At 71.4% G+C, this 227,945-nt stretch carries 210 protein-coding genes, 1 tRNA gene and 1 pseudogene (1 of these 212 running past the window's edge); 131 read left to right on the plus strand and 81 right to left on the minus strand.

Annotated elements, in window-relative coordinates:
• The first annotated feature begins 620 nt into the window (after window positions 1–620).
• On the plus strand, window positions 621–1,631 hold the full coding sequence (locus ACO0E0_RS00005; protein ID WP_422869198.1) for an aldo/keto reductase family protein: 1,011 nt from the start codon (window positions 621–623) through the stop codon (window positions 1,629–1,631).
• Between the two features lie 12 nt (window positions 1,632–1,643).
• On the opposite strand, the gene ACO0E0_RS00010 is transcribed toward ACO0E0_RS00005, so the two are convergent.
• From ACO0E0_RS00010 to ACO0E0_RS00030, 5 genes are all read right to left on the minus strand, one after another.
• Window positions 1,644–2,276 (minus strand): DnaJ family domain-containing protein, encoded by a 633-nt coding sequence (locus ACO0E0_RS00010; protein WP_422869200.1) that lies wholly within the window; start codon window positions 2,274–2,276, stop codon window positions 1,644–1,646.
• 89 nt (window positions 2,277–2,365) lie between these two features.
• Window positions 2,366–3,055 carry a hypothetical protein gene (locus ACO0E0_RS00015; protein ID WP_422869202.1) on the minus strand — a complete coding sequence of 230 codons (690 nt, stop codon included), beginning with the start codon at window positions 3,053–3,055 and terminating at the stop codon, window positions 2,366–2,368.
• On the minus strand, window positions 3,055–3,801 hold the full coding sequence (locus ACO0E0_RS00020) for a hypothetical protein (RefSeq protein WP_422869204.1): 747 nt from the start codon (window positions 3,799–3,801) through the stop codon (window positions 3,055–3,057). Before ACO0E0_RS00020 ends, ACO0E0_RS00015 begins: the two co-directional genes overlap by 1 nt.
• Window positions 3,802–3,822: 21 nt before the next feature.
• The gene (locus ACO0E0_RS00025; protein WP_422869206.1) at window positions 3,823–5,736 is read right to left on the minus strand and encodes a glycoside hydrolase family 15 protein; all 1,914 of its coding nucleotides are present in this window, start codon (window positions 5,734–5,736) and stop codon (window positions 3,823–3,825) included.
• An 8-nt stretch (window positions 5,737–5,744) separates the two neighbouring features.
• Window positions 5,745–6,479, minus strand: coding sequence for a TMEM175 family protein (locus ACO0E0_RS00030; RefSeq protein WP_422869208.1), 735 nt, complete (start codon window positions 6,477–6,479; stop codon window positions 5,745–5,747).
• 390 nt (window positions 6,480–6,869) lie between these two features.
• Here ACO0E0_RS00030 and ACO0E0_RS00035 point away from each other — a divergent pair, with 390 nt between their 5' ends.
• The 4 genes from ACO0E0_RS00035 to ACO0E0_RS00050 all read left to right on the plus strand — a co-directional run bounded on the left by ACO0E0_RS00035 (window position 6,870) and on the right by ACO0E0_RS00050 (window position 10,983).
• A complete protein-coding gene (locus ACO0E0_RS00035; RefSeq protein ID WP_422869210.1) occupies window positions 6,870–8,036 on the plus strand; it encodes an RtcB family protein in 1,167 nt (388 codons plus the stop codon).
• A 52-nt stretch (window positions 8,037–8,088) separates the two neighbouring features.
• On the plus strand, window positions 8,089–9,267 hold the full coding sequence (locus ACO0E0_RS00040; protein WP_422869211.1) for an alpha/beta fold hydrolase: 1,179 nt from the start codon (window positions 8,089–8,091) through the stop codon (window positions 9,265–9,267).
• Complete coding sequence (locus ACO0E0_RS00045) at window positions 9,267–9,707, plus strand: dihydrofolate reductase family protein (RefSeq protein WP_422869213.1); 441 nt, start codon at window positions 9,267–9,269, stop codon at window positions 9,705–9,707. Before ACO0E0_RS00040 ends, ACO0E0_RS00045 begins: the two co-directional genes overlap by 1 nt.
• A gap of 115 nt (window positions 9,708–9,822) precedes the next feature.
• The gene (locus ACO0E0_RS00050) at window positions 9,823–10,983 is read left to right on the plus strand and encodes a N(5)-(carboxyethyl)ornithine synthase (RefSeq protein ID WP_422869215.1); all 1,161 of its coding nucleotides are present in this window, start codon (window positions 9,823–9,825) and stop codon (window positions 10,981–10,983) included.
• 153 nt (window positions 10,984–11,136) lie between these two features.
• Here ACO0E0_RS00050 and ACO0E0_RS00055 read toward each other — a convergent pair whose 3' ends face one another.
• The 3 genes from ACO0E0_RS00055 to ACO0E0_RS00065 all read right to left on the minus strand — a co-directional run bounded on the left by ACO0E0_RS00055 (window position 11,137) and on the right by ACO0E0_RS00065 (window position 13,533).
• The gene (locus ACO0E0_RS00055; RefSeq protein WP_422869217.1) at window positions 11,137–12,339 is read right to left on the minus strand and encodes an NAD(P)/FAD-dependent oxidoreductase; all 1,203 of its coding nucleotides are present in this window, start codon (window positions 12,337–12,339) and stop codon (window positions 11,137–11,139) included.
• Complete coding sequence (locus ACO0E0_RS00060; RefSeq protein ID WP_422869219.1) at window positions 12,336–12,854, minus strand: Dps family protein; 519 nt, start codon at window positions 12,852–12,854, stop codon at window positions 12,336–12,338. Before ACO0E0_RS00060 ends, ACO0E0_RS00055 begins: the two co-directional genes overlap by 4 nt.
• A 166-nt stretch (window positions 12,855–13,020) precedes the next feature.
• On the minus strand, window positions 13,021–13,533 hold the full coding sequence (locus ACO0E0_RS00065; protein WP_422869220.1) for a MarR family winged helix-turn-helix transcriptional regulator: 513 nt from the start codon (window positions 13,531–13,533) through the stop codon (window positions 13,021–13,023).
• Window positions 13,534–13,759: 226 nt separating this feature from the next.
• Here ACO0E0_RS00065 and ACO0E0_RS00070 point away from each other — a divergent pair, with 226 nt between their 5' ends.
• The 3 genes from ACO0E0_RS00070 (at window position 13,760) to ACO0E0_RS00080 (ending at window position 18,095) form a co-directional block, all read left to right on the plus strand.
• Window positions 13,760–15,433 (plus strand): glycoside hydrolase family 13 protein, encoded by a 1,674-nt coding sequence (locus tag ACO0E0_RS00070; RefSeq protein ID WP_422869222.1) that lies wholly within the window; start codon window positions 13,760–13,762, stop codon window positions 15,431–15,433.
• Between the two features lie 94 nt (window positions 15,434–15,527).
• The gene (locus tag ACO0E0_RS00075) at window positions 15,528–17,516 is read left to right on the plus strand and encodes a lectin-like domain-containing protein (RefSeq protein ID WP_422869224.1); all 1,989 of its coding nucleotides are present in this window, start codon (window positions 15,528–15,530) and stop codon (window positions 17,514–17,516) included.
• 126 nt (window positions 17,517–17,642) lie between these two features.
• Window positions 17,643–18,095 carry a hypothetical protein gene (locus ACO0E0_RS00080; RefSeq protein WP_422869225.1) on the plus strand — a complete coding sequence of 151 codons (453 nt, stop codon included), beginning with the start codon at window positions 17,643–17,645 and terminating at the stop codon, window positions 18,093–18,095.
• A gap of 91 nt (window positions 18,096–18,186) precedes the next feature.
• On the opposite strand, the gene ACO0E0_RS00085 is transcribed toward ACO0E0_RS00080, so the two are convergent.
• Window positions 18,187–18,372, minus strand: coding sequence for a hypothetical protein (locus ACO0E0_RS00085; protein WP_422869227.1), 186 nt, complete (start codon window positions 18,370–18,372; stop codon window positions 18,187–18,189).
• Between the two features lie 157 nt (window positions 18,373–18,529).
• Here ACO0E0_RS00085 and ACO0E0_RS00090 point away from each other — a divergent pair, with 157 nt between their 5' ends.
• The 5 genes from ACO0E0_RS00090 (at window position 18,530) to ACO0E0_RS00110 (ending at window position 22,249) form a co-directional block, all read left to right on the plus strand.
• A complete protein-coding gene (locus ACO0E0_RS00090) occupies window positions 18,530–19,171 on the plus strand; it encodes a DUF308 domain-containing protein (RefSeq protein ID WP_422869229.1) in 642 nt (213 codons plus the stop codon).
• Window positions 19,168–19,422 (plus strand): hypothetical protein, encoded by a 255-nt coding sequence (locus ACO0E0_RS00095; protein WP_422869230.1) that lies wholly within the window; start codon window positions 19,168–19,170, stop codon window positions 19,420–19,422. The genes ACO0E0_RS00090 and ACO0E0_RS00095 overlap by 4 nt, the downstream gene beginning before the upstream one ends.
• Window positions 19,400–20,884, plus strand: coding sequence for an MFS transporter (locus tag ACO0E0_RS00100; protein WP_422869231.1), 1,485 nt, complete (start codon window positions 19,400–19,402; stop codon window positions 20,882–20,884). The genes ACO0E0_RS00095 and ACO0E0_RS00100 overlap by 23 nt, the downstream gene beginning before the upstream one ends.
• Window positions 20,885–21,160: 276 nt before the next feature.
• Window positions 21,161–21,433 carry a hypothetical protein gene (locus tag ACO0E0_RS00105; RefSeq protein ID WP_422869233.1) on the plus strand — a complete coding sequence of 91 codons (273 nt, stop codon included), beginning with the start codon at window positions 21,161–21,163 and terminating at the stop codon, window positions 21,431–21,433.
• A 141-nt stretch (window positions 21,434–21,574) separates the two neighbouring features.
• Window positions 21,575–22,249, plus strand: a complete 675-nt coding sequence (locus ACO0E0_RS00110; RefSeq protein WP_422869234.1) for an HAD family hydrolase — start codon at window positions 21,575–21,577, stop codon at window positions 22,247–22,249.
• A gap of 129 nt (window positions 22,250–22,378) precedes the next feature.
• On the opposite strand, the gene ACO0E0_RS00115 is transcribed toward ACO0E0_RS00110, so the two are convergent.
• The 3 genes from ACO0E0_RS00115 to ACO0E0_RS00125 form a co-directional block, all read right to left on the minus strand.
• Window positions 22,379–23,131 carry a hypothetical protein gene (locus ACO0E0_RS00115; protein ID WP_422869236.1) on the minus strand — a complete coding sequence of 251 codons (753 nt, stop codon included), beginning with the start codon at window positions 23,129–23,131 and terminating at the stop codon, window positions 22,379–22,381.
• Between the two features lie 76 nt (window positions 23,132–23,207).
• A complete protein-coding gene (locus ACO0E0_RS00120) occupies window positions 23,208–24,620 on the minus strand; it encodes a sensor histidine kinase (RefSeq protein ID WP_422869238.1) in 1,413 nt (470 codons plus the stop codon).
• Window positions 24,617–25,303: a response regulator transcription factor gene (locus tag ACO0E0_RS00125; protein ID WP_422869240.1), complete on the minus strand. Its 687-nt coding sequence runs from the start codon at window positions 25,301–25,303 to the stop codon at window positions 24,617–24,619. The genes ACO0E0_RS00120 and ACO0E0_RS00125 overlap by 4 nt, the downstream gene beginning before the upstream one ends.
• Window positions 25,304–25,610: 307 nt before the next feature.
• Between ACO0E0_RS00125 and ACO0E0_RS00130 the strand changes: the two genes are divergently transcribed.
• Both ACO0E0_RS00130 and ACO0E0_RS00135 read left to right on the plus strand, forming a co-directional pair.
• Window positions 25,611–27,191 carry an AAA family ATPase gene (locus tag ACO0E0_RS00130; RefSeq protein WP_422869242.1) on the plus strand — a complete coding sequence of 527 codons (1,581 nt, stop codon included), beginning with the start codon at window positions 25,611–25,613 and terminating at the stop codon, window positions 27,189–27,191.
• A gap of 465 nt (window positions 27,192–27,656) precedes the next feature.
• Complete coding sequence (locus ACO0E0_RS00135; protein ID WP_422869244.1) at window positions 27,657–28,277, plus strand: hypothetical protein; 621 nt, start codon at window positions 27,657–27,659, stop codon at window positions 28,275–28,277.
• 8 nt (window positions 28,278–28,285) lie between these two features.
• Here the strand turns inward: ACO0E0_RS00135 and ACO0E0_RS00140 are convergent, their stop codons facing one another.
• From ACO0E0_RS00140 to ACO0E0_RS00150, 3 genes are all read right to left on the minus strand, one after another.
• Window positions 28,286–28,714 (minus strand): VOC family protein, encoded by a 429-nt coding sequence (locus tag ACO0E0_RS00140; RefSeq protein ID WP_422869246.1) that lies wholly within the window; start codon window positions 28,712–28,714, stop codon window positions 28,286–28,288.
• Window positions 28,715–28,830: 116 nt separating this feature from the next.
• Window positions 28,831–29,286, minus strand: a complete 456-nt coding sequence (locus tag ACO0E0_RS00145; protein WP_422869248.1) for a DUF6941 family protein — start codon at window positions 29,284–29,286, stop codon at window positions 28,831–28,833.
• Between the two features lie 115 nt (window positions 29,287–29,401).
• A complete protein-coding gene (locus ACO0E0_RS00150) occupies window positions 29,402–30,319 on the minus strand; it encodes a cation diffusion facilitator family transporter (RefSeq protein ID WP_422869250.1) in 918 nt (305 codons plus the stop codon).
• Between the two features lie 72 nt (window positions 30,320–30,391).
• On the opposite strand from ACO0E0_RS00150, the gene ACO0E0_RS00155 reads away from it, so the two are divergent.
• A complete protein-coding gene (locus ACO0E0_RS00155; RefSeq protein ID WP_422869252.1) occupies window positions 30,392–31,375 on the plus strand; it encodes a siderophore-interacting protein in 984 nt (327 codons plus the stop codon).
• A 7-nt stretch (window positions 31,376–31,382) separates the two neighbouring features.
• Here ACO0E0_RS00155 and ACO0E0_RS00160 read toward each other — a convergent pair whose 3' ends face one another.
• The gene (locus ACO0E0_RS00160; protein WP_422869254.1) at window positions 31,383–32,321 is read right to left on the minus strand and encodes an EamA family transporter; all 939 of its coding nucleotides are present in this window, start codon (window positions 32,319–32,321) and stop codon (window positions 31,383–31,385) included.
• 71 nt (window positions 32,322–32,392) lie between these two features.
• Here ACO0E0_RS00160 and ACO0E0_RS00165 point away from each other — a divergent pair, with 71 nt between their 5' ends.
• Window positions 32,393–33,310, plus strand: coding sequence for a LysR family transcriptional regulator (locus tag ACO0E0_RS00165; RefSeq protein WP_422869256.1), 918 nt, complete (start codon window positions 32,393–32,395; stop codon window positions 33,308–33,310).
• Window positions 33,311–33,344: 34 nt separating this feature from the next.
• Here the strand turns inward: ACO0E0_RS00165 and purB are convergent, their stop codons facing one another.
• A complete protein-coding gene (gene purB, locus ACO0E0_RS00170; protein WP_422869258.1) occupies window positions 33,345–34,730 on the minus strand; it encodes an adenylosuccinate lyase in 1,386 nt (461 codons plus the stop codon).
• A complete protein-coding gene (locus tag ACO0E0_RS00175; RefSeq protein WP_422869260.1) occupies window positions 34,727–35,251 on the minus strand; it encodes a low molecular weight protein-tyrosine-phosphatase in 525 nt (174 codons plus the stop codon). Before ACO0E0_RS00175 ends, purB begins: the two co-directional genes overlap by 4 nt.
• Before the next feature lie 102 nt (window positions 35,252–35,353).
• Between ACO0E0_RS00175 and ACO0E0_RS00180 the strand changes: the two genes are divergently transcribed.
• Window positions 35,354–36,397, plus strand: coding sequence for a Gfo/Idh/MocA family oxidoreductase (locus ACO0E0_RS00180; RefSeq protein ID WP_422869262.1), 1,044 nt, complete (start codon window positions 35,354–35,356; stop codon window positions 36,395–36,397).
• A 134-nt stretch (window positions 36,398–36,531) separates the two neighbouring features.
• Here the strand turns inward: ACO0E0_RS00180 and ACO0E0_RS00185 are convergent, their stop codons facing one another.
• A complete protein-coding gene (locus ACO0E0_RS00185) occupies window positions 36,532–36,930 on the minus strand; it encodes a phage holin family protein (RefSeq protein WP_422869264.1) in 399 nt (132 codons plus the stop codon).
• A gap of 87 nt (window positions 36,931–37,017) precedes the next feature.
• Here ACO0E0_RS00185 and ACO0E0_RS00190 point away from each other — a divergent pair, with 87 nt between their 5' ends.
• From ACO0E0_RS00190 to ACO0E0_RS00205, 4 genes are all read left to right on the plus strand, one after another.
• Window positions 37,018–38,097 (plus strand): histidinol-phosphate transaminase, encoded by a 1,080-nt coding sequence (locus tag ACO0E0_RS00190; RefSeq protein ID WP_422869265.1) that lies wholly within the window; start codon window positions 37,018–37,020, stop codon window positions 38,095–38,097.
• A gap of 20 nt (window positions 38,098–38,117) precedes the next feature.
• Entirely contained in the window at window positions 38,118–39,284 is a 1,167-nt protein-coding gene (locus ACO0E0_RS00195; RefSeq protein WP_422869267.1) for a thiamine pyrophosphate-dependent dehydrogenase E1 component subunit alpha, read from the plus strand.
• A 104-nt stretch (window positions 39,285–39,388) separates the two neighbouring features.
• Window positions 39,389–40,348 carry an alpha-ketoacid dehydrogenase subunit beta gene (locus ACO0E0_RS00200; protein ID WP_422869924.1) on the plus strand — a complete coding sequence of 320 codons (960 nt, stop codon included), beginning with the start codon at window positions 39,389–39,391 and terminating at the stop codon, window positions 40,346–40,348.
• 104 nt (window positions 40,349–40,452) lie between these two features.
• Complete coding sequence (locus ACO0E0_RS00205) at window positions 40,453–41,877, plus strand: dihydrolipoamide acetyltransferase family protein (RefSeq protein ID WP_422869269.1); 1,425 nt, start codon at window positions 40,453–40,455, stop codon at window positions 41,875–41,877.
• 49 nt (window positions 41,878–41,926) lie between these two features.
• Here ACO0E0_RS00205 and ACO0E0_RS00210 read toward each other — a convergent pair whose 3' ends face one another.
• On the minus strand, window positions 41,927–42,250 hold the full coding sequence (locus tag ACO0E0_RS00210; protein WP_422869271.1) for a DUF4190 domain-containing protein: 324 nt from the start codon (window positions 42,248–42,250) through the stop codon (window positions 41,927–41,929).
• Between the two features lie 142 nt (window positions 42,251–42,392).
• On the minus strand, window positions 42,393–42,782 hold the full coding sequence (locus ACO0E0_RS00215) for a hypothetical protein (protein ID WP_422869273.1): 390 nt from the start codon (window positions 42,780–42,782) through the stop codon (window positions 42,393–42,395).
• A 115-nt stretch (window positions 42,783–42,897) separates the two neighbouring features.
• Here ACO0E0_RS00215 and glgX point away from each other — a divergent pair, with 115 nt between their 5' ends.
• Both glgX and ACO0E0_RS00225 read left to right on the plus strand, forming a co-directional pair.
• Window positions 42,898–44,919: a glycogen debranching protein GlgX gene (gene glgX, locus ACO0E0_RS00220; RefSeq protein ID WP_422869275.1), complete on the plus strand. Its 2,022-nt coding sequence runs from the start codon at window positions 42,898–42,900 to the stop codon at window positions 44,917–44,919.
• A gap of 125 nt (window positions 44,920–45,044) precedes the next feature.
• Window positions 45,045–45,767: a GntR family transcriptional regulator gene (locus ACO0E0_RS00225; protein ID WP_422869277.1), complete on the plus strand. Its 723-nt coding sequence runs from the start codon at window positions 45,045–45,047 to the stop codon at window positions 45,765–45,767.
• A gap of 109 nt (window positions 45,768–45,876) precedes the next feature.
• Here ACO0E0_RS00225 and ACO0E0_RS00230 read toward each other — a convergent pair whose 3' ends face one another.
• Complete coding sequence (locus tag ACO0E0_RS00230; protein WP_422869279.1) at window positions 45,877–46,329, minus strand: PTS sugar transporter subunit IIA; 453 nt, start codon at window positions 46,327–46,329, stop codon at window positions 45,877–45,879.
• The gene (locus ACO0E0_RS00235) at window positions 46,326–46,568 is read right to left on the minus strand and encodes a PTS sugar transporter subunit IIB (RefSeq protein WP_422869281.1); all 243 of its coding nucleotides are present in this window, start codon (window positions 46,566–46,568) and stop codon (window positions 46,326–46,328) included. Before ACO0E0_RS00235 ends, ACO0E0_RS00230 begins: the two co-directional genes overlap by 4 nt.
• A gap of 186 nt (window positions 46,569–46,754) precedes the next feature.
• Here ACO0E0_RS00235 and ACO0E0_RS00240 point away from each other — a divergent pair, with 186 nt between their 5' ends.
• The 18 genes from ACO0E0_RS00240 to ACO0E0_RS00325 all read left to right on the plus strand — a co-directional run bounded on the left by ACO0E0_RS00240 (window position 46,755) and on the right by ACO0E0_RS00325 (window position 64,523).
• Entirely contained in the window at window positions 46,755–47,999 is a 1,245-nt protein-coding gene (locus ACO0E0_RS00240) for a PTS transporter subunit EIIC (protein WP_422869282.1), read from the plus strand.
• Window positions 48,000–48,171: 172 nt separating this feature from the next.
• Window positions 48,172–49,194: a LacI family DNA-binding transcriptional regulator gene (locus ACO0E0_RS00245; protein ID WP_422869284.1), complete on the plus strand. Its 1,023-nt coding sequence runs from the start codon at window positions 48,172–48,174 to the stop codon at window positions 49,192–49,194.
• Window positions 49,195–49,252: 58 nt separating this feature from the next.
• Window positions 49,253–50,551, plus strand: coding sequence for an extracellular solute-binding protein (locus tag ACO0E0_RS00250; RefSeq protein WP_422869286.1), 1,299 nt, complete (start codon window positions 49,253–49,255; stop codon window positions 50,549–50,551).
• 13 nt (window positions 50,552–50,564) lie between these two features.
• Window positions 50,565–51,515, plus strand: a complete 951-nt coding sequence (locus ACO0E0_RS00255) for a carbohydrate ABC transporter permease (protein ID WP_422869288.1) — start codon at window positions 50,565–50,567, stop codon at window positions 51,513–51,515.
• A 113-nt stretch (window positions 51,516–51,628) separates the two neighbouring features.
• Window positions 51,629–52,477, plus strand: a complete 849-nt coding sequence (locus ACO0E0_RS00260) for a carbohydrate ABC transporter permease (protein WP_422869925.1) — start codon at window positions 51,629–51,631, stop codon at window positions 52,475–52,477.
• The gene (locus ACO0E0_RS00265; protein ID WP_422869289.1) at window positions 52,474–53,562 is read left to right on the plus strand and encodes a glycoside hydrolase family 130 protein; all 1,089 of its coding nucleotides are present in this window, start codon (window positions 52,474–52,476) and stop codon (window positions 53,560–53,562) included. Before ACO0E0_RS00260 ends, ACO0E0_RS00265 begins: the two co-directional genes overlap by 4 nt.
• A complete protein-coding gene (locus tag ACO0E0_RS00270) occupies window positions 53,555–54,634 on the plus strand; it encodes a glycoside hydrolase family 130 protein (protein WP_422869291.1) in 1,080 nt (359 codons plus the stop codon). Before ACO0E0_RS00265 ends, ACO0E0_RS00270 begins: the two co-directional genes overlap by 8 nt.
• Window positions 54,635–54,712: 78 nt before the next feature.
• Entirely contained in the window at window positions 54,713–55,648 is a 936-nt protein-coding gene (locus tag ACO0E0_RS00275) for a metal ABC transporter solute-binding protein, Zn/Mn family (RefSeq protein ID WP_422869292.1), read from the plus strand.
• On the plus strand, window positions 55,645–56,550 hold the full coding sequence (locus ACO0E0_RS00280; protein ID WP_422869294.1) for a metal ABC transporter ATP-binding protein: 906 nt from the start codon (window positions 55,645–55,647) through the stop codon (window positions 56,548–56,550). The genes ACO0E0_RS00275 and ACO0E0_RS00280 overlap by 4 nt, the downstream gene beginning before the upstream one ends.
• Window positions 56,550–57,455 (plus strand): metal ABC transporter permease, encoded by a 906-nt coding sequence (locus ACO0E0_RS00285; protein WP_422869296.1) that lies wholly within the window; start codon window positions 56,550–56,552, stop codon window positions 57,453–57,455. Before ACO0E0_RS00280 ends, ACO0E0_RS00285 begins: the two co-directional genes overlap by 1 nt.
• Window positions 57,452–57,901 carry a Fur family transcriptional regulator gene (locus ACO0E0_RS00290; RefSeq protein WP_422869298.1) on the plus strand — a complete coding sequence of 150 codons (450 nt, stop codon included), beginning with the start codon at window positions 57,452–57,454 and terminating at the stop codon, window positions 57,899–57,901. The genes ACO0E0_RS00285 and ACO0E0_RS00290 overlap by 4 nt, the downstream gene beginning before the upstream one ends.
• Window positions 57,902–58,090: 189 nt before the next feature.
• Window positions 58,091–58,825: an alpha/beta fold hydrolase gene (locus tag ACO0E0_RS00295; protein WP_422869300.1), complete on the plus strand. Its 735-nt coding sequence runs from the start codon at window positions 58,091–58,093 to the stop codon at window positions 58,823–58,825.
• An 897-nt stretch (window positions 58,826–59,722) separates the two neighbouring features.
• Window positions 59,723–59,959, plus strand: coding sequence for a 50S ribosomal protein L28 (gene rpmB, locus ACO0E0_RS00300; protein ID WP_422869302.1), 237 nt, complete (start codon window positions 59,723–59,725; stop codon window positions 59,957–59,959).
• The gene (gene rpmG / locus ACO0E0_RS00305; protein WP_055954944.1) at window positions 59,959–60,129 is read left to right on the plus strand and encodes a 50S ribosomal protein L33; all 171 of its coding nucleotides are present in this window, start codon (window positions 59,959–59,961) and stop codon (window positions 60,127–60,129) included. Before rpmB ends, rpmG begins: the two co-directional genes overlap by 1 nt.
• Before the next feature lie 2 nt (window positions 60,130–60,131).
• Window positions 60,132–60,437, plus strand: coding sequence for a 30S ribosomal protein S14 (gene rpsN / locus ACO0E0_RS00310; RefSeq protein WP_422869304.1), 306 nt, complete (start codon window positions 60,132–60,134; stop codon window positions 60,435–60,437).
• A gap of 273 nt (window positions 60,438–60,710) precedes the next feature.
• The gene (locus tag ACO0E0_RS00315; RefSeq protein ID WP_422869306.1) at window positions 60,711–60,998 is read left to right on the plus strand and encodes an HU family DNA-binding protein; all 288 of its coding nucleotides are present in this window, start codon (window positions 60,711–60,713) and stop codon (window positions 60,996–60,998) included.
• 133 nt (window positions 60,999–61,131) lie between these two features.
• Entirely contained in the window at window positions 61,132–63,216 is a 2,085-nt protein-coding gene (locus ACO0E0_RS00320) for a bifunctional copper resistance protein CopD/cytochrome c oxidase assembly protein (protein ID WP_422869308.1), read from the plus strand.
• Window positions 63,216–64,523, plus strand: coding sequence for an ATP-dependent DNA helicase (locus ACO0E0_RS00325; protein ID WP_422869310.1), 1,308 nt, complete (start codon window positions 63,216–63,218; stop codon window positions 64,521–64,523). Before ACO0E0_RS00320 ends, ACO0E0_RS00325 begins: the two co-directional genes overlap by 1 nt.
• Before the next feature lie 88 nt (window positions 64,524–64,611).
• Here ACO0E0_RS00325 and ACO0E0_RS00330 read toward each other — a convergent pair whose 3' ends face one another.
• Entirely contained in the window at window positions 64,612–65,064 is a 453-nt protein-coding gene (locus tag ACO0E0_RS00330) for a DUF4383 domain-containing protein (protein WP_422869312.1), read from the minus strand.
• A gap of 298 nt (window positions 65,065–65,362) precedes the next feature.
• On the opposite strand from ACO0E0_RS00330, the gene ACO0E0_RS00335 reads away from it, so the two are divergent.
• On the plus strand, window positions 65,363–66,250 hold the full coding sequence (locus ACO0E0_RS00335; protein ID WP_422869314.1) for a phosphatase PAP2 family protein: 888 nt from the start codon (window positions 65,363–65,365) through the stop codon (window positions 66,248–66,250).
• Between the two features lie 40 nt (window positions 66,251–66,290).
• Here the strand turns inward: ACO0E0_RS00335 and ACO0E0_RS00340 are convergent, their stop codons facing one another.
• Entirely contained in the window at window positions 66,291–66,506 is a 216-nt protein-coding gene (locus ACO0E0_RS00340; protein WP_422869316.1) for a hypothetical protein, read from the minus strand.
• An 82-nt stretch (window positions 66,507–66,588) separates the two neighbouring features.
• A complete protein-coding gene (locus tag ACO0E0_RS00345; RefSeq protein WP_422869318.1) occupies window positions 66,589–66,855 on the minus strand; it encodes a DUF7218 family protein in 267 nt (88 codons plus the stop codon).
• A 91-nt stretch (window positions 66,856–66,946) separates the two neighbouring features.
• On the opposite strand from ACO0E0_RS00345, the gene ACO0E0_RS00350 reads away from it, so the two are divergent.
• The 4 genes from ACO0E0_RS00350 to ACO0E0_RS00365 all read left to right on the plus strand — a co-directional run bounded on the left by ACO0E0_RS00350 (window position 66,947) and on the right by ACO0E0_RS00365 (window position 70,376).
• On the plus strand, window positions 66,947–67,237 hold the full coding sequence (locus ACO0E0_RS00350; RefSeq protein WP_422869319.1) for a metal-sensitive transcriptional regulator: 291 nt from the start codon (window positions 66,947–66,949) through the stop codon (window positions 67,235–67,237).
• 28 nt (window positions 67,238–67,265) lie between these two features.
• The gene (locus tag ACO0E0_RS00355; RefSeq protein WP_422869321.1) at window positions 67,266–67,487 is read left to right on the plus strand and encodes a heavy-metal-associated domain-containing protein; all 222 of its coding nucleotides are present in this window, start codon (window positions 67,266–67,268) and stop codon (window positions 67,485–67,487) included.
• The gene (locus ACO0E0_RS00360) at window positions 67,484–69,766 is read left to right on the plus strand and encodes a heavy metal translocating P-type ATPase (protein WP_422869323.1); all 2,283 of its coding nucleotides are present in this window, start codon (window positions 67,484–67,486) and stop codon (window positions 69,764–69,766) included. Before ACO0E0_RS00355 ends, ACO0E0_RS00360 begins: the two co-directional genes overlap by 4 nt.
• 61 nt (window positions 69,767–69,827) lie before the next feature.
• Complete coding sequence (locus ACO0E0_RS00365) at window positions 69,828–70,376, plus strand: hypothetical protein (RefSeq protein WP_422869325.1); 549 nt, start codon at window positions 69,828–69,830, stop codon at window positions 70,374–70,376.
• A 65-nt stretch (window positions 70,377–70,441) separates the two neighbouring features.
• On the opposite strand, the gene ACO0E0_RS00370 is transcribed toward ACO0E0_RS00365, so the two are convergent.
• The 4 genes from ACO0E0_RS00370 to ACO0E0_RS00385 form a co-directional block, all read right to left on the minus strand.
• Window positions 70,442–71,635, minus strand: coding sequence for a winged helix DNA-binding domain-containing protein (locus ACO0E0_RS00370; protein WP_422869327.1), 1,194 nt, complete (start codon window positions 71,633–71,635; stop codon window positions 70,442–70,444).
• The gene (locus ACO0E0_RS00375) at window positions 71,632–72,684 is read right to left on the minus strand and encodes a helix-turn-helix transcriptional regulator (RefSeq protein WP_422869329.1); all 1,053 of its coding nucleotides are present in this window, start codon (window positions 72,682–72,684) and stop codon (window positions 71,632–71,634) included. The genes ACO0E0_RS00370 and ACO0E0_RS00375 overlap by 4 nt, the downstream gene beginning before the upstream one ends.
• Window positions 72,685–72,775: 91 nt before the next feature.
• Window positions 72,776–73,591 (minus strand): SGNH/GDSL hydrolase family protein, encoded by an 816-nt coding sequence (locus tag ACO0E0_RS00380; RefSeq protein ID WP_422869330.1) that lies wholly within the window; start codon window positions 73,589–73,591, stop codon window positions 72,776–72,778.
• Between the two features lie 364 nt (window positions 73,592–73,955).
• Entirely contained in the window at window positions 73,956–74,141 is a 186-nt protein-coding gene (locus ACO0E0_RS00385; RefSeq protein ID WP_422869331.1) for a hypothetical protein, read from the minus strand.
• Window positions 74,142–74,940: 799 nt separating this feature from the next.
• On the opposite strand from ACO0E0_RS00385, the gene ACO0E0_RS00390 reads away from it, so the two are divergent.
• From ACO0E0_RS00390 to ACO0E0_RS00415, 6 genes are read left to right on the plus strand one after another with little or no spacing between them, the layout of a single operon-like run.
• Entirely contained in the window at window positions 74,941–76,017 is a 1,077-nt protein-coding gene (locus ACO0E0_RS00390; RefSeq protein WP_422869333.1) for a LacI family DNA-binding transcriptional regulator, read from the plus strand.
• A gap of 27 nt (window positions 76,018–76,044) precedes the next feature.
• Complete coding sequence (locus ACO0E0_RS00395; protein ID WP_422869335.1) at window positions 76,045–77,688, plus strand: FAD-dependent oxidoreductase; 1,644 nt, start codon at window positions 76,045–76,047, stop codon at window positions 77,686–77,688.
• A gap of 40 nt (window positions 77,689–77,728) precedes the next feature.
• Window positions 77,729–79,861: a hydantoinase/oxoprolinase family protein gene (locus ACO0E0_RS00400; RefSeq protein WP_422869337.1), complete on the plus strand. Its 2,133-nt coding sequence runs from the start codon at window positions 77,729–77,731 to the stop codon at window positions 79,859–79,861.
• Entirely contained in the window at window positions 79,858–80,502 is a 645-nt protein-coding gene (locus ACO0E0_RS00405) for a hypothetical protein (protein WP_422869339.1), read from the plus strand. Before ACO0E0_RS00400 ends, ACO0E0_RS00405 begins: the two co-directional genes overlap by 4 nt.
• Before the next feature lie 2 nt (window positions 80,503–80,504).
• Window positions 80,505–81,788, plus strand: a complete 1,284-nt coding sequence (locus tag ACO0E0_RS00410) for a hypothetical protein (protein ID WP_422869340.1) — start codon at window positions 80,505–80,507, stop codon at window positions 81,786–81,788.
• 11 nt (window positions 81,789–81,799) lie between these two features.
• Complete coding sequence (locus tag ACO0E0_RS00415) at window positions 81,800–84,205, plus strand: polysaccharide lyase 8 family protein (protein ID WP_422869342.1); 2,406 nt, start codon at window positions 81,800–81,802, stop codon at window positions 84,203–84,205.
• A 226-nt stretch (window positions 84,206–84,431) separates the two neighbouring features.
• Here the strand turns inward: ACO0E0_RS00415 and ACO0E0_RS00420 are convergent, their stop codons facing one another.
• Window positions 84,432–85,142, minus strand: a complete 711-nt coding sequence (locus ACO0E0_RS00420; protein WP_422869344.1) for a TetR/AcrR family transcriptional regulator — start codon at window positions 85,140–85,142, stop codon at window positions 84,432–84,434.
• Here ACO0E0_RS00420 and ACO0E0_RS00425 point away from each other — a divergent pair.
• Both ACO0E0_RS00425 and ACO0E0_RS00430 read left to right on the plus strand, forming a co-directional pair.
• Window positions 85,074–85,313, plus strand: a pseudogene (locus ACO0E0_RS00425) (epoxide hydrolase N-terminal domain-containing protein); the annotation flags it as partial. The gene ACO0E0_RS00420 and the pseudogene ACO0E0_RS00425 sit on opposite strands and share 69 nt — an antisense overlap.
• Window positions 85,314–85,334: 21 nt before the next feature.
• On the plus strand, window positions 85,335–86,153 hold the full coding sequence (locus ACO0E0_RS00430; protein WP_422869926.1) for an alpha/beta fold hydrolase: 819 nt from the start codon (window positions 85,335–85,337) through the stop codon (window positions 86,151–86,153).
• 153 nt (window positions 86,154–86,306) lie between these two features.
• Here the strand turns inward: ACO0E0_RS00430 and ACO0E0_RS00435 are convergent, their stop codons facing one another.
• On the minus strand, window positions 86,307–87,098 hold the full coding sequence (locus tag ACO0E0_RS00435) for a class I SAM-dependent methyltransferase (RefSeq protein WP_422869346.1): 792 nt from the start codon (window positions 87,096–87,098) through the stop codon (window positions 86,307–86,309).
• Between the two features lie 578 nt (window positions 87,099–87,676).
• Here ACO0E0_RS00435 and ACO0E0_RS00440 point away from each other — a divergent pair.
• Window positions 87,677–87,802: a hypothetical protein gene (locus ACO0E0_RS00440; RefSeq protein ID WP_422869348.1), complete on the plus strand. Its 126-nt coding sequence runs from the start codon at window positions 87,677–87,679 to the stop codon at window positions 87,800–87,802.
• A gap of 83 nt (window positions 87,803–87,885) precedes the next feature.
• A complete protein-coding gene (locus ACO0E0_RS00445) occupies window positions 87,886–88,425 on the plus strand; it encodes a phosphoribosyltransferase family protein (protein WP_422869350.1) in 540 nt (179 codons plus the stop codon).
• Between the two features lie 58 nt (window positions 88,426–88,483).
• Here ACO0E0_RS00445 and ACO0E0_RS00450 read toward each other — a convergent pair whose 3' ends face one another.
• Window positions 88,484–89,095, minus strand: coding sequence for a GrpB family protein (locus ACO0E0_RS00450; RefSeq protein WP_422869352.1), 612 nt, complete (start codon window positions 89,093–89,095; stop codon window positions 88,484–88,486).
• 87 nt (window positions 89,096–89,182) lie between these two features.
• Between ACO0E0_RS00450 and ACO0E0_RS00455 the strand changes: the two genes are divergently transcribed.
• Window positions 89,183–90,091, plus strand: coding sequence for a S66 peptidase family protein (locus tag ACO0E0_RS00455; RefSeq protein WP_422869354.1), 909 nt, complete (start codon window positions 89,183–89,185; stop codon window positions 90,089–90,091).
• A gap of 404 nt (window positions 90,092–90,495) precedes the next feature.
• Here the strand turns inward: ACO0E0_RS00455 and ACO0E0_RS00460 are convergent, their stop codons facing one another.
• Together ACO0E0_RS00460 and ACO0E0_RS00465 are read right to left on the minus strand one after the other, a co-directional pair.
• Complete coding sequence (locus ACO0E0_RS00460; RefSeq protein WP_422869356.1) at window positions 90,496–91,035, minus strand: hypothetical protein; 540 nt, start codon at window positions 91,033–91,035, stop codon at window positions 90,496–90,498.
• A gap of 444 nt (window positions 91,036–91,479) precedes the next feature.
• On the minus strand, window positions 91,480–92,748 hold the full coding sequence (locus ACO0E0_RS00465; RefSeq protein WP_422869357.1) for a methyltransferase domain-containing protein: 1,269 nt from the start codon (window positions 92,746–92,748) through the stop codon (window positions 91,480–91,482).
• A 315-nt stretch (window positions 92,749–93,063) separates the two neighbouring features.
• On the opposite strand from ACO0E0_RS00465, the gene ACO0E0_RS00470 reads away from it, so the two are divergent.
• Window positions 93,064–93,270 (plus strand): hypothetical protein, encoded by a 207-nt coding sequence (locus ACO0E0_RS00470; RefSeq protein ID WP_422869358.1) that lies wholly within the window; start codon window positions 93,064–93,066, stop codon window positions 93,268–93,270.
• Between the two features lie 76 nt (window positions 93,271–93,346).
• Window positions 93,347–93,553 carry a hypothetical protein gene (locus ACO0E0_RS00475; RefSeq protein WP_422869360.1) on the plus strand — a complete coding sequence of 69 codons (207 nt, stop codon included), beginning with the start codon at window positions 93,347–93,349 and terminating at the stop codon, window positions 93,551–93,553.
• 54 nt (window positions 93,554–93,607) lie between these two features.
• Here ACO0E0_RS00475 and ACO0E0_RS00480 read toward each other — a convergent pair whose 3' ends face one another.
• The 4 genes from ACO0E0_RS00480 to ACO0E0_RS00495 all read right to left on the minus strand — a co-directional run bounded on the left by ACO0E0_RS00480 (window position 93,608) and on the right by ACO0E0_RS00495 (window position 96,264).
• A complete protein-coding gene (locus tag ACO0E0_RS00480; protein ID WP_422869362.1) occupies window positions 93,608–93,955 on the minus strand; it encodes a hypothetical protein in 348 nt (115 codons plus the stop codon).
• 76 nt (window positions 93,956–94,031) lie between these two features.
• Complete coding sequence (locus ACO0E0_RS00485; protein ID WP_422869364.1) at window positions 94,032–94,409, minus strand: hypothetical protein; 378 nt, start codon at window positions 94,407–94,409, stop codon at window positions 94,032–94,034.
• 55 nt (window positions 94,410–94,464) lie between these two features.
• Window positions 94,465–95,622, minus strand: coding sequence for an FAD-dependent oxidoreductase (locus ACO0E0_RS00490; RefSeq protein ID WP_422869366.1), 1,158 nt, complete (start codon window positions 95,620–95,622; stop codon window positions 94,465–94,467).
• A 30-nt stretch (window positions 95,623–95,652) separates the two neighbouring features.
• Complete coding sequence (locus tag ACO0E0_RS00495) at window positions 95,653–96,264, minus strand: TetR/AcrR family transcriptional regulator (protein ID WP_422869368.1); 612 nt, start codon at window positions 96,262–96,264, stop codon at window positions 95,653–95,655.
• 272 nt (window positions 96,265–96,536) lie between these two features.
• Between ACO0E0_RS00495 and ACO0E0_RS00500 the strand changes: the two genes are divergently transcribed.
• From ACO0E0_RS00500 to ACO0E0_RS00510, 3 genes are all read left to right on the plus strand, one after another.
• A complete protein-coding gene (locus ACO0E0_RS00500; RefSeq protein ID WP_422869370.1) occupies window positions 96,537–96,785 on the plus strand; it encodes a hypothetical protein in 249 nt (82 codons plus the stop codon).
• A gap of 128 nt (window positions 96,786–96,913) precedes the next feature.
• A complete protein-coding gene (locus tag ACO0E0_RS00505; protein ID WP_422869371.1) occupies window positions 96,914–97,729 on the plus strand; it encodes a DUF4279 domain-containing protein in 816 nt (271 codons plus the stop codon).
• A gap of 39 nt (window positions 97,730–97,768) precedes the next feature.
• Window positions 97,769–98,014, plus strand: a complete 246-nt coding sequence (locus tag ACO0E0_RS00510; RefSeq protein WP_422869373.1) for a hypothetical protein — start codon at window positions 97,769–97,771, stop codon at window positions 98,012–98,014.
• Between the two features lie 179 nt (window positions 98,015–98,193).
• Here ACO0E0_RS00510 and ACO0E0_RS00515 read toward each other — a convergent pair whose 3' ends face one another.
• The 8 genes from ACO0E0_RS00515 to ACO0E0_RS00550 form a co-directional block, all read right to left on the minus strand.
• On the minus strand, window positions 98,194–99,342 hold the full coding sequence (locus ACO0E0_RS00515) for an FAD-dependent monooxygenase (RefSeq protein WP_422869375.1): 1,149 nt from the start codon (window positions 99,340–99,342) through the stop codon (window positions 98,194–98,196).
• Window positions 99,343–99,831: 489 nt separating this feature from the next.
• Entirely contained in the window at window positions 99,832–100,602 is a 771-nt protein-coding gene (locus ACO0E0_RS00520; RefSeq protein WP_422869376.1) for a hypothetical protein, read from the minus strand.
• A 168-nt stretch (window positions 100,603–100,770) separates the two neighbouring features.
• Entirely contained in the window at window positions 100,771–101,484 is a 714-nt protein-coding gene (locus ACO0E0_RS00525; protein ID WP_422869378.1) for a hypothetical protein, read from the minus strand.
• Between the two features lie 230 nt (window positions 101,485–101,714).
• Window positions 101,715–102,710: a BadF/BadG/BcrA/BcrD ATPase family protein gene (locus ACO0E0_RS00530; RefSeq protein ID WP_422869380.1), complete on the minus strand. Its 996-nt coding sequence runs from the start codon at window positions 102,708–102,710 to the stop codon at window positions 101,715–101,717.
• Window positions 102,711–102,960: 250 nt separating this feature from the next.
• A complete protein-coding gene (locus ACO0E0_RS00535) occupies window positions 102,961–103,764 on the minus strand; it encodes an alpha/beta fold hydrolase (protein ID WP_422869381.1) in 804 nt (267 codons plus the stop codon).
• 122 nt (window positions 103,765–103,886) lie between these two features.
• Window positions 103,887–104,381: a GNAT family N-acetyltransferase gene (locus ACO0E0_RS00540; protein WP_422869383.1), complete on the minus strand. Its 495-nt coding sequence runs from the start codon at window positions 104,379–104,381 to the stop codon at window positions 103,887–103,889.
• Between the two features lie 154 nt (window positions 104,382–104,535).
• On the minus strand, window positions 104,536–105,048 hold the full coding sequence (locus ACO0E0_RS00545) for a P-loop nucleotide/nucleoside kinase family protein (protein WP_422869385.1): 513 nt from the start codon (window positions 105,046–105,048) through the stop codon (window positions 104,536–104,538).
• A 291-nt stretch (window positions 105,049–105,339) separates the two neighbouring features.
• Window positions 105,340–105,410: transfer RNA gene (locus ACO0E0_RS00550), tRNA-Gly, on the minus strand.
• Between the two features lie 183 nt (window positions 105,411–105,593).
• On the opposite strand from ACO0E0_RS00550, the gene ACO0E0_RS00555 reads away from it, so the two are divergent.
• Both ACO0E0_RS00555 and ACO0E0_RS00560 read left to right on the plus strand, forming a co-directional pair.
• A complete protein-coding gene (locus ACO0E0_RS00555) occupies window positions 105,594–106,646 on the plus strand; it encodes a DUF6177 family protein (protein WP_422869387.1) in 1,053 nt (350 codons plus the stop codon).
• Window positions 106,636–106,983 (plus strand): hypothetical protein, encoded by a 348-nt coding sequence (locus ACO0E0_RS00560; RefSeq protein ID WP_422869389.1) that lies wholly within the window; start codon window positions 106,636–106,638, stop codon window positions 106,981–106,983. The genes ACO0E0_RS00555 and ACO0E0_RS00560 overlap by 11 nt, the downstream gene beginning before the upstream one ends.
• Window positions 106,984–106,986: 3 nt before the next feature.
• Here the strand turns inward: ACO0E0_RS00560 and ACO0E0_RS00565 are convergent, their stop codons facing one another.
• Entirely contained in the window at window positions 106,987–109,047 is a 2,061-nt protein-coding gene (locus ACO0E0_RS00565) for a bifunctional copper resistance protein CopD/cytochrome c oxidase assembly protein (protein ID WP_422869391.1), read from the minus strand.
• 134 nt (window positions 109,048–109,181) lie between these two features.
• Here ACO0E0_RS00565 and dcd point away from each other — a divergent pair, with 134 nt between their 5' ends.
• On the plus strand, window positions 109,182–109,844 hold the full coding sequence (gene dcd / locus ACO0E0_RS00570) for a dCTP deaminase (RefSeq protein WP_422869393.1): 663 nt from the start codon (window positions 109,182–109,184) through the stop codon (window positions 109,842–109,844).
• A 185-nt stretch (window positions 109,845–110,029) separates the two neighbouring features.
• On the opposite strand, the gene ACO0E0_RS00575 is transcribed toward dcd, so the two are convergent.
• The 5 genes from ACO0E0_RS00575 to idi all read right to left on the minus strand — a co-directional run bounded on the left by ACO0E0_RS00575 (window position 110,030) and on the right by idi (window position 116,224).
• Entirely contained in the window at window positions 110,030–111,133 is a 1,104-nt protein-coding gene (locus ACO0E0_RS00575) for a substrate-binding domain-containing protein (RefSeq protein ID WP_422869394.1), read from the minus strand.
• A gap of 89 nt (window positions 111,134–111,222) precedes the next feature.
• Window positions 111,223–112,512 (minus strand): multiple monosaccharide ABC transporter permease, encoded by a 1,290-nt coding sequence (gene mmsB / locus ACO0E0_RS00580; RefSeq protein ID WP_422869396.1) that lies wholly within the window; start codon window positions 112,510–112,512, stop codon window positions 111,223–111,225.
• Window positions 112,509–114,032, minus strand: a complete 1,524-nt coding sequence (mmsA, locus tag ACO0E0_RS00585) for a multiple monosaccharide ABC transporter ATP-binding protein (protein ID WP_422869927.1) — start codon at window positions 114,030–114,032, stop codon at window positions 112,509–112,511. Before mmsA ends, mmsB begins: the two co-directional genes overlap by 4 nt.
• Window positions 114,033–114,381: 349 nt before the next feature.
• Window positions 114,382–115,401, minus strand: coding sequence for a LacI family DNA-binding transcriptional regulator (locus tag ACO0E0_RS00590; RefSeq protein ID WP_422869397.1), 1,020 nt, complete (start codon window positions 115,399–115,401; stop codon window positions 114,382–114,384).
• Between the two features lie 289 nt (window positions 115,402–115,690).
• Window positions 115,691–116,224, minus strand: coding sequence for an isopentenyl-diphosphate Delta-isomerase (gene idi / locus ACO0E0_RS00595; protein ID WP_422869399.1), 534 nt, complete (start codon window positions 116,222–116,224; stop codon window positions 115,691–115,693).
• Between the two features lie 21 nt (window positions 116,225–116,245).
• Between idi and ACO0E0_RS00600 the strand changes: the two genes are divergently transcribed.
• The 11 genes from ACO0E0_RS00600 to ACO0E0_RS00650 all read left to right on the plus strand — a co-directional run bounded on the left by ACO0E0_RS00600 (window position 116,246) and on the right by ACO0E0_RS00650 (window position 125,132).
• Window positions 116,246–117,304, plus strand: a complete 1,059-nt coding sequence (locus ACO0E0_RS00600; RefSeq protein WP_422869401.1) for a polyprenyl synthetase family protein — start codon at window positions 116,246–116,248, stop codon at window positions 117,302–117,304.
• Window positions 117,301–118,362 carry a phytoene/squalene synthase family protein gene (locus tag ACO0E0_RS00605; RefSeq protein WP_422869402.1) on the plus strand — a complete coding sequence of 354 codons (1,062 nt, stop codon included), beginning with the start codon at window positions 117,301–117,303 and terminating at the stop codon, window positions 118,360–118,362. The genes ACO0E0_RS00600 and ACO0E0_RS00605 overlap by 4 nt, the downstream gene beginning before the upstream one ends.
• Complete coding sequence (crtI, locus tag ACO0E0_RS00610; protein ID WP_422869404.1) at window positions 118,359–120,083, plus strand: phytoene desaturase family protein; 1,725 nt, start codon at window positions 118,359–118,361, stop codon at window positions 120,081–120,083. Before ACO0E0_RS00605 ends, crtI begins: the two co-directional genes overlap by 4 nt.
• Window positions 120,083–120,430 (plus strand): lycopene cyclase domain-containing protein, encoded by a 348-nt coding sequence (locus tag ACO0E0_RS00615; RefSeq protein ID WP_422869406.1) that lies wholly within the window; start codon window positions 120,083–120,085, stop codon window positions 120,428–120,430. Before crtI ends, ACO0E0_RS00615 begins: the two co-directional genes overlap by 1 nt.
• Window positions 120,427–120,822: a lycopene cyclase domain-containing protein gene (locus ACO0E0_RS00620; protein WP_422869408.1), complete on the plus strand. Its 396-nt coding sequence runs from the start codon at window positions 120,427–120,429 to the stop codon at window positions 120,820–120,822. The genes ACO0E0_RS00615 and ACO0E0_RS00620 overlap by 4 nt, the downstream gene beginning before the upstream one ends.
• Window positions 120,819–121,745: a prenyltransferase gene (locus ACO0E0_RS00625; RefSeq protein ID WP_422869410.1), complete on the plus strand. Its 927-nt coding sequence runs from the start codon at window positions 120,819–120,821 to the stop codon at window positions 121,743–121,745. The genes ACO0E0_RS00620 and ACO0E0_RS00625 overlap by 4 nt, the downstream gene beginning before the upstream one ends.
• Before the next feature lie 129 nt (window positions 121,746–121,874).
• Entirely contained in the window at window positions 121,875–122,393 is a 519-nt protein-coding gene (locus ACO0E0_RS00630; RefSeq protein WP_422869411.1) for a hypothetical protein, read from the plus strand.
• 4 nt (window positions 122,394–122,397) lie between these two features.
• Window positions 122,398–122,838, plus strand: coding sequence for a hypothetical protein (locus ACO0E0_RS00635; RefSeq protein WP_422869413.1), 441 nt, complete (start codon window positions 122,398–122,400; stop codon window positions 122,836–122,838).
• A gap of 11 nt (window positions 122,839–122,849) precedes the next feature.
• Complete coding sequence (locus tag ACO0E0_RS00640) at window positions 122,850–123,881, plus strand: YihY/virulence factor BrkB family protein (RefSeq protein ID WP_422869415.1); 1,032 nt, start codon at window positions 122,850–122,852, stop codon at window positions 123,879–123,881.
• 53 nt (window positions 123,882–123,934) lie between these two features.
• Complete coding sequence (locus ACO0E0_RS00645) at window positions 123,935–124,639, plus strand: SDR family oxidoreductase (RefSeq protein ID WP_422869417.1); 705 nt, start codon at window positions 123,935–123,937, stop codon at window positions 124,637–124,639.
• Window positions 124,640–124,724: 85 nt separating this feature from the next.
• Window positions 124,725–125,132 (plus strand): DUF3151 domain-containing protein, encoded by a 408-nt coding sequence (locus ACO0E0_RS00650; RefSeq protein ID WP_422869419.1) that lies wholly within the window; start codon window positions 124,725–124,727, stop codon window positions 125,130–125,132.
• Between the two features lie 141 nt (window positions 125,133–125,273).
• On the opposite strand, the gene ACO0E0_RS00655 is transcribed toward ACO0E0_RS00650, so the two are convergent.
• Both ACO0E0_RS00655 and ACO0E0_RS00660 read right to left on the minus strand, forming a co-directional pair.
• The gene (locus ACO0E0_RS00655; protein ID WP_422869420.1) at window positions 125,274–128,513 is read right to left on the minus strand and encodes a glycoside hydrolase family 2 TIM barrel-domain containing protein; all 3,240 of its coding nucleotides are present in this window, start codon (window positions 128,511–128,513) and stop codon (window positions 125,274–125,276) included.
• A gap of 168 nt (window positions 128,514–128,681) precedes the next feature.
• Window positions 128,682–129,830 carry an MFS transporter gene (locus ACO0E0_RS00660; RefSeq protein ID WP_422869928.1) on the minus strand — a complete coding sequence of 383 codons (1,149 nt, stop codon included), beginning with the start codon at window positions 129,828–129,830 and terminating at the stop codon, window positions 128,682–128,684.
• A gap of 180 nt (window positions 129,831–130,010) precedes the next feature.
• On the opposite strand from ACO0E0_RS00660, the gene ACO0E0_RS00665 reads away from it, so the two are divergent.
• Window positions 130,011–130,730: a GntR family transcriptional regulator gene (locus ACO0E0_RS00665; protein WP_422869422.1), complete on the plus strand. Its 720-nt coding sequence runs from the start codon at window positions 130,011–130,013 to the stop codon at window positions 130,728–130,730.
• A 196-nt stretch (window positions 130,731–130,926) separates the two neighbouring features.
• Here ACO0E0_RS00665 and map read toward each other — a convergent pair whose 3' ends face one another.
• The gene (gene map / locus ACO0E0_RS00670) at window positions 130,927–131,691 is read right to left on the minus strand and encodes a type I methionyl aminopeptidase (RefSeq protein WP_422869424.1); all 765 of its coding nucleotides are present in this window, start codon (window positions 131,689–131,691) and stop codon (window positions 130,927–130,929) included.
• A 98-nt stretch (window positions 131,692–131,789) separates the two neighbouring features.
• Between map and ACO0E0_RS00675 the strand changes: the two genes are divergently transcribed.
• The 6 genes from ACO0E0_RS00675 to ACO0E0_RS00700 all read left to right on the plus strand — a co-directional run bounded on the left by ACO0E0_RS00675 (window position 131,790) and on the right by ACO0E0_RS00700 (window position 139,113).
• Complete coding sequence (locus ACO0E0_RS00675) at window positions 131,790–132,887, plus strand: ABC transporter ATP-binding protein (RefSeq protein WP_422869426.1); 1,098 nt, start codon at window positions 131,790–131,792, stop codon at window positions 132,885–132,887.
• Window positions 132,884–134,134, plus strand: coding sequence for an ABC transporter permease (locus ACO0E0_RS00680; RefSeq protein WP_422869428.1), 1,251 nt, complete (start codon window positions 132,884–132,886; stop codon window positions 134,132–134,134). Before ACO0E0_RS00675 ends, ACO0E0_RS00680 begins: the two co-directional genes overlap by 4 nt.
• Before the next feature lie 64 nt (window positions 134,135–134,198).
• Window positions 134,199–136,241, plus strand: a complete 2,043-nt coding sequence (locus ACO0E0_RS00685) for an acyltransferase family protein (protein WP_422869430.1) — start codon at window positions 134,199–134,201, stop codon at window positions 136,239–136,241.
• Window positions 136,242–136,253: 12 nt separating this feature from the next.
• Window positions 136,254–137,276, plus strand: a complete 1,023-nt coding sequence (galE, locus tag ACO0E0_RS00690; protein ID WP_422869431.1) for a UDP-glucose 4-epimerase GalE — start codon at window positions 136,254–136,256, stop codon at window positions 137,274–137,276.
• On the plus strand, window positions 137,273–138,250 hold the full coding sequence (locus ACO0E0_RS00695) for an LCP family protein (protein ID WP_422869433.1): 978 nt from the start codon (window positions 137,273–137,275) through the stop codon (window positions 138,248–138,250). Before galE ends, ACO0E0_RS00695 begins: the two co-directional genes overlap by 4 nt.
• Window positions 138,251–138,327: 77 nt before the next feature.
• Entirely contained in the window at window positions 138,328–139,113 is a 786-nt protein-coding gene (locus tag ACO0E0_RS00700; protein WP_422869435.1) for a sugar transferase, read from the plus strand.
• 96 nt (window positions 139,114–139,209) lie between these two features.
• Here the strand turns inward: ACO0E0_RS00700 and ACO0E0_RS00705 are convergent, their stop codons facing one another.
• Entirely contained in the window at window positions 139,210–140,379 is a 1,170-nt protein-coding gene (locus ACO0E0_RS00705; protein WP_422869437.1) for a glycosyltransferase, read from the minus strand.
• 43 nt (window positions 140,380–140,422) lie between these two features.
• Complete coding sequence (locus tag ACO0E0_RS00710) at window positions 140,423–141,235, minus strand: glycosyltransferase (RefSeq protein WP_422869439.1); 813 nt, start codon at window positions 141,233–141,235, stop codon at window positions 140,423–140,425.
• Between the two features lie 108 nt (window positions 141,236–141,343).
• Between ACO0E0_RS00710 and ACO0E0_RS00715 the strand changes: the two genes are divergently transcribed.
• From ACO0E0_RS00715 to ACO0E0_RS00735, 5 genes are all read left to right on the plus strand, one after another.
• Window positions 141,344–142,657 carry a hypothetical protein gene (locus ACO0E0_RS00715; protein WP_422869441.1) on the plus strand — a complete coding sequence of 438 codons (1,314 nt, stop codon included), beginning with the start codon at window positions 141,344–141,346 and terminating at the stop codon, window positions 142,655–142,657.
• Window positions 142,654–144,327: a hypothetical protein gene (locus ACO0E0_RS00720; protein WP_422869443.1), complete on the plus strand. Its 1,674-nt coding sequence runs from the start codon at window positions 142,654–142,656 to the stop codon at window positions 144,325–144,327. The genes ACO0E0_RS00715 and ACO0E0_RS00720 overlap by 4 nt, the downstream gene beginning before the upstream one ends.
• Entirely contained in the window at window positions 144,324–145,307 is a 984-nt protein-coding gene (locus tag ACO0E0_RS00725; RefSeq protein WP_422869445.1) for a glycosyltransferase family 4 protein, read from the plus strand. The genes ACO0E0_RS00720 and ACO0E0_RS00725 overlap by 4 nt, the downstream gene beginning before the upstream one ends.
• 169 nt (window positions 145,308–145,476) lie before the next feature.
• Complete coding sequence (locus tag ACO0E0_RS00730; RefSeq protein WP_422869447.1) at window positions 145,477–146,928, plus strand: tyrosine-protein kinase domain-containing protein; 1,452 nt, start codon at window positions 145,477–145,479, stop codon at window positions 146,926–146,928.
• Window positions 146,928–147,503 (plus strand): arsenate reductase/protein-tyrosine-phosphatase family protein, encoded by a 576-nt coding sequence (locus ACO0E0_RS00735; RefSeq protein WP_422869449.1) that lies wholly within the window; start codon window positions 146,928–146,930, stop codon window positions 147,501–147,503. Before ACO0E0_RS00730 ends, ACO0E0_RS00735 begins: the two co-directional genes overlap by 1 nt.
• A gap of 86 nt (window positions 147,504–147,589) precedes the next feature.
• Here ACO0E0_RS00735 and ACO0E0_RS00740 read toward each other — a convergent pair whose 3' ends face one another.
• Window positions 147,590–148,024, minus strand: a complete 435-nt coding sequence (locus ACO0E0_RS00740) for a DUF3060 domain-containing protein (RefSeq protein WP_422869451.1) — start codon at window positions 148,022–148,024, stop codon at window positions 147,590–147,592.
• A 98-nt stretch (window positions 148,025–148,122) separates the two neighbouring features.
• Window positions 148,123–152,544, minus strand: a complete 4,422-nt coding sequence (locus tag ACO0E0_RS00745) for an RHS repeat domain-containing protein (RefSeq protein WP_422869453.1) — start codon at window positions 152,542–152,544, stop codon at window positions 148,123–148,125.
• A gap of 284 nt (window positions 152,545–152,828) precedes the next feature.
• Here ACO0E0_RS00745 and dnaK point away from each other — a divergent pair, with 284 nt between their 5' ends.
• The 6 genes from dnaK to ACO0E0_RS00775 all read left to right on the plus strand — a co-directional run bounded on the left by dnaK (window position 152,829) and on the right by ACO0E0_RS00775 (window position 161,674).
• Window positions 152,829–154,700 carry a molecular chaperone DnaK gene (dnaK, locus tag ACO0E0_RS00750; protein WP_422869454.1) on the plus strand — a complete coding sequence of 624 codons (1,872 nt, stop codon included), beginning with the start codon at window positions 152,829–152,831 and terminating at the stop codon, window positions 154,698–154,700.
• Window positions 154,701–154,703: 3 nt separating this feature from the next.
• A complete protein-coding gene (locus tag ACO0E0_RS00755; protein ID WP_422869456.1) occupies window positions 154,704–155,384 on the plus strand; it encodes a nucleotide exchange factor GrpE in 681 nt (226 codons plus the stop codon).
• Window positions 155,385–155,415: 31 nt separating this feature from the next.
• Window positions 155,416–156,435, plus strand: a complete 1,020-nt coding sequence (locus ACO0E0_RS00760; RefSeq protein ID WP_422869458.1) for a DnaJ C-terminal domain-containing protein — start codon at window positions 155,416–155,418, stop codon at window positions 156,433–156,435.
• Between the two features lie 109 nt (window positions 156,436–156,544).
• Window positions 156,545–156,958, plus strand: a complete 414-nt coding sequence (locus ACO0E0_RS00765) for a heat shock protein transcriptional repressor HspR (RefSeq protein WP_422869460.1) — start codon at window positions 156,545–156,547, stop codon at window positions 156,956–156,958.
• A gap of 153 nt (window positions 156,959–157,111) precedes the next feature.
• The gene (locus ACO0E0_RS00770; RefSeq protein WP_422869462.1) at window positions 157,112–160,480 is read left to right on the plus strand and encodes an SdrD B-like domain-containing protein; all 3,369 of its coding nucleotides are present in this window, start codon (window positions 157,112–157,114) and stop codon (window positions 160,478–160,480) included.
• Window positions 160,481–160,522: 42 nt separating this feature from the next.
• A complete protein-coding gene (locus tag ACO0E0_RS00775; protein ID WP_422869464.1) occupies window positions 160,523–161,674 on the plus strand; it encodes a class I SAM-dependent methyltransferase in 1,152 nt (383 codons plus the stop codon).
• A 75-nt stretch (window positions 161,675–161,749) separates the two neighbouring features.
• Here ACO0E0_RS00775 and ACO0E0_RS00780 read toward each other — a convergent pair whose 3' ends face one another.
• Together ACO0E0_RS00780 and ACO0E0_RS00785 are read right to left on the minus strand one after the other, a co-directional pair.
• A complete protein-coding gene (locus ACO0E0_RS00780; RefSeq protein ID WP_422869466.1) occupies window positions 161,750–162,592 on the minus strand; it encodes an aldo/keto reductase in 843 nt (280 codons plus the stop codon).
• Window positions 162,593–162,773: 181 nt separating this feature from the next.
• Window positions 162,774–163,196, minus strand: coding sequence for a pilus assembly protein CpaE (locus tag ACO0E0_RS00785; protein ID WP_422869467.1), 423 nt, complete (start codon window positions 163,194–163,196; stop codon window positions 162,774–162,776).
• Between the two features lie 196 nt (window positions 163,197–163,392).
• Between ACO0E0_RS00785 and ACO0E0_RS00790 the strand changes: the two genes are divergently transcribed.
• From ACO0E0_RS00790 to ACO0E0_RS00870, 17 genes are all read left to right on the plus strand, one after another.
• Window positions 163,393–166,182, plus strand: coding sequence for a glycoside hydrolase family 2 protein (locus ACO0E0_RS00790; RefSeq protein ID WP_422869469.1), 2,790 nt, complete (start codon window positions 163,393–163,395; stop codon window positions 166,180–166,182).
• 134 nt (window positions 166,183–166,316) lie between these two features.
• Window positions 166,317–166,619: a twin-arginine translocase TatA/TatE family subunit gene (gene tatA, locus ACO0E0_RS00795; protein ID WP_422869471.1), complete on the plus strand. Its 303-nt coding sequence runs from the start codon at window positions 166,317–166,319 to the stop codon at window positions 166,617–166,619.
• Between the two features lie 186 nt (window positions 166,620–166,805).
• Window positions 166,806–168,245 carry an MFS transporter gene (locus ACO0E0_RS00800; protein WP_422869473.1) on the plus strand — a complete coding sequence of 480 codons (1,440 nt, stop codon included), beginning with the start codon at window positions 166,806–166,808 and terminating at the stop codon, window positions 168,243–168,245.
• A gap of 43 nt (window positions 168,246–168,288) precedes the next feature.
• Entirely contained in the window at window positions 168,289–168,759 is a 471-nt protein-coding gene (locus tag ACO0E0_RS00805) for a heme-degrading domain-containing protein (protein ID WP_422869475.1), read from the plus strand.
• 134 nt (window positions 168,760–168,893) lie between these two features.
• Window positions 168,894–171,059, plus strand: coding sequence for an ATP-dependent Clp protease ATP-binding subunit (locus tag ACO0E0_RS00810; RefSeq protein ID WP_422869476.1), 2,166 nt, complete (start codon window positions 168,894–168,896; stop codon window positions 171,057–171,059).
• 78 nt (window positions 171,060–171,137) lie between these two features.
• Window positions 171,138–171,806, plus strand: a complete 669-nt coding sequence (locus tag ACO0E0_RS00815) for a response regulator transcription factor (RefSeq protein ID WP_422869478.1) — start codon at window positions 171,138–171,140, stop codon at window positions 171,804–171,806.
• On the plus strand, window positions 171,803–173,017 hold the full coding sequence (locus ACO0E0_RS00820; RefSeq protein WP_422869480.1) for a sensor histidine kinase: 1,215 nt from the start codon (window positions 171,803–171,805) through the stop codon (window positions 173,015–173,017). The genes ACO0E0_RS00815 and ACO0E0_RS00820 overlap by 4 nt, the downstream gene beginning before the upstream one ends.
• A gap of 47 nt (window positions 173,018–173,064) precedes the next feature.
• Entirely contained in the window at window positions 173,065–173,625 is a 561-nt protein-coding gene (locus tag ACO0E0_RS00825) for a hypothetical protein (protein WP_422869482.1), read from the plus strand.
• Window positions 173,622–174,722: a peptidoglycan-binding protein gene (locus tag ACO0E0_RS00830; RefSeq protein ID WP_422869483.1), complete on the plus strand. Its 1,101-nt coding sequence runs from the start codon at window positions 173,622–173,624 to the stop codon at window positions 174,720–174,722. The genes ACO0E0_RS00825 and ACO0E0_RS00830 overlap by 4 nt, the downstream gene beginning before the upstream one ends.
• Entirely contained in the window at window positions 174,719–175,435 is a 717-nt protein-coding gene (locus ACO0E0_RS00835) for an ABC transporter ATP-binding protein (RefSeq protein ID WP_422869485.1), read from the plus strand. Before ACO0E0_RS00830 ends, ACO0E0_RS00835 begins: the two co-directional genes overlap by 4 nt.
• On the plus strand, window positions 175,432–176,616 hold the full coding sequence (locus ACO0E0_RS00840) for an ABC transporter permease (RefSeq protein ID WP_422869486.1): 1,185 nt from the start codon (window positions 175,432–175,434) through the stop codon (window positions 176,614–176,616). The genes ACO0E0_RS00835 and ACO0E0_RS00840 overlap by 4 nt, the downstream gene beginning before the upstream one ends.
• A 306-nt stretch (window positions 176,617–176,922) precedes the next feature.
• Window positions 176,923–178,257, plus strand: coding sequence for an extracellular solute-binding protein (locus ACO0E0_RS00845; protein ID WP_422869488.1), 1,335 nt, complete (start codon window positions 176,923–176,925; stop codon window positions 178,255–178,257).
• A gap of 87 nt (window positions 178,258–178,344) precedes the next feature.
• The gene (locus tag ACO0E0_RS00850; protein WP_422869490.1) at window positions 178,345–179,370 is read left to right on the plus strand and encodes a carbohydrate ABC transporter permease; all 1,026 of its coding nucleotides are present in this window, start codon (window positions 178,345–178,347) and stop codon (window positions 179,368–179,370) included.
• Window positions 179,367–180,323, plus strand: a complete 957-nt coding sequence (locus ACO0E0_RS00855) for a carbohydrate ABC transporter permease (RefSeq protein WP_422869491.1) — start codon at window positions 179,367–179,369, stop codon at window positions 180,321–180,323. The genes ACO0E0_RS00850 and ACO0E0_RS00855 overlap by 4 nt, the downstream gene beginning before the upstream one ends.
• A 138-nt stretch (window positions 180,324–180,461) precedes the next feature.
• Window positions 180,462–181,250: a DeoR/GlpR family DNA-binding transcription regulator gene (locus ACO0E0_RS00860; protein WP_422869493.1), complete on the plus strand. Its 789-nt coding sequence runs from the start codon at window positions 180,462–180,464 to the stop codon at window positions 181,248–181,250.
• Window positions 181,247–182,233 carry a 1-phosphofructokinase family hexose kinase gene (locus ACO0E0_RS00865; RefSeq protein WP_422869494.1) on the plus strand — a complete coding sequence of 329 codons (987 nt, stop codon included), beginning with the start codon at window positions 181,247–181,249 and terminating at the stop codon, window positions 182,231–182,233. The genes ACO0E0_RS00860 and ACO0E0_RS00865 overlap by 4 nt, the downstream gene beginning before the upstream one ends.
• 72 nt (window positions 182,234–182,305) lie before the next feature.
• Window positions 182,306–184,459: a PTS fructose transporter subunit IIABC gene (locus ACO0E0_RS00870; RefSeq protein WP_422869496.1), complete on the plus strand. Its 2,154-nt coding sequence runs from the start codon at window positions 182,306–182,308 to the stop codon at window positions 184,457–184,459.
• 123 nt (window positions 184,460–184,582) lie between these two features.
• On the opposite strand, the gene ACO0E0_RS00875 is transcribed toward ACO0E0_RS00870, so the two are convergent.
• Complete coding sequence (locus ACO0E0_RS00875) at window positions 184,583–186,274, minus strand: beta-N-acetylhexosaminidase (protein WP_422869498.1); 1,692 nt, start codon at window positions 186,272–186,274, stop codon at window positions 184,583–184,585.
• A gap of 83 nt (window positions 186,275–186,357) precedes the next feature.
• Between ACO0E0_RS00875 and ACO0E0_RS00880 the strand changes: the two genes are divergently transcribed.
• From ACO0E0_RS00880 to ACO0E0_RS00895, 4 genes are all read left to right on the plus strand, one after another.
• On the plus strand, window positions 186,358–187,479 hold the full coding sequence (locus ACO0E0_RS00880) for an ROK family transcriptional regulator (protein WP_422869500.1): 1,122 nt from the start codon (window positions 186,358–186,360) through the stop codon (window positions 187,477–187,479).
• A 106-nt stretch (window positions 187,480–187,585) separates the two neighbouring features.
• Window positions 187,586–188,263 (plus strand): helix-turn-helix domain-containing protein, encoded by a 678-nt coding sequence (locus ACO0E0_RS00885; protein WP_422869502.1) that lies wholly within the window; start codon window positions 187,586–187,588, stop codon window positions 188,261–188,263.
• Window positions 188,260–188,526, plus strand: a complete 267-nt coding sequence (locus ACO0E0_RS00890) for a hypothetical protein (RefSeq protein ID WP_422869504.1) — start codon at window positions 188,260–188,262, stop codon at window positions 188,524–188,526. Before ACO0E0_RS00885 ends, ACO0E0_RS00890 begins: the two co-directional genes overlap by 4 nt.
• 29 nt (window positions 188,527–188,555) lie before the next feature.
• On the plus strand, window positions 188,556–189,332 hold the full coding sequence (locus ACO0E0_RS00895; protein WP_422869506.1) for a DedA family protein: 777 nt from the start codon (window positions 188,556–188,558) through the stop codon (window positions 189,330–189,332).
• On the opposite strand, the gene ACO0E0_RS00900 is transcribed toward ACO0E0_RS00895, so the two are convergent.
• Window positions 189,329–189,532, minus strand: coding sequence for a hypervirulence associated TUDOR domain-containing protein (locus ACO0E0_RS00900; RefSeq protein ID WP_422869507.1), 204 nt, complete (start codon window positions 189,530–189,532; stop codon window positions 189,329–189,331). The two genes, ACO0E0_RS00895 and ACO0E0_RS00900, sit on opposite strands and share 4 nt — an antisense overlap.
• Window positions 189,533–189,672: 140 nt before the next feature.
• Between ACO0E0_RS00900 and ACO0E0_RS00905 the strand changes: the two genes are divergently transcribed.
• Together ACO0E0_RS00905 and ACO0E0_RS00910 are read left to right on the plus strand one after the other, a co-directional pair.
• Window positions 189,673–190,731, plus strand: a complete 1,059-nt coding sequence (locus ACO0E0_RS00905; protein ID WP_422869509.1) for a serine/threonine-protein kinase — start codon at window positions 189,673–189,675, stop codon at window positions 190,729–190,731.
• A gap of 73 nt (window positions 190,732–190,804) precedes the next feature.
• Window positions 190,805–191,428: a phosphoribosylanthranilate isomerase gene (locus ACO0E0_RS00910; protein WP_422869511.1), complete on the plus strand. Its 624-nt coding sequence runs from the start codon at window positions 190,805–190,807 to the stop codon at window positions 191,426–191,428.
• 65 nt (window positions 191,429–191,493) lie between these two features.
• On the opposite strand, the gene ACO0E0_RS00915 is transcribed toward ACO0E0_RS00910, so the two are convergent.
• The 3 genes from ACO0E0_RS00915 to ACO0E0_RS00925 all read right to left on the minus strand — a co-directional run bounded on the left by ACO0E0_RS00915 (window position 191,494) and on the right by ACO0E0_RS00925 (window position 193,814).
• On the minus strand, window positions 191,494–192,252 hold the full coding sequence (locus tag ACO0E0_RS00915; RefSeq protein WP_422869512.1) for an HAD-IIB family hydrolase: 759 nt from the start codon (window positions 192,250–192,252) through the stop codon (window positions 191,494–191,496).
• A 63-nt stretch (window positions 192,253–192,315) separates the two neighbouring features.
• Window positions 192,316–193,083, minus strand: coding sequence for an SDR family NAD(P)-dependent oxidoreductase (locus ACO0E0_RS00920; RefSeq protein ID WP_422869514.1), 768 nt, complete (start codon window positions 193,081–193,083; stop codon window positions 192,316–192,318).
• Between the two features lie 134 nt (window positions 193,084–193,217).
• A complete protein-coding gene (locus ACO0E0_RS00925) occupies window positions 193,218–193,814 on the minus strand; it encodes a nitroreductase family protein (protein ID WP_422869516.1) in 597 nt (198 codons plus the stop codon).
• A gap of 95 nt (window positions 193,815–193,909) precedes the next feature.
• Between ACO0E0_RS00925 and ACO0E0_RS00930 the strand changes: the two genes are divergently transcribed.
• Complete coding sequence (locus tag ACO0E0_RS00930) at window positions 193,910–194,842, plus strand: AEC family transporter (protein ID WP_422869518.1); 933 nt, start codon at window positions 193,910–193,912, stop codon at window positions 194,840–194,842.
• A gap of 44 nt (window positions 194,843–194,886) precedes the next feature.
• On the opposite strand, the gene ACO0E0_RS00935 is transcribed toward ACO0E0_RS00930, so the two are convergent.
• The 4 genes from ACO0E0_RS00935 to ACO0E0_RS00950 all read right to left on the minus strand — a co-directional run bounded on the left by ACO0E0_RS00935 (window position 194,887) and on the right by ACO0E0_RS00950 (window position 199,927).
• Complete coding sequence (locus tag ACO0E0_RS00935; RefSeq protein ID WP_422869520.1) at window positions 194,887–195,723, minus strand: exodeoxyribonuclease III; 837 nt, start codon at window positions 195,721–195,723, stop codon at window positions 194,887–194,889.
• A gap of 39 nt (window positions 195,724–195,762) precedes the next feature.
• A complete protein-coding gene (locus tag ACO0E0_RS00940; protein ID WP_422869522.1) occupies window positions 195,763–196,611 on the minus strand; it encodes a phosphotransferase in 849 nt (282 codons plus the stop codon).
• A 62-nt stretch (window positions 196,612–196,673) separates the two neighbouring features.
• On the minus strand, window positions 196,674–198,014 hold the full coding sequence (locus ACO0E0_RS00945; RefSeq protein ID WP_422869524.1) for a peptidoglycan DD-metalloendopeptidase family protein: 1,341 nt from the start codon (window positions 198,012–198,014) through the stop codon (window positions 196,674–196,676).
• A gap of 197 nt (window positions 198,015–198,211) precedes the next feature.
• Complete coding sequence (locus tag ACO0E0_RS00950) at window positions 198,212–199,927, minus strand: hypothetical protein (protein ID WP_422869525.1); 1,716 nt, start codon at window positions 199,925–199,927, stop codon at window positions 198,212–198,214.
• Window positions 199,928–200,016: 89 nt separating this feature from the next.
• Between ACO0E0_RS00950 and pyrE the strand changes: the two genes are divergently transcribed.
• Both pyrE and ACO0E0_RS00960 read left to right on the plus strand, forming a co-directional pair.
• Window positions 200,017–200,568 carry an orotate phosphoribosyltransferase gene (gene pyrE / locus ACO0E0_RS00955; RefSeq protein WP_422869526.1) on the plus strand — a complete coding sequence of 184 codons (552 nt, stop codon included), beginning with the start codon at window positions 200,017–200,019 and terminating at the stop codon, window positions 200,566–200,568.
• Window positions 200,565–202,988 (plus strand): hypothetical protein, encoded by a 2,424-nt coding sequence (locus ACO0E0_RS00960; RefSeq protein WP_422869527.1) that lies wholly within the window; start codon window positions 200,565–200,567, stop codon window positions 202,986–202,988. Before pyrE ends, ACO0E0_RS00960 begins: the two co-directional genes overlap by 4 nt.
• A 103-nt stretch (window positions 202,989–203,091) precedes the next feature.
• Here the strand turns inward: ACO0E0_RS00960 and ACO0E0_RS00965 are convergent, their stop codons facing one another.
• Window positions 203,092–204,039, minus strand: a complete 948-nt coding sequence (locus tag ACO0E0_RS00965) for an aldo/keto reductase (RefSeq protein ID WP_422869528.1) — start codon at window positions 204,037–204,039, stop codon at window positions 203,092–203,094.
• A 163-nt stretch (window positions 204,040–204,202) separates the two neighbouring features.
• On the opposite strand from ACO0E0_RS00965, the gene ACO0E0_RS00970 reads away from it, so the two are divergent.
• Both ACO0E0_RS00970 and ACO0E0_RS00975 read left to right on the plus strand, forming a co-directional pair.
• Window positions 204,203–205,714 (plus strand): alpha/beta hydrolase, encoded by a 1,512-nt coding sequence (locus tag ACO0E0_RS00970; protein WP_422869529.1) that lies wholly within the window; start codon window positions 204,203–204,205, stop codon window positions 205,712–205,714.
• Complete coding sequence (locus tag ACO0E0_RS00975) at window positions 205,711–207,264, plus strand: GMC family oxidoreductase (protein WP_422869530.1); 1,554 nt, start codon at window positions 205,711–205,713, stop codon at window positions 207,262–207,264. The genes ACO0E0_RS00970 and ACO0E0_RS00975 overlap by 4 nt, the downstream gene beginning before the upstream one ends.
• A 124-nt stretch (window positions 207,265–207,388) precedes the next feature.
• On the opposite strand, the gene ACO0E0_RS00980 is transcribed toward ACO0E0_RS00975, so the two are convergent.
• Window positions 207,389–208,954: a phosphatase PAP2 family protein gene (locus ACO0E0_RS00980; protein WP_422869531.1), complete on the minus strand. Its 1,566-nt coding sequence runs from the start codon at window positions 208,952–208,954 to the stop codon at window positions 207,389–207,391.
• 299 nt (window positions 208,955–209,253) lie between these two features.
• On the opposite strand from ACO0E0_RS00980, the gene ACO0E0_RS00985 reads away from it, so the two are divergent.
• Entirely contained in the window at window positions 209,254–210,111 is an 858-nt protein-coding gene (locus ACO0E0_RS00985) for a CPBP family intramembrane glutamic endopeptidase (RefSeq protein WP_422869532.1), read from the plus strand.
• A gap of 80 nt (window positions 210,112–210,191) precedes the next feature.
• On the opposite strand, the gene ACO0E0_RS00990 is transcribed toward ACO0E0_RS00985, so the two are convergent.
• Both ACO0E0_RS00990 and ACO0E0_RS00995 read right to left on the minus strand, forming a co-directional pair.
• Entirely contained in the window at window positions 210,192–210,995 is an 804-nt protein-coding gene (locus ACO0E0_RS00990; RefSeq protein ID WP_422869533.1) for a methyltransferase domain-containing protein, read from the minus strand.
• Window positions 210,992–211,795, minus strand: a complete 804-nt coding sequence (locus ACO0E0_RS00995) for an HAD-IIA family hydrolase (RefSeq protein WP_422869534.1) — start codon at window positions 211,793–211,795, stop codon at window positions 210,992–210,994. Before ACO0E0_RS00995 ends, ACO0E0_RS00990 begins: the two co-directional genes overlap by 4 nt.
• Before the next feature lie 241 nt (window positions 211,796–212,036).
• Here ACO0E0_RS00995 and ACO0E0_RS01000 point away from each other — a divergent pair, with 241 nt between their 5' ends.
• Window positions 212,037–212,705 (plus strand): TrmH family RNA methyltransferase, encoded by a 669-nt coding sequence (locus ACO0E0_RS01000; protein WP_422869535.1) that lies wholly within the window; start codon window positions 212,037–212,039, stop codon window positions 212,703–212,705.
• Between the two features lie 82 nt (window positions 212,706–212,787).
• On the opposite strand, the gene ACO0E0_RS01005 is transcribed toward ACO0E0_RS01000, so the two are convergent.
• Window positions 212,788–213,891, minus strand: coding sequence for a LacI family DNA-binding transcriptional regulator (locus tag ACO0E0_RS01005; protein ID WP_422869536.1), 1,104 nt, complete (start codon window positions 213,889–213,891; stop codon window positions 212,788–212,790).
• Between the two features lie 231 nt (window positions 213,892–214,122).
• Here ACO0E0_RS01005 and ACO0E0_RS01010 point away from each other — a divergent pair, with 231 nt between their 5' ends.
• The gene (locus tag ACO0E0_RS01010) at window positions 214,123–215,019 is read left to right on the plus strand and encodes a hypothetical protein (RefSeq protein ID WP_422869537.1); all 897 of its coding nucleotides are present in this window, start codon (window positions 214,123–214,125) and stop codon (window positions 215,017–215,019) included.
• Window positions 215,020–215,091: 72 nt separating this feature from the next.
• Window positions 215,092–215,898 (plus strand): NAD-dependent epimerase/dehydratase family protein, encoded by an 807-nt coding sequence (locus ACO0E0_RS01015; RefSeq protein ID WP_422869538.1) that lies wholly within the window; start codon window positions 215,092–215,094, stop codon window positions 215,896–215,898.
• Window positions 215,899–216,450: 552 nt separating this feature from the next.
• Here the strand turns inward: ACO0E0_RS01015 and ACO0E0_RS01020 are convergent.
• The 3 genes from ACO0E0_RS01020 to ACO0E0_RS01030 are packed head-to-tail and all read right to left on the minus strand — an operon-like array spanning window position 216,451 to window position 220,021.
• The gene (locus ACO0E0_RS01020; RefSeq protein WP_422869539.1) at window positions 216,451–218,532 is read right to left on the minus strand and encodes a YhgE/Pip family protein; all 2,082 of its coding nucleotides are present in this window, start codon (window positions 218,530–218,532) and stop codon (window positions 216,451–216,453) included.
• On the minus strand, window positions 218,529–219,368 hold the full coding sequence (locus ACO0E0_RS01025; protein WP_422869540.1) for a hypothetical protein: 840 nt from the start codon (window positions 219,366–219,368) through the stop codon (window positions 218,529–218,531). Before ACO0E0_RS01025 ends, ACO0E0_RS01020 begins: the two co-directional genes overlap by 4 nt.
• A complete protein-coding gene (locus tag ACO0E0_RS01030) occupies window positions 219,365–220,021 on the minus strand; it encodes a TetR/AcrR family transcriptional regulator (protein ID WP_422869541.1) in 657 nt (218 codons plus the stop codon). Before ACO0E0_RS01030 ends, ACO0E0_RS01025 begins: the two co-directional genes overlap by 4 nt.
• A 249-nt stretch (window positions 220,022–220,270) precedes the next feature.
• On the opposite strand from ACO0E0_RS01030, the gene ACO0E0_RS01035 reads away from it, so the two are divergent.
• Together ACO0E0_RS01035 and ACO0E0_RS01040 are read left to right on the plus strand one after the other, a co-directional pair.
• Complete coding sequence (locus ACO0E0_RS01035) at window positions 220,271–223,879, plus strand: S8 family serine peptidase (RefSeq protein WP_422869542.1); 3,609 nt, start codon at window positions 220,271–220,273, stop codon at window positions 223,877–223,879.
• Between the two features lie 238 nt (window positions 223,880–224,117).
• A complete protein-coding gene (locus ACO0E0_RS01040; protein WP_422869543.1) occupies window positions 224,118–224,288 on the plus strand; it encodes a hypothetical protein in 171 nt (56 codons plus the stop codon).
• 122 nt (window positions 224,289–224,410) lie between these two features.
• Here the strand turns inward: ACO0E0_RS01040 and ACO0E0_RS01045 are convergent, their stop codons facing one another.
• Window positions 224,411–225,328, minus strand: a complete 918-nt coding sequence (locus ACO0E0_RS01045) for a L,D-transpeptidase (RefSeq protein WP_422869544.1) — start codon at window positions 225,326–225,328, stop codon at window positions 224,411–224,413.
• Between the two features lie 178 nt (window positions 225,329–225,506).
• Here ACO0E0_RS01045 and ACO0E0_RS01050 point away from each other — a divergent pair, with 178 nt between their 5' ends.
• Window positions 225,507–226,805: an adenylosuccinate synthase gene (locus ACO0E0_RS01050; RefSeq protein WP_422869545.1), complete on the plus strand. Its 1,299-nt coding sequence runs from the start codon at window positions 225,507–225,509 to the stop codon at window positions 226,803–226,805.
• Window positions 226,806–227,096: 291 nt separating this feature from the next.
• Entirely contained in the window at window positions 227,097–227,426 is a 330-nt protein-coding gene (locus tag ACO0E0_RS01055) for a hypothetical protein (RefSeq protein WP_422869546.1), read from the plus strand.
• Between the two features lie 248 nt (window positions 227,427–227,674).
• Here ACO0E0_RS01055 and ACO0E0_RS01060 read toward each other — a convergent pair whose 3' ends face one another.
• A protein-coding gene (locus tag ACO0E0_RS01060) for a FadR/GntR family transcriptional regulator (RefSeq protein ID WP_422869547.1) crosses the window boundary here: on the minus strand, window positions 227,675–227,945 show its end. 413 nt of this gene lie beyond the right edge of the window; 271 of the gene's 684 nt are visible here — the last part of the coding sequence; the start codon falls outside the window, past its right edge; it ends in the stop codon at window positions 227,675–227,677.

A 227,945-nucleotide genomic window follows, 5' to 3' on the forward strand; every position in this document is an offset into this window, starting at 1 on the left:
CGACTCCACCGAGCCGGGGCGCTCTCCCGCGTCCACCCCCGCCCCCGCGCCGGCACGGGCCCCCCGTCGAGCGTGCACTTCGGCCGCGTCCACGCCCGAACCACGCGGCCAAACTGCACACTCGGCGCAGCCCCCACCCGCAACCCCCACCCGCAGCCTCCACCCGCAGCCGACACGGGTGAGCGCCCTCGACGCGGCCGGCCACCGAGACGCCCACCCCCACCCGCCACCGGCACGGGCCCCCGCGAGCGTGCAGTTCGGCCGCGTCTCCGCCCGAACCACGCGGCCAAACTAAACCCTCGGCGCGGCCCCGACCCGCGGCCTCCACCGGCAGCCGACACGGGTGAGCACCCCCGACGCGGCCTCCACCGGCAGCCGGCACGGGTGCGCACGCCCAACGCGGCCGGCCTCCGGGACGCCTACCCCCACCCGCCGCCGGCACGGGCCCCCCGCGAGCGTGCAGTCCGGCCGCGTCCCCGCCCGGAACACGCGGCGGAACTGCACACTCGGCGCAGCCAGCCGGCCGGGACACCACGGAACGAGACGCCAGCGGCCCGCTCGCGTCCATCCGAGTAGCGTCGCCCGGGTGTGCGCGCCGCTGCGCACCGGAAGGACACACGATGGAACACCGCTTCCTGGGCAACTCCGGCCTCAAGGTCTCCGAGATCACCTACGGCAACTGGCTCACCCACGCGTCCCAGGTCGAGAACGACCAAGCGATCGCCTGCGTCCGTGCCGCGCTCGACGTCGGCATCTCGACGTTCGACACGGCCGACGTGTACGCGAACACCGGCGCCGAGACGGTCCTCGGCGAGGCCCTCAAGGGCGAACGCCGGCAGTCGCTCGAGATCGCCACGAAGGTCTTCGGGCCGACCGGTCCGAAGGGCCACAACGACACGGGCCTGTCCCGCAAGCACATCCTCGAGTCGATCGACGGCTCGCTCCAGCGCCTCCAGACGGACTACGTCGACCTGTACCAGGCGCACCGGTTCGACGTCGAGACCCCGCTCGAGGAGACGTTCCAGGCCTTCGCGGACATCGTGCGCGCCGGCAAGGTGCTCTACGTCGGCGTCAGCGAGTGGACGGCCGAGCAGCTCCGCGCCGGACACGAGCTCGCCGACGAGTTCGGGGTGCAGCTCATCTCGAACCAGCCGCAGTACTCGGCGCTCTGGCGGGTCATCGAGGGCGAGGTCGTCCCCACCTCGAGGGAGCTCGGCATCTCACAGATAGTCTGGTCGCCGATCGCGCAGGGCGTCCTCACCGGCAAGTACCAGCCGGGCCAGCCGCTGCCGGAGGGGTCCCGTGCCACCGACGACAAGGGCGGCGCGAAGATGATCGAACGGTTCATGCGGGACGAGGTCCTCGAGCGCGTGCAGGCCCTGAAGCCGATCGCCGACGAGCTCGACCTCTCGATGGCACAGCTCGCCGTCGCCTGGGTGCTGCAGAACGAGAACGTGGCGTCCGCGATCATCGGGGCCTCGCGTCCGGAACAGGTCCAGGACAACGCCGGGGCTGCCGGGGTCACGATCCCCGCGGAGCTCATGGCCCGCATCGACGACGCACTCGGCGACGTCGTGGAGCGCGACCCGGCGAAGACCGAGGACAGCAGCCCGAAGCAGCGCGAGGCGTAGGCCGGACCCGACTCAGCGCGAGTGTGCCCGGCGCCACCACCGGCGCCGGCGCCGCTCGGCTGCGTCCGCGACGGCCTGCTCCGCCGCGGCCGACCGTTCGGCCGCGAGTCGCGCCTCCCGTCGGTCCAGCCACCGGCTGACCTCGACCTCGACGTCCCGTACCCGTGTGATCACCGGCGGACCACCGAGCAACTGGCGGCGGGCCTCGACCACGCGTGCGTCGAAGTCCTCGACGGCCTCGCGGACGGCCTGCTCCGTGCCGAGTCCGTCCAGGCGGTCGTCGAGCTCGGCGTCCTCCTTCCGGAGTGCGAGGGCCGGGGGGCCGAGTCCGGTCAGGTTCTCACGTTCGACGAAGCGCTTGATCCACCAGTCGGGATCGTGGCGGCCGTCGTTGTCCGGCAGGGGTCGCCCACGGAGCGGGTTGTGCTCGAAGGCCCCCTGCGCCTCGGCCTGCTCGACGAGGTGGTTCGCCTGCGCGACCATGTCCCGCGCACCCTGCAGTCGGCGTTCCGCGCGCACCTCGTCGGGGTCGAGCGACCGGGGAGCGGGGACGACTCCGGAGCGCTCCTCGGCGTCGACCTGCTGCGCGAACCGGTACCGGGCGGCACGGCGCAACCGGTCCATCCGGGCGTCCGCATCGCTCATCCCTCCATGTTCCCCCGCGCCTCGGCCGCCGTCCAGTCCAGGACTCGGGAGCGTCGCCCCGGGCGGAGCACCGGGCCGCCGTCCGGCGCTCAGTTCCGCCCCACCAGGACCACCTGCACCGAGCCCTGGTCGACGTGCACCGTGAGGACGTCGCTGCCCGACCGGGCGACGAGCGACATCGACGAGCCGAACGCCTCGGACCGCGGGATGCACGAGCTCGTCGCCGCGTGCCGGTCCGGGGACGCGAGGAAGCACAGCGCCCCGTCCGTCCGCGTCGCCACCCACGCCATCCACGGCGTGCTCGGCGAGTCGGCGCCGTTCGCGAAGAGAAGCCGACTCGATCGGGGGTCGAGGTCGCTCTGCAGTGCCGCCGGCAGTTGATCGGCCGTGGTCTGGCTGCGGGGCAGGATCCGGGTGAGTGAGGACGCCTCGGCAGCGCTCGAGGTCGGACCGTCGGCGGGTGCCTCGGAGCCGGCCCGGAGGAGGTCCGCCGCCCCGGCGCCGAGCAGGAACGCCGCCGCGGCGATGGCGGCGGTGACCATGACGAGACGGAGGCGGCGTGGCGGCGGCGGGGTGGGCCTCCCGTCCGGTGCGGGCGCGCGGACCGGCGATGCGGCGTCCGCGACCGGCGATCCGGCGTCCGCGACCGGCGAATCCGCGGCCGGCGCGTCCATCGCGGCGAGCGCACGGGCGGCCTCGGCCGCGGCCGCGGGGGACCGACCCGGCCCGTACGCGATCGCCTGCAACCGGGCGCGGTCACCCTCGCGGTCCTCGGTCACTACTCACCCCCGATCAGGTCGATGCGTGCCACCCCACCGACCATCCGGATCGCGAGCCCCTGGTCGCCGTCGCGCGTGACGTAGGAGAGCTCGCCGTGCAGGACCTGTGCGCTCGGCACGCACGTGACGTCGCTCGCGTACCGGTCTGGGGACGCGATGACGCAGAGGTCCCCGCCGGTCCGGGCCTTCGCGATCCAGACGACCCAGGGCACGGGCGGCCGGTCGGCGTAGTTCGCGAACAGCAGGCGCGCACTGGACCGGTCGACCGACGCGGTGATCGCGGTCGGGAGGACGTCAGCCGGCGTCTGGTCCTGTGCGAGCACCCGGCTCAGGGTCTCGCTGCCGGAGTCACTCGAACCGTCCTGGACCACCGGCGGCCCGATCCGTCCGGCGACCACGGTCCCCGTGACGCCGAGCGCGCCGGCGAGCACCGCGGTCCCGCCGAGGAGTGCCCAGAGTCGCCATCTGGCGCGCGGTCGAGGACGCGGCACCGCGGTCGGCGCAGGGTCCGGCACACCGGTCGCCGCACCGGACGGGAGGCCCGGGGCCGGGTCACGGACGTCGGCCGCAGCCGCCGCGACCCCGCCGCCCGGAGCAGGGCCGGTCGCCCGCCCCGCAGCAGGTCCCGCGGCGCGGCGGACCAGCTCAGCACGTGCCGTCGCGACGTCAGCCGGGTCGGCGTCCGGACCGAATGCGATCTGCTCGAGGGCGGCGCGGTCCAGGGACCCGACTGCGTCGTCGTCCATGGCCGCGCCCCTTCCGGACTGTCAGCTGCGTACCGGTGATTCGGAGACGATGGGCGGCAGGTGGTGCACCCGACCCGAATCACCGTTCGACGCGTCGCCGTCGCTCAGTTCCTCGATGGTGATCGCAGCGCTGATGAGCGCCAGGTGGGACAGCCCCTGCGGGATGTTGCCCATGAAGTCGCCGGTCCGTTCGGAGATCATCTCGGAGAACAGTCCGACGTCGTTGCCCCGGCCGACCATGTCGTCCATCAGCGCCCTGGCGTCGTCCTCGCGGCCGACGCAGGACAGGGCGGCAGCGAGCCAGAACGAGCAGGCGACGAACGGCGACTCCTCGTCCTCGATGCCGGAGTACCGGTAGACGAGCGGTCCGCGCTGCAGCTGCTCCTGGATCGCGTCGATCGTCCGGGCCATGCGCTCGCCCCGGTCGAACCCCGACGGGCCGTGCAGCAGGATCGACGCGTCGAGCTGGTCGCTCCCGGCGTACATCACGTAGTGGCCGAGCTCCTCGTTCCAGCCGTGCTCGTCGACCCACTGGACGATGAGTTCCCGGTTCTTCGCCCACACGTCGCGGCTGCCCTGGAGCTGGCCGGCGTCGTGCAGGGTGATCGCGGCGTCGAGTGCCTGCCAGCATCCGATCTTGCTGGTGACGTAGTGCTGGACGTCCTCGAGCTCCCACATCCCCGAGTCGGCCTTCTCCCATTCGGTGCAGGCGTCGTCCGCGAGTCCCTCGAGCACCTTCGCGGTCTGCCGGTCGAGGACGTTCCCCTCGTCGACGTACTGCCGCATGATGTCGAAGATGTCGCCCCAGACCCCGAGCTGGAGCTGGTCGCCGGCGCGGTTCCCCTCGGTGACCGGGCCGATGCCACGCCAGCCCGGGGCGTCGCGGTTCTCGACCTCGTTCGACTCCGCACCGGTCAGCGAGTAGAAGATCGGCATGCCGTCGTCGTGGTTCGCGATCGTCCGCATCAACCAGGACACGGCGGCGTGGGTCTCCTCGCGCAGACCGAACCGGTTCAGCGCGCGGACCGTGTAGGCGAGGTCGCGGACCCAGGCGAACCGGTAGTCCCAGTTCTTGCCGCCGCCCATGTCCTCGGGCAGGCTCGTCGTGGCGGCGGCGGCGATCGCACCGGTCGGCGAGAAGATGAGCAGCTTCAGCGCCAGGGCGCTCCGCTGCACGGCCTCCGCCCACGGACCGTCGTAGGAGAACTCCTCGCTCCAGGCCGACCAGTTCGCGATCGTCCGGTCGATGCCGCGCATGGTGTTCTGCGGCTCGGGGATGAAGATCGGCTCGTCGTGTGTGCCGACGATGGTCAGGATGGACTTCGAGCCCTCGGTCGCGGTGAACGTCCCGGAGAACCGCGCGCCGTCCTCGTGCACCGGGTCGAACCCCTGCTCGACGATCGCGATCGTGACGCCGTCGATCGCGATCACCGGGCCGTTCACCGTGTCGAGTCGACGTGGTTCGGCCTGTCCGAGGAGCGTGCCCGGCTCGACCGCCCAGGTGAGTTCGACGTGCCCGTGGACCCCCTGGACGCACCGGCCGATCTCGGCCCACGGCAGGCGTCCCGCGACACCGGTGACCATCGCGTCGGTCACGACGACGCTGCCCGTGTCCGTCGTCCACGTGGTCACGAGGACGTTCGTGCCGGGTTCGTAGCGACGGTCGATCCGGGCGTCCGGGTCGGTCGGCCGCAGGCTGATGTGTCCGCCGTGGTCGGCGTCGAGCACCGCGGCGAAGACCGCCGGGGAGTCGAGCGCTGGGACGGGGAGCCAGTCGATCCGCCCGTCGCGGGCGATGAGCGCCACGGTCCGGCCGTCGCCGATGGCCGCGTAGTCCTGGATCGGCGCGTAGCCGTCGATGCGTCGGGTGGGTGTGCTGCCCTGCGCGGGCGTGCGGGCGGCGTGGTCGCGTGTGGAGGTGTCCTGGTCGGGCATGGATCGAGTCAACTCCGCGGATCAGCTGCCTGGCCGTGCTCGTTGTCCCCCGAGGTCGCAGACGGGACCGCAGCCGCAGCCGAGGACGCGGCCGGATCGGGCGTGCCCCCGGCCGCCGCACGGTCGGCGCCCTGCCGGTCCCACCGTCGCTCGACGACGACCTGGACCCACCCGGTCACCGCAGCGAGGAGCATCCCCCAGAACCCGACACCCGGGATCAGCAGTCCGGCGAGCAACGCCAGGACGAACGCGACGAGCGTCAGGACGATGCCGAGCACCCCGCTCGGGCGCATCGGCTCGTGGTCGCCACTGAGTTCCGGGCGGACCCGGAGCTCGACCGCGACGGCGGTGAGCGCGGCGCTCGCGACGATGAGCGTGCCGATGTACAGGGTCAGGGAGAGCGGTGTCGTCGAGTACGCCGTGATGATCGCGGTCGGGAGCGGCAGCACCACGATCGTGAACGTCCACACCATGCTCTCCAGGACGAGGCGCGGGGTGAGGAGCGCGACGTGCCGGAAGACCTGGTGGTGCGCCCACCAGAGCCGTGCGATCACGACGAAGCTGATCGTGAACGCGAGGATCTCGTCGCCGTGTCCGGACAGCAGGGCGCCGAGGCTCTCGCCCGACGCGGAGGCCGCCGGGACCAGGTCGACGAGCGGCAGCACGAGCAGCGTGATGGCGATCGCGGCCACGGCGTCGGTGAACGTGACGAGTCGTTCGGCGTTCGTCTCGGGTGTGCGCACGCGGCCAGTATGCCGCAGACCGTACTTGCGCATCCCGGGCGTGTCGCACTAGGGTCGGGATCCGCGTCCGCCCTGGGCGCAGTCGGAAGGACATCCCGTGCAGACCACGCGACGCGGTCGGGAACGAGTCGAGCGTCAGCTCGCCTCGAATCTCCAGCGCGCCGTGGAGCACTCGTCCGCCAGCCATCGCAGCTAGGCACAGCCGTCATCCGACGCCCTGTGCCGATCCGGCCGGGGCGTCCACCGCCACCGCGCTCTCCGCCGCCCGCGGACCTCGTCGGCTGTCCGCGGTGTCCGTCCGTCGGACTGGAGGCACGGTGCCGGTCCGCCCCGGACCCTCACCCCCTCCACGCCCGCGCTCCGTGGGCATCCGAAAGGCGGAACACCACCATGCAGCAGATCACGAGCCGGTTGCTCTCCTGGGCCAGCATCCTCGAGGAGGCGACCGAGCAGCAGGCCCGCACCACGGCCTCCATGCCGTTCGTCCACCCGCACGTCGCGCTCATGCCGGACGCCCACCTCGGGCTCGGCGCGACCGTCGGCTCGGTCATTCCGACGCTCCGCGCCGTCATGCCGGCCGCGGTCGGCGTCGACATCGGGTGCGGCATGATCGCCGTCCGGACGCAGTTCTCCCGGCCCGACCTGCCGAGCGACCTCCGGCCGCTCCGGGAGGCAATCGAGCGTGCCGTCCCGCTGTCGGCCGGGGCGGCGAACGACACCGTGGCGGCGACCGCGGGCCCCCGGATCGCCGAGCTCGAGGCGCTCGCGGTGTCGGCGGGCTTCGACCCCGCACAGTCGCACAGCGCGTGGCGGCAGCAGCTCGGGACGCTCGGGAGCGGCAACCACTTCATCGAGGTGAGCGTCGACGAGGCCGACCGCGTCTGGCTCTTCCTGCACTCCGGGAGCCGCGGCGTCGGCAACAAGATCGCCCAGCGGCACATCGCGGTCGCCAAGCGGCTCATGGACCAGTGGTGGATCACCCTGCCGGATCCGGACCTGGCGTACCTCGTCGAGGGCACCCCGGAGTTCCACCGGTACATCGCCGAGCTGCGGTGGGCGCAGCACTTCGCACTGCTCAACCGCGAGGAGATGATGGACCGGGTGGTCCAGCAGCTGTCCGCGACGACGGGGACACCCGTCGACGAGCAGGAGCGGATCAACTGCCACCACAACTTCACCCAGCAGGAGCGGCACTGGGGCAAGGAGGTCTGGGTGTCCCGGAAGGGCGCGATCTCCGCGAAGGCCGGCGAGCCCGGGCTGATCCCCGGCTCGATGGGCACGGCGTCGTACGTGGTCGAGGGACGCGGGAACGCACCGTCGCTCACGTCGTCCCCGCACGGCGCTGGTCGGTCGTACTCCCGGTCGGCGGCGCGGCGGACGTTCACGCACGAGCAGCTCCGGGCGGCCATGACGGGCATCGAGTTCCGCGACACCGACGCGTTCCTCGACGAGATCCCCGCGGCGTACAAGCCGATCGACCAGGTGATGGCGGACGCGTCGGACCTCGTGACGATCCGGCACACGCTCCGGCAGCTCGTCAACGTGAAGGGCGACTGAGCACGCACCGGTAGTGTGGACGTCCGTCCGAGCAGATCACCCGGAGGTGTCCGTGCCAGATGACGACAGCGCGCACGTCGAGCGCGAGCCGCGTCACGCCGACGGGCTGACGCACACCGAGGGCACCGACGTCACGGTCGCGGTGGACCGGGTCGAGGTCGGCGGCACCTACGTCCGCGTCAGCACGATCGGCGAGCCGGGCACCCGCGCGTTCGTGCTCGTCGCGGGGCTCGGCGTCGCGTCCACGTACTACGAGCGACTCGCGCCGAACCTCAACGAGTTCGGCCCGGTGCACGGCCTCGACCTCCCCGGGTTCGCCGGTGTGCGGAAGTTCCGGGGCGCGGTCTCGATCGAGCGGTACGCGGACGCCGTCGAGGCGGTCATCGACGCCCTGGGACTCGACGACCCGGTGCTCGTCGGCCACTCGATGGGCGCCCAGGTGGTCACCGAGGTCGCCGCTCGTCGCCCCTCGCTGTCGGACATCGTGCTGATCAGCCCGGTCGTCGACGCGGACGCCCGCACCGTCAGCGAGTCGATGGTCCGGTTCCTGCAGTCCGCATGGCACGAACCGTCGGCGGTCCGGTTCCATGCGGTCACCGCCTACGTGCTCTGCGGCTGGCACTGGTTCCACAAGGTGTTGCCGAAGATGCTCCGCTACCCGATCGAGCAGCGCGCGGACGCCGTCCAGGCACGCACGCTCATCATCCGCGGTGAGCGTGACGCCCTCGTGCCGCGGGACTGGCTGCGGAAGCTCGCGCGCGTGTTCCCGTACGCCGTGCTCCGCGAGGTCGTGGGCGGCGCGCACTCCGTCATGCACGCGCAGGCCGACGCCGTCGCGGCGCTCGCCGTCGCACACGTCCGCGGCGAGCTGACCGACCGCGGGGTGTCCTCCCTGCAGCGCGTCAGCGACACCACGACGGCGAAGGACCTCGACCGTCTGGACTGGTCCGACGCGTGGTTGATCGTCAAGTCCCGGATCCTCGAACTCGTCGGCATGGCGAGGGGCGACGACCGGACGCTCGAGGCGGGCAAGTCCGCGCATGCCGCCGCGATGGCCGACACCGAGGCACCGGACACCGACGTCGCCGACCTGGCCGACGACGCCGCCGACTCGTCGGACGTCGTGACGCCGGCCGAGGGCGGACCGGCCGAGGACGCCCTGACGGCACCGGAGCGCGACGCCCCGCAGACGCAGGAGCAGGTCGAACGGGACGCACGGCGGGCCCGCTGATGTCGCGAGTCCGGGTGCACAACTTCGCGATCTCGCTCGACGGGTACGGAGCGGGCGCGGACCAGTCGCTCGAGCACCCCTTCGGTCATGCCGACGGGCGGCTGATGGGCTGGTTCGCCGCGACCGCGACGTTCCGGCCCCTGGTCATGGCCGGCGGGACAACGTTCCACTTCGTCGACGCGTCCCCGGCCGAAGCGCTCCGCCAGGCACGGGCCGCCGCTCCCGGGCTCGACGTCCGGATCGGCGGCGGGGTCGAGACCGTGCGGGAGTTCCTCGCGGCCGACCTCGTCGACCACCTGCATGTCGTCGTCGTGCCGATCGTCCTCGGGTGCGGTGAGCAGCTCTGGGACGGGCTCGAGGGGCTCGAGGACCGGTTCGACATCGAGTCCGTCGCGTCGCCGTCGGGGGTCGTGCACCGGACGTTCCGACGCCGGACCTGAACGCGGTGCCCGGCCTGGTGCGGCGCCCGGCCTGGTGCGGCGCCGGGCCTGGTGCGGCGCCGGGCCTGGTGCGGCGTCGGGCCTGGTGCGGCGCCCGGCCGCCGTAGAGTGCAGCATGACCGAAATCGAGCGATCGTCTGAACTGCTCCGCCTCGGCGTGCTCGCCAGCTCCCGCAAGACCGACGAACGGCGCCTCCCGATCCACCCGGCGCACCTCGACCGCATCGACGCTGACCTCCGCGCGGCGATGGTGTTCGAACGTGGGTACGGCCTGCGGTTCGGGATCCCCGACGACGAGCTCGAACCGCTCGTCCGGATGGCCGACCGCGCCGACGTCGTCGCGGACTCCGACGTCGTGCTCCTGCCGAAGCCGTTGGCCGCCGACCTCGAGGACCTGCGCCACGGCCAGACGCTCTGGGGCTGGCCGCACTGCGTGCAGGACCGTGCGCTCACCCAGCTCGCCGTCGACGGGGAACTCACCCTGATCGCGTGGGAGGCGATGAACCACTGGCAGGACGACGGCGGCTTCGGGCTCCACGTGTTCCACAAGAACAACGAGCTCGCCGGCTACTGCTCGGTGATCCACGCCCTGCAGCTCTGCGGTTCGACGGGTGACTACGGCCGTCGGCTCTCCGCGGTCGTGATCGGCTTCGGGGCCACCGCCCGCGGCGCGGTGACCGCGTTGAACGCGCACGGCATCCACGACGTCCGGGTCCTGACGCACCGGAACATCGCCGCGGTCGGGTCGCCGATCCCGTCCGTCGAGATGGTGCAGCTCGAGCACGACGCGGACGCGCCGTTCGACAGCACCGTCCTGACCGACGACGGCCCCGTCCCGCTCGCGGCGTACCTGGCCCGGGACGACGTCGTGGTGAACTGCACGCTGCAGGACCCCAATGCGCCGATCACGTACCTCCGCATCGCGGACCTCGCCGCGTTCCGGCCGGGCAGCCTCGTCGTCGACGTCTCGATCGACCCGGGGATGGGGTTCGAGTGGGCGACGGCGACGACCTTCGCGGAACCGCTCGTCACCGTCGGCGGCACCACCAACTACTACGCCGTCGACCACAGCCCGTCGTTGCTCTGGAACTCGGCGACCTGGGAGATCAGCGAGGCACTGCTGCCGTTCCTCCGGACGGTGATGGAGGGCCCGGACTCCTGGCACGCCTCGGAGACGATCCGTCGGGCCATCGAGATCGAGCACGGGCGGATCCGCAACGACGCGATCCTCGAGTTCCAGGGGCGCGCGCCCGAGTACCCGTACCCGGTCGCGTGATCGGGTACGACCCGGTCGCGAGCGCGTCGAGGTCCGGAACCGGCGGGACCGCGGCGAGCCGCGCCTCCAGGACGGGACCGGAGGCGCGGCGGCGCGCGCAGGTCGTCCCACCGGGGGCGGGACGACCTGGCGTCGTGCGGGAGGGCGGCGGCTCTAGGCCGTGATGCGGCCCGGGAGCATGTCGGGGGTCAGGGCCGTCGCCTCGGCGAGCACCATCCGGGCCTCGTCCGTCTTGTCCCAGACGTTCCAGAGGAGGACACCGCGGACGATCTGGTCGTCGTCGAGGTAGTAGATCACCCCGGTGTCCTGCGGCGTCGTCCAGTCCTCGACCGTGCGGAGCGACGAGGTGACCTGCCCGACGGCCTCGTACCCCATGTCGAACACGTCCGAGTAGTACATCGGCGTGTGCTCGTACACCTCACCGGCGCCGGCGAGGTTGCGTCCCGCCTGCCGACCCTGCTCCTTGGCGTTGTCGACGTGTTCGACACGACGGCGACCGAGGATGCGGTCCGGGTACGACGCGACGTCGCCGGCGGCGAACACCGACGGGTCGTCGGTGACGAGCGTGCTGGACACGACGATGCCGTCGTCGACGGCGAGTCCCGCGGCCTCGGCGAGGTCGGTGGCCGGTGTGATGCCGAGCCCGGAGACGACCGCGTCGACGCCGAGCGTCGAGCCGTCGTCGAGGGTCAGCACGACGCCGTCCTCGGTCTCGTGGCCGTCCTCCACCCGACGACCCGTCCGGAGTGTGATGCCGGCGTCCACGAACCGCTGCTGGAATGCACTGGCGAGGTCGGCGGGGAACATGCTGCCCCCGACGACGTCGTCCGGGTCGACGAGCGTCACCGCGGCGCCGTTCTGGACGAGCCCGGCGGCGATCTCGGTGCCGATGTACCCGCCTCCGACGACCGCGACGTGCGCGTGCCGGTCAGCGAGCGCGCGCGCACGCCGGTAGTCCGCCGCGCTCCGGAAGTCGATGACGCGTTCGGACTGCTCGACGCCGAGGCTCCGCGGATGTCCGCCCGTCGCGAGCAGCAGACGGTCGTACCCGACGGTCGCGCCGTCCGCCGTCGTCACCGTCTTCGCGTCGCGGTCGATCGCGGTCACCGGGGTGGACAGCCGGATCGTCGCACCGGTCGCGTCCTCCGTGTGCAGGTCGACCTTCTCGTCCCAGCTGAAGTCCGGGTCGGTCCACAGCTTCTTCGACAACGCGGGACGCGCGTAGGGTGCGTCGACGTCCTCGCTGAGGATGCCGATCGTCCCGGTCTCGTCGAGCTCCCGGATGCCGCGGGCGGCCGCGTCCGCGACCATCCCGCCCCCGACGATCAGGTACCGGTAGGACGCGGCGTCGGTCACCGGCCGGCCGTCGCCTGGGCGAAGCTCTCCGCGTTCGCCGACGTCGTCGCTGCGGACAGCTTCTGCTTCGGGGTGCGGTTCTCCGCGCTGACCATCCAGGCGAGCTGCTCGAGACGGTCGATGATCGCGTGCAGGATGTCGGCCGTCGACGGGTCTTCGTCGTCCACCTCGTCGTGCACGTCGCGCATGGTGCCGACGGCCTGGTAGAGGCGGAGCGTGATCATGTCGACGACGTCGTGGGTCGACACCTCCCCTTCCGGGAACACGTCGAGGCTGCTCGTCGCGCCGACCGTCGCGGACCGGCCGTCCGGGGTGGCGTAGAGCGCACGCATGCGCTCCGCGATGGTGTCCGAGAACTCACGCGCCTCGTCGACGATCTCGTCGAGCTGCAGGTGGAGGTCGCGGAAGTTGTGGCCGAGGACGTTCCAGTGCGCCTGCTTGCCCTGCACATGGAGGTCGATGAGGTCCACGAGGACCTTCTGGAGGTTGCCGGCGAGCTTGTCCGATGCGTGCATGATGCGCCTTCCGTTCATGTCGGGGTCCGGGCCGCTCGCGTGTTCGCGGGCGGCCCGTCTGACATGGTCCGGTCTACTCGGATGTCCGACGACCTTCCTCAGCGCACGTCAGGGCGACTGTCCCCCGATGACCCGGGGGTCGCTCGAGCGCCGCGTGCGGCCGCGTTCAGGCCTTGTGCTCGACCGGATCGATCGCGTCGACGGCCTCGCGGACGCCGTCGAGGAACCGGGTGACGGTGGCGGCCTCTGCGGGGGAGAGGGACTCGGCGATCTCCATCATCCGCGAGTGCATCCGCCCGAGGGTCGCTCGCACCTCGGCATCGGTGTCCGACGTCGGCGTGATGACGAGGGCCCGGCGGTCGGTGGGGTGCGGGTCGCGGCGGACGTGCCCGCTCTTGACGAGACGGTCGATGAGGATCGTGGTGGACGCGGACGAGATGCGGAGGTGGGCCGCCAGGTCCTTCGGGCTCACGGAGCGGTCCGCCTTCTGGGCCTGCAGCAGGAACCGGACGGCGAGGAGGTCGGTCTCGCCCATGCCCATCGAGTCGCGGGTACGGCGCCGCATCGCGGTCTCGGCGGCGCGGTACCGGCGCAGCGCGTTCAGGACGTCGACGCCGGAGTGCTCCGCGGTCCCGGGGTACCAGTACCCGGACGCTTCGGTGATCTCCTGGGTGGGCATGGGGACATGGTAGGCCACCTAGTTGCTAGTGCTCCTAGCGATCGTGGCGTGCCGCCGTCCCGCGACGACGTCGAGCGATTACCATGACGGTCGACCAGGACCGGTACCGAGCCCGAACGGTACCGGTCCGGCCCGTGGCCGTCACGCGAGCAGTCCCCGTGCAGCCGTCGTCTCGCGTAGCGTTGTCCGCGACCGTCCGCCGGCCCTCGAGAGGAACGCCCCACCCGTGCCAACGACCGACTCCGACGTCACGACCGCACCGTCCGTCACGACCGCACCGTCGCGATCGACCGCGACCTCCGATCCGAACTGGTGGCGTCAGGCCGTCGTCTACCAGGTCTACCCCCGCAGCTTCGCCGACACGACCGGCGACGGACTCGGGGACATCGCCGGCGTGACGAGCCGCATCGACTACCTCCGCGAACTCGGCGTCGACGCGATCTGGCTCAGCCCCTTCTACCCGTCCGCGCTCGCGGACGGCGGCTACGACGTCGCCGACCACCGTGACGTCGACCCGAAGCTCGGCACACTCGCGGACTTCGACGCCCTGGTCGCCGCCGCGCACGCCGCCGACATCCGGATCGTCGTCGACATCGTGCCGAACCACACCTCCGACCTGCACGTGTGGTTCCAGGAGGCCCTCGCGGCGCCGATCGGCTCGCCCGCCCGGGACCGCTACGTGTTCCGCGACGGATCGGGGCCCGACGGTGCCGAGCCGCCGTCGGACTGGGTCTCCAACTTCGGCGGCAGCGCATGGACACGGGTCCCGGACGGGCAGTGGTACCTGCATCTCTTCGCCCCGGAACAACCCGACGTCAACTGGGAGAACGCCGAGGTCCGCGCCGACTTCGAGCACACCCTGCGCTTCTGGTCCGACCGCGGGGTCGACGGGTTCCGGGTGGACGTGGCGCACGGGCTCGCGAAGGACCTCTCCGTCCCCTACCGGCAGTCGAACCAGCACGACCTGCCGCTCGACGGTTCGGACCCCCTGTACGACCGCGACGAGGTGCACGACATCTTCGCGACCTGGCGCACCGTGTTCGACGAGTACGACCCGCCGCGCACCGCCGTGGCCGAGGCATGGACCCCGGCACCCCGCCGCGTCCTCTACGCTCGGCCGACGGAGCTCGGGCAGGCGTTCAACTTCGACCTCCTCGAGGCTCCGTTCGACGCCGGCCGGTTCCGGACCGTGATCGACCAGAACCTCGAACAGGCCGAGCACTCCGGTGCGTCGAGCACGTGGGTGCTCTCGAACCACGACGTGATCCGACACGCCACCAGGTACGGGCTCCCGGACGGCACCGACACCGTCGCATGGCTGCTCAGCGACGGGACGTCCCCAGTGCTCGACGTCGCTCGGGGCCGCCGTCGCGCCCGGGCGGCGTCGCTCCTGATGCTCGCGCTCCCGGGTTCCTCCTACGTGTACCAGGGCGAGGAGCTCGGGCTCCTCGAGGCGCCCGCGATCCCGCCGTCCGAGCTCCAGGACCCGCAGTGGGAGCGCACCGGGCACGCGATGAAGGGCCGCGACGGCTGCCGCGTGCCGATCCCGTGGACCGAGTCCGGGCCGTCGTTCGGCTTCGGGTCCGGGGCGCCGCACCTGCCGCAGCCGGCGGACTTCGGCGCGTCGAGCGTCGAGGCCGAGTCGGGTGATGCCGGGTCGTCACTGGCCATGTACCGGGCGGCACTCGCGTTCCGGCGTTCGGTGCAGGACGGCGAGTCGCTCACGTGGCTCGACGCCCCGGCGCAGGTCGTCGCGTTCGCGCGGCACGACGGCTGGCGGTCGTACACGAACTTCGGCACGTCGGCGGTGCCGATGCCGGCGGGAACGGTCGCCGTCGCCTCCGGTCCGGTGGACGGCGACACGCTGCCCGCCGAGACGACGGTGTGGCTGGTCGACTGAGCTCAGGCCTGCACAGCCTGGAGGGGCGGGGCCGCTCTCCACAGACGCGGTCCCGCCCGCCCCGTGGCAGCGCACGCATCCCGAGCATGGTCGCATGCACACAACGACACGACGACCACGTTCCGACCATCCCTCCACGACCGCCCCGCCCCGGCGGCGCCCCCGGCTCGTCGCCGCTGCCGCGCTGCTGATCGTGGGGGCCTGCAGCGCGCTCGGCTCCGGTGCGACGGCGACCGCGGCGGAGCTCGCGTTCCCGTTCCACACCGACTTCGACAGCGCTGACGGCGGCACGCTCTCCGGTGACGCCACGATCGACGACGGCTGGCTCCGTCTGACGTCCGCCGACCAGAGCGAGGCAGGGTCCTGGCTCACCGACGACGTCTTCCCGTCGGACCTCGGGCTCGAGATCGAGTTCCGCTACGCCATGCACGGCGGCACCGGGGCCGACGGCCTGCTGATGTCCCTGTCGGACGGCTCGGTGGCGCCGGGTGTCGGACGTCCCGGCGCCTCGCTCGGGTACACCTGCTACGACGACACCGGGCAGTACGGCATGTGCGACGTCCCGGGGATGCCAGGGGCGTTCGTCGGGCTCGGCTTCGACCGGTACGGCAACTTCTCACGGACCATGAACGAGTCCGGGGGGCCGGGCAAGGTCGAGCAGGTCGTGCTCCGGGGCTCCGGGAACGGCACCGACGGCTACCACTTCCTCGACGAGGCTCCGGCACTCGGTGGCACCGTCGAGACCGGTTCCCGGGCGCAGGCGCGGACGGTCCAGGTCACGGTCGAGCCGAACGCCGACGGCACCCTCGCGATGACGGTCCGCTCGGACACCGGACCCGGGACCCGGATGCGGACGGTGCTCGACGGCGTCGACCTCCAGGGACCGGGCCAGGCAGCACTCCCGCCGACCCTCCGCCTCGGGTTCTCCGCGTCGACCGGGAGCTTCACGAACATCCACGAGATCGACGACCTCACGGTGTCGATCCCGACGAACCTCCGGGTGACGCAGTCCATGCCCGACCCGGTCACCGCCGGCACGCGCGTGACCGCCACCACGGTGGTGTCGAACGTCGGGCGGAACGGTGCGGACGGCAGCGGGGTGCGCATCACGGTGCCGCCGGAGCTCGAGAACGTGCGGTGGACCTGCACCGCCTCGACCGGAGCGGCGTGCGGAGCGGGGTCCGGGACCGGGAACGCCGTCGCGACGACCGCCGACCTGCCGCCGGGCACGAGCGTCACGTACACGATCGACGGCGATCTCCGTCCGGCCGCGACCGGGCAGATCGCGAGCGTGGCCGACGTCGTTCCGCCGGCGAACAGGACCGACACCGACGAGTCGGACAACGTCTCGACCATCCGGGCGGGTGTGGTCGCGAAGGCGGACCTCGCCACGGGCAAGCAGGTGGTCCTCGACGACGGTGCCACCTCCATCGCACCGGGTGGGACCTTCACGTACCGGATCACCGCGGAGAACCGGGGACCGTCGACCGCGACCCGGGTCGGTGCGACGGACGACCTGCCGTCGGCGGTGACGTTCGTCGACTCCACGGACGACTGCACCGCGGACGGGCGGCACGTCCGCTGCACCTCGGACGCCGCGGTCGCGCCGGGGGAGTCCCACGGGTTCTCGTTCCGCGCGGAGCTCGCCGCCGACTACCGTGGGGACGGCTCGGACGTCGTGAACATCGCCGTCGCCACGTCGCCCGACGACGCCGACGGGGGCGATCCGTCCGATCCGGTACGACTCGTCGTGGACGGCGGGGAACCGCCCGCCCCCACGGTGACGCCGACGCCGACGCCGGGCGACGGTTCCGGTGGCGCCGACCCGAGCGACGAGGGCTCGCCGCACGGTGAGGCGGGCGCGAGCGGTCCGGCTGGCCACGGGACGTCGTCGGGGTCGGGTCCGAACCGTCTGGCGTTCACCGGGTCCGTCGGGACGGCGCTGCTCCTCGCGATCGGGGCTGCTGGGGTGGTCGGCGGCGTGGTGCTCGTCGTCGCGCGGCGCCGGTCACGGCGCTCGGACGTCGATGACGTCCTCGGCGAGGACGACCTCGGCATCATGTCGGGCAGCGGTCTGGACTGACGGTACGGGGCCGACGCCGGCACCAGAGTCGGCCCCGTCCTCGACCTCGGTGTCGGCGTCGGCATCGGTATCGGTGTCGGTGTCGGTGTCGGCATCGGTGTCGGCCGTGCGCGGTACGGTCGCCGCATGCGTGATGAGGAACTCGCCGCGGCCTCCGCCCGCCATGCCGAGCGCGTCCGGGCGGCCGGCGGTGTCCCACGCGACTCCGTCGTCCCCGAGCAACCACTCGACGAACGGGTCGCACGGGCACGCTCGGCGGACAGCGCTCGCACCCGACGTGCGGCGGATCAGATCCTCGCCGGACGGGGCGTGCGCGCGGCACGGAACCTCGCCGACGTCGACGACCAGGCACGCATCGCGTGGGGGCAGGTCGGTCCGGACGAGGCCGACTTCGATGCCAGGGTCACGCTCGCGGCGGCGATCCATGCAGCACGCGCCGCCACCGTCGCGCGGCAGCGGAACGACGAGACCACCGACGGAGCAGCGCGCGCGGCACGTGGCCGGCTCGCGTCCCGCATCGGTCGGCGAGAGCGCGGGGACGACCCGGGGCGGCTCGGGGACGTCCTCGATGGACGCTGACCCCGGATCAGTCGGTCAGAGGATCGCCGATGGGCCGGAAGATCGCCGGCCGGTCGGAGGACCGCCGCTCGGTCAGAGGAGCGCCGGTCGGTCAGAGGATCGCGCTCGCGCCGGAGGGTCCGCCCTCGGCGAGCAGTGCGCGGATCTCACTGATGTCGAGCGGGACGGTGTCGAGCGCCACGCGGTCCATCGGCACCCGTGCGAGCGGCACCGTGTCGATCGGGCTCCCCATGGCGGCGGCGTCGGGGTGCATGCGGTTCGCAGGAGATCGGTCCATGCTCCGATCCTGCTCTCCTGATGCTGAACGGTGGACACGCAGCGCACTGGACAGGCGTGTTCGAGCATCCTCAGCGGTCGTCGCGTCCGGGCCGACGTCCGGCTCGGATCCGGGCGGTACCATTGTCCGTCCGATCATCACCGCCGGAAGGGGTTCCGTGTCCCACACCGTGGACGACGCCGCACTGCGCGCCCGGTACTGGCCGGTCCCCGTCCTCCGGGCGATCCCCGCGGCGGTCGTCGCACTCGTGATCACGTTCTCGTCGAACCACGGCGCGGGGTACGGCCTGCTCCTGTTCGGCGGGTTCGCGATCGTCGAGGGTGTCCTGCTCGGGCTCGGCAGTGCCCGCCGACTCGACGACCGGTCCGCGCGGCGCATGGCGCTCGTGCAGTCCGTGGTGAGCATCGTCGCCGGGGTCGTGGCGCTCCTCCTGGCCGGATCGGGTCTCCCGGCCTTCATCGCGGTCGTCACCGTCTTCGCCGTCGTCACCGGTGTCATCGAGCTCCTGCAGGGGGTCCGCGCTCGGCGGACTTCGTCGTTCGCGCGGGACTGGATGACGGTCGGTGGCCTCACCGTCGCCCTCGCCGTCGCGTTCCTCGTGACCCCACCCGACTACTCCAAGCAGCTCGGCGGTGTGGAACGGGTCACCGGGACCCTCGATTCGTCGATCATCCTGGTGGGGCTCCTCGGCGCCTACCTCGCCCTCACCGCGGTCTTCCACCTGATCGCCGGACTCTCGCACAAGTGGGGAACGACCGCGCCGACGCCGGTCGCCCCGGACGGAGCACCACACGCATGACCACCCCCAGCCGCCGCGACCGCCTGCGTCCCGTCGAACTCCTCGCGATCTCCGCGATCGTTGCGGTGTTCGTCGGGCTCGTCGTGCTGATGTCGACGCGGGAGGTCGCGCTCGCCGGCATCTTCCTCTGCATCGCGTTCATCGTGGTGGTGGTGGTGCTCGCGATGCTCCAACTCGCGTCGACGAGCGACCAGGACGACAACGACATGCTCGGCGGCCACAAGGACGGTGACGGCGACGGCTTCCACTGAACGACGGGACCCCGGGCGGCGCGGCGACGAGCTCGCGCTCCCACCCCGGTACCGGCACCGGACCCTGATCCTCGCCGTCTGCTGTCTCAGCCTGTTCATCGTGTCGCTCGACGCGACGGTCGTGAACGTCGCCCTCCCGTCGATCGGCCGTGAGCTGCACAGCACCATCGCGGGGCTGCAGTGGACGATCGACGCGTACACCCTCGTGCTCGCGAGCCTCCTCATGCTGTCCGGCTCGACAGCAGACCGGATCGGACGGCGTCGGACGTTCCAGGTCGGCCTGGCGCTGTTCTCCGTCGGGTCGCTGCTGTGCTCGCTCGCGCCGAGCGTGGGGTGGCTCGTGGTGTTCCGGATGGTGCAGGCGGTCGGCGGTTCGATGATGAACCCCGTCGCGATGTCGATCATCACGGCGACGTTCGACGACGCCCGGGAGCGTGCGCGCGCGGTCGGTGTCTGGGGGGCGGTGGTCGGTGTCTCGATGGGTCTCGGCCCGCTCGTCGGCGGGGCGCTGACCGACACCGTCGGGTGGCGTGCCATCTTCTGGATCAACGTGCCGATCGGCATCGGCGCGATCGTCCTGACCGCCCTGTTCGTGCCCGAGTCCCGGTCCGCGCGTCCGGCGCGCTTCGACCCGGCGGGGCAGACGCTCGTCATCGTCCTCCTCGCCTCCCTCGTCGGCGGGCTGATCGAAGGGCCACGCCTCGGGTGGTCCTCGCCGGGTGCGCTCGGGCTCTTCGTCGTCGCGGCCGCAGCCCTCGCCGCGCTCGTGGCCGTCGAGCAGCGGCGACGGGAGCCGTTGATCGACGTCCGGTTCTTCCGCAGCATCCCGTTCTCCACCTCGGTCATCGCCGCGATCGGGGCGTTCGGGGCGAACGGCGCGTTCCTGTTCCTGAACGCGCTGTACCTGCAGGAGGTCCGGGGCATGTCCCCGTTCGAGGCCGGCCTCTGGACGCTGCCCGCCGCAGTCGCGACCATGCTCGTGTCGCCGCTGTCCGGTCGGCTCGTCGGATCGGTCGGCACGCGTGTCCCCCTCGTCCTCGCCGGGGTCGGGATCGGTGCGGGCGGGCTCGTCCTGACGACCATCGATGTGACGACGCCGCTGTGGGTCCTCGCGGTCGCGTTCGCACTCTTCGGCGTCGGGTTCGGCATGGTGAACGCCCCGATCACGAACACGGCGGTGTCCGGGATGCCCCGCGCGCGGTCGGGGTCCGCGGCGGCCGTGGCCTCGACCAGTCGGCAGACGGGTGTGTCGCTCGGGGTCGCACTCGCCGGGACGGTGACGGGGGCGAGCGCCGTGGCCTCGGTCGGCGCGGACTTCGCCGTCGCGACGCACGCGATGTGGTGGATCGTCGTCGGCATCGCCGCGGGGATCATCGCGATCGGGTTCGTGGCGACCTCCGACAGGGCGCGCCGGTCGGTCGAGGGCATCGCGCCCCTGCTCGAGGAGCCGGCCGCCGCCTGAGACGGCGAGAGACCACGGCGGACGGACCTGGAGCGCACGGACGGTGGGGAACGCGCCGACGGTCGGTGAGCGCGCCGGAGTGCAGGCCCTCGAACGGGGGGCTGACTTCCGGAGCGGTCTCCGACACTGTTCAGGGACTGCCGTCTCGGGCGGCGTGGACTGAGGGAGCGGCATGCGTCATCGATCAGACCTGCCGGTGACGCCGGGGGCGTCCCGGGGCGTGGTCGTCGCCGTCGCGCCGACCGCAGCATCCGCGGCCGGGACCGCGGTGGGATCGTGAACACCTCCGTGCTGCCGCGTCGCATGACCGCGGTGACGGTCGCCGTCCTCGTCGGCGTCGTGCTCGGGACGATCGCGTTCCCGGGCCTCGGGGCGGTGATCGCCGGGATGAGCTACGCGATCCCGGGCATCCGCCGGACCAGGTGGAGCGCGATCACGGTCGGTGTCGCCGGCCTGGTCTCGCTCGGGGTGTCCGTGCTCCTGGTCATCGGGGTCTTCGGGCCGATCGGAGTGGGCTCCGCGTTCACCGACGATCCTCCGGTGGGCTGACCGACAGGTGCGGCCGGGAGGTCCACTCGGTCGGTCCAGCCGGCGCACCTCGTCGGTGGTGCGCTCGCAGGCGTGCGTCCTACGCTGGTGCGCACGGCGAGGGTCATCCCGGCCCAGCCCACCGGCGCCCGGAGGAACAACGTGGAGAAACCGCTCGCAGTCCTGTTCGACATCGACGAGACCCTCGTCCACACCGGTGGGGCCGGCGGCCGCAGCTGGAAGGCGGCGTTCCTCGACCTACACGGGATCCCGGCCGACATCGGTGAGCACACCTCGTCGGGCGAGACCGACCCGGAGGTCGGGCGGGAGACGTTCGAGGGCGTCCTCCACCGCGAGCCGACCCCGAACGAGCTCGCACGGCTCTACGCCCGCTACCTGTGGCACCTCGCCGCCGACATCCGGACGGCACCGGGCTACCGCGTCGAGGCCGGCGTGGACGACCTCCTGGGGCACCTGGCCGCCGAGGGGATCGTGCTCGGCGTCATCTCCGGCGCGATGGAGGGTGCTGCCCGCGCCAAGATGGAGCCGGGTGACCTGGGCCGGTACTTCGTGTTCGGTGCCTACGGCTCGGACTCGCCCGACCGCGACGAGGCGACACGGGCCGCGATCCGGAAGGCGTCCCTGATCGTCGGGCACGACCTGACGCCGGAGGAGGTGTTCGTCGTCGGTGACACCCCGCACGACATCACGTCCGCGCACGCGGCGGGGGCCATCGGGATCGGGGTCGCGACGGGCCACTACTCGGCGGACGAACTGCGCGACGCCGGCGCGGATGCGGTGCTCGACGACCTGACGGCGGCGTTCCCCGGTCTGTGACCGTCGTCGAGCCCTGACCCCGGTTCCGATCCCGAGCGTGCAGGATCACCCGGTCCGTGCCCGGGCGCACGCGGTCGAACTGCACGCTCGCGGTCGGCACGCACGCCGACCTCCGTGACGGGACGCCGCTCAGCCGTGCAGGGCCTGGCGGATGTCGTGGACGTCCTTCCGGGCGGCCTCGTCGGCGGTGCGCAGTGCACGGGCCTTCGTGCGCACGGCGGCCATCGCGGAGTGGGCCTGGTCGAACTGGGCGGGGGCGACGGCGAGCGCCGCGGTGTCGAGACCCTGCGCGCCCGACTGCAGGGAGGTGATCTGCTGCTGCAGGTCGGCCAGGGCACTCTTCGCCGACGCGGTGTCCTTCGCCTGGTGCTTGCCGATGCGGTCGGCGAGCTTCTGCGCGGTGGCCTGCAGGTGCGGCACGGTGGTCGCGGTGGTGCGGTCCGCCTCCCGGACGATCCGCTCCTGGGGCAGCGTCACGGCGATGACCCGGTACTGGCGGAAGATCGTCCGGAAGTCGGAGCGGGCCGCCTCCGTGGTGGTGTCCGCGGCGATCGTCGACTGCAGGTGCTGCATGCCCGTCAGGTCGCCCTGCAGGTTCGACGACACGCTGCTGCGGTCGCCGGCGGTGAGCGTCTTGTCCGCGTCGACCTTCGTGATCGCGGCGTTCAGCTTCGTGATCCGGCTCGCAGTGGCGGACGCGGCTGCGGCCTGGATCTGCTGCAGCGTGGCGTCCTTGCCGAGATGGGTTCGGTGGGCCGGTGACGACGATGCGGCAGCGGTGGGGGCGGGAGTGGCCGCGAACGCGCCGGTGGCGGATGCGGTGACGGTGCCGGCGGTGACGAGTGCGACGGCCAGCGGGGTGAGGATCGGTGAGATGTTCATGACCGCACTGTGATCCGCGCACGCAAGCCGACGGTCAGTGGTGTGTACGGATCGTGTACGGGCACCCGGCGCGTGGTCAGGACGACTCGCGGGGGAGCGTGACCCGGAACTCTGCCCCGGCCGGTCGAGCGACCGGCTCGATGACGCCTCCGAGCCGCTCGGTCAGGCGTGCCGCGATCGAGAGCCCGAGGCCGGTCCCGACCGGTCGGTCACCGCTGTGTCGGTCGCGGAGCGCACCCCGGACGAACACCTGCTGCAGGTCCCCGGCGTCGAGGCCGGGGCCGGTGTCGATGACCGACACCGCGACGTGGTCCGGTGCGGCGAGCACGTGGATGCGCACGACACCGCCGGACGGTGACACCCGCAACGCGTTCTCGATCAGGCCGTCCACGAGTTGACGGACCCGGAGCGGATCGGAGACGATGCGGACGCTCCCGGGGGCCGACTCGCGTCGGACCGACACGTCGATCGTGGCGGCCCGACCGCCCCACGCCGTCACGGCCTGGTCGACGAGCGCGACGACGTCGAAGGGCTCTCGGCGGATGGCGAAGTCGTCCGCTTCGAGACGGGCCAGGGCGAGCAGGTCGCCGACGAACGCGTCGAGCCGTTCCGTCTCCGCGCGCATCACACCGGCCACGTGCGGGACGTCGGGCGCCGCCACGAGACCGTCAGCGAGTGCGTCCGCGTAGCCCCGCAGGGCTGCGAGCGGCGTCCGGAACTCGTGGGAGATCGACAGGAGGAACTCCCGCTGCGCGCCCTCGGACCGGGCCAGCTCGGTGTCGAGCACCTGCAGAGCGCGCTGGATCTCGGCGATCTCCCTCGCGGCCGGGGCGTCCGCCGCGCCGATGTCGCCGGTGTCCCGGATGTCCCCGGTGTCCGGCCTCGGTGCGGTGAGTCCACGGTCGCCGTGCGCGAGCCGGGTCGCGGTGGACGCGATGGCCCGCAGGGGCCTCGTCGTGAACCGAGCGAGGACGATCCCCAGGCCGATGGCGACGAACACACCGATCAGGAGGGCGATCGCGAACCGGTCCAGGACCCGGTCGCCATGCAGGATGGACACGTCCTCGACCGCGATGACCGACCCGCCGCCCCGCGCGGGGACCGCCTCGACGAGCACCGTCCGCAGACCTGTGACGTCGCGCGCCGAGACGCGGTCCTCGGTCGCCAGACGGTTCGCAAGCCTGCGCGGCAGTGGTGCAGCGAGCGCGGAGACGCCGCCGGTGCCGCCGAACCCGATGTCGATGCGCCCACCGCTCCGTCGCTCGAGCCGGGCTGCCAGCCGGGCACGGTCGTCCGGCGAGGACGCGGCGACGACCTCGGCCGATGCCCGCAGCACGAGCCCGGTCTGCTGCAGCGACTCCTGCCGGACCAGCTGGAACCCGGCGATCGAGACGGCGAGCACGGCGACGACGGCGACCGCGACCGTGGTGAGCACGATCCGCCCGGTCAGACTGGGCGGCAGCACCCGGCGACGTCCCGGTGGGGTCATCGCGGCGGCTGCGGGTCGAAGGCGTAGCCCACACCCCGGACGGTGCGGACGCCGGCGTCCGGTCCGAGCTTCGCGCGGAGCTGCGCGACGTGGACGTCGACGGTCCGGGTGCCGCTGAAGTCGCTGATGCCCCACACCGCACTGAGCAGCTGCGCGCGTTCGAAGACCCGTCCCGGCTCCGCGGCGAGATGCGCGAGCAGGTCGAACTCGGTCGCGGTGAGGGCCACCGGCTGCTGGTTCCTCGTCACCGTCCGACGGTCCCGGTCGATGCGCAGGTCGCCCGCGACGACGGCGACGCTCGAGCGGACCCCGGTCCGGCGGACGAGCCCCCGGACACGCGCCGCGAGCTCCCGGCCGGAGAACGGTTTGGTCAGGTAGTCGTCGGCGCCGAGTTCGATGCCGAGGACCCGGTCCACCTCGCTGCCACGGGCTGTGACGAGCACGAGCGGCGTCCAGTTCTCCTCGCGGCGCAGCGCTCGGACGATCTCGATCCCGTCGAGGGTCGGCAGACCGACGTCCACGACGGCGGCGACCGGCGCGGATCTGCGGATGAGCGCGAGTGCGTCCTGCCCGTCACGGACGACCTGGACCGTGAACCCGGCGTCCTGCAGGTACATCCGCTCCACGTCGGCGATCGCGGGCTCGTCCTCGGCGACGACCACCAGTCCGCGTGCTGCATCCATCACAGATCCCTTCCGGTCCGCGGGGAACCGATCAGGGCGACCGCGAAGGAGCTGACCACGACCCAGCCCGGGAATCGTACGAGCGGGAGACGCCGTGCGCCAGACGCGGCCCGTCGCGCTTTGTGAGTTCGTAGGAGACGCACCGGTCCGCCCGAGGTCGACGCGGTGCGTGCGAGGTCGACGTCCTCCGGTGCGGTGTCGAGCGTGCACTTCTGCCGCGTCCTCGCTCGGACGACCGGGCGGATCTGCACGCTCGGCGGGGGCGGCGACGGAACCGGCCCCGTGGTCACGCTGGCAGGATACGACTGTGCTCGAAGACGACGACCGGACCCTGATGCGGGCGCTGACCCGCTACCTGGAACACGCGAACGAACTGGCCGCCGCGGAGCAGCGTGCCGTGCTCACCCCGCTCGGCGAACGGATTCGTGACCACCTCGGCGTCGATCCGCAGTCCGTCCCGGTGGTCACCGAGGACTTCGCCGACCACCGTCTGGTCGACGCCGACATCGCCCTCGAGGTGCTCGCGGGCGACGACCCGGACGCGCTGATCGGGATCGCGGGCGACGACGGCCGGTTCCAGACCTCCGTCGGCGAGCTCGTCGCGAACCCGCATCACCGGTGGACGATCGGCCCAGTGACCTACGCCGCGAAGGCAGTGGGCCCGACCGCTACCCGGCGCGTGGTGTCCTTCGGCCTCCGGCTCTTCACCGTCGACGGGACCCCGGTCGTGGTGCTCCAGCGTGCTGCGAAGCCGGAGTACGGACGGCAGGAGGCCGGCATCGAGCTGCTCTGCGTCGACCAGGAGCGCGCCACCGAGTTCCTGCACCGTCTCCGTGCCCTGATGATCGAGCACAGCGTGCTCCGCGGCCAGGTGCTGTCGCTCGCCCGTTCCGAGTACGGGTCCGATGCCGGTGCCACCTTCCTCCAGCGACCCGTCACCGGTGCGGACGAGGTCATCCTCCCGGACGGGCTGCTCGACGAGGTCGTCGGTCACGTCGTCGGCATCGGCGAGCAGCGCGCCGCACTGCTCGCGGCCGGTCAGCACCTCAAGCGCGGCGTCCTGCTCTACGGCCCTCCCGGTACCGGCAAGACGCTGACCATCCGGCATCTGCTCGCTCGGACTCCGGGAGTCACCGCGGTCCTGCTCACCGGCTCGAGCATCGCGGCGATCGGGGCGGCGGCCGAGATCGCCCGGACGTTCCAACCCTCGATCGTGGTCCTCGAGGACATCGACCTCGTGGCGATGGAACGGCACACCTCGCCGCAACCGCTGCTGTTCGAGGTCCTCGACGCACTCGACGGGCTCGACGGCGACGCCGACGTCGCGTTCGTCATGACCACGAACCGGGTCGCCGTGCTCGAACGTGCCCTGGCGGACCGTCCCGGACGGGTGGACCTGGCGGTCGAGGTCCCCCTGCCCGGCGAGGCCGAACGGGTCCGCCTGTTCCGCCGGTACGCCGGGTCGCTGCCGTTCTCCGGGGGTGCGCTGCAGGGTGCGGCGGCGCGGGCCGAGGGCACGACCGGGTCGTTCGCGAAGGAGCTCATGCGGCGGAGCGTGCTCGGAGCCGCCCTGCGCGGAGCGGAACCGGCCGACGACGACCTCGAAGGGGCGCTCGACGCGCTGCTCACCGCCCGGTCCGCGCTGACGCGCAAGCTGCTCGGGACACGCGAGGGCAGCGATGACGACATCGACGACGACACCGAGGGGTTCGACGACGACACCGAGGAGTTCGACGGCGAGACCGATGGCCTCGGGGCTGCAGCTGGGACGTCGGACGGCTGGTTCGCGTTCGCCCCGGGTTCCGGCATGACCTTCCGTGCGGGCATGCAGATCGGGTCGGGGTTCATCCCGGACCGACCGGACGCGGGCGACGACCAGGACCAGTAGCGGGCGGGGCAGGTACACCGGGGAACCGATCAGGGCGACCGCGAGGGAGCTGACCACGACCCAGCCCGGGAATCGTACGAGCGGGAGACGCCGTGCGCCAGACGCGGCCCGTCGCACTTCGTGAGTTCGTAGGAGATGCACCGGTCCGCCCGAGGTCGACGCGGTGCGTGCGAGGTCGACGTCCTCCGGTGCGGTGTCGAGCGTGCACTTCCGCCGCGTCCTCGCCCGGGACGACCGGGCGGACCTGCACGCTCGGCGGAACCGGCCACCGGGGAGCCATCGGGGGCCCACGCGTGCCCACGGGTGGACCGCCGCGAGCGTGCACTTCTGCCGCGTCCTCGCTCGGACCACCGGGCGGACCTGCACGCTCGGTGAGGCCGAGCACGGATCCAGGCCGAGCCCGGGCGCCGAGGACGACGGTCGGGAGACACGGAGCACGACATACTGAGGCCTCGGAGGAGCGCGATGGCACCGAGCAGATCGACCCGCGGGTCACGGCTGACGATCGCCGCAGTGATCGCCGCAGTGATCGCCGCGGTGGTCGTCGTCGGGGGCGTGCTCGCGATCCGTGGCGTCGACAGCGATCGGACACCGGCGGCGACCGCGACCACGACGCCCGCAACGCCCACGACGACGGGCGCCGGGCCGCAGGGGACCGTCGTGTTCGACGCCGACGGTCCGGACCTGCCCGGGGCGGACGTCCTCGACCGCTGCGACACCGATCGTCGCGCCGTCGTGGCGCGGTACACGACGGCAGCGCTCGGCTCCGTCGTGATGCAGTGCGGCGACACCGGCCAGGGGTACCGGCACATCACGCTCCGCCACGAACGCGACTGGGACGACGAACTCACTGCCGCCCACTCGGACCGCGACTGGGACGACCTCATGCTGACCGCCGTCCGGGTCGCCCTCACCCAGCCGTCGGTGGGACTGCCGGCGGACGCCGGGGACGGCAAGCTGTGCTACTCGGCTGCCATCCGGTTCGATGACGGATCGACGCCGTCCGACGGGTTCGTCAAGGTCATCGTCTCAGCGACCACCGACCGGGTGATCACGGCGTACCCGACGACCCGCGCCGACTGCTGACCCGTCGGTCAGCCGGCGGCCGGCGTGAACAACTCGAGCGCGATGTCGTCCGGGTCGCGGAACTCCAGGATGAGCCCGGAGCCGATGTCCTTGACGCCGCCGTGCGCGACACCGAGTTCGTCGAGGAGCGTCGCGGCCGCCTCGAGGTCGGCGCGTGCGGGCACCGCGAAGCTGACGTGGTCGAGACCGACGCGGTCCTCGTCGAACCGGTCGTCGGCCGGTGCGACCGGACGGAGCCCGAACACGCCACCGGCGAACTGGTAGACGACGCCGCCGAAGACCCACCACATCGCGTCCTTCGTCGCCTGGTCGGCGTCGTCGGCCGGTGCTTCGGCGACCACGTCGAACCCGAACACGCGGTCGTAGAACGCGCGCGACCGTGCGATGTCCGTGACGGTGATCCGGACGTGGGCGTAGCCGGTGGCGGGGACTGGCATGGGACGACCTCTCCGCGTCGAGGCAGGTCCGTCGGCGCCCCGCCACGCTACGCCGTGCGGAACCACGCGATCGCAGCGTACGCAACGATGCACCGCCGAGCTGCCGGCGGCCGACGTCACCCCTGGGTGAGGACGACCCGCATCGGCAGGCGCTTGGCCACCACGTCGTCGATCCGGACGACCCACGAGTACCCACCCGCGTGCTCGAGCACGAGGTCGTTCACGGTGAACGTGATCGGGTGTGTCTGCGAGTCGCCGGGACGGAGCATCGGCGGCCGCTGCGCCACGAACCGGTGTCCCATCTCCCCGATCACGCTGCCGGGCTCGAGGCCGGGTGCCTGCCGGGCGAGGGGCACGAGCGCGCCGTCCTCGGTCTCGAGGTGCAGGCGGATGTCGTGCTCGGTGTCGGTGTCGTTCCACCCGATGTGGACGAGCACACCGAGCGCCACACGGGCCTGCACGGCCGGGAGCTGCCGGACGGTCACCATGTCCCACCCGCCGCCGAGCACGTAGAGCTTGCCGTCCACCGCCTCGGCGGAGTCGGCGAGGAACGCGGTCACCTCGACACTCATGCGGAAGTCCTCCCAGTGCCAGGGCCGGTGCCAGTGCCAGTGCCGATGCCGGTGCCGGTCCCGGTCCCGCGGCCGGCCGTCACGGCAGCGGCCCCGTGACGGTGGCGGGTCGTGGTCATGCGTGCACGTCGTGCTCGTGGCGCCGGTGCGTGTCGGGTTCGAGCTGGAACGTCGAGTGCGCCACCGGCACGTCGAAGTGCTCGGCGACGCACTGCTGCAGCTCGTCGAGGATCTCGGGCGCGTGCGCGGTGGTGAAGCAGTGGTCGTCGACCACCACGTGCGCGGTGAGGGTCGGGCGGCCGGTGGCGACGAGCGTCGCGTGCAGGTCGTGCACCGCCAGGACGTGGTCGAGTCGAAGGATGTGGGTGCGCACGGCGTCCAGGTCGAGACCGCGCGGGGTGGACTCGAGGAGGACGTCGGCGGTCTCGCGGAGCAGGCGGAGCGCGCGCGGCAGGATGAGCGCGCCGATCAGGATCGCGGCGACCGAGTCGGCGCGCTGCCAGCCCGTCGCGGCGACGACGACCGCCGCGACGATGACCGCGACGGAGCCGAGCGAGTCGTTCAGGACCTCGAGACGGGCGGCGCGGGACGTGAACGACTCGCCCTCGGCACGCGTCAGCACGCTGAACGCGACGAGGTTGCCGACGAGTCCGATGACGCCGAAGACGAGCAGCGGCGCCGCCGGGACGTCCGCGGGCACGAACAGGCGCTGGACGGCGGCGATGATGACGTACACGCCGACGGCGAGCAGGATCGCGGCCTGGGCGGTGGCCCCGAGGACCTCGGCACGCTGGTACCCCCACGTGCGGCGGCTCGTCGGGGTGCGCTGTGCGAGCCGGACGGCGGTGAGGCCGATCGCCAGTCCGCCGGTGTCGACGACCATGTGGCCGGCGTCGACGAGCAGTGCGAGCGAGCCGGTGACGACCGCACCGACCACCTCGGCGAGCAGGATCGCGGCCGAGATGCAGAACGCGACGAGGAGCGCGCGACCGGACGAGGCCGGTCCGCCGGGGTGCGCATGGTCGTGGGCCATGACGCAATCGTAGGCACGACGGCTGCTCGACACCCCGACGACTCCGATGCGAGTGAGGGTACCCTCACCTGCATGGGCCACACCGCGTCGGCAACCTCCGCCGAGACCACCGGCAAGGCCTCCGGCACGACCTCCGCCGAGACCACCGGCGCGATCAGCCCGTTCGCACTCCAACACGTCACGGTCGCCCGCGTCGAGGTGCTCTCGCCGACCTACCGCCGTGTGACGTTCACCGGCCCGGACGTCCGGCACTGCGCCGACAACCGCTACGACCAGCGCATCAAGCTCCTCTTCCCGCAGCCCGGCGGCGACCTCGCCGCCATGCCGATGCACGGCGACTGGTACGCCGGCTGGCGCGCGCTCCCGGACGACGTCCGCCCGTTCCTCCGCACCTACACGATCCGCGAGGTCAGGGCCGATCGCGGGGAGTTCGACGTCGACGTCGCCCTGCACGGCCGCATCGGACCGGCCTCCGCGTGGGCGATGGACGCGACGGTCGGTGACGGCGTCGTGGTCTGCGTCCCGGACGCGCGGGCGTCGGTGTCGGGCGGCGGTGTCGACTGGCATGCACCGGCGTCCGCCGACCGGGTGCTGCTCGCAGGCGACGAGACGGCCCTCCCGGCGATCGCGGGGATCCTCGAGATGCTGCCGGCGGAGACCGTCGGCACGGCCATCGTCGAGGTCCCGGATGCGGAGGACGCGGCCGCGCTCGGCACGCACCCGGACGGCGTGCAGGTGGTCGTCCTCGCGCGTGGTGCCGCCGCCGTCGGGACGCTCCTGCGACCGGCCGTCGAGCGGGCGGCGGGTGCCGCCGTGCACGCCGCTCGGAGCGCCGGCACCGTGCTCGACGACGTCGACGTCGACCACGAGCTCCTGTGGGAGGTCCCGGACGCGGTTGCGTCCGACGGTGCACGGGTGCCGCTCTACGCGTGGCTCGCGGGGGAGGCCGGGGTCATCAAGCTCCTCCGCCGACACCTCGTCTCGACCCTCGGGGTCGACCGTCGCGCGGTGGCGTTCATGGGGTACTGGCGAGCCGGGCAGCCCGAGCGCAACTGACCCGCGGTCAGACCCGGTCCGGGACCGCCGGGGGTGCGGACGACACGGCCTGGAGGCCCGGGACCGGTTCCGTGCGCACCCCGCGTCGCGAGAGGCTCGCCACGAGCACCCCGCCGACGACGACCAGCCCGGCGAGCACCTCCACGACGTCCGGCACCTCGCCGAACGCGAGCCACGACGCGAGCACGCCGACGACCGGCACCAGCATCGAGAACGGCGCGACGGTGCTCGACGGGTAGCGCGACAGCAGGTTCGTCCAGATGCCGTAGCCGACGAGCGACGCGAGCACGACGATGTAGAGCAGTCCGAGGTCCGCGGGGAGCGCTGCCGCCGTGGCCACCGTGCCGAGGGCGGTGCCGATGCGCGCCGGGCCCTCGAACACGAGCGATGCGACGAACATCGGGATCGGCGGCACGATCGACCACCAGAGCGTCAGGTGGAACGGGTTCGGCGCCTGGGCGCGACGGGTGGCCACGTTCCCGAGCGCCCAGCCGAGTGCGCCGCAGAGCGTCAGGACGACCGGGAGCAGCGCCGCGGCCTGGGACCGGTGCACCGCGATCGCCGCGAGGCCGAGCACCGCGACCGCGATGCCGATGCCCTGCCGGAGCGTCAGCCGCTCGCGCAGCCACACACCGGCGAGCAGGACGGTGAACGGTGCGCTCGCCTGGAGCACCAGTGACGCGAGGCCGGACGGCATGCCCGCGACGATGCCGAGGTAGAGGAAGCCGAACTGCAGGATGCCGAGGCCGACCCCGACGAGCACGAGGCGGCCGAACGGGATCCGGGGTCGGGGCACGAGCAGCACCGTCGGGATCGCGAGCAGCGAGAACCGCACGGCCGCGAGCAGGAACGGCGGGAAGTGCTCGAGTGCGATCGCGGTCGCCGGGAAGTTGATGCCCCAGACCACGGCGACGAGGGCGGCGAGGAGACGGTCGCGGGGAGCCATGTCCCGAGCATCCCGTGCGTCACGCTGCAGCACCAGCGAACATTCGTGAACGGTCCTTGTAGTGTTCCTGCATGAACGGGGCCTTCGACGTCACCCTGCTCCCGGTGCTCCGCGAGCTCGCCGACCGGGGGAGCGTCACCGCCGTCGCTGCCGCCACGCACCGCACCCCGAGCGCGGTGTCGCAGCAGTTGCAGACCCTCCAGCGGCAGGTCGGGGTCGCGCTCGTCGAACGGGTCGGTCGCGGGGTCCGGCTCACCGGGGCCGGACACGCACTCGCCCGGACGGCCGTCGGGGTGGCGACCGCGATCGCCGAGGCCGAGGCCGCCTGGGACACCTACCGGGCGGGGGTGCGCGGGACGGTCGACGTCGCGGTGTTCCCCTCGGCGGCGGAACTGCTCCTGCCCGGGTTCCTCACCCGGATGCGGGCACACCCGGGGATCGAGGTCGTCGTCGCGGACGAGGACGTCTCCGAGGCGTCGTTCGCCCCGCTCGCCGCCGACCACGACGTCGTGATCGGGCACCGTTCGGACGGCGTGCCACCGGCGGACCGCGAGGCGCTGACCACGGTCCCGCTCCTCCGGGAACCGCTCGACGTGGCGCTGCCGCTCGGGCACCCGCTCGTCGGTCGGGAGCGCGTCGGGGTGGACGAGGTCATCGGGGACCCCTGGCTCGGCGTCCCGGTCGACTACCCGATCGACCGGGCACTCGCCGCCATGGCAGCCCGGACCGACGTGGTCCCGGAGGTGGTGTTCCGGACGATCCACCTCGCCCTGCTCGAGAACCTCGTCGCCGCCGGGCACGGGATCGCGCTGCTGCCGCGGTACACCTCGCGGACGCGTGCGGCCGGACGGTTCCACCTCGCGGTCCTCGGCGACGTCCGGGCCGGCCGACGGATCGAGGCGCTGGTGCGTCCGGACCGGGCCGTCCGGCCCGCAGTGCGCACGGTGCTCGACGCGTTGGTCGCCGAGGCGTCCGCGGTGACCGCCTGACGGCCGGGAGGGGCCGGCCGGGACCGTCCCGCGCCTACGCGTCGAGGTAGCCGACGAGCTCGTCCGCGAGCCCCGTGTACGTGCCCGGGGTCAGGTTCGTCAGTCGCGCCTTCGCCCCGTCGGAGATGTCGAGCCCGTTCACGAACGCGGCGAGGTCCGCCCGTCCGACCCGCTTGCCCCGGGTGAGCTCCTTGAGCATCGCGTAGGGGTCCTCGATGTCGGACTGGCCGGCGGTGACCTCGGCGCGGATCACCGTCTGGATCGCTTCGCCGAGCACCTCCCAGTTGCCGTCGAGGTCCTCGGCCAGCCGCGTCTCGTTCACCGAGACCTCGCCGAGTCCGCGGCGCAGGTTGTCGAGCGCGAGGAGCGAGTGCGCGAACGCCACGCCGATGTTCCGCTGCGTGGTCGAGTCGGTCAGGTCCCGCTGCAGCCGGCTCGTGACGAGGGTCTCGGACAGGGTCGAGAACAGCGCCGACGAGATCTCGAGGTTCGCCTCGGCGTTCTCGAACCGGATCGGGTTGATCTTGTGCGGCATGGTCGACGACCCGGTCGCACCGGCCTGCGGGATCTGCGTGAAGTACCCCATCGAGATGTAGGTCCACACGTCGGTCGCGAGGTTGTGCAGGATCCGGTTCGCGTGCCGGACGCGGTCGTAGAGCTCCGCCTGCCAGTCGTGCGACTCGATCTGCGTCGTCAGCGGGTTCCACGTGAGCCCGAGCGACTCGACGAACTCCCGGGAGAGCGCCGGCCAGTCGGCCTCCGGGTCCGCGGCGAGGTGCGCCGAGAACGTCCCCGTGGCGCCGGAGAACTTGCCGAGGTACTCGCTGTCCTCGACCTGCGCGACGACCCGTTCGAGCCGGTGGACCACGACGGCGAGCTCCTTGCCGAGCGTCGTCGGCGTCGCGGGCTGACCGTGCGTGTGGGAGAGCATCGGGACGGCGCGGAGCGCGACGGCCTGCTCGGCGATCCGGTCGACCACGCTGCGGAGCGCCGGCAGCCAGACGTCGGCCACCGTGTCGCGCACGGTGATCGCGTACGCGAGGTTGTTGATGTCCTCGCTCGTGCAGGCGAAGTGCGTCAGCTCGGCGATGCTGTCGAGACCGTGCTCCGACAGCCGGGCGCGGACGTAGTACTCGACCGCCTTGACGTCGTGCCGGGTCGTGGCCTCGAGCCGGGCCAGCTCGTCGATCGCCGGCTGCCCGAAGTCGTCGACGACCGCGCGGAGGGCGGCCTTCTGGTCGATCGACAACGGCGACGTCGTGAACATCGCGTGGTCGGTGAGGAACACCAACCACTCCACCTCGACCTTGACGCGGGCGCGGTTCAGCCCGGCCTCGGAGAGGTGCTCTCCCACCGTGTGCACGACCGGGAAGTACCGCCCGTCGAGCGGGCTGATCGGCTGCGGGGGAAGAGGTGTCATGAGGCTCCCTGACGGACTGCCGGCTCGATCTGGTGGAAGAGGGCCTCGGACGCGCGCTCGATGGTCGCGAGCACCCGGTCGAACTCCCGCCGGTCCGCGTAGTACGGATCGGGGACGTCGGCGTGCTGTGGCCAGGCGGCGTCGTACCGCAGCATGAGCGTCACCTTGGCGGCGTCGTCCATCGTGGGTGCCCACGATCGCAGGACGCGTTCGTGGGAGCGGTCGAGTGCGACCACCAGGTCGAGCTCCGGGAACCGGTCCGGGTCGAACTGACGGGCGCGATGCCTGCTGCCATCGTATCCGCGCGCGGCGAGGGCTGCGATCGTGCGCTCGTCGGCCGGCTCCCCGACGTGCCAGTCGCCGGTCCCGCCGGACTCGATGTGGAACCGGTTCGCGACCCCGGCGTCCTCGACGACCTTGCGGAACACGACCTCGGCCATCGGGGACCGGCAGATGTTCCCGCTGCACACGAATGAGATACGGAACGGCGACGACACGGTGGCGTCGGCGTCCAGTGGCATCTGAACATCATGGCGCAGGACGGCAACCAACGCGACACCCGTTGTGATCGACCATCATGTCCTGACATGCTTGCCTCCCCGGTCCCGAAGGAGTCCCCGTCCATGCCCCACCGTTTCGCCCTGATCGGCGCCGGCTTCATCGGCGCGGTGCACGCCGCGAACCTCGCCGCCCATCCCGACGTGGACCTCCGACTCGTGGTCGACATCGACGCCGACCGCGCCGGGGCGCTCGCCGGGGCGCACGGTGCACGGGCGACGACGGACCTCGCGGACGCGTTCGACCCGGACGAGGTCGACGCGGTGTACGTCGCGAGCAGCACGGACACGCACGCGGAACACCTGCGCCGGGCGGCCGACGCGGGACTCGCGGTGCTGTGCGAGAAGCCGATCGACCTCGACCTCGCGGCGGCGACCAGCACGGTCGCGCACGTCGAGGCCGCGGGCATCACGGCGATGGTCGACTTCAACCGGCGGTTCGACCGCGACCACGCGGCACTCCGGCAGGTCGTCCTGGAGGGCGGTGTCGGCGACGTCGAGCTGCTGCAGCTGACGAACCGCGGCCCGAGTGTCCCGCCGCTGACGTACATCGCCGTCTCCGGCGGGCAGATGCGCGACCAGACCGTGCACTTCTTCGACCTCGCGTGCTGGATCGCCGAGGCCGGGACCGGCGACACCACACCCGTCGAGGTCTACGCGGCCGGGTCGGCGCTCGCCGAGCCACGGCTCGTCGAGCACGGCGACGTCGACACCTCGGTCGTCACCCTGAAGCTCGCGAACGGCGCCCTCGTGCAGATCGACAGCGTGCGGCGGACCGGGTACGGCTACGACGAGCGCATCGAGGCGATGGGCTCGACCGGCCTGGTGGAGTCCCGACGGCAGCAGTCCGCGAACGTCGTGCGGTACGGCGCCGCGGGACTCGTCGGGAGCCCGTTCCACGCCGGCTGGTTCGAGCGGGTGCAGCCGACGTACGCCGCGGCCCTCGACCACTTCGTCGGGGCGCTGGACGGGCGTCACCCGGTCGGGCCGACGCTCCGCGACGGTCTCCGCGCGCAGGCGATCGCCGAGGCGGCGACCGCGTCGCTCCGGACGAACGCCCCGCAGCCGATCACGCTGCCCGAGCGCGTGGCGACGGGCGTGACCGGCTGACGGACGGGAGGCGCGGCACCAGCCCGGCACCGCGCCTCCAGTCCGGGCGTCGGCCAGGAGGTCGCGGGGTCAGGCCGTCTGCGGGTCGGGCCGTCTGCGGGGTCAGACCGTCTGCGGGTCAGGCCGTCTGCAGGTCAGGCGCGACCGCGGTTCGTGACCGGCCGCAGCACGAGGCCGATCATCCAGGCGAAGATCGCCAGGACGATCGCCCCGACGACCGCCCAGCCGAAGCTGTCGACGTGGAGCCCGAAGCCGATCGCGTCCGAGATGCCGTCGACGATGAGCAGCAGGATCCCGTTCACGACGAACGAGATCAGCCCGAGCGTCAGGATGTAGATCGGGAACGCGACGACCCGGATGATCGTGCCGATGACCCCGTTCACGAGCCCGAAGACGAACGCGACGAGCAGGAACGTGAGGACCGTCGGGACGACCGTCCGGTCGCCGAACGCGACGACGTGCACCCCGCTGACGATGAGCGTCGTGAGCCAGAGTGCGACGGCGTTGATGACGAGGCGGATGAGGAAGCGCATGCGGACCATGATGCCGTCCGATGCTGATGCCCGCCCGAGGCCGATCGCCGCCCGGTGCCGTGCCGACCCGGTCGGTAGGCTGACCCCGTGACCGCTCCCGTACGCCTCCGGCCCGAGATCGCCGCGCTCCCGGCCTACCGCCAGGGCCGCCAGGCCGCCGCGGACGCCTTCAAGCTCTCGAGCAACGAGAACCCGTTCGCACCGCTCCCGGGCGTCGTCGACGCCGTCCAGGCCGAGACCGCCTTCAACCGCTACCCGGACGCCTCGGCCACGTCCCTGCGCAGCGCGCTCGCCGACCGGTCCGGACTGACGGTCGACGAGGTGCACGTCGCCTCCGGCAGCGTCGCGATCCTGCACGAGCTGGCGAAGGCGTCGTCCGCGCCCGGCGACGAGGTCGTGTACGCGTGGCGCTCGTTCGAGGCGTACCCGGGGCTCGTCACCGTGGCCGGCGCGACGAGCGTCCAGGTGCCGAACCGGCCCGACGGCGGTCACGACCTCGACGCCATGGCGGCCGCGGTCACGGACCGGACCCGCATGGTGATCGTCTGCTCGCCGAACAACCCCACCGGCACGGTCGTGGGCGAGCGCGAGTTCGTCGCGTTCATGGACACGGTGCGGAGCGACCTGCTCGTCGTGCTCGACGAGGCCTACGCGGAGTTCGTCACCGACCCGGACGCCGTGCGCGGGCCGGGGCTGCTCGAGCGGTACCCGAACCTCGTCGTCTTGCGGACCTTCTCGAAGGCGTACGGGCTCGCGGGTCTCCGCGTCGGCTACGCGCTCGGACCGGCATACGTCCTCGACGCCGTCCGGTCGACCGCGATCCCGCTGTCCGTCACCGCGCAGGCGCAGGCCGCGGCGATCGCGAGCCTCGAGCGCGAGTCGGAGCTGCTCGAACGCGTCGACCGCATCGTCGAGCTCCGCGACCGGGTGCGGCAGTCGCTCGTCGACCAGGGCTGGGGCGTCCCGGTGGCGCAGGGGAACTTCGTCTGGCTGCCGACGGGCGAGCACACTGCGCACGCGGCGGAGGCCTTCGCCCGGGCCGGGATCGTCGTCCGCGCGTTCGACCCGGAGGGCATCCGGATCTCGATCGGCGAGGCCGAGGCTGTGGACAGGCTCCTCCGCACCGCGGCCGACCTTGTCGGCGGCCTCACACAGTCGGTCCGGTAGGGGCGGCTAGGTTGGTCGGCATGCCATTCAGCGCCGCGGAGACCGCGACGACCCCGATCCGCCTGCTCGACGCCGACGGGCGGTTCGTCGAGGACGACGCCAACGCCGAGTTCGCCGCCGTGGCGCGTGCGCTCTCCGACGACCAACTGCTCGCGCTCCACCGCGACATGGTGGTGACGCGGCGGTTCGACCACGCGGCGTCGAACCTGCAGCGACAGGGGCAGCTCGGCCTCTGGGCGCCGAGCCACGGACAGGAGGCCGCGCAGGTCGGCTCCGCCCATGCGCTCCGGGAGCAGGACCACGTCTTCCCGTCCTACCGCGAGCACGCCGTCGCGCTCACCCGCGGGGTCGAGCCGCTCGAGATCCTCCAGGTCTTCCGCGGCAACAAGCACGGCGGTTGGGACCCGGACGAGCGCGGGAACACGCACATCTACACGCTCGTGATCGGCTCGCAGGCGCTGCACGCCACCGGGTACGCCATGGGGCAGAAGCTCGACGGCGTCGTCGGCACGGGCGACCCCGCGGTCGACGCCTGCTCGATCGTCTACTACGGCGACGGCGCGACGAGCCAGGGCGACGTCAACGAGGCGTACGTGTTCGCGGCGAGCAACCAGGCTCCGGTCGTGTTCTTCCTGCAGAACAACCACTGGGCCATCTCGGTGCCCGTGACGGTGCAGTCGCGGACCCCGCTGTTCGAGCGTGCCAGGGGCTTCGGCATCCCGAGCATCCACGTCGACGGCAACGACGTCCTGGCGTCCTACGCGGTGTCGCTCGCCGCGACGGAGGCCGCTCGGAGCGGCGGTGGCCCCCGGTTCATCGAGGCCGACACGTACCGCATCGGCGCGCACACGAGCTCCGACGACCCGACGAAGTACCGCGGCGAGGACGAGCTGGCCGGCTGGGTCGCCCGGGACCCGATCGCCCGGTCGGAGAAGCACCTGCGCGCCCGCGGCGTCGACGAGTCGTGGCTGACCGCGATCGACCAGGAGGCCGACGACGTCGCCGCGGACGCACGTCGCGGGATCGTCGGGCTCGTCGGCCCCGACGCCGAGGCGATGTTCGACCACGTGTACCGCGAGCCCCACCCGCTCATCGACGAACAGCGCGCCTGGATCCGTGCCTACGAGGAGTCATACGGGGACTCCTCGGCCGCGGACGGCACCGCAGCGAAGGGATCGACCCGATGACCGACACGACGGCGACCGACGTCGATCAGCTCTTCGACTACACCCTCCGCGCGCACGAGGGCGCCGGGTCCCTGCCGGCGGGCGAGCCGGTGCAGACGCTCGCGATGGCGAAGGCCCTGAACGCGGGGCTCGCCCGGGCGATGGAGGACGACCCGAAGGTCCTGCTCATGGGCGAGGACATCGGCACGCTCGGCGGGGTCTTCCGGATCACCGAGGGGCTCCAGCAGCGGTTCGGCACCGACCGGGTGATGGACACCCCCCTCGCCGAGTCCGGGATCATCGGCACCGCCATCGGCCTCGCGCTCCGCGGGTACCGTCCGGTGGTCGAGATCCAGTTCGACGGCTTCGTGTGGCCCGGGTTCGACCAGATCACCTCGCAGCTCGCGAAGATGGCGAACCGTCTCCCGGCCCACATGTCGCTGCCCGTCGTCGTCCGGATCCCGTACGGCGGCCACATCGGCGCCATCGAGCACCACCAGGAGAGCCCCGAGGCGTACTTCGCGCACACGCCGGGCCTCCGCGTGGTGAGCCCGAGCACCCCGAACGACGCGTACTGGATGCTGCAGGACGCGATCCGCTCGGACGACCCGGTGGTCTTCTTCGAGCCGAAGAGCCGCTACTGGCCGAAGGGCGAGGTCGACCTCGCCGACGGTCGGGTCCCGCTGCACACGACGAGGGTCGCGCGGGAGGGCACCGACGTCACCGTGATCGGCCACGGCGCGATGGTCTCGACCCTCCTCGACGCGGCCGCGCTCGCCGCGAACGAGGGGACGAGCCTCGAGGTCCTCGACCTCCGCTCCCTGTCGCCGATCGACTGGGAGCCCGTCCTGGTGTCCGCGCGGAAGACCGGCCGGGTCGTCATCGCCCAGGAGGCCTCGCAGTTCGTGAGCCTCGGCAGCGAGATCGCCGCGACGATCGCCGAGAAGACCTTCTTCACGCTCCAGGCCCCGCCGATCCGCGTCTCCGGGTTCGACATCCCGTTCCCGGTCTCGAAGCTCGAGCACCTCCACCTGCCGGACGCCGACCGCGTGCTCGAGGCCGTCGACCGCGCGCTGGCGTACTGAGCGGACCCGCACCGCACACCGCTCCCGGCGACGCACCGCCGCCGGGGACACGACCGCACCACCCGGGACCGCACGGCTCCCGGGCACGAGACGCAAGGAACCGGATGTCCGTCGCAGAATTCCCGCTCCCCGACGTGGGAGAGGGCCTCACCGAGGCCGAGATCGTCCAGTGGCGTGTCGCGCTCGGGGACGTCATCGAGGTCGACCAGGTGATCGTCGAGATCGAGACCGCGAAGTCGCTCGTCGAGCTGCCGTCGCCGTTCGCCGGGACCGTCACGCACCTGCTCGTGGACGAGGGCTCGACGGTGGAGGTCGGCGTCCCGATCATCCGTGTCGACTCCGCCGACGTGCCGCAGGACCAGCCGGGAGGCGCGGCGCCGGTCGCGACGTCGGCGAGCGTCGCGCAGACGGTCCCCGACCCGGCCGACGCGGCACCCGCGGACGCAGCACCCGCACCCGCTGCCCCGGCAGCTGCCGCCCCCGCGTCGACCGAGACGTCCGGCGCGAACCTCGTCGGGTACGGGTCGCCGACCGGCGCCACGTCGCGCCGCAAGCCGGGCGCCCGCCGGGCCGCCGCCGTCGCGCTCGACGCGAGCCGTGCCTCCCGTCGGGCCTCGGAGGAGCAGGACGCCGCACGACGTCCGTCGAGCGTGCCTGCGGCGTCGGCGCTGCCGATCGTAGCGAAGCCGCCGATCCGGAAGCTCGCGAAGGACCTCGACGTCGACCTCGCGTCCGTGCAGGCCACCGGGCTCGCGGGCGAGGTCACCCGGGACGACGTCATCCGGCATGCGACGCAGGCGAGCCTCTTCCGGAACATCGAGACGCCGGAGTGGGGCGAGACGCGCGAGGAGCGCATCCCGGTCAAGGGCGTCCGCAAGGCCATCGCGACCGCGATGACGACGAGTGCGTTCACCGCGCCGCACGTCAGCCTGTTCGTCGACGTCGACGCGACCCGCGCGATGGAGTTCGTCGCACGGCTGAAGCAGTCGCCGACGTTCGCCGGGGTCAAGGTGTCGCCGCTGCTCGTGATGGCCAAGGCGGTCATCTGGGCGGTCCGCCGGAACCCGACCGTGAACTCGACGTGGACCGACGCCGAGATCATCGTGCACCACTTCGTGAACCTCGGCATCGCCGCGGCGACCCCGCGCGGACTCATCGTGCCGAACGTCAAGAACGCGCAGGACATGTCGCTGTTCGAGCTGGCGCAGGCCCTCGAGCAGCTGACGCTCACCGCGCGCGACGGCCGGACGACGCCGGAGGACATGGCGAGGGGCACGGTGACGATCACGAACATCGGCGTGTTCGGGATGGACACGGGAACGCCGATCCTCAACCCCGGTGAGGTCGGGATCGTCGCGATGGGGACGATCAAACCGAAGCCGTGGGTGGTCGACGGTGAGGTCCGGTCGCGCATGGTGACCACGATCGGGGCGAGCTTCGACCACCGCGTGGTGGACGGCGACGTCGCGAGCCGGTTCGTCGCCGACGTCGCGTCCGTGCTCGAGGAGCCCGCGCTCCTGCTCGACTGAGCCGGTCCCGGCGGCGACCTGACCGGTCGCCGCCGGGATGCGAGCGCGCTCAGGAGTGCGAGATGATCACCGCGGCCAGGATGAAGTTCACGATCGCGACGACGATCGCGAGCGCTCCGAGGACGATGCCGGTGATGATCAGGCCACGGCCGCGACCGGGGACCGCCTCGCCCCGACGTCGCGCGACGACGCCGAGCACCACGGCGATGATGCCGAGGATGAGCCCGATGATCGGGCTGAGGAACGCGAGGACGATGCCGATGATGCCGAGCACCATCGCGGCGATCGCCATGCCGTTCCGGACACCGCCACCACGTGCGTCGGGGCCTGCGCCGGACTGGCCTGCCACCGGGGGTTCGTACTGGTTGGACATGGGTTGCTCCCTCGACATCGGCACCCCGGTCGTCGGGCGGGTCCCGACAAGTGAGTGACTCTCCGGAACATATGCCTCGTCGCGACGTTTGTCCGCGGCGCCGCTCGGGTCGGCGTCGATCTGCGCGTCACCGCAAGGGCGGTCAGCGCTCGTCGTCGTGGCGGTCGGTGAGCTCGCCGCTCGCGAGTCGCTGCGACCACACGATGCTCGCCGCGGCGCCGCTCAGGACGTCCTCCGGCGCACGACCCTGCTCGTGGGCGAGCGCCGAGCCGAGCCCGGCCGTGATGCTGCCGCCCATCGCCCCGAGCGTCTCGAACACCTCGGACTGCCGTTCGGTCAGGGGCTGGTCCACGAGCGTGTCCACGGCCTCACGGAGGTTCGCCTCGCTCGCCTCGACCATCGAGGCGTCCCCGGAGGACATCGCCGTCGCCTCGCCGATGACGGCGAGGCCGAGACGCGCGGCCTCGTCCTGGACACGGCGCAAATGCGCATCGTCCGGTTCGCCCGGCTGGTCCCGCTCGGCATCAGACATGACCAGGACCGTACGCCGTCCGCGGCGGGCGCTCGGAGGCAGCGGCCAGTTCCGCGACGTCGACGGGGGACGACGCTCCCAGGCGCGACCACCACCGGTCGTATTGGATGAGTGGATGACCACTTCTTCGCGACACCCGCTCGGTGTCACGCTCGTCGACGGGGGCGCGAACGTCGCCGTCTTCTCCGCGACCGCCGACCGCATCGAGTTCTGCCGCTTCGACGAGGACGGCACGGAGCACCGGACGGAACTGACGGACCGGACCGGGTACGTGTTCCACGGGATCGTCCCGGACGTCGCCGTCGGCACCCGCTACGGCCTGCGCGTCCACGGCCCGTGGGACCCGGCCAACGGCCTGCGGCACAACGCCGCGAAGCTCCTGCTCGACCCCTACGCGACCCAGATCGACGGCGACTACGAGTGGGGGCAGGCGCTCTTCGGCCACGACATGGAGGCCCCGAGCCAGATCGACGAGACCGACTCGGCGAGTGCGATGCCGAAGTGCGTCGTCAGCGACCGCGACTTCGACTGGGGCGACGACGCCGCCCCGCGGACGCCGTTGTCCGAGACCATCGTCTACGAGACCCACGTCAAGGGCTTCACCAAGCAGCACCCGGACGTGCCCGAGGCGATCCGCGGCACGTACGCCGGGCTCGCCGACCCCGCCGCGATCAAGCACCTCACCGACCTCGGCGTCACCGCGGTCGAGCTGCTCCCCACCCACCAGTTCGTGCAGGACTCCACCCTCGCCGACAAGGGCCTCCGGAACTACTGGGGCTACAACTCGATCGGCTTCCTCGCCCCGCACAACGAGTACGCGAGCATCCCGGGCGCACAGGTCCAGGAGTTCAAGACGATGGTCAAGGCGCTGCACGCCGCGGGCCTCGAGGTCATCATGGACGTCGTCTACAACCACACGGCCGAGGGCAACCACATGGGCCCGACGCTCTCCTTCAAGGGCATCGACAACGCCTCGTACTACCGCCTGGTCGAGGGCGAGGAGGACAGCTACTTCGACACCACCGGCACCGGCAACAGCCTCAACGTGTCGCACCCGGCAGCACTCGCGCTCATCATGGACTCGCTCCGCTACTGGGTCGAGGAGATGCACGTCGACGGGTTCCGCTTCGACCTGGCGACGACGCTGACCCGCCAGGACGGCGAGGCGGAGAAGCACTCCGCGTTCCTGGACATCATCCACCAGGACCCGGTGCTCCGGAACGTCAAGATGATCGCCGAGCCGTGGGACACGGCCGGCTACCAGGTCGGCGGGTTCCCGGCGGACTGGTCGGAGTGGAACGGCAAGTTCCGCGACGACGTCCGCTCGTTCTGGGGCGGCGAGGAGGGCACGCTCGGCGACACCGTGCAGCGCGTCCTCGGCAGCCCGGACGTCTACGAGGGCGACCGCCGCTCGCCGCTCTGCAGCATCGACTTCGTCACCGCGCACGACGGTTTCACGCTCGCCGACCTGACGAGCTACTCGGAGAAGCACAACGACGCCAACGGCGAGGACAACAACGACGGCGAGAGCGACAACAAGTCGTTCAACGGCGGAGTCGAGGGCCCGACCGACGACGAGGGCGTCAACGAGTACCGCGACCGTCAGCGTCGCAACTTCCTCGGCACGCTCCTGCTCTCAACGGGCGTCCCGATGATCCTCGGCGGCGACGAGATCGCGCGCTCCCAGGGCGGGAACAACAACGCCTACTGCCAGGACGACGAGATCTCCTGGTTCGACTGGGCCGCGCAGGACACCGACCTGCTCGAGTTCACGACGCGTGCCATCGCGTTCCGCAAGGCGCACAGCGCACTGACCCCGGAGTGGTTCCGGGTCGCCCCGGACGGCCAGGGAGCCGGGACGGTCCAGGTGCTCCGCGCCGACGCACGTCCGTTCGAGGACGACGACTGGGCCGACGGCGGGAACCTCGCCGTCGCGCTCGTGCTGTCGGACGGCACCGACACCGTCGCGCTGCTCCTCAACGCCTCCGGCACGACGGTGGAGTTCACGCTGCCGGGTCGACCGGGGGCCGGGGAGCACGCGTGGCGGCTCGGGCTCTCGAGCGACGCCGGGCAGCAGGTCGACGGGTCCGGCGAGACGCTCCTCGTCCGCGACGCGTCGTTCACCGCCCTGGTCTGATCCGCAGGAACCACCCGGTCTGGGGCATTGGAGCCGACCGGCCTCCCGGCTACTCTGGGAACAACTGGTCATGTCCGCACAGGACCAGTTCGATTCCTGCACAGTGGACGAGGAGGCCGGTCGCGATGCCGCAGCGCATCACCGAGGGAGCCGTGCCGAAGCACGAACAGCTCCGCCTGATCCTGCTCGAGCTCGCCACGGCGGAGCTGCAGCCCGGCGCGGCGATCCCGTCCGAACGGCAGCTCATCCAGGCGTACGGCGTGAGCCGGATCACCGTCCGGCAGGCCCTCGGACAGCTGGTGAACGAGGGCTACCTGACCCGCGTGCGCGGCAAGGGCACGTTCGTCGCCCACCGTCCGGTCCAGTCGACGCTGCACCTCGCGAGCTTCACCGAGGAGATGCGGGCCCTCGGGCACGTCCCGGCGACGGTCGTCCTCGTGCGCGAGGAGGCCGTCCCGCCCGCGGACACGATCGCCGCGCTCCGCCTGGCCGACGGCGACTCCGCGTTCCACGTCAAGCGGCTCCGGCTCGCGGACGGCGTCCCGGTGTCGATCGACGACGCCTGGTTCGTCCGGTCCGCGATGCCCGGCCTCCTCGACCACGACCTCAGCGGCTCGATCTACTCGCTCGCCGCGGGGGAGTACGGCACGCCGATCGTCCGTGCACAGCAGACCGTGGCCGCCGACCCCGCGACGGACGACGTCGCGACGCTCCTCGGGACCCGCACGGGGTCGCCGGTGCTCGTGTTCGACCGGGTCTCCTTCTCCGAGACCACTGCCGTCGAGCACACCCGCAGCTGGTACCGCAGCGATCGGTACCGCGTGCAGATGGAGGTACGCGCGTCCTGAGCGCGTGCCGTCGCGCGCACGGGATCCGCGCCTCCCGTACCGCATGCGGACGGCACGCACCCCGCACACGGAACCGCCGCGCGGGACAGTGTCCCGTGCGGGCGGCGGCCTAGACGCGGAAGAGCACCTGGCCCGCCGCGACCGTGCTGCCGACCGTGTCCTGGGGGACCGAGTCGGGCGCGGAGCCGAGCACCACGACGGGGCAGACGGGGGAGTGGCCGGCGGCGATGATGGTGGCGGGCTCGAAGCGGACGACGGGGGTCCCGGCCTCGACCGTGTCGCCCTCGGCGGCGAGGAGCGTGAACCCCGCACCCTGCATCGTGACGGTGTCGATCCCGACGTGCACGAGGACGTCGGTGCCCGCGGCACCCTGGAGCGCGAACGCGTGCGGGTGCAGCTTGATGATCGTCCCGGCGACGGGGGCGACCGCCGTCACCGCCTCGTGCGCGCCGGACGGGTCGAGCGCGACGCCCGCGCCGACGAGCTGGCCCGCGAACACCGGGTCCGGGACGTCCGCCAGGGCGACGACCGGGCCGGCGAACGGCGTGAGGACGTCCGTCATGCGTCGTCGTCCATGAGGTCCTGCATGTCCTGCGCGAGGTTGTCGGCCTCCGGTCCGACGATGACCTGGATGCCCGTGCCGATCGCGACGACGGCGATCGCGCCGGCCTTCTTGAGCGCGGCCTGGTCGACGAGCGACGGATCGGACACCTCGGTGCGGATGCGCGTGATGCACCCCTCGACCTCTTCGATGTTCGTGGCCCCGCCGAGTCCGGCGATGATGTCCTCTGCCTTCGACATGTTTCCTCCTCGTTTCGACCTGCGCGCGCAGGTTGACATGGGTGCCCGGTCTGGGGAGACTACGGACTGGTCATGACCGGACAGTACCGGTGCTCTCCTGGGACAGTACCGATCAGGTCTAGTGGCTACAAGCCTGCACCCACGTCTCCGCGTGCGCGCTCCACCCAACGACGAGAGGAACCACCGATGACCGCCGTCACGTCGGACACCACCACGGCTGCGAAGCCCCCGAAGAAGCCGAGTCGGTTCTTCGCCAACGCCCAGCGGCTCGGTCGGAGCCTGCTCCTGCCCATCGCGGTGATGCCGGCTGCGGGGATCCTGCTCCGCCTCGGCCAGTCCGACCTGCTCGGCGCGATCCCCGGGTTCGAGAAGGGTGCCACGATCATCTCGGCCGCCGGGAACGGCGTGTTCACCTGGCTGCCGCTGCTGTTCGCGGTCGGCATCGCGATCGGTTGGGCCAAGAAGTCCGACGGCACCACCGCGCTCGCAGCCGTCGTCGGCTACATGGTCATGTACCAGGTCTTCGCGGCGATGTCGCCGATCGTGTTGCCGAAGGGCGAGACGATCAACTTCGGTGTCCTCGGCGGCATCGTGATGGGGCTCGTGTCCGCGGTCCTCTGGGAGCGGTTCCACCGGACGAAGATGCCGGACTTCCTCGGCTTCTTCTCCGGCCGACGTCTCGTGCCGATCCTCACCGCCGTCGCGGCGCTCGTCATCGCGGTGCTCATGTCGTTCGTCTACCGCTACTTCGACATCGCGCTCACGTGGGCCGGCCAGCAGGTCGCGGCGCAGCCGGTCCTCGGCGGGGGCGTGTTCGGCACGGCGAACCGGCTCCTCATCCCGGTCGGCCTGCACCAGCTGCTCAACTTCTTCCCGTGGTTCCAGCTCGGCAGCTTCACCGGACCGAACGGCGTCGTCGCGCACGGCGACGTCAACCGGTTCCTCGCGGGCGACCCGACGGCAGGCACGTTCATGACCGGGTTCTTCCCGATCATGATGTTCGCGCTCCCCGCCGGCGCCCTCGCCATCTGGCGGCACGCGAAGCCGAAGAACCGCAAGGTCATCGGCGGCATCATGCTCTCGGCCGCACTGACGTCCTTCGTCACCGGCATCACCGAGCCCCTCGAGTACTCCTTCATGTTCGTCGCCTGGCCGCTCTACGTGGTGCACGCGGTCCTCACCGGGACGTCCCTGGCGCTCGTGAACGCCCTCGGCATCCACGACGGGTTCTCGTTCTCGGCGGGTGCGATCGACTACGTCCTCAACTTCGGCAAGGCGCAGGGTGCGATCTGGCTCATCCCGATCGGACTGGCGTACGCGGCGATCTACTACTTCGTCTTCTCCTTCGTCATCAAACGGTGGAACCTGAAGACGCCGGGCCGCGAGGACGACGACTCCGCCGAGTCGGTGGAGTCCGCCACGAAGGCGTAGGTCCGCGACCGGACCACGTGACGGACGGGAGGCACGGTGCCAGGCGGCACCGTGCCTCCCGTCCGTCGTGCTGCCGGGTCCGACGGCCGGTTGCGGATCCGGCAACGGTGGGGTAGAACTGCGTTTGAACCGGTTTAGATGTCCGGACGGCTCGATGCGGAGGAGGGGAACGATGACCCGACGCCCCACCATCGTCGACGTCGCCCGCGAGGCCGGTGTCTCCAAGAGCCTCGTCTCCCTCGCCCTCAACGACCGCCCCGGCGTGAACGCGGCGACCCGCGAGCGCATCCAGCAGGTCGCCGACGAGATCGGGTGGCGTCCCAACCCCGCCGCCCGGGGGCTGACCAGCCGCCGGGCCTACGCGCTCGGACTCGTGGTGCGCCGCGACGCCCGGACCATCGAGATCGACCCGTTCTTCGCGGCGTTCATCGCGGGCCTCGAGACGGTGCTCGCCGATCGCGGGCAGGTGCTCGTGCTGAGCGTCGTCAGCGATCGCGCCGCCGAGGAACGCGCCTACCGGACGCTCGCCGGGGACGGCCGAGTGGACGGGTTCATCCTCACGGACCTCCTCGCCGCGGACTCACGGATCGACCTCGTCGCAACACTCGGCGTCCGTGCGGTGACCCTCGGCGAACCGGACGTCCCGACCTCGTTCCCCGCCGTCCGCCGCGACTACGCCGGCGGCATCGCCGCACTCGTCGCCTACCTCGCCGGACTCGGCCACGAGCGGATCGCCCACGTGGCCGGCGCCGACGCGATGCTGCACGGCCACGAGCGGCGCGAGCTGTTCGTCGCCGCCGCCCACGACCAGGGCGTGGACACCATCGTGGTCCCGACGGACTTCTCACCGGAGCAGGGTGCCGTGGCGACCGAGCAGCTCCTCGACCTACCGGGGCGCGAACGGCCGACCGCGATCGTCTACGGGAACGACCCGATGGCGATCGCGGGCATGTCCGTCGCACAGCGTCGCGGCCTCCGGATCCCGGACGACCTCTCGGTCACCGGCCTCGACGGTTCGCAGATCGGTCGGCTCGTCCACCCCGCACTCACCACCCTCGACAACGACCCGGCCGAGTGGGGACGCATCGTCGCGTCCACGCTGCTCGACCTCGTCGACGGCACCACACCCGTCGACCGTGCCCTGACACCCGCCGGACTCATCGTCCGCGAGTCGACCGGCGCGCCCACCCGGTAGCAGACCCCGCGCGGTGCGCGCTGCACAGGAACACCGCACCACCCGACGAAGGAGTCACATGCGCCGTCGCATGCTCGCCATCGGCACCGCCCTCGCGGCGGCCCTCGCACTGACCGTCTCCGGCTGCGCCACCGGCACCACGGTGGCCGGACCCGAGGCACGGACCAAGCACGGTCCGATCACGATCTGGTACTCGAACAACGCCCAGGAGGTCACCTGGGGCAAGGCGATGGTCGCCTCGTGGAACAAGGACCATCCCGACGAGCCGATCACGGCCCAGGAGGTCCCCGCCGGCAAGAGCACGGAGGAGGTCATCGGTGCTGCGATCACCGCCGGCACCACCCCGTGTCTGGTCTTCAACAACCTCCCCGCGGCCACCGGGCAGTTCCAGAAGCAGGGCGGACTCGTCGACCTGTCGAAGTTCCCCGGTGCGGACGCCTACATCGAGGCCCGTTCGGGGAAGACCGCCGACCAGTACGAGTCGCCGGGCGGTGACTACTACCAGATGCCCTGGAAGTCGAACCCCGTGATGATGTTCTACAACAAGAAGGTCTTCGCGAAGGCGGGCCTCAGCACCACCGACCCGAAGCTCAGCACGTACGCCGACTTCCTGGCCGCCGCCGCGAAGATCAAGGCCGCGAAGGCCGCGCCGTACGCCATCTACCCGGCGGCGACGAGCGAGTTCTTCCAGCCCAACTTCGACTTCCTGCCGCTCTACGCCGCCGAGACCGGTGGGACCGGGCTCTTGGACAAGGACCAGAAGGCCACGTTCGACGACGCAGCCGGCAAGGACGTCGCGAACTTCTGGAAGACGGTCTACGCGCGGGGCTACGCCGGCAAGGACCAGCTCCAGGGCGACGCGTTCGCGACCGGGCAGGCCGCGATGGCGATGGTCGGCCCGTGGGCGGTCGCCAGCTACAAGGGCGCTGTCGACTGGGGGGTCGTCCCCGTCCCGACGAAGGACGGCACCGCGGCGAGCAGGACGTGGACGTTCCCGGACGCCAAGAACGCCGCCATGTACGCGTCCTGCAAGAACCAGGGCACCGCGTGGGACGTCCTGAAGTACGCGACGAGCCCCGCCGAGGACAAGGCGCTGCTCCAGACCACGGGACAGATGCCGATCCGCAAGGACCTCGCGTCGACGTATGCGGACTACTTCGCGAAGAACCCGTCGTACCAGGAGTTCGGCGCCCAGGCCGCGCGGACCGTCGACGACCCGACCGGGCCGAACTCGACGGCGGTGCTCCAGGCGTTCCGGAACTTCTACACGAAGGCCGTGATCTCCGGAGACGGTTCGCTCGACCCGCAGCTCGCGGCGGCCGCCGCGAAGACCAGCCAACTCGCCGTCCAGAAGTGAGGGAGGACCGACCATGACCGCAACGGCAACCGCTCCGGCCGCCGCACCCGCCGGCGACCACCGTCAGCTCCGGCGCCCCTGGCGCTTCCGGGTCTTCGGCAGGAACCCCCTCGGCTGGCTCTTCAGCGCGCCGTACCTGGTGTTCGTGCTGGTGATCTTCGCGTACCCGCTGATCCTCGCGGTGTACATGTCCTTCCACGACTACTTCTTCTCCGCACCAGGAGCGAGCGTCGACCGCCCGTTCATCGGCATGCAGAACTACGTCCAGGCGTTCGAGGACCCGCAGGTCCGGCAGTCGTTCGTCAACGTCGGCGAGTTCCTGATCATCAACGTGCCGCTCACCGTGGTGCTGTCCCTCGTCCTCGCCGCCGCACTGAACAGCGTCGTCCGCTGGTCGACGTTCTTCCGGGTCAGCTACTACGTGCCCTACGTCACGGCGTCCGTCGCCGTCGTCGGCGTCTGGCTGTTCCTGTTCAACCAGACCGGACTCGTGTCGAAGCTCCTCGGTCAGCTCGCGCCGAACCCGGGCTGGCTCGTCAACGAGCACTGGGCGATGCCGATCGTCGCGCTGTTCGTCACGTGGAAGCAGCTCGGCTTCTACATCCTGCTGTACCTGGCGGCGCTGCAGAACGTGCCGAAGGAGCTGTACGAGGCGGCGGCGACGGACGGGGCGGGCAAGGTCCGGTCGTTCTTCTCCGTGACCGTCCCCGGGGTCCGCCCGGCGACCGTGCTGGTCCTCCTCCTCAGCACCGTCATCGGGGCGAACTTGTTCACAGAGCCGTACCTGTTGACCGGAGGCGGGGGTCCGAACGGTGCATCATCGTCACCCGTGCTCGTGATGTACCAGCAGGGCATCGAGCAGAACCACCCGGGGTACGCGTCCGCGATCGGGATCGTCCTCGTCATCGGCGTCCTGGTCATCGCGTTCCTGCAGAACCGCTTCGCCGGAGGGAGAGAACGATGAGCCAGACAGCAACCGGCGCCGCGGGCGCGGCGGGCGTGCCGGTCCCCGGAGCGGGGGCCGGCGGGGACGACCGGGGCCGTGCCTCCCGGCCGCGCAGCAAGCGGCAACGCCGCATGGACGGCATCCAACTGAGCCGCGGTCAGGCCGCGCTCCGCTTCGTGGTCCTGCTCATCGGCGCCGTCGTGTTCCTGTTCCCGTTCTGGTACATGATCGTCGGGTCGCTCCAGAACGCTCCCGACACCACGATCGCCGGCGCGTTCCCGAACCCCTCGAACATCACCGGGCACAACTACACCGAGATCAACGCGCGTGTGAACCTGTGGCAGGGCCTGCTGAACTCCGGGATCTACACGGGCGGTGTGCTCATCTGCACGGTCGTGTTCGGGGTGCTCGCCGGGTACGCCCTGGCCGTCCTGCAGTGGAAGGGCCGGGGCGTCACGTTCGCACTGGCGCTCCTGGTGCAGGTCATCCCGTTCCAGCTGCTGATGATCCCGCTCTACGTCCTGATCGCGCGCGACTACGGGCTCGCCGACAACTACCTCGGCATGATCCTGCCGTTCGCGATCAACTCGACGGCGGTGATCGTCTTCCGGCAGTACTTCCTGCAGGTGCCGCAGGAGATCTTCGACGCAGCACGGATCGACGGCGCCGGGGAGTTCACCGTGCTCCGCCGCATCGCCCTGCCGCTCGTCCGCCCGGCGCTCGTCACCGTGGTGCTCGTGACCTTCATCGGACCGTGGAACGACTTCCTCTGGCCGTTCCTCATCACGAAGGAGGCCTCGATGCAGCCGCTCGCGGTGTCGCTCGCGAACTACATCTCGAACATCGCACAGTCGACCGCCAACCCGTTCGGGGCCATCCTCGCCGGGGCGGTGGTCCTGGCGGCACCGGTCGTCGTGCTCTTCATCGTGTTCCAGCGGTACTTCATCGCGACCGATGTGGGATCGGGGGTCAAGGGGTGACCGCCGAACCGCAGCAGCTCGACCGTGCGCAGCTCGTCGCCGACCACGAACGGGCACTCCGCCACGAGAACGCACTGACGGACCGGATCTCGACGGACGACTTCTCCGCCGTCTACGACGACCCGCCCGCGTGGATGATCGGGCCGTTCCGGCGCGATCCGTCACTCACCTTCACGCAGCCGGCCGACTGGGCGGACCCCACCGGGATCGGGTGGACGGCCGAATCCGTCTTCAACCCCACGCTGGGCATCGAGACCGTCGGACACGGCCTGGAGGCACGACACGCGTTGCACCTGGTCTACCGCGCCGCCCCGCGCAAGGAGAGCACGTCGTCGCGGATCGGGCACGCGGTCCTGACCGCGGACGGCTGGGTCGACGACGGCGGTCCGATCCTCTGGCCGACGCTCCGCAACGAGTCGCTCGGGGTCGAGGACCCGAAGCTCTACCGGGCCGAGGGGCGCTGGTTCCTGTTCTACAACGGGATCTGGGACACCACGGGGACTCCGGAGCGCGCGCAGTACCCGTCCGCCGAGCACCTGGACGGCGAGGTCGGGTGCGACATCAACCTCGCGGTGTCCGACGACCTCGTGCACTGGGAGAAGCTCGGGCAGGTCGTGCCGTACGACGTGTCCGGGCTCTGGGCGAAGGGCGCCGTCATCCCCCGGAACGACCGCGGGGAAGCAGTCCGGATCGGCGGCGAGTACCTCATGTACGTGTCCGAGGGGTGCGGCGGGCAGCTCACCGTCGGGCACTCCGACGACATGGTGCACTGGACGTTCACCGCCGAGGACTACCTCGACATGTCGGCGCTCGGGCCGCAGCTGTACGAGGTCGCGTGCGCGGTCGTCGACGGCGACCGACTCGTGCTCGACTTCTTCCACCAGGACCCCGCCGGGGACTTCGCCGCCGCACAGGCGCTCTACGACCTCGACGCCCCGTTCGCCCAGCTCGCGCTCCACCCGGGCGGTTCCCTCGCGTGGGGCGGACTGCTCCGCTGGGACGGCGACCGCGTGTTCGCGCAGGGATGGGACGCACCCCGGGGGAGCCGCGAGATGTACTGCTACCGAGAGGACCACCATGACTGACGCGATCGCCGCCGCCGACTTCCCGTACGCACTCGAGCGGGTCGGCCTGCTCATGACCCCGCTCGCCGACGATCCCCTCGAGGCCGAGGGGGTGCTCAACCCCGGCAGCGGGCGCGGACCGGACGGCGAGCTGTACCTGCTCCCGCGGCTCGTCGCGACCGGGAACGTCTCACGGATCGGCATCGCTCGTGTCGTCGTCGCGGACGGCGTGCCGGTCGGCGTCGAGCGACAGGGCATCGTGCTCGAGCCGGAGCGGACGTGGGAGGTGGGCGCGCAGAACGCGGGCGTCGAGGACCCGCGCACCACGTTCCTCCCGGCACTCGGTATCCACGTGATGACGTACGTCGCCTACGGGCCGCTCGGACCGCACACGGCCGTGGCCGTGTCCGAGGACCTGCGCGACTGGCGCCGGCTCGGACCGGTCCGGTTCGGGTACGACGACGCCCTCGACGTCGACCTCGGGATGTACTTCAACAAGGACTGCGTGTTCCTCCCCGAGCCCGTGGTCGGGCCGGACGGCGCCCTGAGCATCGCGGTGCTGCAGCGCCCGGGGTGGGACCTGTCCGAGATCCGGGCCGGCGAAGGCGTGCACGCGCCGTCGTGGGTCGAGGACACGCGGCCGTCGATCTGGATCTCGTTCGTGCACCTCGACCGGGTCCGCGAGGACGTCGGGGCGCTCGCCGAGTGGCGCGGACACCGGGTCCTCGCCGGGCCGGAGATGCCGTTCGAGGAGCTGAAGATCGGGGCGGGACCGGCACCGATCCGGGTCCCGGAGGGCTGGCTGCTCCTGCACCACGGCGTGACCGGCGAGCTCGTCGGGTCGCTCGCCCAGCAGCAGAACGTGAACTACGCGGCGGGGGCGATGATCCTCGACGCGGAGCGCCCGTGGGAGGTCCTGTCCCGGACGTCGGAGCCGCTGCTGTCCGCCGACACCGAGGACGAGCAGTCGGGCATCGTCCCGAACGTGGTGTTCCCGACGGCGATCGAGGAGATCGACGGCGTGCAGTACGTGTTCTACGGCATGGCGGACTCCAAGATCGGCGTCGCGAGGATCGTCAGGACCGGCGCGTGACCAGCACGGACCTCCCGCCACCATGATCCTGCCGTCGCGGTTTTGACAATCATTATCAACAAGCGCTACGGTCGACCCATGCGAACCCGCTCCCTCCTCGCCGTCCCGCTCATCGTGGGTGCGGCCGCCCTGGTCCTCTCCGGCTGTGCGACGTCGTCCGCGTCCGGTTCGGCGTCCGGCTCGTCGTCCGACAGCGCCGGCGGCACCATCAAGGTCGTCGCGTCCACGAACGTCTACGGCGGCATCGTCTCCTCCATCGGCGGCAGCCACGTCGACGTCACCAGCATCCTCGACGACCCGTCGCAGGACCCGCACTCGTTCGAGGCCGACGCCAGGACGCAGCTCGCCGTGTCGAAGGCGGACATCGTCATCGAGAACGGCGGAGGCTACGACACCTACATCGACACCCTGATGAAGTCGACCGGGTCCAAGGCCGACCTGCTGAACGTCGTCACGTTGTCCGGACTCGACAAGTCCGGCGGCGCGGACTTCAACGAGCACGTGTTCTACAGCTACCCGACGATGGTGAAGTTCGTGTCCCGGGTCCAGGCGGAGCTCACGCAGCGCGACACCGCCGACGGCGGCACGTTCGCCGCGAACGCCGAGAAGCTCACGACCCAGCTGCAGAAGCTCGAGTCCGAGACCGCCGCGCTGGCGAGCAAGTACAAGGGCGACCGGGTCTCGTACACCGAGCCGGTGCCGGGGTACCTCTTCGACGCGATCGGTCTCGACAACGTGACCCCGCCGGCGTTCTCCGAGGCGATCGAGGAGGGCGACGATGTCCCGCCGTCGGCGCTCAGCGCGACACTGGCCCTGTTCTCCGGCAGCGACCGGGTCAAGCTCCTCGCCTACAACGAGCAGACCTCGAGCCCCGAGACGGAACAGGTCAAGAAGGCCGCCCAGACCGGCGACGTCCCGGTGGTCGGTGTGACCGAGACGCTCCCGAAGGGCAAGGACTACATCTCGTGGCAGCAGGGCAACATCGACGCGGTGTCGGCGGCGCTGGCCAAGTGACCGCCACGGTACCCGGTACGACGTCCGCCGCTGCCCCCACCGGGGGCGGCGGCGACGCCGTGCTCGCACTCCGGGACGCCGGACTCGCCTACGGCTCCCGCGAGCTCTGGCACGGCCTCGACCTCGACGTCGCCCCGGGCGAGTTCGTCGCCGTGCTCGGGCCGAACGGGGCGGGCAAGACGAGTCTGCTCCGCACGGTCCTCGGGCAGCAGGAGCTGACGAGCGGCCGGATGTCGTTCCTCGGCAAGCCGGTCACCCGGGGGCACCGGCGCATCGGGTACATCCCGCAGCAACGGCTCATGGAGTCCGGGACCCCGATGCGGACCCGCGACATGATCGCGCTCGGCGTGACCGGGCACCGCTGGGGCATCCGACGCGAGCGACCCGCGGAGCGCGCCCGCATCGACGAGCTCGTCGCGGAGGTCGGGGCCGCCACGTTCGCCGACGCCCCGGTCGCCGAGCTGTCCGGTGGGGAGCAGCAGCGCGCCCGGGTGGGGCAGGCGATCGCCGCGGACCCGGCGCTCCTGCTCTGCGACGAGCCGCTCATCTCGCTCGACCTGCGGCACCAGCGCGAGGTCACGCAGCTCATCGACCGGCAACGTCGACTGCGGAACGCGGCGGTCCTCTTCGTCACCCACGACGTCAACCCCATCCTCGACGTCGTCGACCGTGTCCTCTACATCGCCGGTGGTCGGTTCCGGATCGGCAGCCCGGACGAGGTCCTCCGAGCGGACGTCCTCTCCGACCTCTACGGGACCCCGGTGGACGTCGTCCGGACGATGGGCCGGATCGTCATCGTCGGTGCTGCGGACCCGTTGGGCGAGATCGGCGCGCACGACCACCATGCGCACGACCACCACACCGACCACCACCCGCACGGCGACGACGAGCTGGTGCGCTGATGGACACACAGCACCTGTTGTCGACGATCTTCTCGTTCCAGGACTTCCCGGAACTCGTCGCCCTCGTCAAGAACTCGATCATCGCGGGTGCCGTCCTCGGGATCGTCGGCGGACTGATCGGGCCGTTCGTGATCACCCGGAACATGCCGTTCGCCGTGCACGGGATCAGCGAGCTGTCGTTCGCGGGCGCGTCGGCCGCGCTGCTCCTCGGGGTGAACGTCGTGACGGGGTCGCTCGTCGGTTCACTGCTCGCCGCGCTGCTCATCGGCGTGCTCGGGTCGCGCGCCCGGGAGCGGAACTCGATCATCGCGGTGCTCATGCCGTTCGGGCTCGGGCTCGGCATCCTCTGTCTGGCCCTCTACCGCGGGCGGGCGGCGAACAAGTTCGGACTGCTCACCGGCCAGATCGTGTCGGTGGACAACCCGCAGCTCGGGTTCCTGCTCGTCGTGTCCGCGATCGTCGTCGTGACGCTGATCGTCGTGTGGCGTCCCCTGATGTTCGCGAGCGTCGACCCCGACGTCGCCGCGGCCGCGGGGATCCCGATCCGGTCCCTGGCCATCGTGTTCATGCTCGTCCTCGGACTCGCGACCGCCGTCTCCGTGCAGATCGTCGGTGCGCTGCTGGTCCTGTCGTTGCTCGTCACCCCGGCCGCCGCGGCGCTCCGGCTCACCGTGAACCCGGTGCTCGTACCGGTCCTGTCGATGGCGTTCGCGGTCACGAGCGTCGTCGGCGGTATCCTGCTCGCGCTCGGCGGCGGTCTCCCGATCAGCCCGTACGTCACCACGATCTCGTTCCTCATCTGGGTCGTGTGCCGGATCGTCGGGTCCCGCCGGGAGGCCCGCGGTCGCGACCGCATCGCCCACCGACAGCAGCACGCCGAACACCCCGAGGAGGTCGTCGCATGAACGCAGTCGCGCAGCCCGCAGCGGGTGGCAAGAAGCGGAACACCTGGCAGCGCGAGGCCGTCCGGGAGGCGCTCGGCTCCACCGAGGGGTTCGTCAGTGCGCAGGCCCTGCACGCGCACCTCCGCGACGAGGGTTCGCCGATCGGCCTCGCGACCGTCTACCGGGCCCTCGCGGACCTCGCGACGGACGGCGCAGCGGACTCGCTCCAGCAGGACGGCGAGTCGCTCTACCGCGCCTGCACGCCGGGCACGCACCACCACCACCTCATCTGCCGGGTGTGCGGGACGACCGTGGAGATCGAGGCCGACGAGGTCGAGGAGTGGGCGCACCGCGTCGCCGCCGAGCACGGGTTCACGCGGGCGAACCACGTGGTCGACGTCTTCGGGGAGTGCGCCGCGTGCACCGCGCGTGCGGCGGCGGGGTTGCCGCCCCGCGCGGGTCTGTAGGCGGCGGGGCTGCCGCCCCGCGGGGCCGTCGGCGGCGGGCTGCCGCCCCGCCGTGGTCAGCCGTTCGACCGCGCGACCCACGTGCTCGCGGACGGGAGGCGCAGGGCCCGCCCGCCCCGCGCCTCCCGTCCGGGACACGGCCCTGTCGCGACCCTCGCCGTCGGCGCGGGACGCCGGTATCGTGCCCGCATGCACGTGATCATGGTCCCGGGGATGTGGCTCGACGCGAGCGCGTGGGACGACGTCGTGCCGATCGTCCGACGCGCCGGGCACGAGGTGGAGACGATGTCCCTGCCCGGTCAGGAGTCCGTCGACGCGGACCGTGCGGGCATCGGGTTCGACGACTGGGTGCAGGCCGTCGTGGACCGGGTCGACGCTGCCTCGCGTGCGACCTCGGGTGCGGAGGGGATCGCCCTGGTCGGCCACTCGGCTGCCGGTACCGTCGTGTCGGTCGCCGCCGACCGCCGCGCCTCCCGCCTCGCCGCGGTCGTGTACGTCGACAGCGCACCGTTCCCCGAGGGCGACCACGTCGACGACGAGTTCCCGGTGGTCGACGGCGAGATCCCGTGGCCCGACCGCTCCGGATTCGGCGACGCGATGCTCCGCGAGATGACCGACGAGCTCTGGGCGACGATGACCGCGCGGGCGATCCCGGTCCCGGGTGGCATCGTCGAGCAGTCGTTCCGGTTCACCGACCCGGCACGGCACGCGATCCCCACGACGATCCTGGCGAGCGAGATGGCCTCGGACGAGATCACCGCCGGCATCGTGTCCCGTGCTGGGTGGGCGGCAGAGCTCGTCGCGACCGAGGACCTGCGCATCGTGGGGATCCCCACCGGGCACTGGGCGATGTTCACCCGGCCCGACGAGCTCGGTGCGCGCATCGTCGAGGCGATCGCGCCGCGCCCCGCTCGCGGCGCCTGACGCGCGCCCGGGGTGCGCGGGCTCGCTGAGTGCGGGCTCGCGGGCCGCGCCGCGCTCGCGCGAGCGTGCGATTCCGCCCTGCCCGCCGCCTGAGAACAGGGTGGAACTGCACGCTCGGCGTCGGCCACGCGGCCGGCGCCGCGTCGGCCGCGCGGCCGGGCCAGCTCCGCGGCCCGGCCGCTCTTGCGAGCCCCCGCCCAGGCGCCACTTGCGCGAGCGTGCAGTTCCGCCCTGTCCGCCGCCCGAGAACGCGGCGGAATCGCACGCTCGGCGTCGGCCCCGCCGCCCAGCGGCTGGACTCAGCGACGGCACCGCGCGCCCCCTCTCGAGCGCCGCCCATGCGCCGCCCACGCGAGGGTGCAGTTCCGCCCTGTCCACCGCGTGAGAACGCGGCGGAACTACACGCTCGACGTCGGGCCCGCCGCCGCTGCGGGCGGGGCCGCCCCCGCGCGCGGGGCCGGCAGCCGGGCTCGGCGGCCGCACTCAGTGTCGGCACCGCCCCCGGCCCGTCAGCCCCCGCGCGCCCCCGCCCAGGCTCCGCTCGCGCGAGCGTGCAGTTCCGCCCTGTCCACCGCCCGAGAACGCGGCGGAAGTGCACGCTCGATGCCGGCCCGGCCCCCCCGGCCGGGCCGCGCCCCGCACGCGCCGCCTGTGGTTGCGACCGGGGCCGTGCCTCGCGTAGGCTTGACCCTTGGTCCGCCGCGCCCGCGCGTCGGATCGTTGTTCCGCCCACCTGCCGTCGCACACGCCGCGGCTCGTCGGGCGGCGCGCACACCCCCTCGCGAGGTCCCCGATGTCGTCCGCAAGGACGTCGATCGAGGCTCAGCGCGTGCGCGCCAGGCAAGTGACCTTGGGTGCAGTCGTACGACTGCACGGTAACCATCTCAGGAGGACACAATGGCAGCAGTCTGCCAGGTGACCGGAGCCACCCCCGGCTTCGGGCACAGCATCTCGCACTCGCACCGCCGGACGAAGCGCCGCTTCGACCCGAACGTGCAGAAGAAGACCTACTTCGTTCCGTCGCTCCGCCGCAAGGTGACGCTGACGCTGAGCGCGAAGGGCATCAAGGTCATCGACGCTCGTGGCATCGAGTCCGTCGTCAAGGACCTCCTCGCACGTGGGGAGAAGATCTGATGGCCAAGAGAGGTCAGGACGTCCGTCCGATCATCAAGCTCCGTTCCACCGCGGGCACCGGGTTCACCTACGTGACCAAGAAGAACCGCCGGAACAACCCCGACCGCCTCGTGCTGAAGAAGTACGACCCGGTCATCCGCAAGCACGTCGACTTCCGCGAGGAGCGCTAAGCATGGCCAAGAAGAGCAAGATCGCCAAGAACAACCAGCGCGCGGTCATCATCGAGCGGTACGCCGCCCGCCGTCTCGAGCTGAAGAAGGCGCTCATCGACCCGAACGGGACCGACGAGAGCCGCGAGGCCGCCCGCCTCGGCCTGCAGAAGCTCCCTCGCGACGCCTCCCCGATCCGCTACCGCAACCGCGACGCGATCGACGGTCGCCCCCGCGGCGTCCTCACCGAGTTCGGCATCAGCCGAGTCCGGTTCCGCGACATGGCCCACCGCGGCGAGCTCCCCGGCATCACGAAGAGCTCCTGGTGACCACGCGCGGATGATCGTCGTGAACGCCCTCCGACCGACTGGTCGGAGGGCGTTCGCCATGTTCGCCGTGAATGCAGGCGCATTGTCGGTCACTTCCGCCCCACGAGTCACACAGACCCCTGAGAACCCCGGAGATCCGGGCGAGTTGGCGGGAAGTGCCCGATGTGGCTGGTAGGTTTCTAGCGGTTCCACGGGCCCTCGGCCTGGTGGTCTGTACCGATCGGATGCGCCTCGTATTCCGTTCACAACCGCAGAGAAGTCCGAGGAGGACTAATGGCTGACAAGTCACTGAACCGTACCGAGCTCGTTGCCGCTGTCGCGGCGGAGTCCGGCCAGAGCCAGGCCGCCGTGAACGGTGTCGTCGACGCGCTCTTCGCCGTCGTCTCCAAGTCCGTCAGCGACGGCACGAAGGTCACGATCCCGGGCTGGATCGCCTTCGAGAAGACCCACCGCGCCGCGCGCACGGGCCGCAACCCGCAGACGGGTGCCGCGCTCGAGATCGCCGCGTCGGACAGCGTCAAGGTGTCCGCGGGCTCGAAGCTCAAGGCCGCGGTCAAGTAACTCCGCTCGCAGCGACAGAAGGGGACGGCCACGGCCGTCCCCTTCTTCGTGTCCGGACTGGAGGCACGGCGCACCCTCCACAGGCCGCCGCCGTCCGGCAGGTGGTCCGGGTGGCGGGCCGTAGGCTTGTCGGGTGACTCGAATCGCCCGCATCACCGGCCCCGCCGTGCTGCTCCTCGTGGCGTTCGTGTCCGTGCTCGTGGCGTTGCTCATCGGCGGTGCGGCCGACGCGCCGGCGATCTCGGACCCCGGCGCGGTCGTCCGGTTCGGGCTGCCGATCGCGCGGCTCGTCCTCGACCTCAGCGCCGCGGCGACCATCGGCGGTCTCGGGCTCACCGTCGTCGGCCTCTCCCGCTCGGCGCCGGAGTGGAACCGTGCGATCGACGTGACGGCAGCGTCCGCGGGCATCTGGACCGTCGCCGCCGCCGCCACGACCTTCCTCACCTTCCTGAGCGTCGCCGGAGTCTCGGTCGGCGTCGACGCCCAGTTCGGCCAGACGCTCGCCGTGTTCCTCACCGGCACCGACCTCGGTCTCGCCTGGATCGTCGCCGTGCTCGTCGCGGCCGTCGTCACGGTGCTGTGCTTCGCCGTGCGGTCGCGCGGGATGGTCGCCGTCACCGCCGGTGTCGCGATGATCGGCCTCGTCCCGCTGGCACAGCAGGGCCACGCAGCAGGGACGGCCAGCCACGACGCCGCGGTCACGGCGCTCGGGCTGCACCTCGTCGGCGCCGCACTCTGGGTCGGCGGGCTGCTCCTCCTCGTGCTGGTCCGCGACCTCCTCCCCGCTGAGCGCATCGCCGCGGTCGTCGGTCGGTACTCGAGCATCGCGCTCGGGTGCTTCGTGCTCGTCGCGGTGTCCGGGTACGCCTCGGCCGCGATCCGGATCGGGGCATGGGGCGGCCTGCTCAGTCCGTACGGCGTCCTGGTCCTGGTCAAGGTCGCGGCGATCCTCGCGATCGGCGTGCTCGGGGTGGTGCAGCGCCGGCGGACGATCCGTGCGCTCGCGGCGGACCCGCGCCGGCGGGGCCCGTTCTGGACGCTCGTCGTCGTCGAGCTCGCGGTGATGGGCATCGCATCGGGGTTCGCCGCGGCGCTCGCGCGGACGGCGACGCCGGTGGACCAGATCGCCCTGAGCAAGACCTCCGATCCGACACCTGCGGAGCTCCTCACCGACGACTCGCTGCCGCACGCACCCGGTCCCTGGACGTGGGTGACGGGCTGGGACATCGACCTGCTGTGGCTGCTCCTCGCCGTCCTGCTCGTCGGGGCGTACATCGCTGGGGTCGTCCGCCTCCGCCGTCGAGGGGAGCGCTGGCCGGTGTCGCGGATCGTCGCGGCGGGGGCGTGCGTCCTGGTGCTGCTCGTCGCCACGAACGGCTGGCTGCACCTGTACGACCGGTTCCTGATCTCGACGAACATCGCCGCGCACCTGCTCCTGGGGCTCGCGGTGCCCGTCCTCGCGAACGCGGCCGCCCCGGTCCGCCTGATCCGGACCGCCGTGGATCGTCGCGACGACGACAGCACGGGCGTCCGGGAGTGGACCGGCATCCTCGTCGACAACGCGGCGGTCCGGTACCTGTCGCAACCGTTCCCGGCGGTCGTGCTGCTGGCCGGCGTGTGGTGGGCCTACATCGACACCCAGGCGCTCCGGTGGTCGACGAGCGACGGCATCGGCCGCACCGTCGTCGACGTCGTGTTCCTCATCGTCGGGCTCGTCGCGGTGCCCACCCTGTTGCGGCCGGTCGCCGCCGGGGCACGGCGCCCGAGCGGGTCGGCAGCGTACCGCATCGGGGGCGCGGTCATCGTCGGAGCGAGCCTCGTCGGTCTCGGTGTCGCGTTGCGGGGACCGCTCGGACTCGTCGACGCCGGGTGGTTCGGAGCGATGGGCCGGACCTGGGGTCCCGAGCCGCTCGTCGACCAGGCGCATGGCGGGGTCGTGCTGATCGTCACCGGGATCGCGTTCGCGGCGCTCGTCGCCGTGGTGTCGTGGACGGTGGTCCGCCGAGATCGCGAGTCCGCGCGGCCGGACGTCGCCGACCTGGCCGTTGCGGACCCGGCCGGAGCCGCCGGGACGGCCGGAGCTGCCGGGATGGCCCGGACATCTGGACCCGCCGGGGCAGCCGGGGTCGCCGGGACAGCCGAAGCTGCGCGTACTGCCGGAGCCGCCCGTCCTGCCCGCGCCGGCGATCCGGCCACCACGACGAGGGCGCCCCGCTGATGGCGCTCGAACTGACGGCGGAACAGAAGGCCGTCTTCGACTACATCGAGTCCACGCGCGACCACGTGTTCATCACCGGTCGGGCGGGAACCGGCAAGTCGACCCTCCTGCACCACCTCTCCTGGAACACCGCCAAACAGGTCGTCATCTGCGCGCCGACGGGCGTCGCGGCGCTGAACGTCGGCGGGCAGACGATCCACTCGCTCTTCCGCCTGCCGATCGGCCTCATCGCGGACTCCGCGATCGAGCAGAACTCCGAGACACGCAAGCTGCTCAACACGATCGACACCCTCGTCATCGACGAGATCTCGATGGTGAATGCCGATCTCCTCGACGCGATCGACCGGTCGCTCCGCAAGGCACGGCAACGTCGGACCGAACCGTTCGGTGGAGTCCAGGTCGTCATGTTCGGGGATCCGTACCAGCTGCCGCCGGTCCCCGGAGACGCCGACGAGCGGGCCTACTTCGCCGACCACTACCGCTCGATGTGGTTCTTCGACGCCGCGGTGTGGGTCGAGGCGCCGTTGCACATCATCGAGCTCGCGAAGATCCACCGGCAACAGGACGACGCCTTCGCCGCGATGCTCACGGCCGTGCGGCACGGGAGGGTGACGGCCGACATCGCCGGCGCGCTGAACACGGCGGGTGCGCGGACGGCACCGGACGGGGCCATCACGCTGGCGACGCGGAACGACACCGTGGCGCGGATCAACAAGACGGCCCTCGACAAGCTCCCCGGCAAGGTCAAGACGGCCAAGGCAGAACTGTCCGGTGACTTCGGTGGCCGGAACTTCCCCGCGGACGAGGCCCTCGAGCTGAAGCCCGGTGCGCACGTGATGTTCCTGCGGAACGACTCCGATCAGCGGTGGGTCAACGGCACGATCGGCGTCGTCACGAAGATCCGCGACACCGTCTGGGTCGAGGTCGATGACGAGGAGTTCGAGGTCCAGCCGAGCGTCTGGGAGAAGATCCGGTACTCGTACTCGGCATCGACGAAGGAGCTCCGGAAGGACACCGTGGGGGAGTTCCAGCAGTTCCCGCTGCGGTTGGCGTGGGCGGTGACCATTCACAAGTCGCAGGGCAAGACGTACGACCGAGCGGTCGTCGACCTCGGGAACCGGGTGTTCAGCGCGGGGCAGGCCTACGTCGCCCTGAGCCGCATCACGACGCTCGACGGACTGTACATGACCCGTGACCTGCGGCCGAGGGACATCATCGTCGACAACGACGTCCGCCGGTTCATGTCGGAAGCGCCGCGGATCGTCGCGACCGAGCTCCCGGCGGGATCGTCGGCGGCCGGGTCGTGAGCCGCCGGATCGTCAGCGGCCGGGTCGTGAGCCGCCGGGTCGTCGGCGGCCGGGTCGTCGACGGCGCAGTAGCCGCCCGCGCCGGGGCCTACGCCGTGCGACGCGCCGAGCGCAGCGCCCGGAGGTTCGCCTTGTCCGCGCCGATCGCGGTGAGGACCAGGATCGCGCCGACGATGACGTGGAACACGTTGTCGGTCGTGTTGGCGGCGAATATGTTCGCGCTGGTGTTCATCAGCACGAAGCCGTAGACGCCGAGGAACAGGCAGACGATGCCGACCCAGAGGTTCGCGTTGCGTGCCGCGGCGACGGTGGCGAGGGCGTTGATGAACAGCAGGGCTGCCATCAGGGTCCAGATCGCTCCGAGGGCCGGGTTGACGAGGAACGCGTTCCAGAGGTAGCCGCCGGTGGAGCCGAGGAACGCGTGGCCGGCTTCATGCGCGAAGAAGAAGCCCATGATCCCCCAGATCGCGAACATCGTGCCCGCGGTGACGGCGAGTCCGCGGTTCGGGGAAGCGGCCAGGCCGGGCTCGGTGATCGCCAATTCGGACTCCTCTGGGACTGCGGTTCTGCCGACGGAACGCCCGACGGCGCTCTCAGGAACCGACCGGCCACTGAACGATATCGTGGTCGGCCCCGGCGCACCCAATCGCGCCGACGACCCGCGTCCAGCAGTCCCCGACGAGCTGGCCGGGCCGGACGAGCCACCCGGAACCGACGAACCGACCGACTCCGACGAACCGACCGACTCCGACGAACCGGGCCCGCTCCGATGCCGCCGGAGCGCGGCCACGAGCCGGGCGACCGCGGCGACGACGACCGCACCGAGCAGGAGGGCACCCGTGATCCGCACACCGGTCCGCGCACCCCGCGCTCGTCGGGGACGCTGGTTCGGGTTGGCGGCGCTCGGGTTCGTGATCGTGCCTCTCGTGTACGTGGCGGCCGTGCTGACGCCGACCGGCCAGCGTCTCGAGGACGCTGCGCTGAGCGGGGTGCGTGACACGGATCTCTTCGGGTCGGACACCGCGTTGAACGTCATCTCGGTCCCGGTGATCCTGTTGTTCGTCGTCGTGGTCGTCGCCGTGGGGTTAGCACGGCGGCGTCTCGGCGTCGGTCTCGGAGCCGGGATCGTGGTGCTCGCGTCCGCGGGGACGTCGACCCTGCTCAAGCGTATCGCCGCGCGCCCGGAGATCGCCGGTTCCACCACCCCGAACTCGTTCCCGTCCGGGCACGCGACGATCGCCCTCGCGGCGCTCTTCGCCGTGCTGATGGTCACGCCGCGGCGGTTCCGGCCGGCCGTGCTGCTCGTCGGCACGGCCTACGCGGTGCTCGTGGCGAACCAGACCGTGCTCTACGGGTGGCACCGTGTCAGCGACATCGTCGGCGCGTGCGGGGTCGTGCTGTTCTGGCTCGGGCTCGTCCGGGGGTTCGGCGTCCGTGTCGACCGTGGCCTCCGTGGTGACCGTGACGGCGCCAGGGGCCCACGCCGGCTCGTCACCGCGGCGTTGATCGCGGCGATCGGCATCGCGATCGTGATCGGTGTCGGTGCGGCCCTGGTCACGCTGACGAACGGCGGCGCGGACGACCACCCGTCGCTGCTCGTCGCCGGACGGATGGCGGCGTCGGCGAGCGTCCTCGCGACGATCCTCGCGGTGTGGCTCGCGGACGGGCTGCACCACGCCGCGCGCACACCCCGCGACCCGGCCACCGGGCAGACGCGCGTCGGCTGAGGTGCCGCTCACCGGGCCGCGCGTCGGCTGAGGTGCCGGGTCAGCGCGTCGGGCAGTGCAGGGTCGAGGAAGCGTACTGGCCGTCGCGCCGTTCGATCCGGTGCTCGGAGAGTGGAGCGTGACAGATCGGGCACGGACGGTCGACGCTGCGGTCGTCGGGCCCCTCCGGGTGACCTGCGCCGACCTGCGCGGGCCCCATCTTCGCGATGAGGGTCCGGTTCCACCGCGCGTACCAGTCGTGCCATCTGCCAGCCATGGCGTCACCTCGTCGTCGTTCGCGCGCGCAGCATGTGCTGGGCGGTCGGAGGGCCGAGTCTACGTGCTCCGACGGACGCCGCTCAGTGCTCGCGGAGCGCCGCGACGAGGTCGTCCTTGCGCATCGACGAGTACCCGGTGAGCCCGAGCTCCTTCGCACGCCCGCGGAGGTCCGCCACGGTCCAGTCGTCGTAGGAGCCGCTCTCCCCGCCCTTGGCCGCGACGGACTCCTCGCCCCGGGCGGCCATCGCGTTCGAGATGCGAGCGGACTTCTCCTTCGAGTTGCCCTCCTTGCGGAGCTCCTCGTACATGTCGGGTTTCTTGATCCCGTTCATCCGGTTGTTCGGCATGCGACGCACGCTACCCCGCCCGACCGTTGCAGGGTACCCCGGGGAGGTATACGATCGGACCACGGGCACACCACGTCCACGAGGAGCAGCGATGAGTGACCACGTCGGGTACGTCGAGGACAAGGACGCCCTGCTCAAGCGCCTGAACCGCGCCGAGGGCCAGGTGCGCGGGATCGCCAGGATGGTCGAGAACGAGACCTACTGCATCGACATCCTCACCCAGGTGTCGGCCGCGACCAGGGCGCTCGAGAACGTCGCGCTCGTCCTCGTGCAGGACCACCTCGCGCACTGCGTCGCCGAGGCCACCGCCGAGGGCGGCGAGGTCGCGCAGGCCAAGCTCCGCGAAGCCGGCGATGCGATCGCCCGCCTCGTCCGCTCATGACCGCGCACCACTCCCGGAAGGAACCAGCATGACCACCGACATCACCCTCCTCGTGACCGGCATGACCTGCGAGCACTGCGTGCGGAGCGTCACCGAGGAACTGTCCGAGGTCCCGGGCGTCGAGTCCGTCGCCGTCGACCTCGTGGCCGGCGGTGAGTCCGCCGTGACCGTCTCCGCGTCGACTCCGCCGGACGACGACGCCCTCCGCGCCGCCATCGAGGAAGCGGGATACGCGCTGGCGTCACGATGACCGACACCGCAGCGTCGACCGACCCCCGGACCCGCGCCGTCGAGCTCGACCTCACCGGGATGACCTGCGCCTCGTGCGCGAACCGCATCGAGCGCAGACTCAACAAGCTCCCCGGTGTCCAGGCATCGGTCAACTACGCCACCGAGAAGGCGAGCGTCCTCGCGCCGTCGGACACCGACGACACCGCCTTGATCGCGACCGTCGAGTCCGCGGGGTACGGCGCGAGCGTCCCGTTGCCGCCGGAGCACGAGGCCGGCTCGGATCCGACGTCCAGTGCTCGCGACGGGACCCGCGACGACCGTCATCGCCTCCTCGTCGTCACCGCCCTGACGGTCCCCGTCGTCGTACTGTCCATGGTCCCCGCGATCCAGTTCGCGAACTGGCAGTGGCTCGCCCTCGTCCTCGCGGCTCCCGTCGCGGTCTGGGGTGCCTGGCCGTTCCACCGTGCCGCAGCCGTGAACGCGCGGCACGGTGCCGCGACGATGGACACCCTCGTGAGCGTCGGCGTCGTCGCTGCGTTCGGCTGGTCCCTGTACGCGCTGTTCCTCGGCGGAGCGGGCGATCGTGGCATGCACATGACCTTCAGCCCGACCGCGGCTGGTGGCGACGGCGCGAGCGAGGTCTACCTCGAGGTCGCGACCGCGGTCACCGTGTTCATCCTCGCCGGGCGGTACATCGAGACGCGCGCCAAGGCGAGCTCGGGAGCGGCGCTCCGCGCGCTCCTCGAACTCGGTGCGACGGAGGCGACCGTCCTGCGCGACGGGACGGAACGTCGGGAACCGGCGTCGCGCCTCCAGGTCGGCGACACGGTGGTGGTCCGCCCGGGCGAGGCGATCCCGTCGGACGGCCTCGTCGTGGACGGCTCGTCGGCCGTGGACCTCGCGATGCTCACCGGGGAGTCGGTGCCGGTGGAGGTCGGCGTCGACGACCGCGTCGTCGGTGCGACCATCAACGTCGGCGGGCGCCTCGTCATCCGGATCACCCGCGTCGGCGCCGACACCGAGCTCGCCCGGATGGGCCGACTCGTCGCCGAGGCACAGGCCGGCAAGGCGGACGTCCAGCGGCTCGCCGACCGGGTGTCGGCCGTGTTCGTCCCCGTGGTGATCGGACTCGCCGTCGTCGCGCTCGTCGGGTGGCTCGTGGCCGGGGGGAGCGCCGAGCAGGCGTTCGGTGCCGCCGTCGCGACCCTCGTCATCGCGTGCCCGTGTGCCCTCGGGCTCGCCACCCCCACGGCGCTGCTCGTCGGGACGGGCCGCGGTTCGCAGCTCGGCATCCTGATCCGCGGGCCGCAGGTGCTCGAACAGACCCGGCGGGTCGACACGATCCTGCTCGACAAGACCGGCACCGTCACCACCGGGCGGATGACGGTGCAGGACGTCGTGGCGCTCAGCGGGACCGTCGACGAGCTCCACACGCTCGCGGCGGCTGCCGAGCACGGGTCCGAGCACCCGGTCGCACGCGCCATCGTCGGTGCCGCGCCCGCGCCGCTGCCGGACGCGGACGGGTTCCACGCCTCCGCCGGCGGCGGGGTCGAGGCCGTCGTCGGCGGCCGTGCCGTCCTCGTCGGCCGACTCGGCTGGCTCGCGTCCGACTGGGTGGTCGCGATCCCGGACGGACTGGAGGCCCGGATCACCGAGTGCGAACGGTCCGGCGCCACGGTGGTCGCGGTGGCGGTCGACGGCGCGGTGCGCGGGTACGTCAGCGTGGGCGACGACGTCAAGCCCGGTGCTGCCGGCGCAGTCCGCGCGTTCCGCGACCTCGGCCTCGCTCCCGTGCTGCTCACCGGGGACAACCGGGGCGCGGCCGATCGGGTGGCGCAACAGGTCGGCATCGACCGCGTGGTCGCCGGGGCGACGCCGCGCGGCAAGCTCGACACCGTCCGTGCGTTGCAGGCCGAGGGACGCGTGGTCGCGATGGTGGGCGACGGGGTGAACGACGCGGCGGCCCTCGCGGCGGCCGACCTCGGGATCGCGATGGGCGGCGGCACTGATGCGGCGATCGCGGCGAGCGACCTGACGGTGGTGTCCGGCGAGCTCGGGGTCGTGGTCGACGCGATCCGACTGGCCCGGCGGACCCTCGGGACGATCCGCGGGAACCTGTTCTGGGCGTTCGCGTACAACGTCGCCGCGTTGCCGATCGCCATGCTCGGGCTCCTCAACCCGCTGTTCGCCGGTGCCGCGATGGCGCTGTCGAGCGTGTTCGTCGTCACGAACAGTCTTCGGCTCCGGCGGTTCCGTCCGAGTCGCGTCGAGACCGGGCAGCCGGACGGTCGCCGCTGAGTCGGATCCGGGCACGACACCGCCGGAGAGAGGATGGTGGGGGGTGTCCGGAGGAGACCCGATGAGCACGCATGACCCCGGCGCCGACGAGTCCGGAGCCGTCCCCGTCACGGCCCCGCCGACCGGACTGTTCGCCCAGCTGACCGAGGAGCAGATCCTCGCGACGCCAGCACTCCTCGCGGGCGACGCCACCGACCTCATCGCGGCGCTCCGGGCGGGAGCCGACCGGCGGGGGCTCGAGGTCGCCGTCGTCGAGGACGGCGCGACGAGCATCCCGGTCGGACCGCACACGGCACGGCTCGGGGTCCTCGCCATCCGTCGCCGGGGCTCGACCTCGCCGCTCGCACGGGCCTTCGAGCTCGCCGCGCGACTCGATCCGCTCCTCGCCCCGAGTTCGGTCGTCATCGCGGTGACGGTCAAGGGCGTCACCGAACTCGCGCCGGACAAGCTCGAACGGCTCCTGAGCCGGGAGATCCTGCACCAGGTCGAGTCGGCGATCACGCCGGCCACCCGGCGGCGTCCGTGGCGGCAGTTCCGCCTCCGTGCCGGTCTCGCCGCGCTCGACGCGGCCGGCGTCCGGGTGCTCCGGATCCGCGGCCGTCGCGCGTAGCCGCACCGCCCACCGGACGGGAGGCGCGGTGTCCGGCCCCCCCGTCCCTCCAGGCCGGCGCTCGCTCACGCCGTGAGTGCACGCTCCAGCGGCGTCCGGAAGGCGGGCGTGACGACCGCTCCGTCGATCCGCTGCTGCAGCGTGGCGGCGGCTCGTTCGACGGCGTCCGCGGCGGCGCGACCGCGGTCCACGACGACGCGGGTCCGCACCTCGCCGGAGGCCGCCGTCCCCCATCCGCCGACGACCTCGCCGTCCCACCACACGGTGGCACCGAGGTTCCCGTTCCGGTCGTGCAGCGCATCGGGATCCGTCCCGAACAGCCAGCCCCGGTCCTTCCACCCCATCGGTGTCGGGTCGAGACACGGCAGGAGCGTCGCGACGGGGTCGTCCGGCGTCGCAGCACGGTCGAGTTCCTCGTGCAGCACCGGCTCGTCGAGCATCACACCCGCCGTCCCCGCGAGGTCGACCTCGAGCACCGGCAGCGCACCCAGTGCGGCGCGGACGGCGGTCTTCGTCCAGCCGGTCCACCACTCCAGGTCGGCGACCGGTGCGGGTCCGAACGCCGTCAACCACGCGCGGGCGACCTCGACCTGGGCGCCGGCGGTGTCGAGGGACGGGAGTCCGTCCGGCCACCACGCGTCGACCGGCTCCCACCGGTGCGCACGTGTCGTCCAGGTGCCGACCGCACCGCCGCGGACGAGTCGGCCCTCGGTGCTCATCACGACGAGGAGCGGGCTCGTCACGTTCATCGGCAGGTCGGAGGGCGCGCGCGGTGTGATCGCCGTGCGGAGCCGGGGTTCGGCCGCGCTGAGCTGGGCGCCCGACGCCGTGCCGAGGGTGCGGATCGCTCGCTCGACGCCCGCCTCGACCGACTCGATCCAGGCGCCCGGATCACCGTCGATCGCGGGGACGGTGCCGTTCCGTGCGATCGTGCTCGTGAGACGCCGGCGGAGCGTCGCCGCGAGCGGACGGCTCACCGCGGCCTGGAACACCGGGACGCGGTCACGGGGGAACACGAACAGGGTGCGCCGCATCGCCATCCACCGGACCAGGGTGCGCTCGGCGTACATCGCGTCGAGCGCGTCCACGATGGTCGTCGTGGCGCTCCGGGCGAGGACGGCGAGGAACACGCTCGCCGGGTCGGTGGCGTGCAGCGCGAGGACGGCGCGGGCGACCTGCTCCGTGGTCGTCGCGTCGCCGAGCAGATGGTGTCGACGTGCGACCAGGGTCCGACGCTGCGCGAGCGCGATCGTCCTCATGTCGGCTCCCCGGTGGAGGTCGTCCGGTCGCCGACGCTGCCGGCGGCAGCGTACCGCCGCGCGAGGCCGGCGAACGCGTCGGCGAGTTCCGGCGGGCCGACCACCTGGACGTCTGCGTCGAACTGACCGATCCGCGCGGCGAGGGCCGGCCACGACCAGGCGCCGAGGGCGAGGCGACAGCGGCCGTCCCCGAGGTCCTCGACACGGCCCTCGGTGAGGTACGGCCGGATCGCCGCAGCCGGCGCGGTCAGGAGCACCTCGCCGCGGCAGGGCCACTCGTCCGCGACGGCGGGGGTGCTCGTGTCCGCGCCCTTGGACCGGGCGCCGAGGAACGTCGCCACGTCGCCGCCCGGGAGCACGCGGGCGGCGGGGTCGAACCGGGGGCCGGTGTGCGTTCGCGGGGTGATCCGGTCCACGCGGTAGGTCCGCCAGTCCGCGCGGTCGAGGTCCCATGCGACGAGGTACCAGCGGCCGTTGCGGGCGACGACGTGGTGCGGCTCGACGCGGCGGGGGAGCGGGACGCCGGCCGGTGTGGCGTGGGTGTCGGCCGGTGTGGCGTGGGTGTCGGCCGGTGTGGCGTAGTCGAACCGGACGATCTCGTGCGCGTGCACCGCCGCACCGAGGACCACGAGCACCGCGGGGTCGACCGACACGGCGGCACGGTTCGGGACCGCGGTGACGTCGAGCGCGTCGATCCGGTGCCGGAGTCGCGCGGGCAGCACCTGCCGGACCGTCGTCAGCGCCCGGAGGGCGGACTCCTCGAACCCGGCGCTGCTCGTCGCGGCGGTCTGCAGCGCGACCGCGAGCGCGATGGCCTGCTCGTCGTCGAACAGCAGCGGCGGCAGCTCGGACCCCGCCTCGAGGCGGTACCCGCCGTCGGGTCCCTTCGCGGCGGCGATCCGGTAGCCGAGTTCCCGGAGCCGATCGACGTCGCGACGGACCGTGCGGTCGCTGACACCCAGGCGGTCGGCGAGGAGCTGGCCCGGCCAGTCGCGACGCGACTGCAGCAGGGAGAGCAGCACGAGCATGCGCGACGACGTTCCGGTCATGTCTGCATCCTGCCCCGAGAAGCGGACACGTCCTGACCGGTCCACGCGGCGGCGAGCCCGGATCGCTGCCGGGGCGGTCCTCCACGTCGACTCAGACGCCGGCGCTCCGGAGATCGGCGAGGATCGCAGCGGCGAGGACCTCCTGACCGCTGTCGGTGGGGTGTTCGCTGTCGGACTGGAGGAGCGTGTCCTGTCCGACGAGCGGCTGACCGACGTCGATGTACGTGCCGCCGACGGCCGTCACGGCGTCCTGCAGGTCGGCACTGGACTGGGCGACCTCGGCGGGAACGGTCCCGGGCTGGTCCCACAGGGTCGACAGGCCGACGATGCGGGCGTCGGGCATCGCCGCATGCAGGCTCTGCACGGTCTGCGCCGTCGCGGCGGCGAGCTCGTCCGGGTCCTGGCCGAGGTCGTTGTCCGAGGACTGTACGACGAGCACCCCGGGGTGCGCTGCGACGGCGGTCGGGAGCAGGCCCGCGAAGTCGGTGCCGCAGTCCCCGACGGCGATGAAACCCGCGCCGCTGCAGGAGTCGTTCACGACGGGTGCGCCCGTCGCGGTCCCGACGAGTGCCGGCCACGACCCGACGGTCGCGTCGTCGAGCCCGTAGCCGGCCATGATGGAGTCCCCGATGGTCACCATGGTGTCGTCGTCGACGATCGGCGCGCTGTCGGCTGCCCGCGGTGTCGGCGCGGGTGTCCGGGCTGGTGCCGCTGTCGACGTCGGCGCAGGTCGCGCCGCGGACATCGAGTGCGGAGCGGTCGTCGCGGTGCGTGTGCTCCGGTCGGTGCCCGCCGCGGCTCGGTCGATCGTGCTCCCGTGCGTCAGGGACACCCCGACGACGGCCGCCGCCGCGACGACGGCTGCGGCGACACCGAGCACGACCGCCCGCTGCCGCCGTGTGTGCACCCGTCTCCTCGATGCTCGGGTGCTCATGCGTGCCGGCCGGTGTGGGTGGGCAGCGCGTGGGGTGCGGCTGCGGGGAAGTCCATACCGATGATCGTTCCGCAGCCAGGTGCGTCACCGGTCAGGATCGTGTACGAATTCTGTACGGAAGTCCTGAGAACGGACGAAGGCGGAGCGCGGCGCAGCCGCACCATACGATCGACACCACCTCGCCTGGCGGTCGGATCGTGTTCCATGTCTTCGCTGCGCCAGATGAGTCCGAGCGGGATCTCATCCGTGCGCAAACCCTCGCAGGCCCCGCGGCCGCGCGGGCAGGGGCCGCCGCCCGTCGGCGACAGACGGTGGCCTCGCACACCCCGGCGTGCCCTCAGCGGCTGGCGACGGTGCGCTCGACCTTCGGCAGCAGCGCCATGCCGAGCTCGATCGAGCGTGTGTCGTCGGCGGCACCGCCGAACGCGAACCCGATCCGACCGTCACCGTCGTCGGGCGCGATTGTGACTTCGGCGACGCCATCGGCGCGTAGCTCGGCGACGACCGCCTCAGCGAACGGCACTGCGTCCGGGTTTCTCCGGTCGAGCTCCCACGCCGGCTTCGGTGCGAGGGGAGCGCAGAATGCCTCGATGCGATCTGCGCGCACGCCTCGGCAGCGGATGCCGGGCCGACGAGCGCATTGCCGGACGGGGCAGCAGTGGCGGGTGCGGAATGGTCTGCGATGCAGCGGTCGAGGCGGGCGTTCGCCGGGTCGTCGGCGGGAGCGAGCCCGATGGTCTCGCGCGGCGGAGTGGCGTACTCCGTGAGGGCCGACCGTTCCTTCGTCGGGTGCGCAACCGCCGGCGCGGCCTCGGAGACATGCGCGGGTGCTGTTCGGGAGATGTGTGTGGACGCCACCCGGCTGACGCGTGTTGCGGACGGTTCCGCGTTCGCCGCCGAGGCGAACAAGGCCGTGCCGGCCAGGCCGACCGCGACGATGCCGCTGGTCGCGGCGACGGTGAGCTTCCGGTTCATCGGAGCATCCTCTCGGTTGTCGAGCCTTCAGCGTCGGCAGCCGTTCACTGGCCGTGACACCCATCCCGAGCGGGGCAGGAGCCTCGCAGAACAGGCCCGATCCTCGAACGACCGCGGGCCACCGAACCACGGGGCACGTCGGTGAGTCGACTGAACCTGCAGCAGTCCCAACTCTCGGGCTCGGAGAAGAGATCCAGTTGGACGACTGCACAACGCTCGAGCTCGCTGGGACCGCTCTGAGGTCCGTTTCACGCAAATCGTTCGCTCATACGTATGAGCAGTTCTGAATCGCTACGGTCATGCGTATGACCTCGCCGACGAGGTGAACGAACCTGGAGCAGAGTCCCATGGCAGCACCTCGCACCCGCGTCACGCAGCGGATGATCGCCGACATGGCGGGCGTGAGCCAGTCCACGGTGTCGCTCGTCCTGAACGGCAAGGCGACCGGCGAACGACGCATCCCTGTTGCGACGCGCGACCGCGTGCTGGAGGCCATCCGGGACACGACCTACGTCGCCAACCCGGTCGCCCGCAGCCTGGCGCGTCGTTCCAACGACCTGATCGGGGTGTTCACCTACGAGCCGGCCTTCCCGAGCGGTGCAGCCGACTTCTACACGCCGCTGCTGACAGGGATCGAGAGCGCCGCGGAGGGCATCGCGGCAGACCTGCTCGTCTTCACCAGCACCCCCGTGGTGGACGGTCGGCGGCGCCTGTTCCATGAAGGGAACCGACTGCGGTTGGCGGACGGCTGCGTACTCCTCGGACGCGAGATGGACCCTGACGAGCTCGGACAGCTGCTCGACACCGGCTACCCCTTCGTCGCTGTCGGACGCCGCGACGCGGCGGAGGGACGCGTCCCGTACGTCGGGGTGGACTATGCCGCTGCGACCCGTGATCTCGCACGGCGTGCGCTGCGTCTCGGACATGAACGCTTCGGACTGATTCGCCTGCCGCTGAACGCTGAGGCGTCCCGAGACCGCCGAGATGGCATCCGATCAGCTCTCGCCGACGGGGGTATCGACGTCGACGACGGGCTCGTCGAAGCCGAGATGTCGTCGAACTCCACCGTTGTGCAGGCGTGGGAGGCGGTCCGGGCGAGTGAACCGAGCATCGTCTTCGTCGAGGACCCGGTCCACGGTGATGCGCTCTTCTCGTACCTCGCCCAGACCGGGGTCCATGTTCCGGAGCAGATCTCCGTCATCGTCCTCGGGGAGCACTCGCATGCCCGTGACCGCGCGATCGACGTCACTCGGCTCAGCGCGCCCCGCATCGAACTCGGCGCGCGTGCCGTGGCGATCCTCGCCGAGCGCATCGCAGCCGCGCAGAACGGACACGATCCGGGAGCCGTACACGAGCTGCTGCCGTGCCAGATCATCGCCGGCAGCACCCTGACCGCCCCTCCTGCGCAGCACCTGATCGCGTAGTCAGAACCACCCCAAGGAGTACCAACCATGCACGATTCCTCGTCCTCGCTCGCCGCGGATGTCGTCATCGTCGGCGGCGGCCTCGGCGGCGTCGCCGCGGCCCTCGCCGTCTGCCGAGCCGGACGGCGCGCGATCCTGACCGAGGAGACCGACTGGATCGGCGGGCAACTCACCAGCCAAGCCGTTCCTCCGGACGAACACCCCTGGGTCGAGCAGTTCGGCGTCACCCGCAGCTACCGTGCGCTCCGCGACGGCATCCGCGACACCTACCGGCGCAGTTACCCTCTCCGAGCCGAGGCAGCCAGCCAGCGCGACCTCAACCCCGGCGCGGGCCGGGTCTCGAAGCTCTGCAGCGAGCCCCGCGTCGCCCTCGCCGTCCTGGAGGAGATGCTGCAGCCGTACCGCACGGCCGGGCTGCTGCAGGTCCTGTTGAACCACCGACCAGTCGCCGCAGCAGCGAATGACGACACCGTGACCACGGTCACCGTCGAGAGCTCCGACGGGCGCCGGACCGAACTGCTCGGCTTGTTCGTCCTCGACGCCACCGAGACCGGGGAACTGCTTCCGCTCGCCGGGATCGACTTCGTCGCCGGCGCAGAAGCGCACTCCGAGCACCAGGAACCACACGCCCCGGAAGCGGCGGACCCCGGGAACCAGCAGGGCATCACGTTCTGCTTCGCCGTGTCCCACCACGACGGCGAGGACCACACCATCCCCCGGCCGAAGATGTACGACTTCTGGCGCGCCTACCAGCCGGACTTCTGGCCAGGACCCCTGATCAGCTTCCTCGCTCCCGACCCCCGCGACCCGTCGAGCGCCGACACCCGCACGTTCGACCCCAACCCGGACACCGACCCATTGGCCATCAGCGCAGACCAGAGCGCCGACGCCGGCGACAAGGAGCTGTGGGGATTCCGCCGCATCGTCGCCCGCAAGCTGTTCACCGACGGCGCGATCGACTCCGACATCTGCCTGGTGAACTGGCCGTTGAACGACTACTGGCTGAAGCCCCTGATCGGTGTCTCCGGCGACCCCGCCCTCGACGAGCGGACCGCCGCCGAGGCACTGCATGAGGCCAAGCAGCTGTCCCTGTCGGTGCTGTACTGGCTGCAGACCGAAGCGCCCCGCCCCGACGGCGGTGCCGGATTCCCGGGGCTCCGCCTTCGAGGAGACGTCACCGGAACGACGGACGGTCTGGCGAAGGCGGCCTACGTCCGTGAATCCCGAAGGATCCGGGCAGTCACCACCGTCGTCGAGCAGGACGTCGCGGCAGACATCGTCGGCGTGACCGGCCGCACCCGCTACCGGGACCCCATCGGCGTCGGCAGCTACCGGATCGACTTGCACCCCTCCACTGGTGGCGACAACTACATCGACATCGCCAGCGTCCCGTTCGAGATACCGCTCGGCGCACTCGTCCCCCGCACCGCATGCAACCTCCTGCCGGCGGGCAAGAACATCGGCACCACCCACATCACCAACGGCTGCTACCGGCTGCACCCCGTCGAGTGGAACATCGGCGAAGTCGCCGGCGCCCTCGCCGCGCACTGCCTCGACACCGCCCACACCCCCCAGCAGGTGCAGGCCGACGACGCTCTCTTCGCCGACTTCGCCGCGGTTCTCGACCACGACGGCATCGAACGCACCTGGCCCGAGGTCCAGGGCTACTGACCCCTCTTCCCCACCTCTCCTCCCGAAAGGTCACAACGACGTGAAACCCCACGCCCTCCGCATCGGCATCGACGTCGGCGGCACGTTCACCGATGCCGTCGCCATCGATTCCGCCTCGCTCCAGCTCATCGGCCAGGCGAAGGTCCCTACCAGCCACGACCACTCCGACGGAGTCGCCCACGGCATCGTGCAAGCCCTGACGCAGCTCCTGGCATCCATCGGCCGCGACGCCTCCGACGTGGTGTTCCTCGCGCACGGCACCACCCAGGCCACCAACGCGCTCCTGGAAGGCGACGTCGACCCGGTGGGCCTCATCGGCGTCGGCACCGGACCCAGCGGCTTCTTCGCGAACAGGCTGAAGAAGCTCGCTCGGATCGAGATCGCGGACGGCAAGAAGCTCCCCATCGAACACGTGCACGTTCCGGACCCGTTCGACGAGGCCCGCGTCGACGACGTGCTCCGGCACTTCCAGAGCGTCGGCATCAGGTCCATCGTCGTCACCGAACCGTTCTCCGTTGACGACCCGATCGGAGAGCAGCAGATCGCTGAGCAGGCTCGCACGGCCGGGTTCCTCGTCACCGCGGGCCACGACATCACCTCCCTGTACGGGCTGAGCAAACGCACTCGCACTGCAGTGTTGAACGCGGTCATCCTGCCGCGCATGTTCGCCACCGCCGACCTCGTGCAGTCCAGCATCGACGCCGCCGGCATCACCGCTCCGCTCATGGTGATGCGTTGCGACGGAGGGGTCATGTCTCTCGATGAGATGCGCCGGCGCCCCCTGCTGACCGTGCTCTCCGGGCCCGCCGCGGGCGTCGCCGGCGCGCTCATGCAGGACAAGCTCTCCGAAGGTGTCTTCCTGGAGACCGGCGGCACCTCCACGGACATCTCCGTCATCCACCGCGGTCGCGTCGCCATGCAGTACACCCGCTTCGGCGGCAGCTCCACCTACCTCTCCGCGCTCGACGTGCGCACGGTCGGAGTCGGTGGCGGCTCCATGCCCCGGATCAGCTCCGGGGAGATCACCCACGTGGGCCCCCGCAGCGCCCACATCGCCGGCCTCCCTTACGCCTGTTTCGCCACAGTGGAGGACCTGCGGACGGCCAAACTGTCCACCATCGCGCCGATGCCCGGGGACCCTGCGGACTACACGGTCATCGAAGCCCTCGGCGGGCGGTATGCGATCACGATGACCTGCGCTGCAAATGCGCTCGGCCTCATCCCAGAAGGGGACTACGCCCACGCCGACCAGCGGGTCGCGAAGCTCGCTCTCGCGCCGCTGGCTGCTGCGCTGGGCACCGACGTGCCCGCTGCCGCTCGCGCGGTCCTGGATGCTGGAGTCGCTCCGGTCCTCGACGTGGTGAAGACGATGATCGAGGACTACGACCTTCCCAAGGACGGAGTCACCCTGGTTGGTGGAGGTGGTGGCGCTTCGTCCGTCACCCCGCACGCCGGGCAGAGCACCGGGTACGCGTGGCGGATCGCCGAGCACAGCGAGGTGATCAGCCCCATCGGCGTCGCCCTCGCCCTCATCCGCGAACAGGTGGAGCGGATCCTCCCGGGCGCCACCGACGAGCAGATCCTCGCCGTCCGCCGAGAAGCCGAGCAAGCCGTCATCGCGCAGGGCGCCGCTCCTGCGGGAGTCTCCGTGGACGTCACCGTCGACCCGCAGTCGAACACCGTCCGCGCGATCGCGACCGGCGCCACCGAGCTGCGCGCCCAGGACCGCACTGCCAGGCTCACCGACGCCGACCTTCGCAGCATCGCCGCGGAGAGCCTCGCTGCCGACCCCGCCCAAGTCGCGGTCCTCGCATCGACCGACAACCACGTCGTGTTCGGCGGACCAGAGCGCCGCCGGTTCCTTCGGGCCGTTCAGCACCCCGTACGAGTGCTGGACCGGGACGGCGTCGTGCGGGTGGCGTCGGCGAACGCGCAGGTGGAGCAGTCGACCGCCGGGAGCGGCATCGACCGGCTCCCGCAGCTGGTCGCCGAGCACACCTCGTACGGCGACGGCGGCTCCCGCGCCCCGGCGCTGCAGCTGCTCATCGGTCCGCGCATCGCCGACCTCTCCGGCGTCCTGGACGAATCGCAGCTGATCTCCTTGGCCCGCACGGAGCTGGAAGGCCGCGACCGGGCCGAGTCTCTGGTCGCGGTCCTCGAGGTCAGGTCATGACCGCCACCGTCCCGGCCCTCCTCGACACCATCACCCGGAAGCGGCTCGGCAAGCTCGCTGCGCTCGATGACGTCGCCCTCGCCGTTCAGCTCCTCCGGAACGTTCCGACGAACGAGAACCGGTCGGACACCGAACTGGCTCAGCATGCCGGTCGTGCCCTGGACTACGGCGCCGGACTCGCCGACGACCACGACCGTGCAGACGCCCCGGCCACGGTCACCGAGCGCACCGGCGGCATCCAGGACCGGGTCCTCGCCCGGTACAACTCCCGCAGCGACCAGGTGGACCTGTACGTCGACACCATCCTGTTCTGCGACTCGCTGATCGACGAGATGGGGTGGCGGCACTGGTACCCGGCAGGGTCCGTACGACAAGCCGCGATCGATCACGAACACGCTCACCACCTCGTCACACGCAACCACGCGAGGGAGCTCCGCCGGGCCCTCGACCACGACGCGTTCCGCGTCGGCCGGTGGCGGCGGCTGGCGTTCATCGCCGGCGCCGACGAGGTCGCGGCACATGCGTTCGCCTCCGCCAACGCCAGCGTGGGCCGGTCGTTCCTGCTGCTGACCGCCGCGGCATCCGCGGCCCTCTCCACGCGCCGGAGCGCGTCTCGTCCTTCCACCCCATCGGAGAACTGATCATGGGCATCGCCATCATCATCGTCATGGCCATCGGGATCGGTCTGATCCTCACCGGCAAACTCCCCACCGCGTTCGCGTTGATCCTCATCGCCGTCGCGATCGCGCTCCTCGGCGGTGCGCCGTTCGTCGGCGCCACCGACAGCGTCCTCACCACCGTGCTGCAACTCGGCGCGTTCTACCTGGCTGCGACCATGATCGCCATCCTCCTGGGCTCTTGGCTCGGGGAGTTGATGCGCGAGACCGCGATCGCGGCGACCTTGGTGCGGAAGACCGTCGAGTTCGCCGGCGACCGCCCGGTCGTCGTCGCCCTCGGCGTCCTCGTCATCTCCGCCCTCGTCGGCTCCGTCACCGGTTCCGCCCCCGCCGCGCTCCTCGCCGGTGTGATCGGCATCCCCGCAATGATCGCGGTCGGCATCCCGAAGGTCACCGCCGCGGGCACCATCCTGATGGGTCTCGGCGCCGGAGTGCCGTTCGAACTGCCCGTGTGGCAGTTCTTCTCCACCGCCCTGCACCTGACGATCCCGCAGGTGCGCTCGTTCATGATCGTGCTGTTCCCCTTCGCCGCGGCCGCCGCGATCGCGTTCGTCCTGATCGAAAGCCGCCGCAAGGGCACCGTGCACGCCTGGTCCCTCGCCGCTCCCACCCGCCCTGAGCAGAAGCGCCGCGTCCGCCTGGGCGACGCGCCCTGGTACTCGCTGCTGACCCCCCTGGTCCCGATCGTGCTGGCGCTTGTACTGCAGATCCCGATCATCCCGTCACTGCTCACCGGGGTGCTGTTCGCCGTCGTCACCACCACCCGCCCGAAGCTGTGGACCACCGTGCTGCTGCGCACCCTGTACAACAGCTTCAAGGTCGCCGCCGCCCCGATCGTGCTGTTCATCGCCATCGGCATCCTGCTCTCCGCCGTCAGCCTCCCCGGCTCCGTCGCCGCCCTGAAACCCATCGTCGACGCCGTCGCACCGACGAACGTGTGGCTGTACGTCATCGTCTTCTCGGTCCTGGTGCCGCTGTGCCTGTACCGCGGACCGTTGAACATCTACGGCCTCGGCGCCGGCATCGCCGGCGCGCTGACCGCGATCGGGTTCTACTCCCCGATGGCGGTCCTGGGACTGATGACCTCCTACAACCAGGTGTTCGGCGTCGCGGACCCCACCAGCACCCAGACCGTGTGGGCGTCCCAGTACTCCGGCGTCGCCCCCCAACAGGTCATGATCCGCGTCCTGCCCTACGTGTGGGTCGTCGCGATCGCCGGCATCACCATCTCCGCTGTCCGCTACCTCTGAGAGGACCACCCATGCAACGCAATGAGGCACACTCCTCCGGTCCCTCGCGACGCACCGTCCTGCAAGTCGGCGCCGCCGCAATCGGCGGCCTCGCCGCCGCCTCCACGGTCGGACTCGGACCCATCGGTGCTGCGGTCGCGGCGACCACCCCGACCGTGTACGACAGGATCCGCGCCAACTGGTTGGCGACACTGGTCGGCTCCGTCGACACCAGCGTCGCCGTCGTCGCCGACTACGTCAAAGCGGCCGCCGCCACCGCACAGACCCTGCGGAACTCGCTGGACACGTCCTCCGATCGCACCTACCTGTGGGCCGACCTGGACAGCAGCACCATCTCCGCCGTGCAGACCACCGCCATCGGCCGGATCCGTACCCTCGCCCTGGCGTTGAAGACGCCGGGATCGACTCTCTACCAGGACGCCGATCTCAGCGACGACATCGTCTCCGCCGTGGAATGGTTCCTGGCGCACAAGTACGGCGGGACGGTCGCCAAGTACAACAACTGGTGGGACTTCGAGATCGGCATTCCCCTCGCCCTCAACGACGTCTGCGTCCTCATGTTCGACGAGCTCGGCACCACCGACGTCGCCACCGCAATGGCCGCCATCAAGAAGTACGCGCCCGATCCCGACATCACCAACGGCGGGACGTCGACCGGGGCGAACCGGAACTGGGCCTGCTCCATCGCGATCGTCCGCGGTGCTCTCAGCGGCGACAGCACCCTGCTGTCCACCGCGAAGACCGCGTACTCGAAGCTGTTCGCGTATTCCACCTCGGGCGACGGGTTCTACCCCGACGGCGGTTTCATCCAGCACGACCACTACGCCTACACCGGCGCCTACGGCGTCTCGCTGCTGCAGTACATCACCTACAGCATGCTCGCCGTTCAAGGCACCACCTACGCGTTCAGCAGCAACGCGGTCTCTCTCGTGACCACGTGGGTGCAGCAGAACTACCGGCCCTGGCTGTACCGGGGCGAGATGATGGACATGGTTCGCGGTCGTGCCCTGTCGCGGTTCTACGAGACCGACGCCCGCACAGGACGGCTGGTCATCGCCACCCTCGCCCAACTCACCGCCGTCCTGCCGACCGCCGACGCCGCCACCTTGAAAGCGCAGATCAAGGGGTGGATCGCCGCGGCGACCTTCCAGCCGTTCTTCACCTACGACCCCGCCCCGGTCGAACAGGTCCGGATCCCCTCCATCGTTCGCGGACACGGCATCGACACGGCCAACACAGTGACCGCGGTCGGCGAGTCCACGGCGTCGGTGATCGCCACCTCCATGGCGCGCGCCGTGCACCGCCGGCCCGGGTTCGCGTTCGGCATCGCCATGGACACCGCCACCATCCACCCGTACGAGAGCGAGAACCAGGAGAACCTGCTCGGCTGGTACACCGGCGAAGGAGCCGTCTACCTCTACCTGCCCGCCAGCAACGGGCACTGGGCCAACGAATACTGGCCGACCGCGAGCAAGTACCACATCCCCGGAACCACCGTCGAATCGGTGCACGTCGCCTCCGGTGCCAGCCGCAGATCGTCCAACACGTGGGCCGGCGGCGTCGTACAAGGCGACGTCACCGCCGTCGGGATGGGCCTGGCGCCCACGAATGAGGATCTGCGGGCGAAGAAGTCCTGGTTCTGCCTCGCCGACACCATCGTCGCGCTCGGTGCCGGCATCACCGCCAGCGACGGCAACGACGTCATCACGTTCATCGAGAGCCGCAACATCGGCCCGAACGGCTCAACGACGCCGGTGATCGACGGCAGCACCGTGCTCACCACGCCCGACAGCACTCCGACGACCTTCACCCCTGACTGGGTCCACATCCCCGGCGTCGGTGGATACGTCTTCCCCAGCACAACCACGGTGCAGGCGACCCGCGCCGACCAGTCCGGGTACTGGACCAGCATGGACAACCGCGGCACCTACGAAGACGACACGGAACACACCCGACGGTTCATCACCCTCGCCATCGACCACGGCACCGACCCGACGAACAAGTCGTACGCGTACTTCCAGCTGCCCGCAGCGACCCAGGCGCAGACCTCCGCCGCCGCCGCGTCGGACGACATCACCGTCCTGTCCAACACCGCCGACGTCCAGACGGTTCGTCAGGCCTCGACCGGGGTGACCGCCACGAACGTGTGGGTCAGCGGTCAGCCCGCGGTCGGCGGCATCTCGATCGACAAGACCGGCTGCGTCGTCGTCCGCAACTCCGGCGGCACCCTCACAGTGGCCGTCTCCGATCCGACCCAGGCGCTCACTGGCCAGGTGACGGTCACCCTCGACACGTCCGCATCCAGCCTGACGGCGAAGGACGACGGCGTCACCGTCGTGTCCACTTCCCCGGTGACCCTGCGAATCGACGTCGACGGCGCGGACGGCGGCACCTTCACGGCGACGTTCACGATGTGATCCGCGGCACGCCGTCCGCGGTGCCCGAGCTCCTCACCCGGAGCTCGAGCAACGACTCACCGCACTCGCGACCCACCGCACGCCACCGATGGAGTGGCCAGTGCTCGAGTGCTGACCGTTGCGTCGGTGTCTCGGCCGAGGATCGCCTCGCGGACGGTGGTGCCGAAGGCCGGATCCTCCCTGCGGTCCGTCGGCGTGACCAACTCGTGACGCCGATCGCGCTACCTCAGGGGCCGGTGACGAGTCGTTGGACGGTGTCCGCGATCCACGACCGGGTCTCCGGAGTGTCCTCGAGTTCGTCTCGGAGCATTCGGTACCGCGCGGTGATCCCGAGCATGAACACATCCACGGCCCGAGCTCGTGCCGCCGCGTCCTCGGGTGACATTCCGTGTTCCTCGAGCTGGCGCCGCATCGGCGCGAGGGATTCGGCGTCGAGGAACGCCGAGAGCCTTGCGGCGGAGGCGGCGTGCTCGCCCGAGGAGCGGAGCAAGGCGACCAACGGATCGGTCCCTGCAAGCCGAGACCATCGCGTCATGACGGCTTCGCTGAGACGTTCACCGATCGTCTCGAGCGGCCCCTGGGCGAAGCGCTCGACGCCGAGGTCGGTGTCGGCGACGGCGTCGTACAGCCCTTCCTTGCCCCCGAAGTAGCGGGTGATGAGGTTCGGCGACACCTCGGCCGCAGCAGCGATCTCGCGAACGGTGGTCGCTTGGAAGCCGTCCTGAGTGAATGCCCGCGCGGCTGCCACCAGGATCCGAGCCCGAGTCTTCTGCGCATCCTTCTCGCGTCCAGGGGCCCCCACGCTTCGACGATAGCGGCTGCGACAGACGTGTGTACCCACGCACACACCATGTGTATGCTCGTACACATGGATCTGCCCCTCCGTCGTGTGGATGACGCGGCCTTCGTCGACCTCCAGCGCCGATTGGAGCTCCACCGCGCACCCGATCTCGTTCCCGGACCCAGTTCCGCGGGGGTCGACCAGATCGCGCTTGCGGAGCTCCTCGTCGTTTGGCGATCCGACTTCGACTGGCCCGCGGTCGAGGACCGGATCCGGGCGCTCCCGTGGGAGCGCGTCGGCAGGCTCTCCGTCGTCCACCAGCCCTCCGTGCGGACCGATGCGCCGACCGTGGTGCTGTTACACGGGTGGCCGGACTCGGTGCTCCGGTATGAACGTGTCCTGCCGCTCCTCACTGACGTCAACGTCGTCGTCCCCGCGCTCCCCGGCTTCCCGTTCGCCGCCCCGTGGTCGTCGGGGTCGATCGACACGGCGGCGATCGCGCACGCCGTGGCCGAGACCATGTCACAACTCGGGTACAGCGGGTACACGGTCTCGGCCGGGGACGTCGGCGCAGACGTGGCCGAACACCTCGCAACACTCCACCCCGACCAGGTCCTCTCCCTGCACCTGACGAACATCTCACCCCTGCACGCCGTCTTCGCGGACCGGGCGGCCATGACCGGTGCTGAACGGGAGTACCTCGAACTGGTTGCCCGGTGGTCGCGGTCGGAAGGGGCGTACATCGCCGCGCAGGCGAGCAAACCCGCCACGCTCGCAGTGGCCCTCAGCGATTCACCGGCAGGCCTCGCCGCGTGGCTGCTCGAGAAGCTCCACGCGTGGAGTGACGAAGCCCCCACGGTGCAGCACGCGCTCGAGTGGATCAGCGCCTACTGGTTCACCAACACCATCGGGTCGTCGTTCGCCACGTACGCCGCATTCGTGCCACCGGTTCCGTACGTCCACACCGCGACGGTCCTCAGTGTCTTCGGTCATGACACGAAGCCAGCTCCCAGAGCGTTCGCCGAACGGTTCGTCGACCTGCGGGCGTACGTCGAGCACGAGCACGGTGGCCACTTCGCGGCATGGGAGCAACCGGAGGTGTACGCGGGAGACCTGCGGACCGCGGTCCGACTCGGGGACCAACGACCTCGAAGCGCTTCTCAGTAGCCGATCTTGGGTTCAGTCGGTGGTTGCAACACCACCGTGGATCAGAGTGGTGCAGATGGGATCGAGGCTGGAACACCGTGCTCGGGAGGCGCGGTTCTGGGAGCTGTTGAGACAGGGCCTCGGGCGGACGGCGGCCGTCTGGCCGTCACCGTGTCAGTGGTTGGCGGTGAGGATGGTGAATTCGTTGTCGTCGACGAGGAGACCGTCGGCGTCGACGAACGCTGTGAGCCGCTCAGCGAGCTGGTCGTCGAACGCAGCGGCGCGGTCGCCGAGCACAGCCAGGGATGCGAACGACGTCGAGTGCAGGTACCCGATGACACTCTCCACCGTGCGGGTCCGTCGCACCGGGATCGACTCGCGCTCCACCCCGCGGTAGCCCGCTTCGACGAGGTCGTCGGCGTAGTCGTGGGTCGGCGCCCGGTACGTGCCAGCACCCGCGCGACGTTCGTCCCCGAGGAACTCGCGGACGATGTCGAGGGTGGCGGTCTTCCACGGCGCGTTCGCCGCCCACACGCTGCGGTCTCCCAGGATCGCGAGCACACCGTGCGGGGCGAGAACACCTCCTGCACGGGCGAGGAACCGTGCCCGGTCGAACCAGTGGAACGCCCGACACACGGTGACGAGCTGCGGCCGCCACCCGGACGGCACGGTGAAGTCCTCGGCGGTGGCGTGCATCAGCGCCACCCGGTGCTGCGCGATCTGCGCGGAGAGCGACCGCGATGCGACAGCGAGGAGGTCCGGGTCCGGGTCCACGCCGATGGCATCGTCGAAGTGCGCCGTCAGTGCGGTGATGACGAAGCCGGTGCCGGTTCCCACGTCCAGCAGCCGCCGCACGCCGTCGGGTCCGGCCGACGGCGCCGCTTCCGCCAGGCGCTGCACGACGATCGGCGGAACGTCGGACCGGTACGCCCCGTAGAACTCGGCAGTCGACGCGAACACGCTCACCCGGCCACGCTAACGCGCGCTCAACCGCGACTCCATGATGGGGCAGACAGCCGACCGCTCGGGGGTGGTCCGTCGGACGCCGTCGAGCAGGAGGAGCTGGTCAGATGACAGACCGGGACGCGAGAATCGCCGTTCGATGGCCCGTGGCACGACGTCGGCGCGGTAGCCGATCAGCTACCGGCCGGGCGGGCGTCGTGCCACAATCCGTCAAGAGCGATTTCGAGCCACCAGGAGACGTCGTGCGAACCACCTCTGTCACCACCTGGGTGCTCGTCGGCGTCCTGGGCGCGGGAGGACTCATCGCGCTCGTTGCCTACGGATCTGACCGGCAGTGGTGGCTGGCTCTGAGTGTCGCCGCACCCGCGACCCTGCTGATTCTTCTGCTCCTCCGCGCAGACCGGCGCAGATGGCAACGAACTGCCACGGACCGCTCGGGATGATCCGGAGCTGCGCGGCCGAGACCCGAAGGTGGATCCGCTGGTGAGACCTCCCCACCTGGCGTCGGTTCGACTGCGACAGGCGGAAGGGATGGGTACCCGAACGTTGCCGTACCGCGTCATCGAGCGCACAGTGAGCCGATGAGCGATCGTGAACGTACACCTGATCGGGTAGCGGCCGTCATGGGCGGTGCAGCCGCGCTTGTTGCCATCGTCGTCGTGATCGTATGGTCCCTCGCAACGCAGACGCCTGCCGTCGTTACCTGACTGGAGTGGCCGGCAGCCAAGGCCCACCCCGCGAACGATCGGTCACCGGGCCGGATCACGCGCCCCGCCGCTACGGTGGCGATATGGTCGATCCCGCGATGCAGCTCCTCGGCCGCCGGCACGTCCTCGAGCGCTTCCGATGGATCGACGGCGACGCTGACACCTGGACGATGCTGCGCGACCCGGCCGCGCTGCGTGCCGTCGTGAATGCACTGGCCGACCTTCTGGCCGACCAGGAGCTCGACGTGATCGTCGGCATCGAGGCGAGAGGGTTCGTGCTCGGACCGTCCGTCGCCATCGCCCTCGGCATCGGGTTCTCTCCCATCCGCAAGAACGGTGCGAAGTTTCCTGGCGACGTGATCGGGCACCAGAGCACGCCGGACTACCGCGGACGCACCCAGGTCTTCGAAGCACGACGAGACCACTACTCGTCCGGCCAGAGGGTTGGCCTGATCGATGACTGGATAGAGACCGGGAGCCAGGCCGTGGCGGCGCAGCGCCTGATCGCGACCGCTGGAGCCGAGCTGGCCGCCGTTGCGGTGATCATCGACGAGGCGACCGAGGACGTGCGGCACGTTCTTCCTCCCATTCGATCGATCGTGACCGCGGCCGAACTCCCCTGACGAGCCGATCCGAACGACGGTCCTGACGCGTCTCGACAGGGGATTGTCCGATACGAATTCAGGATCGAGGGTGAGGGTCGTGGGTGTGATGCGACTCGGCGGCGAACGCTCGCTCGTAGATGTCGTACACAGCCGCGGCCTTCGCGTCGTTGTAGCGCTCGCCTTCCTCGGCGTGCGCGGCCTGCGTCTTCGCGTCGGCATAGGCCTGTCGGTCCTCGGGGTGGGCCTGCAACCACTCAACGAACAGACGATGCCGTTGCGGTTCCACCGCGTCCGGTTTCCACACGTGCAGGTTGGTGTTGGGATCACCGAGGGTGAGCTGCCGGTGCGGATCACCCGCGATGACGTCGCGGAAGATCAGACAGAACCCGACCGCTTCAAGCTTCGGCAACCACGTGTGCTCATCGAGGACGTCGGGCACGAGCAGGTCGGCGTCGATGACGGGCTTGGCGACCATGCCGGGTACGGCCGTCGAGCCGACGTGCCGGACGGTGTGATCAGTGCCGAGCGCATCCGTGACGAGATTCCGCACGTGCACGAATGACTCACTCCATCGCGGGTCGTAGGTCTGTGGGGTTCCGGGATCGGTCTGTCGGAATGCGACGCGTTGAGATTGACGGGCGGTGTTGCTGTCGGCGGCGAACGGACGCCAGAGGGGGTGAGTGGCCACAGTCTCATCATGGACACGCAGCCGTGTCTCAGTAGCCGATGGGCTATCGAGACGCTGTGACGGAGGTCCTGGATAGGGTCCCGAAGCATGGAAGCAACGACGCTCGAACCCCGCACCCTGGTCCCCGGCGACACCGTGGCGATCGTTTCGCCGGCGTCCTGGCCGGAGGACCCCGTCCCAGGCTGGATCGCCCAGCAGGTCGAGTCGTGGGAGCTTCGAGCAGTCATCGCCCCGCACGCTCTCGACCACCGCGGCTACCTCGCCGGCACCGACGCTGACCGGATCGCCGACCTCAACAACGTCATCCGCGACCCGGCCGTCCGAGCTGTCATCGCCTCAACTGGAGGATGCGGCAGTTTCCGGATCGTCCCGGACGTCGACGTCGACGCGCTCCGTACCAACCCCAAGCTACTGATCGGGTACAGCGACATCACCGCTCTGCACTGCGTGTGGGACGCTGCCGGTGTTCCGAGCCTGCACGGGGCGATCGCCGGCGCTCACGCTGACCACGTCCGACGGCTGCTCATGGAAGGCGCCCAGACCGTCGTCGACGCCGACGCTCACGCCCTCTCGGCGGAGCTCACCACAGCGGGGCGTGTCGAGGGCGCACTCTTCGGCGGCAACCTCGAGATGTTGGCGCGGTCGGTCGGGGTCGTGAAGCTCGACCTCGTGGACAAGATCTTCGTCCTCGAAATCAACCGTGCCGCGGGGCTGGGAATGGTGGATCGAGCGCTGACGCAGCTGCGGTACTCCGGAGCACTCGACGGCGTAGCCGGCGTCGCGCTCGGCAGCATCGACCAGTTCGCCGGCTACGAGGACCGCGGCTGGACGATCCTCAACACCCTCCGAGACCACCTCGACGCGCTCGGCGTCCCCGTCCTTGGCGGCCTACCGCTCGGGCACATCGAGGACCTCGTGACCGTGCCCCTCGGCACGCACGCCGTCCTCGACGTCGACCATGCTCGCTTGACGGTGTCCGCGCCGTCCACAAACTGATCGGCTATCGAGACGGGCGTTTGGTGACCGCGGAGTCTCGCGGCGTCACCGCTGCCACTCTTCGTGGGACGTGGCGAGTTTCGACGGTCAGCAGCGTTGGCCTTCGGGTGAAATCCGATGGGTGTGCGGTCGGGGAGATGCGTCGAGCACCATCTTGAGGTTCGTGCGGGGATCTGTCGGTCGAGGACGGCAGTTCCACGCGCGCGCCGCGCGGTGACCCGTGCCCGACGGACAAGCCGGCGACGGGTCCGGACCGGACGCGGGTCCCCGCCCGGCATGTCGACGACCGGGTTCGAGAACGCCGGCGCGGGGTGCCGGCGCCGAGGGGCTTCGCGCCGACGAGGACGAGCAGGGCCACACGGTGCGGGCATTGGGTCATGCGGTGACCGTAGCCGACAGGGTCCCTACTGCAGCACGTTCGTCTCGGGGAGACGGTCCCTGAGCTCGTCGATCCGGCTCGGGAGTGCAGCGATCTCAAAGTGCCCCTGGTCAGAGTCGAACGACACGATGTGCACCTGCGGGTTGATGGTCCAGATCTGCCGCAGCGGCGGGCGCCGCCCGGTGTCGTCACCGAGGTGCACCCCGGAGAACGTGGTCTTCTTGCCGCTCGGGATCCGTATCTGCCACCAGTACCGCTCGAACGTCACACCGCCCGGATCGACCTCGAACCGGCCGTGTCGCCACTTACCGTCCGGTTCGCGGACAGCCGCCTCGATGCGGTCGCCGACGACCTTCCGACCGATGGCGAGACCGAGGAAGATGCCACCACCCGCGAACAGCAGGAACACCAGCCCGCCGATCAGGTACGCCCACACGGACTGAGGGTGGTCACCGTCGAAGAGTCGCGGGAGGAGGAACGCGACGAGGAGCCCGACGATGGCACCTACGAGCGGTGTGATGATACGGAACGCATGCTCTCGGAAGGGCTGACGGCGACGCGGCATGGGTGATCTCCTCGGGTTGAATCCGAGCAAACCACGCTTTCCCGTATCCGTCCGATCAACACTGCTACGAGCGGACGCCTCGCTGCGTGCCCTGGGGATACCCATGGGGAGGAGCCTTCTACGGCGGCGTCCGACCCTTCTATGCCTCAGGTCGAGAATCTGTGTCGCGGATTAGCACTGAGAGCGAGCTCTACGCTGCCCTGCGATGTTCAGGGCGCTAGGAGGTCAAACATCCCCATGACTGCTGTGATGAGGCCGACGCCGCCAAGGGCCGCTCCTAGCATCCGCACCCACCCGGTTCCCCATCGCGCGAGCGGACTCCAAGTCAGGCCGGCTCGCTCGGCAGAGCGAACCCACCCGGCGACGAGTCGCGGAAAGCACACGACGAAAGCTCCCCAGAGCAGGACGAGCGTGCCCGAGATCAGCGGAACCATGGCACTCAAGCTACTGCTGGTCACTTCGCTGAGCAGGGTGGGTCCAGCCGGTGGTCAGGGCAGCGGTGAGGTGTCGGTAGATCTGCCGGGCGATGTAGCGCTTGAGCATGCGCTTGACCTCTCTCGTGGTCTTCCCTTCGGCGAGACGACGCTGCTTGTAGGCGCGGGTGTCGGGGTCGTAGGAGAGCCCGACGCGGGCGACGGTCTCGAGCGCTGAGTTCAGCCGTCGGTCGCCGTGCCCGTTCAGCCGGTGCCTGCTGGTGTTGCCGCTGGAGGCGGCGATCGGGGCCGCGCCGGCCAGCGACGCGAACGCGGCTTCGCTGCGAACTCGGCCGACATGCGAGTACGCGGTGAGGAACACGGCGGCTGAGACGGGGCCGACGCCGGCGATGTTCAGCACCGACGGCGCGAGAGCGGACACGTGCAGTCGGAGCGCGTCATGGTTGGCTTGAAGCTTGCCGGTCAGGTCGATGACGTCGCGGGCGAGGCGAACCGCTCCACCACGAGCGATGAGCCTGTCGATGTCGTCGCTGGGGTGGTGCCGCCATGCTGCAATCGAGGCGATCTGCTTGTCCGTCAGCGGGCGCCAAGCGTCGCTACCGAGGTCGATGGTGCGCAGCAGCGCGGTGAGCGCGTTCCGGTTTGCGGTACGTTGACCGTCCATCGATCTCCGGGCCGCTAGCAGCACGGGCAGCGTCGACCGGATCTGGCCGGTCCTGGGCCAGGAAAGTATCGCCGTGTCGGTGCGCAGCACGGTACGAGCCGCGGCCTCCGCATCGATCGGGTTGGACTTCCCGCGAGCCCCACGGTCGGCTTGTCCTGTTCCTGTTTGGTAACCGACGAGGAGGACGCCACCGGGCCGCAGCACGCGTCGAAACTCCGCGAAGATCATGCCGAGTTCGTGTGGCGGGGTGTGAATTATCGAGTACCAGGCGAGGATGCCGTCGAAGGAGTCATCGGCGTAGGGAAGAGCCGCGAGGTCCGCCTGAAACAGGTCTGCATCGGTGTTGCGCTCCTTGGCCGCGGATAGCATGTTGTCTGACAAATCAGCTCCCGAAAGGGTCGCCGATGCAACCTTCTCGCGCAGGTAGGTGAGCATGCGGCCATTTCCGCACCCGGCGTCCAACACGGCCGGCGCGACGGGAAGTTGCGCGATGAAGTGGTCGATCATCGCCATGTCGATGCCCGCCTCGAAGCTGGTGTCACGGAGGTTCTGGGCGTAGGCCGAGGCGGCCGCGTCGTATCCGGCGCGCGTCTGTGCGACGAGCTGTTCATCCATACGCTCAGGGTAGAGACCGAGCGGGCCCAGCCGATACAGCGTTGGGCCAGGCCCGGGCCTGGCGCTTTTGTCTCGTAGAGCCAAGGAGCGTCCGGCTGCCGATTCTTGGGTTCAGCCGGTCCTACGCCGAGCCCATGCGGACGGCTGGGAGCCATGGGCGACGATGTACACGACCGGCCACGGTGAGTACTGGGCCTCCGTAACGGCCTATCTCCGGGCCAACCGCGGCGCTTGGGTGGCGGCGCTCCGGTCGCAGTAGCCCATCGTTCTTCAAGACAACATCCCGGCCGACCCGCGCAGCGTAGCTTTGCAGCCATGACCACTCGGCGCGTCCTCCTTGTTACGCTCGGTGGCGTGCTGATCGTTGTGGGCTTCGTGCTGATGGCGACTTCAGACGGCAGACTTGACCGACTGATGGCGGTCCTCGTCCTCTTCGGCGGGGTGGCTCTCGTTCTGTTCCCGACAGCGCGTCCGAGCCGTGAGGCACTGTTGCGCTACTGGCGTGATTACGAGAACAAGTAGACACACTCGGCCGGTCCCGATGATCGATCGGCTACCGGACGCTCTCAGATGGCAGTCGAACCGTTATTCTCCAACCATGGCTGAGAGGGAACCGACGCCTGCCGGAAGCGCCCGTCGTTGGTATGCAGTGGCGCTTGTCGGGCTCGTGGTGGCGATCGTGTCGGGCCTGCTTGTCGGTTTCATCGGTCTGCCTGCGCTCGTCGGCTCGTTCTTCGCCGTTCTGGGTCTCCTCGTCCTCATCGGCGCCGCTGGCATCGGGGTGACGAAGTCCCGGCAGCGCTGACAGCGGTTCTAGAGGAGCTTGCCGGCGACGAGCTCGGTGAGGAATCGGCTACCGTCACCCGTTCGTCGAACGGCGGCCAAGCTCTTCGAGGTCGTCGTCGAGTCGAGCGAGGACTGACGCGGGTGCGTTCGAAGGCCAGCGGTCACGAAGCCACTGCGCCGCCTGTACGAGCTCGATTCGGCGGTCATCTTGCTGCATCAGGTGAGCGTGTACTTGCTCGGCCGCGAGTTCGAATGCGGCAGGGTCGGGAGGGACGTCTGCAGCGATCGAGAGTTCGATCGAGCGGCCTCCGAGTCCCAGGATCGGGTGGAGCGCCGGGGGTGCAGCAGAGCTGTGAGCTGCACGCTGACGCGCCCGACGGTCTTGGTACCGCCGGAAGATCTGCGCCGCGAGCCAGGACATGGAACCACTGTGCCCCGTCTCTCCCGCGTCTGGTAGCCGATCGGCGGTTTCAAGGGGTCGTTGCAACGGGTGGTCTTCAGGGGTCCGAGCGTAGCTGCTGGACCGCTTCTGCTGGGGTGCGCCGGCCAAGCTCGGTGTCCTGATCGCACGTCAACGACCGACGCAGATGCTCGCGCAGGGTCCTGATGGTGGGGATCATCAAGTCGCGGACCGCGTCGGCGCTGTGCCCATCAGGCAGCTGCAGCAGCACCACGGAGCGGGTGGTGCGTTCGACGAGGGTGACGATCGCACTCCTGGCATTGATTCCGACGACCAGGTCCCCGACCCAGTGAGGCGGACACCCGTCGTCGCAGGGCTCGTCGGGCACAGCCCGACCGGCCACGCCGTTCGACGCCATCACCTGCTCGGAATACCGGGCTTCTCGGAAGTGCTCCTCCGGATTCGTCGGTTCCACCGGGCTGAGAGGTGAGGCCGCGCGCCGACGGCACGGCCTCACCGATGGGTCGGTGCTAGTCGACGGTGACCTCTGCGTCGAACCGGTTGAACATCTCCAGGAGTCCACGCGGAGAACCGGGCGTGAAGAGCATTTCGAGGCTGTCTGCCGAGTCTTGTGCTGCTCCCTCGGAGCGGGGGAACAGGTCAGTTTCGTACTCGGCGAGAGCGGCCTCGACGTCACCAGTGTGCTTGGCGATCGCGAGTGCGAGGAGGGAACCGTCGTAGATGGCGAGGTTCGCGCCTTCCCCTGCGAAGGGGCTCATAACGTGCGCTGCGTCGCCGAGGAGCGTGACACCGGGAACCCGGTCCCAAGTGAGCCCGACGGGGAGGGCGTTGATGCGGCGCGGGGTGAGCGGGGTGTCCGCGTTCGCGATGAATCCGCGGAGCGAGTCGTCCCATCCGTGCAGCCGGTCGACGATCACCCGCTTCGCGGTGGGAGTGTCCGTGAAGTCGATCGTGTCGACCCAGTCTTCGGGGACGCGGAATCCGAGGTAGACGTGGAGGGTGCCGTCGGTCTCTCGGTGGCCGAGGATGCCGGTGTCGTCCCGGAACGCGAACAGCATGCCCGCACCCATTGCCGCAGCCTCGGCGGGGTGCTGCTCGGCACCGTCGAACAAGTCTGCCTCGACGAAGGAGATGCCGGTGTAGGCGGGCACGGCGTCCGTGAGGAGCGGGCGGACCTTGGACCAGGCGCCATCGGCACCGATGAGGAGGTCGGTGGTGATGGTCTCCCCGTCGGCGAACTCGACCTCGTGGCGTCCGGGGGCACCTTCGACGTCACGGATGGCAACGGCCTTGTGGGCCCAGTGGATGGTGCCGTCGGGGAGCGAGTCGATGAGCATGTCACGGAGCTGCCCGCGGTCGACCTCGGGGCGTTCCATCTGGCCTTGGTCATGTTCCTCGCGGAGCACCGTGGCCGTGTGGTCGAGAATCCGCATCGATTCGCCGCCACGGTGGATGATCGCTTCGAACTCGTTCCAGAGGTTGGCTACGTGGATGGCCTTCTGGCCGTTGTGGTCGTGGATGTCGAGCATGCCGCCCTGAACGCGTGCGTGGCGATCGGCTTCGAGGTCGAACACGGCTGACTCGATGCCGTTGACGTGCAGGACGCGGGCGGTCATCAGGCCGCCGAGCCCGCCGCCGAGGATCACGATCGGATGGTGCTTGGTCATGAGGCTCCTCCTTGTTGGTTGATGGTGGTGTCAGTGTTGGTCGCTGGCGACCGGGGTGGGGGTGGCGGCGATGCCGGCGATGAGCGCCTGGATCGCCCATGTGACGCGCTGCGAGGGCTCTCCCGAGAGAACGACGTCGACGTGGTTTGCGATGTGCGGAGTCGCCGCGGGATCAGCGGTTCGCAGTGCGGTGGCGAGGATGCTCATCTTCGTTTCGTCGTCCGCGGGAGCGTCGATGTCGCCTGGGAAGGGGGTGCTGTGTTCGGCAGCGTTTGCGGTGACGTACTGCAAGAGCAGGTCCACGCCCCATGCGGCACGGTCGACGGCCACGCCACCCTCGAGCAGCAACCCGAGAACGCGGTCGTAGAGGCGGATCGCATTCGGGCCCGTGGGCCGGATCAGGAGTGCTGAACGAGCGAGGCCTGGGTATGTGAAGAGGACGTCTGCGTAGCTGCGGAGCAGCGCCTCGAGTTGCTCGTTCCATGCGCCTGACTGCTCCCACCGCAGCGCGAGGAGTTCGTCCAGTACGGCGGAGTGCAGCTCGGCTGTGTTCGCGATGTAGACGTAGAGCGATGCCGGCCCGGTGTCGAGCGCTTGCGCGACGCGGCGCATGGTCGCCTTCTCCAGGCCGTCCGTTCGCATGATCTCGATCGTCTCCGCGATGATCCACTCGCGGGACAGGGCTGGTTTCGCCGGACGTTCTCTCCGGCTTCGCGTTCCTTGTGCCATATCAATACTGTAACGAACGTGTTCGTCACAAACACGTTCGCTGCATGACCTCTCATGCAGGGCCTCGCCTGACGCGAGATCTCACCCACGGTTTGACCGATTGCCGAAGACGCCGGCATCCGCTGCCATGATGTCGGCATGGCATCGAATGGGGTCGGGGTCGGGGAACAGGAGGCCGTGACGCCGTGGCGTCCGACCGGACCGGCGAACTCGAACTCGTGGGTGAGTCCGAGGGGCACGCGTGGCCGCCGCGGCTCGGAGACCAGCCGATCTTCCCCCCGGTCCCCAAGGAGGACTATGCCGTCCGGATCGCCTGGGACAAGAACGTGGAGACGTCCGGGATCGGACACGTCACTCGATGCGAGGTGCGCAAGGACTTCCTCGACGAATTCGACGTCCACCAGGTCGGCGGGAACACGATCCTTGAACACTGATCCCGGCGGGCCGGCGTGCTGAGTTCTCCACTGCAATCGTCGGGCAGATCGCAGTGTACGCAGAGCCTCCGGCGTGCCGCCGACGGCAGTCCTGTGGGGTTCGCTCCGACCGAGGTCGGAGATTCTCGGTGATCCGTCGGAGCCTCGCCACGCTGACGATCTGGTCGGACACGCACACCGTCGACGAGATCACGACCCGGTTGGGCGTGCGGCCGACGGACAGCGACGACATCGGCGATCCGACGCGCGCAAGGATCATGGACGATGCTGCGCGCCGTCCTCGGTACGAGCAGACGAAGTGGAGTGTCGACGCGGATCAGACCCGCGTCGATCCTGACGACGAGTCGGGTTTCGGCTCGGTCCGCGTGCTGCTGGACACCGTGCGGACTGCGATGCCGGCCATCGCCGAACTGGCCGCCTCCGGAGATGAGGTGATCCTCACGTGGTCCGGGTTCTCCGACTCAGGGTTCGGCGGGTTCGTGCTGCCAGCGGATCTGATGCGGGATCTCGGGGCAATTGAGGCTGAACTCGTCGGGACCGCCCATTTCGAGGTGCTCGACGAGGACGACGACGAGGACGACGACGAGGAGGACAAGGACGACGGCGATGAGGAGGACAAGGAGGACGAGGACGCCCGCCCGGAGGTCATCCGTTGGCCGATGTCGGATCTCCGAGCGTCGCTGATCAACATCCTGCAAGATCCGTTCCGCACGACCGCAGCAGCAGCAGCGTTCGCCGCCGCGATCCCCGACCTGGATCGAGCCTTCGCGATCGCCCGCCGGAGCCTCGTGGACGCTGACGTGAGTGACGCGGATCGGGTGGTGATCCGGAGAGCCGCGGACGGACTACTCGCCGCGATCCCGAGTGCGACGAACCCCGCGCGCTTGTTCCTCACACGGATGCTCTTGATCGCGGAGACCGTCCTCGAGAGTGACGGCCGATGAGGCTCGTTCCCACGATCCAGCGCGATGAGGTTTTACGACGTGGAGCTCATCGGCAGAACACCGGACGTCGGACTTGGAGGCAGCAGCGGCAGCACCCGCGGTGTCCGCTCGACCGAGGGGGACCGCCATGTCGGACTCCCCCTTTCGGTCTGGGCCGTGACCGCGTCAACCGGAGGATGCGGCAGCCTCCGGATCGTCCCAGACGCCGACGCCGACGCCGACGCCGATCACGTCCGGCCGATCGTGCTGGAGGTCGTTCGCGAGCAGCGTCAGAGCTGGTTGTAGATGTCGTCTCATGCGGGGCCTCGCTTGACGCAAGATCTCACCCACGGACCATGGATCACGGATCACGGAAGGGCTCAGCCACGTCTCGGCGAACAATCGTCGACACCAATCGAACGTCCCGTGAGTCTCGAGTCTGATCAGGAGGCAAGACCGCTCGGTAACTTACGGTCGGCTCACCGTCAGATCGCTTGGGCCGTGTCGTCGTAGTGTTCGAGATTCAGGTTCGAGGCGGGCTTGTCGATGATGCGCATCAGTGGTTTCGCCACCGTGAGGAGTCCGAACATCGCGTTCCGGAGTCCGATGCCGGCTCGGGTCGTCGGGGCGAGCAGCTTGCCGGCGTTGACCTTCCGTGAGACGGAGGCGTACTCCCGGAACTTGTCCTCGAACGTCACGAACGCATCCGGATCCCCGCCGCTTCGCCGGAGTTCACCGGCCAGGACGTACGCGCCGACGAGCGCGAGACCGGTGCCGAACCCACCGAGTGCGTTGCCCCAGGCGGAGTCCCCGAGGAGGACGACGCGTCCGCGGGACCAGTGGTCTGCAGTGACGCGGCTGATGGAGTCCATGTAGAAGGAGCGCGCGTCCTTGAACCCGGCGACGAGCTCGGGGATCCGCCACCGTCCGTCCCGGAGCGCGTGGGTGGCCTGCTGTTGCTGCAGCTGCACGTCGTCACGGGACGGCGGCAGGAGGGGGGAGGCGAAGACGAGGAAGGTGGGCGCTTTCGAGCCGCCCAGCATCGCGGTGATGCCGGGCTGGCTGTACACCGCGTCCTCGGTGCCGGTGTCCATGTCGGCAAGGACGTAGTAGTGACCGAGGTGCCGCACGAATTTGCTCTCGGGGCCGAAGGCGAGCCCGCGGACGTTGGAGTGCTTGCCGTCGGCGCCGACGACGACGTCGAATCGTCGCGGTGCGCCGTGTGCGAAGGTCACGTCCACCCCCGAGCCGTCATCGACGAGCTTCGTGATGTTGTCACCGAAGACGTACTCGACATCGTCGCGGGTGATGTCGTACAGGATCGTCGCGAGGTCGCCGCGCGGGATGTTCACCTCGCCCGACCCGAACGCGCCGGGCGCGGTGCCGATCCGCCGTCCTGCGGCGTTGACGATGGGGGTGTCCTCGTCGCGGACGTCGCGCGCGCGGACCTGGTCGAGGATGCCCATCTCTTCCAGGACCCGCATGTGGATCGGACCCTTGAAGTCCACCGCCTGTCCGCCGGGTCGGATGGTGAGTGCCTGCTCGACCAGGGTCACGTCGAACCCGTAGCGGTGCAACCAGTACGCCAGCGCCGGCCCCGCAACACTGGCACCTGAGATCAGGACCGTTGTCATGGTCACTCCTTCTTCCGTTCCGGCCACCATTCCCGGGTCCGCTCACGCGGCGCTCACGCGGCGCTTACGCGGAGATGACTGCCGTTCGGAAGCTGGCAGGGTGATGGTGCCGCACTTGATGACCGGCCCGAAGGTGGGAGATGCGATGGGCAGTCACGGAGGGTGGCGCCGGAGGCGCGGGTCTGTGAGTACCGGGGGTGTGTACGGCATCTGGAATGACCCGATGTCGGCGCCGGGTGCACGTGCCGAGCGTGATGTGTGTCGAGGGGGTCGAGGATCGCCGCCATCTGCCCAGGTGGAGCGGTTGACTGATCGACGGCGATGACACCGTGGAGACCTCGGAGACAGGGCCTCTCGTCGAGCCGATCGATCAGCACCCACGTGCCGGCAGTGAGGTCCGAGTCGGGTCGATCGTCCATTGCGCTCCTCAGTTCGGTCCGATGTCTCCGCCAGCCTGCAGCGTGACAGGGCCGTCCGCTGCCGCTCGAGTCATGATGACTGCTCCGGCCGCGGCGGGATCGCGTGCGTCAAGAACTCATCCAGATCCTCGCGGATCCCGGCAACCTGCTCGACTGCGTCCGCCCGGTCGAGCTGAACCGGTTCGTCCGTCTCGTCGTCGTACGCGACGGCCAGCTCATCGCCGCGTGAGAGCGCTGCACGGAGCATTGCAGCCGTGGCGAGATCCAACCCCAGCACGATCGACCGACGCGGATCGAACTCGGATGACCAGGAGCCGATGTGCATCAGCCGCAGGAGCCTCTGGAGCAGCTGCGCTTTCCGTCGCGTGAGGCCACCCGTCAGCACGACCCATTCGTTGCGGCCCCATTCCGCGTCCGCGCCCGCGGCGAACTCCCGCTCGATACGGCCCGTGTCGACCGGCGGAATCGGATCACCTTCGAGCCATGCCAGGAGGGCAGCGATCATCTGTTCCACGAGTTCCGGCGAGACAACCGGGACGTCGCCAGCGATCCGTGCGTTCTGCTCCAGTATCTCGATCACGCCGTGGACATGGGCGCGCGGAAGCGTCATCTCAGCGGGATCGTCGACCGTGGCGGTGAACCATGGGTCTTCTGCAATCGTGGCGATGAGCGCGTCCCGGCCATGCGCTGCGGACCGACGCCATCGAGGCCAGCCTCGACGGGGGTGTCCGCGCGGATGGTGGCGGTCGTTCGTTCTGATCACCGGGATCGTGAGGGCTTGCCACTCCATCCCCACGAGGCGTAGTCGGACGCTCTCGCGGCCGAGGTCCTGGATCTCCACCACACCATCCTCGCGCACACCAGGTCGCCCATCGCCGACCAGGAGACGGATCTTGCGGGCGCAAGCCGGCCAGATGCGTCCCGTAGCCGGCCGCTCGCATGAGACAGCTCGTGCCGCTCGCGCCGACGGTCCTGACGATCGCCACGTGGTGTTGGCGGTGTCGGGCGTTCAGTCCTTCCAGCGGAACACGATCTGACCGTCGTGGGCGACGCCGTTCGCGATCAGCCCGACGACGCTCGTGGCGAGCACCACGGTGATGACGGCGTACGCGACCGCGCGCCGCCACCGACGGGCCCGGACCCATCGGGCGCTGCGGAACGCGGGTGACAGTGTCATCACGCAGAGCGCGGTGACGGAACCCCATCGGGCGAAGCCGGTCGCATCGCCGTCGAGTGCCGAGGCCGCCCATGTGGCGAGGACCGTGAGGGCGAAGAGGAGCACTCCGATGATCCCGACGACGTCGGAGGCGTCCTCGAGCCGATCGGGTGCAGACGCAGTGAGGCGCTCCCGAGCGGTCTGCCGGAACCGCTCGCGGTACGCGTCGACGTCGGGTAGCAGTTCGGCCACGGCCACGGCTACGGGGAGGGGGCCCTCGGGCAGGGCGAGGAAGGACGTGAGATCCGCTTCGTGCACACCGGACGCGGCGACGAGCCGCGCCGCGCGGTCCCGTTCCCTCGCAGTGGTCCACCCCTCGACAGTGATGCCCCAGCGCCCCGCCTGGTCCGGTGCACCGATGGAGCGGTACCGCTCGGCCAGAGCGAGGCGGAGGCGATGATCGTCCGGCCGTATCCGGGCGCGGTCTCGGAGGAGCGCCAGTGCAGCGGCGCGGTCGCCCCGGTACCAGAGCGCGTCAGCCTTCGCGACCGGCGTTTCTTCCTCCATCCGGACAGCATGACGGACTGGAGGCGCGTGCCGGGTGGGTGCCGCGCCTCCAGTCCGGGGCACGGCCGGTGCCGTGAGGCGCGTCCGGGCCTCGCACGGGTCGACGGTCACCTGCGTCCTGCTCCGTCGAGCGCGCGCCGCTGCTCCGCGACCTGCTCATCCGCGAGGAGCAGAGGACAGCACTTGAGTCGGACGTTGGAACGCCGCACCGAGGTGGGCCTCCCACTGGCTCACTCCTGGCTCGCGCGCAGACGATCGATGACGACGCGATCGACCTGCGATCCGGCGTCCTGCAACGCCATCAGCGCCGCTCCACGGAGCGCGTCGAGCGCCGGAGGAACGATCTTGGTCGACGCGGTCGGCGGCGCCGCGAGTGCCGCGGCCAGGCTGCTGATGAACCCGGATGTCGTCGCGAGACCGCCCGTGGTCGAGACGGTGACGGGATCGCTGTGCACGAGCGGCGCGAGCAGCTCGACGCCGCGCGCGGTCTTCGCGGCCAGGTCGCGGAGCGCCCGATCTGCAAGGGGCGAGCGGTCCGCGGCGGCTGTGACGATGGGTGCGAGCGCGCCGAAACGGTGCCGGACCTCCTTGCGATCGAGCCCGGCGAGGCCGAGGAGGACGCGGCGGAGCCCAGGGACGTCCTCCGTGCCCCATGCCTGGAGGATCGCAGCGACCAGCTCATCGTCTTCCGGCCCGGCGGCTCCGGTCAGGATCAAATGCACTGTCTCGAACACGAGGTGCCTGGCCGCGCCGGCGTAGTGATCGAACTGGCCGCTCTCGAACTCGGCGCCGTCCTCGTCGATCGCGAGGATCATCGAGCCCGTCCCGGCGATGACGATGATGCCCGGGCCGCCGAGGAACGCGCCGCGATGTGCGACAACCGCGTCGTTGAGGATGCGCCGGTCGCACGTCATGCCCGGGACGAGGAAGAAGTCCGCGGCCCAGCTGTTGTCGCCATCGCCCTGGTTCGATCCGGCGCGGCTCACCATCGCCAGGCCGGCGACGAGCGCGACGGCATCGGCGGGGTCTCGGCCGGCATCCTCGAGCGCACGGGTCGTCGTCTCGGCGACGTTCTCCGCCGCGCCCTCCTGGTGGTACGGGCTTCCGCCTTCTCCCGTCGCCGAGCCGAGGAGGCGGCCGTCCAGGCCGAAGCACGCGACGCGGGAGAACGTGCCGCCGGCGTCGGCGGCGATCACGAACGCGGAGTCTTCGGCGTCGCCGGACATGGGAGGAGCCTAGGACCTGGCGCCGTCCCTCGGCGAGACCGGTTCGGGCAGGGCTTCTGATCCTGGTGACGCCTCCGACGTCTCGATGGACGGTGTCACGACGAACGTCACTGGCTTCGAGGAGCCCTGCCCGGGAGAAGTCGTCGTCGACGTGACGACGGCGAACTCGGCGGAGGGGCGAAGCCCTGGCATGGTGCTCTCGGGTGCAACGTGACATCTGGCTGCGATGGTCGATCGTCGATCGGGACGCTCAGGACGCTGGTGAGTCGGCCACGGCGCTGCGGAGTGCAGACATCCATTGATCGAAGGCGTCAAGGTGCGCGTCATGAGATGCGCCCGTGAGATCCATGCGTCGGACAGTGCGCCCACGACTCACGAATTCCGTCTTCTGCTCTTCCGAGAACATGCCACCATCCGCGTAGACCACCAGGGTCGGCACCTCGACGCTCTCCCACTCGGCCCACCGTGGCTCCCCGACAGCTTCGATGGTCGCCTGCATGACGTTCGCGTCGAAGCGAGGATGCAAACCGTCGGCCCGTTCTTCGAGGTCATCGATCCAGGCACGTTCGAGGAGCCCCTCACCGAGAGCGGCTGAGGCTTCTGCTCGATCGGTGAAAGGAACAACCCAGGACCGGAAGAAGTCGCCGAGGGTCCGGTGCTCATCGGCCGTCCCACCGCCCTGGTTCCCCTCGAGCATGACGAGCTGCCGAACGAGGTCCGGACGAGCCGCCGTGACGAGCATCGCCGTGTGCGCCCCCATCGACTGGCCGACGAGGATCACCGGACCCGATGCTTCCTTGCCGATGACGGCCACGACGTCGGACACGTACGCCTGACGAGAGGTGTCGGCCGGCCTGGTCGTGCTGTGCCCATGGCCTCGCTGATCGATCAGGATGACCCGGCGACCGGCCAGCCCGTTCGCAGTGTCGATGAACTCACGGCTGCTGCCTGCGAGCCCGTGCAGGACGACTACTGCTGGCTCGACGCCGTCGAAGACCCTGTAGGCGATCGTCACCCCGTCGTCGACCACCGTTCGCTTCATCGTCGAGACCATGAAGCGAGCTTACGGGCGCCGTTGTTCGCACATTCAGATGGAGAAGTGGGCCGCCACGGGAGAAGAGTGAGTGATGACGGCGCACCGGCGTGCGGAGGAGCATCCATCACCCGGCGCGCTCGTCACAGGGTGCGGGCGAAGGTCCGAACGGGCCGGTGCAACAGTGCGTGGTCGTGTTCCTCGCCGTCGGCTCGCCAACCCTCGCTCTCGTAGAGGTGCACTGCAGGCACGTTGTCAACGAGTGCGTGGAGCACGGCCCGTGAGTACTGCAGCGCAGCGAGCCGCTCCGTGACGGCTCGGAGCAGTGCCCGGCCCAGACCAACGGTCTGCTGACCGGGATCGACCGCGAGGAGCCCCACGACTGCCGCGCCTTCGGGGTCGGTCTGCATACCGCTCCCGGGACGAGTCGCGAGCACGAACCCGAGCACGTGGTCTCCGTCCGTTGCGAGCAACCAGCTGACGCTCCGATCGAACTTCGGTCGAGCTCGTTCAGCGACACCTTCGAGGGCCTTCCCGTCGCGGTCTGCACATGCTGCGACCCAGATCGACAGGCACCGATCGACATCGGCTGCGACCCCGTCGCGGATCCTTGGCGGTGCAACTGGGGCATGGTCCATCGACTCAGTATCGACGCCACCAGGAGGCGCCGCTGGCCGACCTGCCGGACTGAGGTCGAGCCTCCCGGCCGGTCAGCGATCCGGTGGCGTGACCGTCGAGGAACGGACGGGCCGTCTGCGCGGCCGTGAGCGCTCGGTACCGGCGAGCGATCCGTCACTGGTCGGCGCCGTCGATGAAGCGCAGCGCATCACGCACCGTCTCGTCCAACGGCCGGGTGCTGTCGATGATGAGTCGCTCATCGGTGCGGGGCTCGTACTCATCGGCCGTGCGCTGCACCTGCTTCCACGTCGGCAGCGTGAAGCCAGGAAGGTCGTTCGGCCGCTGCTCCACGCGTCGCCGGTGCTCGTTGCTGTCCGGGCACACCACCTCGATCACCCTGAGCGGCACCCCGGCCTCCTGAGCGGTCGCGACCCACCCTGCACGGGCCGGCTCGACGCTGCTGACCGCATCGGCGATGACCAGCTGGCCTCGGCGCAGATTCGGGATCGCGATCGCGTGCATGACCGAGTACGCAGCGATGCCGGACTGCTCGGGCGAGATGGCGTACTTCCACATCGCAGCCTCGATCGCATCGACCCTCAGCACCACCGCCGGCAGTCGCTCGGCGATCGCAGCGGACAACGTCGACTTCCCAGCGCCGGGGAGCCCGCACACCTGGACCAGCATCCTCAGTCCCTTCGTCGACCGTCCTGCCTGTCTACCGCACCGAGACGAACGCCACCATCGCCCGACCCGGCGGACGGGGCTGGAGGACCCGCGTGGAGAGTGGCGTCGTCCTGCCGATGAGGAGCGATGCGAGGAAGAAGGACTGCGCAGAGACCAGGGCCACGCGAACCCCGCGCCCGACTGCCGGAGCCGAGTGCCCCGACTTGCGGAACGACACCGGCTGATCGCGACTGCCGGTCAGGCACTCGACGCGGCGAGGGACCCGGGAGCCAGAGCGAGTGACGGAACCAGAGCGAGTGACGGGAATCGAACCCGCGCTACCAGCTTGGGAAGCTGGAGTTCTACCATTGAACTACACTCGCGAAGCCCTGCGGCTGCAACCACCATACCGGATGCAGGACCCGCCGCCCGCCCACAGCCGCCCACGCCTTCCGGTCCGCTGGGAGGCCGGTCGCCTCCCGGGCACCTCGTCGGACGCGTGTGTAGCGTCCAGGTGGATCGAGCATCACCGTCACCACCGCGACGATCCCTGGAGGCGCAGAGGTATGGTCAGGCATCCGCTCATCGACGACGTCGTCGGCACCGCGCTGGTCGTGGAGTCCGCGTCGCCGGTCGTGTGGCTGACCGACGCCTTCGCGACGCTGCTGACGCGCGCCTCCGACGCCCACCGCACGGTCCTGCTCCGCACCGGAGCGGAGGCGGCGCTCACCCCCGCCATGCGGCATGCCCTGGGCGCGCACGGCGCAGCCTGGGCGGTGACCGATCCCGACGGCATGCTCCGCGATGGTCGCACCGGCGTGGCGGCGGCCTCGATCGAGGACTTCGTCGCCCGCGGGCCCGAACTGCAGGGCACTCCGGCCCCGGCGCACCGGGTGGCCGCGGACACGGTGCCGCAGATCAGCATCGACCTCACGGTCCGGCATCATCCCCACCGGAACGTCGACATCGGTGGTGCGATCGAAGCGCTCTGCGCTGCGGCCGGGTGCGCCCCGAGTCGTTGGGGCACCGGCGAGCCGCTCGGCGTCCCGTGGGACCGCTGGGTCGTGACGCAGTACGCCAAGCACGAGGCCCCGGCGGTGAGCACGTCGTTCGCGGTCGGAGATGGGATGTCGGCGACGATGACCGCACACATGACCGGGGGCATGGTGATCGAGACGGTGTCCGCGATCCTGACCGCTCCCGAGGGCGGTGTCGAGGGTGTGCTGGACGCGGTGCGCGATGTCGCGGACGACGTGGTCCCGGTGTTCGGTGTCGTGATGGAACGTCGCGGGGACGCCGACCACCTCGTGCGTGCGGTGTCGTACGGGGAGCCGAACCCCGGCGCCGTCGTGGTGGGTCCCGAAGCGACCGAGTTCCTCGACCGGGCGGGCATCTGGCCACCGCCACGGACCCGCACCGAGGTGTTCGGCGAGCACGGGCACGAGGGCCTGCTCGTCCGCTTCGACGACGGCTGGGACGCGCTCGAGTCGTTCCTCGACCGGATCGACGAAGACCGGTTCATGACGCTCGTCGGCGGCGCCCCGCTCGACGACGCGGTGGCCGACGGTGTGCTCGACGACCACACCCTCGGGTCCGCGGGGGGCCACGGTGCCGCGTGAGGTCACGCTCCTCTGCCGCGGGCCGGTCGACGTCCGCGAGGTCGCCGAGGCGATCGTCCTCCACGAGGACAGCTGGGGGGTCCGTGCGCTCGACGACGGCTCGATCATGCAGGTCTGCCGGGACGCCGACCGCCCGGTCGTGACGGTGCTGGGGGTGCACCGGGTCGAATCCTCGGACGAGGTCGAGCGCATCCTGCCGGACGCGCCGGTGGTGCAGACTCCGTTCTGGTGGGCGGACGTCGTGACCCCGTTCGGCCCGGACGGCGAGGAGGGCATCGACGCCACGATGTCGGCTGCGCCGGCGCTCGGTGCGGTCTGCATCGTCCACGGGGACTGACCGCTACTCCGCGCGTCGCCCGTTCATCGCGGCGAGCCGCTCGTTGTAGGCGGTGAGCTCGGCGTCGCCGTCGCGGTCGGCCTGTCGGTCGAGACGCTTGGCGTCCCGGGTGTCCGAGTTCACCCAGTTCCGGACGACGAGGAGCGCCACGAGCACCATCGGCAGCTCGGACGCGCCCCATGCGATGCCACCGCCGACGTGCTGGTCGGCGAGGAGCCCGGCGTCGTTCGTCTGCCCGAGCGCGTGGAACCAGTCGGCCGCGAACACCGACTCGCTCGTCATCACCGCGACCCCGAAGAACGCGTGGAACGCCAGCGTCGCCAGGAGCGCGATGATGAGGATCGGGTAGGCCGGACGCCGGGGCCCCGGGTCCACGCCGACGAACACCCAGAAGAACAGGTACCCGCTCAGGACGAAGTGCACGACCATGACGACGTGCCACTCGTGCGACTGCAGGGCGTACTGGAACGCGGGCGTGAAGTAGAACACGACGAGCGACCCGGCGAACAGGGTCCCGGCGACGGCCGGCTTGCCCATGAACTGCATGTACCGGGAATGCACGAAGAGCATGAGCCACTCCCGAGCGCCGCGGCTGCCGTCGTTGCGCACGGGCAGGGTGCGGAGTGCGAGGAGCACCGGGCCGCCGAGGACCAGGGGGAGCGGCACGAACATCATCAGGCCCATGTGCTGGATCATGTGGCTGGAGAAGTGGATCATGCCGTAGACGGCCGGGCCACCGCTCGTGAACCAGATGAACAGTGCGCACCCGAGCAGCCAGCAGATCGTCCGGTGGATCGGCCACACGTCGCCGCGCTTCCGGAGCTTGTGGACCGCGAACAGGTACCAGCCGCCCATCGTGACGGCGATCGCGAGCCACGCCCAATCGATCTGCCACGTCGTCAGGAACGAGTGCACGGTCTGCGTCGGCGGGTAGGTGAACCCGATGAGGCCGTCACGGGTGTCCGCCCCGGTCTCCGGCGTCTGCGGCACGGGCGGCTGTGACCGGGAGAGGCCGACCGAGACGCCCATCGCGATCGCCATGAACACGATCTCGGCGAGGGCGAACCGCACGAAGAGCCTGCGGTCGAGCGGGTTGCGGAGGAGCCCGGGGACGAGCTTCCGGCGCTGCACGATCCCCGCGGTCCCGAGCAGCACCAGGATGACGGCCTTCGTGGTGATGAGCCAGCCGTAGGTCGTCGTGACCAGGTCGAGCGGCCCGGTGATCCGGAGCGAGGCGTTGATGATCCCGGAGAACGCGACGGCCACGAACGCCCAGCCGGCGAGTGTCGAGTACCGGGCGACGACGCGTCCGGTCGCGCCCTTCGTATGCGCACGGAGCAGGACGACGGCGACGAGGCCGCCGACCCAGACGCACACCCCGATCAGGTGGAACGCGAGCGAGTTCACCGCGTTCGCGTGCTCGAGCGACCCCGCGGCGTGCCCGGACAGCGCGAGGGGGAGCAGGGCGAACAGCGCGGACACCGTGGCGACCGCGATCGTCGTGACGCGGGTGGCGAACGCGGCGAGGACCGTCGCGACGAGCACCGCCGCCGCGGAGACCACGAGCGACTGACCGATCTCGACCTGGAACGCGAAGAGGAGGAAGTTCCGCGCGAAGACCGGACTCGTGATCGGCACCCCGAGCGTGTTCGCGCCGGTCAGGACGATGCCGGCGACCGCGGCGAGGAACCAGATCGAGCCGGCGGTCGCGGCCCACCGGAGCGCTCGGTGCTGGACGCGCGAGACGTTCCCGTGGTCCTTCCGTTGCGCGGGGAGCGAGAACGCCGCCACGATGAGCAGCCCCACGGTGAGCGCCGCCATGCCGTCGTGCACCGCCCGGGCCACCGGCAGGCCCTCGACCACGAAGTCACCGGCGTCGACGAGGGCGCGGTTCGTCGTGAACGCCCCGGTGAAGACCATCGACAGGACCGCGAACGCGACGACGATCGGCAGCGCGACCACGAGGACCGTGGCGACGGTCGAGGTGCGTGCGGCGACGGCCGGTCCGTCGGGGTCCTGCGCGGTCGACGGACGTTCCGGAGCGGACGAGGAGGTGACGGTCATCGCACTTTTCGACGAGGTTCGGGATGCGGACATCCAATGGTACGTCCGCCCGTCTGGAGGCGCGGTGCCGGTCGTGTCCACAGGCTGCGGTCCGGTACAGCGAGGGACCGCACCGCGCCCGTAGGATCGGAGCCGTGCTGCTCTCCGATCGCGACATCACCGCCCAGCTCGACACCGGCCGCATCGGGCTCGACCCCTACGACCGTGCGCTCGTCCAGCCGTCGAGCATCGACGTCCGACTCGACAAGTTCTTCCGGCTGTTCGACAACCACAAGTACCCGCACATCGACCCGTCCGTGGACCAGCCCGACCTCACCCGGCTCGTCGAGACCACCGGCGACGACCCGTTCGTCCTGCACCCGGGGGAGTTCGTCCTCGGGTCGACGTACGAGCAGGTCACCCTGCCGGACGACGTCGCCGCTCGGCTGGAGGGCAAGAGCTCGCTCGGACGCCTCGGACTCCTCACGCACTCGACCGCGGGGTTCATCGACCCCGGTTTCTCCGGTCACGTCACCCTCGAGCTGAGCAACGTCGCGACGCTGCCGATCATGCTCTGGCCCGGGATGAAGATCGGCCAGCTCTGCTTCTTCCAGCTCTCGAGCCCGGCGGAGAAGCCCTACGGCTCGGCGGAGTACCAGTCCCGCTACCAGGGGCAGCGTGGCCCGACGGCGTCCCGGTCGGCCCGCGACTTCCACCGGACCGACGTCTCCGCTCGCGACCGACCGGACCGTTCGCGGCTGACCGGACCGCCCGCGGCTGACCGGACCGCCGCGGCTGACCGGATCGCCCGCGACTGACCGGACCGCCCGCCGGACGCGCGGGGTGCGGACCAGGGCGGGTCGGGCCTCCAGGCCGGTCTGGAGGCTCGGCAGACCTCGTTCCGCGATCGCTCGTCGTGCAGGCGGCCCGCACCGGACACGGCGAGAGGCCCCGCCCGCGACGTGCGTCGCGGACGGGGCCTCTCGAGTGCTGCGGTGTCGGACTAGCCCTGCTTGGCGAGTGCCTCGAGGGTGTCGTTGCCCTTGTACGCCTCGACCGCGTTCTCCTTGGTGACGAGGATCGGGGTGAGCTCGATCGCCGGGACGATCTTCACGCCGTTGTTGTTGTTCTTGTCCTTGGTCGTCTTCGGGGTCTTGCCCGCGGCGAGGTCGGACACGAGGTCGATGGCGGCCTGCGCCTCTTCCGTGGTGTTCTTGTAGATGGTCGAGTACTGCGTGCCGTTCATGATGAGCGGGATCGACGCGGTCTCGGAGTCCTGACCGGTGATGACCGGGTTCGGCTGGCCGGCAGCCTTGGTCGCGGTCAGGATCGCGCGGGCCAGGGTGTCGTTCGGGGAGAGGACGCCCTGGATCTCGGTGCCACCGGTGTAGTACTTCGTCAGGAGGTCGGTCATGCGCGACTGGGCGTTCTGCGCGAGCCAGCCCTGCGTGTTGACCTTGCCGAAGTCGGTCTGCCCGGAGACGACCTTGAGCGTGCCGTCGGCGATCTTCGGCTTGAGGACGCTCATCGCACCGTTGAAGAACACCGTCGCGTTGGCGTCGTCCGGCGAACCGGCGAAGAGCTCGATGTTGTAGGGACCGGCGCCCTTCTCCTTCTTGAGCCCGTCGAGGAGCGCGTTGGCCTGCAGCTGGCCGACCTTGTAGTTGTTGAACGCGACGTAGTAGTCGACGTTCTTGGTGTTCAGGATGTTGCGGTCCCACGCGATGACGACGGCGCCGGAGTCCTTGGCCGCCTTGACCTGCGTGCCGAGCTGCGAACCGTCGGCAGCACCGATGATGACGGCCTTGTCGCCCTTCGTGACCATGCCGGAGATCTGACCCTGCTGGTCGGACACGGTGCCGGTGGCGGCGGCGTACTGGATGTCCGCCTTGAAGCCGGCGGCCTCGATCGACTTCTTGAACGCGGCGCCCGCGAGGACCCAGTTCTGCGAGGTCTTGGCGGGGAGCGCGACGCCGATGGTGTCGCCCTTCTTGATCGAGTCGGAGCTCGAGCCCGAGCCCGAGCCGCCACGGTTGGACGAGCAGCCGGTGAGGGCGAGGCCCGCGATGAGGACGACGCTGGCGCCGACCAGGAACTTCTTGCGCATGTAATTGCTTTCTCTTCGTTGAGGGAGAAGGGGACGGACGGTGCCGGCCGTCCCCGGTGTTGGGAGTGTTGGGTCTGTGCGGGGCACTGCTAGGGCAGGAGGACCTTGTCCTTGTTGTCGTCGATCGACTGGGGCTGCTGAGCCCCGATCGTCGTCGCCTCGGTCTCCTGACGGCGGAACTGGCGCATCATGCCGCCGATGAGCGACGGGCGGCCCTGCGACTTCGAGTAGACGTCGAACGCCACGGCGACGAGCAGCACGAGACCACGAATGATCTGGACGCGGTTCGACTCCTGCCCCATCAGGGACAGACCGTTCGTCAGGAGCGCCATCACGAGACCACCGATGATCGACCCGGTGATCGTACCGACACCACCGGCGACCGCGGCGCCACCGACGAACACCGCGGCGATCGCGTCGAGCTCCCAGCCGGTGCCGTCGGCCGGGCCGGAGGCGCCCGAGTAGGCGACGAAGACCATGCCGGCGACGGCGGCGAGGACGGACATGTTCGCCATGACGAAGAAGTTGATCTTGCGTGCCGAGACACCGGACAGGACGGCGGCGCTGGAGTTGCCGCCGACCGCGTAGACCTGACGACCGAAGATGGTGTTCTTCGTGATGAAGCCGTAGAGGATCGTCAGGACGCCGAGGATGATCGCGACGACCGGGATGGACGTGCCCGGCTTGCCGGAGGCGAAGAGGTACGTCGCGAAGAGCGTGACGAGCACGAGGACTCCGGTGCGGACGACGGACACCCACACCGGGGGCACCTCGGCGTGCATCTTGTGACGACGCCGACGGCCACGGATCTCGATGAGGATCAGGGCGAGGACGGTCGCGAACCCGATGATGAGCGTGCCGTTCGAGAAGTTCCCGCCACCGAAGTCCGGGATGAAGCCGGCGCCGATGGTCTGGTAGTCGTTCGGGACCGGGACGGCGGTCGAGTTGCCGATGATCTGGTTCGCACCGCGGAAGATCAGCTGACCTGCGAGCGTCACGATGAACGCCGGGACACGGACGAACGCGACCCAGAAGCCCTGCCAGGCGCCGACCGCGGCACCGACGGCGAGGCCGAGGATGATCGCGAGCCACCACGGGAAGTGCCACTGCGCCATCGACTGGGCGACGATGATGCCGACGAACGCGGCCACCGACCCGACCGACAGGTCGATGTGGCCGGCGATGATCACCATCACCATGCCGAGGGCGAGGATGAGGATGTACGAGTACTGCAGGAACAGGTTGATGACGTTCGTGGGCTCGAGCGTCAGGCCCTTGGTCGTGAACTCGAAGATGATGATGATCAAGACGAGCGCGATGATCATCCCGTAGGAACCGATCGTGTTGCCCTTGCCGAAGAGCAGCTTGAGGTTGTTCATGTGGTGAGTGCGCCCTTCCGCGCTGAGGTCATGCTTCGCATGAGGGTTTCGGGGTCCGCCTCTGCGGCCGGGACGTCGTTGGTGATGGCTCCCTCGAAGATCGTGTAGATCCGGTCGGAGAGGCCGAGGAGCTCCGGGAGTTCCGAGGAGATGAGGATGATGCCCTTCCCCTCGGCCGCGAGCTGCTGGATGATGCCGTAGATCTCGAACTTGGCGCCGACGTCGATCCCGCGGGTCGGCTCGTCGAGGATCAGCAGGTCGGGGTCGGTGAACATCCACTTCGACAGGACGACCTTCTGCTGGTTCCCGCCGGAGAGCTTGCCGACGTTCTCCTCGACCGTGGGGACCTTCGTGCGGAGCAGCTTGCGGTACTTCTCCGCGACGTCGTACTCCTCGAGGCCGTCGACGATGCCGCCCTTGGAGATCTTCTTGAGGTCGGCCGCGACGGTGGAGCGCTTCACGGTGTCGAGCAGGTTGAGCCCGAGCGCCTTGCGGTCCTCGCTGACGTAGCCGAGACCGTTGTCGATCGCCTGCTGGACGTTGTTGACCTTGATCTCGCGGCCGTCCTTGATCACCTCGCCGCCGAGGAAGTTGCCGTACGAGTGCCCGAAGATGCTCATCGCGAGCTCGGTGCGACCGGCGCCCATCAGTCCGGCGAACCCGACGATCTCTCCGCGGCGGACGAAGAAGTTCGAGTTCTTGCAGACCAGGCGGGACGCGTCCACCGGGTGCTGGACGGTCCAGTCGCGGACCTCGAAGAACGTCTCGCCGATCTTCGGGGTGCGGTCCGGGAACCGGGACTCGAGCGAGCGGCCGACCATCCCGCGGATGATCCGGTCCTCGTTGACACCGTCGGCGAGGACGTTGAGCGTCTCGATGCTCTTGCCGTCGCGGATGATCGTGATGTCGTCGGCGATCTGCTCGATCTCGTTGAGCTTGTGGCTGATCATGATGCTCGCGATCCCACGGGCCTTGAGGCCGACGATGAGGTCGAGCAGGTGCTGCGAGTCGTTCTCGTTGAGCGCCGCGGTCGGCTCGTCGAGGATGAGCAGCTTGACGTTCTTGTGCAGGGCCTTCGCGATCTCGACGAGCTGCTGCTTGCCGACGCCGAGGTTCTTGATCTGCGTGTCGGGGTCGTCGGAGAGGCCGACGCGGGCGAGGAGCTCCTGGGCGCGGAGCTGGGCACTCGTCCAGTCGATGACGCCGAAGCGGCCGGGCTCGTTGCCGAGGAACAGGTTCTCGGTGATGCTCAGCTCGGGGATGAGCGCGAGCTCCTGGTGGATGATGACGATGCCGGCGGCCTCGGACTGCTTGATGCCGGAGAACCGCATCTCCTCGCCCTCGAAGACGATGTCGCCGGCGTAGGTGCCGTACGGGTAGACGCCGGACAGGACCTTCATGAGGGTCGACTTGCCGGCACCGTTCTCGCCGCAGATCGCGTGGATCTCACCGGCGCGGACGGCGATGGACACGTCCGAGAGGGCCTTGACCCCCGGGAACTCCTTGGTGATCGACCGCATCTCGAGGATCGTCTCGGGTGCGGTGATCGAACGGGTCTCGAGTCCGTTGTCGATCGGGTCTGACGCCACAGTGCATCTCCTTCTGCCGGGGTGTTCGGCAGTCCTTCCGGGTGGTGATCGCGATCCCGGAGCAGGCACAGGCGGGCTGTGTGGACTCCGTTGTCGCGTCCGATGTGCCACTCGATGTGAACGGTCACATCGGGTGGAACGGGGGCAATATTACGCACAGGTCGCCGCAGGCTGTCAATTCCCCGCGGTCGCGGTTTGGTAACGGCGGGGAACGGTGCGGTCGACCGTCGGGGAACGGTGCGGTCGACCGTCGGTGAGCGTGCCCCGGACGGGGGTCGGGTCAGGCGCGGGACCGCGGCGCCGCGGTCGACCCCCGGACGACGAGCTGTGGGACGATGTCGACCGGGCGGAGGTCCTCGCCGTCGGGCAGGACGAGCTCGACGCACCGGCGTCCGAGCTCGGCGAAGTCGACCTGCACCGTGGTGAGCGGCGGCCAGAAGTGCTGCGCCTCGGGGATGTCGTCGTACCCGACGACGGAGAGGTCGCCCGGCACGTCGAGCCCGTACGACCGGGCCGCGTGCATCACGCCGAGCGCCATGGCGTCGTTCGCGCAGAACACCGCGGTGCAGTCCCGCCACCGGAGGAGCTCCCGACCTGCCGCGTAGCCGAAGTCCGCGGTCCAGTCGCCGAGGATCGGCGGGGAGACCGGCATCTCGCGGTCCGACATCTCGCGGAGGAACCCCTGCATGCGGGCATCCGCCTCGAGCGAGTCCCGTGAGCCGGCGAGGTGCCGCACGTACTCGTGTCCGAGGTCGAGCAGGTGCGCGGTCGCCAGTCGTGCACCGCTCATCTGGTCGACCCAGAGCGCGGACGGGTCCTCGCCGACGCGGGTGCGCAGCGTCACGTACGGGATCCGGACACCGAGCTCGGCGATGATGTCGAAGACCCGTTGCTGCGGCGCGATCACGACGATCCCCTCGACGTCCTGGTCGAGCAGGTGTCGGAGTCCGTCGCGGACGGCGGCGTCGGTCGCGTCGGTGAGGTTCGACGTCGTGACCGTGTATCCGCGCCGGACGGCGGCGTCCTCGATGGCCTGCATCGTCGCGGCGGGCCCGTAGTGTTCGCGTCGAGCGGTGAGCACCCCGATCGTGCGCGAGCTGTTGGTGACGAGGGCGCGCGCGGCTCGGTTCGGCCGGTACTGCAGCTCCTCCATCGCCGCGACGACCTTGTCGCGGGTGGCGTCGCGGATCGCATCGGAGTTGTTGAGCACGCGGGAGACCGTCTGGTGCGACACCCCGGCGATCCGGGCGACGTCCCGGATGCTGGGCGCGCGGGACTTCTGCGCTCTGGTCGACGCCATTGCCTGCTTCTCTCCGCCCGGTGCGACAACGCTGATCACGCCGATGTGCACGTTCACATTCCGGGCCAGATCATTATGCACGCTTCGCGGTCGAGCGCCAGCCGGGTCCCCGGAGCGGGCCGGGTGCCTGCCGGGTGCCGATCGGGTGCCCTGCCGGGTGCCCGGCCGGTCGGGTGCCTGCCCGAGAATGCAGATTCCCGGAGTCCCGGGGCGGGGGCACTGGCAGTTTCCGCATTCTCGGCAGCGCGCCCAGCAGCCCGGCCCTGCAGGAGCCGCCGCGCCTGCTCCCTCAGCTCAGCGCGCGCTCCGGCAGCGCCGCGAGCTGCCAGCCGAGCCACGGGCTGAAGGCGAACGGCGCCGCCTCGACCGCCGTGCGGAGCGCGTCCTCGGCGACCCAGGCCCACTCGGCGACCTCGTCGGCGGCAGGGTCCGGGACGTCCGTCGTGACGGCGCGGAACACCGGGCAGATCTCGTTCTCGACGATCCCGGACGCGTCCACGGCGCGGTACCGGAAGTCGGGCAGGACGCCCTCGACCGACTCGACCGTGATCCCGAGCTCGCGGGACGCCCGTCGGGCGATCGCGTCCTCGAACGACTCGTCCGGACCGGGGTGTCCGCAGAACGAGTTCGTCCACACCCCGGGCCAGGTGAGCTTGGCGAGCGACCGCCGCGTGACGAGGATCTCCCCGGCGGGGTTCGTGACGTGGCAGCTGAACGCGAGGTGCAGCGGGGTGTCCGTCGTGTGCACGGAGAACTTGTCCGCCGTGCCGACGCGCGTGCCGTCGTCGTCGAGCAGGACGACCTTTTCCGGGAACTGTGTCATGGCCTTCGCTAGGTTTGGATGATGGACGAGGAGACGACTGCCGTGGCCGACTGGGGCCTGGCGTCGGTCGACGACTGCCTCGACCGGTTCTTCAGACTAGCCGGACAGCGCGCGCGGTCGTACGGGCGTCCCTCGGAGGAACTCGTCGCCGTGCTCCGGAAGGCGTCGAGCGGCGGGAAGCGCTTCCGGCCCCGTATGGTGCTCACCGCGTACTCCGGGCTGGGCGGTGTCGATGTCCGCGCTGCGGCGCACGTCGCCGCGGCCTACGAACTCCTCCACACCGCGCTCGTCGTGCACGACGACGTCATCGACCGCGACTGGTCGCGCCGGGGTGTCCCGAACGTCGCAGGCAGCTTCCGCGACCAGGCCGCGACCGGGGGGATCCCGACGCCGGTCGCCGAGCACCGCGGCACGAGTGCGGCGGTGATCGCCGGGGACCTGGCGCTGGCCGGCGCCCCGCGGCTCGTCGAGTCGAGCGGCGTGGACGGCGAACGGCGGAGCAGGCTCCTCGCGATCCTCGACGAGGCCGTGTTCGCGAGCGCAGCGGGCGAGATGGCCGACGTCGACCTGTCGCTCGGCGTGATGCCGTCCGTCGACGAGATCGTCGCGATGGAACGGGCGAAGACCGCGGTGTACTCGTTCGAGGCACCATTGCAGTCGGGCGCGGTGCTCGCCGGGGCGCCCGAGCCGATCGTCGCCGCGCTCGGAGCGTTCGGGCGCGAGATCGGGATCGCGTACCAGATCGTGGACGACATCCTCGGCGTCTTCGGGGACGAGGACACGACGGGCAAGAGCGCGTCCGGCGACCTCCGCGAGGGCAAGCGCACCGTCCTCATCGCCCACGCCGCGACGACCGAGCACTGGCCCGCGATCGAACGGTTCCTCGGCCGACGGGACCTGACGGACGACCAGGCCGAGCACCTCCGGTCGAGCATCCGCCGTTCCGGCGCGCTCGACATGGCCACGGAACGGGTCGACCGGTACGCCACGCTGGCGTGCGCGGCCCTCGACGACGTCCCCGACGACCTCCGGACCCCGCTCGAGCGTCTCGTCACCGAGCTCGTGGACCGCGTGCGATGAGCCCGCACGACGACACCGCGCGGACCCCGGGGTCGGCGCGGACCACCGGCTCGGCGCGGACCACCGGCTCGGCGCGGACCACCGGCTCAGCGCAGACCCCGAGCACCCCGGCGACCAGCGGTACCGCGCGGCTGGGGCTCTACGACGCCACGGCCGCGGCGGCCTCCTCGGTCGTCATCCACCGGTACTCGACCTCGTTCGGTCTCGCGTCACGGCTCCTACGGGCCGACACCCGCGACCACATCGAGCACGTCTACGCCCTGGTGCGCGTCGCGGACGAGATCGTGGACGGCCCCGCGACCGAGGCGGGGCTCGACGCGGATCTCGCGCGGGTGGTGCTCGACGAGCTGGAGCACGACACCGAGCGCGCGATGGAGGTCGGCTTCTCCGTCAACCCGATCGTGCACGCGTTCGCTCGCACTGCCCGGGAGACCGGGTTCGGCGCGGAGCTGACCCGGCCGTTCTTCCGGTCGATGCGTGCGGACCTCACGAAGACCGAGCACGACGACGCCTCGTTCGCGGCCTACGTCGACGGTTCCGCGGAGGTCGTCGGCCTGATGTGCCTGCGGGCGTTCGTCTACCGTGCCGGCCGCCCGTCGTCCGACGAGCGGGTGCTCGTCGACGGCGCGCGACGCCTCGGGGCGGCGTTCCAGAAGGTGAACTTCCTGCGGGACCTCCGCGCCGACTTCCTGGAGCTCGGTCGCTCGTACTTCCCCGGAGTCGACGTCGACTCGTTCGACGAGGCGACGAAGCTCCGGCTCGTCGCCGACGTCCAGGACGACCTCGACGCGGCCGCGCGGGCGATCCCCCTGCTGCCCGCCGACGCCAGGAACGCGGTCGGCCTCGCGCACGCGCTGTTCCAGGAACTCAACGAGCGCATCCGTCGGACACCGGCGTCCGCACTGGTGCAGACGCGCATCAGGGTGCCGAACCCGGTCAAGGCCCGGCTGGCCGCACAGGTTCTGCTGTCACGCTCCCGGCAGACGTCCGGGTCACGGGCGGCGGATCGACCCGCGTCCGGTGGACGCGAGCCACGACGGCCGGGAGGCACGGCATGAGTCCCACACGACGACCCACCCCAACGGGGCGGCCGGCTCCGGCGGGTGCCACGCGCCAGGTCCCGGTGCAGCGCGCGGTCGTGATCGGCGGCGGGATCAGCGGCCTCGCCTCGGCGGCGCTCCTGGCGCGGGACGGCTACGCCGTGACCGTGCTCGAACAGCGCTCGGAGCTCGGCGGCCGAGCCGGCTCGTGGGAGTCCGGCGGGTTCCGGTGGGACACCGGCCCGAGCTGGTACCTGATGCCGGACGTCTTCGACCACTTCTTCCAGCTCCTCGGCACGTCCGCGGCCGAACAGCTCGACCTGGTGACGCTCGACCCGGGCTACCGGGTGTACTTCGAGGGACACGAGGACCCGATCGACCTCGCCGCGACACGGGAGGCCAACCTCGCGGTGTTCGAGGCCGTCGAGCCCGGCGCCGGCGCCCGGATGGCCAAGTACCTCGACTCGGCCGCCGACACGTACACGATGGCCGTGCGGCGCTTCCTCTACACGACGTTCGAGGACCTCCGCGGGTTGGCGGCACCGGACGTCCTCGCGCGGATGGGCAAGCTCGCCCGGCTGCTGCTCGAGCCGCTGTCGTCGTTCGCCGCCTCCGCCGTCCGCGACTCCCGGCTCCAGAAGATCCTCGGGTACCCCGCCGTGTTCCTCGGCACGAGTCCGTACGCCGCGCCGAGCATGTACCACTTGATGAGCCACCTCGACCTCGCGGAGGGCGTGCTCTACCCGAAGGGCGGCATCACCGCGGTCATCCAGGCCGTCGAGCGGGTCGCCCGCGCCGAGGGCGTCACGATCGTCACCGGGGCCGAGGTCGAGCGCATCGAGGTCGAGCACGGTCACGCGGTCGGCGTGCACCACCGCGACCAGGAGGGCGTCTCGAGCTTCGAGCGTGCCGACGTCGTGGTGAGCGCCGCGGACCTCCACCACACCGAGATGCAGCTGCTCGACCGGGAGCACCGGACCCACGACACGGCCTACTGGGGCAAGCGCGACCCCGGGCCGAGCGCGGTGCTCGTGTACCTCGGCGTCGACGGTCCGGTCCCCGGGCTGCTCCACCACACGCTCGTGTTCACCGAGGACTGGCACGCCAACTTCGGCGCGATCTTCGGCAAGGACCGGCACGTGCCCGACCCGGCGTCGATCTACGTGTGCGCACCGACCGGGGTGGACCCGGCGACCGCACCGGCGGGCAGCAGCAACCTGTTCGTCCTCGTCCCGCTCCCGGCCGACCTCGGCATCGGCCGCGGTGGCGTCGACGGTGCGGGGGACTGGCAGGTCGAGCGGATCGCAGACCGGGCCATCGCGGCCATCGCCGAGCGCGCCGGGGTCCCGGACCTCGCCGACCGGATCACCGTGCGCCGGACGGTCGGTCCGCAGGACTTCGCGGAGCAGTACAACTCGTGGAGCGGGGGGATGCTCGGTCCGGCGCACACCCTCCGGCAGAGCGCGTTCTTCCGCGCCCGGAACAAGTCGGCGAAGGTCGAGGGGCTGTACTACGCGGGCTCGTCCACCATCCCGGGGATCGGGCTGCCGATGTGCCTGATCAGCGCCGAGGTCCTCATCAAGCGCATCCACGGCGACACCACGACCGAACCGCTCCCGACGCCGCTGCAGCGGAGCCCGAGCGCCCCGCCTCGAGCGGCACCGGTCGCCCCGCCCCGAGCGGCACCGGTCGCCCCGCCCGGAGCGGTACCGGTCGCCCCGTCGCAGGACGGCGCCTGATGCCGGGGCTGTACCTCGCCGGGCTCGTCGTCGCACTCGTCGGGATGACGGTGCTCGACGCACGGTTCCGGCTCTTCTTCTGGCGCTCGCCGTGGCGTGCGGCGGCGGTGATGCTCGTCGGGATCGTGTTCTTCCTCGTCTGGGACCTCGTCGGGATCGCGCACGGCGTGTTCTTCGTCGGGCCGACCACCCTGCTCACCGGGCTGATGATCGCGCCGCAGGTCCCGGTCGAGGAGCTCTTCTTCCTCGCGCTGCTCTGCTACGTCACGATGGACCTGATCGGGTTCATCGGTGCGCGGATCGCGGCGGCCTCGGACCGGACCGACGACGTCCGGGAGCGCGCATGACCGCCGCGCACGGCACCTACGCGTTGCTCGACGCCGTGTTCCTGGCCGTCGCCGCCGCGGTCGCCGTCGTCGCGGCGGTCGTGGTGCGCCCCCGCGCCAGGGCGTTCGCGACGGGGCTCCTCGCAGGTGCGGTGCTGCTCGTCATGACGATCGTCTTCGACAACGTCATCGTCGGCCTCGGCATCGTCGCGTACGACCCGTCCCGGATCAGCGGTGTGCACCTCGGGTTCCTGCCGATCGAGGACCTCGCCTACGCCATCGCCGCGGTGGTGCTCCTCCCGAGCCTCTGGGTCTTGTTCCGCGGGCGCTCCGGCGGCGCCCGCGGCGCCGCCCCCGCCTCCGCCCGCGACGGCGCGACGCGACCGACGCACGACCGGACGGTGTCCCGATGACCGCGACCGGCGCCTCCAGTCCGACGCGGTCCTGGTCCACGACGTCCCGCGCACTCTTCGTGTCGTCGCGTCCGATCAGCTGGGTGAACACGGCCTACCCGTTCGCGGCCGCGTACCTGCTCGGGAGCGGTGTGCTCACCGGCGGTCCGAGCACGTTCCACCTGTGGGTGCTCGTCGTCGGCATCGTCTACTTCCTGGTGCCGTACAACCTCGCGATGTACGGCATCAACGACGTGTTCGACTACGAGTCCGATCTCCGGAACCCCCGGAAGGGCGGTGTCGAGGGCGCGCTCCTCGACCGCAGTGTGCACCGGACGACGCTCTGGGCGGTGGTCGTCACGAACGTGCCGTTCCTCGTCGTGCTCGTCCTCGCGGGCGGTCCCGGGAGCTGGCTCGTCCTCGCGATCAGCGTCTTCGCGGTGATCGCCTACTCGGCGCCGGGGCTCCGGTTCAAGGAGCGGCCGTTCCTGGACTCCCTGACGTCGAGCACGCACTTCGTGTCGCCGGCGGTCTACGGGCTCGCGCTGGCCGGCACGCACTGGACGTCGGCGCTCGTCATGGTGTGCGTCGCGTACTTCCTCTGGGGCGTCGCGAGTCACGCGTTCGGCGCCGTGCAGGACGTCGAGGCGGACCGTGCCGGAGACATCGGGTCGGTGGCGACCGTCATCGGGGCCCGGGCGACCGTGCGACTGGCGTTCGCGGCGTACCTGGTGGCCGGGATCGCCATGCTCTTCACCGACTTCCCGGGTCCGATCGCAGCGGTGATCGTCGTGCCGTACGCACTCAACGTGCTGCCCTGGTGGAACGTTCGGGACCAGGACGCCGCTGCGGCCAACGCCGGCTGGCGGCGGTTCCTCTGGATCAACTACGTGGCGGGCTTCCTCGTGACGATGACCCTCATCGCGGACGTCGCCGTCCGCTGACGCGGTCGTCGCACCCATGCCGGAGCGCCGCGATGCGCATCCGAACTGGGAGACCTGTCCGAGCGGCATGAAGGTCGGCGATGAAGCGTGTACGCAAGAACCACACCAACGCACGACGAGAGGAACACCATGAAGGGCAGACTGCTGTTCGCCGCCGGGCTCGGACTCGGATTCGTGCTCGGAGCACGCGCAGGACGCGGATCGTACGAGCGGATCAAGTCCCGTGCACAGGACGTCTGGACCGACCCCAAGGTGCAGAAGGGGCTCCACGACGCCGAGGAGTTCGTCAAGGACAAGGCGCCCATCGTCGGCGAGAAGCTCCGGGACGCGACCGTGTCGGCCTCCGGCGCGGTGCGGGACCGGATCTCGGGTGACTCGAGCGCCTCGGACCGGCTCGACGACGCCCAGGGCCACGTCGCCGACGCCGCTGGATCGGCGAAGGACGCCGCCGGATCGGCGAAGGACGTCGCTTCGAACGCGGTCGACAACGCCAAGCACAACGCGTCCGACATCGCCAGCACGGCCGAGGACACGGCGTCCGACGCTGCGGCCACGGCGAAGGACACGGCGTCCGACGTCGCCGCGACGGCGAAGGACGAGGCCGCCGGGGTCGCGGACTCGCTGGACGACCGCGCCGGGGAGCGCTGATCCGTTGGCCGAGCACGACAGCCTCCCGGAGCTCGAGCTCCGGAACGTGCGGACCCGCGAGCAGCTCGAGGAGACCGTGGCGGTCATCAGGCGCCGGGCGGACGTCCCGCAGCGCCTGCGGCTCCTCCGTGCCCGGGCGCGCCAGCGGATGCACCGCGACCCGACGCCGCTCGTCGCCATGATGGTGACGGCGGCGGCGGGCGGGGCGGCCATCGTCGGTGGCGTGCTCATCGGCCGGACGAGTGCCGGTCGGCTCAGCGCCGCGGCGACCCCGGCACTGCTCCCCGTCTACAAGCCCGCGAAGACCGGGAAGGACGGCACCTACCGCGGTGCCGGGGCGTTCGCCCGCAAGCCGGACAAGCTGAACCCGCGCGAGCAGGACAAGAAGGCGTGGAAGCGCCTGCAGAAGAAGCTCCGCAAGCAGCGGGCCCGGATGAGCAGGTGAGGAACCCCCGCATGGCACGGAACCACCGCCCGGACCCCGACGACCCGAGGAAGCCCGACAGCCCGGCGGACCTCACCAAGCCGACGGTCGTCTACACGCTGAAGAAGACCCTGCGGGAGTTCTCCAGCGACCAGTGCACGGACCTCGCGGCGAGCCTGACGTACTACACGGTGCTCGCGCTGTTCCCCGGACTGCTCGCCGTGGTGTCCATCCTCGGCCTCGTCGGCGACGGGCAGCGGACGGTCGACACGCTGCTCGGACTGGTGCGGAACGTCGGCTCGGACCAGGTCGCCAGTCTGCTCAAGGACCCGATCAACGGGTTGGTGCGCTCACCCGCGGCACCCGTGACGTTCGTGGTCGGTCTCGTCGGCGCGATCTGGTCGGCCTCCGGGTACGTCGGCGCGTTCGGCCGTGCGATGAACCGCATCTACGACGTCCGCGAGGGGCGACCGATCTGGAAGCTCCGTCCGACGATGCTCGGGGTGACCCTCTTCACCGTCGTGCTCCTCGTGGTCGGGTTGCTCGTGCTCGTCAGCGGGCCTGTCGTCCGGAGCTTCGCGGACGTGTTCGGACTCGGTGACGTCGCCGTGACGGTCGTCAGCATCGTGCAGTGGCCGGTCCTCGCCGCGATCGCGATCGTCGTCATCGCGGTCCTGTACTACTGGTCGCCGAACGTCCGTCAGCCGAAGTTCGCCTGGGTCAGCGGCGGGTCGATCGCCGCGCTGGTGATCTGGCTCGTGGCGAGTGTCGGGTTCGGGTTCTACGTCGGGAACTTCTCGCACTACAACGCGACGTACGGATCGCTCGGCGGCGTCATCGTGTTCCTCCTGTGGATCTGGATCACGAACAACGCGCTGCTCTTCGGGGCGGAGTTCGACGCGGAGCTCGAGCGCGGCCGGCAGCTGCAGGCCGGCATCCACGCGGAGGAGGACATCCAGCTCCCCGAACGCGACACGAAGCAGATCGAGAAGCAGGACGCCAAGCGCGCGAAGGACATCCTCGAGGGCATCGAGATCCGGCAGTCCGCCGGTCGGCACGACTGACCGGTCAGCGATCCGGACGGGAGGCACGGGGCGGGTTCTGTAGGCTGGCCGGCGTGACCGACACCACCCCAGCCAGCCAGCCCGACCGACCCGTCGCCCTCGTCACCGGCGGCACGCGCGGCATCGGGCTCGCGATCGCCCGTGACCTCGGGCGGACCCACCACGTCCTCGTCGGTGGACGCGACGCCGGGGCGGTCGAGGCCGTCGTCGGGTCGCTGCCCAGCGCGGCCCCCTTCGTCGGCGACCTGACTGCCGGGGCCGTACCGCGCCTCCCGGCCAGGCTCGACGTCCTGGTCCACTCGGCGGGTGTCGAGGAGGGCGGTCCCGTGGCGGAGACGCCGATCGAGGTCTGGCAGCGGGTGTTCGCGACGAACGTGTTCGCGGTCGCCGAGCTCACCCGGGTGGCACTCCCGGCGCTGCGGGCGGCCGAGGGGCTCGTCGTCGTGGTGAACAGCGGCTCGGGGTTCGTTGCAGGCCCGGGCGGTGCGGTCTACGCCGGGTCCAAGTTCGCGGTCCGCGCGTTCACGGACGCCCTCCGCGAGGAGGAACGGGCGAACGGCGTCCGGGTGTCGAGTGTGCACCCCGGCCGGACGGACACCGACATGCAGCGGGCGCTCGTCGCGCGCGAGGGGGTGGAGTACGACGCGACCTACACGATGCCGCCGGAATCCGTGGCCGCGACCGTCCGTCTCGTCGTGGACCTCCCGGCGAGCGCAACGGTCGAGACGCTCTCGGTCCGTCCGACACGACGTCGCTGAGGGCAGTCGTGCCGGGAGCGGAGAAGTCCGGCGCGGGACGTGGGCGCGCGACGTGGGCACGCTGCCGATGCCGGAGAATGTGGACATGACGGACAATCTCCTCGGTGTGCCCGAGACCCTCCTCCCCGCCGAACCCGAGGTCGCCGACGCGCTCGCGGACGGCGTCCCGATCGCCGACGTCGTCACCGCGAACCCGTCGTCGAGCCTGGCGTGGGCGCTCCTCGCGGACGACGCCTGGGCCCGGGGTGCCGTGCTCGAGTCGTACGCCGCCGCGCGGGTCGGGTACCACCGGGGCCTCGACGCGCTCCGGAAGGGCGGCTGGCGCGGGCAGGGTCCGGTGCCGTGGCGTCACGAGCCGAACCGGGGCGTCCTCCGCGCGCTCTACGCCCTGCGACGGGCTGCCGAGGGCATCGGCGAGCTGTCCGAGGTCGAGCGGCTGACGGCGTTCCTCGACGATGCCGACCGGTCCGTGATCCCCACCTTGGACCGCTGACCGGAGGCTGCCCCGGCGGCGGCCCCGGCCCCGGCGGCGGCGAGGATGCGGAGAAGCGGGGTGCAGGCATGCCCGCACTCCGCTCCTCCGCATCCTCGAGCCCACAGCCGACCCGCCCCGAGCCGACCCGCCCCGAGCCGGCTAGGACAGCAGGACCTCCCACGCCCGGGCACTCGGCCAGAGCTGGTCCTTCGGTAGGACGTCCAGCCCGCACGCCCGAGACCCGAGCCCGTGCTGGGCGTCGTCGAGGTACAGGTACAGGTGCTCCGACGCCGGCAGCTCGTGCGGGTGCTCCGCGACCCCGAGCTGCTGCGCTGTCCACCGCGAGAGTGTGAACCCGACGCGGTGCCCCGACCCCGGCGCGGGGACCGTCGTCACGGTGAGCGGGCCGACCGTCAGCGTCCGGAGCTCCGGTCGGTGCCCGGTCTCCTGCGGGCGTGAGTAGTGCGCCGACAGCTCGTCGACCGTCGCCGTGAACCGGCCGACGGTCGCCGCGTGCGACGAGTCGGCGTAGGACTCGAGCGGCCCGGTCCCGAACCACTGCACCGCCGATGCGTCCGACAGCACGGACGCCGGCAGGTCGATGCGCACGCCGATCCGCGGCCAGGTCCAGTTCCGCACCTGCATCGGCGGCCAGGAGCGGTCCCGGTCGTCGACGCGCGGCCAGGTCTGGTCCGGCACCCCGTAGGGCGTCGCCTCGGTGCGGAGACGGAGCCCGCGGTCGGTGAGCGTCCACCGGTGCACGACGTCGACTCCGGAGGCGCTGTTCGCGGCCGCGACCTTCACCCGCTGCACGAGGCCGTCGGGGGTCCGCGAGACGGACACGACGCGGTGCGCGAGCCGGTGCAGTCCCGCGGCTTCCCACCGCTCGGCCGAGGAGGGGCCCGGCACGCCGAGTCCGCCCGTCAGCGCGGGATCGGCGAGTTCGTACGACCCCTGCAACGCACCGCGGTCGTTGTCGGTCGGTGCGCGCCAGAGCTCGAGCCGGGGTCCGTCGACGGGCAGCCCGTTCCAGGACGCGAGCGTGCCGCGTTCCGTGAACGTCGCGTTCCCGAGCGCGTCCCCGTCCCAGCGGCTCTCACCCGCGTCCGGACGGGAGGCCCGCGGTGCGTCCGGCAGGACCGCCGACACCGCCACCTGCGTGCGCGCGACCACGTGCCCGGTGTCCGCCCAGGCAGTGGGGCCGGCGAGCTCGGCGGTGATCGTCAGGAAGACCTCGCCCTCGGGGCCGCCGTCGGCGGTCACCGCGACGGCCTCGTCCGGGACGGGGACCGTCGCCGACCCGTGCGCCGGGACGATGCCCGGGGAGAACCGGCCGTTCGCGATCGGCACACCGTCGCGCTCGAGGGTCCAGCAGAACCGGAGGCCGGACGTCGAGGCCGAGTGGTACCGGTTCTCGACGAGGATCGTCCCGCCGGCGACGACGCCCGACACGGTGATGCGGATCGGTGCGACGACGGCGGCGAACTCGGCGAGACCCGGCGTCGGGGTGTCGTCGGAGAGGACCAGGCCGTCCATCACGAAGTTGCCGTCGTGGACGACCTCGTGGAAGTCGCCGCCGTACGCGTGGAACGGCGTGCCGTCGGCGGTCTGGGTGAGCAGCCCGTGGTCGCGCCACTCCCACACGAAGCCGCCGTGCAACCGGGGGTACCGGTCGACGAGGTCCTCGTACTCCTTGATCTGGCCGGGGCCGTTGCCCATCGCGTGCACGTACTCGCAGTGGATGAACGGCTTCGAGCGCTGCCGGGCGGCCTCGGCGGGCCCGCAGGCGAGGAGCGGTGTCACCGGTCCGCCGCCGATCGACTCGGTCTCGACGAGCGACGGGTACATCCGCGAGTAGACGTCGGTGTACTCGCCGGTGTAGTCGCCCTCGTAGTGCACGGGGCGCCCGGCGTCGCGGCCGTGCACCCAGTGGCTCATCGCGGCGAGGTTCCGTCCGGTGTGCGACTCGTTCCCGAGCGACCACATCACGATCGACGCGTGGTTCTTGTCCCGCTCGACGGTGCGGCGGATGCGGTCGAGGTACGCGTCCTCCCACGCCGGGTCGTCCGAGGGGTTCCCGATCCAGTCGACGGCCTCGAACCCGTGGGTCTCGAGGTCGCACTCGAGGATCACCCAGAAGCCGAGCTCGTCGGCGAGGTCGAGGACCCGCGGGTGCGGCGGGTAGTGCGACGTGCGGATGGCGTTGACGTTGTTGCGCTTCATGAGGGCCATGTCGGCCCGCGCGTGCGCCTCGTCGAAGACCCGTCCGCGGACCGGGTGCGTCTCGTGGCGGTTCACCCCGTGGAACACCAGGCGCTCGCCGTTGACGAGGAACCGGTCCCCGCGGATCTCGACGGTGCGGAAGCCGATGCGGAGCGCGACGGTCTCGCCGGCGGGAGCAGACGCGGCGGACGCCACCCCGGCCCTCCCGGTCGAGCCGTCCGATCCCGCCGGGCCGCCGGCCGCGCTGCCGGACGTGACCGTCGCGTCGTACAGGTGCGGGATCTCGGCGCTCCAGGGCTCGACCCCGTCGACCTTGATCGGCTCGACGTCCGACGGGGTCGCCCACACGACGTCCACACCGAGCGCCGGCACGGTGAACCGGACCGGGAACGCCCCGTCGACGTCCACCGAGAGGACACCGCTGCCGGTGGACGGCCGGCCGGACGCCGCCGTCCCCGCGGTCGCGGCGGTGCCGAGCACGGGTGCCCAGGACGCGCGGACGAACACGTCGTCGATCGGCGCCTCGGGCCGGGCGAGGAGCGTGACGTCGCGGAAGATGCCGGGCAGCCACCACTGGTCCTGGTCCTCGACGTAGCTCGCGGCCGACCACTGGTGCACGCGGACCGCGACGTCGTTCGATCCCGGTCGGAGCAGCTCGGTGACGTCGAACTCGGTGGCGAGTCGCGACCCGGTCGACCAGCCGACGAGCGACCCGTTCACCCACACCCGGAAGTGCGACTCGACGCCGTCGAAGCGCAGGAGCACCCGGCCGGCCCCCGACGCGGACGCGGCGAACGACTCCGGCAGCTCGAAGGTCCGCCGGTAGTCGCCCGTCGGGTTCTCGTCCGGCGGGTGCGGGGCGTCGATCGGGAACGGGAACTGCACGTTCGTGTAGATCGGTGCGCCGTGTCCGTGCAGGACCCAGTGCGCCGGGACGGGGAGCGTTCCCCAGTCGTCGCCCGTGGCGTCGGCGTCGGCGAGCGCCATGTCGTCCGGCGCGTCGGCGACGGGGGACCAGCGGAACCGCCAGTCCCCGTTCAGGGTCAGGGACGGTGCGTCCGTGTGCAGCCAGGCCCGCGGCGCGAGCCGGGAGGCCGATCCGGGAGCGGTCGAGTGGAGGTCTGCGAGGGCGGTGTCCGCGAGTGCTGTGTCCGCGAGTGCTGTGGTGTCCGACATGGGCGAGCCCGTGACCGATCCTTCCGTGAGGCCGCGGCGCCGGGAGCACAGCAGCGTGATGATGGTGACGACGGGCGGGATGTCGAGGCGAGCAGCGCGGTGGTGGCGTGGTCGCCGTCAGCACACGGTCGTCGTCGATCCGGTGTCCCCGGTGCAAGCCTAGCCAGCTCAGCCGGTCGGGTGCTCCCGGTCGGCACGCGGCACGAGCCCCAGCGCGAACACCGGGAGCGCGGCCACTACCAGGAAGCTCCCCGCGAACCCGAGCACGCCGACGAGTGCCCCGATCCCCGGACCGACGGCGCTCGCCGCGATGAACTGTCCGGTGTTCTGCGCCCCGAGCGCCCGGCCGGACCAGAACGGCCCGGCCGCCTCGGCGACGCTCGTGTACGCGAGGCCGTTGTCGGCCACGGTCACCGTCGTCGCGACGACGAGGAACACGGCGCCCACGGCGAGGTGCGTCGCGTCGACGAGGGCGAGCAGGCCCATCACGGCGGCGGCGGAGACGGCGACCCAGCGGAGCGGTCCGACCCGGGACGCGGCGTGGTCGCTCCAGACACCGATGCCGATCCGCCCGAGCGCGCCGACGAACTGCGACGCCCCAACCAGGATCCCGGCACCGAGGGCCGACCACCCGAGGTCCCCGGTGAGCCACACGAGGCCGTAGGTGGAGAGCGTGAACTGCGGCACGACGAGCAGGACCGAGACGGCATGGATCCGCCAGAGGAACGACGACGACCGGTACGGGCTCGTCGAGGCGGCCCCCGTCGGACGCGTCGGGCGGGGCGGGTCGACGATGCCGATCGCGCAGAGCACGGCCAGCACCACGGCGAGCAGGATCGGCAGGACGAGTGCCGAGCGGATGCCGTGCGCCTCGGCGAGCGTCGGCACGGTGAGGGCGGCGACGGTCACCCCGAGCGGCTGCGACATCTGCCGGATCCCCATCGCGAGCCCCCGCCGGTGCTTCGGGAACCACCCGACGACCACCCGACCGGACGCCGCGTTCGTCGACGCGGCGGTCATCCCGGCGAGCAGGAACGACACTCCGAGGAGGACCGGGTCGGCGGCACTCAGGAAGGCGGCGACGGTCGCTCCGGCGGTGAGCACCAGCCCGCCGGCGATCACGACCCGCTCGCCGATCCGGTCGGTGACGGCACCCCAGGCGATGAGCGTCAGCACCATCCCGAACGTCGGCGCGCCGGCGAGGAGGCCCGCCGTGGCGAGGTCCACGCCCCGGGAACGCAGGAGCGGGATGAGGAACGCCGGGGCCGACACGACGAGGGTGCCCGAGGCCTGCGCCGCCACGCCGAGGGCCAGCATGCGCCACGCGCGGCCGCTCGACACCGCGGCCGGAGGCACGGCACGGCCTGGAGGCTCGGCTGCGGCGGACGTCACGGGTCGCCTCCCTGGGATGGCCGAGCCGGTGCGCACTCGGACGGACCGATTGGTATACCAAAACGGTATACCATCTCGTGTCGCGCTCGGCTACGCTGATCGACCGTGACCGTTCCGACCGATGCACCGGGTCCCTCCCCGGTGCACGCCGTGTCGCAGACCGCGCAGCTGTACGACAACCTCCGGGCGGCGATCCTGACGCTCGACATCGCCCCGGGCGAGCGCATCTCCGAGCGGGGCCTCGAAGCGCGGTTCCACGCGTCCCGGACGCCGATCCGTGCCGCACTGTCCCGGCTCGAGCGCGAGGGCCTGATCCTCCACGAGGGACGCTCCTGGACCGTCACGCCGATCGACCTCGAGGAGATCGCTGCGCTCGCCGAGCTCCGGTCGATCCTGGAGCCCGCCGCGGCCCGCCTCGCCGTCGTCCGTGCCTCGGACGAGGACCTGGCCGAGGTCCGGGCGCACCTCGACGCGCTGCGGCCGACCCCGGACCAGGAGGCGGGACTCCGGATGGGAAGCACGTTCCACCTCGACATGGCCTCGCTCGGCGGCAACGCGTTCCTGACCGAGGCGGTGTCCGACGCGCTGACGCGGCTGGAACGGAGCCGGTGGCTCGAGGTCCGGACGCCGGAGGCCCGGGACGCCGCGTGGGCGGAGCACGCCGCGGTCCTCGACGCCGTCGTGGCACGGGACGCCGAGCGGGCGGCGGAGCTCCTCGGGGCGCACATCGCGGGCACGAACGACCGGCTCATGGCGTTCATCGCGCAGGAGCGGCGGCGGCTCCGCGGTGCCGGCATGTCGATCGTCGGCGAGTCCGGTCCCTGACGGCGCGCGTGTCGTCCGCACCGGTGTGCGGCGGCGGGGCGCGTGTGGTCCGCGGGCGTGCGGCGGCGGCGGCGCGCGTGTGGTCCGCGGGGAAGCGACATCGCGCGGCGATCGCGACGTCGCTTCCGCGCGATGATGTCGCTCCGGCGGGACCGACCGGCCCACTGCCGCACCGGCTCGGTCGGTCCGTCGGAGCTCAGCGTGCCGTCAGCACCTCGGCGCCCATCTCCGTGATCGCGATCGTGTGCTCGCTGTGCGCCGTCCGGGCGCCGGTCGCGCTCCGCAGCGTCCAGCCGTCGGCGTCCACGACGAGCTCGTCCGTGTCGGCCATCACCCACGGCTCGAGCGCGAGGAGCAGTCCCGGTCGCAGCGTGTAGCCCCGTCCCGGCCGCCCGGTGTTCGACACGTGCGGGTCCTGGTGCATGGTCGATCCGATGCCGTGCCCGCCGAACTCGACGTTGACCGGGTACCCCGCGTCGGAGAGGACCGTGCCGATCGCGTGCGACAGGTCCCCGATCCTCGCCCCGGGCACCGCGGCGGCGATCCCGGCGGCGAGTGCCCGTTCGGTCGCGTCGATGAGCGCCGAGTCCTCGGGCGTTCCCGACCCCACGGTGAAGCTCAGTGCCGAGTCGGCCGCGATCCCGCCGAGCAGCACCGCGAGGTCGAGCGTCAGCAGGTCGCCGTCGCCGAGGGCCCGGTCGTGCGGGAGTCCGTGCAGCACCGCGTCGTTCACCGATGTGCAGATGAAGTGTCCGAACGGCCCGCGTCCGAACGACGGCGCGTAGTCGACGTAGCAGGACTCCGCCCCGGCGTCCTCGATCATCCGTCTGGTCCAGTCGTCGATCTCGAGCAGGTTCGTGCCGACCGCGACCCGTTCCCGCAGCGTCCGGAGGATGCTCCCGACGAGCGCGCCCGATGCACGGGCCCGATCCAGCTCGGCAGGTGTGAGGATCTCGATCACGCCGATGACTGTACCGGTGTCGGGGCCGGACGCCTCGGACTGGGGCGGGTCCTGCCGGAACGCCTCCAGTACGATCGGCCCGGAACCCTGGAGGTCGCATGTCCGGAGCCGTCATCGCCGTCGATGACTTCGTCATGCGGTTCGGCGATCGCGACGTCGTGGACCATCTGTCGTTCGGCGTCGGCGCGGGGGAGACGTTCGGCCTCCTCGGCAGCAACGGCTCGGGCAAGACGACGACCATCCGTGCGCTCCTCGGCATCACCGAGCCGACGTCCGGCACGCTGACGATCGACGGCGAACGCTACCGGGCGAGCGCAGGTGGCGGAGTCGGCTACCTCCCCGAGGAACGCGGCCTCTACCGCAAGGAGACCGTGCTCGACGTCATGGCGTACTTCGCGCGGCTCAAGGGCATGTCGTCGCGGTACGCGCTCACCTGGTCGCAGGCCTACCTCGAGCGCGTCGGGCTCGCCGACAAGGGGCGCCTCCGCGTCGACAAGCTCTCCGGCGGGCAGCAGCAGAAGGTCCAGCTCGGGATCACGATCATGGACCGTCCGCGCCTCATGATCCTCGACGAGCCGACCAAGGGCCTCGACCCGGTGAACCGTCGGCTGCTCCTCGACCTCGTCGACGAACGGAAGGCGGACGGCGCGACCGTGATCCTCGTGACGCACCACATGGACGAGGTCGAACGGCTCTGCGACCGCATCCTGCTGCTCAAGGACGGCTCCGCGGCCGCGTACGGCACGATCCCCGAGGTGCAGGACGCGTTCGGCGGTGCCGTCGCCCGTGTGCTCGCCACCGGGGAGGTCCCGCCCAGCCCGCTCTACACGATCACGCGGCATGAGGGGCACGCCACCGACCTCTTCCCGACCGCCCCGACGGACGGCGCGGACATCCTGGCGGCACTCGTTGCAGCCGGGGTCGGCGTCGTCGGGTTCGAGATGCGTCGGATCCCGCTCGACGAGATCTTCGTGCAGGTCTACGGGCACGACGCCGAGGTCGACGCGCTGCAGGCAGCGGGGGCGCGCCCGGCGGACGGCTCGCCGCCGCGTCGTGGGGACGGAGCACGACCGGGAGGGCCGGGCCGGGTCCCCGAGGACGTGGGCGTGACCGACGGGGCCGGGCCGGGCCTCCCGTCCGGCTCGCCGCAGTCCGAGGCCCCGACCGCGCCGTCCGGGACCGCGGTGTCCCGATGAGCCGGCGGGACTCCGGCTCGGGTCGCCTGGGCACGGTGATCCGGTTCGAGTTCGTCCGCGCGGTCAAGAAGCCCTCGTTCTGGATCGGGACGCTCGCCCTGCCGCTGCTCATCGTCGTCGTCGGTGTGCTCGTGGGGGTCGGCAACGCGGCCGGCGCCGACTCCGTGACCACCACCGGTGCGGCCGCGAAGGTGCCGTTCGCGTACGTCGACCACTCCGGCCTCGTGTCGCGGACGGTCGCGGCGAAGTGGGGCGGCAGTCCGGCCGACGACGCCTCGGCCGCCGTGGCGCGGGTCCGGGCCGGCACGCTCGACGCGTTCGTGGAGTACCCGGCGTCCCCGACGACGTCCCCCATCCGGATCGCCGCGAAGGACGACGGACTGTTCGCGAACGCGAAGTACGGGAACCTGGCGACGAAGGTGCTGGAGGCCAGTGTCGCCGCGAAGGTGGGGGACCCGCAGGCCGTCAAGCTGCTCCAGACCACGCCCGAGACCGCCATCACCGCGTACGCCGGCGGCCAGGTCGCGCCGGGGTGGGCGTCGATCATCCCGCCGATGCTGTTCGCGGCGGCGTTCTTCGGACTCGTGCTGCTCCTCGCCGCGCGCATGGTCACGGTCGTGGTCGAGGAGAAGGAGAACCGCATCTCCGAGATGATCCTGACGACGCTCGACGCCACCGTGCTCGTCCGCGGCAAGGTGATCGCGATGCTGCTCGTCGGGCTCGTGCAGTCGGCGGTGTTCATGGTCCCGGCGCTGGCGACCGTCGGGCTCGTCCTGCCCGTGCTCGCCCGGTCCGTCGGCCCGATCCCGATCGACCCGTGGCGGATGGTCGTCGGCGCGCTCCTGCTCGTCGGCGGGGTGCTGCTCGCGTCGTCGCTGTTCGTCACCGTCGGCGCCGCCGTCCCGACGATCAAGGACGCCAGTGCGCTGCAGTCCGTCGCGCTGTTCTCGGTGCTGATCCCGCTCTACGCCGCCTTCTTCGTCCTGACGAACCCGCACTCGCCGATCACGGCGGTGTTCACGTACTTCCCGACGTTCACGCCGGTCACCGCGATGCTCCGGAACGCCGTCGGCACGCTGACACCGCTCGAGTCGGTCGTCTGCGTGGTCGAGCTGTTCGTGGTCGCGTTCCTCGTGCTCCAGTTCGCGACGTTCCTGTTCCGCCACTCGGTCGCCCAGTACGGGTCGAAGGTGTCGTTCCGGCAGGTGCGCGCGTGGCGAGCCGCTCGGCGGACCCCGGTGCGCTGACCGACGTTCTCCACAGACGGTCCCCGATGACGCACTGATGTTCCGGATGTGGAACATTGGTCGCATGCGTTCTCGATCACCCGCACCCAGCCGTGCGGCGCTCCCGGCGTCCGACCCGGTCGTCCCCGGGCGCCGCCCCGACGTCCAAGGTCTCCGCGCGCTGGCCGTCGTCCTCGTGCTCGGGTTCCACGCGCACGTCCCGTTCCTGCCCGGCGGGTACGTCGGTGTCGACGTCTTCTTCGTCGTGTCCGGGTTCGTCATCACCAGGATGCTGCTCGTCGAGCACCACGCGACCGGGCGGATCGACCTCCGGCGGTTCGTCCGTCGCCGGATCGAGCGTCTCGTGCCGCTCACGATCGTGGTCGTCGCGGTCACGGTGCTCGTCGCGCGGTCGCGGCTCCCACCACTCGCGTCCGGCCGGTTCGTCGGGGACGGCGTCGCAGCGCTCGCCGGTGTCGAGAACGTCGTCCTCGCCGCCCGGGGGTCCGACTACCTCGCCGGGACGTCACCGGGCCTGTTCCAACAGTTCTGGTCGCTCGGGGTCGAGTGGCAGTTCTACGCCGTCGCCGGGCCGTTGCTCGCCCTCGCACTCCGCGGCGTCGACGGCCGGGCGAGGGTTGCAGCGCTCGTGGGGTTCCTCAGCGGACTGTCGTTCCTCAGCATCCCCGTGGTGGCGACCCTCGGCGGCGCATGGGCGTTCCACTCCGCACCGACGCGGGCGTGGGAGTTCGGTGTCGGCGCCCTCGTCGCGCTGGCGTGTGTCGGCCGTCGCTCCCTCCCCGCCGTGGCCGCCGTCCCCGTCCGACTGGCCGGGGTCGCGGCGATCGCGACCGCCGCGCTGTGTCTCGGCGACTCGACGCCGTTCCCGGGAGTTGCGACGCTGCTGCCCGTGCTCGGCGCCGCGGCGATCGTCGTGCCCGCCGCGCGAGCGCGGGCCGACCTCGTCACACGGGTGCTCTCGTCGGGTCCGGCCGTCCGACTCGGGGCCGTGTCGTTCTCGGTGTACCTCTGGCACTGGCCGGTGCTCGTGCTGCCCGCCATCGCATGGGGGACGCCGCTCCCGCCGGTCCAGCGGGCCGTCGCCGTCGCCGTCGTCGTCGCGGCGTCGTTCCCGAGCGAACGGTTCCTCGAGCGTGCCCCCCGACGCTGGGCGGAACGGATCGGGGGCGTCCGGGCCGTCTCCGCGCTCGCCGCGGTGTCGGTCTGCGTGGCCGTGGCGGGGGTGGCGACCGTGCCGCAGCGCGTCGCCTCCAGTCGCACTGCGTCCGCACCGACGGTGGCCGAGGTCCTCGACGGCCCGGCGGCGACCCGGTTCGTCCCCGCGAACGCGCGGCCCTCGCTGACGGGAGCGGCCGAGGACCTGCCGGCGGTGTACCGCGACGGGTGCATCGCGACGCTGTCGGCCGATGCGCGGCACGCGTGCGGAACGGAGCGCGACACCGGAGCGGGGACGATCGTGCTCTTCGGCGACTCGCAGGCGGCGCAGTGGGCGTCACCGTTGCGGACGATCGCGGCCGGCGCCGGCATGCGGCTCGTCGTCGTCGCGCGTGCGGCCTGTCCCGCCGCCGACATCGCGGTCCGGAACCCGCAGCTCCGCGAGCGGTACACGGCGTGCGAGCGCTGGCGTGCCGACGCGCTCACGCGGATCGCCGCGCTCCGACCGACGGTCGTGGTCGTCGCCGAGGCCACCTCGATCTACGAGGGACACCAGCTCGGGCCTCGTCCGTTCGCATCGCAGTGGCGGCGCGGCATGGACCGGTCCGTCCGGCGCCTCGGTGCGGGGCGGGTCGTGCTCCTCCGGGAGACACCGCGATGGGACGCGGACCCGAACGCATGCCTGTCCGCACACGTCGACGCGGCCCGGGAGTGCGAGCGACCGGTCACCGACCCGCACACCGCCGACGTCCGGCGGATGGTCGACGACTTCGCCGCGAGCGCGACCGTCGCCCGGGTGGTCGACCCGACCCCGTGGCTGTGCTCCGACCGCTGTCCGGCCGTGCTCTGGGACGTCGTCGTCTACCGCGACGAGCACCACCTGACGGACGTCGCTGCACGCACGATGACGCCCCGGCTCCGCACAGCCCTGCATTTGCAACGCAAAATGTAGTATTCTGTACGTATGCATTTGGATTCCGTGCAGCGCACCGTGCTCGTGACCGGAGGAGCCGGGTACATCGGCTCCCACGTCGTCCGCCTGCTCCTGCGGCGGGGTGTCCGCGTCCTCGTCGTCGACGACCTGTCCACCGGTGATCCGCGCCGCGTCGTCGGTGTCCCGTTCGTCCGCCTCGACCTCAGCGGGCCCGACGCGCGCGACCGTCTCGTCGCGGCGATGCTCGAGCACGCGGTCGACGGCGTCATGCACTTCGCCGCGATGAAACAGGTGGGCGAGTCGATCGACGCGCCGACCCGGTACTTCGACCGCAACGTCGGTGGGCTCACGAACCTCCTGGCCGCGATGGAGTCGACCCGGACCACCCGGCTCGTCTTCTCGTCGTCGGCAGCCGTCTACGGCGAGCCGGCCACGACGCTGGTGCGCGAGGACGAACCGCGACGCCCGGTCAACCCGTACGGCCAGACCAAGCTCGTCGGCGAGTGGATGATCGAGAACGCGGCCGCGGCGTGGGGGCTCCGAGCCGCCAACCTCCGGTACTTCAACGTCGCAGGCGCCGGGTGGAGCGACCTCGCGGACAGCTCCGTCACCAACCTCGTCCCGATCGTCATCGCGGCGGTCCGTGCCGGTCGGGCGACCACCGTCTTCGGGGGCGACTGGGACACTCCGGACGGCAGTTGCGTCCGCGACTACATCCACGTGCTCGACCTCGCCCGGGCGCACCTCGCGGCGCTCGACTTCCTGCGGGCATCGGCGCCGGCCGCGTACGCCGTCAACCTGGGGACCGGCGGCGGCGCCTCGGTCCTCGACGTCGTCCGTGCCGTCGCCGCGGTGAGCGGCACGGAACCGCACGTCGAGCTCGCTCCGCGGCGACCCGGCGATCCGGCGGCCGTCGTCGCGGACCCGACGCTCGCGAACACGCTGCTCGGCTGGCACGCGGAGCGGTCGGTGGCGGACATCGTCGAGTCGGCGTGGTCGGCTTGCTCGGCTGCCGAGCAGGGCGCCGTCGACTGTCCGGAGAACGCGGCGTGACCGTGCTCGGCAAGCGACTGCACCCGGTCCTCCGCGCCGTCCTCGGCATCGCCGCCGTGGTGGCGGGTGCAGCCGTGGTCGTCTCCCTGGTCGGGGCGGGGCTCGTCACCTCCCTCGCCCGGACGTACGACCGCACCACGACGACCATCCACACCGCGTTCCCGGACGCTCCCCGTCCGGTCGCCGACGAACGCGGGGCGCTCGACGTCCTCCTCATCGGCTCGGACGCCCGGTCGCCGTCGGCCGGCAACGGCCGTTCGGACTCGCTCATGCTCCTGCACATCGGCGCCGATCGCCGCGCTGTCTTCGTGATGTCGATCATGCGTGACAGCTGGGTGGACGTCCCGGGACACGGCATGGCCAAGATCAACGCCGCGTACTCGTGGGGTGGCGTGCCGCTCACCGTGCAGACGGTCGAGCAGCTCCTCGGCGTCCGGGTGGACCACGTCGCCGAGATCGGGTTCGAGGGCTTCGCCGCGATGACGGACGCCCTCGGCGGTGTCGACGTCGACGCGCCGAAGGCGTTCACCTGGGGCGGTCATGCGTTCGCGTCGGGTCGGAACCACCTCGACGGCGCCGAGGCCCTGTCGTTCGTCCGGGCACGGTACCCGTTCGCCGACGCCGACCACCAGCGCGTCGCGAACCAGCAGTCGTTCATGCGCGGCGTGGCCCGTGCCGTCCTCTCCCGTGGCACCCTGACGAACCCGGCGCGCATCGGCGACCTCGTGACCGCCACGGCGTCGCACCTGTCGGTCGATCCCGGGCTCACGTCCCGACGGCTGGTCGACATCGGGTGGAGCCTCCGCGACCTCCGCGCGGACGACGTCCACACCTTCACGCTCGCCTCGTCCGGCGGCGGGACCGCCGCAGACGGACAGTCGTACGTGTCGATCGATGCCGCGTCGCTCGCGTCCCTCCGGTCCGCGTTGACCGACGACGACCTCGGGCGCTACCTCGACACCCGGCCGCGATGAACCGGCGCACCGTCGACCACGTCCCGCTCATCCCTCGTCACCCGCTCATCCCGCATCACCCGCTCAGGAAGGCGATCATGCGAACAACCGAACCCCGCGCGCCCGAGGTCATCGCGTCCTCCACGCCCCGCCCCGCGCCGCACGTCGCCGCTGGCTCCCGCTACGACCGCACCAAGCGGGTCCTCGACCTGTGCAGCGCCGCGGCGCTCCTCGTGGTCCTGGCCCCCGTCTTCGCGGCGATCGCGGTCGCCGTGCTGCTGCTCCAGGGTCGTCCGGTGCTGTTCCGGCAGCGCCGCACCGGCCTCGGCGGCTCGACGTTCACGATGGTCAAGTTCCGGTCGATGCGGCCGGACCGCGACGGCACCGGCACGGCGAGCGACGACGTCCGTGTCACCGCGATCGGCCGGTTCCTCCGTGGGACGAGCCTCGACGAGCTGCCGAACCTGGTGAACGTCCTCCGCGGCGAGATGAGCATCATCGGACCGCGCCCGATGCTGGCCGCGTTCATCGAGCACCACTCCGAAGGCCATCACGGCCGTCGCCACGACGTGCGCCCCGGCATCACCGGTCTGGCGCAGGTCAACGGCCGGAACGACCTCGCGTACGGCGCACGGTTCGAGCTCGACCTCGAGTACGTCGCCCGCCGGTCGTTCGCGCTCGACGCCGCGATCCTCCTGCGGACGATCCCGGCCGTGCTCTTCCGGCAGGGGGCGTCCGGGTCGACGCCGTGCGACCTGGCCGCGACGGACCTGACCGTCGTGTCCGAGGGCAGGGACCGGTCGGCGGACTCCCGTCCCGCGGGGACCGGACCCGGGTCCGTCCGCGCCGACAGCGGCGCCGAGCGGACGCCGGTCCCCGTCTGAGCAGCTCGGACCACGACGACGACCTCGCCCCGCTCGGTGTCCCGAGCGGGGCGAGGCCGTCGTGCTGACCCGGGCGAGGTCCTCCGGACTGCGGGCTCAGCGCGCGCGTTCGTCCCGAGCCGCCTCGTAGAACGCGACGCATCGCGCCCACACCTCGTCCCGCGCGAAGTGCTCCGTGACGTGGGCCGTGGCACGTGCGGCGAGCCGGGTGCGCAGCGCGTCGTCGGTGAGGACGGCTCGGAGGCCCGTGACCGTCGCATCGACGTCGCCGACGGGCACGACGATGCCCGTGACGTCGTCCTCCACCACGTCGCCGAGCCCCGTGCAGTCGCTCACCACGACCGGGATGCCGGCTGCCCACGCCTCGAGCAGGACCGTCGACAGGCCCTCGCGGTGCGACGGCAGGCAGAAGGCGTCGAACGCGGGGTAGAGCGGTGCCGGGTCCGCGACGTTGCCCGTCATCGTGACCCAGGAGGAGCGGAGTGCGGCCCTGACGTCGTCGTCGAGCGCGTCGACACCCTCGTCGAGACCGACGATCGCGAGACGGACGGGGAGGCCCGTGGCGCGGAGGCGCACCGCGGCACGGACGAGCGCCTCGACGCCCTTGTCGCGGGTGACCCGGCCGACGAACCCGACCACGAGCTCGTCGTCGGAGGCGCCGAGTGACGCGCGCCCGTCGGCACGGGCGGTCCCGGTGTCGGCGAGGCGTCGGGCCCGGTCGACGTCGATGCCGACGACCGATCCCTGCCCGATCACCGACATCGACCGGACGTCGAGCCCCAGCTCGGCGCACCGCGCTCGGAGGCCGTGCCCGACGGCGACGGTGTGCGTCGCCGTCCTGATCGCCAGTCGTTCGGTGAGGAGCAGCAGTCGGCGGCCGATCCCGGACGTCGTCTCGAGGCGCAGGCCGTGCAGGACCTGGACGCGTGCGGGCACGCCGGTGCAGAGCGCCACCACCCCGGCGAGGAGCGTCGCCTTCGGCGTGCCGTAGACGACGAGAGCGGGCCGGAGGCGTGCCATCAGACGGGCGAGCTCGACGACGGTGTGGAGGTCCCGGAGCGGGGACGGGTGCCGGGTGAAGGGCAGTGCGTGCACCGCGACCCCTTCGCGGCGGCCGACACCCGCCAGTCGCCCGGTGTCGCCCGCGGCGACCGTGACGGGCGCGAGGCTCGTGGTGGACAGGTGTCGGAGCTGGTCGCGGAGGACGACGTCGACGGTCGCGTCGCTCGTCTTGACGATCAGTGTCCCGGTTCGGGGGCGTCGCATGGTGCTCCTTCGGCGATGGGCGGTCGGGGATCGGGGGCCGGCGTCATCGCCGGAGGTACCGCGGGGCGCGGAGTCCCGCGTGCCGCACGATCTGCGCCGCGGTCCAGACGGCATCCCGCGCGAGCTGGTTCAGGAGGGGCTCGCCGAGGTGCCGCGCGAGCCGTCGGCGCGACCGTCGCACCGTGCGCGCGGAGCGGCCGAACGGACTCGTCCGCCGACTGTGCTGCCCGTCGTGCACGCGGTACTTCGTCAGTCGGTCCGGCATGTTCGCGAGCGGTCCGGTCATCCCGAGCCGCAGCCAGAGGTCGTAGTCCTGCATCCGTCGGCACCGGACGTCGTACCCGCCGACCGACTCGAGCGCGCTCCGGCGGACGAGCATCGTCGAGTGCACGAACACGTTCCGGGTGAGCAGGCGCCGGACCGCGTCGTCCCCGAGCGGGACGTCGAGCACGCCCAGGTCGCGACCGAGGTCGTCGACGAGCGCGACGGCGCTCCCGATCCCGAGGAGTTCCGGGCGCGCGGCGAGCACTCGGACCTGGCGCTCGAGTCGGTCGGGCTCGGCGACGTCGTCCGCGTCGAGACGGGCGATGAGGTCCGCCCGCGCCATCGCCAGGCCGTGGTTGAGGGCCGCGGGTGTGCCGCGCCGTACCGGGAACCGGTGGACGGTGATCCGTGGATCGTCGGGCAGGTCGGAGGCAGCACCCGTCCCGTCGAGCACGACGACCACCTCGACCGCGCGGAGCGTCTGGCGGAGCAGGGAGTCGATCGCGACGAAGAGGTGGTCGTCGACACGCGCGACCGGGACCAGCACCGACACGAGCGGCGGCACGGCATGACGACTCCGGGGGATGTCCATGTCCGCAAGTATTGCATATCAGATGTGATGTGCATATAGTTGGAGCAGCGCACGGCCGTTCGGCTCGATGCGGTCCGCACACCACCCGAGCAGGAGAGAGGCGCCGTCGTGCAGTCGTCCGGACTCCCTGCCGTGGTGCGACGCTCGGCGCACCTCATCGCGGTCAGCGCCCCGGGTCTCGGCGGCCGCGGCGTCCAGTTCCTCGTCCTGGCAGCTCTCGCCGGGGTGCTCGCGCCGGCGGAGTACGGACGGTTCGTCGTGCTGCAGACGCTCGTCGTCGGGACGGCCAGCGTGCTCGGGTCGACCGCGGGGGTCACGTTCAACACCGCTGCCGCTCGCCTCGCCCGCGCCGGCTCGGTCGACCGCACCGCCGTGCTCCTGACGCTCCTGCGCAGCCGACGACGGGCCTTCCTCGTCAACGTGCTCGTGTCGTCGCTCGTGCTGGTGATGGGCAGCCCGTTCCTCACCGGGCGCATGTGGCCGAGCGGTCCCGCCGAGGCCGTTCCGCTCCTCCTGATCGGGACGGCGAGCGCCGCACTCCCGATCGGCGAGGGCGTCGTCGCCGTCCTCGCAGGGACCGGGCGTCCCCTGGCCGCGGCGTGCGTCGACGCGGCCCGTGCCGTCGTCGCGGCGGTCGCCGCGTTCGCCGGCGGAGTCGCCGCCGGGGCGGTCGGTGCCGCGGCCGGGCTCGTCGTCGCCGACGTCGTCCTGGTGGTCGTCCTCGGCGTCCTGGTGGGGGTACGGCGGGCGCGGCCGACGTCGGTCCTCGGACGGTCGTCGACCGCCGGTGGCGGCCCCACCCCCACCGTCGTGGCACCCGCGCGCGACGGCCTCGCGGCCGGCGTCACCGCGAACGTGCTCGGACAGGTGGCCAGTTGGATCGTGCTCTGGGCCGTCCAGGTGGTGGGCGGACCGGTCGGGCTCGGTGTCTACGGTGTCGCCACGCGGTTCGCCTCGGTCGTCACGCTCGCCCCGGTCTTCCTCGGCAAGACGGTCGTCGGCCAGCTCGCGGTGCCCGGACCAGGCCGAGACCGCTGGACGCCCGGTTCGTTCGTCGGCGTCCTCGCCGTGCTCTCGGTCGTCGGGTCGGCGGTGTCCGTGACGGTCCTCCTGCTGGGGTTCCCGGACCTCCTCGTCCGGTACCCGGGGCTCCTCCCGGTGACGATGAGCGTGCTGCTCGCGGCCAGTGTCCGGGCGATCCTGATCGGTGTCGGCAACGTGTGCGTCGCGCGCCGCCACTGGCGGACGTGGGTCACCGCGGACGCGGTCGGGGTGGTCGTCGTCGTGGGCGGCGTGCTGCTGGTGCTAGCGACGGGCGGTGGCGTCGTCGCGGTGGTGTCCGCGTCGGCCGCGGGGTTCGCCGCCGGGGTGGCCGTCCGTGCGGTGTCGCTCCTCCGCACGCCGGGTGGGAGCGCTCGATGACCGCGATCGCGGATCGCCGGCCGGGGTCGCTCACCGACGACCGGGCGATCGCGCTCGCCGACAGTCAGCGCACCGTGCACTGGCTCGTCCGCACCGCGGCGATCGTCCCCGCGTTCGTGTCGCTCGGCTACGCAACGCTCGTCGGGGGACCGGCGGGCGTGCTCACGCTGCCGGTCATCGTCCAGGCGGTGCTCGTGATGATCGCCGTCGAGGTGTCCCGGACCACCTCGAGCGGACTCCGGGTCGACGCGCTGACCCTGTTCAGCGCATGGGAGGCCATGCGCGGGTGCATGACGCCGCTGCTCATCCAGCTCGTCGGCAACGGGTCCTCGTTCCACTACCGGCTCGGTTCGTACGCGGACGCTGCGTTCGTCCTCGACCTGGCGATCCTGTTCTTCGGCACCGTCATCGCCGCGCGACTCACCGTCGCGCTCCTGCGCGGCCGCCGGGCCGACCCGCGCCAGGGCCGCCGGGCCGACCCGCGCCATGGTGGCGACCGACCGCGTCCCGTCGTCGGCGTCGTCCCGCTGACCGGGTCGCGCATCCCGTCGTGGTCGCTGGTGGTGCTCGGATGCATCGGCCTGGTGATCCGGTTCCCCGGTCCGGCCGCGGTCACGGCGTTCCTGTCCGGGAGCATCACCGGCCTCCAGGGCACCGACGTCGTCGCGAGTTCCGGCCTCGCCCTCGCCGGGATGCTGCTGCGTCCACTGCTGTTCATCGGCCTCGCGATCATGGTGCGCGACCGTCGTCGCCAGGGCCGCTCGGTGCTGCCGCTGGTGCCGCCGCTCCTCGTCGCCCTCGTCTTCGGGCTGGCCTCGTACGGCCTCAACCGGGCGACCGTGGCGTACGCGGTCATCGCGATGGTGCTGGTCGGTTCGGAACGGGCGCAGCGCGCCGTCCGTCTCGTGCCCACCGTCGCCGGCGTCGCGCTCCTCGGGACGTTCTTCGTCGCGGTCGGGACCGTCCGCGCGACGCTGTGGGTGAGCCGGACCGCGCTCGACGCACCGCAGGTCGGACTCGTCCCCGTGCTCCAGTCCGTGATCCCGTACTTCGGGACGCCGATGCAGTTGGCGGCTGCACTCCCACCCGTCCGGACGTCGAACCCGTTCGGCCTCCGGAGCTTCGTCCTGTCCCTGCTCTCGCCCGTGCCCGGGGCGCCGGACGTCGCGCGGACCGACTCGAGCACGGCGTTGTACAACAACGTCGTCTACCACTCGTTCCTCGGCAAGGACCAGCTCCTCCCCACGTGGTTCGAGGGCTACCTCTGCTTCGGCGGGCTCGGCGTCGTCGGGGCGGGTGTCGTGGTCGGCGTGCTGCAGGCGGTCAGCGATGCCCTCCGTCGTCGGCTCTCGTCGATCCTCGGCGCGTACGCCGCCGCGCTCGGGGTGCTCTGGATCGCGCAGGCCGGGGTGACCTCGTTCGGCGTCATCGAGCAGAACGCCATCTACTTCGTCCTCACGCCGTCGGTGCTCGCCGCCGGCGCCGCGCTCTGGCCCGCGCGGTCCGGTGCGCGGTCCGGTGCGCGGTCCGGCGCGGGGCCCGCACGATGCGACCGCCCGGATGCACTCCCCACGACCCCGCTCCCGACCCTTCGGGCGCACCCGCTGTCAGCTGGCGCCGTGCCCACGCCGCGCGTCCGCCGTCCCGAACCGAGAAGGACCACCTCGTGAAGCTCCTCATGCTCTCCGGCATCTTCGCCCAGACACCCGAGTACCGCGCGGCCCACATGGCCGAGACCCCGGACAGCCTCCTCGCCGACGGTCTGGCGGCCGCGGGCATCGACATCACGACGGGCGCGCCGACGTTCCGGGGCGACTGGTCGTCGTACGACGTCGTGCACCTGAACCACCTGACGAACGCCTGCCTCCGCGCCGTGCTCCCGCGGTCGTCACGGCTGGTGTTCACCCACCACACGAGCGGGTGGAAGCCCTGGCACCACCGTGCGGTCCGCGACGCGGTCGAGCGTCGGGCCGACCGGGTCGTGGTCTTCACCGAGGACGAACGCCGTCGGCTCGGCGGCCGCGTCCCCGAGCGCAAGGTCGCCGTCATCCGGAGCGGACTCGCGGTCGAACGGTTCACCCAGACCTGGCGAGCCGCCCCGTCCGGCGACGAGCCCTGGGACCTGCTCTACGTCGGCCAGCTCGTCGAGTTCAAGCGGGTCCACCTCGCACTCGAGCTGCTCCGTCGGGTCGTCGCGACCGGACGTCCCGCCCGACTCCGGATCGTGTCGCACCGCGAGTCGCTCCGGCTGGAGCTCGAGACCGCGGCCGCACGCCTCGGTGTCGACCACCTCGTCGAGTACGTCGGCACCAGGACCCGTGACGAGATCAGCACGGAGATGGCCTCGGCGCACTTCCTCGTGCTCCCGTCGCACCGCGAGGCGCTGTCGACCGTGACGAGCGAGGCCGCGATCTGCGGACTGCCCGTCCTCCTCTTCGACGTCAGCGGTGCGGACGAGCAGGTCCCGCCCGGGTGGGAGCTGCCCGCGGTCGACGACGTCGAGCGGTGGTTCCGGCTGTCCCTCGACCGGTTCGCGGCGTACGACACGGCTGCGGCGGCCTTCGCCGCGAACGCCCCGGTGGTGCGCGGTCGGCTCTCCGTCGACCGGATGGTCCGGGAGCACATCGACCTGTACCACGCGCTGACGTGACCGGTCCGACCGTCGTCCCGCGCCTCCCGTCCTGACCACCCCCCCCGGCATCGCCGGCAACCCCGACATCCCCGGCATCGCCGACACCCCCGGCATCGCCGACATCGCCGACACCCCCGACATCCCCGGCATCGCCGACACCCCCGACATCTCCGACGACAGGAACCCCATGGACCTCGACACGCTGACTCGCCTCCTCCGCCGCGGATGGCTGCTCCTCGCAGGCTTCACGCTGCTCGGCGGTGCCGCGGGCGTCGGTCTCACGACGATCGCGACTCCCGAGTACCGGGCGAGCACGAGTCTGTACGTCGCGGTCAAGGGCGCGACCACCTCCGCCGACCTCATGCAGGGTGGGACCGCCGCCGAGCAGAAGGTCCAGTCCTTCGCGAACGTGGCGACGAGCGACCGCGTGCTCGGCCCGGTCATCGCGGAGCTCGGGCTGCACACCTCCTCCGTCGACCTCGCGCGACGCGTCGAGGCGCAGACACCGATCGACAGCGTCCTCGTCACCATCGCCGTGACCGACGAGTCGCCGACCATGGCCACGAAGATTGCGAACGCGGTCGGCGCGAGCCTCACGAAGGTCGTCACGACCGAGCTCGAGGAGCCGTCCGCGGACGGATCGAGCCCGTTCGCGATCACGACGATCCAGCCGGCCATCACGCCGACGGCGCCGGCCTCCCCGCGCCTCACGACGAACATCGCCGGCGGGCTCGCCATCGGGCTGCTCGTCGGGTTCGCGCTCGCCGCCCTGCGACTCTCGCTCGACACCCGGCTGGAGGAACGCGACGAGGTCGAATCGCTCGGCGGCGCGCCGGCGATCGGCGAGATCGCGTTCGACAAGGCGGCCCGCGAGACGCCGTTGGTGGTGCACGTCGACCCCGCGAGTCCGCGCTCCGAGGCGTTCCGGCGGCTCCGGACGAACCTGCAGTTCCTCGAGGTCGGCCGGGAGGACCGCAGCTTCGTGGTCACCTCCTCGGTCCCGAGCGAGGGCAAGAGCACGACGGCGTCGAACATCGCCATCGCGCTCGCCGAGAGTGGTGCGCGCGTCGCGCTCGTCGACGGCGATCTCCGGCGGCCGCGGGTCGCGGAGCTGATGGGGGTGGAGGGCGAGGTCGGGCTGACCGACGTCCTGATCGGCCGGCTCGAACTCGACGACGCGCTGCAGCCGTGGGGGCGCGGCGGTCTCGTCGTCCTGCCGTCGGGGCAGATCCCGCCGAACCCGACCGAACTCCTCGGCAGCTCGGCGATGGAGGCCGTGTTGCGCGAACTCGAGACCGCGTTCGACGTCGTCATCGTCGACGCGCCACCGCTCCTGCCGGTCACCGACGCCGCGATCCTCAGCACGATCGCCGGCGGTGCGCTGCTCGTCGCGGCGATGCACCGCACGACACGGCGGCAGCTCGCTGCGGCGGCGGCCGCGCTGACGGACGCGGGCGCGTCCGCGGTCGGGACCGTCATGACGATGGTCCGGTCCGGGCGCGGGTCGACGTACGCGTACAGCTACTCCTACGACGCGGCCACCGGGGAGTCCGTCGATCGACGACGCGACGTCGAGTCCCCGGGCCGTCACCTCGTCGACCGCGTCGCCGTGCCCACGACGGCCGGCGGACCGCGCTGATGCCGTCGGATCGGTTCGCCGTCCTCGTGGTCTGCACGGGGAACCTGTGTCGGTCCGTCGTCGCCGAGGCGTACCTCCGACGCGCGCTCGCCGACTCCCCGTGGGTCGACGTCGCGAGCGCCGGCACCGCGACGCGCGACGGACTGGAGGCACCACCCGAGACCGCGGCGCAGCTCGCGGTCCTCGGGCTGGTCCAGGATCACCGCAGCACTGCGGTCCGGGCGGCCCACGTGGCGGGCGCGGACCTCGTCCTCACGATGACCCGCGAACAGCGTCGCGCGGTCGTGCGGCTCGATCCGCGCTCCGCGAAGCGGACCTTCACGCTGCGCGAGTTCGGCCGCGTCCTCTCGATGCCGGACGCCCCCACGGCCTCCAGGTCGGCGCACCCGACGACGGCACTCCGGCAGTTCGTGGACGAGGCCACCCGTGTCCGCGGTCTCGCGCCTCGGCCGGCCACGCCCGAGGACGACGACGTCGTCGATCCCCATGGACGTCCCGCCCCGGTGTTCGCCGAGGCGGTGCGGGCGATGCGGCCCGCGCTCGACCTCGTCGCCGCGAGCCTCCGCCGCGGGTGACCGTCCGACGTCGGCTCCGATGTCCCTGGCACGCAGAGAAGCCCCGCGCCGATGGCGCGGGGCTTCTCTGCGTGGTCCGGACCGGGCTACCGGCTGGGGTGCGACGGCACGACCTTGTTCCCGGTGCCGAGCTCGTTGAAGGTGGGCTCGTCACCGGAGTACTCGATGGTGTTGTCCTTGCCGGTCGTCGTGACGGTGGTCACCGCGTCGACGGTGATGGTGTTGCCGCTGCCCTCGACCGTGAGCTGCTTCGTGGTGCCGGCGCGCAACGTGTTCTTGCTGCCCATCACGTCGATCAGGTCGCAGTCGTCCAGCGTGCGCCGTTCGCCGCTGCCGGTCGGTGTGGCCACGCCGTCGACGCAGGCGCCCTCCGGGTCGGCCAGGCCGTTGGTCGTGCCCGTGGTGTCCGTGGGGCTCGAGGACGGTGTCGGGTGGGTGGTGCTGGCATTCGTGCAGCCGGCCAGGGCGACGGCGGCGAGGGCCATCCCGCCGAGGGCCGGCACGAGGGTGGGGGCGCGCATTGTTCTCCGCTTTCTGTCGGGGTGTGGCCGGGACCGGCCGGGAGGGGGCGGGCCGACCGGACGACGAGGGTGCTCGCCGTCCGGTCGGCCCGACGACGTCAGCGCGTCGGGGTGAGGCTGATCGGCGCCGAGACCTCCGCCTCGCCGTCGACCGGGGTCATCGTGACGGTGAACGTGTACGGGCCGTTGCCGAGGTACTTCGACACCGACCACTCGCCGTTGCCGTCGACGGTCGTCGTGACCGGGGCGAGACCCGCGCCGGGGCTCACCACCACCCGCGCGTTGACCTTCCCCGTCCCGCGGAACAGGACGGAGGTGTCGGGCGCGAAGGTGCTGCCGGTGGTCGGACTGGTCACGCTGAAGGGCTTGTCCGCGCCGACTGCAGGCTGGTTCAGACGGAAGTCCTTGACCGTGCCCGTGGTCGCACCCGTCCGCAGGTTCTTCTGCGTGATGTCGAACGCGTAGGGCCCGTCACCGAGGTACCGCTTCACGGACCAGTGCCCGTTCGACCCGACCCGTGCGGTGACGTCGCCGGCCTCGAAGTTGGTCACGTGCAGGGTGACCTGCTCGTGCGCGCGACCGGTGCCTTCGAACGTGACCATGCGGGCACTCTGGTCGGACCCCGCGGTCGGTGTCGTGACCGCGAACTCGAGGTTCACGTCCTGGTTGATGAGGATGTTCCGCGTGGCACCGGTGATCGCCGATCCGTTCTTCTGGACGACGTCGAAGTTGTACGAGCCCTCGCCGATGTAGCGGTTGACCTGCCAGTGACCGGTCTTGTCGACCTCGGTCTTCACGGTGGCGAGCTCGGGGTTCTTCGGGTCGATCTCGACCGTCTGACCTGCGCTCCCGGTCCCGGACCAGGAGACGATCTCGCCGCGGTGCTCCGAACCGTTCGTCGGCGTGGTGACCGCCCACGGCAGGTTGACCGGGTCCTCGTCGACGGGCGTGTTCAGCATGAGGCCGCGCATCTCGCCCGTGGTCGCGCCGGCGGCGTTCTGCTGCACGACGTCGAACACGTAGGGACCGCCGCCGATGAACCGGTCGACCTTCCAGTGCCCGGTCGGGTCCACCACGGCGGTGACGTCGACGCTGTCGAAGTTCGTCACGGAGATGGTGACCTTCTCACCGGCGCGACCCTCGCCCGCGAACAGGACGATCTCGTTCCGGTGTTCGGAGTCGGCCTCCGGCGTCGTGACCCGGAAGTCCAGGTTGATGCCGATGACCGCCTCGAGGTCCTGCGTGTCGAACTCCTTGCCGTCGATCGTCTGGACGACGTGCAGCGTGTTGGTGCCGATCTCGAGGTTCCGGACGGTCATGCTCCAGGAGCCGTCGTCGGCGGTGACCTCGACCGACTGCGACCCGACCGAGACCGTCGCGCCCTTCGTCGCCGTGCCCGAGAGCGTGGCGGTCCGGGCCGCGTGGTCGACCGAGTCGACCTTCGCCTCGAGCTTGGTGCCGGCCGGCTCCGGGATGGTGGCCGGCGTGATGGAGGTCGCGTCGAACGTCCCCTGGGCGGTCCGACCGCTGAGGTGCGTCTGCATCACCTGCGGTCCGGCGGTGGCGTCGTCCGGCGTGGCGACCTTGATCTTCCACCGGTAGACGGTGTCGGCGACGTTGCCCATGTAGGAGACGCCGTTGAAGTCGAAGGTGTACTTCGTGCCGTCCGCGGAACGCTCGCCGTTGGTCAGCTGCATGCCGCCGCCGTCCCAGCTGTCGGACCCGGGAGCCTTGAACCCACCGGTGATCGTGTCCTGGCCGGCCGGGAACGTGGTGCCCGCCGGAGCGGTGAACTCGATGCGCGACGTCGGCCGGGTGATGTCGGTCCCCAGCGTGAACCGCGCCTCGACCTCGGCGTCGCCACCGCGGACCAGCGTGGCCGCGGGTCCGGTCTGACCGGTGATGACGTCGGACGCGTCGGCGATGACCGTGTCGGTGACGCCCCGGGCGCGGTAGTCGCCCTTCGAGCTGTCGCCGGCGTAGACGTAGCCCATCGTGCCGTCGGCGGCGGGAGCCGCCGCCGGGGTCGCGACCTTGACGAGGTACCGGTACTGCTCGCCCTTGACCATCCGGGCGTTCCCGGTGTCCATGTCGAACTTGAGCGTCGTGTCGTTGTCGCTCAGGCGGCCGTTCGTGAGGTCGAGCGGTGCGTACCGGGACCAGGCGCCGGAGTCGCCGACGCGGTACTGCGCGGCGACGGTGGTCGTGCCCTTCGCGAAGGTCGTCCCGGCGGGGGCCGTCAGCTCCACCGTCCCGTCCATCCGCGACCGGTCTTCCTCGTTCTTCACGATGAAGGGCACGTCGGTCGTCGCGCCGCGCTCGAGCGTGGCCTTCGGAGCCGACCCGGGGACGACGGTGCCGCCCTCGACGATGGTGACGTCGACCTCGGTGCGGTTGACCTCGGCGCCCTTGACCTTCTGGACGACGGCCAGGCGCTGCGGTCCGTTGACGAGGCCGGAGACCTTTCGCGACCACTTGCCGTCGCTCTGGACGGTGGCTGTCTGGCCGTTGACGTCGATCTCGGCACCGCTCACACCGGTGCCGGACAGCATCGCGGTCCGGGTGATGTTGTTCACGATGCCGACCTCGGCGGTCAGGGCGGCTGCAGTGATGGTCGTGGCGGTCCCGCCCTGGGCGCGGTAGTTGCCGACCGAGCTCGTCCCGGTGTAGTCGAACTGCATCTGGCCCCGACCGGTGGTCGCACCGGCTGGTGTGTCGACCTTCAGCACGTAACGGTACTGCTCACCGGCGCGCATGTCCCCGCCGGTCCCGTCGATCTTGCCCTTGATCGTCCTGCCGCCATTGCTGACGGCGGCACCCTTCAGGTCGAGACGCGCATAGTCCTTCCAGTCGCCGTCGTCTCCGGCGCGGTACTGTGCGGCGACGGTGGTCTGACCGGGAGCGAAGGTCGTCCCCGCCGGCGCGGTGAGCTCGACGTCGCCGACCATGTCCTTGCGGTCGACCGTGTTCTTGACGACGAACGGCACGTCCGTGGCCGAACCTCGCTCGAGGGCGACGTTCGGGACGGACCCCGGCAGGATGCCACCGCCTTCGAGGACGGTGATCGTGACCTCGGTCCGGTTGATCTCGACGCCGTTGACCGACTGGACCACCGGCAGCGTCTGCTCGCCGACACGGAGGTCTGCGACGGTCATGGACCACTTGCCGGCCGTGGAGGCGTACCGGTTCTGTCCGTTGACGTCGATGCGGGCTCCGGGGAGCGAGGTCCCGGAGATCTCGGCGGTCCGGGCGACGTTGTCCACGGAGTCGACGTCGGCCGTCAGCGGCGCCTCGGCGAGCGTCGTGGCCGTCGCACCCTGCGCACTGAAGTCGCCCACGTCGCTCGTCCCGGTGAACATGTAGCCCATGCCGCTCGAGATGCCCGGGGCGTCGAGGGGCACGTTGACCTTGATCTTCCAGCGGTACCGCAGATCCTTGAGGAAGTACACCTTCTTGCTCGTCGTGAGGGACAGCGTGAGTGTGCGGTTGCCGTCGGTCAGCTTCGGGCCGACGAGACTCTGGTAGTCGTTGGTCAACCAGTCTCCCTCGCCTGCGCCGGTGCGGGTGTTCGCGATGATCGAGTTCTGGCCAGGAGCGAAGGTCGTCCCGGCGGGAGCCGTCAGTACGACCTGCCCCCTCGCGGAGTCCCGGAGCTGGTCGTTCTTGACCGTGAACGGCACCTCGACGGTCGCACCCCGGGTGAGCGCGACCGGCGGGGTGACGTCCGGCAGCATGGTCCCGCCGACGACGATGGTCACCGCGACCGAGGTCCGGTTGACCTCGCGGTCGAGGACCTTCTGGATGACGACGAGGTTCTGGGCACCCTGCGCCAGACCCGTGACGGTCATCGACCAGTCACCCCAGGAGTTCGCGGTCGTGCTCCGGTTGCCGACCTCGATGCGGGAGTACGGGGTCGCGCGTCCGACGAGGTTCGCGGTCCGGGCGTCGTGGTTGACGCTCTCGGCGCGCGCCTCGACCTGGTCGACCTTGACGTCGAACCCGGCCTTCGCGGAGAGGTCGTAGCCGTTCGACGCCGTGTTCAGCACACGGTAGGCGAGCTGACCGGACGCGGGGGCCGAGGCGCTGACGTTCAGCTTGACGGTCCAGCGGAGCTTCGTCCCGACTCCCAACACCGAACCGCGTGTCGTGAACTCGAGGTTCCGGCCACCGTTCGTGACCGTGCCGTCCTTCAGGCTGTAGGCAAAGTCCGTCGACCATCCGAGCTGTGACGGGGTCATGTACTGGCCGACGGCCGTCGACTGTGCCGGGAAGGTCGTTCCGGCCGGCGCGGTGAGGGTGATCTTCGACCCGCTCAGGAGACCGATGGCGTCGACGCGCTGCACCGCGAAGGCGACGTCGCTCGTCGCACCACGGACGAGGGTCTGGGGTCCGAGGTCGACCGCGGTCATGCCGTGGTCGTTGACCGAGTTGTCGGAAGAGGTGGCGGATGAGGGAGCCGGTGCCGCCTGGACGGCGGCCGGTCCGAAGGCGAGCCCGGACACGACGGTGGCAGCGGCCAAGCCAGCGGCGCCCACGGAGCGCAGGCACATCGCGGGCCGTTTGGTGTGAGACATGTTGATCTTTCAGGGACGGCCGTGACGAGCACGGCGGCGGGGATGTCGCAGACACGACCATACGAGAATATCACAGTTAAATACTGAATTCAGTACGGCGAGTTGTGTCGATTCGACTCAAGTCCGACGCGTCCCGCTTGACATGGAGGTGGGACGGAGTAAAGTTGAGCCATCGGGACGCAAGTCCCAGAGACTTCCCCAACCCGCATGAGCAGAAGGAGCACCCACACATGGGACGTGCAGTCGGCATCGACCTCGGAACCACCAACTCCGTCGTGTCCGTATTGGAAGGTGGCGAGCCCACCGTCATCGCGAACGCCGAGGGGCTTCGCACCACCCCCTCGATCGTCGCGTTCACGAAGGACGGCGAGGTCCTCGTCGGCGAGACCGCGAAGCGCCAGGCCGTCACGAACGTCGACCGCACCATCGCGAGCGTCAAGCGCCACATGGGCACCGACTGGACGGTCGACGTCGACGGCAAGAAGTACACGCCGCAGGAGATCTCGGCGCGCATCCTCGGCAAGCTCAAGCGCGACGCCGAGCAGTACCTGGGCGAGGACGTCACCGACGCCGTGATCACGGTGCCGGCGTACTTCAACGACGCCGAGCGTCAGGCCACCAAGGAAGCCGGCGAGATCTCCGGCCTCAACGTGCTCCGCATCATCAACGAGCCGACCGCGGCAGCGCTCGCGTACGGCCTCGACAAGGGCAAGGAAGACGAGCTCATCCTGGTCTTCGACCTCGGCGGCGGCACGTTCGACGTCTCCCTGCTCGAGGTGGGCAAGGACGAGGACTTCTCCACGATCCAGGTCCGCTCGACGTCCGGTGACAACCGCCTGGGCGGCGACGACTGGGACGCGCGCATCGTCGACCACCTCGTCAAGAAGTTCAAGGACGCGCACGGCGTCGACCTGTCCACGGACAAGATCGCCAAGCAGCGCCTGAAGGAGGCCGCGGAGCAGGCCAAGAAGGAGCTGTCGAGCCAGACCAGCGCGAACATCCAGCTCCCGTACCTGACCCTCACCTCCGAGGGCCCGCTGAACCTCGACGAGACCATCTCGCGTGCACAGTTCGAGCAGATGACCTCCGACCTCCTCGACCGGACGAAGAAGCCGTTCAACGACGTCATCCGCGAAGCCGGCGTCTCGGTGAACGACATCGCGCACGTGGTGCTCGTCGGCGGTTCCACCCGCATGCCCGCCGTGGCCGAGGTCGTCCGTTCGCTGACCGGTGGCAAGGAGCCGAACAAGGGCGTCAACCCGGACGAGGTCGTCGCCGTCGGCGCAGCCCTCCAGGCCGGCGTGCTGAAGGGCGAGCGCAAGGACGTCCTCCTCATCGACGTCACCCCGCTGTCGCTCGGCATCGAGACCAAGGGCGGCGCGATGACGAAGCTCATCGACCGCAACACCGCGATCCCGACCAAGCGGAGCGAGACCTTCACGACGGCCGACGACAATCAGCCGTCCGTCGCGATCCAGGTCTTCCAGGGCGAGCGCGAGTTCACCCGCGACAACAAGGCCCTCGGCACCTTCGAGCTCACCGGCATCGCGCCGGCACCCCGCGGCGTCCCGCAGGTCGAGGTCACGTTCGACATCGACGCGAACGGCATCGTGCACGTGTCCGCCAAGGACAAGGGCACCGGCAAGGAGCAGTCGATGGTCATCTCGGGCGGGTCGTCGCTGTCGAAGGACGACATCGACCGCATGGTGCGCGAGGCCGAGGAGCACGCGGCCGAGGACAAGGCCCGTCGCGAGGCGAACGAGACCCGCAACTCCGCGGAGCAGCTCGCGTACTCGATCGACAAGCTCATCAAGGACAACGACGACAAGCTGCCCGAGGACGTCAAGACGAGCGTCCAGGCCGACGTCGACGCCCTGAAGTCCGCACTGAACGGCGAGGACGACGCGGCCGTCAAGACCGCGTTCGACAAGCTCAACGAGTCGCAGGGCAAGCTCGGCGAGGCGATCTACGCGAACAGCCAGGCCGATGCGAGCGCCCCGGCCGACGGCGCACCCGCCGACGGTGCCGAGACCACGAACGACGACGAGGACATCGTCGACGCGGAGGTCGTGGACGACGAGGACGACAAGGACAAGAAGTAAGCGATGACGGACGACAAGCGCAACGAGAACGAGGAACCGGTCTCCGAGGACGGCGCGACCGCCGACGTGACCGAGCCGGAAGAGCTCGTGGACGCCGAGGACGCCGACGTCGAGGCGGGGTCTGACGACCCCGCCCCGGCGGGCGCCGCGGAGGCCGCGCAGGCCGACGCGAGCGACCTCAGCCCCGAGGACCAGGCGCTGCTCGACGACGCGGCATCGGCCCTCTTCGGTGGGCACGGTGCCGAGGACGAGCTGTCCGACGCGGACCGTGACCTCGTCAGCGAGATGCGCCAGGACATGCTCCGCGCGCAGGCCGAGCTGGTGAACTTCCGCAAGCGCGTCGAGCGTGACCGGGACGCGAACCGCGACGTCGTCATCGCCGAGGTCATCCGGGCGCTCATCCCCGCGCTCGACGACCTCACCCGTGCCGAGGCGCACGGCGACCTCACCGACGGACCGATGGTCGTGATCGCGCAGAAGATCCGGAGCGGGTTCGACAAGTTCGGCCTGGTGCAGATCGGTGAGAAGGGCGAGGCGTTCGACCCGCACGTGCACGAGGCCCTCGTCCAGCTCCCGACCCCGGGTGCGACGGGACAGACGGTCGCGGACGTCGTCGAGCCGGGCTACAAGCTCGGCGAGCGTGTCCTCCGGGCGGCCAAGGTCGCCGTCGCCGTCCCGGCCTGATCGCCGCGGCGCGGAGAGGAACGAGGTACCAGTGGCCAGTCAGGACTGGTTCGACAAGGACTTCTACGCGGTCCTCGGCGTTTCGAAGGACGCGTCCGAGGCCGACCTCAAGAAGACCTACCGGAAGCTCGCGCGGCAGTTCCACCCGGACTCCAATCCCGGTGACGCCGCCGCCGAGAACCGGTTCAAGGAGATCTCCGAGGCGTACTCGGTGCTCTCCGACAAGTCCCAGCGCGCCGAGTACGACCAGATCCGCGCGATGGGGTCCGGCGCGCGGTTCACGGCGGGCGCCGGCGGACCCGGCGGGCAGGGCGGGTTCGAGGACGTCTTCGGCGGCATGTTCGGCGGCCAGCAGGGTGGACAGCGTGTCCGCTTCGGGCAGGGTGGTCCGGGTGCGCAGGGCCGTGGCGGTGGCTTCGAGGACATCCTCGGCGGCATGTTCGGCGGTGGCGGCGGGTTCGGGCAGTCGTCCGGCGGGTACCGGGGGTTCGGCGGGCCGACCCCGGGTCGCGACGTCAGTGCGACCACCACGCTCGACTTCCGCACGGCGATCGCCGGGGACACCGTCAAGCTGAGCCAGGGCTCCGGTCGCCCCGTGACGGTGCGGATCCCGGCCGGCGTCGCCGACGGGCAGAAGATCCGGCTGAAGGGCCGCGGCGAGCCGAGCCCGGACGGCGGCGAGGCCGGCGACCTCACGGTCACGGTCACGGTCCGCAAGCACCCGGTCTTCGAGCGCGACGGGCTGAACCTCCGGGTGGACGTCCCCGTGACGTTCGTCGAGGCGGCGCTCGGCGCGACGATCGAGGTACCGACGCTCTCCGGACAGCCCGTGAAGCTGCGGGTCGCGCCGGGGACGCCCTCGGGGCGCGTGCTCCGCGTCAAGGGGCGCGGGGTCACGACCAAGAAGGGGACCGGCGACCTGCTCGCCACCGTGCAGGTCGCGGTGCCGGGTCACCTGTCGGCCGAGGCGCGCGACGCCGTCGAGGCGCTCGCGGCTGCGTTGCCCGTGGAGAACCCCCGTGACGACCTGCTGAGCAGGGCGCGCGAGTAGCAGACCGGACTGGAGGCTCGGTGCGGCTCCGTCAGGAACGCACGCCGAGCCTCCCGTCCGGTTCCGCACCCCGTGCGGGACGTGACCGATCGGTCGGAAAGGAGTCGCCATGGACGAGTACTCGCCCGTCTTCGCCATCGCCATGGCTGCGGAGCTCGCGGAGATGCATCCGCAGACGCTCCGGCAGTACGACCGTCTCGGGCTGGTCGTCCCGCAGCGCACCCGGGGTGGGTCGCGTCGCTACTCCATGCACGACGTCGGGCAGCTCCGCGAGGTCGCTCGGCTGAGCGGCGAGGGCGTCTCGCTGGAGGGCATCCGCCGCGTGCTCGACCTCGAGAACGAGAACGCCGCGCTCCGCGAACGCGTGCGCGAGCTGGAGTCGGCACTTGCGACCGAGCTGATCAGTCGGCCGGGCGCGCGGGTGTTCGCCGCCAACTCGCTCGGCAGTGCGGTCCCGCTCCGCGCCGGGGTCCGCCCCGAGCGCAACACGCAGATCGTGCTCTGGCGTCCGCCGCGCCCCTGATCGGTTCCGCGGTCGGAGCCACCGGCTGCCCGACGTGCGGAACACGGTATGCAGCACATTTCCGGACGCACTCGACCTCATCGTAGGTTGCTCGCCGACGCCCGAACCGGCGTCCCACGCCCGAACGGCGCGGAGAGCGGAGGATCGGTGCGCATGTCGCGACGGACGAGGGGCTGCCTTGCGGCACTGATGATGACGGCGCTGGTCGTCGGGGCGAGCGACGGTGCGATGGCCGTGCCACTGGCTGCGCCCGCGGACCACCCGGTCGTCGCCGCGGACGCGCCCCTCGTGATAGCCCTGACGAGCTCCGGGACGGCGCCGTTCACCACGGACGCCCCGGGCGGCGACGTCGGCCCCGGGGACGACGTCGTCCGGACGAACGACTCGCTCACCTACGAGGTCACGGTCCGTGCCGACCGCGACGAAGCTCCGGGCGCGCACATCGTGCTGACGCTGCCGGGGGACGCGACGTTCTCGTCGATGCCGAACGCGTGCGGAGCGGGCTCGGAGAACCGTGGCTCCACCCTGGTCTGCGAGCTGGGGTCCCTCGAACCGGGCGCCGTCCGCTCGCTGCCCGTCGTGGTGTCGGTGAGCGGGCCGGCACGGAACGGCGACCGCGTCGTGCTCAGCGGCACGCTCACCCGGAACGGTGCCGACGTCGCGACCGCGGTCGCGCCACCGGTGCGGGTGTCGGCCGCGCCGCGGTACGACCTCACGAAGGACGCGGTCGCCCCGATCGTCCGCCCGGGCGTCGTGGGACCGGACGGCTCGACGATCGGGTACACGACCACGTACCCGATCGGTGTCACCTGGCGGCCGATCGTGCCCGACGACAACCGCCTGCTCGGCTTCGAACAGCTCTCCGGCGACCTGTCGTTCACCGACGACGTCAGTCGCATGACCGGGGGATCGTCGAGCGAGACCGTGCTCTTCCCGGGCGACGGCGGCAGCGCCTGCGGGCCGAACACCCTGGCGCTCTTCCCAGCCCTCCCGGGCGGGTCGGGCGGTGGCGCTCGGAACGTCCGCGACTCCGGCACGATCACCTGCTCGCAGTCCGCACCCGGCGCCCCGGTGACCGTCCGGATCTCGGGCACCGACACGGCGATCACGCCGACCGGCATCCCGACCGAGAACCAGAACGGCGGACCGATCGTCGGCGGGGTCGCGGCGCACGTCGTCGAGGGCTTCGTCCGGCTCTGGTCCCCGTTCCCCGCGCAGCCGGACGGGTTCGACGCGATCGACACGTTCTCCACCCTCGACGCGCACTCGGTCAGTGGGCAGGCGAACGTGGACGACCCGGCGAACAACCGAGCTGTCCTCCCGATGATCGCGGAGTCGCCCGGGACCGGGTACAAGACCTACCGCCGTGCGCTCCCGGGCGGGTCCTCCGCGGACAACTCGGCGCGGACCGGCAACCCCTGGGTCACGGCCGGGGCGCCGATGCGGTCCGACGTCGGCCTCCGCAACACCGGGCTCACGCGCTACGACCGGGCGGTGCTCTGCGACGTCTTCGACAACCGGTACCAGCGGGTCCAGCCGGGACCGGGCATCGACGCCTCGGCGACCGTCGACGGGTTCGCCGGCCGCGGCCGGATCCAGTACGCCGCCCGGTCGTGGACGACGCCGGCGGACGCCCAGGCGCAGCGGTGCGCCGACGGGGACGCCCGCTGGTACGACGCGCCGGGCGACGTCCCGGGCGGGGCCGCGATGATCGGCATGGTGCGTGCCGTCGGTGCACTCGACGGCGGGTCCACCGCCCGACTCGCGACGTACCTGGGTGTCCTCGACGCGCCGCAGGGCACGCGGGTCCGGAACTTCGGGTCCTTCTCCACGGACGGCGGCACGACCTGGCGCGGCGACGAGACCGATCCGGACTTCGCGCTCGGCGGCATGGCGGACCACCTCGTCGTCACCACGGCGCTCGCGCGGATCGACAAACGGGTCGTGGACCCGGGGACGGACCCGGAGACCACGAAGGACCGGACGGCCCACGCCGAGGCCGGGACCACCGTCCGGTTCGCGCTCTACCCGTCGCTGACCTCCTTCGCCCGGCCGGACGACCGTGCCGACGTCCGGGTCGTGGACTCGCTCCCGACCGGCACGGGGTACGTCGACGGGTCCGGATCGATCGCACCGACGTCCGTCGAGGACGTCGACGGACCGTCGGGTACCACGCAGCGGGTCACGTGGGTGGTCCGTGACGTCCGACCGGGCCGGACCATCGCACCGATCGCGTACGACGTCGCGATCGGGGCCGGGGTCGCGCCGGGCGGCCAGGTGGTGAACACGGCCGAGGTGTCCTCCCCGCTCGACGTCTCCGACCCGGGGATCCGGCAGGCGACCCGGGGGCTCCAGATCATCGCCGGTTCGGGCGTGACGGTCGACAAGCGCGCGGTCGAGCCGGTGGTCGTGCTCGGCGACGGGTTCGGGTGGACGCTCGGCGTGACGAACTCCGCTGCACGCGCGCTCGACGGCGTCGACCTCGTCGACGTCCTGCCGGCCGACGGCGACGGGAACTCGTCGTCGTTCACCGGACGGCTCCGGCTCGACGCCGCACCTGCGGGGACGGCGGACGGGGACACCGTCCGGTACACGGCTCGACCGCCCCGCGACGTCTCGCTCGACCCACGGGACCCGAGCAACGCCGCGGACGGGTCGACCGTCTGGTGCGCCGCGGAGGCCCTGGGCACGGACGGGTGCCCGACGGACCTCGGCGCGGCGACGGCGGTCCGCATCGTCCGGGGTGCCCCGATCGCCCCGGGAGCGACCGTGACCTTCGGCCTGCACGCGGTCGCCTCGGACGCCCGGGTCGGTGACCGTGTCGTGAACCGGTTCGGGTTGGCGGCCGACGGGCTCGTCCTGACGACGACCTCTGGTCCGGCGCGGATCGACGTGGTCGCCGGCGCGATCGGCGACCGCGTGTGGGACGACCGCGATCGGAACGGCCTGCAGGACGACGGCGAGCCCGGTGTCGGCGGGGTCCGCGTCGAGCTCACCGGGGTCGACGACACGGGGACGGACACCGCGCGTTCGACCGTCTCGGACGAGCACGGGGCGTACCGGTTCGACCGGCTGCGGCCCGGTGCCTACCGAGTGTGCGTCGCCGCACCCGACGGGGCGACCTTCACCACGCCCCGGGTCGGCGCGGACCGGACGCGCGACTCCGACGTCGGACCGGACGGCTGTTCCGATCGGGTGGTGCTCGAGCGCGTGGAAGCGTCGGGACGGCTGGTCGGCGTCACGCAGGACATGTCGGTCGACGCGGGGCTCGTCGCGGACGAGGTCGGCGAGGTCGTGGTCCCGGTGAGGCCTGAGGTCGGTACCGGACCGTCCGCCTCGGCGGGCGGGACGGCACCGGACGGCACGCCGCCGGGACCGGGGCAGCGGATGCTTGCGTTCACCGGACCGGCGGGGACGTCGGCGATCGTCCTGCTGGTGCTGGCCCTCGGCGCGGTGGGCGTCGGCGGCCTGCTGCGGCGCGCTCGTCGCGCGGAGCACGGCGCCGGAGGCCGCGCGGAGTGACGGGCGCGGGAGCCGTGCAGCGCACCCCGGTAGCCTGCAGCCGTGTCAGCTTCCGACTTCGTCGACCACTTCCGGCGCGACCCCGCCGGGGGTGGGCCCGACCTCATGTCGATCGACGGCACGGACCGGTTCCTCCTCGACGAGGCGCCGCACCTGCACGGCGATGCGCTCCGGCACCCGGGCGGCGTCGCCGTCGTGGACGACCAGTACGGCGTCCTGACGATCGGCCTCATCGCACTGCACGGCTCGTCCGACGTCCGCGTCGTGCAGGACTCGCTGGTGGGGGAGCGTGCGCTCGAGGCGAACGCCGGGACCTTCGGCCGCCGGGGGTTCCACCACCCGCCGACGCTCGAGGCGACGTTCCGCGACGTCCGCCTCGTGCTGCTCCGGCTGTCGAAGTCGCTCGACCGGCTCGACGAGGTCGCCCGTGCCGTGGCTCGGTACGCCGCCCCGGACGTCGTGCTCGTCGCCGGGGGCCGGACGAAGTACATGACGCTGCGACAGAACGACGTCCTCCGGCGGTCCTTCGGCGAGGTGGTCGCGAGCCGCGGACGCCACAAGTCGCGGCTGCTCATCGCGATGGACCCGCTCCGCGCCCAGGCGGTCCGAGCCGACGTCACGGCTCCCTGGCCGCGGCGCGTGTTCTCCGACGAGCTCGCCTTCACGATCGCCGCGCACGGCGGCGTGTTCGCCGGGGCCGGTCTCGACCTCGGCACCCGTGTGCTCGTCGCGGCGATGGACGATGCCGTGCCCACCGCACGGGACGCGGTCGACCTGGGGTGCGGGAACGGCGTGGTCGCGACGGCGCTGGCGCTCCGCCGCCCGGACGTCCGGGTCGTCGCGACCGACGTCTCGACGATCGCCGTCGCGTCCACACGCCTCACGGCGGACCTCGCAGGCGTCGGCGACCGCGTGCGGACGGTCCGGACCGACGCCGGGGACGAACTCGACGAGCACAGCGCGGACCTGGTGCTCTGCAACCCGCCGTTCCACGCCGACACGACCGTGAGCACCGATGCCGCCGAGGCGATGTTCCGGAACGCCCGGGGGATCCTCCGCCCGGGCGGAGCGTTGTGGGTGGTGTGGAACACGCATCTGCGGTACCGCGACGTGCTCGAGCGGACGGTCGGCCCGACGCGGCAGGTGACACGCACCCCGAAGTTCACCGTGACCGCCTCCACCGCTCCGCGCTGACCGGATCGAGGGACGCCCGCAACGCCGAACGGGCGGGGTGACCGAAGCCACCCCGCCCGTTCCGGTGCTGCCGACTCAGCTCGGGACGTAGTTGAACTCGTCCGGGTTCGGCCCGGTGCGCTCGTCCTTGTTGAGCGTCGAGATGTCCGTCATGTCCTCGTCCGAGAGCGCGAAGTCGAAGAGGGCGAAGTTCTCCTCGACCCGGGACCGGGTCACGGACTTCGGGAACACGATGTCCCCGCGCTGGATGTGCCAGCGGAGCACGACCTGGGCGGGCGTGCGCTCGACGGCGCCGGCGATGCGCTCGATCGTCGGGTTGTCGAGCACGAGGCCCTGGGCGATCGGCGACCATGCCTCCGTCGCGATCCCGTGCTCGGCACCGTAGGCGCGGAGCGGGTCCTGCGTGAGGTACGGGTGCAACTCGATCTGGTTCACGGCCGGGGTGACGGTCGTCTCGTCCCGGAGGCGGTTCAGGTGGTGGGTCTGGAAGTTCGAGACGCCGATGGAGCGGGCGGTGCCGTCACGGTACAGCTCCTCCATCGCCTTCCAGGTCTCGACGAAGTCGCCGACGCCGGGGAGCGGCCAGTGGATGAGGAACAGGTCGACGTAGCCGCCGAGCAGCGCCGCCGACTTCTTGCCGTTCTCGATCGCCGCGTCGTGGTCGTGGAACCCGTTGTTGAGCTTCGAGGTCACGAAGACCTCGTCGCGCGGGATGCCGGAGGCGTCGATGGCCTCGCCGACCTCCTTCTCGTTGCCGTACATCTCGGCGGTGTCGATGTGGCGGTAGCCGACCTCGAGCGCGGCCAGGGTCGCGGCCTTCGTCTCCTCGGCGGGGATCTGGAACACGCCGAAGCCGAGCTGCGGGATGACCTTGCCGTCGTTGAGGGTGATCGTGGGAACGGATGAGGTGTCGCTCACGGTTCTCCTTGTCGTCAGTGGGTCCGCGCTGTCTGCGCGGCACTCGACAAGTCAACTCCTGGTCGCTCGGCGGACGTTCCGGCAACGTCCAGCCGCCCAGGGGGGCGCAGCGGTGCAGCCGTGCAGCCGCGGACGGGAGGCGCGGTGCCGGGCCGGACCGAGCCTCCCGTCCGGCTGGCGGTCAGATCGCGAGCGACGCCGCGATGTAGGCCCGGAGTGCCTCGCCGTACGCGATCGCCGGGTCGGCCGCGGCGAACGTCCGGTCGGCGTCGTCGATCCGTGCGGTGACCGTGTGCACGACGGTCGTCTCGGTCTCGACGCGGGCCAGACCGACGAACGCGCGGCCGAGGAGGTCGCGGAGCTGGTCCTCGCGGGGGAGCCAGAGGGCCTCGGAGGCGGACACGGAGTCGAGCGCCCACTCCGTGGTGCCGTTGAACCCGAGCACGGTCCCGGTGGGGAAGTCGTGCCGTTCGACGGTCATCTCGGACACCGTGTAGACGTCCTCGTCCGCCTCCGGCTTGTCGATGACGAACCGGTCCCCGGTCTCGGGCTTCCACCGGAGTCCTGCGTCGGCGAGGGAGCGGGCGAGGTCGACGCTGATCATGGCTCCACTATGCCCTGCCCACTCGCGCCACTTGGAGGTTCCCGACCCGCTCGTACTACCATCGCGAGCGCACCCGACGCGGCGCCGGACCCCATCGGCAGCCTCGGAACGTGATGACGACCGGACCCCCGCACCTCGCGGGGACGGCGTCCCGACCGCCGGAACCGCCACGCGCGAGCCGGAGCAAAGGACCCCCATGACCCTCGACCGCGAGGAACTGCACGCGGGTTGGACCGCGACGATCGCCGAGGACGGCGCGTCCGGCGTCCCGGCGGCGGCACCGGCGAGTGTGCGCGGCGCGGTGTTCGCCGCGACCGTGCCCGGCCAGGTGCACGTCGACCTCGTACGCGAGGGACTGATCCCGGACCCGGCGTTCGACCGCAACGAGGCCGACACCGCGTGGGTGGGCCGGTCGGACTGGTCCTACCGCCGCCGCGTCGACGTCGACCAACGGGGTCACGAGCGCATCGACCTGGTCTGCGACGGCCTCGACACGGTCGCGTCCCTGAGCGTCGACGGCGTCCCGATCGGTTCGACCCGGAACATGCACCGCCGCTACCGGTTCGACCTGCGGGACGTGACGGACGGCTCGGTCTCGGACGCCGAGCGCGACCTCGAGATCCTGTTCGAGTCGCCCTACCGCGAGGCGGGCCGGCTCGCGGGGCGGTTCGGCACGATGCCCGGCCCGTACGACGAGCCGTTCGCGTACGTCCGGAAGATGGCGTCCAACTTCGGGTGGGACTGGGGGCTGACGGCGGTGACGAGCGGCCCGTGGCGACCGGTCGCGATCGAGCGGTGGTCGACCGCACGCCTCCGCGAGGTGCGACCGCTCGTCGACGTCGAGGCGGGCGAGGGGGTGCTCGACGCGCACATCGAGATCGAGCGTTCCGGCCCGAACCGGTTCGGCGAGAACACCGCCGACCTCGACCAGGACGGCGAGGACGACGACCTCGTCCTCGTGGTGACGGTCTCCGGCCACGACACCAAGCAGCGCTCGCGGGTCACGATCACCCCGAAGGAGGACCAGGCGGTCGTCACGGTCCGGATCCCCGAGGCCGCGCAGTGGTGGCCACGCGGGTACGGCGCGCAGCCGCTGTACGACGTCGAGGTGCAGGTGCAGACGGTCGACGGTGACGTCCTGGACCGCGAGACGTTCCGGACCGGCTTCCGATCGGTCCGCGTCGACACCGCCCCGGACGCCGACGGCCGGCCGTTCGCGATCTCGGTCAACGGCACGCTCGTCGACGTGCGCGGGGTGAACTGGATCCCGGACGACGTCATCGTCTCCCGCGTGACGCGCGCGGACCTGCACGAGCGCCTCGGCCAGGCGGCGGCGATGAACGCGAACCTCGTCCGGGTCTGGGGTGGCGGCGTGTACGAGTCGCACGACTTCTACGAGGAGTGCGACGAGCAGGGTCTCCTCGTCTGGCAGGACTTCCTGTTCGCGTGCTCGGCGTACCCGGAGGGCGAGCCGTTCCGGTCCGAGGTGATCGCCGAGGCCCGGGACAACGTCGCGCGGCTCTCCCGGCACCCCTCGCTCGTGGTGTGGAACGGCAACAACGAGAACATCTGGCTGCACGACGTCGACGACTGGGCGCGCGACCTCGGCGACCGCGGGTACGGCCTCGACTACTACCTCGACCTGCTCCCGACGATCGTCGACGCGGTGGACGAGTCCCGCTTCTACACGGTCGCGTCACCGTGGTCGGGCGACGAGGACGTCCCGCCGAACGACGTCGACCACGAGACGCACCACTCGTGGGACGTCTGGAACCGGCTCGGCGACGAGCACTACCGCGACTCCGTCCCGCGGTTCGTCGCCGAGTTCGGGTGGCAGGCGCCCCCGCAGTGGCGGACGATGCGCGACGCGGTGACCGACGAGCCGATGACGCCGACGTCGCCCGGCGTCGTGCACCACCAGAAGGCCGCCGACGGGATGGGCAAGCTGGCGCGGGGTCTCGCGCCGCGGTTCCCGGCGTCGTTCCCGGACGACGCCGCCGGGTTCGACCGCTGGCACTACCTGACGCAGCTGCAGCAGACGCGTGCGGTCTCGACGGGCATCGAGCACTGGCGGACGCACTGGCCGCGGAACACCGGCACGATCGTCTGGCAGCTCAACGACCTGTGGGCGGTGTCGTCCTGGGCGGCGGTGGACGGGGCCGGGCGGCCAAAGCCGCTGTTCCACGAACTGCGCCGCCTGTACGACGACGTCCTGCTGACGATCCGCCCGGTCGCGTCCGGCGCACCGGACCCGGTGACCGACGACGTCACGGGAGGCCCGCACCCGTCGACCGCGACGCTGCCGGTCCAGGGGGTGGCCGGGTCCGCCCCCGCGTCCTCGCCGCCGGCCCACGAACTCTCCGACGAGGGCGTGCTCGGGGCGCTCGCCGACACGGCCGTGCTCGATCCCGACGCGGTGCGGCGCCTCCGCGCGGACACCGAGGCGGACCCGGGCATCCCCGGGCCCGTACCGGTGGAGATCGCGATCCGGTCGAGCCGGGTCGGACTCTCGACGACCGTGCGCGTCCGCCGGGTCGACCTGGCCGGAGCGATCCTCGCCGAGGCGGTCCTGCCGGTCGAGCTCGACCGGCCCGGGGTGCTCGTCCTCGCGGTCCCGGCACACGTCGGGGTCGTCGCCGACCCGGCCGAGGAGCTCGTGGTCGCGGACATGGACTGGCACCGTGCGGTCTGGACGCCGCTCCCGGACCAGCGGATGCACTGGCGGCCGGCCTCGTTCACCGCGACGGTCGAGGACACCGCCGACGGTGCGATGCTCACCGTCGAGGCGCGCTCGCTCGTGCGGGACCTCCTCGTCCAACCGGACCGGGTGTCGCCCGTCGGCCGCGTCGACCGGGGCTTCATGACCCTGTTGCCGGGGGAGCACGTCGAGTTCGCGGTGACGGGCATCGACCACGACGACCACGACGCCCTCGTCCACGAACCGGTGCTCTGGACGCTCGACCGCGTGCTGCGGCTGGACGACTGAGCGCGGACTGGGAGCATCCGCGTCCGCTGGGCTTCCGGGCCGACCCGAGTTACCATTGACGCACCCGGGCTGCTGCGGTGACCGTCGATGACGACCACGCACCCATGCAGTCCACAGACCAAGGAGTGAAACCCATGCTCGGAAACCTCACCGGCGTGCACCTGCTGATCATCCTCGGCATCGTGGTGCTCCTGTTCGGCGCGACGAAGCTCCCGGCACTCGCCAAGGGTCTCGGCCAGTCCATCAACGTCTTCAAGAAGGAGATGGACACCAAGGACACCACGTCCAACCCGAACGACCCGCTGTCGACGCCGAACCAGGCGCAGAACACCGGGTACACGCAGAACACCGGGTACACGCAGAACGCAGCGCAGCAGCAGCAGCCGATCGTGAACCCCGGTCCGTCGGTTCAGCCGAACACCGACCACCGTTCCTGACTCCCAGCCCCGGGACACCAGCCGCCGCACCCTGACCGAGGTGCGGCGGCTTCGTCGTTCCGGGGGTCCCGGTGACGCGTACCGTCGTCGGTGACGGTCGCGCACGACGACGACCGCGTCGACCAGCAGGGAACGCCAACGCATGAGCAGGTCCAGCGCCACCATCGCTCCCGTCCCGGCCCGCCGGTGACCGACCGTGCGGGGGACCCGGGCGCGGCCACGACCGAGCCGGGTGTCGCCGACGTCGACGCCCCCCTCCGGAGCGATCGGTCGGTCGTGCTCGTCGTCGCGATCCTGGCGTCGTTCGTCGCGAGCCTCGACAGCAGTGTCGTCACCGTCGCGCTCCCGGCGATCCGACACGAACTCGGCGGTGGTCTCGTCGTGCAGCAGTGGACGGTCGACGCCTACCTCATCACGCTCGGGGCCTTGATCCTGGTCGCGGGCTCGATGTCGGACCTGTTCGGCCGGGTCCGGATCGTGACGTGGGGGCTCGTTGTGTTCGGCATCGCGTCGGTCGCGTGCGCGGTGGCGCCGGACGGGGTGTTCCTCATCGTCGCCCGAGCCGTGCAGGGCGTCGGCGGGGCGCTCATCACCCCGAGTTCGCTCGCGCTCATCGTCGCGGCGTTCCGCGGTGGGGCGCAGACGCGGGCGATCGGCACGTGGACGGCGTGGTCGAGTGCGGCGGTCATCGCGGGTCCCGTGCTCGGCGGGCTCATCGTCGACGGCATCGGGTGGCGCTGGATCTTCGTCCTGACCGCGATCCCCATCGCCGTGACGATCGTGCTCGTCCGGCGGATCACCGGCGACGTCCGGACGCCGGGCCCGAAGCACGTCGACGTGGTCGGCGCGGTGCTCGCCGTGGTCGGGGTGGGGGCGGTCGTGCTCGGGTTGATCGAGCAGGAACGACTCGGGTGGGGCTCGCCGCTCGTCGTCACCGCCCTCGGGGTCGGTGCCGCCGCACTGGCGTCGTTCGTGCCGTGGGAGCGCCGGTCCCGGGCCCCGCTCGTGCCGCTGGCGCTGTTCCGCGTCCGGAACTTCGCCGTCGGCAACGTCGCCACCCTGACCATCTACGGGGCGCTCGGCATGATGGGGTTCGCGGTCACGCTCTTCGTGCAGGAGGTCTGGGACTTCCCGGCGTGGCTCGCCGGTCTCGCGACGCTGCCGCCGACGATCCTCCTCCTGCTGCTCTCGACGTCCGTCGGGACCTGGTCGGGCCGCCTCGGTCCCCGCGTGTTCATGTCGGCGGGACCGATCCTCGGCGGGATCGGCGCGCTGCTCATGCTCGCGGCCACGTCGACCCCGGACTACTGGTCGGGGATCCTGCCCGGCATGCTGCTGCTCGGCTTCGGGCTGACGCTCATGGTGACGCCGCTGACGAGCACGATCCTCGGGTCCGTGCCGGGGACGCAGGCCGGCGTGGGGTCCGCGGTGAACAACGCGATCGCGCGCATCGCGAGCCTCGTGGTGGTCGCGCTGGCCGGGGTGGTCCTCGGCGGCGAGATGTCCGTCGCGGGCTTTCATCGTGCCGTCGTCACGATGGCGGTGCTCCTCGTCGTCGGCGGGATCGTCTGCCTGGTCGGCATCCGGAACCCCGCGACCCGGGAGGCGGGGTCCGACGGAGCATAGGCTCGGCGCGAGCACGCCACCACGGCGTCGCCGGGAGGGAACCATGTCCGCCGCCGTCGCCACCCCCGCGCTGCTCGCCGCCACGCTCGCCGAGGAACGCTCGTTCGTGTTCCCGTCCTTCACACACGCCGACGCCCGGCGCCTCGGGCAGCGCATCACCGACCTCGCCGAGGGGCGTGGGCATCCCGTCTCCGTCCAGGTCCGGCGAGGGGCGCAGATCGCGTTCCACGCGGGGCTCGCGGGGTCGAGTGCCGAGAACGACGACTGGGCGGCGCGGAAGGCGGCGTCGGTCCGCCGACACGACCGGGCGAGCCTGGCGCTCCGGTTCGAGGCCGACCTGCAGGGCTCGGGTGCCTTCGCCTGGCTCGACCCCACCGCGTACGCGGTCTCCGGCGGGTCGGTCCCGGTCCGCCTCGCCGACGGGCTCCTCGTCGGCACGGCGACGGTGTCCGGTCTGCCGGACTCGGACGACCACGCCCTGGTCGTCGAGGCAATCCGCGCCCACCTCGCGTGATCCGGTCGCGGACCGTCGACGTGCCGGACGGGAGGCGCGGCCCGGGCTGGTCCCGCGCCTCCCGTCGGTTGTGTACGGACCATCCGGGCGGTAAACTTGACAGACATCGACTCAAGTTGGAAAGGTGTTCCTGAATGGCCAACATGCAGGGTGCTCCCGGTTCGCAGGAGGACCAGAAGACCGCCCTCGAGCAGTACGGCGTCGACCTGACGGCGATCGCCCGGAGCGGCAAGCTCGACCCGGTGATCGGCCGGGACTCCGAGATCCGCCGGATCTCCCAGGTGCTGACGCGCCGCACGAAGAACAACCCGGTGCTCATCGGCGAGCCCGGTGTCGGCAAGACCGCCGTGGTCGAGGGGCTCGCCCAGCGCATCGTCGCGGGGGACGTCGCCGACTCCCTCAAGGACAAGCGGCTCGTGTCGCTCGACATCTCGTCCCTCGTCGCCGGTGCCAAGTACCGCGGTGAGTTCGAGGAGCGGTTGAAGGCGGTGCTCAAGGAGATCGACGAGTCCGACGGCCAGGTGATCACGTTCATCGACGAGCTGCACACGCTGATGGGCGCCGGCGGCGGCGAAGGCTCGGTCGCCGCGGCGAACATGCTGAAGCCGATGCTCGCCCGCGGGGAACTGCGGCTCATCGGTGCGACGACACTCGACGAGTACCGCGAGTACATCGAGAAGGACGCCGCGCTCGAACGCCGGTTCCAACAGGTGTACGTCGGCGAGCCGAGCGTCGAGGACTCCGTCGCGATCCTCCGCGGACTCAAGGAGCGGTACGAGGCGCACCACAAGGTCACCATCGCCGACTCGGCGCTCGTCGCCGCGGCCTCGATGTCGAGTCGCTACATCCCCGGTCGTCAGCTCCCGGACAAGGCCATCGACCTCATCGACGAGGCGGCGTCCCGGCTGCGCATGGAGATCGACTCGAGTCCGGTCGAGATCGACGAGCTGAAGCGCACCGTCGACCGCCTCCGGATCGAGGAGCTCGCCCTCAAGAAGGAGAAGGACGACGCGTCCCGGGCCCGCCTCGAGACGCTGCGGAACGAACTCGCCGGCCGGCAGGAGCGCCTCGACGAGCTGAACGCCCGATGGCAGGCCGAGCGCAGCGCCCTCAACCGCATCGGCGACCTCAAGGCGCAGCTCGACGAGCTCAAGATGCGCTCCGACCGTGCCGCGCGCGAAGGCGACTTCGAGACCGTGTCCCGGATCGAGTACGGGCAGAAGCCCCAGATCGAGGCCGAACTCGCCGCCGCCGAACGCGCCGAGTCCGGCGACCGGATGGTGAACGACAGCGTCACCGACGAGGACATCGCCGCCGTGATCGCGGCGTGGACCGGCATCCCGATGGGGCGGCTGCTCCAGGGCGAGACCGAGAAGCTCCTGCACCTGGAGTCCGAGCTCGGTCGGCGGATCATCGGACAGCGTGCCGCGGTCACCGCGGTGTCCGAGGCCGTCCGGCGGTCGCGTGCCGGGATCTCCGAGCCGGAGCAGCCGACGGGGTCGTTCCTGTTCCTCGGCCCGACCGGGGTCGGCAAGACCGAGCTGGCCAAGGCGCTCGCCGAGTTCCTGTTCGACGACGAGAAGGCCCTCGTCCGCATCGACATGAGCGAGTACGGCGAGAAGCACTCCGTCGCGCGGCTCGTCGGCGCTCCCCCCGGGTACGTCGGGTACGAGCAGGGCGGGCAGCTCACCGAGGCCGTCCGGCGTCGCCCGTACTCGGTCGTGCTCATGGACGAGGTCGAGAAGGCGCACCCCGAGGTCTTCGACGTCCTGCTGCAGGTGCTCGACGACGGCCGCCTGACGGACGGACAGGGGCGGACGGTCGACTTCCGGAACACGATCCTGATCCTCACGTCGAACCTCGGCTCGCAGTTCCTGACCGACCGGTCCCTGCCTGCCGAGGCTCGAGAGGATGCCGTGATGGACCTCGTCCGCCAGGCCTTCAAGCCCGAGTTCGTCAACCGGCTCGACGACATCGTCGTGTTCGACGCCCTGTCCGAGGACGACCTCGGCCAGATCGTCTCGCTGTACGTGGACCGGCTCGCGCGCCGGCTCTCCGACCGCCGGCTCGAACTCGCCGTGACCCCGTCGGCCCGGGCGTGGCTCGCCGAACGCGGGTACGACCCGGCGTACGGGGCGCGTCCGCTCCGTCGGCTCATGCAGCGGCAGATCGACGACAAGCTCGCGCGGGCGCTGCTCGCGGGGGACGTCCGGGACGGCGACACCGTGCTCGTGGACGTGGCGGAGGACGGCGACGGGCTCACCGTCGTGCAGGCCGACGCGGACGCGTTCGCGGAGTAGCGCACTCCGGCCTCCGCGCTGGCCGTCCGCACCGGGTGACCGACACCGGCATGCAGGATCCTGGAATACCATGCAGTCATGCGGGTACTCGTGGCGGACGACGAACGGGCATTGGCGGAGCTGATCGCCAGGGGCCTGCGGCGGCAGCACATGGCGGTGGACGTCTGCTTCCGGGGTGACGACGCCGACGAGCTCCTCGCGGTGAACGACTACGACGTCGTCGTGCTCGACCGCGATCTCCCCGGGCTGCACGGCGACGAGGTCGCGCGTCGGCTGTCGACCCGCGGCGGCCTCACGCGGATCCTGATGCTCACGGCGTCGACGAGCCTCGTCGACCGGGTGCAGGGTCTCGAGCTCGGCGCGGACGACTACCTCGCGAAGCCGTTCGAGTACCCGGAACTCGTCGCCAGGGTCCGCGCGCTCGGACGTCGGGCGGTCGCGCCGGTGGCTCCGGTGCTCGAGCGCGGTGGCATCACGGTGGACACGAACCGGCAGACGGCGACCCGCGACGGCCTGCCGCTCGACCTCACGGCCAAGGAACTCGGCGTGCTGGAGGTGCTCCTCGCCGCGGACGGACGCATCGTCAGCGCCGAGGAGCTCCTCGAGAAGGCCTGGGACCGGAACATCGACCCGTTCACGTCCGCCGTCCGGGTGACCATGAGCAAGCTCCGACGGAAGCTCGGCGACCCCGACCCGATCGCGACCGTACCGGGCAAGGGGTACGCGCTCGCGGACCGCGCGGCATGAGCGGTCCGCGACGACGCTCGTGGAGCATCCGGACGCGGACCGCGCTCGCACTCGGGGCGGTGTCCGCGACGCTCGCGGCGCTCGTGCTGGTGTTCGTCGCGGTGCTCACGCAGCACGGCGTCGGCACGTTCGTGAGCGGGAGCGCCGTGCACGTCGGGGACCCGGACCGGACGACGGAACCGAGCGGCCCCGTGGCGCAGGAGGCCCCGGTGCGCGGCAGCGCCGTCGGCGGGGTCGCGCTGCAGGCGGTCGCCGCCCGGGAGCAGTGGCTGTGGTCCGCGGTCGGCGTCGGCATCGCCGGGGTGCTCGCCACCGGCGTCGGCTGGCTCGTCAGCGAGCGGATGCTGCGACCGATCGAGGACATCACCGCCACGGCACGACGCATCTCCGCGACGACGCTGCACGAGCGGATCGGCCTCGACGGCCCGGACGACGAACTGCGTCGACTCGCCCGGACGATCGACGCCCTGTTCGAGCGGCTCGACACCGCGTTCGAGAGCCAGCGGCGGTTCGTGGCCCACGTCTCGCACGAGCTCCGGACGCCGCTCGCCGTCCAACGGGCGGCGATCCAGATCGGCCTCGACGACGACGCCGACCCGACGGACGTCCGACGGACCCGGGAGGAGCTGCTCGCGGCGAACCGGCGGAGCGAACAGCTCATCGAGGGGCTGCTCGTGCTCGCGGAGGCCGACCGCGGTCTCGGCGACCGGATCGGCCCGGTCGACGTCGAGGCACTCGTGCAGGACGTCCTCGTGCTCCATCGCGCGAGCGCCGCGGCCGTCGGGGTGGAGCTCGTCGTCGACACCGCCGGGTCGGCCACCGTCCGCGGGGACCGCGTGCTGCTCCACCAGCTCGTCACGAACCTCGTCGACAACGCGATCGCCTACAACCGTCCCGGCGGGACCGTGTGGGTCCGGGTCGCGCCGGACGGTGCAGTGCTCGAGGTCGAGAACACGGGCACCCCGATCGAGCCGGACGCCGTGCCGGTGCTCCTCGAGCCGTTCCGCCGGGGTCCGGACGGGGTGGCCGGCGGAGGACGCGACCGGGCCGGGTCGACCGCGGGGCCGTCACGGCCGCACAGCGGCATCGGCCTGTCGGTGGTCGCGGCCGTCACCCGGGTGCACGGCTGGACGCTCGCGGTCGACGCGCGGTCCGGCGGCGGGCTCGTCGTCGGGCTCCGGATGCCGGCGAGCGGTGTTTCGATGATGTGACGTCGAACGGTACGCCGCGGAAACGGCCTGTTCGCTGGACTGGGTGCATGAAGACCACCACGAAGACCCAGACCCTGGCGGCGCTCGTCGCCATCGCGCTCGTGCCGCTCGCCCTGACGGGCTGTGCGGCGACCGAGGACAGCGCCCGCACCGACCCGTCCGGGGGCACCGGCGACTCGGCGAACGCGTTCACGTCGTGCATGCGGGAGCACGGCGTCCCGATGATGGACGCCGGCGCGGGCGATGACCGCTCGATGCGCACCCGTCTGCCGGAGGGAGTGAGCCAGGCGCAGTTCGCCGAGGCGGCCGACGCGTGCGCGACGAAGACCGGCGCAGGCGCCGGGGGCAGCGGCGCGGGCGACGGCGGGGGTGCGAAGAGCCTCGACGACGACCCCGGTCACCAGGCGGACCTGATCGAGGTCGCCGAGTGTGTGCGGGGCAAGGGGATCGCGGACTACCCGGACCCCGGGGCGGGGGAGGACGCCTACCGGACGATGCGCGAGCCCGACGAGGAGGTCGCGGCGGCGGAGCGCGCCTGCTTCGACGAGATCATGCCGGGGACGGGCTCCGGCTCCGGCTCGCGCTCCGACGCCGGGAGCAGCCGGTGACCGCGCGGGTCCGGCGCCGGACCGTCGTGGCCGGCAGCTGCGCCGCCGCGCTCGTCGTCGTGGGGCTCGTCGTCGTGGGGGTCGTCGCCACGGTCGCCGTCATGACCGACCCGACACCGTCCGACGCCACGACGCCGGCCGTCGGACACCACCGGACGGCGCGGGTCGAGCGCGGCACCCTGACGGAGCAGAAGACGTTCTCGGCGACGCTCGGGTACGGGGTGCCGACGCCGCTCGACGCGTCCGCCGCGGGCACGATCACCTGGTTGCCGCGGTACGGGCAGGTGATCGGGCGCGACCAGGAGCTGTACCGTGTCGACGACGTCCCGGTGCGGGCGATGCACGGCACGGTCCCCCTGTTCCGCCCGCTCGTCCGGGGGCTCCACGGGCCGGACGTCCGGCAGCTGAACGAGAACCTGTCGGCGCTCGGGTACGCCGTCGCGGTCGACGACCGCTTCGGGACGCGGACCGAGGCCGCCGTGCGGCGGTACCAGCGCGACCGAGGTCTGACGGTCGACGGCACGGTCGACGGCAGGACCGTCGCGTTCGTCGACGGCGACGTCCGGGTGGCCGCGCTGGACGGCCGTCTCGGCACACCGGCCGACGGACCCGTGCTCGGGTACACGCGGACCACCATGGTCGTGACGGCGACGGTGCCCGCGGCGGATGCGACGCGGTTCACGGACGGCGGATCGGTCGAGGTGGTGTTCGACGGGCAGCCCGACCACGTGACCGGGACCGTCGACCGCATCGACGCAGCGAGTCCCGGCAGCGGTGGCGGCGGCGGGGACGGCGACGACGGCGGGGACCGCGGCACGGTCGCCGTCACCGTGCGGCTCGACGGGCCGGTGCCCGACGGCGTCTCCGAGGCATCCGGCGTCCGGGTCGTCGCGGACGGGACGACGAAGGCGGACGTGCTGTCCGTCCCGGTGCCCGCGCTGCTCGCCGGTCGAGGGTCCGGGTACGTCCTCGAGAAGGTCACCGCATCCGGGAGCACGACGCGCGTCCCCGTCACCGTCGGCTTCGCCGCGCAGGGGCGGGTCGAGGTGCGTGGGTCGGGCATCGCCGCGGGCGACGAGGTCGTGGTGCCCGCATGAGCCCGCGCACGGACACCGCGGCGGTCCTGGAACTCCGGGGCGTCGAACGGCGCCACGGCGACGTCGCGGCGCTCGCGGGCGTCGACCTCCGTCTCGACCACGGTGAACTCGTTGCGGTCGTCGGACCGAGCGGGTCCGGCAAGTCGACGCTGCTGAACGTCGTCGGCACCCTCGACCGGCCGACGGCGGGCTCCGTCCGCATCGCGGGCGAGGACGTCGTGGAACGGTCCGACGACGCGCTCTCCCGGCTCCGCGCCGAGCACATCGGGTTCGTCTTCCAGCACTTCCACCTGACGACCGGGGCGACCGCCGTCGAGAACGTCGCCGACGGATTGCTGTACCGCGGGGTGCCCCGACGCCGTCGTCGCGTGCTCGCCGTCGACGCGCTCGGGCAGGTCGGACTCGGGCACCGCGTCGACCACCGCCCGCACGAGCTCTCCGGCGGCGAGCAGCAGCGTGTCGCGATCGCGCGGGCGATCGTCGGCGGGCCGACGATCCTGCTCGCGGACGAGCCGACCGGGGCTCTCGACTCCACGTCGGGCGCGGCCGTCGTCGACCTGCTGCGGGAACTGCATGCCGGCGGGACGACCGTGCTCGTCGTCACGCACGACCTGGCGCTGGCCGCCGCGCTGCCGCGTCGGGTCCGGATGCGGGACGGGCGGATCGAGGAGGACACCGGGGCGGCGGCGTGCCGCGTGGGGGTGCCCGCATGAGCGCGACGGGCATCGGGTTCGTCGACCTGGTCCGGCTCGGCGTCTTCGGCCTGCGGACCCGTCCGACGAGGGTCGCGCTGTCCGCGCTCGGGATCGCGATCGGCATCGCGGCGATGATCGCCGTCGTCGGCATCTCGGGGTCGAGCAAGGCCGCGCTCGACCGGGTGCTCGACGAGCTCGGGACGAACGTGCTGACCGCCGCGCCGGGTTCGACCTTCGGCGAACCGGTGCCGCTGCCGACGGACGGGGTGGCGACGGCCGGACGGCAGGACGACGTCGAGCGGGCCGCGGGCGTCGGGACGATCGACGGGGTGCACGTCTACCGCACCGACCGGATCGGCGCACTGGAGACCAAGGGCATCGGGGTGTCGGCGGCGATCGGCGACGTCCCCGCCGTGCTCGCCGGACGGTTCACCGCCGGACGCTGGCTCCAGCAGGGCGCGGACGCACCGCCGCAGGTCGTGCTCGGTGCCGAGGCCGCGCGTCGGCTCGGGATCGACGCCGTCGACGCGGACACGACGGTCTGGATCGACGGCCGCTGGGTGGCGGTCGTCGGCGTGCTCGCGCCGCTGCCGCTCGCACCGGACCTCGACACCCGGGTGTTCGTGTCGACGACGACCGCGGCGGGGCTCGGCTTCGACGGACACCCGACGACGATCGTCGCGCGTGTGGACCCGGCGGACGTCCCCGCTGCCCGTGACCGGCTCGCGCGGTCGATCTCGCCGTTGTCGCCCTCGGACGTCGCCGTGAGCCGGCCGTCGGATGCGCTCGCCGCGAAGGACGCCACCGACGCGTCGTTCGCCGGGCTGCTCGTCGGCATCGGCGGGGTGGCGCTCCTGGTCGGCGGTATCGGTGTCGCGAACACAATGGTGATCACCGTGCTGGAGCGTCGGGCGGAGGTCGGCGTCCGCCGGTCCCTCGGCGCGCGACGGCGCGACATCCGCAACCAGTTCCTCGTCGAGTCCCTGTTGCTGTCGCTCCTCGGCGGCGGGGCGGGGGTGGTGGTCGGCTGCGCGGTCACGACGGTGTTCGCGGCGACGCAGGGCTGGCCGGTCGCGATCCCGGCGTGGGTCGTCGGCGGCGGGCTCGGGGCCACCCTCGTGATCGGGGGAGCCTCCGGGCTGTACCCAGCGGCACAGGCGGCGCGGGTCCCGCCGACGGCAGCGCTCGCCGCCGTCTGACGCGCGCCCTCGCCGCCCGTGCGACGCGCACGCTCGCCGCCGTCCGACGCGCGCCGGAGGTCCGTGCCGATACCGTGCCTCCCGTCCGCCGTCAAGCCATTCTGCAAGAAACGTTCGAAATCCGTTACCGCCCGGAAACACGCGGATCGCAGCGGATCGACCACCTCCGAGAAAGTCGGTCGCGGTGATTGACAAAACGGCCGCGGAGTCGTTCACTTGCGATTACACAAGTTCCTTTCGGAAAGCAGTTCACAGCACGACGGGCCGCCCCGACGACGATGTCGGGGCCACACACAGGGAGCAACTTTGCAACGCACACGACTCGCGGCACTCGGCGCACTCGGACTCGCCGCGGCGCTCGCCCTCGCCGGCTGCTCGGCCGGCGGTTCCTCCGCCGGCAGCGGCGGCGGCAGCAGTTCCGGATCGATCGGCACCCCGGACGGCAAGGGCAAGACGATCACCGTCTGGATCATGAACGGCGACCTGAGCCCCGCGATCCTCAGCGTCGCCGAGAAGCAGTTCACCAAGGCCACCGGCGCGAAGGTGAAGCTCCAGACCCAGCAGTGGGACGGCATCACCACGAAGCTCACCACCGCGCTCGCGCAGTCCGACGCTCCCGACATCGTCGACCTCGGCAACACGGACGTCCCGGTGTACGCGGCGACCGGCGGTCTCAAGGACATCACCGCGTACAAGAGCGAGCTCGCCGACGGGCAGACCTGGCTCAAGGGGCTCGAAGGCCCGGCGACCGTGGACGGCAAGCTCTACGGCGCACCGCTCTTCGCCGGCAACCGCTCGGTGATCTACAACAAGAAGATCTGGGCGGATGCCGGGGTCACCGCGGCCCCCACGAGCTACGCCGAGTTCACCGCGGACCTCGACAAGGTCAAGGCCGCGAACACGGCGACCGACTTCTCCGCGTTCTACATGCCCGGACAGTACTGGTACGGCGGCCTGCAGTGGGTGTGGGACGCCGGCGGCTCGATCGCGACCGAGAAGGACGGCAAGTGGACGGGCACCATCGACTCCGCCGCCGCCGTCAAGGGCCTGACCGCCTGGAAGGCGTTCCAGAACGAGTACTCGGTGTCGTCGACGCAGGACATCAACACCGACAAGCCCGCTGAGTCCGACGTGTTCGCGCAGGGTCAGACCTCGGCGATCCTCGGGTCGGCGTGGGAGATCGGCTCGATCGAGACGGCGAAGCCCGAGCTCAAGGACCAGCTCGGCACGTTCGCCCTCCCGTCGACGACCGCGGGCAAGACCCAGCCGGTGTTCCTCGGCGGGTCCGACCTCGGCATCCCGGCGAAGAGCAAGAACCAGGACCTCGCGCTGTACTACATGAAGATCCTCACCTCGAAGAAGTTCCAGGAGGACCAGGTCTTCGGCGTCGACGGCTGGGAGCCGAACTCCACCCAGCTCATCGACGCGGTCTCGAGCAAGCTCTCCGACCTGCAGAAGCCGTACTTCGAGGCGGCCAAGACGTCGCAGCCGACGCCGGCGACCCCGGGGTGGGCGACGATCGAGGGCGATGCGTCCTTCCAGACGATGTTCGCGGACATCGCCACCGGTCGCCAGACCCCGCAGGCCGCGGCGGAGAGCTTCTCGAAGCACCTCACCACGGCGCTGAACGCCACGCAGTAGCGACTCCGGACGGCGGGGGCGGACCGGTCCGCCCCCGCCGTCCGCTGCCGACCACCCGTCACCACCGCCTGGATCGGAGTCCACCCGATGACCACCACCGCGCAGGGCGCACCGGGCATCACGCCCGCAGCCGAGCCGATCGGCACGGGAGGCACGCTGCAGTCGAGCATGCAGCCACCGGCCCCGCAGCCGGGTCGCGCCCGCACCGCGGGCCGACGCCTCGGCAGGTCGAAGGCCCCGCTCGTCCTGCTCGCCCCCGCCGCCGTCATCCTGCTCGTCCTGGTGATCTACCCGCTCATCCGGCTCGTCGTCATCTCGTTCCAGGAGTACGGGCTGCGCGCGATCTTCACCGGGCACGCCGGGTTCGCCGGGTTCGCGAACTACACGAACGTCCTCACCGACGCGAGCTTCTGGCCGGTCCTCGCCCGCACCGCGGTCGTCACCGGGGCGATGGTCCTCGGCACGATCGTCATCGGCATGGCGGTGTCGCAGCTCCTGACGCGGCTCGGCGGCGTCATGCGGACCGTCGTCAGCGTCGTGCTGGTGCTCGCGTGGGCGATGCCGAACGTCGCGTCGAGCCTCGTCTGGCAGTGGTTGTTCCAGCCCTTCTACGGGGTGCTCAACTGGCTCATCACGCAGCTGCGCGTGTTCGGCGACCACACCCAGGACAACTGGGCCTCGCATCCGGCGCAGGCCTACACGATCGTCCTGTCCCTCGTGATCTGGCAGGCAGTGCCGTTCGTCGCGCTGACGCTCTACGCGGCGCAGTCGCAGATCGACCCCGCGTACTACGAGGCCGGATCGCTCGACGGTGCGTCGAACTGGACGATGTACCGGGCGATCACGCTCCCGGCGCTGTCCCCGACGCTGACCCTCGTCTCGATCCTCTCCGTGATCTGGGACTTCAACGTGTTCAACCAGATCTGGCTGCTCACCCGCGGCGGCCCCGAGGAGTCGACCACGACGCTCGGTATCTGGACCTTCGTGCGCTCGTTCGTGAGCGGCGCGTACGGGCAGGGTGCCGCGATCGCGATCATCTCGACGGTCATCCTCGGGGCGCTCACGAGCTACTACATCCGCCGTCTCATCCGTTCCGGGGAGGAAGACCTGTGACCGCCACGATCCCGAGCGGGGGTGCCGGCGCGACCGGCCCCCGGGCTGCCGCCGGCGCGACGGGCGCGACCCGCGCCTCCCGGCCGTCCGCGTCCAGCAGCACGACGGACGCCCGTGTGCGTGCGCGCCGCCGTCGGCCCCGCCGCACCGTCCCGACCGTGCTGGCGGTGCTCTTCTGCCTGGTGTGGGTGTTCCCGATCTACTGGATGGTCGTGACGGCGTTCAAGCCGAAGGACGAGGTCACGACGATGACCCCGATCTGGGTGCCGCTGCACCCGACGATCCAGAACTTCGTCCGCGCGGTCTCGCAGGAGCACTTCCTGCTCTACCTGCGGAACTCGGCGATCGTCGTCGTGGCGGCCGTGCTGCTGTCGATCGTGGTCGGGTTCCTGGCGTCGGCGGCCCTGTCGCGGTTCCGGTTCCGCGGCCGTCGGGCGATCCTCGTTGCGATCCTGTTCGTGCAGATGATCCCGTCCGGCGCGCTGCTCATCCCGCTGTTCCTGTCGTTCCAGTCGCTCGACCTGCTCAACAGCTACGTCGGCCTCATCCTGGCGTACGTCGCGAGCGTCCTGCCGTTCTCGATCTGGGTGATGCGCGGGTTCTTCGTCGCGGTGCCGGTGGAGATCGAGGAGGCGGCGAAGACGGACGGCGCCGGGACGTTCCGCATCCTCTGGAGCGTGCTGTTCCCGCTCGTGATGCCCGGTGTCATCGCGACGAGCGTGTTCGCGTTCATCGCGGCGTGGAACGACTACCTGACCGCCTACGTCATGCTGAAGGACCAGACGATGTACACGCTGCCGGTCTGGCTCGCGACCTTCTCGACGAACAAGGGCACGGACTACGGGGCGCTCATGGCGGCGTCGGTGCTGTTCTCGCTGCCGGTCGTGGTGTTCTTCCTCATCGTGCAGCGTCGGCTCGTCGCGGGGATGACGGCAGGGGCCGTCAAGGGGTAGCCCTCCGTCCCGGTGCCGCGCCGGACCTTCCTGCGGCGACCTGATCGCCGATCTTCGTTTCGTTGGTTTCACCCCTTGCGTTCGTGTTGGAACTGCGCTTATGCTCCTGCCAAGCACAGACGGACGAAGGAGTCGGACATGTACGCGACCGAACGGCAGGACGCGATCGCCGAGGCACTGCACGCCTCCGGCCGCGTGTCCGTGGCCGACCTCGCCGCGACCCTCGACGTCACGACGGAGACCGTGCGCCGCGACCTCGACGCGCTCGAGACCGCGGGCGTCCTCCGCCGGGTGCACGGCGGTGCCGTCCCCGCCGGTCGCGCCAGCGTCGCCGAGCTGAGCGTCGCCGAGCGCGAAGGCCAGCACGGCGACGCCAAGACCGCGATCGCGGACGCCGCCATGCGACTGCTCCCGCCGACGTTCACCGGCTCGGTGTCGATCGATGCCGGGACCACGTGCGCCGCCGTCGCCGCGCGCATCGCGACCTGGGTGCCGGCGACCGCGGGACAGACCATGACGGTCATCACGAACTCCGTGCCGATCGCCGCGCTGCTGCAGCACAGTCCGCACGTCGAGCTGCACCTGCTCGGGGGACGGGTCCGCGGGGTCACGAGCGCCGCCGTCGGCACGGCCACGGTGGAGCAGATCGGCGCGCTCCGCCCGGACATCGCGTTCGTCGGGACGAACGGCCTCAGCGCCGGGTTCGGCCTGAGCACCCCGGACGAGTACGAGGCGGCGGTGAAGGGCGCCTACGTGGTCGCCGCACGACGGGCCGTCGTGGTCGTCGACGCGGCGAAGCACGGGGTCGAGGCCCTGATGCGGTTCGCGACGTTCGCCGAGGTCGACACGATCGTCACCGACCTGCCACCGGCGGCCGACCTCGCCGAGGCGCTCGCCGAGGCCGACGTCGAGGTCGTGGTCGCGTGAACCGGCGCATCGTCACCGTGACGCCGAACCCGTCGCTCGACCGTACCGTCGAGCTCGGCGGCGAACTCCAGCGCGGCGCCGTCCAACGTGCGACCCGGTCCGCCGCCGAACCCGGCGGCAAGGGCGTCAACGTCTCCCGGGCGGTCCGGGCCTCCGGCGGAGACACCGTCGCGGTCCTGCCCGGCGACCCGACCGACCCGGTGCTCCTCGCCCTCGCCGGCCTCGGCATCCCGACCGCGGCGCTCCCGATCGGCGCGCCGCTCCGGTCGAACGTCACGATCACCGAGCCGACCGGGACGACCACCAAGATCAACGAGCCCGGGCCGTCACTCGCCGCGCACGCGGACGCGCTCGTCGACCTCGTCGTCACGAGCGCGGCGGGAGCGCGGTGGCTCGTGCTCGCCGGGTCCCTGCCGCCGGGGCTCGCGGACGACGCCCTCGCGGAGATCGTCCGCGCGGTCCGCAGCGCGTCCGACGACGCCGGCCAGGACGCGCCCCGCATCGCGGTCGACTCGTCCGGTGTCCCGTTCACCGCGCTGCTCGCGTCGGGTGTGCCGATCGACCTCCTCAAGCCGAACGCCGAGGAGCTCGCCGAGGTCGTCGGCGGCGACCCCGACGGGTACGAGGCGGACCCGGTCCGTGCCGCGACCGCCGCGGCGCGACTCCTCGACCGGGGAGTCCGGGCCGTGCTCCTCACCCTCGGCAGCGCTGGAGCCGTCCTGGTCACCGCCGCCGGGTCGTGGTCGGCGGCGGCACCGCGGATCACGGCCCGGTCCACCGTCGGCGCGGGCGACTCCGCACTCGCGGGCTACCTGCTCGCCGAGACCGCGGGTGGCACGCCCGAGCAGTGCCTCGCACAGGCCGTCGCCTCCGGGGCCGCCGCGGCGTCGCTCCCCGGCAGCACCGTCCCGTCCCTCGACCAGACCCGTCCGGGCGACGTCGTCGTCGAACCGGTCCGGATCGCGGCTCCCGTCATCTCCTGACCGTCCCCACCCCCGACCCTGCAGCATCCGCACGTCCTCGCGCGCCGCGCACTTGCAAAGGAGCAACTCCCCATGGCAACTCCCGTCACGGGCCGCACCGGCCCCGACCTCATCGACACGGAACTCGTCGGGCTCGACGAGGACCTCGGCGGCACGTCCTCGGACGTCATCCGCGTCCTCGCCGGCCGCGTCGCAGCGACTGGGCGAGCGGGCTCCGCCGAGTCCCTCGCCGAGGACGCCATCAAACGCGAGGCGTCGGTCGGCACCGGCGTCCCCGGCGGCATCGCGATCCCGCACGCCCGATCCACCTCCGTCACGTCGCCGACGCTCGCGATGACCCGTCTCGCCCGCACGGTCCCGTTCGGCGCCCCGGACGGCGACGCCGACATCGTGTTCATGATCGCGGTGCCCGAGGGTGCGGACAAGGACCACCTCACGGTGCTCTCGACGCTCGCCCGAGCGCTCATCCGCGAGGACTTCACCGCCGCGCTCCGCGCCGCGACCACGCGCGAGGAGATCGTCGCGCTCGTCGACCGCGAGGTCAGCGGCGAGGTCGCGTCCGCCGGCGTCGGCACGTCCGGCGCGCGGACCGACGGCCGGGAGGCCGGGGGCGACGCTGCAACGTCGGCCTCGGGCTCCGGGGCGGCCGGGTCCGGCACCGCGGGGCAGCGCCCCCGTCTGATCGTCGGGGTCACGGCGTGCCCGACCGGCATCGCGCACACCTACATGGCGGCGGACGCCCTCGTCGCGGCCGGCAAGCGCGCCGGTGCCGAGGTGCACATCGAGACGCAGGGCTCGTCGTCCGTGACACCGCTCGACCCAGCGCTCATCGCCGCGGCCGACGCCGTGGTGTTCGCGGTCGACGTGGACGTCCGCGACCAGGGCCGGTTCGCCGGCAAGCCCGTCGTCCGCGGCCCGGTGAAGCGCGGCGTCGACGAACCCGACACGATGATCGCCGAGGCGCTCGCCGCCGCGGACGACCCCCGCGCGCACCGCGTCGCCGGCGGCTCGGTCGCGTCCGGTCCGGTCATGAACGCCGGCCGCGAGCACGTCGGCCAGGCGCTGAAGCGCTGGCTGCTCACCGGTGTCTCGTACATGATCCCGTTCGTCGCCGGCGGTGGGCTCCTCATCGCGCTCGGGTTCCTGCTCTCGGGCTACGGCATCGCCCTCACGGCGAAGGGCCACACGGTCAACAACGCCGTGTACACCCTGCAGAACTCCACACTGCTGCACCTGCCGCCGGAGGGGCTCGGCTACTACCTCGGTGCGGCGGCCTTCGAGATCGGCGGGATCTCGCTCGGGTTCCTCGTCGCCGCGCTCGCCGGGTACATCGCCTACGCCATCGCCGACCGGCCGGGCATCGCACCCGGGTTCGTCGCCGGTGCGATCGCGGTGTTCATGAACGCCGGGTTCCTCGGCGGACTCGTCGGCGGCCTGCTCGCCGGTGCGGCCGCGTACTGGCTCGGCCGCATCCCGGTCTGGCGCTGGCTCCGCGGCCTGATGCCCGTCGTGATCATCCCGCTGCTCGGCTCGATCTTCGCGTCGGGGCTCCTGCTCCTCGTGCTCGGCGGTCCGATCGCCCTGCTCATGACCGAGCTGTCGAAGTTCCTCAACTCGCTGACCGGTGCGTCCGCGATCCTGCTCGGCGTCATCCTCGGCCTGATGATGGCGTTCGACCTCGGCGGCCCGGTGAACAAGGTGGCGTACGCGTTCGCCGTCGCAGGGCTCTCCGCCGGCTCGGCGGCGAACCCGGCGCCGCTCGAGATCATGGCCGCCGTGATGGCGGCCGGCATGGTGCCGCCGCTCGCCCTCGCACTGACGTCGACGATCCTCTACCGCAAGGGCTTCACGATGGCCGAGCGGGAGAACGGCAAGGCGGCGTGGCTCCTCGGCGCGTCGTTCATCTCCGAGGGCGCGATCCCGTTCGCGGCGGCCGACCCGCTCCGCGTCATCCCGTCCTCGATGGTCGGAGCGGCGGTCACCGGCGCGATCTGCATGGGGACCGGCGTGACCTCGCGGGCCCCCCACGGCGGGTTCTTCGTGTTCTTCGCGATCGGGAACTTCGGGATGTTCATCGTGGCGATCATCGCCGGCATGGTGGTCTCGGCACTCGTGCTCGTCGTCCTCAAGCGGTTCGTCCGTCGCCGGACCCCGCTCGCGGCCGAGGACGCCCGGGCCGCGGACGCCGCGGCGGTCGTCGACCAGCGTCAGCCCGTCGCCGTCTAGGGCGACCCGCTCGGGTGCTCCACTCGACGGAGCAGAACACGCCGCGACCCCGGACGGGATCGCGGCGTGTTCTGCGATCTCGGCCGGGTGCTCGCGGCGTGTTCTGCGATCTGGGCCGGGTGCTCAATCCGCGATGTTCGCGGTGATCGCCTCGATGTAGGCCTGCCGGTCCTCGCGGGACGCCGGTCGTCCGGGGATCCCGGGACGCTGCTCCCACGGGAACGGCCCGGACTCGTGCCGGTACTCGATGCCCATCGCCTCGAGTCGGGCGAGGTGCTCTCCGAGCCGGCCCTCGAACTCCGCGGGGTCCCGCGGCCCGGCGACGTCGGCGGACCACAGTGCCTCGGACAGGGCGACGATCCGCGGGAAGAGCATGTAGTCGAGTCGCCTGGCCGTGTCGACGTGCTCGGTCCACATGTTCGCCTGCCCGCCGATGACGTGCGCGGCCTCGGACTCGGTCAGCCCGGCCGGGACCGGGTCGAACGCGTACACGTCCGCCGTCGTCAGGACGATCGAGACCGGGATCGGCTCCGTCGCCATGTCGGACTGGCGGTAGTCGAGGTACACCTGGTCGTCCGGCACCGAGATGACGTCGTGGCCGCGCCGGGCCGCGGTGACGGCACCGGTCAGTCCGCGCCAGGACACGATGGTGGCCGAGCGGTCCAGGGTCCGGCCCTCGAGGATCTCGTCGAAGCCGAACATCCGCCGACCGGCCGCGGTGATGTGTGCGCCGAGACGACCGACGAACCAGGCCTGCAGCTCCTCCTCGTCGTGGAGACCGAGTTCCCGGATGCGCTCCTGCGTCCGCGGGTCCTGCTGCCACTGCACCTTCGGGCATTCGTCGCCCCCGATGCCGATGTACTCGGACGGGAACAGCGCCATGACCTCGTCGAGGACGTCCTGGAAGAACCGGACGGTCGACTCCTCGGTGTTGAGGATGTCCTCGGAGATGCCCCATTCGGTCCACACCTCGAGCCGTCGGTCCGGGTGGACGCCGAGCTCCGGGTAGGCCGCGAGCGCCGCGCGGACGTGCCCGGGGATCTCGATCTCCGGGACGACCGTGACGAACCGGGTGGCCGCGTACGCGACGATCTCGCGGATGTCGTCCTGCGTGTAGTACCCGCCGTGGGGACGACCGTCGAACGCCGCGGGGACGAGCTCACCGTCCGGGCCGGGCACGTGCGCGCCGACCTGGGACTCCGTCCGCCACGCGCCGACGTCGGTGAGGCGCGGGTACCGGCGGATCTCGATGCGCCACCCCTGGTCCTCGGTGAGGTGGAAGTCGAGGCGGTTGATGCGGTGCGCGGCGATCTGGTCGATGACGCGGAGGACCTCGTGCTTGGTCCGGAACGTCCGCGCGACGTCGAGCATGAACCCGCGCCATGCGAACGCCGGTGCGTCCTCGACCACGACCGCGCCGATGCTCCACGGACCGTCGGCGATGCGCCCGCGACGGTACACGTCGGCGGGGAGGAGTTGCAGCATCGCCTGTGCGCCGTAGAAGACCCCGGCGGGTCCGCCGCCGACGACCTCGACGCCGTCGGTGGTCACGGTCACCCGGAACGCCTCGGAGCGGTCGCCGCCGGGACCCGCCGGGAGCGTCGCCGACTCGGCGGCGTCCGCGAGCCGGAGCACGATGCCGGCACCGGCCGGGGAAGCGGCGTCGGACAGCGGCAGCCCGGTCGACGGACGGAGGACGCCCTGCAGGTACCGGGCCGTCGACCCCGTCTCCGACGTCGCCGCGATCGTCGTGGTCTCGTCGAGGGTGAACGCACCGGAGCCCGGCGTGGAGACACGGGGTCTGGGGATGATCATGACAACCTTTCGATGCGTGTGTTGCCGCATTTCTCAATGATCTTTCGTAATATGGAGGCTATGGCGACCGGAGGGCAGTGTCAATGAGCATCGACGCACGCGGCAGCTCGCCGGCGACCCTGCGCCGGATCAACTCCCGTGCCATCCTCGGCGAGCTGTTCCACGACGAGGGATCGCACACCGTCACCGAGCTCGCGACGGCCGTCGGCCTGTCCCGCCCGACGGTCGAGGCGGCCCTCGCCGACCTCGTCGCGGAGGGCTGGGTCACCGAGGTGGACGCGATCGCGACACCGAACAAGGCCGGGAGGCGCGCCAAGCGGTTCCGCGCCGAGGCGAGCGCCGGGTACGTGGTCGGCGTCGACCTCGGACTGCACGCCATCGTCGGCATCGTGTCCGACCTGCGGGGGACCCCGATCGCGACGGTCGAGGAGACCTACCCGACGCTCGCGTCCGCGGAGCAGGCCTGGCGGTCGGTCCGCGAGGTCATCGCCCGCCTCACCGACCGCATCGACGTCACGAAGCTCCTGTCCGCGACCTTCGGCGTGCCGGCCGTGGTCGACCGCTCCGGCGCGATCGACTACACGATCGCGGTCCCGGACTGGGTGTCGGCGCGGATCCCCGGCCGGATCGGGGACCTGTTCCCCGGTGCCGCCACGTTCTTCGACAACGACGCCAAGCTCGCGGCGATCGCCGAGGCGATGTGGGGACGGTTCGTCGGCGTCCAGGACGGCCTGTCCCTCGTCATGGGACGCCAGATCGGGGCGGCGCTGATCGTCAACGGCACGCTCGCCCGCGGTGTCCGGGGTGCGGCGGGCGAGGTCGGCGGGCTTGCCTCGACCGGCTGGCCCGGCGTCCCGGCGGAGCTCGAGGCCCGGATCCCGGCCGGGCTCGACCTCGAGCAGTGCATGCGTGCGGCCGGAGCGGGCGACCCGGCCGCGGTCGCCGTGGTGGAGTGGCTCGCGGGCGCGGTCGCCACGGGGGTCGCGCAGCTCGTCGCCACGGTGGACCCGGAGCGGGTCGTCGTCGGTGGCGAGGTCCTGCCGGCCGGGACCGTGTTCACCGACGCGCTCGCCACCGAGGTCGCGGCGCGGACGGGCGCGACGGTGCCGATCGTGCCGTCCGCAGTGGGTCGGGACGCGGTGGCGCGGGGCGCACTCGCGCACTCGCTCGGCCACGTGCGGAGCGAGCACATGGGCCTCGGCTGACCTGCGGGGCGACGTCGGCGGCGCAGCCGTTGCAGCGAGGTCTTTGCAGAGGGGTCGTTGCAAAGAAACGCTTGCAAAGACCTGTTTGCAAGCGTAGTCTCGAATCATGAACGAACAGCGCGTCGCCGGTATCGAGGCCCTCAAGGCACTCGGTCACCCGCTGCGAGCTCGGCTCTTCAACCTGTTGTCGGTGTACGGCGCCGCCACGGCGACCGATCTCGGCAAGCGGATCGGGGAGTCGAGCGGTTCCACCAGCTACCACCTCCGACAGCTCGAGAAACACGGCCTGGTGTCCGAGGACACGGAGCGCGGGACCGCGAGGGAACGGTACTGGCAGCGCATCCCCGGTCCGGTGGTGCTCGGATCGGCCGAGATCACGGCGACCCCGGCCGGTCAGTCCGCGGCCCTGATGGCGTACAGCGCCCTCAACGGCGTCGAGGAACAGCTCGTCCGGGACTTCATCAACTACCGGGCGGCCGACATGCCGACCGAGTGGTCCGACGCCGCGGACGACTCGACGGCCTACCTCAACCTGACCGTCGAGCAGGCGATGCACCTGGCCGAGGACATGCACCAAGTGATGGAGCGGTACCGGCAGGAGCAGACCGAGGGGCCGGGCACCGCGCGCATGTTCGTCAAGTACCGCACGATCCCGGTCACTCTCGCCGACGAACCGGTCGACACGAGCACCACGCCCATCGACATCGCGTCGCTCCACGCCATGGCGGGACTCGACGCCCCCACCGACACCGACACCCGTCCCGATCAGGAGCAGCAGTCATGACCGCGTTCTCCCACCCCGCCACCACATCCGTGCCGTCCGTCGGCGCCGTCGACCGAGTCGTCTACCGCGTCGGCACCGCCATGGTCCGCTGGAGCACCCGTCGCACGGACCGCACCGCTCGTCGCGGCAGCACGCTCGCCACCGCCGTCCACGTCCGCGCCGACCAGGTCGACCCGGCGCTCCGCCACGCGGTCCTCGCCGACCGTGCCGACCGCGAGCACGGGCACGCCGTCGCCGCGGCGGTGCTCCTCCCGCGCCGCTGAGTCCCAGCTCGGTTCCCTAGCCTGGGCGCATGACGATCGCCCTCGCGACCGCCCGTCCGGCAGCCTCACACTCCCTGTCCGCCGCACCGCACCGACCCGGGACCGAACTCGGCGGCCTCACCGGGTTCGTGCTCGACCTCATCGACCGACTCGGGGAGTGGGGCGTCGGCCTGATGCTCTTCGTCGAGACGGTGTTCCCGCCGATCCCGTCCGAGGTCATCCTGCCGTTGGCCGGGTTCCTCGCCGGGGCCGGTTCGATGGACCTCGCACTCGTCCTCGTCGCGGCGACGCTCGGTTCCTACCTCGGTGCCCTCGTCCTGTACTGGCTCGGCGCCTGGGTCGGCCTCGAGCGCAGCATCCGATGGCTCAGCAGACTGCCGCTCGTCGACGACCACGACTTCCGGACCGCAGCGAGGTGGTTCTCGGGGCACGGCCGGGCGGCGGTGTTCTTCGGCCGGCTGATCCCGGGCGTCCGGAGCCTCATCTCCCTGCCTGCCGGTGCGGAGCGGATGCCCTTGGTCGGCTTCAGCGTCTGCACCATCCTCGGCAGCGGCCTCTGGAACACCGTCCTGATCCTCGTCGGCGCCGCGCTCGGCACGCAGTACGAGCTCATCGAGCAGTGGTCGGGCTGGATCGACCGGATCGTGTACGCCGCCATCGCGACGGTGGTCGTGGTGTTCGTCGTCCGCCGCCTGCGCCGCGACCGGCTGGAGCGTCGGGGCGGACGGGAGCCGCGCCTCCCGTCCGGTGCACGGACCCCACCGGACGTGCGGCCGACACGACCCCGGCGGCCGCACGACGGCTAGGCCTTGGTGAGTGCCGATTCCTTGTGGGCCGCCTTCGCGCCCGTCTTCTCCGACTCGACGATCCAGTACGGGTCGTCGTCGGTGGGCTTGAAGGTCTGGCCGTCGAACTCGAACTCCGTGACGCGCTTCTGCGTGACGGTGCCGGTCGTTCGGCCCTGCGAGGTGTTCCAGTGCACGGTGTCGCCCTCTTCGAGACTCATGGACCACACGGTACGCGGGTGGACGGCCCCCTCGTTCGGGTCACAAGTGGATAACACGCGTTCGCGGACCGTTCGAGATCTGTACCGTTGGGTCGGCAGGGCCCAGTGATCGATGCGGCCCCTCATGGATCGGCGACGCGATGTCCCTGGCCTCCGGCGCGGTGACGGCCGACACGGTGCTCGCCGGTCGCTACCGTTTGACCGAGGTCATCGGCACCGGCGGGATGGGGACCGTCTACCAGGCTCGCGACCAGCACACCTACCGCGACGTCGCGATCAAGCTCTTCGCGAGCCCGCAGTCCATGACCGCCGCCGACCAGGTCCGCCAGGAACGTGAGATCCGGCTGCTCAGCATGTTGTCCCACCCGGGGCTCATCCCGCTCTACGACGCCGGGACCCACGTGCTCGTGGACGGCCCGCACCGGTTCATCGTGATGGAGCTGATCGGCGACCCGACCCTCTTGGTGCGGCTCGGCGACGGCGCGCTGCACAACTACGAGGTGGCCTCGCTCGGCGCCCAGCTCGCCGACGCCCTGGCCTACGTGCACGCCCGCGGGATCGTGCACCGCGACGTCAAGCCGGCGAACATCCTGATCAGCGACGAGGGCAGCTCCGGCTTCACCCGCACCGTCAAGCTCACCGACTTCGGGGTCGCGCACTTCGTCGACGGCTCCCGGCTCACCGGCGACGGCACCATCATCGGCACGGCGGCGTACCTCAGCCCCGAGCAGGTCGCCGGGGAACCGATCAGCCTGGCGACCGACATCTACTCGCTCGGGCTCGTCCTGCTCGAAGCCCTGACCGGCCACCAGGAGTACAGCGGCACCGTCATCGAGGCGGCGCTCGCGCGACTCTCCCGCGACCCCGTCGTCCCCGACGACCTCGCGCCCGAGTGGCGACGGATGCTCCTGGCGATGACCTCTCGCAACCCCGCCGACCGGCCGAGCGCGGTCGTGGTGGCCAGCGTGCTCCGCGGCGGCGACGCGCGGGTGACCGGTCCGGTGCCGCTCGGGCCCGGTCGGGCTGCGCACCGCGAGCGGACCAAGCTGCACCGCAGGGCGGACCGACACGCCAAGCGCGGCACCTTCGTCGCGGTCCGTCGCTGGCGGCGCCGGAACACCGTGCTGGTGGCCGGAGGCGTCGTGCTGGCGCTCGGTGCCTGTGCGGGATCATGGCTGCTCGGCGCGCTGGTGCACTGAGCGCGGCGGGCGCGGTGCTCGTGGTGGGTGCGGGGCGGTACCTGCACCCCGGGGGATCAGGCAGGATCGAACCATGACCGACGCACTGTGGATCAAGATCTGTGGCCTCTCGACCCCGGAGACCGTCGACGCCGCGGTCGAGGCCGGTGCCGACGCGGTCGGCTTCGTGTTCGCCGCAGGCAGTCCGCGGGTCGTGACCGCCGACCTCGCGAAGCAGCTCGTCGAGCGCCTGCCGGACGGGGTCGACGCCGTCGGGGTGTTCCGCGACCAGGAGATCGACGAGATCGTCGGGATCGCCTCAGCCGTCGGGCTCACCACCCTCCAGCTGCACGGCAACGAGTCGACCTCGGACTTCGCCCGGGCCCGCGACGCCGGGTTCTTCACGATCCGGGCGCTCCCCGCCTCGGCCTACCTCGCCGAGACGGCCGAGCAGCGTGCGTCGTTCGACCACGACCTGCTGCTGCTCGACGCCGAGGTCCCCGGCAGTGGGCGTGCGATCGACCCTGCGGCACTCGCGGGCCACGTCGGCGAAGCGTGGATCCTCGCCGGCGGGCTCACCCCCGCGAACGTGCAGGGCGTCGTCGCGCGGCTCGACCCGGACGGTGTCGACGTCTCGAGCGGCGTCGAGTCGTCGCGCGGGGTGAAGGACCCCGCGCGCATCCGGGCGTTCGTGGAGGCCGTCCGCAGCATCCGTTGACGGCGGCGGACCGCGGCTCAGGCTAGGGGCCTGCGGCCCGGGGCCTGCGGCCCGGGGCCTGCGGCTCAGCGGAGCGTCGGGAGGAGCTCCCGGAGGAACCGGTCGGTGTCCTCCCAGCCGTCGACCGCGTGGCAGGCGACGCCCATCGCGAGCACCGGGTAGTCGTTGCCCTCGGGGTCGAGACGGTCCCCGACGAAGAGCATGTCGTCGAGCGGGATCCCGGTCAGCTCGGCGAGGCGGTGCATGCCGTACGCCTTGTCGATGCCCTTGCGGGTGATGTCGACACTCGTCGAGCCACCCGAGCGGACCTCGAGGTCGGGGAGCTCGGCCTGCACCGCCCGTCGGAGCGTGTCCTTCTTGGCACCGGTCGGGTCCCATGCCTTCTTGGCGTCGACCGGTGCTGCCTGCCCGAGTGCCGAGAACGTGATCTGCGAACCGCGGTCCTCCAGGATCGGGCCCCAGGTCTCCGACTCCCAGAAGCCGAGTCCGCGGGCCTGCCGTTCGACCGCCGCGAGCGCGCGCGTCTTCTGGTCGGCGGTGAGGTCCTCGGCGTACTCCAGGTGCCAGTCGTTCCCGACCCACCGGTGGTAGCGGGTGCCGCAGGTCGGCATCAGGTGGAGCTGGTCGAGCACGAGCCCGTCGCGCTCACGGAGCGGGGTGACGAGCTGCTGCTCGAACTGCTCGAACTGGCCGCCGCTGATGACGGCGACGGGGACGACCTCGAGCAGGGCCGCGAACGTGTCGAGCATCCGGGGGTCGAGCGGCGACTTGCTCGGGGCGAGGGTGTCGTCGAGGTCGAAGGCGACGAGTCGGGGTGCGGGCATCTCCCGATTCTGGCAGATCGACCGGTGGGCCCGACGCGCGTGCGGACGGGACGACGACCTCCGTCAGAACACGCTGTAGCCGCCGTCGATGGTGAGCACCGAGCCCGTCATGAAGCTCGACGCGTCGCTGGCGAGGAACACCATCGCCGGGCCGAGCTCGTCCGGCTCGCCGGCGCGCTGCTGCGGGGCGTCCTCGATCCAGTACCGGTGGAACGCGGGGTCGTCGACCGGCGCCATGTCGGTGTGCATGTACCCGGGGGCGATGGCGTTGACGCGGACGTGCATCGGCGCCCACTCGGCGGCGAGGCTCCGCGTGAGGTGGTGGACGGCCGCCTTCGACGCGTTGTACGCCGGTTGCCACTGCGGACGGTTGACGATGGACGCCGACATCGACCCGACGTTGACGATCGTCCCGCCGCCCTCGGCGATCATGTGGCGGCCGAAGACCTGGCTCGCGATCCACAGGCCGTCGAGGTTGACGCGCATCACGTCGTGCCACTCGTCGTCCGTGACCTCGAGGGCCGGCTTGTGGATGCACGCGCCCGCGTTGTTGACGAGCACGTCCGCGCGGCCGAAGCGGGCCGTCGTCTCGGCGAGGAGGCGCTCGACGTCGTCCCGGCGCGTCACGTCCGCCATGACCGTCAGCACGCCGACGCCGCGCTCCTCGAGTTCGGCCTGGACGACGGCACCGGCCGCGGCGTCGCGACCGACCACGACGACGTTCGACCCGGCCTCCGCCAGGGCGATCGCGAACGCGCGGCCGAGCCCCCGGGTGGAGCCGGTGACGACGGACGTGCGCCCGGTCATGGAGAAGCGTTCGAGGACGGACATCGTTGTTCTCGTTCCTGTGTGGTCGTCGGCGGACGTCCATCGTACGGCCGTGCACGACACCGCCGAACGCACGAGACACCGCCCCGGAGGACGGTGTCCCGTGCGGACGGGAGTGTCCCGTCGGGCGGTCGACCTCAGTCGCGCGCGAGCACGAGCACGTCGAGCGGGAGGCGCGTCCGCTCGGCGGTCTCGCGCGCGGCGGCCTTCTCGTCGAGCTGCGACGGGTCCGCGACGGTGCCGACCGCCGTCACGGTCACCGGGACGAGTCGCTCGGGCAGGTCGAACGCGGCGCGGAGGCCGTCCACCTCGAAGCCGCCCATCTGGTGCAGGTGCAGCCCCTCGGCGTGGGCCTGGACGCCGAGCGCGGCGATCGACTGCCCGAGGTCGTACTCGGCCCAGCGGCGTTCCGCACCGTCCTCGGCCGCGGTCTCGGCGACGGCGACGATGAGCACCGACGCGCGGTGCGCCCAGACGCGGTTGAAGCCCATCAGCTGTTCCTGGATCGCCCGGAACGTCTCGGTGCCGCGGCGGCCGACGATGAACCGACGGGGCTGCGTGTTGGCCGCGGACGGGGCCCAGCGTGCGGCCTCGAGGAGTGCGTCGAGGGTGTCGTCGCCGATGGTCGCCGTCTCGTCGTAGGAGCGGGGGCTCCACCGCTCCTCGAGCAGGGGCACGAGCGGCTGGCTCGAGTCGGTCGATCGGGACAGGGTGTCAGTGGCGGAGGACGTCATGACAGGCACAACACCGTTCGCCCCGTCCGCATTTCCGGGCTGTGCGTGCTCGCAGCCCGCCGGCCGTCGACGGGCCGACGTGCGCCTCTGCCAGGATGGCTCTCGTGTCTGGCGTCCTGATCGGGTTCGCGATCATCGGCGTGGTGATCGCGGCCGGCTACGTGGTCGGACGTCTCGGCATCCTCGGTCCGCACGCCCAGTTCGTGATGAGCCGGCTGGTGTTCTTCGTCCTGACGCCGTGCCTGCTCTTCAGCACCATCGCCCGGGCGGACGTCGAGGTCCTGTTCTCCCGGATGCTGCTCGTGTCGCTGCTCACCGCGTTGCTCGTCGCGGTCGCGTCGTGGCTCGTGTTCGCGCTCGTGTTGCGCCGGTCCGTCGCCCGCGCGACGATCGTGGCGCTCTGCTCCGGCTACGTCAACGCGAACAACATCGGCCTGCCGGTCGCCGTCTACGTGCTCGGTGCCGCCACCTGGGTGGTGCCGATCATCCTGCTGCAGCTCGTCGTCCTCGCACCGATCGCGCTGACGATCCTCGACACTGCGACGTCCTCGGGCGGGAGCCTCCGCCGCCGCGTCCTCGGGCCGGTGTCGAACCCGCTCATCATCGCGTCGCTGTTCGGGCTCGTGGTCGCCGTGACCGGGGTGCGGATCCCCACCCCGGTCATGCAGCCGTTCGAGCTCGTCGGTGCCGCGACGGTGCCCCTCGTGCTCATCGGGTTCGGGATGAGCCTGCACGGGGCGGCGCCGCTCCGCGACCCGAGCACCAGGTTCGACGTCGTCGTGGCGTCCGCGACGAAGCTGTTCGTGATGCCGGCACTCGCGTTCGTGCTCGGTCGGTTCGTGTTCCACGTGTCCGATCAGCACCTGTTCGTGCTGACGGTGCTCGCCGGGCTGCCCACCGCGCAGAACGTGTTCAACTACGCCCAGCGGTACGACGTCGCGGTTCCGATCGCGCGCGACGTCGTGCTCGTGTCGACGATCGGTGCCGTGCCGGTGCTGGTCCTGGTGGCAGCACTGCTGCACCCGTAGGTCGCACTCGCGACCACGCGTCGGACGGGAGCAACGGGGCGGAGTCAGAAGATCATCGGGCGGTCGTCGTCGAGGGTCGTGTCGAGGTCCAGGTCGACCGTCACCGGGACGTGGTCGGACGGGGCGTCGCCCTTCCGCTCGTCGCGGTGGATGGCAGCTCCCGTGACGACGTCCTGGAACGCCTCCGACCCCATCACGAAGTCGATCCGCATGCCCTCGTTGCGCGGGAACCGGAGCTGCTTGTAGTCCCAGTACGTGTAGCCCGTGGGGACGAGGGGGCGGACGACGTCGGCGAGGCCGAGGGTCTCGAAGGCGCGGAACGCGGCACGCTCCGGCTGCGACACGTGGGTGTGTCCCTCGAACACCGCGAGGTCCCAGACGTCCTCGTCGAGCGGGGCCACGTTCCAGTCGCCCATGAGCGCGAGTGGCTGGTCAGGCCTGGTGTCCAGCCACGACGCGGTCTGGTCGTGGAGCCGCGTCAGCCAGTCGAGCTTGTACGTGTAGTGCGGGTCGCCGAGCTCGCGACCGTTCGGCACGTAGAGGCTCCACAGGCGGACACCATCGACCGTGACGCCCATCGCCCGGGCCTCGACGGGCAGGTCGTCGCCCTCATGCCCCTTGAGGAACCCGGGCTGGGTCGGGAAGTCCCGGGTCACGTCCTCCATAGGCAGGCGGCTCGCGAACGCGACACCGTTCCACTGGTTGAGCCCGTGCGCCTCGACGGTGTAGCCGGCGGCCTCGAACGCCTCGGTCGGGAACTGCTCCGGCTTGCACTTGATCTCCTGCATGCCGAGCACGTCGACGTCCTGCCGGACGAGCCAGTCGACGACCCGGCCGGATCGGGCACGGACGGAGTTGACGTTCCAGGAGGCGACACGCATGGGTCCGAATCTACCGGCCAGGGGCGGCGCGGTGCGTGCTCAGGCGGCGGGCACGGACTGGTCGGACGGCGGGTTCGGGTCGCCGAGGTTCCACAGGGCGCGGTACCAGGTCGAGCGTTCCTCGTCGGGGTCGATCCCGTACGCGTCGAGGAACACCCCCTCCCAACCCGGCCCGAAGTTCCACCCCAGGGACATCGTCGCGACGCCGATGTCGGCCCAGCGGTCCGCGATGCCGAGCGCGTCGAGGTCGACGTGTCCCGCCCACCGGCCGTCGTCGTGCACGAGCGTGTTCGGCGTGCAGGGGTCTCCGTGGCAGACCACGATGCGGTCGGGCGACGGTGCCGGGCCGAGGGCCGCGATCTGCTCGTCGGACGCGCCGGACCGTGCGATCCGCGTCGGGACCGCCCACTCGAACGGGCACTCGCCCACCGGGAGCGCGTCGTGGAGCGCGCGGAGTCCGACGCCCGCTGCGACGACCGCGGGGCGGGGGTCGTCGTGCCACCGGGGGTCGACCGCGCTCGAACCCGGCATCGCGGCGGTGAGGACCCATCGGGCGTCGTCGTCGACGCCCTGGTCGAGGACCCGGGGGACCGCCGTGTACCTGCGCGCCCAGGACAGGCGGGCGATCTCGCCCCGCAGGTCGAGTCCCGTTCCGTGCGGCGCCCACTTGAGGTAGGCGCCCGCGCCGGCCGCGCCCCCCGCGCTGGCTGCGCCCCCCGCGCCTGCGGCGCCTGCCGCGCCGCCGTCGAGCCGGAAGGTGAGTCCGCCGACCGCGTTCACCCAGACCGGGACGACACCGTCGGCGGGCACCCCACGAGCGGCGGCGATGCGCAGGACCTCGGCCGGGACGTCGACCGGGCGGGAGGGGAGTCCATCGATGTCGTGCACCCCGTCATCATGGCCGACTCCGGCACCGATGGGGGACCCAGCACGACTCCGCAGCCGGTCGATCAGCGGAGGGAGACGCCCCGGGCCGCCATGTAGGGCACCGGGTCGATCGGGCTGCCGCCGCCCGGACGGACCTCGAAGTGCAGGTGACAGCCGGTCGAGTTGCCGGTGGACCCGACCAGGGCGACGAGCTGCCCGGCCTCGACGTGCTGGCCCTTCCGGACCCGGAAGCCCCCGTCCACGATGTGCCCGTAGGCGGTCTTCACTCCGCCGTGGTCCACCCGGACGTAGTTGCCGTACCCGCCGTAGCGGCCGACGTAGTCGACGGTCCCGGATGCCGCGGCGACGATCGCGGTGGAACATCCGCTCGCGAGGTCGACGCCCTCGTGGAACGTCCGCACCCCGGTGATCGGGTGGATCCGGTAGCCGAACGCGCTCGAGATCCCCCCGCCGCCCGGGCGGACCCATCCGGAACCCGACCCGGACCCGACGCCACCGGAACCCGGTCCGGGACCGGCCGAGCTGCTGCCGCCACTCGTGGCAGCGCGCGCAGCGGCAGCGGCCGCGGCAGCACGAGCTGCGTCCGCCTGGCGCTTGGCCTCGGCCGCCGCGGCCGCGATCCGGACCTGCTCGCCCTTGGCGTACTCGGCCTCGGTGTGCTCCTGTCCGGTCCGCAGCGTGGCGAGCTGCGCCTGCAGACGGGCTTCGTTGTCGTTCTGCTCGGCGAGCTGTGCCTGCACCGCGTCCGAGGCCTGCTGGGCCGCGGCCATCCGGGTCTCGGCCTCGGTCGCCAGGGCGTCGAGCGCACTGGCGGCACGATCGGCCTGCGCCGTGAGCGATCGTGCGACGGCGGCGTCCGCGACCGCCGCGGTCTCGACCTTCTGCGCGTGCTCGGTCAGCTTGCTCATCGCTCCGAGGTCGTAGAGCAGGTCCTTCGCCCCGCGCCCGTCCGACATCAGGGACGCGGTCACCGAGGCGCCGCCACCACGGGACAGCTGCGCGGCGAACTGGCCGGCCTGGGCAGCGCTGTCCTCGGCGATCGCGGCGTGCTCGTCGGCGTCCGCGCGGAGGGCCGACTCGCGTGCTGCGGCGGCGTCGGCGGCCTGTTGCGCCTGCTGGAACTCGCCACCGAGTCGGTCTGCTTCGGCCTGCGCGGCGGACACGCGGTCGCGGAGTCCGGTGAGGAGCGTCTGGAGTTCGCCGACCTTGGTCTGGGTGGCGGCGGTCTGCCCCCGCGCCGCCATGACGTCGTCCCATGACGGGTAGGTCGCGGCGTCGGCACGGTCCGTCGTGGTGAGGAGGCCGCCGGCGAGCGCCACGACGGCGGCCAGGGCGAGCACGCGGACGCGGAGGCCGCGGCGGACGCGGACGCCGCGGCGGAGGTCGGCACGGAGAACCGGCACGGGGAGAACCCAATCGTCGATGGTCGGTCGATGCATCACGGTCCGCCGGCCGGTCCGGCGTCGTGCCGGAACTGCGCGGGGCCCGCTCGGGGACGATGCGGAATCCGATCAGCCTATACGTCCTCTCAGACTCGGCGTGGTGGCCGCGCCTGGCTGTGGACAACGCAGGTGGAGCGGCGGACCGCCCGGACGACCCGTCAGCCGCCCAGCCCGCGCTCGAGCCGGATCTCCGTCGCCGACCCGACGACCCGCTGCCGCAGCACCTGTGCCCCCGGGGTCCCGGCGTAGTCGTAGATGTCGTACCCGGAGCAGTGCGCGATCGACGCGGGGTCCCCGAGGACGTCCTGCACCGGGGTCCGCCAGATGTCCCGCGACCCGATGAGCACGTAGGTCGGGTGCGCGTCCCGGTACGCGGCCAGGTTCGTCATCCACGCGTACGTCGAGAACGTGTCCGTGACCTGCAGGAGCCCGGCTCGGGGTGTCGCGTACGCAGCGAGCGGGCGGACCGTCCAGAACTGTCCGACGCCCTGCAGGTCGCGCCCGTCGACCCAGGTCGTCAGGCACGCCGCGGGTGCGTACGTCGCGGCCCGCACGGCACCGATCGTCGTCGGCACCACCGCGGCCCCCGTGACGAGCACCGCGGCCGTGACGACGGCGACCACCCCGCGGAACCCGCGCCCCGTCCGGTGCAGCCGCGTCCGGCCGATGTGCGCTCTGGTGAGCTCGGCGACCGCGACCAGGGCGAGGAGCGGCGCGGTGACGATCGGTTCGAGGTACCGGGGGGTCTCCGAGCCCGCGACGACGACCCCGACGGACACGACGAGCACGGTGACCGTGGAGAGCGTCGACGCCACGAGCACCGTCCGCGACGCCCGGACCCGCCACGCCCACACCATGCCGGCCACCCCGGCGGCGAACCCGAGGAACAGGAGGAGCAGCTCGGCGTCACCGAGGCTCGTCGCGGCGCGGCTGTCGGTGAGCGCCGCGAACCAGCCGAGTGTCTCGGCGGCCTGCGCGGGATGGACGTAGGTGCTCGGCGACAGCGACACGAACGGGCCGAGCGGGATCCGCAGCAGGTACCCCACGGTCGAGCCGCCGCCGAGTGCCACCGCGAGCGTGAGGACGACCCGCCACGGCAGGCGTCGGGTGACCGCGAGCAACCCGACCGTGACGAGGACCGGCCCGGCCGACCAGGGGACGTACAACGGGTTGGACGCCGTCGTGCAGACGGCCAGGAGGACGAGGACCGTGAGCGCCACCCACGAGGTGCGGGGGACGGCGCGGGAGGCGTCCCGCACGACGCGCAGGGCGATCGCGGCAGTGCCGAGCATCGCGAGGACGACGCCGTAGTAGTACGTGCTGAACAGCAGGAGCGACGCCAGTTCGAGCGACGAGGCGACGGCGCCGGACTCGGTGAGCACGAGCACCGTGACGACGCCGATCGCGAGCACGCTCACCCCGATCCGCACCGCCCGGGTGGCATCCGGCATCAGCTGCGCGGCGACCACCCGCAGGATGACGTACAGCGCCACGAGGACGAGCACGCCGTTCAGGGCCAGGGCGGCCTGCGGTGTCGTCGTCACGGCGGCGCAGACCAGGTAGACGGGGATCTCCGGGAAGAAGAACAGCGCGGGCGACATGGCCCACTCGAACGGCAGGCCGAGCCGCATCGACCGCTCGACGAGCGGCAGGAGCACCGAGTCGCCGTCGTACCAGAGCAGCTGCACGCGATCGGTGGCGATCACGTGTCGGAGCGACGCCACGGTGAGGGAGATCGCGGTGAGCAGGCCGACCAGCTCGAGCGCCGCCGCGTGGACGGCGGGCGGGAGTCGCGCCTCCCGGCCGGGGCCACCGGGGCGTTCATGACCGCCCCCGCGCGACGGACGCGCACGCGGGATGGGCGGGTGGACCATGCATGGAGCGTACCCACCGCACCCCACGAGCAGCCGCCGTCCACCTGCCGACTGTGCCGATCCGGACCGCTCGGTTACTGTGGTGACTCGTGAACGACGTCCGCGCGCAGTTGATCGACCACATCACCGCCGAAGCCGTGTTCCACGGCGACTTCACCCTCACCAGCGGCAAGAAGGCGACGTACTACATCGACCTCCGCAAGGTGAGCCTCGACCACCGGGTCGCGCCGCTCATCGGCCAGGTGATGACCGACCTCATCGCAGGCGTCCCGGACGTCGACGCGGTCGGCGGTCTCACGATGGGCGCGGACCCGGTCGCGACCGCGGTGCTGCACCAGGCCGCCGCCCTCGGCAAGCAGTACGACGCGTTCGTCGTCCGCAAGGAGCCGAAGGACCACGGTCGCGGCCGGCAGGTCGAGGGTCCGGACGTGCGGGGCAAGCGTGTCGTCGTGCTCGAGGACACCTCGACCACGGGCGGCTCCCCGCTCAGAGCCGCGGAGGCGCTGGAGCGCGAAGGAGCGGTCATCGCCGCCGTGGCGGTCGTCGTCGACCGCGACACCGGTGCGCGCGAGGTGATCGAGGCCGCGGGGTACCCCTACCTCGCGGCGATCGGTCTGGCCGACCTCGGGCTGGCGAAGTGACCGATCGCGGTCCGGAGGACGACGCGCCGGACCCCGTGGGGCACCAGGACCACGGCCGGGAGGCCCAGGACCCGTCGGACGCGTCCGCTGCGGCTGACGACACGGCCGGGCCCGGCGACGCCGCGCCGGCGGCTCCGTTCGACGGGCAGCTCCGGAGTGCGTCCTCGATCTTCGGCGAGGCACGGCTGCCGGAGAACTGGCCGACCCGGCGCGAGATGCGGGCGGCGCAGCGCGCGTCGGAGTCCGGCGAGGTGGAGCCTGCGTCGGTCGAGCCTGCGTCGGTCGAGCCTGCGTCGGTCGACGCTGCGTCGGTCGACGCTGCGCCGGTCGACGATGCGTCGGCGTCGTCGAGCGAGCCGACGATGTCCGCCGACGAGGACGACCGCACCCAGGCCGTGTCGATGCCCGAGGAGCTCGCGAAGCGCTCCGGTCCGGACATCCCGCCGCCGTCCGAGGTCCCGCCCTCCTCGGCCGCGCCGCACCCGATGTCCATCGAGCTGCCCTTCGCCGCGACGAGCCGCGAGGCCCGGGCCGCCGAGACGCGTGCGATCGAGGACGAACGTCGCCGCACCGACCCGGAGGGGCTCGGCCGCGACGACGTCGACTGGCTCGGCCGCGTGACCGGCTCGGCTCCCGCCCCCGGCGACCCGAGGGACACCGGGGCACCGGGCCCGGACGAGCCGCCGAGCTTCACCGAACTGCTCCGGTTGTCCACGGCCGAGGACGCCGCACACGGTGGTGCCGGTCCGGTCGCACCCGGTTCCACCGCATCTCCCGCCGATGCGCCCTTCGACTGGACCGCCGATGTCCCGTCCGACGACCCGGGGTCGACGCCGGAGTCAGCCGACACGACGGCGCTCGCCGCCGGGTCGTGGTCGCTCGCCGACGAGGACGAGGAGGTCGTCGACGGCGAGCTCGTCGACGACGGACTCGTCGACGGCGAGCTCGTCGGCGATGGACTCTCCGGCGGCGAACGCCCCGACGGCGACGCCGCACCGGAGCCGTCGCTCGAGGAACTCCTCCGCGAGAGCGCTCCCGCTGCATCCGAGCCAACGCTCGAGGAGCTCCTCGGCGCGAGCACGTCGACGACGGCGATCCCGGTCGCGGACGGGACCACGGGCAACGCCGACCGCACCGGCGAGGGCGTCGACGTCGACGAGGACGACGAGGACTGGGACGAGGACCTCCCGACCGCGGCCCTGCCGACTCCTGCACCCGCGGTCAGTACAGCGGCCCGCGAGCCCGAGGCAGCCGAGCCCGAGGCCGACGCGCCCGCCGGTACCGACCCGGTCGCCGAGGAGGTCCCCTGGTGGGCCCGCGACGACGTCCCGGCCGGGGACCCCGACGGGCACCCGCCCACCTCTGCCGCGGCGGACCTCGACGCGCTCCTCGGCAGGGACCAGGACGAGTCGACGCCGCGCGCGTCGTCGACCGACCCGGACGAGGTCGACCAGCGCGAGTGGACGGGCCGCGAGACGAGCGACACCCGCGCCATCGACGCCTTGTTCGGCACCGGCGCGATGCAGTCCGTCGAGCACGACCACCTCGGCGACGACGGGCAGACGAGCGACCACGGCGACACCGGCGACCACGGCGACACCGGGACCCGGGCGATGCCAGCGGTCGGCGGGGCGGGTGTCGGTGCCTCGCAGGACGCCCGACGCCCCGACGGGTTCCCGTTCGTCACGCCACCGGTGTCGGCCGGTCCCGCGCCGGCGGACGCCCGGCCCGTCCAGCCGCCGCGCTCCTCGACGACCTACGGTGCCGCGCGCCCGGCGTCGAGCGGGAACGACAACTTCGTGAACGAGGGCTTCGGTCGTCTCGCCGCCCACGGGCAGCGCGGCAAGCAGTGGTTCATCTGGGGCGCGATCGCGATCATCGTCGTGCTGCTCGTCGCGGTGTTCTTCATCACCCGGTGGATCATCGGCGGCGATCCCCAGAACCAGCCGGCGCCGTCCCCGACGCGGACCTCGGCCTCGGCGTCGTTCCAGCGGACCGCGACCCCGGAACCGGTCCCCTCGGCGACGGCCGTGTTTGCGACGTCCGCCGCGGGTGCGGGCGAGCACTCCTGGCGCGATCTGGCCGGCGGCGAGTGCCTGTCGCCGTTCACCGACGCGTGGGCGTCGACCTTCACGGTCGTTGACTGCGCCGCGCAGCACGCGGCGCAGATGACCATCCGTGGTGCGATCGACCAGGCCGACTACCCGGGTGCGGACACGCTCAAGGCGCAGATGTCGGAGACGTGTTCGTCGTCGGGCGCCCTCGACCTGGCGGCAGCCGCGACGTACTCGGACATCCAGGTGCAGGGCTCCTACCCCGCCGACCTCGGCGAGTGGGACACCGGCGACCACTACTACTACTGCTTCGTGAGCCGGTCCTCCGGCCAGCCGATCACCGGGTCGCTCGCGCCGAACGCCTGAGCCGGGTCGCACTCAGAGCGCGGCGCACCGGACGGGAGGCGCGGGACGGGCCCGTCCCGCGCCTCCCGTCCGTCACGTGGCCGCGTCCCCGAGCCGCCGGGACTCAGGCCGGGACGGCGGACGACGCGGTCGTGAGCGACTCGAGCTCGTCGCTCGTGAGCTCGACGTCCGCGGACTGCAGGAGCGCCGGGAGCTGGTCGAGGTTGCGGGCGCTCGCGATCGGTGCGGCGACGTCCGGCTGCGCCTGCAGCCAGGCGAGGGCGATCGACGCGATCGGGACCTCGTGCGCCTCCGCGACCGCTGCGAGCGCGTCGACGACGGCGAGGCCCGCATCGGAGAAGTACCCCTCGACCTGTCCCTGACGGTCCGTGCCGGCGAAGTCCTCGGCCGAGCGGTACTTGCCCGTCAGGAACCCGGCGGCGAGCGAGAAGTACGGCACCACGGACAGGTGGTTCTCGTGCGCGAACGGGGCGATCGTCGACTCGAAGGGCTGGCGCTTGACGAGGTTGTAGTGCGGCTGGATCGCGACCGGTTCGGCGAGACCGTGCTCCTTGGCGATCCGGATCCACTCCGCGCCGCGCTCGGCCGTGTAGTTCGAGATCGCGACGTACCGGACGATGCCGTCCCGGACGAGCTGGTCGAAGGCGGTGACCGTCTCCTCGAGCGGGGTGTCCTCGTCGTCGAAGTGCGCGTAGTACAGGTCGATCGTGTCGGTGCCGAGTCGCTGGAGCGACGCCCGGGCCGCCTTCGCGACGGTGTCTGCACCGAGCCCGGAGAACTCCGGGTGCTGCGAGACCTTCGTGCCGATGACGACGTCGTCCCGCTTGCCGGACTTCGCGAGCCACGAGCCGATGACGGTCTCGGACTCGCCACCGACGTTGCCGTCCGCCCAGGCCGAGTACACGTCCGCGGTGTCGATGAAGTTGCCGCCGCCGGCGACGAAGTGGTCGAGGACGTCGTGTGAGGTCTGCTCGTCGGCCGTCCAGCCGAAGACGTTGCCGCCGAGGGCGAGGGGGAACACGTGGAGGTCGGAGGTGCCGATGCGGGTCATGCGAGTCCTTTCACGGGGTAAGTGGGTCGTGGTCCTGCGCAACCCGGAACCGCACCACGCTATGCCCGGCGCGACGAGTCCGCTCCAGGTCGTCATCAGCCGCTGCACAGCGCTCGGGGGACATCGCGGACAGCGGTGATCGAGCATCCGTAGCGTCGATGTCATGTCCGCACCGCGTCTCCCCACCGCCTTCATGCTCCACGCCCTCGGGTCCAGCCGTCGTGAGTTCGACGGGGTCGCCGAGCGGCTCGCCGACGTGTTCGACGTGGTCGCACTCGACCTCCCGGGGTTCGGGGACCGCGGCGGCGAGGGCGGCACCGCGTCCGGCACGACCGTCGAGGCGATGCGCGACGACGTCCTCGGGCGGATCCGAGCGCACGGTGCGACGCGGTGGATCCTCGTCGGGCACAGCATGGGCGGCAAGGTCGCCTCGACGGTCGCGGCGACGGTGATGGCCGGAGCGCCCGGTGTCTTCGGGCTCGCCGGGGTCGTCCTGCTCGCCGCATCGCCCCCGGTCCCCGAACCGATGGAGGAGTCCCGACGGGACGAGATGCTCGGATGGGCCACGGCCGACGGCGGGGGACTGCGGGCTCACCTCGACGCCGATGCCGCCCGGACGTTCGTCGATGCCAACGTCGGGTCGCCGCTCCCCGCCGCGCTCGACGAGGCAGCGACGACGGACGTCCAGCGCGCCAGCGGCGAGGCATGGGCGGACTGGCTGACCCGCGGCAGCCGGGAGGACTGGTCGCCGGCGGTCGGGGTGCTCCGCCTGCCGGCGCTCATCGTGGCCGGTGGCGCGGACGGCGACCTCGGCGCTCCGGCGCAGCACGAGCTGAACGGCGCGGTGTACCCCCTGGCGCGCTTCGCGACACTCGAGGGCGCCGGGCACATGCTGCCGCTCGAACGGCCGGACGAGGTCGCCGAGCTCATCCGCGCGTTCTGGGCGGACCGTGCCGGCCACGCGCCCGTCATCCCCGAGCCGGTCGTCGCGACGATCGCCGGTGGACACACCTCGGCACGGACCCGGGCGATCCTCGCCGGACGCGCACTCGCGGACGACCCGGACTACGAGCCCGCCGTCCTGAGCGCCGCGCAGCTGACGACGTTGCGGGCGGTCGCCGACCGGGTCGTGCCCCAGGGGTCGGCGCCGATCGACCTCGCGGCGCGGGTCGACGCGCAGATCGCGGCGGGGGAGGGCGACGGGTGGCGGAACGCCGACCTGCCTCCCGACGCGGCGGCGTACCGCATCGGACTCGACGGTCTGGCCGGGTTCGCCGACCTGTCGCCGGAGGAGCAGGACGCCCGGATCGCGGACATCGTCGACGGGTCCTTCGTCCCGCCGCACGGGGACAGCTCGGCCGGCGATGCCGGTGGCGCTGGTGGTTCCGGTGGCGCTGGTGGCTCCGGGCGGTCGGACGGCTCCGGTGGCTCGGACGGCTCCGATGGCTCGGACGGCTCGGCCGGGCGCGTCTTCGACGCGTCACGCATGACCATCTGGTTCGAGGACGCCCGCGTCGACCTCGTCCGGCAGTGGCTCTCGCACCCGGCGACGATGGCCCGCATCGGGTTCGACGGGTTCGCGAACGGCGGCGACGGCGCTCGCACGCAGGGGTTCCAGCTGCTCGGAGCCGATCAACGAGAAGGCTGGGAACCGACCATGGAGGGCACCCGATGAACCTGACGGACATGCGCACGTACTCGGACGACGAGATCGTCGACGTGGTCGTCGTCGGTACGGGCGCCGGCGGGGCGCCCCTCCTGGCGTCGCTCGCCGCGCGGGGCCTCAAGGTCGTCGCACTCGAGGCCGGTGCGAACTCCGAGCCGGGCGACCACACCCCGGACGAGGCGGGCGCGCTGGACATCATCTGGACCGACGAACGCCTGAGCGCCGGCGAGACCCCCACCGCGTTCGGCCAGAACAACAGCGGCCGCGGCGTCGGCGGATCGACCCTGCACTGGGGAGCGTTCACGCCGCGTCCGACCGAGAACGACATCCGGCTCCGTCGCGACTCCGGCGTCGGTGCGGACTGGCCGGTCGACCACGCCGAGCTCATCCGGTACGTCGAACGGGTCGAGCGGACGATCGGCGTCTCCGGCCCGGCGCACTACCCGTGGGACCCGTCCCGCGGCTACGTCCTGCCGCCGACCAGGCGGAACGCGTCCTCGGACATGATGATCCGCGGGTGCGAGGCGGTCGGCATCACCGCGACCGACGCCCCGGCCGCGGTCGTCACCGAGGACTGGCAACAACCGTCGTGGGGACTCCGGCACGCCTGCTCGAACACCGGCTCGTGCCACCAGGGCTGCCGGAACGCCGCGAAGGCGAGCACCGACACGACCTACCTGCCCGCCGCGGTCGCCGCCGGGGCGGAGATCCGTCCCGAGTCGATGGTGCACGGGATCGAGCTCGACGCCCGCGGGCACGTCGAGGCCGTCGTGTACCGGCGGAACGGCGTCGACCACCGGCAGCGCTGCGCGGCGCTCGTCCTCGCGGCGGGCGGCATCGAGACCCCGAGGCTGCTCCTGCACACGGGACTCGCGAACTCGAGCGGCCAGGTCGGCCGGAACTTCATGGCGCACGGGGCCACGCAGGTGTGGGGCAAGTTCGACTCCGAGATGCGGAGCCACCGCGGGTACCCCTCCTCGATCATCACGGAGGACTTCGTCCGCCCGGACGGCGTCGACTTCGCCGGCGGGTACCTCATCCAGAGCCTCGGCGTCGTGCCGCTGACCTTCGCGACGACGCTCGCCCGTGGCGGTGCGCTCTGGGGGCAGGACCTCGTGCAGGCGATGGACGACTACCGGTTCGTGGCCGGGGTCGGCATCAACGCGGAGTGCCTGCCGAGTGACGACAACGTGCTCGAGCTGTCCGACGAGGTCGACGAGTTCGGCATCCCCGTCGCCCGGGTGTCGTTCAGTGCGGGTGAGAACGAGGACGCGATCGACGAGCACGCGATCGCGACGATGACGCGGATCGTCGAGGCCGCCGGTGCGACGTCGACGACGGTGCTCGGACGGACCGCGCACACGGTCGGCACGGCGCGGATGGGCGCCGACCCAACGGACAGCGTCGTCGATCCGTGGGGCCGGAGCCACGATGTGCCGAACCTCTGGGTGGTCGACAACTCGGTGTTCCCGAGCTCGCTCATCGCGAACCCGGCGCTGACGATCATGGCACTGTCGCTCCGGACGGCCGAGGCGATGCGCGCAGAACCCGTCGAGTGAGCAGGAATCGTCGGGTGGGATGATCCCGCCCGACGATTCCTGCTCACTCAGCTGCCTGAAGGCCGGGTCCGGGCCCAGAGGCCGGGTCCGGGCCCAGAGGCCGGGTCCGAGCCCGAGGCCGGGGTCAGCCGCTGACGACCGGGAGGTGCACCGTCGCGGTCGGGGCAGCGGTGCCGGTGCCCGTGCCCGCGCCGGAGCCGGAGCCGGTGCCCGGGTCGGTCGTGGCGGCCGGGACGACACTGGCGGTCCCACCCGTCGCGGTGACCGTGGCCGTACCGTTCGCGGCGAGCTGCACGGTGGCGCTCGTCGCCGCAGCGAGGTCGAGCCGCTCCCACGATCCGCTGGACGACGTGGACTGGTCGAGCGGGTAGCCCGACGCGATCTCGGTCTGTGCGAGGACCTGGGTGCGCTGGGCGTCGGTCAGGGTCGGGAACGTGCTGAGGAGCAGGTTCGACGCGCCGGCCGGGACCGACGGCGCGAGCCCCGTCGTGCCGGATGCCGGGAACCCGTAGGTCAGACGCTCGCGGTACACCGACGTCGCGGTGGCACGGTTCGTGACGATCTGCGCCGTCCCGCCGGGCATCGCCTGTCCGCCGTATGGGTTGCTCTGGTAGGCGGTCTCCGATGCGATGCACGCGGCGAGGGTGCCACCGCACTGCGTCTGGAGGTAGTTCACGAGTTCCGCACGGGCGGGCTCGAGGACCTCGGTGCGGTACTTCGCGTCGGACCAGCGGGCGGCGAGTGCGGCCTCGCCGTCGATGCGTCCGCCCATGATGTCGAGCGGGTAGTGCACACCGAGCACGATGCGGTCGTTGCCGGCCTCGGACGCGCGGGCGAGGACCTCCGGTGCGAGCTCGGGGAGGAGCGTCGCGAGGGTCACACCGGCCTGGTACGCGGTGGTGGTGTGCCCGGAGGGGAACGAGCCGCCCTTGCAGATCCCGGCCTGCGCGTAGCCGGCGGAGAGCGGCACGGCGGCGCCGTTCGGGGCGATCGTACCGGTCGTGTCGGTCTGGTCCGGCACGCGCACGATGTCGAGGTTGCCGTTCGCCGCGGCGTAGGGCTGGCCCACGCGCGTGGCGGCGAGCGAGGACGCGTTCACCGTCGTCGGCGAGCACGCGGGGTCGTCGCCCGCGACCGGAGCGGTGTTCGGGTCGGTCGGCAGGTAGGGGCGCGGGTGGCTGAAGTTCGCCTTGGCCGCACCGGTGCCGACGTAGGCGCCCGATGTGCCGTTCGAGCTGTTGATGAGCGCCTTCGTGAGCGGGAGCGCCCCGGTGTTCGTGCCCTTGAGGTACAGCGGACCGAGGACCGAGCCGAGCGAGTCGGCGATGGTCATCGACTGGTCGTACGCGGTGCCGGCGGTGTTGTTGTACTCGGCGTCCTGGAGGGCCTTGAACTGCTGCGCCTTCGTCGCATGGTTGTTGATCCAGACCGTGAGCTCGTCGTCGTGCTCGAGGACGGCGGCGTCCTTCACGGTGCCGTGCAGGGTGTTGCCGGCGTCGGGCACCCAGTAGTCGTTGTACCCGGCCAGGAGCGGGATGAGGTTCGGCGCGGTGGAGTCGCTCGGGTACGGTGCCGCGGCGAAGGCGGCGACCGGCGTCCCCACGAGCAGGGCAGACGCGAGTGCCGTGATGGCGATGTTCCGCGTGGCGGTGGTCCGCCGGCGGGTCCGTGAACGGGACGAACGGGGCATGGATGCTCTCTCTGGTCGTGGGTGGTTCAGCGTCGGAACTGTACGAGGACCCTGTGACCGCCCGGCGACGCCGTCGTGTCCAGCAGGTGAACGAGGCCGCGGCGGCCGGTGCCGCGTCCGTCCGGCCGACGCCGCGAGTGAGCAGGAATCGTCGGGTCCCGCCGTCCGACCTGACGATTGCTGCTCACTCGACGGGGTGACTCGACGGGCCGCTCGACGGGGTGACTCGACGAGGCCGCTCGACGGGGTGGCTCGACGGGGCCACTCGACGGGGTACCCGCGTGGTCCAATGGGAGGCGATGACCGCTCCCGAGACCACGCCCGCCCGCCGTCGGCGCTGGCCCGTCCGACCCTCAGTGCTCCTCGGCCTCGCGCCGCTCGTCGCGTTCGCGGTCGTCAGCGCGATCCACTCCCGGCCGAGCGACGACTACGCCGACGTCGGCACCACCATCGACAGCGTCGTGCACAGGCTCATCCTGCCCGAGACCATCGCTGGTGCCGCGCTCGCGGTGTTCGTCACCGCGGTCGGTTGGTGGCGGATCGTCCTCCTCGACCGGCATCGAGGTGCTCCGGCGTGGGCAGCGATCGCACCGGTCGTCGTGGTCGTCGCGGCCCTCGCCCGCCTGCCGTTCGTCGACTGGCACGCGCGTCCGCTCCGGTACTTCCTGTTGCTCGCGGTCGCGGTGCTGCTCGTCGGCTTCTTCGAGGAGCTGCTGACCCGTGGTGTCCTGCTCGTCGGACTCCGCGCGCGGCTGCCGGAGTTCTGGGTGTGGCTGCTGTCGTCGGCGCTGTTCGGACTGCTGCACCTGCTCAACATCCTGGCCGGTGCCGGAGTCGGGCCGACGATCCTCCAGGTCCTGTTCGCGGCGTCGTTCGGTTCGGTGCTCTACGTGGCCCGGCGGGTCACGCGGAGCATCGCGGTGCCGATGCTCATGCACGCGCTGTGGGACTTCGGGGCGATCGGCGTCGTCGCGACCGGGATCGGCGGGAACATCGCCGCGATCGGGATCCTCGGGTTGCTGACGATCGTCGCCCTCGTGTTCGGCGTCGTCGCGGCGGTGTTCGTCGCCCTGCACGACGACCGGCCCCGGCGTCTGGCGGAGCGCTGGCGCACGGTCCCGCCCCGCGAGGAGTTCGAGGCCCGCTCGCACGCATGAAGCCCGCCGGCCCGCGTGGAGCCCGCACTCCCGCGTGGAGCCTGGTCAGCGTGGAGCCCGCACGCCCGCGTGGAGCCCGGTCAGCGCCGCACGCCCGCGGCGAACACCCGACGGAACGGGTACACCGTGCCGTGCCGGCCCGCCGGGTACGCCTCACGCAGTGCGACCGCGTAGGCCTGCTCGTACGAACGCCGCATGGTCCCGGACGCATCGGCGGCGTCGAGTGCCTGGAGGGCCGGCCGGAGACCCGTGCCCCGTGTCCACTCCAGCACCGGGTCCTCGCCCTGGAGCACCTGCATGTACGTCGTCTCCCACGCGACCGCGTCGAACCCGGCGTCGAGCATCAGCGACAGGTAGCCGGGCGCGTCGAGCACCGGGTCGGCGCGGAGCACGCCGTCGAGGGCCGCGGCGAACGGTGCCTGCGCTCCGATCGATCGCATGAGCGCGTGCGAGGGCGATCCGAAGTTCCCGGGGACCTGCATCGCGAACCAGGCGCCCGGGGCGAGCGCGGCGAGCCAGGTCGGCAACAGTTCCACATGCGTCGGTACCCACTGGAGGGCCGCGTTCGTCACGACGACGTCGTCACGGTGGTCGGGCCTCCAGTCCGCGATGTCGCCGCGTTCGAACCGCAGGTTCGGGAACCGTTCGCCGAGCGCCGCGGCCTCGTCCAGCATGCTGGACGCGGCGTCGATGCCGATCACCTGGGCGTCCGGCCAGCGTGCCGCGAGTGTCGCCGTCAACGCACCGGGGCCGCACCCCAGGTCGACCACGCGGCGGGGTGCGCTCGCTCCGATCCGCGCGACGAGATCGTGGAACGGCCGAGCTCGATCGCTCGCGAACGCGGCGTACTGCGCCGGGTCCCACACGGGTGCGCCGCCGGTCACATCTCGACCTCGAACGGGGCGGTCGCGACGAGTTCGTGCACCCCCGAAAGGATCTCGTTCGGGCGGAACGGGTACTTCTCGACCTCGGCCATGTCGCTGATGCCGGTCATCACGAGGACGGTGTGCAGACCGGCTTCGATCCCGGCCTGGATGTCGGTGTCCATCCGGTCGCCGATCATGCCGGTGTTCTCGGAGTGCGCCCCGATGCGGTTCATCGCGGAGCGGAACATCATCGGGTTCGGCTTGCCGACGACGTACGGCTCCTTGCCCGTCGCCTTGCTGATCATCGCGGCGATCGCCCCGGTCGCGGGGAGGACGCCCTCCGCGCTCGGGCCCGTGGCGTCCGGGTTGGTGACGATGAACCGGGCGCCGTCGCGGATGAGCCGGACGGCCTTGGTGATCGCTTCGAACGAGTAGTTCCGGGTCTCGCCGACGACGACGTAGTCGGGGCTCGTCTCGGTCATGATGAACCCGACCTCGTGCAGGGCGGTGGTCATGCCGGCCTCGCCGATCACGAACGCGGAGCCGCCGGGCATCTGGGACGCGCAGAAGTCCGCGGTCGCGAGGGCCGAGGTCCAGATCCGGTCCTCGGGCACGGACAGCCCGGACAGCCGGAGTCGTGCACTGAGGTCGCGCGGCGTGAAGATCGAGTTGTTCGTGAGGACGAGGAACGGGGTGCCCTGGTCGAGCCACTGCTGGATGAGCTCCGGGGCACCGGGGAGCGCCTGGTTCTCGTGGACGAGCACGCCGTCCATGTCGGTCAGCCAGCACTCGACCTCGTCGCGCGTCGCAGCAACCATGCGTTCCCTTCCGTCTGACCGGCTCGGCGAGCGGGTTCCACCCCGACCGGAGGGCACGAGGCCCGTTCCGGTGCGGGAGCCGCCAGCCTACTGGCCGGCTCCGATGGGCACCCCGAGTTCTCCACAGGCCGGACGGGAGGCACGCCCGCGCTCCGCGGAGCCCCTCGGCCCCGGCGGGCGGTCACGTCGCCCGCGGCACCCGGTCACGTTGCCCGCGGCGGCCCGGACCTACACTCGACCGGTGACCGAACCCGCCGAGACGTCGACGTCGGCAGAACCGCCGGCCGGACCCGCCGCGACGCACGAGCTCACCACGCACGGCGTCGGCCCGCATCCCCGCCCCTGGCCCGAGGACCCGCGGCTCGACCCGGACCTCCTCGCGCACGGCGACACCCGGAACGTCGTCGACGGGTACCGCTACTGGACCATGGCGGCCATCGTCGCGGACCTCGACACCCGCCGGCACGCCTTCGACGTCGCGATCGAGAACTGGCAGCACGACCTCAACATCGGGTCGATCGTCCGGAGCGCCAACGCGTTCCTCGCCGGGACCGTGCACGTCATCGGACGCCGCCGATGGAACCGCCGCGGTGCGATGGTCACCGACCGGTACCAGCACGTCGTCCACCACCCGGACATCGCGTCGTTCGTCGCGGCGATGCAGGCCGAGGGGCGCCCGGTCGTCGCGATCGACAACCTGCCCGGGGCCGCGATGATCGAGACGGCGGCGATCCCGGAGCGCTGCGTGTTCCTGTTCGGGCAGGAGGGACCCGGACTCAGCGACGAGGCCCTGGCCGCCGCGGACCACCACCTCGAGATCGCGCAGTTCGGGTCGACACGGAGCATCAACGCCTCGGCGGCCGCGGCGATCGTCATGCACATGTGGGTGCTCCGGCACGGGGGTGCGTGACCCGGCGGTCCGCCGGGCGTTGGCCGTCCCCGGAGGGTGTCCCGTGCCTCCCGGCCGGTGCGCCCGGGGTGCGCGGTGACGGTCAGTCCGCGCGGGGTGGTGCCGTCGACCCCCGGACGACGAGGGTCGGCGCCACGAGGGTCTCGGTCGGCTCGCGGGTGTGGTCCGCGATGCGGGCGAGGAGCGTCGCCCCGGCTGCCCGCCCGATGTCCGTGCTGCGGTCGTCGACGCTCGTCAGGTCGATGAAGCGCGCTGCGGCGAACGGGGTGTCGTCGTAGCCGACGACCGAGACGTCGTCCGGCACGCGGAGCCCACGTTCGGCGAGCACCGAGAGGGCGCCGAGCGCCATCACGTCGTTGGCGGCGAAGATCGCGGTCACGTCGGGGTGTTCGGCCAGGAGGCGCGCGGCAGCGGCAGCGCCCGTCGCCTCCGTCATCGGGCCGTCGAGCGCGATGGTCGGGCTGCGGAGATCGGCTACGGGGCTGCGGAGGTGGGTTGCCGGGGCGGGGAGGTCGGCTGCCGGGGCGGGGGGATCGGTTGCTGGGCCGGGGAGGTCGGTTGCCGGGGCGGCGGCGAGGGCTGCGTCGAAACCGGCGCGTCGTTCCAGCGCTGCGCGCGAACCCGTCGTGGTGACGTGCCCGATCCGGCGGTGCCCGAGCGCCAGGAGGTGCTCGGTCGCGAGCCGACCTCCCGCATGGTCGTCGTTCGCGATCGTGTCGGCGCCCTCGACGCGTGCACGGCCCCCCGCGACGACGACGGGCGTGTGCGACGGGACCACGTGGTCCGGATCGGGCTCGCCCGCGATCACGATGCCCTCGACGCGCATCGAGAGGAAGCCCTCGATCGGTGTGGCGTCGAGGCCCGTGTTGAGGAACCGGTCGGCGACGACGAGACGGAGCCCCTGCCCCTCGAGCGACTCGCGGAGGCCGGTCAGGATGTCGACGAACCACTGGTTGCGGAAGTCGTCGAGCACCACGCCGATGGTGCGGGTGCGCGTCCCGGCGAGGGAGACCGCGGCGGTGGAGGGGCGGTAGTCGAGTTCCGCCATCGCACGGACGACGGCCTCGCGGCGGGCGTCGCTGACCCGGGGGGAGTCCCGGAGGACGAGGGAGACGAGGGACTTCGAGACGCCGGCGCGTTCGGCGACGTCGTAGATCGTCGCCGGTCTCGTCCTCGGGCCGGTCATGGTCCAGAGCGTACCGGGCCGGCGTGTCCCAGCTCGCTCCCGCGGGCTCCGGCTCCGGCTCCGGCGAGGTCCGGCGAGTGAGCAGAAATCGTCGGTTCGGAGGGCCTCGCCCGACGATTCCCGCTCACTCGCGCACGCCGCGGTCCTGCACAATGCGGCGACGGACCACAGCGCTCCACAGGTGTCCGACGGGTCGGCGTGCGGCGCTGGACGGACGGGGACGATGTGGACGTGCAACCACGACCGCTTCCGACCAGCATCCGCCACCGACCGTTCCACGTCGCCGAGGCGCGGCACCTGGGGGTCTCCGACGAGCGACTCCGACGCCGGGACCTCGTGCTCCCGACGCGTGGCATCCGCTGGCGCTCAGACGAACCCCCGGAAGGGATCGACCGCATCCGGGCCGTCGCACCGTTGATGCTGCCCGGGTGGTTCGTCAGCCACACGTCGGCCGCGGAGCTCTGGGACCTGCCGATCCCACGACGGCACCGGGGCGGCGACGTCCACCTCACGAGTCCCCAGCCGCATGCGCAGACCCGGCGGCCGGGTCTCGTGGGTCATCGCACGCGTCCCGAGTACCGCGCCGTCCGACCACGATGGGGAGTGCCGACGAGCAGCCCGGCGACGACCTGGGTGGAGTGCGGGTCCCTGCTCGGACTCGACGAACTCGTCGTGCTCGGGGATGCGATCGTCGGACGGCACCAGCTCGACACGGGCATCGAGGACCTCCACGAGGTACTCGATGCCCGACCCCGATGCCGTGGGGCCGTGCGCCTCCGAGCGGCCCTCGAGCTGGTCCGGGTCGGCTCCGGATCCCCGAAGGAGACCGAGCTCCGACTCGTGATCGTCCGGGCGGGGTTCCCGGAGCCGTCGCTCCAGGTGCCGATCCTCGACGTGCGCGGCAACCGGGTCGGCCGCGTCGACATGGCCTACCCGAGCCGCAGACTGATCATCGAGTACGAAGGAGACCAGCACCGGACCGACGACCTCCAATGGGCATCGGACATCCGGCGCTACCGGGACTTCGAGCGGCTCGGTTGGTCGACCCTCCGCGTGACGAAACGCGATCTCGACGTCCATCTCGCCGCGCTGCTCGAGGTCCTCGCCGAGCGTCTCGGGTACCGATGACGTGCGGGCTGCGGCGCGATCGCCCCCGCACCGCCTCCGGACAGGCGCGCATGTCCGCCGTAGGGTCGCCCCATGGCGACGTTGCTCATCACCGGAGCTGCCGGACGGATCGGATCGAGTCTGCGGCCGCGGTTGCTCGCCGCAGGGCACGTCCTCGTGCTGCTCGACGAGCTCGAGCTCCCGGAACCGGCGGGGGTCGGGGAGCGGTTCGTGCGAGGGTCAATCTCCGACCGTCCCGTGCTCGACGTCGCGATGGAAGGGGTGGACACGGTGGTGCACCTCGCCGGCATCCCGACCGAGGACGTCTGGGACCGCATCGTCGCTGCGAACATGACCGGGACCAAGGACGTCCTCGAAGCCGCTGCCGCTGCGGGTGTCCTGCGCGTCCTGCAGGCGAGTTCGATCCATGCCGTCGGGCGGGTTCCCGAGCACGACGACGAACCCTCGAGCGTCGCGGGAGACCGGCTCGCTCGACCGGACACCTACTACGGCGTGTCCAAGGCGGTGATGGAACTGCTCGGCAGTGTGTTCGCCGACCGCTACGGCATGTCGATCGTCTCGGCGAGGATCGGCGCGTTCGGTGTGGCGCCCGGTTCGCGGCGAGCGCTCCGGATGTGGTCGTCCCCGGACGACCTCGCGCGGCTCGTCCTCGCGACGGTGGCGCTCACGGAACCCGGACATCACGTGGTGTGGGCCGTGTCGCGCAACCGGGGATCGGTCGCTGATCTCGGAGCGGGGGAGCTCATCGGGTACCACCCCGAGGATGACGCGTCGGCGGTGCTCCGACCCGGCGAGCTCGACGCGATGCCGCCCGAGGACATGCAGTTCCTCGGTGGGGGCATGGCGAGTCTGCCGCTCGGAGCCCCGCGCCGGCGCTGAGCGGGCCGCCGTCCCCGTCCCCGTGCCCGTGCCGGCCGTGCGACGTCCGCTGCCGATGTTCCCGGCCGATGTGCCGGACGAGTGAGTAGGAATCGTCGGGTGGGAACGGCCCCGGCGACGATTCCTACTCACTCGACGGAGCCGTGCCCGTCCCGGCCGACCGTGCCCGTCCTCGTCCGGCCGATGTGCTCGGCGAGTGAGTAGGAATCGTCGGGTCGGAGCGGCCCGGGCGACGCTTCCTACTCCCTCGACGGAGCCGTCCCCGTCCCGGCCGACGTCCGCCGCCGATGTGCCCGGCCGATGTGCCCGGCGAGTGAGTAGGAATCGTCGGGTGGGAGCGGCCCTGGCGACGATTTCTACTCACTCGAGCCGTGCCCGTCCCGGCCGACTATGCCGGCCGATGTGCCCGGCCGATGTGCCCGGCGAGTGAGTAGGAATCGTCGGATGGGAGCGGCGCGGGCGACGATTTCTACTCACTCGACGCCCGCACTCGACGCCCGGGCACCGACACCGACGCGCGACCCGCGCACCGACGGCCCCGCCCGGCCCGGCCTACCCGATCAAGCTCGGGCGCAGGTCCCGCATCGTGCGGCTCCGGCTCTGCCGCCCCGCGACGAGCAGCGCCACGAGGAGCGCCCCGAGCAACCAGCACGCGAGCACCCCCGCGTCGCTCCACGCCGCACCGATCGACCCGCCGTACATCAGCTGCCGGATCGCGTCCACCGAGTAGCTCATCGGCAGGGCGAAGTGCAGCGCCGCCAACGGCCCCGGGAGCGTCTGCCAAGGGAACGTCCCCCCGGCCGTGACGAGCTGCACGAGCATGAGCACCAACCCGAGGAACTGGCCGACCGAGCCGAGCAGCACGTTGAGCGCCATGATGATCGCCGCGAACGTCACGGAGGCCAGGGCCATGATCGCGATCGTGCCGGCGACGTGGGTGACCTCGAACCCGAGCGCGAACTTCACGATCGCGAACAGGGCGAGCATCTGCACGACACCGAGGAGCGCCGGCGTGAGCCACGCCCCGAGCGTGATCGGCACGGCACGGAGCACCGGCCGGGAGCGGACCGCGGTGATCGCCCGCTTGGAGATCGGCTTGAGGATGAGGAACAGGGCGTACATCCCGATCCACGCCGCGAGCGAGATGAAGAACGGCGCGAGTCCCGCACCGTACGTCCCGGCGTCGGCGATGTCGTCGTTCGCCACGTGCACCGGGTCGGAGATCACCGACGCCTGGTCCGCGCGCGAGGACGCCGTGGAGGACGGGATCTGCCGGACGCCGGACTGCAGGCCGTCGTCGAGCTTCGTGGCGCCCGCGTCGAGCTGCGCCAGCCCGGACCGCAGCGACGTCGCACCGCTGTCGGCGGCCGCCGCCCCGGAGGCCAGCGACGCGGCGCCGGACGACAGCGCCGGCGCGGCCTGCGCGAGCGTCGCGGTCCCGGCTGCGACCTGGCCCGCTCCGGACGACAGCGTCGATGCGCCACTCGCCGCCGAGGCGATCCCGTTCGTGAGCTGCGGCGCCGCGGTCGCGAGCGAGGACGCACCCGCGGCGACCTGCGCCGACCCGTCGCGGAGCTGGTCGAGCTGGCCGTCGAGGGTCGCGACCTGCGACTTCGCGCCGTCGATCCGCTGCTGGAACGTCGAGTCCTGCAGCGTGGCGACGAGTGCCGCCTGCTGGTCCGGCGTCAGGGTGACCCCCTCGGGCAGGGCGCTGACGACGGCGTCGACGGCGGCCTGCGGCGTGAGTCCGGCGAGCTGCGCCGCGAGCGGGTCCGCTGCGTCGGCGAGCTGCCGGTCGCCGTCCGCGACCTGGGCCGCCCCGGCTGCGAGCCGCTGCGTGTCGCCCGGGAGCGACGAGGTCGACGTCTGGAGCGTCCCGAGGCCGGACGACAGGCTCCGAGCACCCGACGCGACCCGCGCGGCTCCGGCGTTCAGCTGCTGGGTCTCGGCCGGGAGGTCAGCGGTCCCGGAAGCCAGCTGCGACGCCCCGGCGCTGAGCTGCGACGTCCCGGCGGCGAGCGAGGACGCGCCCGACTGCGCTGCGCCGAGCCCGTCGACGAGCTGCGCCGAGCCGTCCGCCGCGGACTGCAGGTTCGACCGGATGTCCGCGAGCGACACGAGCAGGGTCTCGGCGGCCCGCTTGCCGACCTGCTCCGTGACGGCCGCGCGCATGGTCTTGCCGGCCTGTTCCGCGATCGTCGAGGCGAGGTAGGAGTTCGTGTCGTCCGTCGTCATGACGATCCTGGCACGGTGCGGGTCGTCACCGGCGGCGCTCGCAAGAGCTGTGGAGAAGTCCGCCGGGATCGTGAACGTGAAATCGTACGCTCCGCCGCGGATGCCGGAACGGGCCTCGGACGCGGACACGATCGACCAGTCGAACGCCCCGTCGGACACGGCCTGGTCGGCGACCTTCTCCCCGTAGTTGACCTCCTTGCCGTCGACCGTCGCACCGGTGTCCTGGACGACGAGGGCGGCCGGGATGTGGTCGAGCTTGGCGTACGGGTCCTGGTTCGCCCACAGGTACATGCCGCCGTAGAGCAGCGGCACGATCATCAGCGCGATGAACGCGAGTCGGGCGAGCGGGGTGGCGGTGAGCCGGCCGAGTTCGGCACGGACGAGGGCGGGGGTGGTCACGAGCGGTGTGTCTCCTGCGTCGGAGCGGACGGTGCGGTCGGCACCGTGGGAGGGGGACCGGACTGGAGGCGCGGCTCGCCGTCCAGGGTGACGCTCGGCTCCGGCAGGCGGTGCGCAGGCGAGTGCAGCGGTCGGTCGGCGTCGGGATCGATGTCGGTGTCGGCGACAGCGTCGGCGTCCCCGTCCGCGTCGGCGTCCCGCTCGGCACCGTTGTGGACCGGGACGGGCAGCGGTGCCGCTGCCACGAGTGCGGCGACGGTCTCGGCGGCCGCCTCCGAGGTGATCAGGACGACCGCGATGCCGCGGTCCGCGATCTCCTGCAGCACCGCGAACCACGCGGGAACCGACCCGCCGTGGCGCTCCGGCGAGGTCACGACGAGCGCCTCGACCTCGGGCCGGAGGAGCGCGAGCTCGGCGAGCAGACGGATCCGCTGTGCTGTCGGCACGCGCTCGATCGCGGTGTCGGCGTACCCGGTCAGGCCGAGTTCGCCGACGACGGTCGCGACCGCGGGACGGGAGGCGCGGAGTCCGGCGAGGGCGAGCTCCTCCCGCACGATGCGGACGACGGTCATCACGGGGAACGGCTCGGCGACGCCGGGGGTGTCGACGAGCGCGGTGTGTGCGCGCACCCTGGCGGCGTCCTGCACCCCGTCGACGAGCAGGCGTCCGGCGTCCGGCCGCATCCGACCCCCGGCGACGAGGGAGGCGACGGTCGGTGTGGACTCGGTCTCGACGGCGACGACGCCGATGCGACCGGGCGCCGCGATCGCGGACACCGGGGGGAGCGGGGCGCCGGGGTCGGTGCCGAGGGCGAGCCCGTCGAGTTCGATGATCATGCGCGTGCCCCGGCGGCGACCCGGACCGGACGCGGGGGCACGGGGACGGTCGCCAGGACCTCGGTCGCCGCCGGCCAGCCGAGGCCGGCCATGCCGAGCGCGGAGAGCACCACCATGCGGTGGCCGTCCTCGTGCGCGGTGTCGGACCGGGTGGCCTCGTCGAGCACGGCGAAGCACGCTCCTTCGACGAGTCGGGCGAGGGTCGCGGCATCGACGTCGGCCCGCAGCACACCGGACGCGGCACCGAGTGCACAGGCGTCGCGGACCGAGCTCCGGAGCGGTGCGAAGACTTCGGCGACCCGCGTGGCGAACGGCCCGTGGACCGCGATCCGCGCCATCGAGCGGACGTGCGAGACCTCGGCCCAGAGCGCGGCGGCGATGGTGGCCAGGCGGTGCACGGGGTCGAGTCGGTCCAGGTCCGCGGCGGTCGGCATCGCGGCCAGGATCCGCGCAGCGCCGGAGGTGACGACCTCGCCCACCAGGTCGTCACGCGAGGGGAAGTGTCCGTAGACCGCACGCCGTGAGAGTCCGGCGGCGGCGGCGATGGTCTCGATCGAGGCATCGGGGTCCGCCTGGAGCTCTGCGCGGGCCGCGTCGATGAGGGCGGCGCGGTTCTCGGTGGCGTCGCGGCGGGGGGAACGGACTGCGGTCATGCCCTCATCGTAATAACTTGCACACCGTTGTGCAAGTTAGGAGGTCGGGTCTCGCCACCCCCGTTCGAGGGACGTCCCCCAAAGTGCCGACTGGGGAACCTGAGTGAACGCGAATAGTTTTCGAAGACTGTTCAGCAACTCAAGACCCGTCCAGGAGCGTCCGTGACCTCTGCACCACGAGCACCACACCCGAAGCACCCGACACCAACCAACTCCTCCGCTCGTCGCACCGCCCGGACCCTCACCACGATGGTCGCCACCGCGGCCCTCGCGTGCGGCGGGCTCGCGCTGACCGGCGGCACGGCATCCGCCGCACCGCTCACGAGCAGCGAGGCGGCAGCGCTGAAGCTGTCGACGCCGCTCCGGGCGGCGAAGGGACCCATCGCGGCCTTCATCCGCACGACGGGCGACGGTGCACTCGCGGTCGACGCGGCCGCCAAGGGCGGGGACCTCTCCGCGTCGTCGACCCCGAGCGCGGCGACCACCCGACGGGTCTCGGCGATCGAGAAGACCACCACCGCCGTCGCGGACGCCGTCAAGAGCAAGGACGGCGCTGCCGACGAGCTGTACTCGACGGCCTACACGGTCCCGGGTGTCGCCGTCGTCGCGGACGCGGCCACCCTCCGCGAGATCGCCAAGCGGTCCGACGTGCAGAGCATCCTGCCGTTGACGAGCAAGCAGGTCAGTGACCCGACCGAGGTCGCCGACGGAGCCGCCCCGAGCGGTGTCGACCCGGACATGGCGAAGCCCGGCGCCGACGGGGTCAGCCCGAAGAACGCCGCGTCGGACATCTACACGCGGTCGCTCGACGCCTGGCAGCAGACCGGCAAGACCGGCAAGGGCGTGAACATCGCCGTCATCGACACCGGCCTCGACTACACCCAGGCCGACTTCGGAGGCCCCGGGACCGTCGCCGCGTACGACCAGGCGCTCGCGAGCACCGCGGCCCCGGCCAAGGGCTCCTACGACGGCGCCAAGTTCCTCGGGGGCTACGACTTCGCCGGTCCGACGTACAACGCCGACGACACCGACCCGTCCTCCTACGACCCGATCCCGGCTCCGGACGACAACCCGATCGATGGCCGTGGCGGCGAGCACGGCACGCACGTGTCCGGCACGGCAGCCGGCTACGGGCTGACCGCGGACAAGCGCACCTACCGCGGCGACTACACGAAGCTCACGAACCAGACGATCCAGGACATGTACGTCGGTCCCGGCACGGCCCCCGAGGCCGGGCTCTACGCCCTCAAGGTGTTCGGCGACGCCGGCGGCTCGACGAACCTCACGGGTGCCGCGCTCGACTGGGTGGGCCAGGCGCTCACCGAGGGCAAGGACATCAACGTCATCAACCTGTCGCTCGGCTCCGACTACGGCGCACCGGACGATCCGGACAACGCCAAGATCGACGCCCTCACGGCGCGTGGGGTCCTCCCCGTGATCGCGAACGGCAACGCCGACGACTTCACCGACATCGGCGGGAGCCCGGGGAACGCGGAGGGCGCCCTCACCGTCGCCGCCGCAGCCACCGGGCAGAGCCTCTTCGACGCGGTCGCCGTCACGGCACCGTCGGACAAGGTCGGCAACGTCCGCGCGCAGTACTCACAGAACTACCAGGGCACGCTCCCGGTCGAGGGCGACGTCGTCGTCCCGAGCGCGGCCGACCCGGACGGCTGCACGGCGTTCGGCGCTGACGACGCGGCCAGGATCGCCGGCAAGGTCGTCTGGCTGAAGTGGACCGACGGCGCGCTCGAGTGCGGCTCCGGCGTGCGCTTCGGCAACGTCGCCGCCGCAGGCGGTGTCGGTGTGCTCCTCGCCGGCACGGTCAACACGTTCGACTCCGGCATCGCCGGGAACGCGACCATCCCGGGTGCCGAACTGACCCTGGACGCCGTGACGAGCCTCCAGGCCGCTGCGACGGCAGGCACGCTCCACGTGCAGTTCCGCACCGACCTCAAGGGCTCCGAGCTCGCGACCGACGCGGACGCCGTGAACACGCTCGCGTCGTTCACGAGCCGCGGCGTGCACGGGTCGTTCGACCAGATCGTCAAGCCGGACATCGCCGCCCCGGGCGTCAACGTGATCTCCGCAGCCTCCGGGACCGGCAACGGCCGCTTGTCGCTCTCGGGCACCTCGATGGCGACCCCGCACACCGCCGGGATCGCGGCGCTGACGTTCGAGTCGCACCCGACGTGGTCCGCACCGGACGTCAAGGCCGCGCTCATGAACACCGCCACGCACGACGTGCAGGACGGTGACCAGGACGCGAACCTGCTCCGGCAGGGCACCGGTCGCGTCGACGCGCTCCAGGCCGTCACCGCGGGGACCACGGTCCGCTCGGTCCAGAACGACCAGCTCGTCACGGCGTCGTTCGGCGTCGTCGGCGTCCAGGCCGCGACCACCCAGACCCGCACCCTGCAGATCCGGAACACCGACGGGCGGCCCCACACGTACGACGTCGCCTACCAGGGTCGCGTCGACCAGCCCGGGGTGACGTTCTCGCTGAGCACCAAGCGCATCACGGTCGTCCCGCACGGCACCGCCACCGTCACCCTGACGATGTCGATCCCGGACCCGACGATGCTCCGCAAGGTGATCGACCCGACGCAGACGGCAGTGCAGTCCGGCTACGACCGCGAGTTCGTCGCGGCCGCCACCGGCCTCGTCACGTTCACCCCGACCGACAAGAAGTACAACCCGCTGCGGCTCGCGACCTTCGCGGCGCCGAAGCCGGTGAGTGCGGTCCAGGGATCCGACGTGGTGTTCCAGGACAAGGCCACGACCGGGACGATCGCGCTGTCCGGCCGGTCCGTCGCGCAGGGCAGCGGCACGAGCGGCTACACCGCGCTCGCGGCGCCGTTCGTCCTCGGCGGCACCGACCCGGCCGAGTCGTTCCCGGAGGGCTCGGCGAAGCAGTCGCTCGAGGCCGCCGACATCCGGACCTTCGGCGCCAGCGCCGACACGGCCGGGCTGGCGGACAAGTCGACGGGCGTCGTCTCGTTCGGTGTCGCGACGAACGGACCCGACGCCAACCCGGGTGCGGTCACGAACGTCGAGGTCCTCATCGACACGAACAAGGACGGCACGCCGGACTTCCTGACCTACGACAGCAAGTCGGCGGTCGTGGATGCCACCTTCGCGACGACGATCGACCTGGCGACCGGCAAGGTCGTCGACGCCGAACCGCTCAACGGCGGGGCACCCGGACAGGACGTCAACACGTTCGACAGCGCGGTCAAGGTGCTGCCGGTCGCGCTGAGCGCCCTCGGGTACACGGCCGGTTCGAAGAACACCTCGTTCGCGTACTCGGTGCAGACGGAGTCGCAGTACGCTCCGTCGCTCGCCACCAGCGGCGACTACGTCGTCGACACGACGAACACCGCGACGTTCGACCCGTACGCTCCGGCGCTGTCGTTCACGCAGGGGACCGCAACCGGTCCGCTCTTCACGGACGCCGGGTCGATCACCGTGACCCGGACCGCGGCGACGGATGCCCGCATCCTCCTGCTGCACCTGCACAACGCTCCCGACAACCAGTCGCAGGTGCTCGCGACCTCGACAGCGGCGCCGGTCATCCCGACCGTCACGCTGAAGCCGGGGAGTGCCGTGTCGATCTCGGGCGTTCCGAAGGTCGGGCACCGGCTCACGGCGCACCACGGCTCGTGGGACGCCAAGAACGTCCAGTACACCTACCAGTGGTTGCTCGACGGGTCGCCGATCCGCCGTGCCACGGAGCCGACGTACACGCTGAAGAACCACGACAAGGGGCACACCGTGTCCGTCCGGGTGACCGCGTCGGCGAAGGGCTACGAGTCGGGGACGGCCACCTCGGCCCCGAGTGCGGTGATCGCGAAGCGGTAGGTGGTCGCGGGCCGATCCGGTCCGTTGCCCCTGCGTGCAGTGCCCGATCGTCGGGCCGGCTCCGGCCGGACGACGGTCGGGCATTTCGCGTGTGGCGTGCGCGCGTCCCGCGAGCGTCCGGCCGTGGGCGCGTCCCGCCGCGAGCGCGTCCCGCGAGGGTGTCTGTCCGTGTGCACCCGCAACGCGCAAGTCGGACAGGTAGTTAGACGAACTAGATACACGATGCAACGATGGACGCATGGCACAGGGACGCACGACGATGGACCGGGTGACGCTCAACCAGCTCCGCGAGAACCCGATCGAGTGGCGACGCCGCGGACTCACTCCGCCGTCGGTGATCGAGGCGATGGTGGCCGAGCGTCTCGGGGCGCCGATCGACCCGAGCTACGCGGACTTCTTCGCCGGCTGACGCCCGTCGCGGCGTCCGGACGCGCCCGCGGCACGGCTGCACGGGAGCATGGACCGCAGCCCGCAGCCCGCAGCCCGCAGCCCGCAGCCCCCAATGCCGCAGCCCGCAGCCCGCAGCCCGACCTACGCCGTGATCTCGACCAACGTCCCGAGCGGCAGCGTGTTGACGATGTCGATCGCGCTGGCCGAGAGCCGGACGCACCCGTGGGAGATGTCCCCGGTGGCCTGCGGTTCGTAGTGCACGCCGATCAGGCCGCCGTCGTTCCCGCCGTACGGCTCGTCGGCCGCCGCCGAGTGCAGCGACGTCAGGTTGATCTCGTGCACCGTCTGCCCCTGCGCCGGGTCGAGGTACCGGGCCTGGATGTACCCGACGACCCCGGTCGGCGTCGGGGTCCCGGACGCTCCGACGCCGGCGGGGAACGACTGCGAGACGGTGCCGGACGCGTCGACGATCGAGACGGTCTGCTTGCTCACCGAGATCGCGAGGTGATCGGTGAGCGCCGTCCCCTCGTGCAGCAGTGAGCTCCGGATCCACGCCGCGGTCTGGGCGGCGGCGTGGCCCCCTGCCGCGGAGGGGAGCTGCTGCCGGCTCGGCGTCAGGATCTCGGTCCAGTCGCCGTCGACCCGGACGGGGACGATCACCGTCGGGTTCCCGAGGAAGTTCTTCGCCGCCAGACGGGCCACCGGCACCGTCCGGTCGTCGCCGTACAGCGGGGCGTCCTCGTCGATCGTGGCAGCGTGCGCGGACGCGGCGCTGACGGTCGACCCGGTGTACGGGATCAGTCCGGCGAGCACGGCGTTGTAGCGGGCCTCCGGGAGCGTGGCGACGGCGGCTGCGGCGGGCGCGGTGTACGGGGCGGAGGTCGGTGTGGCGGTCGGCCGCGCGGACGCGGACGACGTGGACCGCGCGACGGCCGGGCCCGTTCCGGCGCGGACCGCCAGCGGGATCAGGACGGCTGCGACGACGGCGAGGACGACGACGACGATCGCCGCGACGAGGAGGGTGCGGCGGGACAGGCGGGGCCGCTGTGCGTCGGTCAAGGGCAGAGCACCGTTCGGGGGAGGGGCAGGGCGAGCTGAGCGCGTCAGCGTCGGCAGGACGATGCGAGTTTAGGGGCCGACGCCGGTCGCGCGCCGAGCCCGACTCGATAGACTCGGGTGGACCACCGGCCGGCAGCCCGGTCGGGCAGGTCCTCCGCAGACATCGAGGAGAACCAACATGCCGGCAGCCGTCATCATCGGGGCGCAGTGGGGCGACGAGGGCAAGGGCAAGGCCACCGACCTCCTCGGCAGCCGCATCGACTACGTCGTCAAGTTCAACGGGGGCAACAACGCCGGTCACACCGTCGTCGTCGGCAACGAGAAGTACGCCCTGCACCTGCTGCCGTCGGGCATCCTCACGCCCGGTGTCACGCCGGTCATCGGGAACGGGGTCGTCGTCGACATCGAGGTCCTGTTCCAGGAGCTCGACGCCCTGAAGGCCCGCGGCGTCGACGTCTCGCGGCTCCGCGTCTCCGCGAACGCGCACGTCATCACGCACTACCACCGCACCATCGACAAGGTGACGGAACGGTTCCTCGGCAAGCGCCAGATCGGCACCACCGGGCGGGGCATCGGCCCGACCTACGCGGACAAGATCAACCGCGTCGGCATCCGCATCCAGGACATCTTCGACGAGAACATCCTCCGCCAGAAGGTCGAGGCGGCACTCGACCAGAAGAACCACCTGCTCGTCAAGATCTACAACCGCCGCGCGATCGAGGCCGAGGAGGTCGTCGAGTCCCTGCTGTCGTACGCCGACCGGCTCCGGCCGATGGTCGCCGACACCGCCCTCGAGATCCACCAGGCGTTGGAACGCGGCGACACCGTCCTGTTCGAGGCCGGCCAGGCAACGATGCTCGACGTCGACCACGGCACCTACCCGTTCGTCACGTCGTCCTCGGCCACCGCGGGTGGTGCGGCGACGGGCTCCGGCATCGGCCCGGCTCGTCTCGAGCGGATCATCGGGATCGTCAAGGCGTACACGACCCGAGTCGGGGCCGGTCCGTTCCCGACCGAGCTCTTCGACGAGTCCGGGGAGTTCCTCCGGGCGAACGGGTTCGAGTTCGGCACGACGACCGGTCGCCCCCGACGCTGCGGCTGGTACGACGCCCCGATCGCCCGGTACGCCGCACGGATCAACGGCGTGACCGACTTCGTGCTCACGAAGCTCGACGTCCTGACCGGGCTCGAGACCATCCCGGTGTGCGTGGCGTACGACGTCGACGGGGTGCGGATGGACGAGATCCCGGTGTCGCAGTCGGACTTCCACCACGCGACCCCGATCTACGAGGAGTTCCCCGGCTGGACCGAGGACATCACCGGCGCCCGCACCTTCGAGGACCTGCCGACGAACGCGCGGGACTACGTGCTCGCCGTCGAGGCGATGTCCGGCGCCCGGATCTCCGCGATCGGCGTCGGCCCCGGTCGCGATGCGATCGTCGTACGCCACGACCTCCTGGGCGGCGACGACGCGTAGGTCGCGGTGGTGACCATGGTCACCACCTGACGGACGGGAGGCGCGGAGTCAGCTGGCTCCGCGCCTCCCGTCCGTCTGTTCGCGCGTCCCCCGACTTGTACCCCTGTACCCCGACGTGGGGCACTCGACACCACGCCGGTCCCGGTTCCTGCGGGGTCGTGCTTGTGATCGCGCATGCGCCGCCTGCCAGAAAACCGGGAACGAGCGGCCCCGAGTGGTGCGGACAGCACGATCTCCGTATCGTTTGGAACACAACGCAGTCGTACCCCGAAACGCAGAAGGAACCGCATCATGAGCATGACGATCTCCACCACTGAGCTCACCCTCGACACCGACACGGTCGACACGATCGCGATCCTCGAGGCCGAAGCCGCACTGCAGTCGGGCGCCGAGCGGGCCTCGCGTGCGCAGATCGTCTGGACCGAGGCCGACGCCGGTCTCTGGGTCGCGAGCTACGGCGGGTACTACGGCGGCACGGTCGACAAGCAGAACGGTCACTACTTCGCCTCCGACACGTTCGGGCAGTACGTCGGGGACTTCGCGTCGCTCGAGCTCGCGCAGCAGCGGCTCGGTGCGCACCTGCACCTCATGCTCCCCGGGGTCATCCGCCCCGCGCGCTGACGTCCGCACGACTCGCAACGCCCCGTGGCCACGTGCCGCGGGGCGTTCGTCATGTCCGGGCCGGCCTGTCCCGGGCCCCCGTCTCCGCTGTCTCCTCTGTCTCCTCCGTCTCCTCCGCGAGTGAGCAGGAATCGTCGGGTCGGCCGGCGCTTCTCGACGATTTCTACTCACTCGTCGGGAGGGGGGCGGGGACGGGACGGGGGACGGCGACGGGGACGGGGGACGGCGACGGGGACGGGGACGGGGGGTCAGGTGCGGTCGACGACCTCGCGCATCGCGGCAGCGGCACCGTCGGCATCACCCGCGGCGATCGCCCGCGCGAGCACCCCGTGCAGGTCGACGTCGTGCTCGTCGGGCCCGATGCCGGCACGCTCCTCGAGGGCCTGCTCGACCACACGCTGCAACCGGGCGAACATCGCGTTGCCGGAGAGTGACAGCACCGCGCCGTGCAGGTCCCGATCGGCAGCCAGGAACGCGTCGCCGTCGTGGGCATCCGCCGCACGACGCAGCCGGTCGGCC

It is taken from the genome of Curtobacterium phyllosphaerae (assembly GCF_049341865.1).
Taxonomy (GTDB): Bacteria; Actinomycetota; Actinomycetes; order Actinomycetales; family Microbacteriaceae; genus Curtobacterium; species Curtobacterium phyllosphaerae.

Coding starts and splice junctions, on each gene's coding strand:
- ACO0E0_RS00005 (WP_422869198.1), top strand. CDS start 621: ATGGAACACCGCTTCCTGGGCAACTCCGGCCTCAAGGTCTCCGAGATC.
- ACO0E0_RS00010 (WP_422869200.1), bottom strand. CDS start 2,276: ATGAGCGATGCGGACGCCCGGATGGACCGGTTGCGCCGTGCCGCCCGG.
- ACO0E0_RS00020 (WP_422869204.1), bottom strand. CDS start 3,801: ATGGACGACGACGCAGTCGGGTCCCTGGACCGCGCCGCCCTCGAGCAG.
- ACO0E0_RS00025 (WP_422869206.1), bottom strand. CDS start 5,736: ATGCCCGACCAGGACACCTCCACACGCGACCACGCCGCCCGCACGCCC.
- ACO0E0_RS00035 (WP_422869210.1), top strand. CDS start 6,870: ATGCAGCAGATCACGAGCCGGTTGCTCTCCTGGGCCAGCATCCTCGAG.
- ACO0E0_RS00045 (WP_422869213.1), top strand. CDS start 9,267: ATGTCGCGAGTCCGGGTGCACAACTTCGCGATCTCGCTCGACGGGTAC.
- ACO0E0_RS00050 (WP_422869215.1), top strand. CDS start 9,823: ATGACCGAAATCGAGCGATCGTCTGAACTGCTCCGCCTCGGCGTGCTC.
- ACO0E0_RS00060 (WP_422869219.1), bottom strand. CDS start 12,854: ATGCACGCATCGGACAAGCTCGCCGGCAACCTCCAGAAGGTCCTCGTG.
- ACO0E0_RS00065 (WP_422869220.1), bottom strand. CDS start 13,533: ATGCCCACCCAGGAGATCACCGAAGCGTCCGGGTACTGGTACCCCGGG.
- ACO0E0_RS00075 (WP_422869224.1), top strand. CDS start 15,528: ATGCACACAACGACACGACGACCACGTTCCGACCATCCCTCCACGACC.
- ACO0E0_RS00080 (WP_422869225.1), top strand. CDS start 17,643: ATGCGTGATGAGGAACTCGCCGCGGCCTCCGCCCGCCATGCCGAGCGC.
- ACO0E0_RS00085 (WP_422869227.1), bottom strand. CDS start 18,372: ATGGACCGATCTCCTGCGAACCGCATGCACCCCGACGCCGCCGCCATG.
- ACO0E0_RS00095 (WP_422869230.1), top strand. CDS start 19,168: ATGACCACCCCCAGCCGCCGCGACCGCCTGCGTCCCGTCGAACTCCTC.
- ACO0E0_RS00115 (WP_422869236.1), bottom strand. CDS start 23,131: ATGAACATCTCACCGATCCTCACCCCGCTGGCCGTCGCACTCGTCACC.
- ACO0E0_RS00120 (WP_422869238.1), bottom strand. CDS start 24,620: ATGACCCCACCGGGACGTCGCCGGGTGCTGCCGCCCAGTCTGACCGGG.
- ACO0E0_RS00125 (WP_422869240.1), bottom strand. CDS start 25,303: ATGGATGCAGCACGCGGACTGGTGGTCGTCGCCGAGGACGAGCCCGCG.
- ACO0E0_RS00135 (WP_422869244.1), top strand. CDS start 27,657: ATGGCACCGAGCAGATCGACCCGCGGGTCACGGCTGACGATCGCCGCA.
- ACO0E0_RS00140 (WP_422869246.1), bottom strand. CDS start 28,714: ATGCCAGTCCCCGCCACCGGCTACGCCCACGTCCGGATCACCGTCACG.
- ACO0E0_RS00145 (WP_422869248.1), bottom strand. CDS start 29,286: ATGAGTGTCGAGGTGACCGCGTTCCTCGCCGACTCCGCCGAGGCGGTG.
- ACO0E0_RS00150 (WP_422869250.1), bottom strand. CDS start 30,319: ATGGCCCACGACCATGCGCACCCCGGCGGACCGGCCTCGTCCGGTCGC.
- ACO0E0_RS00155 (WP_422869252.1), top strand. CDS start 30,392: ATGGGCCACACCGCGTCGGCAACCTCCGCCGAGACCACCGGCAAGGCC.
- ACO0E0_RS00160 (WP_422869254.1), bottom strand. CDS start 32,321: ATGGCTCCCCGCGACCGTCTCCTCGCCGCCCTCGTCGCCGTGGTCTGG.
- ACO0E0_RS00165 (WP_422869256.1), top strand. CDS start 32,393: ATGAACGGGGCCTTCGACGTCACCCTGCTCCCGGTGCTCCGCGAGCTC.
- purB (WP_422869258.1), bottom strand. CDS start 34,730: ATGACACCTCTTCCCCCGCAGCCGATCAGCCCGCTCGACGGGCGGTAC.
- ACO0E0_RS00175 (WP_422869260.1), bottom strand. CDS start 35,251: ATGCCACTGGACGCCGACGCCACCGTGTCGTCGCCGTTCCGTATCTCA.
- ACO0E0_RS00180 (WP_422869262.1), top strand. CDS start 35,354: ATGCCCCACCGTTTCGCCCTGATCGGCGCCGGCTTCATCGGCGCGGTG.
- ACO0E0_RS00185 (WP_422869264.1), bottom strand. CDS start 36,930: ATGCGCTTCCTCATCCGCCTCGTCATCAACGCCGTCGCACTCTGGCTC.
- ACO0E0_RS00195 (WP_422869267.1), top strand. CDS start 38,118: ATGCCATTCAGCGCCGCGGAGACCGCGACGACCCCGATCCGCCTGCTC.
- ACO0E0_RS00200 (WP_422869924.1), top strand. CDS start 39,389: ATGGCGAAGGCCCTGAACGCGGGGCTCGCCCGGGCGATGGAGGACGAC.
- ACO0E0_RS00205 (WP_422869269.1), top strand. CDS start 40,453: ATGTCCGTCGCAGAATTCCCGCTCCCCGACGTGGGAGAGGGCCTCACC.
- ACO0E0_RS00210 (WP_422869271.1), bottom strand. CDS start 42,250: ATGTCCAACCAGTACGAACCCCCGGTGGCAGGCCAGTCCGGCGCAGGC.
- ACO0E0_RS00215 (WP_422869273.1), bottom strand. CDS start 42,782: ATGTCTGATGCCGAGCGGGACCAGCCGGGCGAACCGGACGATGCGCAT.
- glgX (WP_422869275.1), top strand. CDS start 42,898: ATGACCACTTCTTCGCGACACCCGCTCGGTGTCACGCTCGTCGACGGG.
- ACO0E0_RS00225 (WP_422869277.1), top strand. CDS start 45,045: ATGCCGCAGCGCATCACCGAGGGAGCCGTGCCGAAGCACGAACAGCTC.
- ACO0E0_RS00230 (WP_422869279.1), bottom strand. CDS start 46,329: ATGACGGACGTCCTCACGCCGTTCGCCGGCCCGGTCGTCGCCCTGGCG.
- ACO0E0_RS00235 (WP_422869281.1), bottom strand. CDS start 46,568: ATGTCGAAGGCAGAGGACATCATCGCCGGACTCGGCGGGGCCACGAAC.
- ACO0E0_RS00240 (WP_422869282.1), top strand. CDS start 46,755: ATGACCGCCGTCACGTCGGACACCACCACGGCTGCGAAGCCCCCGAAG.
- ACO0E0_RS00245 (WP_422869284.1), top strand. CDS start 48,172: ATGACCCGACGCCCCACCATCGTCGACGTCGCCCGCGAGGCCGGTGTC.
- ACO0E0_RS00250 (WP_422869286.1), top strand. CDS start 49,253: ATGCGCCGTCGCATGCTCGCCATCGGCACCGCCCTCGCGGCGGCCCTC.
- ACO0E0_RS00255 (WP_422869288.1), top strand. CDS start 50,565: ATGACCGCAACGGCAACCGCTCCGGCCGCCGCACCCGCCGGCGACCAC.
- ACO0E0_RS00260 (WP_422869925.1), top strand. CDS start 51,629: ATGGACGGCATCCAACTGAGCCGCGGTCAGGCCGCGCTCCGCTTCGTG.
- ACO0E0_RS00270 (WP_422869291.1), top strand. CDS start 53,555: ATGACTGACGCGATCGCCGCCGCCGACTTCCCGTACGCACTCGAGCGG.
- ACO0E0_RS00275 (WP_422869292.1), top strand. CDS start 54,713: ATGCGAACCCGCTCCCTCCTCGCCGTCCCGCTCATCGTGGGTGCGGCC.
- ACO0E0_RS00285 (WP_422869296.1), top strand. CDS start 56,550: ATGGACACACAGCACCTGTTGTCGACGATCTTCTCGTTCCAGGACTTC.
- ACO0E0_RS00290 (WP_422869298.1), top strand. CDS start 57,452: ATGAACGCAGTCGCGCAGCCCGCAGCGGGTGGCAAGAAGCGGAACACC.
- ACO0E0_RS00295 (WP_422869300.1), top strand. CDS start 58,091: ATGCACGTGATCATGGTCCCGGGGATGTGGCTCGACGCGAGCGCGTGG.
- rpmB (WP_422869302.1), top strand. CDS start 59,723: ATGGCAGCAGTCTGCCAGGTGACCGGAGCCACCCCCGGCTTCGGGCAC.
- rpmG (WP_055954944.1), top strand. CDS start 59,959: ATGGCCAAGAGAGGTCAGGACGTCCGTCCGATCATCAAGCTCCGTTCC.
- rpsN (WP_422869304.1), top strand. CDS start 60,132: ATGGCCAAGAAGAGCAAGATCGCCAAGAACAACCAGCGCGCGGTCATC.
- ACO0E0_RS00315 (WP_422869306.1), top strand. CDS start 60,711: ATGGCTGACAAGTCACTGAACCGTACCGAGCTCGTTGCCGCTGTCGCG.
- ACO0E0_RS00325 (WP_422869310.1), top strand. CDS start 63,216: ATGGCGCTCGAACTGACGGCGGAACAGAAGGCCGTCTTCGACTACATC.
- ACO0E0_RS00340 (WP_422869316.1), bottom strand. CDS start 66,506: ATGGCTGGCAGATGGCACGACTGGTACGCGCGGTGGAACCGGACCCTC.
- ACO0E0_RS00345 (WP_422869318.1), bottom strand. CDS start 66,855: ATGCCGAACAACCGGATGAACGGGATCAAGAAACCCGACATGTACGAG.
- ACO0E0_RS00350 (WP_422869319.1), top strand. CDS start 66,947: ATGAGTGACCACGTCGGGTACGTCGAGGACAAGGACGCCCTGCTCAAG.
- ACO0E0_RS00355 (WP_422869321.1), top strand. CDS start 67,266: ATGACCACCGACATCACCCTCCTCGTGACCGGCATGACCTGCGAGCAC.
- ACO0E0_RS00360 (WP_422869323.1), top strand. CDS start 67,484: ATGACCGACACCGCAGCGTCGACCGACCCCCGGACCCGCGCCGTCGAG.
- ACO0E0_RS00365 (WP_422869325.1), top strand. CDS start 69,828: ATGAGCACGCATGACCCCGGCGCCGACGAGTCCGGAGCCGTCCCCGTC.
- ACO0E0_RS00370 (WP_422869327.1), bottom strand. CDS start 71,635: ATGAGGACGATCGCGCTCGCGCAGCGTCGGACCCTGGTCGCACGTCGA.
- ACO0E0_RS00375 (WP_422869329.1), bottom strand. CDS start 72,684: ATGACCGGAACGTCGTCGCGCATGCTCGTGCTGCTCTCCCTGCTGCAG.
- ACO0E0_RS00390 (WP_422869333.1), top strand. CDS start 74,941: ATGGCAGCACCTCGCACCCGCGTCACGCAGCGGATGATCGCCGACATG.
- ACO0E0_RS00395 (WP_422869335.1), top strand. CDS start 76,045: ATGCACGATTCCTCGTCCTCGCTCGCCGCGGATGTCGTCATCGTCGGC.
- ACO0E0_RS00405 (WP_422869339.1), top strand. CDS start 79,858: ATGACCGCCACCGTCCCGGCCCTCCTCGACACCATCACCCGGAAGCGG.
- ACO0E0_RS00410 (WP_422869340.1), top strand. CDS start 80,505: ATGGGCATCGCCATCATCATCGTCATGGCCATCGGGATCGGTCTGATC.
- ACO0E0_RS00415 (WP_422869342.1), top strand. CDS start 81,800: ATGCAACGCAATGAGGCACACTCCTCCGGTCCCTCGCGACGCACCGTC.
- ACO0E0_RS00440 (WP_422869348.1), top strand. CDS start 87,677: ATGAGCGATCGTGAACGTACACCTGATCGGGTAGCGGCCGTCATGGGC.
- ACO0E0_RS00445 (WP_422869350.1), top strand. CDS start 87,886: ATGGTCGATCCCGCGATGCAGCTCCTCGGCCGCCGGCACGTCCTCGAG.
- ACO0E0_RS00455 (WP_422869354.1), top strand. CDS start 89,183: ATGGAAGCAACGACGCTCGAACCCCGCACCCTGGTCCCCGGCGACACC.
- ACO0E0_RS00460 (WP_422869356.1), bottom strand. CDS start 91,035: ATGCCGCGTCGCCGTCAGCCCTTCCGAGAGCATGCGTTCCGTATCATC.
- ACO0E0_RS00465 (WP_422869357.1), bottom strand. CDS start 92,748: ATGGATGAACAGCTCGTCGCACAGACGCGCGCCGGATACGACGCGGCC.
- ACO0E0_RS00470 (WP_422869358.1), top strand. CDS start 93,064: ATGACCACTCGGCGCGTCCTCCTTGTTACGCTCGGTGGCGTGCTGATC.
- ACO0E0_RS00475 (WP_422869360.1), top strand. CDS start 93,347: ATGGCTGAGAGGGAACCGACGCCTGCCGGAAGCGCCCGTCGTTGGTAT.
- ACO0E0_RS00480 (WP_422869362.1), bottom strand. CDS start 93,955: ATGTCCTGGCTCGCGGCGCAGATCTTCCGGCGGTACCAAGACCGTCGG.
- ACO0E0_RS00490 (WP_422869366.1), bottom strand. CDS start 95,622: ATGACCAAGCACCATCCGATCGTGATCCTCGGCGGCGGGCTCGGCGGC.
- ACO0E0_RS00495 (WP_422869368.1), bottom strand. CDS start 96,264: ATGCGAACGGACGGCCTGGAGAAGGCGACCATGCGCCGCGTCGCGCAA.
- ACO0E0_RS00515 (WP_422869375.1), bottom strand. CDS start 99,342: ATGACAACGGTCCTGATCTCAGGTGCCAGTGTTGCGGGGCCGGCGCTG.
- ACO0E0_RS00525 (WP_422869378.1), bottom strand. CDS start 101,484: ATGGAGGAAGAAACGCCGGTCGCGAAGGCTGACGCGCTCTGGTACCGG.
- ACO0E0_RS00530 (WP_422869380.1), bottom strand. CDS start 102,710: ATGTCCGGCGACGCCGAAGACTCCGCGTTCGTGATCGCCGCCGACGCC.
- ACO0E0_RS00535 (WP_422869381.1), bottom strand. CDS start 103,764: ATGGTCTCGACGATGAAGCGAACGGTGGTCGACGACGGGGTGACGATC.
- ACO0E0_RS00540 (WP_422869383.1), bottom strand. CDS start 104,381: ATGGACCATGCCCCAGTTGCACCGCCAAGGATCCGCGACGGGGTCGCA.
- ACO0E0_RS00545 (WP_422869385.1), bottom strand. CDS start 105,048: ATGCTGGTCCAGGTGTGCGGGCTCCCCGGCGCTGGGAAGTCGACGTTG.
- ACO0E0_RS00555 (WP_422869387.1), top strand. CDS start 105,594: ATGGTCAGGCATCCGCTCATCGACGACGTCGTCGGCACCGCGCTGGTC.
- ACO0E0_RS00565 (WP_422869391.1), bottom strand. CDS start 109,047: ATGACCGTCACCTCCTCGTCCGCTCCGGAACGTCCGTCGACCGCGCAG.
- ACO0E0_RS00575 (WP_422869394.1), bottom strand. CDS start 111,133: ATGCGCAAGAAGTTCCTGGTCGGCGCCAGCGTCGTCCTCATCGCGGGC.
- mmsB (WP_422869396.1), bottom strand. CDS start 112,512: ATGAACAACCTCAAGCTGCTCTTCGGCAAGGGCAACACGATCGGTTCC.
- mmsA (WP_422869927.1), bottom strand. CDS start 114,032: ATGCGGTCGATCACCAAGGAGTTCCCGGGGGTCAAGGCCCTCTCGGAC.
- ACO0E0_RS00590 (WP_422869397.1), bottom strand. CDS start 115,401: ATGGCGTCGACCAGAGCGCAGAAGTCCCGCGCGCCCAGCATCCGGGAC.
- idi (WP_422869399.1), bottom strand. CDS start 116,224: ATGACACAGTTCCCGGAAAAGGTCGTCCTGCTCGACGACGACGGCACG.
- ACO0E0_RS00600 (WP_422869401.1), top strand. CDS start 116,246: ATGGACGAGGAGACGACTGCCGTGGCCGACTGGGGCCTGGCGTCGGTC.
- ACO0E0_RS00605 (WP_422869402.1), top strand. CDS start 117,301: ATGAGCCCGCACGACGACACCGCGCGGACCCCGGGGTCGGCGCGGACC.
- crtI (WP_422869404.1), top strand. CDS start 118,359: ATGAGTCCCACACGACGACCCACCCCAACGGGGCGGCCGGCTCCGGCG.
- ACO0E0_RS00615 (WP_422869406.1), top strand. CDS start 120,083: ATGCCGGGGCTGTACCTCGCCGGGCTCGTCGTCGCACTCGTCGGGATG.
- ACO0E0_RS00620 (WP_422869408.1), top strand. CDS start 120,427: ATGACCGCCGCGCACGGCACCTACGCGTTGCTCGACGCCGTGTTCCTG.
- ACO0E0_RS00625 (WP_422869410.1), top strand. CDS start 120,819: ATGACCGCGACCGGCGCCTCCAGTCCGACGCGGTCCTGGTCCACGACG.
- ACO0E0_RS00630 (WP_422869411.1), top strand. CDS start 121,875: ATGAAGGGCAGACTGCTGTTCGCCGCCGGGCTCGGACTCGGATTCGTG.
- ACO0E0_RS00640 (WP_422869415.1), top strand. CDS start 122,850: ATGGCACGGAACCACCGCCCGGACCCCGACGACCCGAGGAAGCCCGAC.
- ACO0E0_RS00650 (WP_422869419.1), top strand. CDS start 124,725: ATGACGGACAATCTCCTCGGTGTGCCCGAGACCCTCCTCCCCGCCGAA.
- ACO0E0_RS00655 (WP_422869420.1), bottom strand. CDS start 128,513: ATGTCGGACACCACAGCACTCGCGGACACAGCACTCGCGGACACCGCC.
- ACO0E0_RS00660 (WP_422869928.1), bottom strand. CDS start 129,830: ATGCTGGCCCTCGGCGTGGCGGCGCAGGCCTCGGGCACCCTCGTCGTG.
- ACO0E0_RS00675 (WP_422869426.1), top strand. CDS start 131,790: ATGTCCGGAGCCGTCATCGCCGTCGATGACTTCGTCATGCGGTTCGGC.
- ACO0E0_RS00680 (WP_422869428.1), top strand. CDS start 132,884: ATGAGCCGGCGGGACTCCGGCTCGGGTCGCCTGGGCACGGTGATCCGG.
- ACO0E0_RS00685 (WP_422869430.1), top strand. CDS start 134,199: ATGCGTTCTCGATCACCCGCACCCAGCCGTGCGGCGCTCCCGGCGTCC.
- galE (WP_422869431.1), top strand. CDS start 136,254: ATGCATTTGGATTCCGTGCAGCGCACCGTGCTCGTGACCGGAGGAGCC.
- ACO0E0_RS00700 (WP_422869435.1), top strand. CDS start 138,328: ATGCGAACAACCGAACCCCGCGCGCCCGAGGTCATCGCGTCCTCCACG.
- ACO0E0_RS00705 (WP_422869437.1), bottom strand. CDS start 140,379: ATGCGACGCCCCCGAACCGGGACACTGATCGTCAAGACGAGCGACGCG.
- ACO0E0_RS00710 (WP_422869439.1), bottom strand. CDS start 141,235: ATGGACATCCCCCGGAGTCGTCATGCCGTGCCGCCGCTCGTGTCGGTG.
- ACO0E0_RS00720 (WP_422869443.1), top strand. CDS start 142,654: ATGACCGCGATCGCGGATCGCCGGCCGGGGTCGCTCACCGACGACCGG.
- ACO0E0_RS00730 (WP_422869447.1), top strand. CDS start 145,477: ATGGACCTCGACACGCTGACTCGCCTCCTCCGCCGCGGATGGCTGCTC.
- ACO0E0_RS00735 (WP_422869449.1), top strand. CDS start 146,928: ATGCCGTCGGATCGGTTCGCCGTCCTCGTGGTCTGCACGGGGAACCTG.
- ACO0E0_RS00740 (WP_422869451.1), bottom strand. CDS start 148,024: ATGCGCGCCCCCACCCTCGTGCCGGCCCTCGGCGGGATGGCCCTCGCC.
- dnaK (WP_422869454.1), top strand. CDS start 152,829: ATGGGACGTGCAGTCGGCATCGACCTCGGAACCACCAACTCCGTCGTG.
- ACO0E0_RS00755 (WP_422869456.1), top strand. CDS start 154,704: ATGACGGACGACAAGCGCAACGAGAACGAGGAACCGGTCTCCGAGGAC.
- ACO0E0_RS00765 (WP_422869460.1), top strand. CDS start 156,545: ATGGACGAGTACTCGCCCGTCTTCGCCATCGCCATGGCTGCGGAGCTC.
- ACO0E0_RS00770 (WP_422869462.1), top strand. CDS start 157,112: ATGTCGCGACGGACGAGGGGCTGCCTTGCGGCACTGATGATGACGGCG.
- ACO0E0_RS00785 (WP_422869467.1), bottom strand. CDS start 163,196: ATGATCAGCGTCGACCTCGCCCGCTCCCTCGCCGACGCAGGACTCCGG.
- ACO0E0_RS00790 (WP_422869469.1), top strand. CDS start 163,393: ATGACCCTCGACCGCGAGGAACTGCACGCGGGTTGGACCGCGACGATC.
- tatA (WP_422869471.1), top strand. CDS start 166,317: ATGCTCGGAAACCTCACCGGCGTGCACCTGCTGATCATCCTCGGCATC.
- ACO0E0_RS00805 (WP_422869475.1), top strand. CDS start 168,289: ATGTCCGCCGCCGTCGCCACCCCCGCGCTGCTCGCCGCCACGCTCGCC.
- ACO0E0_RS00810 (WP_422869476.1), top strand. CDS start 168,894: ATGGCCAACATGCAGGGTGCTCCCGGTTCGCAGGAGGACCAGAAGACC.
- ACO0E0_RS00815 (WP_422869478.1), top strand. CDS start 171,138: ATGCGGGTACTCGTGGCGGACGACGAACGGGCATTGGCGGAGCTGATC.
- ACO0E0_RS00820 (WP_422869480.1), top strand. CDS start 171,803: ATGAGCGGTCCGCGACGACGCTCGTGGAGCATCCGGACGCGGACCGCG.
- ACO0E0_RS00825 (WP_422869482.1), top strand. CDS start 173,065: ATGAAGACCACCACGAAGACCCAGACCCTGGCGGCGCTCGTCGCCATC.
- ACO0E0_RS00835 (WP_422869485.1), top strand. CDS start 174,719: ATGAGCCCGCGCACGGACACCGCGGCGGTCCTGGAACTCCGGGGCGTC.
- ACO0E0_RS00840 (WP_422869486.1), top strand. CDS start 175,432: ATGAGCGCGACGGGCATCGGGTTCGTCGACCTGGTCCGGCTCGGCGTC.
- ACO0E0_RS00850 (WP_422869490.1), top strand. CDS start 178,345: ATGACCACCACCGCGCAGGGCGCACCGGGCATCACGCCCGCAGCCGAG.
- ACO0E0_RS00860 (WP_422869493.1), top strand. CDS start 180,462: ATGTACGCGACCGAACGGCAGGACGCGATCGCCGAGGCACTGCACGCC.
- ACO0E0_RS00870 (WP_422869496.1), top strand. CDS start 182,306: ATGGCAACTCCCGTCACGGGCCGCACCGGCCCCGACCTCATCGACACG.
- ACO0E0_RS00875 (WP_422869498.1), bottom strand. CDS start 186,274: ATGATCATCCCCAGACCCCGTGTCTCCACGCCGGGCTCCGGTGCGTTC.
- ACO0E0_RS00880 (WP_422869500.1), top strand. CDS start 186,358: ATGAGCATCGACGCACGCGGCAGCTCGCCGGCGACCCTGCGCCGGATC.
- ACO0E0_RS00885 (WP_422869502.1), top strand. CDS start 187,586: ATGAACGAACAGCGCGTCGCCGGTATCGAGGCCCTCAAGGCACTCGGT.
- ACO0E0_RS00890 (WP_422869504.1), top strand. CDS start 188,260: ATGACCGCGTTCTCCCACCCCGCCACCACATCCGTGCCGTCCGTCGGC.
- ACO0E0_RS00895 (WP_422869506.1), top strand. CDS start 188,556: ATGACGATCGCCCTCGCGACCGCCCGTCCGGCAGCCTCACACTCCCTG.
- ACO0E0_RS00900 (WP_422869507.1), bottom strand. CDS start 189,532: ATGAGTCTCGAAGAGGGCGACACCGTGCACTGGAACACCTCGCAGGGC.
- ACO0E0_RS00905 (WP_422869509.1), top strand. CDS start 189,673: ATGTCCCTGGCCTCCGGCGCGGTGACGGCCGACACGGTGCTCGCCGGT.
- ACO0E0_RS00910 (WP_422869511.1), top strand. CDS start 190,805: ATGACCGACGCACTGTGGATCAAGATCTGTGGCCTCTCGACCCCGGAG.
- ACO0E0_RS00915 (WP_422869512.1), bottom strand. CDS start 192,252: ATGCCCGCACCCCGACTCGTCGCCTTCGACCTCGACGACACCCTCGCC.
- ACO0E0_RS00920 (WP_422869514.1), bottom strand. CDS start 193,083: ATGTCCGTCCTCGAACGCTTCTCCATGACCGGGCGCACGTCCGTCGTC.
- ACO0E0_RS00925 (WP_422869516.1), bottom strand. CDS start 193,814: ATGACGTCCTCCGCCACTGACACCCTGTCCCGATCGACCGACTCGAGC.
- ACO0E0_RS00930 (WP_422869518.1), top strand. CDS start 193,910: ATGGCTCTCGTGTCTGGCGTCCTGATCGGGTTCGCGATCATCGGCGTG.
- ACO0E0_RS00935 (WP_422869520.1), bottom strand. CDS start 195,723: ATGCGTGTCGCCTCCTGGAACGTCAACTCCGTCCGTGCCCGATCCGGC.
- ACO0E0_RS00950 (WP_422869525.1), bottom strand. CDS start 199,927: ATGGTCCACCCGCCCATCCCGCGTGCGCGTCCGTCGCGCGGGGGCGGT.
- ACO0E0_RS00965 (WP_422869528.1), bottom strand. CDS start 204,039: ATGACCCGCATCGGCACCTCCGACCTCCACGTGTTCCCCCTCGCCCTC.
- ACO0E0_RS00970 (WP_422869529.1), top strand. CDS start 204,203: ATGTCCGCACCGCGTCTCCCCACCGCCTTCATGCTCCACGCCCTCGGG.
- ACO0E0_RS00975 (WP_422869530.1), top strand. CDS start 205,711: ATGAACCTGACGGACATGCGCACGTACTCGGACGACGAGATCGTCGAC.
- ACO0E0_RS00980 (WP_422869531.1), bottom strand. CDS start 208,954: ATGCCCCGTTCGTCCCGTTCACGGACCCGCCGGCGGACCACCGCCACG.
- ACO0E0_RS00985 (WP_422869532.1), top strand. CDS start 209,254: ATGACCGCTCCCGAGACCACGCCCGCCCGCCGTCGGCGCTGGCCCGTC.
- ACO0E0_RS00995 (WP_422869534.1), bottom strand. CDS start 211,795: ATGGTTGCTGCGACGCGCGACGAGGTCGAGTGCTGGCTGACCGACATG.
- ACO0E0_RS01005 (WP_422869536.1), bottom strand. CDS start 213,891: ATGACCGGCCCGAGGACGAGACCGGCGACGATCTACGACGTCGCCGAA.
- ACO0E0_RS01015 (WP_422869538.1), top strand. CDS start 215,092: ATGGCGACGTTGCTCATCACCGGAGCTGCCGGACGGATCGGATCGAGT.
- ACO0E0_RS01025 (WP_422869540.1), bottom strand. CDS start 219,368: ATGATCATCGAACTCGACGGGCTCGCCCTCGGCACCGACCCCGGCGCC.
- ACO0E0_RS01030 (WP_422869541.1), bottom strand. CDS start 220,021: ATGACCGCAGTCCGTTCCCCCCGCCGCGACGCCACCGAGAACCGCGCC.
- ACO0E0_RS01035 (WP_422869542.1), top strand. CDS start 220,271: ATGGTCGCCACCGCGGCCCTCGCGTGCGGCGGGCTCGCGCTGACCGGC.
- ACO0E0_RS01040 (WP_422869543.1), top strand. CDS start 224,118: ATGGCACAGGGACGCACGACGATGGACCGGGTGACGCTCAACCAGCTC.
- ACO0E0_RS01050 (WP_422869545.1), top strand. CDS start 225,507: ATGCCGGCAGCCGTCATCATCGGGGCGCAGTGGGGCGACGAGGGCAAG.
- ACO0E0_RS01055 (WP_422869546.1), top strand. CDS start 227,097: ATGAGCATGACGATCTCCACCACTGAGCTCACCCTCGACACCGACACG.